This window comes from Paenibacillus sp. FSL R5-0345 (genome assembly GCF_000758585.1).
Lineage (GTDB): Bacteria > Bacillota > Bacilli > Paenibacillales > Paenibacillaceae > Paenibacillus_AQ.
Window position 1 is genome coordinate 5,531,412 of sequence record NZ_CP009281.1, and the last position, 230,686, is coordinate 5,762,097.

At 44.3% G+C, this 230,686-nt stretch carries 199 protein-coding genes, 4 pseudogenes, 3 riboswitches and 1 other annotated feature (2 of these 207 only partly in view); of the genes and pseudogenes, 61 read left to right on the plus strand and 142 right to left on the minus strand.

Features of this window, described 5'->3' with window-relative positions:
- The 10 genes and pseudogenes from R50345_RS24350 to R50345_RS24395 form a co-directional block, all read right to left on the minus strand.
- Positions 1-418 carry the start of a sensor histidine kinase gene (locus R50345_RS24350; RefSeq protein WP_042130789.1) on the minus strand. Its footprint begins 1,319 nt before the window's first position, so only the first 418 of its 1,737 coding nucleotides appear in the window; the start codon lies at positions 416-418; the stop codon falls past the left edge of the window.
- An 81-nt stretch (positions 419-499) separates the two neighbouring features.
- Positions 500-2,095, minus strand: coding sequence for an ABC transporter substrate-binding protein (locus tag R50345_RS24355; RefSeq protein ID WP_042130791.1), 1,596 nt, complete (start codon positions 2,093-2,095; stop codon positions 500-502).
- Positions 2,096-2,165: 70 nt separating this feature from the next.
- A complete protein-coding gene (locus R50345_RS24360) occupies positions 2,166-3,080 on the minus strand; it encodes a carbohydrate ABC transporter permease (protein ID WP_042130793.1) in 915 nt (304 codons plus the stop codon).
- Positions 3,081-3,094: 14 nt separating this feature from the next.
- Complete coding sequence (locus tag R50345_RS24365) at positions 3,095-4,072, minus strand: ABC transporter permease (RefSeq protein WP_231573912.1); 978 nt, start codon at positions 4,070-4,072, stop codon at positions 3,095-3,097.
- Positions 4,073-4,322: 250 nt separating this feature from the next.
- Positions 4,323-5,273 carry a hypothetical protein gene (locus R50345_RS24370; protein WP_042130795.1) on the minus strand — a complete coding sequence of 317 codons (951 nt, stop codon included), beginning with the start codon at positions 5,271-5,273 and terminating at the stop codon, positions 4,323-4,325.
- Positions 5,270-5,827, minus strand: coding sequence for an RNA polymerase sigma factor (locus R50345_RS24375; RefSeq protein WP_042130796.1), 558 nt, complete (start codon positions 5,825-5,827; stop codon positions 5,270-5,272). The genes R50345_RS24370 and R50345_RS24375 overlap by 4 nt, the downstream gene beginning before the upstream one ends.
- A 225-nt stretch (positions 5,828-6,052) precedes the next feature.
- Positions 6,053-6,901: an AraC family transcriptional regulator gene (locus tag R50345_RS24380; RefSeq protein ID WP_042130797.1), complete on the minus strand. Its 849-nt coding sequence runs from the start codon at positions 6,899-6,901 to the stop codon at positions 6,053-6,055.
- A gap of 102 nt (positions 6,902-7,003) precedes the next feature.
- Positions 7,004-7,648 (minus strand): DEAD/DEAH box helicase family protein, encoded by a 645-nt coding sequence (locus R50345_RS24385; protein ID WP_042130798.1) that lies wholly within the window; start codon positions 7,646-7,648, stop codon positions 7,004-7,006.
- A 156-nt stretch (positions 7,649-7,804) separates the two neighbouring features.
- Positions 7,805-8,803: pseudogene (locus R50345_RS24390) on the minus strand (NADP-dependent oxidoreductase).
- A gap of 66 nt (positions 8,804-8,869) precedes the next feature.
- Entirely contained in the window at positions 8,870-9,205 is a 336-nt protein-coding gene (locus tag R50345_RS24395; RefSeq protein WP_419886817.1) for an ArsR/SmtB family transcription factor, read from the minus strand.
- Between the two features lie 677 nt (positions 9,206-9,882).
- Between R50345_RS24395 and R50345_RS24400 the strand changes: the two genes are divergently transcribed.
- On the plus strand, positions 9,883-10,416 hold the full coding sequence (locus R50345_RS24400; protein ID WP_042130801.1) for an RNA polymerase sigma factor: 534 nt from the start codon (positions 9,883-9,885) through the stop codon (positions 10,414-10,416).
- Positions 10,403-11,560 carry a DUF4179 domain-containing protein gene (locus R50345_RS24405; protein WP_042130803.1) on the plus strand — a complete coding sequence of 386 codons (1,158 nt, stop codon included), beginning with the start codon at positions 10,403-10,405 and terminating at the stop codon, positions 11,558-11,560. Before R50345_RS24400 ends, R50345_RS24405 begins: the two co-directional genes overlap by 14 nt.
- A gap of 235 nt (positions 11,561-11,795) precedes the next feature.
- Here the strand turns inward: R50345_RS24405 and R50345_RS24410 are convergent, their stop codons facing one another.
- From R50345_RS24410 to R50345_RS24425, 4 genes are all read right to left on the minus strand, one after another.
- A complete protein-coding gene (locus R50345_RS24410) occupies positions 11,796-13,535 on the minus strand; it encodes an ABC transporter ATP-binding protein (protein ID WP_042130804.1) in 1,740 nt (579 codons plus the stop codon).
- Positions 13,532-15,313, minus strand: a complete 1,782-nt coding sequence (locus tag R50345_RS24415; RefSeq protein ID WP_042132441.1) for an ABC transporter ATP-binding protein — start codon at positions 15,311-15,313, stop codon at positions 13,532-13,534. The genes R50345_RS24410 and R50345_RS24415 overlap by 4 nt, the downstream gene beginning before the upstream one ends.
- A gap of 171 nt (positions 15,314-15,484) precedes the next feature.
- Positions 15,485-16,510 carry an AraC family transcriptional regulator gene (locus R50345_RS32075; protein ID WP_052414720.1) on the minus strand — a complete coding sequence of 342 codons (1,026 nt, stop codon included), beginning with the start codon at positions 16,508-16,510 and terminating at the stop codon, positions 15,485-15,487.
- Between the two features lie 228 nt (positions 16,511-16,738).
- The gene (locus R50345_RS24425) at positions 16,739-17,053 is read right to left on the minus strand and encodes a hypothetical protein (RefSeq protein ID WP_042130806.1); all 315 of its coding nucleotides are present in this window, start codon (positions 17,051-17,053) and stop codon (positions 16,739-16,741) included.
- 170 nt (positions 17,054-17,223) lie between these two features.
- Between R50345_RS24425 and R50345_RS24430 the strand changes: the two genes are divergently transcribed.
- Positions 17,224-17,544, plus strand: a complete 321-nt coding sequence (locus R50345_RS24430; RefSeq protein ID WP_042130807.1) for a hypothetical protein — start codon at positions 17,224-17,226, stop codon at positions 17,542-17,544.
- A gap of 287 nt (positions 17,545-17,831) precedes the next feature.
- Here the strand turns inward: R50345_RS24430 and R50345_RS24435 are convergent, their stop codons facing one another.
- From R50345_RS24435 to R50345_RS24470, 9 genes and pseudogenes are all read right to left on the minus strand, one after another.
- A complete protein-coding gene (locus R50345_RS24435) occupies positions 17,832-19,565 on the minus strand; it encodes a family 10 glycosylhydrolase (RefSeq protein WP_042130808.1) in 1,734 nt (577 codons plus the stop codon).
- 37 nt (positions 19,566-19,602) lie between these two features.
- On the minus strand, positions 19,603-21,249 hold the full coding sequence (locus R50345_RS24440) for an extracellular solute-binding protein (RefSeq protein WP_042130809.1): 1,647 nt from the start codon (positions 21,247-21,249) through the stop codon (positions 19,603-19,605).
- Positions 21,250-21,286: 37 nt separating this feature from the next.
- Positions 21,287-22,177 carry a carbohydrate ABC transporter permease gene (locus tag R50345_RS24445; RefSeq protein WP_042130810.1) on the minus strand — a complete coding sequence of 297 codons (891 nt, stop codon included), beginning with the start codon at positions 22,175-22,177 and terminating at the stop codon, positions 21,287-21,289.
- Positions 22,178-22,272: 95 nt separating this feature from the next.
- A complete protein-coding gene (locus tag R50345_RS24450) occupies positions 22,273-23,199 on the minus strand; it encodes an ABC transporter permease (protein WP_042130811.1) in 927 nt (308 codons plus the stop codon).
- Between the two features lie 24 nt (positions 23,200-23,223).
- Entirely contained in the window at positions 23,224-24,522 is a 1,299-nt protein-coding gene (locus R50345_RS24455) for a 6-phospho-beta-glucosidase (RefSeq protein ID WP_042130812.1), read from the minus strand.
- The gene (locus R50345_RS24460; RefSeq protein ID WP_042130813.1) at positions 24,519-25,496 is read right to left on the minus strand and encodes an N-acetylglucosamine kinase; all 978 of its coding nucleotides are present in this window, start codon (positions 25,494-25,496) and stop codon (positions 24,519-24,521) included. The genes R50345_RS24455 and R50345_RS24460 overlap by 4 nt, the downstream gene beginning before the upstream one ends.
- A gap of 21 nt (positions 25,497-25,517) precedes the next feature.
- Positions 25,518-26,507 carry a LacI family DNA-binding transcriptional regulator gene (locus R50345_RS24465; protein WP_042130814.1) on the minus strand — a complete coding sequence of 330 codons (990 nt, stop codon included), beginning with the start codon at positions 26,505-26,507 and terminating at the stop codon, positions 25,518-25,520.
- Positions 26,508-26,889: 382 nt separating this feature from the next.
- Positions 26,890-26,988: pseudogene (locus tag R50345_RS31470) on the minus strand (LuxR C-terminal-related transcriptional regulator); the annotation flags it as partial.
- 108 nt (positions 26,989-27,096) lie between these two features.
- Positions 27,097-27,633, minus strand: a complete 537-nt coding sequence (locus R50345_RS24470) for a hypothetical protein (protein WP_197069714.1) — start codon at positions 27,631-27,633, stop codon at positions 27,097-27,099.
- 271 nt (positions 27,634-27,904) lie between these two features.
- Between R50345_RS24470 and R50345_RS24475 the strand changes: the two genes are divergently transcribed.
- The gene (locus R50345_RS24475) at positions 27,905-28,318 is read left to right on the plus strand and encodes an Imm41 family immunity protein (protein ID WP_042130816.1); all 414 of its coding nucleotides are present in this window, start codon (positions 27,905-27,907) and stop codon (positions 28,316-28,318) included.
- Between the two features lie 740 nt (positions 28,319-29,058).
- Here the strand turns inward: R50345_RS24475 and R50345_RS24480 are convergent.
- The 11 genes and pseudogenes from R50345_RS24480 to R50345_RS31485 form a co-directional block, all read right to left on the minus strand.
- A complete protein-coding gene (locus R50345_RS24480) occupies positions 29,059-29,340 on the minus strand; it encodes a hypothetical protein (protein ID WP_042130817.1) in 282 nt (93 codons plus the stop codon).
- 209 nt (positions 29,341-29,549) lie between these two features.
- The gene (locus tag R50345_RS31475; protein WP_156114866.1) at positions 29,550-29,696 is read right to left on the minus strand and encodes a hypothetical protein; all 147 of its coding nucleotides are present in this window, start codon (positions 29,694-29,696) and stop codon (positions 29,550-29,552) included.
- A 353-nt stretch (positions 29,697-30,049) separates the two neighbouring features.
- Positions 30,050-30,448: a hypothetical protein gene (locus R50345_RS24485; protein ID WP_042130818.1), complete on the minus strand. Its 399-nt coding sequence runs from the start codon at positions 30,446-30,448 to the stop codon at positions 30,050-30,052.
- A gap of 93 nt (positions 30,449-30,541) precedes the next feature.
- Positions 30,542-30,703 carry a hypothetical protein gene (locus tag R50345_RS31480; protein ID WP_156114867.1) on the minus strand — a complete coding sequence of 54 codons (162 nt, stop codon included), beginning with the start codon at positions 30,701-30,703 and terminating at the stop codon, positions 30,542-30,544.
- Positions 30,704-30,751: 48 nt separating this feature from the next.
- Positions 30,752-31,558, minus strand: coding sequence for an aminoglycoside phosphotransferase family protein (locus tag R50345_RS24490; RefSeq protein ID WP_231573913.1), 807 nt, complete (start codon positions 31,556-31,558; stop codon positions 30,752-30,754).
- 215 nt (positions 31,559-31,773) lie between these two features.
- Positions 31,774-31,872 (minus strand): annotated as a pseudogene (locus tag R50345_RS32080) (helix-turn-helix domain-containing protein); the annotation flags it as partial.
- 141 nt (positions 31,873-32,013) lie between these two features.
- The gene (locus tag R50345_RS24495; protein WP_042130819.1) at positions 32,014-32,406 is read right to left on the minus strand and encodes a DUF4357 domain-containing protein; all 393 of its coding nucleotides are present in this window, start codon (positions 32,404-32,406) and stop codon (positions 32,014-32,016) included.
- Between the two features lie 263 nt (positions 32,407-32,669).
- A complete protein-coding gene (locus R50345_RS24500; RefSeq protein WP_042130820.1) occupies positions 32,670-33,608 on the minus strand; it encodes a restriction endonuclease in 939 nt (312 codons plus the stop codon).
- Between the two features lie 188 nt (positions 33,609-33,796).
- The gene (locus tag R50345_RS30480) at positions 33,797-34,999 is read right to left on the minus strand and encodes a putative phage abortive infection protein (protein ID WP_052414721.1); all 1,203 of its coding nucleotides are present in this window, start codon (positions 34,997-34,999) and stop codon (positions 33,797-33,799) included.
- A 191-nt stretch (positions 35,000-35,190) separates the two neighbouring features.
- Positions 35,191-36,768 (minus strand): recombinase family protein, encoded by a 1,578-nt coding sequence (locus R50345_RS24510; RefSeq protein WP_042130821.1) that lies wholly within the window; start codon positions 36,766-36,768, stop codon positions 35,191-35,193.
- Between the two features lie 19 nt (positions 36,769-36,787).
- Positions 36,788-36,940: a hypothetical protein gene (locus R50345_RS31485; RefSeq protein ID WP_156114868.1), complete on the minus strand. Its 153-nt coding sequence runs from the start codon at positions 36,938-36,940 to the stop codon at positions 36,788-36,790.
- Positions 36,941-37,127: 187 nt separating this feature from the next.
- Between R50345_RS31485 and R50345_RS24515 the strand changes: the two genes are divergently transcribed.
- A complete protein-coding gene (locus R50345_RS24515) occupies positions 37,128-37,886 on the plus strand; it encodes a hypothetical protein (RefSeq protein WP_042130822.1) in 759 nt (252 codons plus the stop codon).
- Between the two features lie 30 nt (positions 37,887-37,916).
- Entirely contained in the window at positions 37,917-38,258 is a 342-nt protein-coding gene (locus R50345_RS24520) for a hypothetical protein (protein ID WP_042130823.1), read from the plus strand.
- Positions 38,259-38,461: 203 nt separating this feature from the next.
- Here the strand turns inward: R50345_RS24520 and R50345_RS30485 are convergent, their stop codons facing one another.
- The 3 genes from R50345_RS30485 to R50345_RS24535 form a co-directional block, all read right to left on the minus strand.
- Entirely contained in the window at positions 38,462-44,116 is a 5,655-nt protein-coding gene (locus R50345_RS30485; protein ID WP_052414722.1) for a DUF4011 domain-containing protein, read from the minus strand.
- Positions 44,117-44,482: 366 nt separating this feature from the next.
- Entirely contained in the window at positions 44,483-46,096 is a 1,614-nt protein-coding gene (locus R50345_RS24530) for a recombinase family protein (RefSeq protein WP_081954178.1), read from the minus strand.
- Positions 46,059-47,540: a recombinase family protein gene (locus R50345_RS24535; RefSeq protein ID WP_042130824.1), complete on the minus strand. Its 1,482-nt coding sequence runs from the start codon at positions 47,538-47,540 to the stop codon at positions 46,059-46,061. The genes R50345_RS24530 and R50345_RS24535 overlap by 38 nt, the downstream gene beginning before the upstream one ends.
- Before the next feature lie 269 nt (positions 47,541-47,809).
- Here R50345_RS24535 and R50345_RS24545 point away from each other — a divergent pair, with 269 nt between their 5' ends.
- On the plus strand, positions 47,810-48,145 hold the full coding sequence (locus R50345_RS24545) for a helix-turn-helix domain-containing protein (RefSeq protein WP_042130826.1): 336 nt from the start codon (positions 47,810-47,812) through the stop codon (positions 48,143-48,145).
- Between the two features lie 120 nt (positions 48,146-48,265).
- On the opposite strand, the gene R50345_RS24550 is transcribed toward R50345_RS24545, so the two are convergent.
- From R50345_RS24550 to R50345_RS24565, 4 genes and pseudogenes are all read right to left on the minus strand, one after another.
- Entirely contained in the window at positions 48,266-49,015 is a 750-nt protein-coding gene (locus R50345_RS24550; RefSeq protein ID WP_042130827.1) for a hypothetical protein, read from the minus strand.
- Positions 49,005-49,493, minus strand: a complete 489-nt coding sequence (locus R50345_RS30490; RefSeq protein ID WP_052414724.1) for a hypothetical protein — start codon at positions 49,491-49,493, stop codon at positions 49,005-49,007. The genes R50345_RS24550 and R50345_RS30490 overlap by 11 nt, the downstream gene beginning before the upstream one ends.
- A 67-nt stretch (positions 49,494-49,560) precedes the next feature.
- On the minus strand, positions 49,561-50,106 hold the full coding sequence (locus R50345_RS24560; protein ID WP_042130828.1) for a hypothetical protein: 546 nt from the start codon (positions 50,104-50,106) through the stop codon (positions 49,561-49,563).
- A 452-nt stretch (positions 50,107-50,558) separates the two neighbouring features.
- Positions 50,559-50,711 (minus strand): annotated as a pseudogene (locus R50345_RS24565) (LuxR C-terminal-related transcriptional regulator); the annotation flags it as partial.
- A 247-nt stretch (positions 50,712-50,958) separates the two neighbouring features.
- On the opposite strand from R50345_RS24565, the gene R50345_RS31755 reads away from it, so the two are divergent.
- The 8 genes from R50345_RS31755 (at position 50,959) to nagA (ending at position 60,139) form a co-directional block, all read left to right on the plus strand.
- Positions 50,959-51,126 (plus strand): hypothetical protein, encoded by a 168-nt coding sequence (locus tag R50345_RS31755; RefSeq protein ID WP_167348515.1) that lies wholly within the window; start codon positions 50,959-50,961, stop codon positions 51,124-51,126.
- Between the two features lie 622 nt (positions 51,127-51,748).
- Positions 51,749-52,648 (plus strand): iron uptake system protein EfeO, encoded by a 900-nt coding sequence (gene efeO / locus R50345_RS24570; protein ID WP_042130829.1) that lies wholly within the window; start codon positions 51,749-51,751, stop codon positions 52,646-52,648.
- A 5-nt stretch (positions 52,649-52,653) separates the two neighbouring features.
- Complete coding sequence (gene efeB, locus R50345_RS24575) at positions 52,654-53,985, plus strand: iron uptake transporter deferrochelatase/peroxidase subunit (RefSeq protein ID WP_081954179.1); 1,332 nt, start codon at positions 52,654-52,656, stop codon at positions 53,983-53,985.
- A gap of 60 nt (positions 53,986-54,045) precedes the next feature.
- Complete coding sequence (locus R50345_RS24580) at positions 54,046-55,848, plus strand: FTR1 family iron permease (protein WP_042130830.1); 1,803 nt, start codon at positions 54,046-54,048, stop codon at positions 55,846-55,848.
- A 294-nt stretch (positions 55,849-56,142) separates the two neighbouring features.
- Positions 56,143-57,120 carry a LacI family DNA-binding transcriptional regulator gene (locus tag R50345_RS24585; RefSeq protein WP_042130831.1) on the plus strand — a complete coding sequence of 326 codons (978 nt, stop codon included), beginning with the start codon at positions 56,143-56,145 and terminating at the stop codon, positions 57,118-57,120.
- A gap of 234 nt (positions 57,121-57,354) precedes the next feature.
- Positions 57,355-58,233: a MurR/RpiR family transcriptional regulator gene (locus R50345_RS24590; RefSeq protein WP_042130832.1), complete on the plus strand. Its 879-nt coding sequence runs from the start codon at positions 57,355-57,357 to the stop codon at positions 58,231-58,233.
- Positions 58,233-58,961, plus strand: coding sequence for a glucosamine-6-phosphate deaminase (nagB, locus tag R50345_RS24595; RefSeq protein ID WP_042130833.1), 729 nt, complete (start codon positions 58,233-58,235; stop codon positions 58,959-58,961). Before R50345_RS24590 ends, nagB begins: the two co-directional genes overlap by 1 nt.
- Positions 58,949-60,139, plus strand: a complete 1,191-nt coding sequence (nagA, locus tag R50345_RS24600; RefSeq protein ID WP_042130834.1) for an N-acetylglucosamine-6-phosphate deacetylase — start codon at positions 58,949-58,951, stop codon at positions 60,137-60,139. Before nagB ends, nagA begins: the two co-directional genes overlap by 13 nt.
- Positions 60,140-60,221: 82 nt before the next feature.
- Here the strand turns inward: nagA and R50345_RS30495 are convergent, their stop codons facing one another.
- A complete protein-coding gene (locus R50345_RS30495) occupies positions 60,222-61,355 on the minus strand; it encodes a YhcN/YlaJ family sporulation lipoprotein (protein WP_052414725.1) in 1,134 nt (377 codons plus the stop codon).
- A gap of 202 nt (positions 61,356-61,557) precedes the next feature.
- Between R50345_RS30495 and R50345_RS24610 the strand changes: the two genes are divergently transcribed.
- Complete coding sequence (locus R50345_RS24610) at positions 61,558-62,628, plus strand: glycosyltransferase family 4 protein (RefSeq protein WP_042130835.1); 1,071 nt, start codon at positions 61,558-61,560, stop codon at positions 62,626-62,628.
- 73 nt (positions 62,629-62,701) lie between these two features.
- On the opposite strand, the gene R50345_RS24615 is transcribed toward R50345_RS24610, so the two are convergent.
- The 8 genes from R50345_RS24615 to wecB are packed head-to-tail and all read right to left on the minus strand — an operon-like array spanning position 62,702 to position 69,675.
- Complete coding sequence (locus R50345_RS24615) at positions 62,702-63,742, minus strand: glycosyltransferase family 4 protein (RefSeq protein ID WP_042130836.1); 1,041 nt, start codon at positions 63,740-63,742, stop codon at positions 62,702-62,704.
- On the minus strand, positions 63,739-64,461 hold the full coding sequence (locus R50345_RS24620) for a glycosyltransferase (RefSeq protein ID WP_042130837.1): 723 nt from the start codon (positions 64,459-64,461) through the stop codon (positions 63,739-63,741). The genes R50345_RS24615 and R50345_RS24620 overlap by 4 nt, the downstream gene beginning before the upstream one ends.
- 31 nt (positions 64,462-64,492) lie before the next feature.
- Positions 64,493-65,068: a class I SAM-dependent methyltransferase gene (locus R50345_RS24625; RefSeq protein ID WP_042130838.1), complete on the minus strand. Its 576-nt coding sequence runs from the start codon at positions 65,066-65,068 to the stop codon at positions 64,493-64,495.
- Between the two features lie 7 nt (positions 65,069-65,075).
- Positions 65,076-65,792, minus strand: a complete 717-nt coding sequence (locus R50345_RS24630) for a glycosyltransferase (protein ID WP_042130839.1) — start codon at positions 65,790-65,792, stop codon at positions 65,076-65,078.
- The gene (locus tag R50345_RS24635) at positions 65,789-66,772 is read right to left on the minus strand and encodes an NAD-dependent epimerase/dehydratase family protein (RefSeq protein ID WP_042130840.1); all 984 of its coding nucleotides are present in this window, start codon (positions 66,770-66,772) and stop codon (positions 65,789-65,791) included. Before R50345_RS24635 ends, R50345_RS24630 begins: the two co-directional genes overlap by 4 nt.
- Complete coding sequence (locus R50345_RS24640; RefSeq protein WP_042130841.1) at positions 66,769-67,608, minus strand: dTDP-4-dehydrorhamnose reductase family protein; 840 nt, start codon at positions 67,606-67,608, stop codon at positions 66,769-66,771. Before R50345_RS24640 ends, R50345_RS24635 begins: the two co-directional genes overlap by 4 nt.
- On the minus strand, positions 67,605-68,591 hold the full coding sequence (locus R50345_RS24645; protein ID WP_042130842.1) for a polysaccharide biosynthesis protein: 987 nt from the start codon (positions 68,589-68,591) through the stop codon (positions 67,605-67,607). Before R50345_RS24645 ends, R50345_RS24640 begins: the two co-directional genes overlap by 4 nt.
- A complete protein-coding gene (gene wecB, locus R50345_RS24650; protein WP_042130843.1) occupies positions 68,581-69,675 on the minus strand; it encodes a non-hydrolyzing UDP-N-acetylglucosamine 2-epimerase in 1,095 nt (364 codons plus the stop codon). Before wecB ends, R50345_RS24645 begins: the two co-directional genes overlap by 11 nt.
- Before the next feature lie 180 nt (positions 69,676-69,855).
- Between wecB and R50345_RS24655 the strand changes: the two genes are divergently transcribed.
- Positions 69,856-70,212, plus strand: a complete 357-nt coding sequence (locus tag R50345_RS24655; protein ID WP_042130844.1) for a hypothetical protein — start codon at positions 69,856-69,858, stop codon at positions 70,210-70,212.
- Between the two features lie 24 nt (positions 70,213-70,236).
- On the opposite strand, the gene R50345_RS24660 is transcribed toward R50345_RS24655, so the two are convergent.
- From R50345_RS24660 to R50345_RS24670, 3 genes are all read right to left on the minus strand, one after another.
- Positions 70,237-71,703: a glycosyltransferase family 4 protein gene (locus R50345_RS24660; protein ID WP_052414726.1), complete on the minus strand. Its 1,467-nt coding sequence runs from the start codon at positions 71,701-71,703 to the stop codon at positions 70,237-70,239.
- Between the two features lie 288 nt (positions 71,704-71,991).
- A complete protein-coding gene (locus tag R50345_RS24665; RefSeq protein ID WP_042132451.1) occupies positions 71,992-73,107 on the minus strand; it encodes a CgeB family protein in 1,116 nt (371 codons plus the stop codon).
- Positions 73,108-73,158: 51 nt separating this feature from the next.
- Positions 73,159-74,175, minus strand: a complete 1,017-nt coding sequence (locus R50345_RS24670) for a CgeB family protein (RefSeq protein ID WP_081954181.1) — start codon at positions 74,173-74,175, stop codon at positions 73,159-73,161.
- A gap of 516 nt (positions 74,176-74,691) precedes the next feature.
- Between R50345_RS24670 and R50345_RS24675 the strand changes: the two genes are divergently transcribed.
- Positions 74,692-75,447 carry an AAA family ATPase gene (locus R50345_RS24675; RefSeq protein ID WP_042130846.1) on the plus strand — a complete coding sequence of 252 codons (756 nt, stop codon included), beginning with the start codon at positions 74,692-74,694 and terminating at the stop codon, positions 75,445-75,447.
- A 67-nt stretch (positions 75,448-75,514) separates the two neighbouring features.
- Here R50345_RS24675 and wsfD read toward each other — a convergent pair whose 3' ends face one another.
- The 3 genes from wsfD to R50345_RS24690 all read right to left on the minus strand — a co-directional run bounded on the left by wsfD (position 75,515) and on the right by R50345_RS24690 (position 80,364).
- A complete protein-coding gene (gene wsfD / locus R50345_RS24680; RefSeq protein ID WP_042130847.1) occupies positions 75,515-76,930 on the minus strand; it encodes a glycan biosynthesis hexose transferase WsfD in 1,416 nt (471 codons plus the stop codon).
- Between the two features lie 8 nt (positions 76,931-76,938).
- Positions 76,939-78,831, minus strand: a complete 1,893-nt coding sequence (locus R50345_RS24685; RefSeq protein ID WP_042130848.1) for an LTA synthase family protein — start codon at positions 78,829-78,831, stop codon at positions 76,939-76,941.
- A gap of 195 nt (positions 78,832-79,026) precedes the next feature.
- On the minus strand, positions 79,027-80,364 hold the full coding sequence (locus tag R50345_RS24690) for a 5'-deoxyadenosine deaminase (RefSeq protein ID WP_042130849.1): 1,338 nt from the start codon (positions 80,362-80,364) through the stop codon (positions 79,027-79,029).
- A gap of 67 nt (positions 80,365-80,431) precedes the next feature.
- Positions 80,432-80,530: riboswitch (purine riboswitch) on the minus strand.
- 257 nt (positions 80,531-80,787) lie between these two features.
- Between R50345_RS24690 and R50345_RS24695 the strand changes: the two genes are divergently transcribed.
- Positions 80,788-81,267 carry a DL-endopeptidase inhibitor IseA family protein gene (locus R50345_RS24695; RefSeq protein ID WP_042130850.1) on the plus strand — a complete coding sequence of 160 codons (480 nt, stop codon included), beginning with the start codon at positions 80,788-80,790 and terminating at the stop codon, positions 81,265-81,267.
- Positions 81,268-81,419: 152 nt separating this feature from the next.
- Here R50345_RS24695 and R50345_RS24700 read toward each other — a convergent pair whose 3' ends face one another.
- The 5 genes from R50345_RS24700 to R50345_RS24720 all read right to left on the minus strand — a co-directional run bounded on the left by R50345_RS24700 (position 81,420) and on the right by R50345_RS24720 (position 83,549).
- Positions 81,420-81,962 carry a GNAT family N-acetyltransferase gene (locus R50345_RS24700; protein WP_042130851.1) on the minus strand — a complete coding sequence of 181 codons (543 nt, stop codon included), beginning with the start codon at positions 81,960-81,962 and terminating at the stop codon, positions 81,420-81,422.
- Between the two features lie 204 nt (positions 81,963-82,166).
- Complete coding sequence (locus tag R50345_RS24705; protein WP_042130852.1) at positions 82,167-82,583, minus strand: FliH/SctL family protein; 417 nt, start codon at positions 82,581-82,583, stop codon at positions 82,167-82,169.
- 4 nt (positions 82,584-82,587) lie between these two features.
- Positions 82,588-82,890, minus strand: coding sequence for a hypothetical protein (locus R50345_RS24710; RefSeq protein WP_042130853.1), 303 nt, complete (start codon positions 82,888-82,890; stop codon positions 82,588-82,590).
- Complete coding sequence (locus R50345_RS24715; protein ID WP_042130854.1) at positions 82,887-83,231, minus strand: alpha-helical endospore appendage domain-containing protein; 345 nt, start codon at positions 83,229-83,231, stop codon at positions 82,887-82,889. The genes R50345_RS24710 and R50345_RS24715 overlap by 4 nt, the downstream gene beginning before the upstream one ends.
- 24 nt (positions 83,232-83,255) lie before the next feature.
- A complete protein-coding gene (locus tag R50345_RS24720) occupies positions 83,256-83,549 on the minus strand; it encodes a nucleoside-diphosphate sugar epimerase (RefSeq protein ID WP_081389864.1) in 294 nt (97 codons plus the stop codon).
- A gap of 231 nt (positions 83,550-83,780) precedes the next feature.
- Here R50345_RS24720 and R50345_RS24725 point away from each other — a divergent pair, with 231 nt between their 5' ends.
- Positions 83,781-84,293: a GNAT family N-acetyltransferase gene (locus tag R50345_RS24725; RefSeq protein ID WP_042130856.1), complete on the plus strand. Its 513-nt coding sequence runs from the start codon at positions 83,781-83,783 to the stop codon at positions 84,291-84,293.
- A gap of 51 nt (positions 84,294-84,344) precedes the next feature.
- Here the strand turns inward: R50345_RS24725 and R50345_RS24730 are convergent, their stop codons facing one another.
- The 5 genes from R50345_RS24730 to R50345_RS24750 form a co-directional block, all read right to left on the minus strand.
- Positions 84,345-85,076 carry a sugar phosphate nucleotidyltransferase gene (locus R50345_RS24730; RefSeq protein ID WP_042130857.1) on the minus strand — a complete coding sequence of 244 codons (732 nt, stop codon included), beginning with the start codon at positions 85,074-85,076 and terminating at the stop codon, positions 84,345-84,347.
- A 47-nt stretch (positions 85,077-85,123) separates the two neighbouring features.
- On the minus strand, positions 85,124-85,861 hold the full coding sequence (locus R50345_RS24735; RefSeq protein ID WP_042130858.1) for a glycosyltransferase family 2 protein: 738 nt from the start codon (positions 85,859-85,861) through the stop codon (positions 85,124-85,126).
- Positions 85,858-86,841, minus strand: a complete 984-nt coding sequence (locus R50345_RS24740) for a glycosyltransferase family 2 protein (RefSeq protein ID WP_231573918.1) — start codon at positions 86,839-86,841, stop codon at positions 85,858-85,860. Before R50345_RS24740 ends, R50345_RS24735 begins: the two co-directional genes overlap by 4 nt.
- Positions 86,838-87,680 (minus strand): glycosyltransferase family 2 protein, encoded by an 843-nt coding sequence (locus R50345_RS24745; protein WP_331281341.1) that lies wholly within the window; start codon positions 87,678-87,680, stop codon positions 86,838-86,840. Before R50345_RS24745 ends, R50345_RS24740 begins: the two co-directional genes overlap by 4 nt.
- Positions 87,681-88,096: 416 nt before the next feature.
- Positions 88,097-93,322: a WIAG-tail domain gene (locus R50345_RS24750; RefSeq protein ID WP_042130860.1), complete on the minus strand. Its 5,226-nt coding sequence runs from the start codon at positions 93,320-93,322 to the stop codon at positions 88,097-88,099.
- A gap of 214 nt (positions 93,323-93,536) precedes the next feature.
- Between R50345_RS24750 and R50345_RS24755 the strand changes: the two genes are divergently transcribed.
- Together R50345_RS24755 and asd are read left to right on the plus strand one after the other, a co-directional pair.
- The gene (locus tag R50345_RS24755; RefSeq protein WP_231573920.1) at positions 93,537-94,658 is read left to right on the plus strand and encodes a YheC/YheD family endospore coat-associated protein; all 1,122 of its coding nucleotides are present in this window, start codon (positions 93,537-93,539) and stop codon (positions 94,656-94,658) included.
- Between the two features lie 85 nt (positions 94,659-94,743).
- A complete protein-coding gene (asd, locus tag R50345_RS24760; protein ID WP_042130862.1) occupies positions 94,744-95,532 on the plus strand; it encodes an archaetidylserine decarboxylase in 789 nt (262 codons plus the stop codon).
- A 72-nt stretch (positions 95,533-95,604) separates the two neighbouring features.
- Here asd and R50345_RS30500 read toward each other — a convergent pair whose 3' ends face one another.
- The 4 genes from R50345_RS30500 to pdxR all read right to left on the minus strand — a co-directional run bounded on the left by R50345_RS30500 (position 95,605) and on the right by pdxR (position 106,993).
- Positions 95,605-102,480, minus strand: coding sequence for a glycoside hydrolase family 3 C-terminal domain-containing protein (locus tag R50345_RS30500; protein ID WP_156114870.1), 6,876 nt, complete (start codon positions 102,478-102,480; stop codon positions 95,605-95,607).
- 576 nt (positions 102,481-103,056) lie between these two features.
- Positions 103,057-103,800, minus strand: coding sequence for a 2,3-diphosphoglycerate-dependent phosphoglycerate mutase (gene gpmA, locus R50345_RS24770; RefSeq protein WP_042130863.1), 744 nt, complete (start codon positions 103,798-103,800; stop codon positions 103,057-103,059).
- Between the two features lie 675 nt (positions 103,801-104,475).
- Positions 104,476-105,261: a helix-turn-helix domain-containing protein gene (locus R50345_RS24775; RefSeq protein ID WP_042130864.1), complete on the minus strand. Its 786-nt coding sequence runs from the start codon at positions 105,259-105,261 to the stop codon at positions 104,476-104,478.
- Between the two features lie 235 nt (positions 105,262-105,496).
- Complete coding sequence (gene pdxR, locus R50345_RS24780) at positions 105,497-106,993, minus strand: MocR-like pyridoxine biosynthesis transcription factor PdxR (RefSeq protein WP_042130865.1); 1,497 nt, start codon at positions 106,991-106,993, stop codon at positions 105,497-105,499.
- A gap of 141 nt (positions 106,994-107,134) precedes the next feature.
- Between pdxR and R50345_RS24785 the strand changes: the two genes are divergently transcribed.
- From R50345_RS24785 to R50345_RS32085, 3 genes are all read left to right on the plus strand, one after another.
- Positions 107,135-107,752, plus strand: a complete 618-nt coding sequence (locus R50345_RS24785) for a pyridoxamine 5'-phosphate oxidase family protein (protein WP_042130866.1) — start codon at positions 107,135-107,137, stop codon at positions 107,750-107,752.
- Positions 107,753-107,931: 179 nt separating this feature from the next.
- On the plus strand, positions 107,932-109,233 hold the full coding sequence (locus R50345_RS24790) for an aminotransferase class I/II-fold pyridoxal phosphate-dependent enzyme (protein ID WP_042130867.1): 1,302 nt from the start codon (positions 107,932-107,934) through the stop codon (positions 109,231-109,233).
- Positions 109,234-109,381: 148 nt separating this feature from the next.
- Positions 109,382-109,501, plus strand: a complete 120-nt coding sequence (locus R50345_RS32085; protein ID WP_212567871.1) for a YjcZ family sporulation protein — start codon at positions 109,382-109,384, stop codon at positions 109,499-109,501.
- Positions 109,502-109,725: 224 nt separating this feature from the next.
- Here the strand turns inward: R50345_RS32085 and R50345_RS24795 are convergent, their stop codons facing one another.
- From R50345_RS24795 to R50345_RS24815, 5 genes are all read right to left on the minus strand, one after another.
- Positions 109,726-110,946 (minus strand): ABC transporter permease, encoded by a 1,221-nt coding sequence (locus tag R50345_RS24795; RefSeq protein WP_042130868.1) that lies wholly within the window; start codon positions 110,944-110,946, stop codon positions 109,726-109,728.
- A 1-nt stretch (position 110,947) separates the two neighbouring features.
- Entirely contained in the window at positions 110,948-111,694 is a 747-nt protein-coding gene (locus tag R50345_RS24800) for an ABC transporter ATP-binding protein (RefSeq protein WP_042130869.1), read from the minus strand.
- Positions 111,691-113,193, minus strand: coding sequence for a DEAD/DEAH box helicase (locus R50345_RS24805; RefSeq protein WP_042130870.1), 1,503 nt, complete (start codon positions 113,191-113,193; stop codon positions 111,691-111,693). The genes R50345_RS24800 and R50345_RS24805 overlap by 4 nt, the downstream gene beginning before the upstream one ends.
- Before the next feature lie 97 nt (positions 113,194-113,290).
- On the minus strand, positions 113,291-114,067 hold the full coding sequence (locus tag R50345_RS24810) for an SDR family NAD(P)-dependent oxidoreductase (RefSeq protein ID WP_042130871.1): 777 nt from the start codon (positions 114,065-114,067) through the stop codon (positions 113,291-113,293).
- Between the two features lie 28 nt (positions 114,068-114,095).
- Positions 114,096-114,551 carry a chemotaxis protein CheX gene (locus R50345_RS24815; RefSeq protein ID WP_042130872.1) on the minus strand — a complete coding sequence of 152 codons (456 nt, stop codon included), beginning with the start codon at positions 114,549-114,551 and terminating at the stop codon, positions 114,096-114,098.
- Positions 114,552-114,804: 253 nt separating this feature from the next.
- Between R50345_RS24815 and R50345_RS24820 the strand changes: the two genes are divergently transcribed.
- Both R50345_RS24820 and R50345_RS24825 read left to right on the plus strand, forming a co-directional pair.
- A complete protein-coding gene (locus tag R50345_RS24820; protein ID WP_042130873.1) occupies positions 114,805-115,707 on the plus strand; it encodes a LysR family transcriptional regulator in 903 nt (300 codons plus the stop codon).
- 70 nt (positions 115,708-115,777) lie between these two features.
- Positions 115,778-116,587: a histidinol-phosphatase gene (locus R50345_RS24825; protein ID WP_042130874.1), complete on the plus strand. Its 810-nt coding sequence runs from the start codon at positions 115,778-115,780 to the stop codon at positions 116,585-116,587.
- A gap of 98 nt (positions 116,588-116,685) precedes the next feature.
- Here the strand turns inward: R50345_RS24825 and R50345_RS24830 are convergent, their stop codons facing one another.
- The 7 genes from R50345_RS24830 to R50345_RS24860 form a co-directional block, all read right to left on the minus strand.
- A complete protein-coding gene (locus tag R50345_RS24830) occupies positions 116,686-117,426 on the minus strand; it encodes an NADPH-dependent oxidoreductase (protein WP_042130875.1) in 741 nt (246 codons plus the stop codon).
- 175 nt (positions 117,427-117,601) lie between these two features.
- Positions 117,602-118,144, minus strand: a complete 543-nt coding sequence (locus R50345_RS30505) for a GNAT family N-acetyltransferase (protein WP_052414729.1) — start codon at positions 118,142-118,144, stop codon at positions 117,602-117,604.
- 35 nt (positions 118,145-118,179) lie between these two features.
- Positions 118,180-119,124 carry a metallophosphoesterase gene (locus R50345_RS24840; protein ID WP_052414730.1) on the minus strand — a complete coding sequence of 315 codons (945 nt, stop codon included), beginning with the start codon at positions 119,122-119,124 and terminating at the stop codon, positions 118,180-118,182.
- 19 nt (positions 119,125-119,143) lie between these two features.
- The gene (locus R50345_RS24845; protein WP_042130876.1) at positions 119,144-119,935 is read right to left on the minus strand and encodes a DUF3891 family protein; all 792 of its coding nucleotides are present in this window, start codon (positions 119,933-119,935) and stop codon (positions 119,144-119,146) included.
- A gap of 187 nt (positions 119,936-120,122) precedes the next feature.
- The gene (sdhB, locus tag R50345_RS24850) at positions 120,123-120,887 is read right to left on the minus strand and encodes a succinate dehydrogenase iron-sulfur subunit (protein WP_042130877.1); all 765 of its coding nucleotides are present in this window, start codon (positions 120,885-120,887) and stop codon (positions 120,123-120,125) included.
- 74 nt (positions 120,888-120,961) lie between these two features.
- Positions 120,962-122,704 (minus strand): succinate dehydrogenase flavoprotein subunit, encoded by a 1,743-nt coding sequence (gene sdhA / locus R50345_RS24855; RefSeq protein WP_042130878.1) that lies wholly within the window; start codon positions 122,702-122,704, stop codon positions 120,962-120,964.
- Positions 122,705-122,771: 67 nt separating this feature from the next.
- Positions 122,772-123,437 carry a succinate dehydrogenase cytochrome b558 subunit gene (locus R50345_RS24860; protein ID WP_042130879.1) on the minus strand — a complete coding sequence of 222 codons (666 nt, stop codon included), beginning with the start codon at positions 123,435-123,437 and terminating at the stop codon, positions 122,772-122,774.
- A 402-nt stretch (positions 123,438-123,839) separates the two neighbouring features.
- Here R50345_RS24860 and R50345_RS24865 point away from each other — a divergent pair, with 402 nt between their 5' ends.
- Complete coding sequence (locus R50345_RS24865; RefSeq protein ID WP_042130880.1) at positions 123,840-124,742, plus strand: LysR family transcriptional regulator; 903 nt, start codon at positions 123,840-123,842, stop codon at positions 124,740-124,742.
- Between the two features lie 70 nt (positions 124,743-124,812).
- On the opposite strand, the gene R50345_RS24870 is transcribed toward R50345_RS24865, so the two are convergent.
- Together R50345_RS24870 and R50345_RS24875 are read right to left on the minus strand one after the other, a co-directional pair.
- Positions 124,813-125,481 (minus strand): potassium channel family protein, encoded by a 669-nt coding sequence (locus tag R50345_RS24870; protein ID WP_042130881.1) that lies wholly within the window; start codon positions 125,479-125,481, stop codon positions 124,813-124,815.
- 13 nt (positions 125,482-125,494) lie between these two features.
- Positions 125,495-126,790, minus strand: a complete 1,296-nt coding sequence (locus tag R50345_RS24875; RefSeq protein WP_042132457.1) for a TrkH family potassium uptake protein — start codon at positions 126,788-126,790, stop codon at positions 125,495-125,497.
- 134 nt (positions 126,791-126,924) lie between these two features.
- A riboswitch (cyclic di-AMP (ydaO/yuaA leader) is annotated at positions 126,925-127,106 on the minus strand.
- Between the two features lie 314 nt (positions 127,107-127,420).
- Between R50345_RS24875 and R50345_RS24880 the strand changes: the two genes are divergently transcribed.
- A complete protein-coding gene (locus tag R50345_RS24880) occupies positions 127,421-129,106 on the plus strand; it encodes a CPBP family intramembrane glutamic endopeptidase (RefSeq protein WP_042130882.1) in 1,686 nt (561 codons plus the stop codon).
- 89 nt (positions 129,107-129,195) lie between these two features.
- Here R50345_RS24880 and uvrC read toward each other — a convergent pair whose 3' ends face one another.
- Positions 129,196-131,154 carry an excinuclease ABC subunit UvrC gene (gene uvrC, locus R50345_RS24885; protein ID WP_375105298.1) on the minus strand — a complete coding sequence of 653 codons (1,959 nt, stop codon included), beginning with the start codon at positions 131,152-131,154 and terminating at the stop codon, positions 129,196-129,198.
- A gap of 212 nt (positions 131,155-131,366) precedes the next feature.
- Positions 131,367-131,684 carry a thioredoxin gene (gene trxA, locus R50345_RS24890; RefSeq protein WP_042130884.1) on the minus strand — a complete coding sequence of 106 codons (318 nt, stop codon included), beginning with the start codon at positions 131,682-131,684 and terminating at the stop codon, positions 131,367-131,369.
- A 358-nt stretch (positions 131,685-132,042) separates the two neighbouring features.
- Between trxA and R50345_RS31490 the strand changes: the two genes are divergently transcribed.
- A complete protein-coding gene (locus R50345_RS31490; RefSeq protein ID WP_094871648.1) occupies positions 132,043-132,198 on the plus strand; it encodes a YqzM family protein in 156 nt (51 codons plus the stop codon).
- Positions 132,199-132,367: 169 nt separating this feature from the next.
- Here the strand turns inward: R50345_RS31490 and dnaI are convergent, their stop codons facing one another.
- The 3 genes from dnaI to R50345_RS24905 form a co-directional block, all read right to left on the minus strand.
- Positions 132,368-133,324, minus strand: coding sequence for a primosomal protein DnaI (gene dnaI / locus R50345_RS24895; protein WP_042130885.1), 957 nt, complete (start codon positions 133,322-133,324; stop codon positions 132,368-132,370).
- A gap of 18 nt (positions 133,325-133,342) precedes the next feature.
- Complete coding sequence (locus R50345_RS24900) at positions 133,343-134,881, minus strand: replication initiation and membrane attachment family protein (RefSeq protein ID WP_042130886.1); 1,539 nt, start codon at positions 134,879-134,881, stop codon at positions 133,343-133,345.
- 288 nt (positions 134,882-135,169) lie between these two features.
- Positions 135,170-135,466 carry a YuiB family protein gene (locus R50345_RS24905; RefSeq protein WP_042130887.1) on the minus strand — a complete coding sequence of 99 codons (297 nt, stop codon included), beginning with the start codon at positions 135,464-135,466 and terminating at the stop codon, positions 135,170-135,172.
- A 410-nt stretch (positions 135,467-135,876) separates the two neighbouring features.
- Between R50345_RS24905 and hemQ the strand changes: the two genes are divergently transcribed.
- The gene (gene hemQ, locus R50345_RS24910) at positions 135,877-136,629 is read left to right on the plus strand and encodes a hydrogen peroxide-dependent heme synthase (RefSeq protein ID WP_042130888.1); all 753 of its coding nucleotides are present in this window, start codon (positions 135,877-135,879) and stop codon (positions 136,627-136,629) included.
- Between the two features lie 151 nt (positions 136,630-136,780).
- On the opposite strand, the gene R50345_RS24915 is transcribed toward hemQ, so the two are convergent.
- Both R50345_RS24915 and R50345_RS24920 read right to left on the minus strand, forming a co-directional pair.
- On the minus strand, positions 136,781-137,059 hold the full coding sequence (locus tag R50345_RS24915) for a hypothetical protein (protein ID WP_042130889.1): 279 nt from the start codon (positions 137,057-137,059) through the stop codon (positions 136,781-136,783).
- Position 137,060: 1 nt separating this feature from the next.
- Complete coding sequence (locus tag R50345_RS24920; RefSeq protein ID WP_042130890.1) at positions 137,061-138,254, minus strand: NAD(P)/FAD-dependent oxidoreductase; 1,194 nt, start codon at positions 138,252-138,254, stop codon at positions 137,061-137,063.
- Positions 138,255-138,585: 331 nt separating this feature from the next.
- On the opposite strand from R50345_RS24920, the gene R50345_RS24925 reads away from it, so the two are divergent.
- The gene (locus R50345_RS24925; RefSeq protein WP_094877850.1) at positions 138,586-139,560 is read left to right on the plus strand and encodes an NAD(P)/FAD-dependent oxidoreductase; all 975 of its coding nucleotides are present in this window, start codon (positions 138,586-138,588) and stop codon (positions 139,558-139,560) included.
- A gap of 131 nt (positions 139,561-139,691) precedes the next feature.
- On the opposite strand, the gene R50345_RS30965 is transcribed toward R50345_RS24925, so the two are convergent.
- Both R50345_RS30965 and R50345_RS24930 read right to left on the minus strand, forming a co-directional pair.
- Complete coding sequence (locus R50345_RS30965; protein ID WP_036685584.1) at positions 139,692-139,835, minus strand: sporulation histidine kinase inhibitor Sda; 144 nt, start codon at positions 139,833-139,835, stop codon at positions 139,692-139,694.
- A gap of 314 nt (positions 139,836-140,149) precedes the next feature.
- Positions 140,150-140,812 (minus strand): YheC/YheD family protein, encoded by a 663-nt coding sequence (locus tag R50345_RS24930; protein ID WP_042130892.1) that lies wholly within the window; start codon positions 140,810-140,812, stop codon positions 140,150-140,152.
- 332 nt (positions 140,813-141,144) lie between these two features.
- On the opposite strand from R50345_RS24930, the gene R50345_RS24935 reads away from it, so the two are divergent.
- The gene (locus R50345_RS24935; RefSeq protein ID WP_042130893.1) at positions 141,145-141,354 is read left to right on the plus strand and encodes a hypothetical protein; all 210 of its coding nucleotides are present in this window, start codon (positions 141,145-141,147) and stop codon (positions 141,352-141,354) included.
- A 67-nt stretch (positions 141,355-141,421) separates the two neighbouring features.
- On the opposite strand, the gene R50345_RS24940 is transcribed toward R50345_RS24935, so the two are convergent.
- Together R50345_RS24940 and R50345_RS24945 are read right to left on the minus strand one after the other, a co-directional pair.
- The gene (locus tag R50345_RS24940; protein WP_042130894.1) at positions 141,422-141,874 is read right to left on the minus strand and encodes a GNAT family N-acetyltransferase; all 453 of its coding nucleotides are present in this window, start codon (positions 141,872-141,874) and stop codon (positions 141,422-141,424) included.
- Positions 141,875-141,978: 104 nt separating this feature from the next.
- Positions 141,979-142,338 (minus strand): HesB/IscA family protein, encoded by a 360-nt coding sequence (locus R50345_RS24945; protein ID WP_042130895.1) that lies wholly within the window; start codon positions 142,336-142,338, stop codon positions 141,979-141,981.
- A 372-nt stretch (positions 142,339-142,710) separates the two neighbouring features.
- On the opposite strand from R50345_RS24945, the gene mqnE reads away from it, so the two are divergent.
- Both mqnE and R50345_RS24955 read left to right on the plus strand, forming a co-directional pair.
- Positions 142,711-143,817, plus strand: coding sequence for an aminofutalosine synthase MqnE (gene mqnE / locus R50345_RS24950; RefSeq protein ID WP_042130896.1), 1,107 nt, complete (start codon positions 142,711-142,713; stop codon positions 143,815-143,817).
- A gap of 49 nt (positions 143,818-143,866) precedes the next feature.
- Positions 143,867-144,928: an NAD(P)/FAD-dependent oxidoreductase gene (locus R50345_RS24955; protein ID WP_042130897.1), complete on the plus strand. Its 1,062-nt coding sequence runs from the start codon at positions 143,867-143,869 to the stop codon at positions 144,926-144,928.
- An 84-nt stretch (positions 144,929-145,012) separates the two neighbouring features.
- Here R50345_RS24955 and R50345_RS24960 read toward each other — a convergent pair whose 3' ends face one another.
- Positions 145,013-145,267 carry a YuzB family protein gene (locus R50345_RS24960; protein ID WP_042130898.1) on the minus strand — a complete coding sequence of 85 codons (255 nt, stop codon included), beginning with the start codon at positions 145,265-145,267 and terminating at the stop codon, positions 145,013-145,015.
- 81 nt (positions 145,268-145,348) lie between these two features.
- On the opposite strand from R50345_RS24960, the gene R50345_RS24965 reads away from it, so the two are divergent.
- A complete protein-coding gene (locus R50345_RS24965; protein ID WP_042130899.1) occupies positions 145,349-145,597 on the plus strand; it encodes a NifU family protein in 249 nt (82 codons plus the stop codon).
- A 156-nt stretch (positions 145,598-145,753) separates the two neighbouring features.
- On the opposite strand, the gene R50345_RS24970 is transcribed toward R50345_RS24965, so the two are convergent.
- The 13 genes from R50345_RS24970 to R50345_RS25030 form a co-directional block, all read right to left on the minus strand.
- Positions 145,754-146,611: a MetQ/NlpA family ABC transporter substrate-binding protein gene (locus tag R50345_RS24970; RefSeq protein WP_042130900.1), complete on the minus strand. Its 858-nt coding sequence runs from the start codon at positions 146,609-146,611 to the stop codon at positions 145,754-145,756.
- Between the two features lie 58 nt (positions 146,612-146,669).
- Complete coding sequence (locus R50345_RS24975; protein WP_042130901.1) at positions 146,670-147,329, minus strand: methionine ABC transporter permease; 660 nt, start codon at positions 147,327-147,329, stop codon at positions 146,670-146,672.
- The gene (locus tag R50345_RS24980) at positions 147,329-148,345 is read right to left on the minus strand and encodes a methionine ABC transporter ATP-binding protein (protein ID WP_042130902.1); all 1,017 of its coding nucleotides are present in this window, start codon (positions 148,343-148,345) and stop codon (positions 147,329-147,331) included. Before R50345_RS24980 ends, R50345_RS24975 begins: the two co-directional genes overlap by 1 nt.
- A 101-nt stretch (positions 148,346-148,446) precedes the next feature.
- Positions 148,447-148,586: riboswitch (SAM riboswitch) on the minus strand.
- Positions 148,587-148,685: 99 nt separating this feature from the next.
- Positions 148,686-149,420 (minus strand): Cthe_2314 family HEPN domain-containing protein, encoded by a 735-nt coding sequence (locus R50345_RS24985; RefSeq protein WP_042130903.1) that lies wholly within the window; start codon positions 149,418-149,420, stop codon positions 148,686-148,688.
- A gap of 107 nt (positions 149,421-149,527) precedes the next feature.
- Complete coding sequence (locus tag R50345_RS24990; protein WP_081954182.1) at positions 149,528-150,511, minus strand: COX15/CtaA family protein; 984 nt, start codon at positions 150,509-150,511, stop codon at positions 149,528-149,530.
- Positions 150,512-150,602: 91 nt separating this feature from the next.
- The gene (locus tag R50345_RS24995) at positions 150,603-150,947 is read right to left on the minus strand and encodes a thioredoxin family protein (protein ID WP_042130904.1); all 345 of its coding nucleotides are present in this window, start codon (positions 150,945-150,947) and stop codon (positions 150,603-150,605) included.
- A gap of 78 nt (positions 150,948-151,025) precedes the next feature.
- Positions 151,026-152,654, minus strand: a complete 1,629-nt coding sequence (locus R50345_RS25000) for a putative polysaccharide biosynthesis protein (protein ID WP_042130905.1) — start codon at positions 152,652-152,654, stop codon at positions 151,026-151,028.
- Positions 152,655-152,681: 27 nt separating this feature from the next.
- Positions 152,682-153,167, minus strand: coding sequence for a DUF456 domain-containing protein (locus tag R50345_RS25005; protein WP_042130906.1), 486 nt, complete (start codon positions 153,165-153,167; stop codon positions 152,682-152,684).
- A 61-nt stretch (positions 153,168-153,228) separates the two neighbouring features.
- Positions 153,229-153,996: a Cof-type HAD-IIB family hydrolase gene (locus R50345_RS25010; protein ID WP_042130907.1), complete on the minus strand. Its 768-nt coding sequence runs from the start codon at positions 153,994-153,996 to the stop codon at positions 153,229-153,231.
- A gap of 77 nt (positions 153,997-154,073) precedes the next feature.
- Positions 154,074-156,179, minus strand: a complete 2,106-nt coding sequence (locus tag R50345_RS25015) for a peptidoglycan D,D-transpeptidase FtsI family protein (RefSeq protein WP_052414731.1) — start codon at positions 156,177-156,179, stop codon at positions 154,074-154,076.
- 134 nt (positions 156,180-156,313) lie between these two features.
- Complete coding sequence (locus R50345_RS25020; RefSeq protein ID WP_052414732.1) at positions 156,314-158,389, minus strand: peptidoglycan D,D-transpeptidase FtsI family protein; 2,076 nt, start codon at positions 158,387-158,389, stop codon at positions 156,314-156,316.
- Positions 158,390-158,655: 266 nt separating this feature from the next.
- A complete protein-coding gene (locus R50345_RS25025; protein WP_042130908.1) occupies positions 158,656-159,801 on the minus strand; it encodes a transglutaminase domain-containing protein in 1,146 nt (381 codons plus the stop codon).
- Between the two features lie 62 nt (positions 159,802-159,863).
- Positions 159,864-160,301 carry a hypothetical protein gene (locus R50345_RS25030; RefSeq protein WP_042130909.1) on the minus strand — a complete coding sequence of 146 codons (438 nt, stop codon included), beginning with the start codon at positions 160,299-160,301 and terminating at the stop codon, positions 159,864-159,866.
- A gap of 270 nt (positions 160,302-160,571) precedes the next feature.
- On the opposite strand from R50345_RS25030, the gene R50345_RS25035 reads away from it, so the two are divergent.
- On the plus strand, positions 160,572-161,756 hold the full coding sequence (locus R50345_RS25035) for an MFS transporter (RefSeq protein WP_042130910.1): 1,185 nt from the start codon (positions 160,572-160,574) through the stop codon (positions 161,754-161,756).
- Between the two features lie 132 nt (positions 161,757-161,888).
- Positions 161,889-162,236: a DNA primase gene (locus tag R50345_RS25040; protein WP_042130911.1), complete on the plus strand. Its 348-nt coding sequence runs from the start codon at positions 161,889-161,891 to the stop codon at positions 162,234-162,236.
- A 183-nt stretch (positions 162,237-162,419) separates the two neighbouring features.
- Here R50345_RS25040 and R50345_RS25045 read toward each other — a convergent pair whose 3' ends face one another.
- The gene (locus R50345_RS25045) at positions 162,420-163,043 is read right to left on the minus strand and encodes an SCO family protein (protein ID WP_231573923.1); all 624 of its coding nucleotides are present in this window, start codon (positions 163,041-163,043) and stop codon (positions 162,420-162,422) included.
- Positions 163,044-163,060: 17 nt separating this feature from the next.
- The gene (cyoE, locus tag R50345_RS25050; protein WP_042130912.1) at positions 163,061-163,993 is read right to left on the minus strand and encodes a heme o synthase; all 933 of its coding nucleotides are present in this window, start codon (positions 163,991-163,993) and stop codon (positions 163,061-163,063) included.
- 241 nt (positions 163,994-164,234) lie between these two features.
- Here cyoE and R50345_RS25055 point away from each other — a divergent pair, with 241 nt between their 5' ends.
- On the plus strand, positions 164,235-165,236 hold the full coding sequence (locus R50345_RS25055) for a metal-dependent hydrolase (protein ID WP_042130913.1): 1,002 nt from the start codon (positions 164,235-164,237) through the stop codon (positions 165,234-165,236).
- Between the two features lie 108 nt (positions 165,237-165,344).
- Positions 165,345-165,533: a hypothetical protein gene (locus R50345_RS25060; RefSeq protein ID WP_042130914.1), complete on the plus strand. Its 189-nt coding sequence runs from the start codon at positions 165,345-165,347 to the stop codon at positions 165,531-165,533.
- 1 nt (position 165,534) lies between these two features.
- Here R50345_RS25060 and trpS read toward each other — a convergent pair whose 3' ends face one another.
- Positions 165,535-166,521 (minus strand): tryptophan--tRNA ligase, encoded by a 987-nt coding sequence (gene trpS, locus R50345_RS25065; protein ID WP_042130915.1) that lies wholly within the window; start codon positions 166,519-166,521, stop codon positions 165,535-165,537.
- A gap of 61 nt (positions 166,522-166,582) precedes the next feature.
- Positions 166,583-166,822, minus strand: a binding site (T-box leader).
- Positions 166,823-166,956: 134 nt separating this feature from the next.
- Here trpS and R50345_RS25070 point away from each other — a divergent pair.
- Positions 166,957-167,931, plus strand: a complete 975-nt coding sequence (locus R50345_RS25070) for an aldose 1-epimerase (RefSeq protein ID WP_042130916.1) — start codon at positions 166,957-166,959, stop codon at positions 167,929-167,931.
- Between the two features lie 207 nt (positions 167,932-168,138).
- Positions 168,139-168,369 (plus strand): alpha/beta-type small acid-soluble spore protein, encoded by a 231-nt coding sequence (locus R50345_RS25075; RefSeq protein WP_042130917.1) that lies wholly within the window; start codon positions 168,139-168,141, stop codon positions 168,367-168,369.
- 247 nt (positions 168,370-168,616) lie between these two features.
- Here R50345_RS25075 and R50345_RS25080 read toward each other — a convergent pair whose 3' ends face one another.
- Both R50345_RS25080 and R50345_RS25085 read right to left on the minus strand, forming a co-directional pair.
- A complete protein-coding gene (locus R50345_RS25080; protein ID WP_042130918.1) occupies positions 168,617-169,027 on the minus strand; it encodes a hypothetical protein in 411 nt (136 codons plus the stop codon).
- Between the two features lie 364 nt (positions 169,028-169,391).
- Positions 169,392-171,191, minus strand: a complete 1,800-nt coding sequence (locus R50345_RS25085) for a M3 family oligoendopeptidase (protein WP_042130919.1) — start codon at positions 171,189-171,191, stop codon at positions 169,392-169,394.
- A gap of 118 nt (positions 171,192-171,309) precedes the next feature.
- On the opposite strand from R50345_RS25085, the gene R50345_RS25090 reads away from it, so the two are divergent.
- Together R50345_RS25090 and R50345_RS25095 are read left to right on the plus strand one after the other, a co-directional pair.
- Positions 171,310-171,501 (plus strand): YycC family protein, encoded by a 192-nt coding sequence (locus tag R50345_RS25090; RefSeq protein WP_042130920.1) that lies wholly within the window; start codon positions 171,310-171,312, stop codon positions 171,499-171,501.
- A complete protein-coding gene (locus tag R50345_RS25095) occupies positions 171,498-171,728 on the plus strand; it encodes a hypothetical protein (protein ID WP_042130921.1) in 231 nt (76 codons plus the stop codon). The genes R50345_RS25090 and R50345_RS25095 overlap by 4 nt, the downstream gene beginning before the upstream one ends.
- Positions 171,729-171,819: 91 nt before the next feature.
- Here R50345_RS25095 and R50345_RS25100 read toward each other — a convergent pair whose 3' ends face one another.
- Together R50345_RS25100 and R50345_RS25105 are read right to left on the minus strand one after the other, a co-directional pair.
- The gene (locus R50345_RS25100) at positions 171,820-172,530 is read right to left on the minus strand and encodes a DUF2225 domain-containing protein (RefSeq protein WP_042130922.1); all 711 of its coding nucleotides are present in this window, start codon (positions 172,528-172,530) and stop codon (positions 171,820-171,822) included.
- Between the two features lie 36 nt (positions 172,531-172,566).
- Entirely contained in the window at positions 172,567-172,950 is a 384-nt protein-coding gene (locus R50345_RS25105) for a globin domain-containing protein (RefSeq protein WP_042130923.1), read from the minus strand.
- A 412-nt stretch (positions 172,951-173,362) separates the two neighbouring features.
- Here R50345_RS25105 and ylbJ point away from each other — a divergent pair, with 412 nt between their 5' ends.
- From ylbJ to R50345_RS32250, 5 genes are all read left to right on the plus strand, one after another.
- Positions 173,363-174,625 carry a sporulation integral membrane protein YlbJ gene (gene ylbJ / locus R50345_RS25110; protein WP_042130924.1) on the plus strand — a complete coding sequence of 421 codons (1,263 nt, stop codon included), beginning with the start codon at positions 173,363-173,365 and terminating at the stop codon, positions 174,623-174,625.
- Between the two features lie 76 nt (positions 174,626-174,701).
- Positions 174,702-175,505 carry an NAD kinase gene (locus tag R50345_RS25115; RefSeq protein WP_042130925.1) on the plus strand — a complete coding sequence of 268 codons (804 nt, stop codon included), beginning with the start codon at positions 174,702-174,704 and terminating at the stop codon, positions 175,503-175,505.
- Between the two features lie 147 nt (positions 175,506-175,652).
- Positions 175,653-176,837 (plus strand): copper amine oxidase N-terminal domain-containing protein, encoded by a 1,185-nt coding sequence (locus R50345_RS25120; protein ID WP_042130926.1) that lies wholly within the window; start codon positions 175,653-175,655, stop codon positions 176,835-176,837.
- 20 nt (positions 176,838-176,857) lie between these two features.
- Positions 176,858-178,297 carry a S41 family peptidase gene (locus R50345_RS25125; protein WP_052414733.1) on the plus strand — a complete coding sequence of 480 codons (1,440 nt, stop codon included), beginning with the start codon at positions 176,858-176,860 and terminating at the stop codon, positions 178,295-178,297.
- Positions 178,298-178,308: 11 nt separating this feature from the next.
- Entirely contained in the window at positions 178,309-178,434 is a 126-nt protein-coding gene (locus tag R50345_RS32250) for a hypothetical protein (RefSeq protein WP_269321973.1), read from the plus strand.
- Positions 178,435-178,531: 97 nt separating this feature from the next.
- Here the strand turns inward: R50345_RS32250 and R50345_RS30970 are convergent, their stop codons facing one another.
- The gene (locus tag R50345_RS30970) at positions 178,532-179,182 is read right to left on the minus strand and encodes a YutD family protein (protein ID WP_081954184.1); all 651 of its coding nucleotides are present in this window, start codon (positions 179,180-179,182) and stop codon (positions 178,532-178,534) included.
- 341 nt (positions 179,183-179,523) lie between these two features.
- Complete coding sequence (gene lipA / locus R50345_RS25135; RefSeq protein ID WP_042130927.1) at positions 179,524-180,429, minus strand: lipoyl synthase; 906 nt, start codon at positions 180,427-180,429, stop codon at positions 179,524-179,526.
- 294 nt (positions 180,430-180,723) lie between these two features.
- On the opposite strand from lipA, the gene R50345_RS25140 reads away from it, so the two are divergent.
- Positions 180,724-181,788: a M23 family metallopeptidase gene (locus tag R50345_RS25140; RefSeq protein ID WP_042132464.1), complete on the plus strand. Its 1,065-nt coding sequence runs from the start codon at positions 180,724-180,726 to the stop codon at positions 181,786-181,788.
- Between the two features lie 179 nt (positions 181,789-181,967).
- Here R50345_RS25140 and R50345_RS25145 read toward each other — a convergent pair whose 3' ends face one another.
- Positions 181,968-183,668 (minus strand): alpha-glycosidase, encoded by a 1,701-nt coding sequence (locus R50345_RS25145; protein ID WP_042130928.1) that lies wholly within the window; start codon positions 183,666-183,668, stop codon positions 181,968-181,970.
- A gap of 121 nt (positions 183,669-183,789) precedes the next feature.
- Between R50345_RS25145 and R50345_RS25150 the strand changes: the two genes are divergently transcribed.
- The gene (locus tag R50345_RS25150; RefSeq protein ID WP_042130929.1) at positions 183,790-184,821 is read left to right on the plus strand and encodes a LacI family DNA-binding transcriptional regulator; all 1,032 of its coding nucleotides are present in this window, start codon (positions 183,790-183,792) and stop codon (positions 184,819-184,821) included.
- Between the two features lie 377 nt (positions 184,822-185,198).
- On the opposite strand, the gene R50345_RS25155 is transcribed toward R50345_RS25150, so the two are convergent.
- The 4 genes from R50345_RS25155 to R50345_RS25170 all read right to left on the minus strand — a co-directional run bounded on the left by R50345_RS25155 (position 185,199) and on the right by R50345_RS25170 (position 190,474).
- A complete protein-coding gene (locus R50345_RS25155; RefSeq protein WP_042130930.1) occupies positions 185,199-188,258 on the minus strand; it encodes an alpha-amylase family glycosyl hydrolase in 3,060 nt (1,019 codons plus the stop codon).
- A gap of 263 nt (positions 188,259-188,521) precedes the next feature.
- Positions 188,522-189,187 (minus strand): alpha/beta hydrolase, encoded by a 666-nt coding sequence (locus R50345_RS25160; RefSeq protein ID WP_042130931.1) that lies wholly within the window; start codon positions 189,185-189,187, stop codon positions 188,522-188,524.
- A 150-nt stretch (positions 189,188-189,337) separates the two neighbouring features.
- Positions 189,338-189,919: a hypothetical protein gene (locus R50345_RS25165; protein ID WP_042130932.1), complete on the minus strand. Its 582-nt coding sequence runs from the start codon at positions 189,917-189,919 to the stop codon at positions 189,338-189,340.
- An 18-nt stretch (positions 189,920-189,937) separates the two neighbouring features.
- Positions 189,938-190,474, minus strand: a complete 537-nt coding sequence (locus R50345_RS25170; protein WP_042130933.1) for a hypothetical protein — start codon at positions 190,472-190,474, stop codon at positions 189,938-189,940.
- Between the two features lie 289 nt (positions 190,475-190,763).
- Between R50345_RS25170 and R50345_RS25175 the strand changes: the two genes are divergently transcribed.
- From R50345_RS25175 to R50345_RS30515, 5 genes are all read left to right on the plus strand, one after another.
- Positions 190,764-190,949: a DUF6385 domain-containing protein gene (locus tag R50345_RS25175; RefSeq protein WP_042130934.1), complete on the plus strand. Its 186-nt coding sequence runs from the start codon at positions 190,764-190,766 to the stop codon at positions 190,947-190,949.
- A gap of 127 nt (positions 190,950-191,076) precedes the next feature.
- Positions 191,077-192,816 carry a DUF6385 domain-containing protein gene (locus tag R50345_RS32090; protein ID WP_231573926.1) on the plus strand — a complete coding sequence of 580 codons (1,740 nt, stop codon included), beginning with the start codon at positions 191,077-191,079 and terminating at the stop codon, positions 192,814-192,816.
- A 150-nt stretch (positions 192,817-192,966) separates the two neighbouring features.
- Positions 192,967-195,009 carry a glycosyltransferase family 2 protein gene (locus R50345_RS25190; protein WP_042130935.1) on the plus strand — a complete coding sequence of 681 codons (2,043 nt, stop codon included), beginning with the start codon at positions 192,967-192,969 and terminating at the stop codon, positions 195,007-195,009.
- Positions 195,006-196,427: a tetratricopeptide repeat-containing glycosyltransferase family 2 protein gene (locus tag R50345_RS25195; protein WP_042130936.1), complete on the plus strand. Its 1,422-nt coding sequence runs from the start codon at positions 195,006-195,008 to the stop codon at positions 196,425-196,427. The genes R50345_RS25190 and R50345_RS25195 overlap by 4 nt, the downstream gene beginning before the upstream one ends.
- A gap of 41 nt (positions 196,428-196,468) precedes the next feature.
- Positions 196,469-198,391: a glycosyltransferase gene (locus R50345_RS30515; RefSeq protein ID WP_231573928.1), complete on the plus strand. Its 1,923-nt coding sequence runs from the start codon at positions 196,469-196,471 to the stop codon at positions 198,389-198,391.
- 20 nt (positions 198,392-198,411) lie between these two features.
- On the opposite strand, the gene R50345_RS25205 is transcribed toward R50345_RS30515, so the two are convergent.
- The 8 genes from R50345_RS25205 to R50345_RS25240 all read right to left on the minus strand — a co-directional run bounded on the left by R50345_RS25205 (position 198,412) and on the right by R50345_RS25240 (position 206,883).
- Entirely contained in the window at positions 198,412-199,146 is a 735-nt protein-coding gene (locus R50345_RS25205; RefSeq protein ID WP_042130937.1) for a glycosyltransferase, read from the minus strand.
- Positions 199,143-200,345: a hypothetical protein gene (locus tag R50345_RS25210; RefSeq protein WP_042130938.1), complete on the minus strand. Its 1,203-nt coding sequence runs from the start codon at positions 200,343-200,345 to the stop codon at positions 199,143-199,145. Before R50345_RS25210 ends, R50345_RS25205 begins: the two co-directional genes overlap by 4 nt.
- The gene (locus R50345_RS25215; protein ID WP_042130939.1) at positions 200,342-201,796 is read right to left on the minus strand and encodes a glycosyltransferase family 2 protein; all 1,455 of its coding nucleotides are present in this window, start codon (positions 201,794-201,796) and stop codon (positions 200,342-200,344) included. Before R50345_RS25215 ends, R50345_RS25210 begins: the two co-directional genes overlap by 4 nt.
- A gap of 69 nt (positions 201,797-201,865) precedes the next feature.
- Positions 201,866-202,726: a sporulation protein YunB gene (gene yunB, locus R50345_RS25220; protein WP_042130940.1), complete on the minus strand. Its 861-nt coding sequence runs from the start codon at positions 202,724-202,726 to the stop codon at positions 201,866-201,868.
- Positions 202,727-203,101: 375 nt separating this feature from the next.
- On the minus strand, positions 203,102-203,713 hold the full coding sequence (locus R50345_RS25225) for a TVP38/TMEM64 family protein (protein WP_042130941.1): 612 nt from the start codon (positions 203,711-203,713) through the stop codon (positions 203,102-203,104).
- A 255-nt stretch (positions 203,714-203,968) separates the two neighbouring features.
- Positions 203,969-204,838: a glycine betaine ABC transporter substrate-binding protein gene (locus tag R50345_RS25230; protein WP_042130942.1), complete on the minus strand. Its 870-nt coding sequence runs from the start codon at positions 204,836-204,838 to the stop codon at positions 203,969-203,971.
- A 15-nt stretch (positions 204,839-204,853) separates the two neighbouring features.
- Positions 204,854-205,687 carry an ABC transporter permease gene (locus tag R50345_RS25235; protein WP_042130943.1) on the minus strand — a complete coding sequence of 278 codons (834 nt, stop codon included), beginning with the start codon at positions 205,685-205,687 and terminating at the stop codon, positions 204,854-204,856.
- Entirely contained in the window at positions 205,687-206,883 is a 1,197-nt protein-coding gene (locus R50345_RS25240; RefSeq protein ID WP_042130944.1) for a quaternary amine ABC transporter ATP-binding protein, read from the minus strand. Before R50345_RS25240 ends, R50345_RS25235 begins: the two co-directional genes overlap by 1 nt.
- A 259-nt stretch (positions 206,884-207,142) precedes the next feature.
- Here R50345_RS25240 and R50345_RS25245 point away from each other — a divergent pair, with 259 nt between their 5' ends.
- Positions 207,143-207,703, plus strand: a complete 561-nt coding sequence (locus R50345_RS25245; protein ID WP_042130945.1) for a GbsR/MarR family transcriptional regulator — start codon at positions 207,143-207,145, stop codon at positions 207,701-207,703.
- A 60-nt stretch (positions 207,704-207,763) separates the two neighbouring features.
- On the opposite strand, the gene R50345_RS30520 is transcribed toward R50345_RS25245, so the two are convergent.
- Complete coding sequence (locus R50345_RS30520) at positions 207,764-212,653, minus strand: carbohydrate binding domain-containing protein (RefSeq protein WP_052414735.1); 4,890 nt, start codon at positions 212,651-212,653, stop codon at positions 207,764-207,766.
- A gap of 305 nt (positions 212,654-212,958) precedes the next feature.
- On the opposite strand from R50345_RS30520, the gene R50345_RS25255 reads away from it, so the two are divergent.
- Positions 212,959-213,975, plus strand: coding sequence for a LacI family DNA-binding transcriptional regulator (locus R50345_RS25255; protein WP_042130946.1), 1,017 nt, complete (start codon positions 212,959-212,961; stop codon positions 213,973-213,975).
- A 114-nt stretch (positions 213,976-214,089) separates the two neighbouring features.
- On the opposite strand, the gene R50345_RS25260 is transcribed toward R50345_RS25255, so the two are convergent.
- From R50345_RS25260 to R50345_RS25275, 4 genes are all read right to left on the minus strand, one after another.
- Positions 214,090-214,704: an S-layer homology domain-containing protein gene (locus R50345_RS25260; RefSeq protein ID WP_042130947.1), complete on the minus strand. Its 615-nt coding sequence runs from the start codon at positions 214,702-214,704 to the stop codon at positions 214,090-214,092.
- Positions 214,705-214,885: 181 nt separating this feature from the next.
- On the minus strand, positions 214,886-215,896 hold the full coding sequence (locus R50345_RS25265) for a ketoacyl-ACP synthase III (RefSeq protein WP_042130948.1): 1,011 nt from the start codon (positions 215,894-215,896) through the stop codon (positions 214,886-214,888).
- A 132-nt stretch (positions 215,897-216,028) separates the two neighbouring features.
- Positions 216,029-216,697 carry a hypothetical protein gene (locus tag R50345_RS25270; RefSeq protein WP_231573929.1) on the minus strand — a complete coding sequence of 223 codons (669 nt, stop codon included), beginning with the start codon at positions 216,695-216,697 and terminating at the stop codon, positions 216,029-216,031.
- A 259-nt stretch (positions 216,698-216,956) separates the two neighbouring features.
- A complete protein-coding gene (locus tag R50345_RS25275; protein WP_042130950.1) occupies positions 216,957-218,354 on the minus strand; it encodes an MATE family efflux transporter in 1,398 nt (465 codons plus the stop codon).
- A 160-nt stretch (positions 218,355-218,514) separates the two neighbouring features.
- Between R50345_RS25275 and R50345_RS25280 the strand changes: the two genes are divergently transcribed.
- The gene (locus tag R50345_RS25280; protein ID WP_042130951.1) at positions 218,515-219,396 is read left to right on the plus strand and encodes a helix-turn-helix transcriptional regulator; all 882 of its coding nucleotides are present in this window, start codon (positions 218,515-218,517) and stop codon (positions 219,394-219,396) included.
- Positions 219,397-219,468: 72 nt separating this feature from the next.
- Here R50345_RS25280 and R50345_RS25285 read toward each other — a convergent pair whose 3' ends face one another.
- The 3 genes from R50345_RS25285 to R50345_RS25295 form a co-directional block, all read right to left on the minus strand.
- The gene (locus R50345_RS25285) at positions 219,469-221,076 is read right to left on the minus strand and encodes an extracellular solute-binding protein (protein WP_442950212.1); all 1,608 of its coding nucleotides are present in this window, start codon (positions 221,074-221,076) and stop codon (positions 219,469-219,471) included.
- A 69-nt stretch (positions 221,077-221,145) separates the two neighbouring features.
- A complete protein-coding gene (locus R50345_RS25290) occupies positions 221,146-222,039 on the minus strand; it encodes a carbohydrate ABC transporter permease (RefSeq protein WP_042130953.1) in 894 nt (297 codons plus the stop codon).
- Positions 222,040-222,050: 11 nt separating this feature from the next.
- Entirely contained in the window at positions 222,051-222,926 is an 876-nt protein-coding gene (locus tag R50345_RS25295; RefSeq protein WP_139328631.1) for an ABC transporter permease, read from the minus strand.
- Positions 222,927-223,430: 504 nt separating this feature from the next.
- Between R50345_RS25295 and R50345_RS25300 the strand changes: the two genes are divergently transcribed.
- Together R50345_RS25300 and R50345_RS32255 are read left to right on the plus strand one after the other, a co-directional pair.
- Complete coding sequence (locus R50345_RS25300; RefSeq protein WP_042130954.1) at positions 223,431-225,665, plus strand: AraC family transcriptional regulator; 2,235 nt, start codon at positions 223,431-223,433, stop codon at positions 225,663-225,665.
- A gap of 217 nt (positions 225,666-225,882) precedes the next feature.
- Positions 225,883-227,946 carry an exosporium glycoprotein BclB-related protein gene (locus R50345_RS32255; RefSeq protein ID WP_052414736.1) on the plus strand — a complete coding sequence of 688 codons (2,064 nt, stop codon included), beginning with the start codon at positions 225,883-225,885 and terminating at the stop codon, positions 227,944-227,946.
- 239 nt (positions 227,947-228,185) lie between these two features.
- Here R50345_RS32255 and R50345_RS25310 read toward each other — a convergent pair whose 3' ends face one another.
- The 3 genes in view from R50345_RS25310 to selD are tightly spaced (at most 56 nt apart) and all read right to left on the minus strand, a layout consistent with a single transcriptional unit that may run on beyond the window.
- Positions 228,186-229,298, minus strand: coding sequence for a cysteine desulfurase family protein (locus tag R50345_RS25310; RefSeq protein WP_042130955.1), 1,113 nt, complete (start codon positions 229,296-229,298; stop codon positions 228,186-228,188).
- A gap of 50 nt (positions 229,299-229,348) precedes the next feature.
- Positions 229,349-230,386 (minus strand): tRNA 2-selenouridine(34) synthase MnmH, encoded by a 1,038-nt coding sequence (mnmH, locus tag R50345_RS25315; protein WP_042130956.1) that lies wholly within the window; start codon positions 230,384-230,386, stop codon positions 229,349-229,351.
- Between the two features lie 56 nt (positions 230,387-230,442).
- Positions 230,443-230,686 carry the end of a selenide, water dikinase SelD gene (gene selD / locus R50345_RS25320; protein WP_442950197.1) on the minus strand. It continues 818 nt past the right edge of the window, so the window shows 244 of its 1,062 coding nt (coding positions 819-1,062); its start codon lies off the right edge, out of view; it ends in the stop codon at positions 230,443-230,445.

The following is a 230,686-nucleotide window of genomic DNA, read 5'->3' on the forward strand; positions in this document are numbered from 1 at the left end:
CGGTAGAAATCATCTCTTTCTCCTGATAATATTCTTTCTGGCTACTGAGGAATAACTCATCCCGGTCCTGATGGTATACGAACACGCTACGGATAATCGTGTAATAGCTGACATCGCTGTACCACTGGTCCATTAGCTTACGGATGGACAGATAGTAATTGACACTATCCGGACCGCTGTCCGAATAGAGCTCCAGTAGCATGTTCTCATTAGCGGTACGCAGTAGATAATGGCTGGTCTGCTCCAGCAACTCGTCGAGCGTACCTAAGTGAAGGGTCAGTGTATCGGAAGCAGATTTTGCGACTTTCTCCCGAACGATGTTGGTCGCATAGATGTTGGTGTAATAGAGAAAGAAAAACAGCGGAGTGACCAGCAGCAAGACCAGGGCACTCACTTTGAATCGCAAGGATAATTTCACATTCCCACCCCTTAGGTACATTTGCGCCTCGGCTGCAGGAAAGGGAAGGACGGTAGCCGTCCTTCCCCTCAGCCTGTTTATTTAGGATTGTTTTGCCTTCCAGGCATCGTATTGCTTCTGAACCTCGGCGCGGATGTCCTCGATTCCGTTGGCTTTCAACTTTTTATTGTATTCTGTCAGTACTTTGTCTACACTCAGGCTGCCCGTTTCAAGCAGCGGACGGAATTCCTTGATGATGTTGCTGACGACAGATACCTGCGTTTTGACAGGGTCCGTATTGAAGTTGAAGCCGAAAGACTTCACCTTATGGGCCTTATCGTTGTAAGCCTTGAACTTCTCCCACTTGTCAGCGCTTTCGCCTTCCCAAAGGTAAGTTAAGGTCTGGTTGCCGAACATCCATTCAATCCCCGGCGCCCAGCCGGTATCGGCCCGGGTCGCCACGCCGTCGGGAAGCTTGATGAAGTTCTCCTTGCCGTCCACCTTGACGTATTGCCGGTCTTCCACACCGAAATCAATCAGATTGACCAGATGCGGGTCTGTATGCAGCAGGTTCAGCAGCATCATCGTCCGCTCCGGATCAACGGAGGTGCGTCCAATGGCCATCATGGAGTTGCTGACGCTGGCTGTGCTGATCTCGGGATCATTGCCCTTCAGCTTCACCAGCTCAATTCCGGTGGCGATGGAATCTTCCTTGTCGGAGTCCGGTTTATCCGAGCCGAATTTCATCCAGGTCTTGCCCGCTTTGAAAGCATCTTCAGTACTGGTCTTGGTCGTTGCGGCATCCTTATTGATAAAGCCTTTGCTGAACCAATCGCTGTAGAGCTTCATCCGGTAGATCGCAGTGTCGGATTCCATTGAGCTGATAATCATCTTATCGGTCTTGGTATCCAGGACGATGCCGGCGGGAGCGCCTGCAACCAGCTCGTAACGGAAGTTTTCTTTGATGCTCTCCCTGGTTTTGTCGAAGTAGCCAAGTGTGTCTGAACCGCTGCCGGAGAGCCAGATCGGCGCAATAGCGGGCTCCTTCTCCTTGATCGTCTGAAGCCATGGCTCCAGATCCTCCAGAGTCTGAATTGAGTCTACATCGAATCCGTATTTGTCCACAAGGTCTTTGCGGAACATAATGGTGTGGCTCTCGCCGATTTCCTTATTGGTTGGAATGGCATAGATTTTGCCGTCCACCGTTCCGCCGTCAAGAAAACGGGGATCCAACGTCTCCTTGATCCCTTGTCCATATTTGTCCAACAAATCGTCAAGAGGTAGGAACGCACCCTTGGCAACGTTGTTGGCGAAATCGGCCCAGTTGGGGGCAAACGTTAAATCGACCTGTTCCCCGGATTGATACGCCAGAGCCATCTTTTCGGCCCAAGAGGACCAAGGAAGCCCCTGGAAGTCAACTTCGGCGTTGATCTTTTGCTTAAGATATTTATTGATCTCCTCCACAACCGCCTTGGTATCATTCTGCGGGAAATTTCCGACCGTGTAAACGGTTAGCTTCCGGTAAGTTGAAATATCGAGATTGCCGCTCTCCGTGCCCCCGGTAGCTGTAGCTGCGGCACTGGACTCTGCCTCGGACGGATCGGAAGTGTTAGAATTTCCTCCGCTACACCCGGTAATGCCCAGTATAACGGCGGTTAGAGCAGCAAGCACCGCGCCTGAGCCTCTTTTTGTTCTCATTTGTTTAAACCTCCTCAATGATAATTCGGATCATATATTCTAACCGGCATTTTAGCCAGAGTTAGACAGCTTAACCTTTGATAGCTCCTATTGTAAGGCCTTTGGTGAAGTACTTCTGGAAAAACGGATAGATGAACAGAATGGGACCTATCGATACAACGACCATGGCCATCCGCAGGCTTTCGGTCGGAACCGACTCGTGTACAAGCAGGGCCACACCGCTTCCCGCCAACTGGTTCTTGAAGAACTCCGCCTGACGGATCATTTGAATCATGACGTACTGCAGAGAGTACTTGTCAGTGTCATTAATAAAGAGCATCGAATTGAACCAGTCATTCCAATACATCAGCGTGGTGAACAAACCGATGGTAGCGAGCACGGGCAGCGAGATCGGAAGCACAAGCTGGAAGAAAATCCGCCATTCTGATGCCCCATCCAATTTACCAGATTCTATCATCTCTTCCGGCACCGTTTGTTGGAAGAAGGTTCGCGTAATAAAAATATAGAATGCGTTAGACAGTCCGGGAAGAATGAGCGCGATCAGCGAGTCCTTCAGATTCAGATAGTTAACGTATAGCAGGTAGAACGGAACAAGCCCTCCCGAGAACAGCATCGTAATTAGAAGATAGAAGTTAAACACCTTTTTAAAGGGAAAGTCCTTCCGGTAAAGGGGGTATGCATATAGTGCAATCAGCAGTACGGCCAGAAGGGTTCCGATCAGCGTAACGGTCAGACTGATTCCATAAGCTTTGATCAGGGTCTCCGAATGGTTGAACAAATACTGGTAAGCGGATAAATCGACCTTGTCGGGAAAGAATTTATACCCCTCTAGAGTTAACGTTTTCTCATTGGTTAAGGAAATGGCCACAATCAGCACAATGGGCAGGATGCAGGCCATGCTGAAAGCAATGAAGAACAGGTGAAGAATAATCTGGGCGGTCTTTGGCCCCTTGGAGTAAGAACTGATATGGGATGCAGTATTCATTATGATCCTCCGTTCTAGAAAAGTGCCGTATCGCGGTTCAGCTTACGGGCCAGACTGTTCGCTCCAATGACAAGAAAGAAGCCGATGACAGATTGATAGAAGTTCGCCGCCGAGGACATGCCTAGGTCATTGAGCTGGATCAAGCCCCGGTACACATAGGTGTCGATGACATCCGTTGTCGAACGCAGCGCACCGGAGTCGAGTGTAACGTGGTAGAACAGCCCGAAGTCCGAGCGAAAAATGCCGCCCAGGTTGAGAATAGTAAGAATGACCATGATCGGCGTGAGCAACGGCAGGGTAATCCGGGTGATCTGTTGCCACTTGCTGGCGCCGTCCATGACGGCGGCCTCGTACAGTTCCTCGCTGATACCCGTGATGGCGGCGAGATAGATGACGCTCCCTATACCGATGGAATGCCACATCTTGGTAGCCCATAGAATGTAGGGCCATGCATTAGGATGCATGTAAGCATTGACTGAGGAATAGCCGAACATCGGCAGAATATGCTTGACCAGGAAGCCATACTCCGGGTGCAGGAAGGCATAGACGATGAAGCTGACGACCACCATGGACAAGAAATTCGGCATAATCATAACGGTCTGGAAGAAACGGGAGGAAAGCTTGCTGCGGACCTCATTGATCGCAATCGCCAGGGAGACGGAGAGAATGAGGCCTGAGATAATAAAGACCACGTTGTAGGCAACGGTGTTGATGGTCACCCGCAGGGCATCGGAGGTAGCGAACAGGAAACGGAAGTTGTCTAGCCCCGCCCATGGACTGCCCATAATACCATCCACGTAGTTGATGTTCTTGAACGCAATGAATAATCCGAACATTGGGATGTAGCAATTGATGAAGAAGATAATGGAGGTGGGCAGCAGCATAAGCAGCAGCACCCGGTACTTCACGATATTGCGCAGCAGCCGGTCAATGCGGCCCATTGACTGCGTATAGGACGGCTTGGTTACAGCTTTCGTTGCAGGGTTTGTCATAGGTTCGAACCTCACTCTACTTAATCTGGATGGATTCATTATAGTAGAAGAACAGAAACGAATTCTCTCTTGCAAATGACCTTGTTTATTCAAAAGTGACTTCATGCTCCATATGGATATTTGGAGTTCTTTTCATAATTAATCACTCTTATTTCAAGAAATTCCAGCGCAAAAATACCCCTCCTTATGATACAGTAAACCGTATCACAAGGGGGGCGAAAACTATAACAGGAGCCGCCGGAACATACTCTCATCTAGAATTAAGCTCTTTTACTTCTATGATCTTTTTACTAAACTGATACTTTACAGTAACATTCTCAATAATCTCAGTATTCTGGTAGGCAAGAGACCCCTCAAATGCTAAAGTATCATTGTCTTTCCACACTATCTTATCTGCATAGCTATAATTTTCATGATCTGTGCGAATCCATGTATCTAATTTTTTTTGCACACCATATTTAACTCTTGCAGATTCTATTAATTCTGGACTTACCCTTCCCTCTTCAATATTATTAATTTGGACGAAATTACTTTTATTAGAGCATGTTAGTATTGCAACTAACTTATGATTTGGTGAAGGAATAATTTTTTTAACATACATTGATGGTGTTGAAAAACTTAGATACTCTTCAAGCACATTGTCTTTTATTCTCCAAATGACATTTTGACTTCCATAATCCGAATAATTATTAAACAACGTAAATATCATACTTCCGTCTGCTAATTTAACAATATAAGGGCTCTTATAACTTTTTGACAAAATATCGACGGCAAAAGCAGCCGCATCGGCGATTTTTTGATTCTCATTTTTTAAAAATGGTTGAAGTTCTTTTAATGCTTTTACTCTCAACTTTTGATCATTAAAGCTTTCTACCAGCCTATTAATAGCAATATATACATATTCATTATTATCACTTTTCAAAGCATGTAGAAATTTTTCTGCATCATATTTAGTAGCAGGCTCTAACTCCATATCTTCAGCTTTTAGGTAACGTATGTAAGGCTCAGAATTTTGATTTTTATAATATTCTGTTGCTAATAAAGCTGAAGCAGTTGAACTATACAGGATAAGACAGGCGACCAAAACAACCCACTTTTTAGAGATACCTTTTCTTCTTTTCTCTATTCCATTGTGCTTAGCCGCTTCAATTAAGTTCTCATCAATGAATCCGATCTCCTTAAATAAATCTTCTTTTTTCATAGGTTAACCCCCTCTTTATTTAGGTGAATTCTAAGTTTTTTTCTTGTCCTAAATAATATTGATTTCACTTTGCTACTACTCATATTAAATCTCATGGAAAGCTCCTCTATCGAATACGAATACCAATACCTTCCAATAAATATGTTTCTGGCTTGCTCATCTATGCTATATAAAAATTGATTTATTAAGCTCGCTATCTCACCTTCTTCATACTCTGTTTCTACCGTATCAGGGGAAGCTAAACATTCTTCTAGTTCAGTTAGAATGACTTCAAACTCACGATTACGCTTTTGCGCTGTATTATAACCATATTTATCAAGCGCAATATTACGGGTGATCCTCCCCAGAAATACCGGAAAATTTCTAGGCAGATTAGGCGGTATTGCATTCCATGCTGCTAAATATGCATCGTTCTCACACTCTTCAACATCAGACAAATTTGAAATAATGTTTCTTGCAATCACTCTGCAGTAAGCCCCATATTTTTTCTTAGTCTCTAAAATAGCTTGCTGTGAACGCTGTAGATATAAGTGAACTATTCCTTGGTCTTCCATCCGCTGTTCTCCTTTTCAACACTCTTATCTATATAGTAGAAAGTTCGTAGAAATGGTTGCACTTATACTAAAATTTTTTTCCAGCTCATAAACTGCAGGTAGTTTTATAATACAAAATATATAAGACAAAACCACTCCCGACAAAGGAGTGGTTTCTTTAAATAGATTTACTTTGTTCAGCTATCATCTTCGCTTACGCATCCCTGCATTTCACTTGAGTAAATGTTATTTTTTCTTTACGGGTATCCATATTTCCCCTGTAACATTCACTGCCATACCATAATACATTTCGAAACTAGGACCATCAACCTGTTCGTATTCAGAGGTCGGAAACCATTCGGAGTATATTCGTTCCCACAGTTTTTGCAAATCACATTGCGGCTCCGGGAAAATAGCCCATGTTAATGCCTGGACAGAGAGCTTTGTAAATCTCTCTGGAATTTCAAGCCCCTTTGGTAAATTGTAACAAATCATATACTTGAAAGATTCTCCCGTGTGATCATATAAGGCAGCGTGCAATACGGTATCACCAAAACGTCCCAGTAATTCATTCATAAGATCAACACTACCATCATCATCACATTTTACACGGAATTGAGGAACTTCAGAGAACGCTGTTTTCATGTCCAAATTTATTAGACCATATACTCCGAACATCTCAAAAGGCCCTCTTTGTTCAATTCGATAATTCATCTCGACATCTCCTTTTATAGAAATATGAAAGGACATCCGAGGATAGGCTTTTAGAGAAACGCCTTTATCGCGTGCAGATATCGGTATTATCCCATGAAGAATCTTAAACGCTCGCGCAAACGCTTCCGGCGAATCATACCCATATTTCATAGCTATATCAATAACCTTTTCATTTGTTGTCTGCAGCTCAAAAGCCGCCAATGTCAACCGTCGACGTCGAATGTACTCAGATAACGTTATTCCAGTAATAAACGGAAACATTCGTTGAAAATGATAAGTAGAACAACAGGCGATCTGCGCTATGTCATCATATGAGATTTTATCCGTTAAATTTGTTTCTATATATTCCATCGCGCTGTTCATCCTCTGCAACCAATCCATCGTATTCCCTCCCTTCGAGATAAATTTTAGTGTAGTTAACAAATGAAAGCCGTGCATTTACTGCACGAAAAAGTCAGTACAAAACTTACCTTTAGGTCATCTCTACAATCCAAAATGTTCTTTAACTAACCTAAATTGTTCCTCCACGCTCATACTTGGTATTCTTTCAACGGTTTTAATCCCTATAGCAGTACAGGCGTGCTTAATCTCATTAGAAAACTTAACCATAGATTTGTTCCCGTGCTTAATCGTTTCCTCTGGGTTTATCGTATAGGCGTTTATACAGTCCAAAATCATCTTATGATCTTCTCTAAAGTAATATAATCGCTCTATCTCTTCGTCAGACGTATACAAACAAATCATTCTCTCTTCTGCTATAAAAGGTAATATACGTTCAGGCATTATGCCTAAATCAATAATTATTGGTTTGTCATTAGGCATTGTTAACAAGTCAATGATAAAGAAGTCCATCATCTCTTCGACGATTTGAAATAGCCATTGGCAGTGCTCATCTACGGTTTTATTGAACCACTTATTCCAATCCAAATCAGGATTAGGAAATTGAAGAGCAGGGTAATCAACAGGACTAGTGAATGGTCTATATTTTAAGACATCATCACCTAATGTTTGAAAGCCTAGTTCCTCTACGAATTTTTTGGTCATAGTAGTCTTTCCAGCACAAGGTCCACCATTAAGCCAATAAACATGTTTTAATTGTTCCTTCAAATAATTATCATTTATCTTCATCCGATACACCCCATATGATTTGTGTAGTATCTTACTTTAACACGTTTGTTTCGGAGAGGTGGCGGATTCTTATCTTCCTATAACAGTGAAAACACATAGAAATGCTCCTTTCTTGGCACAAGTAGTTATATTCTATGAGTTGGGTTAAATTCCCTATCACTTTATCTTTAATATGATTTTTCCTTTTGCTCTTCCCGATTCGGAATACTCCATTGCCTTTTGAGCTTCTTCAAAAGAAAATATTTGATCAATTACAGGCTTTATTTTCCCTGCCTCTATAAACTCTGAAATGATCTCTAATTATCTCCCGCTTGGTTTCATGAACAGGAAGTTGTATTTAACATGGTATTGCTTCTCTAATTTTGTGAGCTTACGGGTAACCAATCGAAAAAGACTCGTTTTTATAAAGCCAGACCCATATTCTTCTCCGAAGCGCGCATTGGGCAGCCCAGAAACCGATACAATTTGTCCACCTGGTTTGACTATTTTAAAAGCCTTTTCTAATGTTTCTCCGCCAATCGTATCGAATACTCCATCATAATTTTGTAAAACCTCATCAAATTGTTCTGTTTTATAATTAATTATTTGATCGGCTCCAAGAGATTTGACCAGTTTAGCTCCGGCATCACTAGTAGTTGTAGCCACATAAAGCCCCATTGCTTTGGCAAGCTGGATAGCAAAGGTTCCAACGCCGCCCGAGCCAGCTTGAATCAATACTTTTTGCCCTGCCGACAGCTGTAATATATCATGTAATGTTTGATAGGATGTAAGTCCGACTAGTGGGATTGACGCCGCTTCCTCAAAGGAAAGGTTGTGAGGCTTTAAGGCTATATCGTCCTCATGTACGGATATATATTCAGCGAAGGTTCCAATTCTATTCTTTCTTGGCCGTCCGTATATTGCATCACCTATTTTGAATTTTGTTACTTTGTTTCCTACTTTGGTGACTATACCTGAAAAATCATTTCCTAAAACAAGCGGCATATCGTATTTCAACAGCATACGAGTTTTGCCATCCCGCACCTTGAAATCGATAGGATTAATACTCGCCGCATGGATTTCCGCCAATACATCATAATCACCCACTGAAGGCATTGGAATGTCTGCCAATAGAAGAGGACTTTTTCCGTATTTTTCAATGATCATTGCTTTCACAAGAATCCTCCTTTTCATTATCGAGATGCGAAGCATGTAATTGTTAGTCTACTTCGTCTGTATTTTCTAGTAATATTGTTCCATGAATTCATCTAGATGGTTTATAAGATTTTTTAACACTCCTAATTTTGTTCTAACATCCATAAAATAATAATTTTTAGCGCCTTCTTCCCGCACCATAATGATTCCAGCTTCTCTTAAGATCCTCAGATGATGTGAAACAGCAGGTCGTGAGAGATGAGTTTGTTCAGTAATCTCACCTAGGCGTAGTCCGTTCGTACAAGTAGTCTCCATAAGTACAGTAATAATAGATTGCCGTGTCTCATTACCAATGGCCAAAAAGACCTTCTGGCATAATTTGAAATCTTCTTTGATGACTTCAACTTGTTGCTGTTTATTTATGATTCTCACCGCTTTCATCTCGTTCAATCGTTTAACTTAGCGAACCATTTGCTGACGAGTATGTCATAACAAGATATCCTCTGCAACCTTGGGAAAGAAAATCGAGATTACAAGGGAATTTTTTACATAATTCTCATCTTCCAATGGGTTTAGACTACTTGGAGGTTGTCCAAATGGGAAAACACGACAGTAAAAGCAATCATAATGTTTTGCGGGATGCGGAGAATGGAATCATTTTTGATTGAAACTTTTCAAATCACCATAAACTCATTGAGTAGTATAAGAATTTCGTACCGAATCACTAGAAAAGGACTGGAAAGTCACAGAGGGTAAGACCGTTGATTTTTATAAGAGAGAAATAGAAAATTTAAAGATAATGTTGAATAAATAAACCTAACATTATTAAAATACCAAATAGCAAGTTCGACTGGCCCTTTCCGCCAAAACGGCGGAAGGGCTTTTGCTTTCAGTAAACAAAACTGCCCCACCAGATACTACATTATTTTGTGAACAAGAATGCTTACAGAAACCCGTGTGTGCTGATTTTACCCAAGCGGTGCAGTCTCCGGATATCTTAGGTTTACTTTCGTTGTAACCTTCTAGCTACCTACCCGATCTAATATTTAAGTAACGTTACGAACATCCTAAGACTTTTAGTCAAGAAAGCAGGTAAATCTTTGCATATTAATCCTATTGTCGTCAAAGCCAAAGCTGGGGACTCTGAAGCATTCGTGCAGTTGATGCAAGAGATAGAGTTACCTCTGTATAGAACTGCAAGGTCCATCGTCAACAAAGAAGAAGATTGTGCAGATGCCCTGCAAGAGACGATGCTTAAAGCCTTTAGGTCCATCCATACACTCAGAGAGCCCGCTTTTTTCAAAACGTGGATCTTCCGGATTCTGATTAATGAATGCAACAAAATGATCAAAAACAACTCAAGAGCTCTCCCTTATGGAGAGCTTCCCGAAGTCCCTTCCATTTCCAAGGATTATGAGAAAATCGAAATATGGGATGCCGTTCAACATCTTGAGGAGAATCTACGGATTGTCATTCACCTTCATTACCTACAGGACATGCCGATCAGTCAAATTTCCGACATTCTCGAAATTTCTACGGTAGCCGTGAAGACCCGGCTGCATCGCGCCCGCAAAAAGCTAAAGCATTCATCTCAATTCAATCAAGAAATGGAGTTGCGACATGGTAAACACTAAGTTAGAAGAACAATTAAAAAACTGCCAAAGCCTACTTCCCGATCAGTTATCGGATATTGCCCGCTCCAAGCTGAATGAGACTTACCAAATCATCAGGCAAACCGATAATTCCATTCCCCCCGTTCAGAGAAAGATAGATGTATCAAGAACTTTTAATAAATGGTTGATCTCCACTGCAGCCGCTGCAATTCTTGGAGTTACAGTCCTTGCTTCCGGCTTTGTATCGCCCGCGATGGCTGATGCACTCAAGCAAATTCCGGTTCTGGGACAAATCTATTCATTATGGGGCGAAAACAACGGAGATCCCGGTGTTCAACAAGCCGAGGATTTCATCACAAACGTAAACCAAAGCGTGACCCATGGCGATGTGACCATGAATATCCCAACGTTGTTATTTGACGGAACCCGAATTCTTATGAACATAACCACTCCTGGAAACCGTCTGGCTTCGGAGCCCAATTCGCCGCCTTCTGATGCCAATAAAGGGGCGGTGGATACGTTAGAGGTTCTCTATAAAGGCCAATCTCTGAACGCAGGTTACGAATTCATGGACGGTGAGACTGCTTCCAGCCTAATGGTTGACGTTACCGGCACTACCAGCATAGACCAGACTGTCCAGTTCCCTGATCAGTTTGACTTGACTGTAAATGTAACGTTAAAGGGTTACGATGTCCCGTTCGAATTCGTTCTGCCTGTTACAAAATCAACGCCCGTTACCGCACTAACTTCAGAGGAGACCAAGCATCACGATAACATTAACTTGCAGATCAGTAAGGTAGAAATCACCCCAATTACAACACAGATATCCGTTGAGTACAAAACTAAACCAGGCCAGAGCATAGAAGAAATGCTCGCTTCTATCCCTTCGAAATACAAGGGTGTTAACGGAGGCATCATCGCTCTTCAGTTTGACATTGTGGATGAACATGGCGTTCAACTGAAGCCCATCGGTGCTCACCCCTTAAGCGAATCTTATAATGTTCGTTTTGAACCCTTCAAGACTATACCGAGTACCGTAACCATCAAACCGTACTTAGTCGTTTCCGAAGGTCAAGCCCCAGCTGGGACTAAAGGACGGTGGGAGGACAACAATATGGTCAAGGAATATATCCCTGAGCTGGAGACTGTAATTTCGGTGCAATAGTTCATTTGTAAAAAGGACATTATTCTCTAGGATGAAAAGGGTATGCAAACCTACAAAAGACGAAGCCAAATCTGGCTTCGTCTTTTGTAGGTTATTTAGCTGAAGCCAGCTTCGATATTTTCTCCGCACAGCTCATTTCCTTATCACTCTCAGACTTAGGCTTATAATCGGCCAGTTAGATTCATCCTTTGTGATAGTCATACGTTTGCCCACCTAAAAATGTGAATGACGTTCCCTATGATGTGATACGGAATCCGACGGATTGCTGCTGCAGCTTCCAGAGACGGCCGTACAATCCGCCTCGTAGTAGTAAAGCTTCATGCCGTCCCTGCTCCACCAGTCGGCCATCTTCCAGCACGATAATGTTGTCTGCACCACGTATGGTCTTCAGGCGATGGGCGATAACAATAACGGTTCTTCCCGTAATCAGTGCATCAATTCCCTTCTGGATTTCGGCTTCATTTTGCGGGTCAAGCGATGCAGTAGCTTCATCCAGCAATACGATTGGAGCGTTCTTGAGAATTGCGCGTGCAATGGAAATCCGCTGCTTTTCCCCTCCGGAAAGCGTACTGCCACCCTCTCCTACTGGCGTGTCATAACCAAGCGGCAATTTCATAATGAAATCATGGCAACGGGCCATTTCTGCTGCTTGTTGAATATCCTGCTGTGACGCGCCCGGCCGTCCAAAGGCAATGTTGTTTCCGATGGTATCTTGGAACAGGTACACATCCTGAAACACAACCGACACAGACCCTAGCAAATGTTCTGGATCAATCTCTTTAATATTGCGTCCGCCTAGCAGAACACTTCCTTCGTCAGGATCATAGAAACGTGAGATCAAACGCAGCACTGTACTCTTTCCGCTGCCGGAGGGACCCACGATTGCAGTTAATGAGCCTTGCGGCATTTCTATGCTTAATTGTTTGAGAACTGGGTCACCTCCATAACTGAAGGTAACATTGTCAAAGCGGATGGTACTGCACTCGGGAAGCGAGGCTGTAGTACCCGTCATTACCGGCTGGCGAAGCAGGTCTACGATGCGTTCACCCGCTTGTTCGTTGTACCGGAATTCAGCATAGTTGGCGAGCGCCGTCGTCAGTGGATCATAGATGCGTGTGCCGACAATAAGGAATACCGTCAGCTGCAAAACACCGAGCTCCCCGCCTAACAATAGATGCACACCTACGTATACCATTAAGGTCAGACCCGCACGAAGAAGAGCCATAGCCGTTAGAATGACCGGTCCGAATATCCCTTCAAGCTTCACACTTTCCTTCATCAAAGTTCTAAAAGAGTTATCCAGACGAACAAATCGCTCTCCCGTCAGATTGTAGGCTTTCATCACCCGTATACCGTTTAAATATTCCTGCAGCCGGTTCGCAGCGTTCAATTTAGCCTTCATATGATCTGCTCCGAGTCTTCGCCGCAGTCTGCCCGATAAATACATGATCAAGAGGGCAATCGGCAGCGCTACGAACATGGAGATTGCCATCTGCCAGTCTAGGAACAGCAACCCCGCAAGTGCGAATATCGGCAGCACAAAAGCCCCTGCAAGCTGTGGCAGCAGATGAGAAATCCCTGTCTCCACCAATGTGAAATCGCCCATCATCATATTGGCCAGATCACCAGGGTCCCGGCGAGTCAGGTAACCTAGCGGAAGCTTTCGCAGATGCTCTGCTAATTCCGCCCGTCCCTGCGCCGCAACATTGTAAGCCCCGCGGTATGCCGAGCGGTATGCCGGAATTTCGCTCAGGAACATCAGTATCATGACAGCAGCTAGTCCCGCACAAATCCACCAAAGCCGTTCTATCTGAAGCTCTGCACCCACCATAATATAAGGAGCAAAAATCAACCGCACAGCCTCAATCACAAGCGCAAACGGAAGCACACTGACTATGTTAGCCAGTAAGGAAAAAAGTACAGGCTTCAGCAGCTGCTGCGGTTTGCCAGCAGTAAGATTGCGCAACAACTTCATAGCTGTTCCCCTCCTTTTTCCAAATGCCAATCTCCAGCGTCACTGTAGGCATGCCACATTTGAGTGTAAAGTCCATCGAGATCAATCAAACGATCGTGATCTCCGCGCTCCACGATTTCCCCGTCTCTCAGTACCAAAATTTGTGCAGCTTCACGAATAGAAGACAGGCGGTGGGCAATGACAATAACCGTCTTCCCGCGCATAAGCTCCGTTAGTGCCAGCTGCATGTGATGCTCATTCTCCGGGTCGGCAAAAGCAGTCGCTTCATCGAGCACAAGTACCGGCGCATTTTTGAGGATGGCCCGGGCTACCGCAATACGCTGCTCTTCACCGCCGGAGAGATAGACACCACCTTCACCGATTAACGTTTCGTACCCCTGCGGAAGCCGAGAGATGAACTCGTCGCATTGCGCAGCTCTGGCTGCAGCCTGGACTTCATCCAGCGTCGCTCCCGGTTTGCCGACGGCAATATTCTCATACAAAGTGTCATAGAACAGGAAGGTCTCCTGAAATACAAAGGCAACTGTATTCATCAGTTCATGAATCGCCATATGGCGAATATCCACGCCACCGATACGGATCGCACCCTCTTGCGGGTCCCAGAACCGCGGCACCAGGCTGGCCACCGTCGATTTCCCTGAACCTGACGGTCCAACCAACGCTGTAACCTTCCCTTGTTCTGCCCGGAAGGATACCTTACTGAGCGCAGCCGCAGCCCCCTCTTCTTCACTGTAGGAAAAAGTTACGTCCGTGAATTCAACGTCGAAAGCATACGGTGACAGCGGCATTGTTATCTCTGGTACAGGCTGCTGTGCCAAAAGACGATCCATCCGCTCTACACCTTCTCCGATATCCCGTGTGCTTGAAGCCAGCATAAGCAGCTTATAGAGCGGAGAGGATACGCCAGGTGCCATAATTAGAAAAAACAGCAGCACAAGCGCAAAAGACATGGAGTCCGGCTGGCCGCTTAGCATAAAGACACCCACCGGTAAAATAAAGGTAAACGAGGAAGCCAGCAATGTTTTGAACAGGATATACCCTGATTGATAACGGTCCGTAAACTCTAGACAATAATCACGGTATCTGGTCATATCACTGTAGAACTTACGGAAGGAATGCACCGTCTGCCCGAACACCTTCACCGCCGGCATCCCCCGTACATACTGCACCGCCGAAGCATTAATCTGCTCCAAAGAATCATGATACTGCTTCACACTGGTTTTTCCCTTGCCGCTCATCATAAGTGCCGACTGTACAACCATTCCTATGAGGATCGGTAGAAGACAGGCAACAGCTAACGGCGGACTCAGCCAGAACATCGCCACAATCATCAGCACCGTAGACGCCAGCGCACTGACCAGATCAGGGAGCTGATGCGCTACGAAATTTTCCACCTTGTCGACATTCTGTTCCAGCGTCTTCTTCACTGCGCCGGTCGAAGTTCCGTTCAGGAAACCAAGCGGCAGTCTGCCCAAATGTTCGGTCATTCGCACACGCAGATTATACTGAATACGAAAAGCCGCAATATGCGAGCACATAATACCGCAATACGAGGTCACCAGACCTCCAATCAATCCGCCGAGTGCAATCCATCCCCAGCGAATCATGGCATCACCATCGACCTGTCCAGGAGACGCGGCATGCCGCAGTAGCTCAGCCAATATGAAATAAACAGATAAAAACGGTACCAGCATTAGCACGGCGCTGACAGATGACAATACGCCAGACAGGATCAGCAGGCCCCGCTTCTCTCCGGCAATCTCTAGCAGTCTCGACATGCCAGTTTTGGTTTTACTCACAGCTGTTCCCCCACTCTTGATAATTACGCACAAAAAAAGTGCACTGAGAATGATTCTCTGTGCACTAGTGTATAAGAATGCTGTTCACGGTTGCTACCGCTTCCCGGATTATAACTAATCAAATCAGGAGCATCTCTATTCGATACGCGCTTACATCCAAGTTCCTACAGAACGCTGTCTGCTGCTGATCAAATATTCTCCGGGACGCACACCGAACTTTTTGCGAAAGGCTGCTGAGAAATGGCTGACATTCCCGTATCCAACCCTGGAAGCTGCTTCACTTACAGTCATATTTCCTTGTTCCAGCAGCTGCTGCGCCCTTTGCATACGTTGTTCGATAACATAGGCATGGACGGTATAACCGAACATTTCCTTAAAACCCTTTTTCAATTTGAACTCATTGAGGCAAATGATGCGAGAGAGGCCAGCCAGTGTCGGTGGGTGTAAATAATCACGCTGCAGAATTTCTTTGGCTAGTCGCAGGCTCTCCATATCATCTTTAGACAGCTTAACCGAACCTGGAATCCGCTCCGCTTCATATAAAGATTCATTGAGATAGACCGCCATCAGCTCCAGCATTTTTCCCTCCAGATAGAGTTCCCGCATACCCTGACCATAGGAACAATCCGCAATTTGCGACAGAATGAGCCGGATAGATGGCGTGATACCACTTTTACCAAATAACAAACCCGTTCCTCCTCCGGCTCGGAGCCGTGTATCCTCAGTCAATCCACTGGTCATCCGCTCAAATTGTGCCGGACTCATATCTATGCTTAGGAATCGGTAGCCTGCTCCGCTAAGGTACGTGCAATTCTCACTTCTTACTCCACCGTGAAGCAGCGCACTTTCTCCTGTATCTATGGCAAAATAGTCCTGCTTCAGCGAGGTACCCCATTCAATTCCATGGCCCATGCAGAATACAAGCTCCGTACGCGGTGTTCTAAACTCGCCCTTCGCTTCAATATCCCGGTTAAATCGGAGATCAAAATCCGTCATCTGAAGATACCCATGCGTAAGCAGGCTCCGGCAGCTGCCTCCCCCTAGTTCGACCGGTGGTTTTATCTCAAAGTGACTCCCATCCAGCTGGTAAGTAAAATTAAACCCCTCGCATATAAGCGTCTTATGGGCATCAATTGTTTCTGCTGCACTCAGACCATCGCTACGCTCCATGCTCATCCCTGCTTCCCCGTACTTTGGATTCATTATATATGTATTGAGAATGATTATCAATTGAATGTTATTTTAGCAAATACGCATACACAACAAAAAAACTTCCCCCTAAAGGTGAAGAAGTCTTAAACGCATCACTTCTGAAGACATGGCCAGCTATAGTTTCAGCTCCCCAAGCTTGATTAGCTCGACAATCGCTTGTGAACGGTCTTTAACGTTTTATTGTTCACCAATTTAATTTGCTAATTCCTTCAATCGTTCAATTAGCATTGGAATCGCTACTTCAACCCAAAACTCCAGAGAAACATAACCACTGGACATACCACCATGACTGTATTTCTCACAATAGATTTGTTTGTCTAAATCATCTAAGTTACCTCCTGTTAATTCCTCAAACGCGTATTTGAATCTCTGTGCAAACGCCTCACCTGTACATGGATAAGTCACTTCTTGAAAGTAATTCTCTAGCTCATCCCAAAGATATGGATCCCCTCTTAATCCCCAACTTTTTGGCCGCTCATTAAAAATAACTGATACTGTCTTTAGCATTACCAGCACCCGCTTTCGAAGTGGTCAACTATAACTGAACTACTGTATCATTTTTAACCGCCAATTGTTCCAAAACTAATTATAATATCCCTGACTACAATTAGGTGATTTCACAGCTGGCCAAGACTTAAACTGTTTAAAAATTCAATGAATATAGGGAGAAGATATATATGATTATTTTTTCGGAAAATTCAAAAATACCAGATAAATATGCAGACTTCTTAAAAAAGATTGCAACTTTCTATGGGGAAGAAGAAAATTTCAAGGATATTGTAAACGACACTATGGAAATCTTAAGACTATCGTTTAAAGATGATATTTCCGATTCAGAATTGTTAAAGCGCGCAAGCCTTAACGGTATCATTAATGATCTGGATGTTTTTATGGAAATGGTAAGTGACAATCCTGATAAAACTAAAATAAAAACAGTTTATATGGAAGAACTTAATGCTTTGTATTACACGATAAATGACATTTTCAGAACACTATGAGGAAATTACACCTCTAATTCAATTCAATACAATACAGGAGTTTCCGCGCCCAGCCGGAGAATAACCAGTTAATCCCTTTTCATGTTGACTGGCCGAGCTTTCCTTGACGTGACAGAAGACCGCAGAACAGCTTAAAACCATGCAAGAAAGGGATTTGGCAAAGTCCGTAAATACACATCATCAACAAAAAGCCTTCCCTCACCCCTAGAGGTGGAGAAGGCTTAAACGCGTCACTTCCGAATACATCGCCAGCTATATTTTCAGCTCCCCAAGCTATTGTATTAGACTTAATCCGTAATCTTCACATTTCCAAACACGGCCTTATTCCTCGAATCATCCCCCGGATTGCTAAGCGCTATGCCAATATACACCTTGCGATTCATCGGGATCTGAACAGTTCCGACCGTTTGCCAGTTATTCCCATTCGCCGAAATAGCCCCTTTGAAGGTATTTCCGCTTCTGGTCAGCTTTAGCCATCTTGGAGCCGAGGCAGCCGCAGTATGGTCAACCATATTGCCCGCTGTCTCTGCACGATACTGGAAGGTTGCCCCATTCTCAGGGGTAAGCATCATATCTGCGTGCTTCGAATTATGCCCCAGCGACTCCCGAATCATAATACCGGCCTTAGCCCAGCCGTCCAATCGGCTAGTGGACTGTACTTTTACAATAATCTCCGCATTGCCACTCACGGATTTGTATATATAATTCAGTTGATCTCCATTTCCCCAAATATCCGTAGAGGTGCTGCTGAGTGTAAATTGCTTATTGGATGAATTGTAGGTAACGTTCCCCGGCATGGAACCGATATTCCGAGCCTTCCATCCTACTGGTAATTGAGCCGGATAGTCTTGTTCTACCGGAGGCGTCCAGCCCGGCGTCGGCCAGGTTTCACGTTCCTTAATATTGGCCAATTCATCTTCTGGCCAGACCCCGTAGGCAAAGAACGACAGGCGCTTCACATCCGGATAATTCTCGCGGATTCCCTTGTAAATCTCCTGATATTGATCATCAGTCCAGTCATTATCCAGTGTGGCTACAATCTCCACGTCGCTGCCACTGATCCGGTCGTTCGTATCCTTCAGAATGCCGTAAGAAGTGCTGTATACCCAATCACTATTGAACTCCCAGTCATCAAAGTACGCCATCGGTGCGACAAAGTCGATATCATCCTTGAATTTGGCTACATTCTGTCCAACCTCTGTAAATTCCGGCGGCAAGATATACACACCGAGCTGCACATCCGGATTTGAGGATGCGGAAATATCCTCACGGATATCGCCTACATACTGTCCAATTTGTTCAGTTCTCCATTCATTCCACTGCTCACGCTGAGGGGAATCCGTATTGAAGTTAATGCTGAGCGGGGAATAGCCGAACTGCGCCTGATACTTCGCAACCGTGTAATCGCTGACGTCCATGTTGTAATTGTCGAAACGAATCCAGTCTAGCACAACACCGTCAACAGCATAATTCTCGATCACTTCCTGAATGATGGAACGCTCATACTGCTGCACTTCGTGGTGAATCGGATTGACGAAGTATTCATTGCCGTTAGAACCTGTGAAAGGAGTCTGAACCCCGTCAACCAGTGCTTGCATCTGCCATTCATCGTGAGCAAGGAAGGCTTGCTGATCATGGAACTGAGGAATCCAGGCATGAACCTTGATTCCTGCAGCATGGGCTGCTGTAATGACAGCCTGCAGGGCATCGAAATTCTCGTAGCCTTGCGCGATCGGAGCGATATCGCTCTGATAAAATACACTTCCAGACGGAACCTCATCATCTTCATCCTGCTTCACGTTCATGCTGATGACATCGACACCGTAGCTTGTGGACAGCTGGATGAAATTATGGACATCCGCCGTATTCTTAAACTGGTTTACTGTCCGTACAATCACTTCCGTTTCAAAAGGGGGATTACTCTCCACATCGGCCTTAGCCGGCACGGAACCACCTGCTATCGAAGAAACTAATACGAAGCTTAACATTGCTATGAATTTCGACCTCAGCGCAAATGCCATAATATCGCCTCCACAAGTATAAGATTTAATAAAAGTCTTATTTCGTCGCGTTGATTTTTTTGACATTCTCCTGCCATTTTTCGGTTCTGAACTCAAGCAGCTTATCCAGGCCCGCTTTTTGGGTGTTCTTTTTGGCTGTCTCCAGTGCCGACAATACCTCTTCATCCGACTTCGCCTGAACCATTTGTGCGTAAGCAAGGGTATAAATATCCCCTACATTCTGTGCGATGATACCGATCTCCGTATCTGGAAGCGGATCGGTATTCACAAATTCCGTAATGTCCAGCGCGGTTTTCCAGGTGACCGTGGACTGCGCCACCGTCTCCCATGATTTCTGATTCGCAGAAAGCAGCGCCTCGAGGCTCATTTTTGCCGTATCAATAAAGGTCGTATTTCCTGCCCAGTTAAAGTCCTCGAATTTTCTCATCGTTTCCGTACGCTCGTTAGCAGGAGTCGTCTTGTATTTCTCGTTCGGAATTGGTGCTCCGTCTGCGTCCTCCTCATCCCAGTACAAGCCTTTAGGACCGAAGAAAAGCACCTTCTGTCCCTCTGGACCCGTAATCCAGTCAAAGTAAGCGAAGATGGCCTCCGGATCCTTGGCCTTTTTCGTAATGACATTGACGTTCCAACCCAGTGTCTCGAAACCGCTTACAAACACTTGTGTTTTGTCTATTCCGGCTTTATGAATCGGCCATATAATTTCATAACCGCTGTCCGGATTGTTCGCAGTCAGTGCACGGTGTCCCTCGGCTCCATACGTAGTGATATTGGATTCGACCATGACCGCTACCCGGCTGGTATTGACCTTTTCTTTGACCGCATCCTGGGTTTGTTGCAGTGCATCCTGCGTAATCAGCCGTTCACGATACAGCTTATTGATATACAGCACCATCTCCTCGTAGGCAGGATCGTCCAAGATAGATGACAGCTTGTCGCCTTCCGGATATCCCATGAGTGAAATGAACTTACTGGTGGAGTTCTCCTTAAAACCGCCATACATAATTTCCAGACCTGCCCCCTTTTCGCCAACCTCCAGGGGTACAACATCCGGATACTTCTCTTGCACCAAGCGTAAATATTGATACAAATCATCAAAGGTCTCCAGCGCCGGTCTGCCGAGCTCATTATAAATATCTTTATTTACCATCCATCCGCCGTTGCCGAATTGCCCGGATGTATACCAGTTGGGGATTTGATAGATTTTTCCGTCATCTGAACGGAGCAAATTCAGGGTGGATTCCTTCACATATTTCTTGAAGTTCGGATACTTGTCATAGTAATCATCCAGCGCAACAAGTTGCCCTGCCTGCACCAGCCGTTCCACTGAGGATCCCCGGTCAGTAAAAATGACATCCGGTAAATCACCACCGACGATCATCGTGTTGAGTTTTTCTCCGGCCGCACCTCCCGATTGAATCGGTTCAACAGTAACCTTACGGTTCTCCTGAATCCATTTTGTCGCCTCATTATCCCCCCAGGGTGATGTCGTAAGCCAGTCGTAATTTCCATAGAAGCTGAAGGTGACGGGCTTAATCCCGCTGCCGTCATCAGTGGCGACCTCGGTATTCAGATTTTTCTCGCTTGTGTTTGGTGAAGTGTTAGAATTCCCCCCTCCGCTACAGGCAGCGAGAAGAAGCACCAGCGAAGTCAGCAGAAGCGATACCCATTTCATACGATTGCCCATTCTTTTCCCTTCTTTCTACATAATATGGAGACTGCTGCTATTCTTTCAATGAACCGATCATTACGCCCTTAACAAAGTACTTTTGGAGAAAAGGGTACGTCAGGATAATCGGAATAGTAGCGATCATCATCGTAGCCATGGTCAGTGACTTCGTAGTAATCGTCCGATTTCGGTTCATATGATCCAGCGCGATGGCATTCGATGAACCAATTTGGGTCATAATGTTGGAGTTCATAACCTGCCGCAGCAGAGTCTGTATGGGAAGCAGTTCGTCCTTCGTAATATAGATCGCTCCCGTAAACCAGTCGTTCCAGTAACCAACCGCAGTAAATAAAGCAATCGTGGCCAGCACCGGGCCGGAGACGGGAATAACGATTCGGAAGAAAATGCCGTAGTTACTGCAACCGTCGATTTTGGCCGATTCCTCAAGCCCCTCAGGCAAAGCGTTGAAGAAGGTGCGGATGACAATCATGTTCCAGACGCTGATGATGCCGGGGATAATCAGAACCCAAAAGGTGTCCAGCATACCCAAAGAGCGAACTAGTAAATAACTAGGGATGAGCCCTCCACTGAAGAACATCGTAATCATGAAGAACACCATATATTGTTTTCGAAAAAGCAATGTTTTCTTGGACATTCCATAAGCTAACAGGGCCGTGAAAAAGACGGACAACGCCGTACCGCTCAATGTTCTAAGAATGGTGATCAGAAAAGAATTCAGCAGGCGATGATCCTGAAACACAATATAATAATTTTCCAGAGTAAATGCTCTCGGTAACAAGGTTACGCCGCCGAGCGCCGTATCGCTCCCTAGATTAAAGGAAATGACGAGTGCGTTCCAAAACGGGTACAGCATGAGTAACGCCAGCAGCGTCAAAAGGATATAAATAGTCCGCTGCATGATTTTGTCGCCTAGGCTTAGTCTCATTGTTCACCTCTCCTAAAAGGTTTATGGAGCATTACTTACAGCCGATACATCGCAATAAAACTTGCATCGGAAGCATTCGCTATGAACAGTAGTACCTACCAGAGACTAACATCTGCCCGGCGGGCAATTTTGTTGGCCACCACTAGCAGAATGACACTGATGACTGCTTTAAATAGTCCTACCGCTGTCGCATATGAGAATCTAGCATTCAAAATCCCAACACGGTACACATAGGTGTCGATAACATCGGAGTAGGGTCGAAGAATTGGATTGGTTGCCAGCAGCAAAATATCCTCGAAGCCCGCACTGAGCAGACTGCCGATGGCAAGAATCATAAAGATGATGATAATGGGGGTAATGCTGGGGAGTGTAATTAAGTGAATTTGCTTAAAACGGCTTGCTCCGTCTATAGAAGCGGCCTCATATAGGGTCGGATCAATGCCTGCAATTGCAGCCAGATAAACAATGCTCCCAAATCCGACCTCCTTCCATACATTTACACTTACTAGAATGGACCAGAAGTATTTGGGTAACGCCAGGAAGTTAACCGGCTCCCCGACTAGATTGAATCGCTCCAGCACATAGTTCACCGTTCCGTTGTCAACGGATAACAGCGAAAATACAAAACCAGATACAATAACCCAGGACAAAAAATAAGGTAAATAGCTGACGGTCTGGATAACGCGTTTAAAGCCCATATTCCCGATCTCATTCAGCATCAGTGCAAGAAGAATCGGGGCAGGAAAAGAGATAATCAATTTAAGCAAGCTGATCACAATGGTATTTCGCATCACATTCCAGAACTCCGGTGCCTCGAAGAACATTCTGAAATGCATAAATCCAACCCAGGGACTCTTCATAATGCCGCCAAAAATATCGTATTGCTGGAACGCCATAACCACACCATACATCGGAATGTAGCTAAAAATGAATACAAAGATAATTCCCGGCCAAACCATGGACTGCAAATCCAATTGACTGGTGAATTTCTTCCATCTACTTGGTTTCTCGGCCGTGTTCATCCGTTTTTCCTCCTCTGGACGATTCTAGTGAAACAACGGCAAAAACGCTTTGTTCTTCTCTAGCATTTCATCCAGCAGTTGTTCTGCTACGGTGACCGAGGGCACGAGCGGATGATGTACCATAGCCTGCAGGGCCATATCCCGGTCTCCGTGCACAGCCGCCTCGATGGTGAGGCTCTCGTATTGCTTGACCGCGGCTAGCAGGCCTTTGATGGACTGAGGAATTTTGCGCATCGGAATCGGCAGCGGACCTTGTCTAGTTACCAAACAGTTCACCTCAATGGAGGCATCGTCCGGCAAGAAGTCAATCATTCCGTTATTCCTTACATTCAACGTCTGGATATCGCGGAAATCATTATAAATGGAGCGCATTAGCAGCACTGCTGCTTCCGAGTAATAGGCTCCGCCGCGCTGCTCCAGCTGCTTTGGCTTCTCCTTCAGCTCTACGTTCCGGTACAGCTCAAACAGCTCCTCCTCCACCTTCTTCACTACCTCAGCGCGCGACCCGGTCGTTACTGCTGCTTCCTTCTGTTCCGCAAGCATCGTGTCTGTCAGATAGTAATAGCTCAGGTAATAAGAGGGGATGGCTTTCAAAGCATTCAGAAACCGGTGGTTCCAGGAATCAAACGGCACATTGCTCGCCTTGTAGCTCTGAGGGTAATCAATGAGCTCCTGCAGCTTGCTCTCACCGTCAATCACGACATCGGATACCCAATGCAGATGGTTGATGCCGACAAACTCCGCGTAGATCTTCTCCATAGGAAGTCCGAAGAACTCGGAGAGCCACTTTTGAAAACCGATAGGCGAGTTGCAGAGGCCTACGCTTTTTACGGATGAATATTTGTGAACAGCTTCAGTCACCATACCGGCCGGATTCGTAAAATTCAGCAACCAGGCATCCGGAGCCAGCTCCTCAATGTCCTTGCAAATATCCAGAATGACCGGAATAGTCCGTAGTCCTTTCATCATCCCTCCGGGACCCGTCGTCTCCTGACCGATGACATTGTATTGAAGCGGAATTAATTCGTCCCATTTTCGCGCTTCAAGCATGCCCACCCGGATTTGGGTGCAGATAAAGTCTGCTCCGGCGATGGCCTCCCTGCGCTCAAGCGTCTGGGCCACGGTAATCGGCAATCCGGACTCAGCAATCATGCGCTTGCTCAGTTCCGCAATCGTATGTAGCTTCTCCCTTCCCGCCTCAATATCCACCAGCCATATTTCGCGGACCGGAAGCTCTTTGTAATGCAAGATGATGCCTTCAATAAGCTCAGGCGTATATGATGAACCCGCTCCGATAACAACGAGCTTCAAAGTATCCTTCATAATAATAGCCCCTCCTTACCCAGTGATAGACGACCAAGAACCTCCTGATATACACGCATACCGCAGCTTTCCATCGCCAGAACGACCGAGCCTACAACCGGCTCCCGGGTTAGAATCCTTAGAGTGCCATTTGGAGCCGAATGCTTCACTCTCTGTTCAATGGCCCGCCGGATGATGCCTGAGCGATCTCCCTTGGTTAATAGGCTGCCTGCAAGTACGATGTCAAAGGAATCCTCCTCCATATCCAAATGGCGGATTGTCGATGCCGCTGCCAAACCCAGCTCATCCCCTTGCTTGGTCAGCAGTTCGATGGCAACCTGGTCTCCTTCATCTGCCGCTTGAAACAGCAGCTCAGCAATATGGGGAGGCAAGTCTCTGGAATGATCCAGGTGATCCTCTCTTAGCTCCGAAACACTGGAATAGCCCAACAAATGAATTAAACGTTCGCTTAAGACAGTCTCTTTCTCTCTTCCTTCATCCGCCCGAAGAACGCTACGGAATACCTCAATACTTAGATCATAGCCTCCGCCGTAATCACCGAACCGGTAACCAAATCCACCACATTGGTACGTAACGCCTCGCGGATTTTTACCGGTGCAGTTCACTCCCGAGCCGCAGATCAGCACGATCCCATAATTACTCTCTGTACCTGATCGCAAGGCAATCCAGGTATCGCAGGAAATCTCAGTTCGGGGAAGGCCAAGTCTGCTGATGATTGGTCGTAAAATTCGAAAATCGGATTCTCTGTCCGCTCCAGCCAGACCGAACCAGGAATACTCTATCTGGTCCTTTGTCAGCCCCGACGCTATAATCGCTCCCGATACAGCCTGATGCAAACTGTTCTCCGCTTGCTCACGATTATTTTGATGATTCCCGTTCCCTCCCTTGCCTACACCAATGACCTTTCCCTGTTCATTTGCAATCATTGCATAAGTTTTGCTGCCCCCTGCATCGACTCCCAAAAAGTACTTCACAATTCGTTTCACTCCTAATATTTAGGTTAACCTTACAGATGCGGTGGATTCACGCACGAGAAGCTGAGGAGCGAGCTTCGTTACAACAGCTGGCATCACCTCCCCATTAATTAATTTCATCAGCAAATCAACACCAATGCTGCCCATTTGCGCCTCAGGCTGTCTGACTGTCGTCAATCGGGGATAAAATTCACCTACGAACTGCTGATCATCAAAACCAACCACTGAGATATCCTGAGGTACCAGAATTCCCTCCTCACGCAGGGCTTGAACAACACCTAGAGCAATAAAATCGTCTCCAGAAAAAATGGCTGTGGGCAGCTTATCTTCACGAATCCATCTCTTAGCTACCTCATAACCGCTACTTACCGTAAATCCGCAATATTCCGTACCAAAAGGCGTTAGCCCCGCTTCACCCAGCGCCTGTACATAACCCCGCTTACGCTCCGCTACACTCAGGAACACCGAAGGGCCACCGATGTAGGCGATCTGGGTGTGTCCAAGACCAATCAAGTGTTTGGTTGCTTCATACCCCCCTTGATAGTTATCGACGACAACACTGGGAACATCCTCATGCTGGAGCTGGTTATCCAGCAAGACAAACGGAATGTTTTTTCTTTTCAGCTCATCCACATATTCTTTTTCCTCAATCGGAGACAACAGGATAATCCCGTCAACGCGGTCCTTCTGAAACAGGAAGTTAACACCTTCATCCTCATTCTCGGCTATGGACAGGGCCAAGAAGTAACCCTGTTCTGCCAGCTTCCGGTTCACCACGCGAATCACGCGGTCATAGAAAGAATCGTTAAAGTTGGTAATCGACATACCAATGACTCCCGTTTTGCCCCTCACAAGACTTCGCGCTGCTGAATTAGGCTGATAATTCAATTCCTCCATTGCTTCGAGCACTTTCTGTCTATTAGCTTCACGTACAGATGGTAAATTGTTAAGCACCCTGGATACGGTCACTACAGAAAGTCCCGACTTTTTGGCTACATCATGTATATTCATCTAAGCTTCTATGCCTCCAAGTTCAATAGTTTAAACGTTATAACTTTTAGGGGAAATAAAAAGATTAACTCAACTCGTCACAACTACGTCCTGACTGAGAATCGAACATTGAATGTCAGTTCCCCCTTTATAGAAAGTATTAGAACTTTTTCAAAAGTATAAAGGTTTTAACTTTAACATGATTTTACAACCATTCCCAATATCCGTCAATCCATAAACTGCAGCCAAAATTAATATTTCGGAATTTAAATCGTCGGGAATAGCAGTGTCTTTCCGCAGGATATAATCGCTTATTATTAATTCAAAAACCACAACAAAAAACCTCCCCACACCCCTAAAGGTGGAGAAGGCTTAAACGCGTCACTTCCGAAGACATGGCCAGCTATATTTTCAGCTCCCCAAGCTTAATCAGCTCGACAACCGCTTGTGAACGGCCTTTAACGTTTAGTTTTTGCATTACATTCGTGGTGTGGTTTGAAATACACAAATAATAAAGGCATATGTAAACTTGATTGTTGATCTTAAGAAAACCACCTAATGAAAAGTCGGTTAATTTAAACTATCGTGTTCCGTTAGCTTAATCCTTTTTTTATCGGTTTCGTTTTAAAATAATGATTAACGAAACAATTACAAGTAAAGAAATCATGGCGATAATTAAATAAACAAAAACTTTATTCGATGTTTTCAATTCATCAATTTGCAGAAGGTCATTTTTTGCAACCGACAGTTCTTTTGTACCGCCGCAAACTGTGTCTATCGCTAATTCCCCTTCCTCAAACTTATATAAATAATTGTCCTTTGTTGTTTTGTAAGCATACACAAGATACTCTTTACCTTCAGGAAACTCTCCACCAACGGCAGTAACAACAGTGACAATATCGTATGAATTCCCTTTAAGTGTTGATGTGACTTCAAACGTAACTCTACTTTTGGGGTTTAAATGACCTACATTTTCAAACGATGTCTTTATTGCTTTACCAATAAAAACTGAATCGTGTCTTTTAAACAATTCTTTCGGTTCTGAACTATTTGCACACGACCATGCATAGCTTTTATTCGGTGAAATTATAAGCAATGTGAAAAATATCAACATAACAAAAATACCAAAAATCTTAATTAGCATCACCTACTTTACATTATTCAACTCAAGTTTATTACCATTATACTACCAGTTTGAACTTTAACTAAACTGCCCGTTAGTTGAATAATCACGCTTTCTTTTATTACACAATATCTTCGTACTGCGCATTATCTATTGGAAAGTATTAGACTTTTGATGTCCCTTAAGCTACTGGGCAGGATAGTTTAAATATTTATTAGAATACTATAACAGTGATGAAAACGAAAAAGATGCTTTCGAAAATTTCGTAGAGTAAAGGAATTGGGAGGGTAAGAAAATGACAAAGACTTATCAAATTATTGATGACAATTATAATAATATCGAAGGTTCTTTTTTATATTCACTTGTTGAAGAATCAAGATTTAACGAGAAACTATTTTGGGAGTATTATAATGATGCAATTGAGATAGTGAAAGATACTCTAAATCAAGATTTAGACAAAATGCTTACTAAAAAGATGTTTGAAATTTATAAGAGAGTTATGGAATGTTTCTTGTATCACCACGATGATAACGATTTATATAAAATCTCAGATTACCCATCAATTGATAAGGCTCTATACTATAATGAAAGATTATCATTTATGATTGATGGATACTTTAGTGACTTTGTAATAAGTGAAAAGCAATTTGGAAATGAAATTAAAAACCCGAAATATCCAGAATTATACAAGAAAGAGGATAGTAACTAAAGGTCTGTTATTCAAAAAAGAATAGAATTCCGATAAATACTTAATCACACATCAGAACCTTCAGCAAGATTCGTCAAGCTAACGGGTAACGTTAGTTAAATGAACCAACAGTAGTCTAAGACTTTATTTATAAGTTTAAGACTGCTGTTGCTTTTAAATTGGAACCTTCAAAACGAGCTCCTATGGAATTTACTAGTGAGTAGTATGCGTCAAATACGACATAAAACCTCCACTTATCTTGTTCAACTAAACTCCCCTTTAGCTTAATAAATACAACTGATCAATTTGACCAGCTGCCTTCTTTGCATATTCAACTCTCGTTTCCCACTAGTCATGCATGCAGCGCAAGCGACGCACCACAGATGATGAAAATGGGATGGCTGGGAGAAGAAGGTCGATCAACTATGGTGCCTTAGAGCCCATCCGTTAGTCTGACTCCAACGACTGCGGTGCATCACAGATTGTCGCTCCCTTTTGGGAAGCACTCATGGAAGATTAATCCTACTCTGGTTGCTGCACCAGCCTCATTTTTTTTCAGCTTTGAAAGGTCTTTGGTACTTTAATTTCATAACTCTTCTCAGGCTCAGCCTTTTTAAAAATCATTCGGCTAGGTCTAATTTATTATTGTCTTTTTGAGGTTTTTCGCGGATTTAATTTTCATGGGAGTTGAACAAAGGCAGCAGATCAACTTGACTGACCGACTGCCTTATCATGTTTATTTAAGTATCGTTTCCCGTTGTTTAAAGTTCAGGCAATGAATCAATATGTGATTCGACTTCAAAAATAAAATCTTCGAGGTTATCGGAGTCAAACCAACCACTTTTTTTATTGATTCTATAAAGTTCTTGGAAACCATGATAGTCAATCAATACTTTCCAACCATCTCTTGAAATCATCGCCTCTAATATCTGACAATAATCAAATAAAAATTCAACTTCAGCTTTGTCTATTAAATTGGAATGCTGATATTCGGTCCCAGATGGTTCTGGATAATTTCGATATGCCAGCCATTTCTTATCCACCTTTTCAGCCACCACCTTAGCTCGACATATAAATTACAACTATCCTGCCTGTTAGTTGTCGCTCCCTTTTGGGAAGCACTCATGGGAGATTAATCCTACTCTAGTTGCTGCACCAGCCTCATTTTTTATTTTCAGCTTATTGTCTTTTTGGTTTTTCGCGGATTTAATTTTCATGGGAGTTGAAGAAGATAATATTGGCTTTTATTGTTTCATTCTGTCTCGTATAAATAATCTATGAACTTATCATGTAACTGTATTCCATCACGTAAAGATTGCTTGGTCTCTTGGTCAATCAAATCCACTTCAAAGTTCAACCCACCATAACCATCAATCATTTCCAGAATGCGATAAATCACTTGCTCGGCGAGTTCATTTTAAATTACAGCAAGTGCTTTTAGATCTTCTTCCGAGTTCAATTTATTTCGTAGAAATTTGAATGCTTAATCGGAATCAGCCCATCGAATGTTTGATTGAGGGTGGAAACTTCCAACTGATAAATCAACATTAGTGTCTTTTATTACTTTTAATTTTTCGAAAAGTAATCTCTGCCTTTCAGTCAGCATATCATATCCCCCAATACTGTCTTATATTTGTTCTATTATATAAACGTACACCCTTCAATTAACCTGCCCGTTAATTCAACAAAAACAACAAGCCAAGGTCAACTCAACTGCTGTAGTATGATGTTAAACTATAGTTCTCCGATAGTTCAATAAAACATTTCGGTCGTCTCTCTTAGTACGAAGCCTTCTGGTACTTTTTGATCTGAATGAAAAGTAAAAAATACTTCTTTGGCATCTGCTACTGATATGACTTCATTACTCCTGACTTGTATCTTTCCACCACTATAAGGCAACTCAATCTTAGTCTTAATAAGGCTTTTATAACCGAGAACAAAGTGACGAAATCCATTATCTGTTTGTTTTCTAAACTCGATAGTCATGCCATTTTTAGAGCCAGCGCATTGTACATAATGAATGTCATTTAATTCATATGTGCAATAAGATGCTGTTTTACCATCCATTTCACCTAAATAACTCTTTACATTCTCGAATTGAGGATTTTTGATTTCAATCTGATTATTGTCTTCTTCAAAATAGAACTGCATCGAATAACCTCATTTTTTAACAGCCTTATTTACTCGAATTATTCAGCGAAGTAGCTAAGGTTTACACACAACTCAATGCGTATTTCCTCTGTTCTATTTGTTGAATTTCTCGACCAATTCCCTAAGTATTTTGTTACGCTCTTTCATACCTTTTACATAAGAAAAGGCAAACCAGATGATTAGAATTGGACCACCAATAGCTAATAAAAAATAATATATTATACCTAACCATGAAACGGCTGCGAATGCATCCATTGTGCCCCTCCCCCTTTATGTTAAAAAGTTTATAAAAGTACTAACACTTCAATTCCTTATCCAATCTTCAAAATTATCCGATACAAACTCAATCTCACGTTGATAGTGCATCAGGTGTCCTTCTTCAACCATTGTTAGATAGGCAGGATTTCCATCGGCCGCACCATTTCGTAGTGTATCGCAAAGTGTAGTCAATCGCTGAATAATCCACTGTTGCAATTCTTTGGGGATGGGAGCTCCATATGATTCAAAAAACAAATGAATTCGCCGACTTCGCTCTACTGCGTGTAAATCGGACCGATATAACGTTGTTTTTCCTGAAGAATAGTCAGGTGCAAAGCTAGCAAGCGGAACCGAAGTGTACAGGGTATACGCAATGTCCCATATACGAGGACCTGGACCTGCCATATCAAAATCAATCAATGCCACAGGCAATCCTTGTTGAAATACCACATTATACAATGCTGCGTCATTATGACAGATCACTTCGTGTTGGCCTTCGTCAGAATAGCTAAGTTGCCATTTATTTTCCGATTTGAGATTAAATCCAGCAGTCGCATCATGATAATTACGCAAAATTTGTGCTAAGCTCACAAGTGTTTCGTCAGACCACATGTATGGTTCAAGCTCTGGGTACTTATTACCCGAAACATCACCTAGAATAAATGTTAATATTTCGTATTCTAAATCGTCGGTTCCAAGAAACTTGGGTGCACCCTCAAAGTTCTGTTCCTCCAGATGCTGAAGTAGTTCATGAACACACGGACTCCAACTACCCGTAGGGCGGAGAACAGTATTCTCTCTGCGAACTATACGATTCATATTACCACCTTCTAAAACTTCTTCATGAGTCAATAGGATTCCCCCTTGTAATGTATGAGCTACCGAAGTTGAATTTATTTCCAATTTTTCATACCTAAAAGTATTCGATTTTTAATTAAACTATCCTGCCCGTTAACTAATATCAAGATCAGCAGTGGGATTTTAGCGTTCCACAACAACAAAAAACCTCCCCTCACCCCTAAAGGTGGAGAAGGCTTAAACGCGTCACTTCCGAAGACATTGGCCAGCTATATTTTCAGCTCCCCAAGCTTAATCAGCTCGACAACCGCTTGTGAACGGCCTTTAACGTTTAGTTTTTGCATTACATTCATGGTAGGGTTTGAAACACACTAATAATACAGGCTATGGTAATCATGATTGTTATTCTTAATAAATTCACCTTATGAAAATGTAATTGAACTAACATTTCTCCTTAACACAAGAACAAGTCATTGCTACACATCATCAAAAAAACTGATCCTTTACTTTTAAACTCCACCTTTTTTATCTGGTCGTTCTCCTGCCTCATCGATGTTTTTTCCGTTGGCAAATCTCCAAACCTTATAGCCATTTGGTGCTGAAGGCCCATCTTTACCTTGTGAAAAAGCCGCAGTGCCGCTAGGAGTACCGCAAATAGGTCTTAGAACCTCGTAGACATTTGCCTTTTCTTCAATAAACCCCTCACGAATTAAATATGAAATGTTTTCAGGAACCCATCCGATATTAAAAATATGTTTAGATAAATACGAACCTGGTAGTAATGTAATCATTTCAGCTTTCCTAGCTGTGCGATCATAGTAGCCTTTAGCTTTTCCTAAAAAAACATTTGGTTCAACCTCTCCGATATGTGCAGGTAAAATAGTATATTGGGTTGTAGTCATTGTTCTAACTCCCTTTCAATATGGAATATATAATCTTTTAGCTAAGTATAGATCGAGAATAAAAACGCTCAGATCTTTTTACTCTGAGCATTTTTTCGTAATACGAGATTTCATTACATCACCCCGTTCACCATCCATAAAGCTTAATATCAACGATTTCGAATCTAATAAATAATATTTTGGAAAAAGAATGCATATGTCAGTTACTTCAAAAAGAAAACAAGAACCAAAAGCTAAAAGTTCCTCCGCTATCGCTTCCCGTGTTAGCTTAATTGTTCATCTTCGCTATTTTTGAAGGTCACTTCCCCATCGTCATCAAAAGTAAATTTATCCAGATCTTGGTCATAAATAACTTTGTCCAATTCATCATCAAGTACTTTGAATACTAACAAAGCAACTTTTCCTCCTTGGTCAACGACGGTTTCTATCACACTTTGGCTACTTGAAAATTCGTAATAAAATCCTTTTATTGCAACTAGAACACCCATCAGATTGACATATTTAATTTCTCCAAATTCATGAAATCCCGTAGTTAGAACATCTGGATTCCTAGGAAGGCTGTTGAGTATTGGCTTTAAGACAGATTGCAAATTTTCTATCGGATTACCATTTTGATCACAAAAGTAATTACTTCTTGCATCTAAAACTTGAGTTGTATTGATGTGTTTTGGATCAGCATTGGAATTAAACTTTTCCACTTCCTGCTCACTAGCTGGTACCCAAGTTAATTTGGGTTGGTTCATAGATATGAGTGTACCCTGGATATGTATAGCTTTTATTCGTCCCTCCCAGTCCTCTTCTTTAAATCCTCTGAGTATTGCTAATTTTATTCCCTCATCCTCCGCGAAAGATCTAGCTCCCTTTGTATACCCTTTGGTGGTAACAACGAAGGCTTCATCAGGTTTTATTTGTGAAACCGCTCCAAAAAAATCCCTTATTATACCTATACCAACTTTCGAGTCATAATCTTTGCATTCAATTAGTATCCTTTTTAAGATGGTTGAATTTGGGCTTTGAACTGTTACGTCTATTTGATGTCCTGTTTTTTTTCCATCCCCTCGCAAAGTTAAATCATGAATAACAACATCGTTTTGATTTAATACTTTGAATACCACTGCTGCAAGTTTTTCGTATTTTGTACCCTGCTTTAATTTTTCCTCTGCAATATGTTCATCGTAAATAGTGTCCATTTCTAAACTCATGATAAATCCCCCTGAGTATTTATTTAACGAATAAAATGATATACATAACTAGTATAGAAATAAACATTCCCAACTTTTTGATAGTTTTTTGTGCTATACTGCCCTCTAGTTCAGAAAAGGCTACCCTAAGGTAGCCTAAATATGATAGTTCCGTAATTCGTTAACACAATATGTATTTCATTACTTGTTCATCGAGAAGCCATCTGTTCCAATTCAAAATTATCATTAGCCCATATAAAGTCTTTACTACTCAAATGATCATCAAAGAAATTTGTATTCGTCAATAATTCTTTAAAACCTTTACCTTTCGAAGAATAAACCAAATTATAAAATAGAACTAAAAGTTCATATGAAGAGAGCTGAGCTCGCAGTATGCCCCTATACTTTCGCTTCTCTTTGTTATTCTCCAACTCATTTTCATGGAACTTTTCATCTTGAATCAGTTTTACAATACGATATAAATTCCTAAAGTAATGGCCAATCTGACTTTCATATTCGTTATAAATCATTTCAAAAGCTGCAACCTTCAGTTCATTCAACGGTTCATCGATAAACTCCTGCTTAAACTTGTCCGTGTATGCGCTAGAATAAGATTTAGCACCATTAAAACTAAGATTGTTTAACCAGGTTAGGTAACTATCATCATTATTGTAGACTTCTTTTTCATAATTTTCATTTAATTGGACTTTTAGATCATTCCATTTCTTATTTGTTCCTTTTTTCAGAGTTTCATGAAAATTATCGTATCCGCTGGTATCTATATCATTTTCTCTGAATCCAAATTGTACCTCTGGTTCATTCTTACCTATAAAATCATTGAAATAAAAATCAAAAAACTCATTCCTAACGAGATCATCTAGTAATTCTTTATTCCCTTCTATTGCTTGCTGTTTCAGCCTAGCTGTGTATGGTTTATATACATTATTATTGTAAGCATATCTCAGCTTCTCAAGGATTTTTTCCATTACTGCTCTACCTTTAGTGTCTTCAATCACAATATCTTTTGTGATATCATGGTGTAGATTGATCATATTAAAAAATGTGCTATCGAACTGTTGCTTTTTCATCGTGGCATTTGTAATTTCATATTCTTCCCTCGTCTTTTGCACTTCATTACGCTGTAACTCTAGTTCTTCCTTTTGCATAATGATTGCTGCTGTAACAAAAATAATGCTGGCTAGCGACAGGAGTCCGACAGTCGTACCACCGAAAAAATCACCAACAACACCCAATTCATTAAAATTAATCAAAACGAATTTTTTTTGAAATAATCTCATTAATACGAAAGGGATGCCTATAGCACCAACGGCTATAATGAATCCTACTGTAATCCACCAGTTCTCCTTTTTTTGAGACCATTTTTTCTTATTTTCTTGCTTACCTTTCCCCATTTCCTTGCTCCTTTTTTATTTTATTGACATAAAGAAGAATATCCCACATAATTTCAGCTGAAAAACTCATATTTAAGCGGGATCCCATTCATAACCAACATTATACTATATTTCCATTTGGTTCGACATTAAAATACAATACTGGGACTTAACAGAGTCATAATAAAAGGGATTAGGATATTGTGCTACACTTACGATTCTAACTGCCCCAAAGGCGTATAAATCTCCACCTCGCCATCTACACTCACAACCAACTTTTCAATCAATTTAGACAAGACAAGTCTCAATTCATCCAAACGATCAAAATCAAGATCAACAAGGCTCTCCAATGCTGCTCTGATCTCATCGTATACTTTATCCATATTGATTTGATCTTCCTTGTTCTCTGTAGCTTTAGCTAATTCGGTTTGAAGTGAAGTAATTTCCTGTTCGTACTGTTGTTTTTCAAAAAGATATTGTTCTTCATCAATCTCCCCAAGCATATTCTGTTTTCTTAATTCGAATAACAACTTACGATTCCCCTGAATTGCCTTCTCCAACTTTTTAAGATCCTTGTCCATTTCATTAGACGACTTTCTTTTTAGAATTCTATCTTTACTTTCACTCGTTGTAGATTCAACATTAATAACTTGCTTTAACTTCTTGCTCACTTCATTGATGACGGTATCTCTAAAATTGTTATACGGTATCCACGCATTGTTAACACACCCCATCTCACCTTGCCGTCTCCTAGTTGAGCAAATCAAATATCGATATACAGGGCCGTCCTTGCTTGACTTTCCCTTACAACTCACCAGCGACGCTCCACAATGTTTACAAAAGATCATGCCAGCAAATACATTCACTCGATTTCTAACCCCTCCGCGCCTTCCTCCACCACGTTTCAAACGAATCTCTTGGGCAAGTCCGAATGTTTCTTTATCAATGATTGCTTCGTGAGTTTGTTCGGTAGATCTCTCCCACTTAGTCTTATCGCGCTGCACTTGTTTTCTACTTCGATCAGACATATTGTTAATGTCGTTGTAAACCTTTTTCACTTCGTATTTGCCAAACACATTCTGTCCTGTATATACCTCATTAGTTAGAATCCTCTGAATAGTGGTAACTCCCCAGACTCCTCCTTTTGGAGAGGGGATTTCCATCTCTTCATTAAGATATTTTACAATTGTTTTTTCGCCCATCTTACGGGATAAATATAAGTGGTAGATGAGTTCGACGATATACCTATCATTTTCGTCAGGTACAAGTGTCTTTTTATCACCATTCACTATTTTTCTATATCCAAACGGAGCAACACTTCCTGTGAAATTCCCTTTAAGAGCAGACTGTCTAATCCCGCGTTTGGATGAAAGACTAATCTGTTCGCTAAGCTTCTGGTTTACAGCAGAAATAATCTGAAACTTAAGTTCATCGTTATCCTTCAGCGAATCAAAGCCCTCTTCAATAGAAATCAGTCGAATGCCCAACGCATCGACTAAGATCCGCTTTAAGTTAAGTGAATCAAGCGTATCCCGTGAAAACCGCGATAATGACGCGAATATTATCGTCCTAAAATAATTAGCTTTAGCATCTTGTATCAATTTTTGGATTTCTTCCCGTGCGACAATGGATGTTCCTGTATCACGGTCTTCGTATGAATACTGTACATCTAAATCAAGAATTCTAGCTTTCTCTTCACAAAGCCCTCTTTGATGCTCAGGGCTATCTTTTTGCGATTCCTTTGTGGTTGATACACGAACATATATAGCCGTTACATTAGGATTTATCATATTAATATCACCTGATTCATCATGGTAGTCTGTCCTTCGATGTCTCCCTGTTATAACTTATGCCTGGATGATTGATGAGCACCTTCCGAATGGTATCATCAATCAATTCTTCAATGATTTTCTCAAGTGACTTTTCCGATTCACTGGACTTAAACACGATCTTGAGCTGCACAGACATCACCTCTTGGTAATGCCTATTACTCAATAAGATTGTCCTATTCCATATAGAATTTATTCCTTCAATCTACTAGGTGATATTGCCGTCCTCTGCTCCATATAATCTGATAACGGATAAATTCCAGTTATCGTCGATGTTAATCAGGTTAACCTGGTTAATGCTCAAGGAGAGAGGGCTAAATATGGCGTTAGAAACATTTGGAGTTAAAGTGAACCCAGAAATCAAAGAAAAAGTTAACTCAATGATCTCCGCATCAGGATTAAACCACAAAGAATGGTTTGAAAGTGTCGTCGCTTTATACGAGCTTCAAATGTACAAGCATCATGATAATGCAAAAAAGTACTTAAGCGACTTAGAAGCACTTCAAGAACATACTTCGCGGATCAACGAAATTTTCACCTCACTTATAAAAAAAATTATCGATGATAACAGCCACAATACTACATTAATCGAGAAAATCACTTTGGAAAAACAAGTTCTTATAGAGGACTTAGAACAACAAGTACAAACCCAAAACAGAGAATTAGTAGAGGTCACACGTGATTTATCGGAGATTCGAAAATCGTGGAAGCAGTTAGAAGAATTAAATTATGCTCATAAAGAAACTATATTCCACTTACAGTCTGAACTTGAACGTCAAAATATTCTTATTTCCGAGTTCAACCAAGGGGAATTCGTAGAGTTATCTAATGAGCTTAGAGGAGTTAAACAAACGCTCGAACTTACAACATTACGACATGAAAAAGAAGTTCAAGAGTTAATTGCTCAACATAGACAAGAAATCATCGAAAAATATATGAGCAAGTCAAAAATAACTGGTGAAAAGAAAAAGGGGCGCCCCCCGAAAAAGGATACCCCAGAACAAAATTCACCTATTGATGTGTCGTCGAGTCAGAATAGCTCAAATAATATCGATCTCACCAAAGAACAAGAAGAATGAATCCCCATTGTAATTTAAAGGAGGTGCATTATGAATTATTATCAGCCGTCACAAGAAAATATCGATAAGGTACTTAATTATTTTGTAACTAAAGTTAAGGCAATTGGTTCAAGACGATTTAGTGAGAAGATATCAAATGTTGCTAAGAATGCAGATGTAGCCTTAGCTACAGCTCATCGAGTAATTACGCAGCTTGAGAGTGAAAAAATGATAACGGTTATTCGTCAAAAAACAAGACGTATTCCTACTGAATACATTTATAATGGCGATATTAACGGATATCTTATCGGAAAAGACAAAGATGAACAGATCACCTATCTTCAAAATCTGGTTCAACAATTAAAAAAAGAAAATGAAAGTTTGCGAAAATAAATCAAAAAAACAACATAGAAATCTGGAAAGAAAAATAGCGTGCGAATTTATTATAAATTCGCACGCTATTTTTCTAATATCTAAACTAAGTATCTTATTGTTTCTATATAATTCTCAAGCCGATTAACTTCAAATCTCCGCTTTTTAAACCACTCTTGTGACCAAATTCGATAAATTTTCCAACCTAACCCCTCTAAAACTTGTTAACGCAACCGATCTCTATCCCGCGCGACTTTTGAACTATGATAAGCCTTTCCATCGCATTCAATACCCAACAAAAACTTATTTTCATTCAGTGGATCAACAATAGCTAAATCAATACGATAGCCTGAGCAACCAACTTGAGTTTTAACTTTGTATCCCATGTCCGTAAGAACTTTGAATACATCCTCTTCAAAAGGTGAGTCAAACTCCATCTCTTTATGCGCTGTCATGCTAATCGGCAACTTGCCATCCATAGTGGTTTGCATATAGTCCTTTAGTAAGCGTAAACCACTATTCCCGCTTACTTTTGCGTCGGATAAATCAGATGGCTTTAGGGAGCTAATTAGTTTCATATGATATTTGGCTCTGGTAACAGCTACATTTAACCGTCTTTCTCCACGAGCTTTGCTTAATGGTCCAAAATTGTAATGCAACGTTTGATCAGCTGCCTTGGCATAGCCCACGCTTAAGAAAATGACGTCTCGTTCATCACCTTGAACATTCTCCAGACTTTTGATGAAAAACTCTTCATGAGCCCCTTCTTGGAAGAAACGTTCAAATAACGGATTTGCATTTCTTAATATGGTCAGTTCATTCTCTATAGCAGAAGCTTGAGCCTCACTGAATGCAATTACTCCTAGAGATTGATTAGGGTGTTCTTTAAAATGCTCAAAGACTAAATTTGCAATCTGTTCTGCTTCTTTTTTATTCGTTTTATTTCCGCCTCGATCATATACGCCATCATTAACATAAACAAATTCTGTTCCCAAATATGGACCGTTATCCGAACTTGGGAAAGTGATCAAATTATTGTGATAAAAAGCTTCATTCGAAAAAGTGATTAATGACTCATGTTTACTACGATAATGCCATCGCAAATTAATTGGAGGAAGAACATGAGCGCACTCATCCAGTATACTTTCATATGAAACTTCTTGATCCTCTTCTTGTTCATCATCGAAATCTTCTTCAATCGTACTGCTTTGGAAAAAATTCGTTGGAGGCAATTGTTTTGTATCACCTACCACAATCAACTGTTTTCCACGCACAATAGCTCCGATCGCGTCTTCAGAGAATATTTGTGATGCTTCATCAAAAATCACCAAATCAAACTGAATTACAGAAGCATCCAAAAATTGACTTACAGACAACGGACTCATAAGTAAACATGGTTTTATTTCCATGAATAAAGGCGCTGTCAGATTTAATAATTTTCTTATTGGGTAGTGTCTTTTCTTCTTTCCTATTTCCGCTTGTATAATTTGTAGTTCTCGACGAAATGCAAGTGAATTAACCGCATGGGTTCGGTTGGTTTCTAATCTCTCTTTTATACGATGGACATTCAACTGATTGCTCTTTACATCTAGCTTTCTAAAAGTAGTTACATCAGTATTCATTTCCTCTGCGTCAAAATCAAATAAAAGAGGTTCGTTTTTATAAATTTGATCCAGCCAAAGAGTGAAAAATCTTTTTTGGAATAGATCCTTAAAGGTAAAATCGTCAATACTCTCACTTTTTATGGCGAGCATAAATTTACCGAGACCTAGCTTGGACGCAAGATTTTCAAGACGTCGATATCTGATCCAGTCTTCCAAAAGATCAATTGAATCAATACGAACTTCTGAAAAATGAATAAGCTCCACCAGTTTGAGCTCAGAGAAATCTAATTCCTTGAAAATAACTGATACAGTGAAATACAAATGCAGATCTTTTTGGAGGTCCATGTATTTTTCTAATTCTTTTTCTGCCTGCTCTAGCCACTCCATGATGTCGCTTTTGTTTCCATTTCCTTCCGAAGTAACATAATCCAGCAACTTAGTCGGCATTTCTATATTATTAAACAAATCATGCCATTCATCCGCCCAAGCTAGTGCATCAAAGATTTGTTCCCAATTTGTGTTGTAGCCAGTAAATCGATCACCGAATACAACTTTAAGATTCTCCAACTCGTTATCGATAAGCTGCTTATATATTTTCACGCGGACTGCCATCTCTAAAGTATTTCTAATTTCATCAAATGATAAGTCATTGTTCATAAAATATGAGCTGATTTTAGAGAATCCATACTGCCATTCTTCAACTAGCCGTTTTATTGACGTAAGTGTATTTCCAAATTCATTATATGGCCAATACAATTCTGGGCCTTCGTAACCCGAGAAGAATTTTGGTAGTGTCTCCCGATACTTTGGAATTTCTTTTTCAATGCTACTTAAACATTGTACAAGAGGTGCAATATCAACATTAAATTCCTCTCCACTGAGCATTGCTGTTTTAAACTCTTGAGTAATCTGAATATTACTTTTAAATAACAAATTAAACTCTCTGATAAACTTAATGAGCATATCCCATTCCGTATCATTACCTTTAAAAGAACTCCCCAGAATATCAATGTTACTTTCATAACTTTCGTCTAGCTCTGTAGATTTCTGCTTAAGGATAATAATCTTTTTCAAATCTTGTTTTAAGGAGCTCACGTTCAAACTCATTGGATTCAGAAGATGCTTACTAAATTCATCTACAAAATTAAAATACGAATCCACATTCTCCGATTCAATCTGAAGCTTAGAAAATAATTGTTCTAAATTGACCTTGGAAGCATCTGTACCAGATAAATTCATTAAATTCGAATACTCATTTTGAATCAGATTGATATTTTTTTTCAAATCGTTATTTAATTGCTTCATCTGGGCAAATGAAGTCTTTAATTCCTCAATTTTACCCGCAGGTCTAAGTAAAAGTTCTCTTAATGATACAGTCATGCTTCGTCCTTGATGCCATTCTACGATCTCTCTCGTAGTCGATAGTGCTTGTTCGATGGTAAACCAATTTGTATCAGATGCCTGGTAATGCCAGCCCAGTGATGACTGTAACTCAGATTCCATTTTATTAATGGACTTTTTGTAATCCATCACTCGTTTAATATTTCGAACATGTTTCTGAAACGTATCAAAGTCTAATTTTTCATTTGATTTTAGATTAGACTTTAGCCATTTCAAATCCTTTTTATAGGAACCATTAAAAACCCTCAAAAATGACTGGTACTGACCTTCACACCGTTCGAAAATATCGTAAATACGCTCGTCATATGCTTCTTCTTCAAATACCTTAGTAAATTTATCGAACTCTATTTGATATTTGCTAAATAACTCTTTTCCCTCTCGAATAATCGTTTGTATATCACGGTAATTATTTAAGTCAAACCAACTTTCCAGTGGCTTAGGAGTTCTCGCGATAAATCTAATCACAATTTCTAGATTATCAATCAAGGAAAGGTTTGTTAATTCTACTCCGAATAATGACTCGAACTCCATTTTATATGTGTTTAATGATTTTATTTTACTGAAAAAATCGCCGAGTAAATTTTTCACCTTTGATTTTTGATCATATAAAATAACATCCTCTGTTACTGATCTTTTAGAATTTCTAAATGATTCAACAAGAGACTCATTAACATCAAAATCAATCAAAGCTTTTTCAGCATTAATTTCTAAAAAGGATGGATTATATTTAGATAATAAGTCACCTCGTAATGATGTATTCTCTAGGTACTTTTCCTTTGTATTCATGGCTTGATTCAAGAGATTTGCAAATCTCTTCTCATCAAACCAGTCCTCTGTTGGAGTTACACTTTGGTTTAGCAAAGTAAGATATCTTAACAACTGGCTTAGTTCTTTAGCATTTTCCAGCTGCTGTATTCCAAGACGAGAAGCTATTTCGGCATAATTAGAGGCATTAGAGAACAAATGTAAGATATCATCGATCCCATTTATTAATGCACTTTTAGTTAACAAAAGTTCGTTCAGTTTTGTTTCAGGAATCATCGAAATAAACTGTTCATTTTCAATATATAGCTCGTTATAAAGATCTTGAAGACGATTTTCCTCTAATATATTTTCATTGACCTTTGTAGTTAGCTTCTTTTTGTCATCAAGAAATGTTGAAAATCTCTCTTGATAATTTTTTGCATCACTAATGATTTGGGAGATATTCCTCTTATCAAACCACCCCATTGGAGGTAAAGGAGAATGCTTAGCCATATCCAATATGTTAGTTGCCTTCTTTAATTCATCAAGAGTAGCGATCTTCAGTCCCGTAGAAAATTCGATATCTGATGCAACTTTTGTCGTATCTTCTACTTGATCTCTCATCTTCTCAAGAAATTTTTTCACTTTTGATTTTATTTCCAGTGAGAAGCTCTCATCGTTATAGCCTTCCCATGGATGAAAGTCAGATTTATAAACGGAGGCCCGATAACGTTCTAGATCAGATAATAATCTGTAAATTGATTCGAGCTCAGTTGTTGGACTAATGCTAAAATCCACTGCGAATTCTGGGACATTTTGCAGCCTAGAGAGTATCCCGTGTACTTCGTATACTGACTTATCATACGGTTCTCTGGCTAAATGAACCTTTTCTGAGTATGTATTTAATTTCTCCCTTATGACATTTATTTGGCTGTATACTTCCTTGGATATTTTCTTATTTGATTCTTGTATATTTAATACATGATTTATTTCATCTAGAACCTGTCTCTTATTGGCTTTTTGACTATGCATTTCAATACAAAAATCTCCTAACCCTTCACTCTCTAGGCGACTTTTCACCACATTTAGTGCCGCCATTTTTTCACTTACAAATAGAACCTTTTTATTGTTTGCCAAGTTCTCTGCAATAATATTGGAGATGGTTTGGCTCTTCCCTGTGCCTGGTGGGCCCTGAAGAACAAAACTCATCTCGTTTTTAGCAGCCAATATTGCCTGTTGCTGACTTGAATCCGCATCGAGTATATTGAATATTTCATGGGAAGGAACTTCCCGATCCATACTACTTTCATCAGGAACTCGTGTATGATCAAATGTTTGTTTTCTACTCTCCTCGTTTGAAACACCCGCAATCTCTCTGATTAGTGGATGACTTTCAATTATATCTTTATAAGTTTCCATGTCCTTATACATAACCAGCTTATTAAAGGAGAATAAAGATAAATAAACGTCTTCTTCGACGCTCCATCCCTCAAGATTAATAACTAATTCTCTTATTTCTGCCCATAATTCATTAACGTTAATGCTTGCTGGATCTTCAGGGAGCTCAGGCAAAGTAATACCATGCTGCTCCTGCAACATATGTGCTAAAAATGGATTAATCACAATTTCATCTTCAAACTGATTCAAAGTAAATGGGGCATTCGCACTAGTTCTTTTTAAGGTAGCAGGAACTAAAAGTAACGGAGCAAGGAAATCTGATGAGGTCGAAAGTTGTGTTTCTTTCCATTTCAAAACTCCAAATGATAAATAAGAAATATTTATTCCTTGTTCATTCATACGTGTCTTCGCTGCAGTTCTAAGCTTATTTAAGATCTTAGTATAATTTTGAGTTTCTTCTGCAATCCGCTTTTTCTTTTCCAACTCTTCAATAGTCAATAAATTAATCTTTTCAATTTGTTGAGAAAATTGAGTAGACAATTTATCACATTCTAATTGTTTTTCTTCTCCCACCAACGATTCGTATAAATCTGAAGGGACATCTAAAAAATTCACGCTATTTGTCTTCTTTGGTTTGAAATTGAGTAGTGTGTTCCTCTTGCTCATATCGATGAGGTTCTTTTTCCAATTCGCTATTCTATTCGATAACTGCTGTTCGATTTGTTTATCCATTTTATCCACCTATTCGGTATTTGATATCTAACCGTTACTAATAATTTCATAAACATACGAAATAACTAGGTAAATTGTACCATGCAACTGATAGTAATAGTATACAGAATACTAGGAACGTCTATTTCATCATGACCTAATAACCGAGCTACTTATTTGAACAGTCATCCCTTAATAACTGTAGAAACTAAGAAGCCTTATATACCGCAAGGTTTAAGGAGGGTACAAGCCTATTAAAACTCGGTTTTATACAAGCCTCGGGATCGAGTGTCTAAGAAAGAACCGAGTTCTGATCTTTCCTATTATTCTAGTTATTGACCTAATAACCGAGATATAAAAAAAGACTTGCTTCATTGCTGAAACAAGTCACTTCACTTCAGTATATAGCAAGTCATGTCGAGCGTTAATTCTAACATTCCCTACACGATCTATGCTGATCTCTTGTACAAACTCGAATAATAAACCACGAAGTAATCTCGAATCGTACTCATCTTTTTTATCTTTTGTATTTTGTTGCCGCTTTAAATGTTCCAATTTAATTTTCTTCAACTTGCTTTCAAGACCTTCTTGATTAAGCTGTAATTTTTGAATTTGCTTAATTTGATTTTGACGCTGTATCAATTGTTTATCTACTATACTAATCTTTTGTTCGTAGCTTTGTTTAGACAGTGTTAATATCCGAATAAGTATCTTTACATTGTCCCTGATTTCTTCTACTTCTTCTACATCCATACCATGGAGAATATTAAATTGCTGATCGATTTCAGAATTAACTTTATTAAGTTGCTCCTTAAAATTAAATATTGTTTTGTTGAGCATATCACATTCGTTGTTCAAGTTCAGAATGTCATCGTTGATACTCGTTAATACTTTCTCAATAACAACATTTTTATGCTGAGATCGCAAACTCGCCAATAAAAAATCAATTATTTCATGAGCCTTGCTTAATTCTACCCTATAATCACAAGAGGAACACCAGTAGAACATTATCCCGTATTTCCGTCCTGATTTGCCCTTGGTTCTTTTATCTTTACCCACCAAATAACTTCCACACATTTCACATTTCAGAAGATCCTTTAGTAAAAAGCTCGTTTTAAAACGCCGTGGAGGAACCTTACCATTAACCCTCTGTTCATATAGCTCCCAGCATCTTTCCCACTTATCTAATGTGACAGCTGCTGGAATTCTATCGCTCTGTAGCATCTCCCATTTTGATCGATCATTAAATGAATTGTTTGCTCGCTCTTTCTTTCTTCCCCGTACCAAATATCCCGCATAAAAAGGATTCGTTATCACGGCTCGAACAGCCTGGTCAGTCCAATCAGTACCCTCATAAGAGGAGTGCGGTAATTTCTGAGCAATCTTATCGAACCCTAAATACCCTAAATACATGTCGAAAATAGCTTTTTCTAACAAGTGCTCGTGTTCAATCGCTTCGAAGAGTTTTGTTTGTGAATCATAACGATATCCAAAAGGAGGCTTACCGCCACGCCATTTCCCTTGTCTAAAAAAAGTATACATTGTATCCCTAGTCCGAACGCGGGTGTTATCTACTTCGAATTTTGAGTTGCCATCCTTGATTAGATCAACTAAAAGATCCCCTGAATCATAAAGGCTTTCTGTACTCGCAATGATAACGGGAATTTTATATTTTTTTAAAGTTGTGCGTATCTCTTGATGTTCGCTTGGTTTTCTTGCTAGTCGGTCATGCTGTGAAATAACTACAAAGTCATATTTATTTAAATGAGCGTCGGCGAGTAAAATTGATATACCATTGCGACCCTTCAGATCTATTTTTCTTGCTGAGACTGCTGTATCTAAGTACTCACCCACAAATTCACATTCATACTTCCGAATAACCTCTAAAGCCATACTTCTCTGAGCATCCATCGTTTGCTTGTCTGTTGAATGTCTACCGTAAAATACTCCCCTCATTCCAGGACTAATCAACGCTGTTAAATGCAATTGTAATTTCACCATCCTTAGAGTTTATTAATTCAAAAAACGGATGTTTCAATTCAATTCGGGGAAAGAAATCAGGAGGACCAATTTCAATTTTTTGCACAATATCATGTAACACTTCAGCTATCTCCACACTATTCATCTTAGCGAGCTTATCTTGAACATTTAACTGTGCCCATATAGCTTGAATTCTTGCTGGATACATCGTTATAAAATTCTGAGTTCTCAAGAGTAGCTTTCTTTGGTTCTCGAATTGAACTAATTTTGAATAAACGGTTACCATTCTTTCCTGGGTATTTGGATCTTTATTGAGAACCCACTGTTCCGTTAATCCAATTATCTTATCGTTTAATATTCTCATTTTCTGTTCTACCTCTATAAGATTAGCTGAACTTTCTGCATCCACTTGATTAATTACATCCATCAGCATAACGCTGTTTTCAGATTCGGCTATATTTTGAACCCACTTGGTTGCTTCTTCTAAAACGTAATTCTCTAATACTTGTTGAGGAAACTTGTTTCGATAATGGGCGCTACAATAATACATAACGAATTCTTTTCCAGCCATTGAAATTAACTTTCTTTTTGCTGGTTTATTACATGTCGTACAGAATACAAGTTCATCAAGCATTGCTATTTCCGATTTTTGCTTACCTCTAGTTTGTATTAATGTTTTAAGTATCAATTGGGCTTGATTCCATTTATCTTCGTTAATAATTCTCAAACGTTTTTGTTCAATTTCGACAATATCCTCATTAAACTTCGCTCTACGAAAACCCATATATTCAGGCGTGGTTATATACTTTTTAATTTTGTTATAATTGTTTTTACTCTTTTCAATAATCCCCTTAGACTCTACATGCCTAACAAAATCACTGAATGTACGACATTCAGTGATTAATAGTTCATTGAAAATACTAACGATCGTTTCGACTTTCATTGGATCGGGTTGTATATCCTTTTCTGCATCAAGGTAGTAGCCAAAAGGCAATTTTCCTCCATGATTTTTCCCATCGGAAAATAGAGCAAGTTTAGTATCTCTGATCCGAAGTGCGATTTGATTTACCTCTCTCTCGTTAAATCCAGCAATGACCAATTCAAAAAACTCCCCTGCTGGTGAATACTGCAGGGGGAGTTCATTACTAGCCGAAAAAATAACCTGAACGTTATATTTCTTTAATAGCTCGTAAATTTCTAAATGCTGTCCAACATTACGTGCTAAGCGGTCGCGTTTGTAGGCGATCAAAGTTTTTACATTCCCTCTTTTAATGTCAGAAAGTAATCGGGCAAGATTGGGTCTATCACTAATCTCATTTATACGTGCCGAGACCGCTGTATCAATGTATTCTTCATCAATTAACAATGAGCGCTGAGCAGCAACAGCTTCCGAAATAGTTCTCTGCATGGAAATCGAATTTTCTTGTGAGTTAATTGATGAGCGGCAGTACAAGACAGTTCTCATAACTCCTCCACCTCCCTCTCTAAAAGGGTATGCTCATCCTCGCTCAAATTTGCTAATTCTGAATTCAAAGCTTCTTTAAACAAATCCACATACAAGGCCAACCATTTTTGCATAGCTTCTGGATCATGGACATACGTAATATTTGTTATCTTTATTTTGGTTACATCAGATGGTCTGATACAAATCCTCCTTTTGCTCATTAATAATCGTTATTTACATCTTTCAAAATCCAAATTTTGTGGCGTATAATCAATATTAGGGGGTGTTCCATGAAAACATTGGGGCAACAAGTCAGAAATATGAGGCTTCAGAGAAACATTGGATTAAGCGACTACGCTCAATCGCTAGGAGTATCTACGGGCTATCTTAGTAATTTTGAGACTGGTAAAACTGAAACAATACAATTAACAATCCTTGAAAAAATACTAAATGACTTGGGACATTCCAGTTCAGACGTAGAAGTAGATTCAGCAACTGAGCAGCAATTAAATCGAATTAACTCCTTGCTCATAAAATTACATAATGAATCACCAGAAGCATTTCAGTATTTCACTAACAATTTAGAACAAGGTATAGAGCTGTTTTCAAAGCTTGATAATAAGTAGTATGGGTAAAAAAAGAGATGCTATCCGTTATAATGAAAAACAAATTCATAATAATGAAAAAAAGAGCTCTGATTCGATTTCAACTCCGAATCAAGCTCTTTTTTTTATAAATTTTCTTTCTCAAGAAGCAGGTCTTGTTTCTGCATCTTCCAATTGAAATAACTCATCACTACCAATGATAACAAATTCTGAATCATTCCACTTATCTATAGACTCTAATTTTTTTCGAGTTAAATTTTTATCTCCTAGAGAAATCAAATACACAGTATGCAATAATTCTGCATCATCCAATTTTTCTTTTAATAGTCGAAGATAATTAATATCTTTGCTATGGAAAGCTCCAGGATTAAACTTCACCTCAATAAATTCTCCTCGATTACCATCCCATACGCCAGCATCTACACTCTGTCGATTCTCATCACTATCTTCTTCTTCTTTATAAGCAGCAAGGCATATATATTTTATTTTTTTTCTATCAATTTCAACACCTTTTCCAAAACCCATCTTACAGGTTTTACCTTTATACCTATTATTGAGTACTTTCTCAACTAATTTTTCTGGAATAAGACCCCTAATTTTTTTAATTTCCTCATCTGTTTTGCACACATTAAAAAAATTCTCCGCAGAAGTGATTAACATTTCAATATCAGTTGCAGCTACTCTTTTCCGACCTCTTTTTCTTGATGCCCAGCTTAGTAATTTGTTTTGGTAATCATTTTTTCGCCACGATGAACTTATTCTCATAAATTCAACAAAATTTGGAAGTTGTCCTTGATATCGATATAGAAAATCAGCAATCTGTCCTGCTACAGGTTCCAATGTTGGATAAGGACGATCCGAATAAAAGAAATTAATCCTGTTAATCGACATTAATATCATCCTCAAGACTTTGATTGATTTCCGTATTCAATTTTACTGATTCCAAAACATCCATTGTAGGAATTACTATTGGATCAAAGCCCATTTGAACAGATACATTTGAAACAGTCATACGAATGTAGGACAATAACAAAGGTACAACTTGCATATCAACCCATTGTTCTAGATTTGTAATTGAAGATTCAGGATTTCTAACAAATCTACCGCGATAAACAACAACAATTTCTAAATCATTGGAGTCATTTTCTTCTTGTTGAAGATTAACAACTATGCGTAAATAGCCATCGACAGTCTCTTCATCAATAACGGTAGTCTTTGTGCCAAATTCTAATTTAACAACATAATTAGCATCGACTTCATCGCAATTTTTTTTTGTAGTTATTTCTTCTAGAATGACCTTTTCTAATTGAACTCCAATTCTAGCAAAATTATAAGCTTTTAAATAAAATTCAGAATCATGAGTAACCAAATAATATCTCTCCTCATAACAAATATGTACATATAAATTAATATAACATACAAGAGGTTACAAATTGTTACAATTGAAACAATAAAAAACTCTGTTGCTCGATAGCAACAGAGTTTTGAAAGTTAAAATTTTTATAGGGTTCTGATTTTCGTACCTGTTCAACAATTTCTGTATAAATTGATTTATAATAATCCCCTTTAGAGGTAGCCAATTCCTCATAAGTACTAATTAAATTTTCAATTGCTGTAAATGTACTAGCAATTGACTCAAACACACTTGAAATTAACCCGTTATCAATATCTGACTCGATAATAAACAATCGATCCTCAAGACAATCTAAAGTATCATCCGAATTAATAAACTGCGTTGAAGATATTTTATGTAGTGCCAACTGGCCATAATCCTTAAACCATTTCCAAAAGTAGGTATATTGATTATCTTTATAAATACCGTCTTTAATCATTTCGTCTAAATCGCGATAATTTTGATATGGCATATTAAGAAAATTTTCCAATGCACCAAACATTTTAAAGATAATAATATCCAGAATTTGATTGGCCTCACCACTAGAAGATCTTGAGACTCCAATAAAATCCCATAAATCTTTACTCATAGCAGGTCCTCCTTAATTTTTATTGACAATAGTAAATATACCAAAGAAATATTATAGGTACAACTATAATTATCTTACCCATATTTATCCATACCTAATCTTCTCGTTTATCTCGCTTTATATAACTGGTACTCGTTACTTATTATCGAAATAATCAGCATCCCTTTGAACCTTATAAAAAAATTCGCCTACACTCAATTTCCTTCTCTTCTATTACTTAGCAATGATATTCGCTTATTATAGTTTTTAGAATTAGTGCTATAACAAATTCGCTCCATTTTTATTGTGCACTTAAGTTTTAAACATGACCTATACTTTTTTTCCACAAGAGGAGTTTGGTTTATGTTTGTAAAGAAATTATTAAGAATATTGAAGAATAAAGAAGTACATAAAATCTTAATCATAAATAGTCTCCCTACACTCATGCTATTCATGGTACGTATTTCAAACCACATCTCCTTGGAGATGTGGTTCCGAACTGTTTTTTCGCTGATAAATAATAAACCAGCGATATCACGAGTCGTTTTGTCCTGCACGAGAAGCTCGAAAACTTCGCGCTCACGATGAGTCAACAGAAATTTGCTGTGGTGTTCGTTCCCCTTCAATGGTGTCACCCCTCCTTGCCCTGGGTTTGTTTGGTATAACAAGGTAAAGGGATACAGTCAAAACATATTATGTATTGATGAAGTTAATGGTGCTGTCATAACTACAAAATGGGCTTAACCATCCGGGGCTAATTACATGGCTTTAGTGAGGGCTTACACCTGCAAAACGTTGAAATTTTCTTGGATAAAATCATCTCCTTACAGGGCAAACTACAACTTGTTGTTTCTTATTAAAGGAGGTGTAAATATGAGTAACTCGAAAAATAATCAACCTACTAAAGCAGAGGTACAAACTACGAAATTAAACAAATTGCCACTAGTGGGAAAATTTGAACCGGAATTCTCTGCTGAGGAAGCCGCAGAAGTATTCAAAAATCACCCCTCTGCGGAACATGAATCCCATAATGAACAATAAATTAAAGACGACACAGAATGGGGCTGTCGATAAGTAGCTTTTTTCTATAAGTGAGACGGTCCAGTTAATTATAAAAATCGTAAAGAACACAGAGCAGCGATTCAGCCATTATTGGAAGAATCGCTGTTTTGTGTTGTTGGTCGTTAACTGCCCGCTTCAACAGTCTATTCATCTTCTCCTTCTGAGGGTTACAGAAAGGACCCCGATGACGTTATTAGTAAATTCATTGCCTTTTTAGCAGAGTTTCGGACCCCAGTGCAGCTATTCCTACTAAGGAAGCGGTCAATGTTGGGTGACTTTTAAGCCAATGGCGAGTATGAGGTCCGTTAGCGATCCAAACTCAAAATATGCTGCATTTAAGAGCAGATGTGTCCAATAGCAGTTGCTTACGCGCAAATAAATGATCAAATCAAAGGAAGTGTTAACTTGCTAATACCCGGATGTAATTAGATATTTTTCTACAAACTCAACTCCCAGTCCCGGGAGTTTTTTTGTCTTGCAAAATATAACTATGAAATACATCACAATTTTATATTGACAGTAAATGTATACGGACTTATGATAAATCCAGCATAAATGATAACGATTATCATTCACATATAAAAAAGGGGTGCTTCATTCAATGAAATTCACATATGCCGTGCCTGCAGGTCTACTTGCAGCCTCCATACTATTTACCGGGTGTACCAGCAACAACGATAACATTAATAGCAACACAAGCAACAATAACTCTACAAATGCCGCTGCAAAAAGCACCGCAACAACGAATACATCTGATACTTCTGCAGCAACCACTGCCGACTTTACATCAGCGGTTGAGCAATATCGTACATATGTCATCGAGCAATGTGATGAATTTGTAAAGCAAACAGAAAATTTCACAAACGCAGTTAAAGAAGCAAAGATTGAGGATGCGAAGGCACTTTATGCGCCGGCCCGCATGTATTACGAGCGAATTGAGCCGATTGCAGAAGCACTTGGTGATTTGGATCCGAATATTGATGCCCGCGAGAATGACGTAGATGCTGCTGAATGGCGCGGCTTCCACAAGCTTGAGAAAGCGCTCTGGCAGGACAATACAACTAAAGATATGACCGAGGTTGCTGACCAATTATTGAAAGATGCCCAGCTTCTGCGTGCAAAAGTAGAGACCGTAGAGATCGATGCTAATCTGCTCGTTACTGGTGCTGTAGAACTGCTTAATGAGGTTTCTTCTTCCAAAGTAACAGGTGAGGAAGAACGTTACTCCCACACAGATCTTTATGATTTCGTAGCTAATGTTGAAGGCGCCCAAAAGATATACGAGCTGTTAAAGCCAGAACTGGCGAAAAAAGACGCTGAGCTGGAAAAAACGATTGGTGAACGGTTTGCAGCTTTGCAAGCTGAGCTTGCTCCTTTCAAATCTGGAGATGGATATGTTTCCTATGAAGAGCTGAAAGAAGAAGATGTGCGTAAATTGAGTCAAAATTTGGATGCCTTGGCTGAGCCATTGTCCAACATGGGAACTATTCTAGGAGTGTGACCATCATGAATAAGCAAAACAGATTTACCGATTTACCAGCTAGTGCAGAGGGTGCCCCTCTCAATGAAGAATCCAAGAGCAATCCTATATTAGATAAAAAACTAAGCCGCCGCGATATGCTGCGGCTTACTGGCGCCACTAGTCTCGGTCTACTATTAGGTGGTGGAGGTGTTGGCGGAATTATGGCTGCGCGCAATGCCGTAGCTGAGCCAACAGTTGCCTCTGATGGTGATTCCATTCCTTTTTACGGGAGTCATCAGGCCGGCATTCTAACCCCTTCACAGAACTTTATTTATTTCGCAGCCTTTGATCTCACCACAACAAAGCTATCCGATGTTAAAAAGCTAATGCAGGCATGGACAACTGCCGCAGCTTCTCTTACTACCGGCAGCCTCATAGGCGATGTCAATGATAATCCTAATCTCCCACCCTCCGATACAGGTGAAGTAGATGGTTTAAACCCTTCACGCTGTACGCTTACCTTTGGTGTCGGACCTTCTTTTTTTGACAGCAGATTCGGCTTATCTTCCAAGCGTCCAACCCTATTAGCCGATCTTCCGGCATTTACGGGAGACAACCTGGATCCAAAGTGGTGTGGTGGAGATATTTGTGTCCAAGCATGCGCTGATGATCTGCAGGTGGCTTTCCATGCCATCCGAAATCTGGCACGTATCGCTCGCGGCACAGCTGTACTCCGCTGGACTCAGGAAGGCTTCCAGCGCACAGGCACAGCCGACCCTAAAGGAACGACGCCGCGTAATCTTCTGGGTTTCAAAGACGGTACGGGAAATCCAGACACTAAGAATGAAGCAGAAATGAACGAAGTGGTCTGGAACAGCAGCAGTGACGGTCCTTCATGGATGAGCGGCGGCACTTATATGGCAGTTCGCCGTGTACGTTTCCGAATTGAGGTCTGGGATCGTTCTTCTTTAAGCGATCAAGAAGCCACCTTCGGCCGTTATCGTCATAACGGAGCACCTATCGGTGCAAAGGATGAATTCGATGATTTGAATCTTAAAGCGGCTGATGCATCCGGGAAACCTGTCATCCCGCCGGATTCACATTCTGCTTTAGCGCATGGTGACGGCACAGTCAAGATGCTGCGCCGCTCCTACTCCATTTCTAGCGGATTAGATGCCGCAACAGGTCAGCTCGATGCAGGATTATTATTCATTAGTTTTCAACGGGATTTAATGAAGCAATTTGTTGCGATCCAGCAGCGTCTCTCCAAGAGTGATCGGCTAAATGAATATATGACGCACACCGGCAGCGCGGTGTTTGCCTGCTTCCCAGGTATCCGCAAAGGCGGCTACATCGGGGAAGCGCTTTTAGGCTAAGCTTGCCCCTAAGTTTCTCAATCGAATGTTCCTGTCCATTATTGAAAGGGGATTATCCCGATGTACTCTCTTAATAAACGGCTGCTATCGAAGGCAGCCGTACTGATTCTGTTTAGCATCGTATGTATACTGATGCTATCTAACCCGGCGGCGGGGGCGGAGGTCGATGGCTCGGTCGACGAGCTGCTGCCGCCAGTCGGCAGCGCACTCGTCGAAGCCGGCCAGAGCCGCTGGGACGCGGCCGCCGCCGATGTAGAAGCGTTCGCTGCGCTGTGGCGCACCACGAACGCGAACACGCCGGACCCGGCACTCGCCGGTCCGGCTGCCGCCGTTGACGCCGCGCTTGCAGACGCGGCGGCGGCCCTTGCGGCGGGCGATGGTGCGCCCGCCAAAACCGCACTGTCCACGCTTGCAAGAAGCGTGGACGCGTATGTCACCGCCGCCTCCGGCACGGACGGCGGTGACACTGGAGCCGCCGGTCGGGAGACGGCGGCGAAGCTGTTGCCCGCGGCAGAGCGCACGCGGGATGCGGTGCGCAGCGCCGACTGGAGCGCGGCAGCGGCAGCGTACCGCGACATCGTCAGCGGATGGAAGCCGGCAGAGCGCAACATCCGGGCCGACAATTCCGCCGTCTACAGCTTGCTGGAGACGAAGATAAGCCTGCTGCGCATCGCGCTGCAGGCAGAGCCGCTCCGCGAGGAGTCGGCGAAATCAGAAGCCGAGGCCTTGTATCAGCTGCTTGCCGATTACAGTGAAGGCAAAGCAATAGATGCTGGAGATACTTCCAGTAAACCAGCATCTATTGAAGGACTGATCAGCCACCTCAATAAAGCTTCTTCCACCGCAAAAGCAGGCAATAGCGCAGAAGCGGCTAATATCATGGAGCAATTCATCGTAGATTGGCCCTCTGCTGAAGGACAAGTGCAGATCGCTTCTCCAGCGGTCTATACCAATATCGAGAACGAAAGCGCAGCGGTCACCGGCTATCTGCTTTCTAATCCGCCTAAACTAGATCAGGCTTTGAAGATCATGGATAATATGGTCTCTGAGTTGACTCCCTTGGCAGGTGAAACAACCTATAATGCTTGGGATGCTGCACTTATTCTTCTTCGTGAAGGACTAGAGGCAATCCTCGTATTATCTGCCCTTCTTGCTTACCTGAAGCGCGATGGAAATGCCAAAGCACAAAAATGGATTTGGTCTGGCGCAGCTGTAGGACTTGTAGCGAGTATCGGATTAGCGGTTCTACTCACCTATACCATTTCCCGCGCTGCATCCGGTGGAGCACGTGAGATGATTGAGGGCATCACGGGTCTTGTTGCCGTCATTATGATGCTTACCATTGGACGCTGGTTGCATAGTAAATCAAATACTGCGAATTGGAACAACTATGTTGGTCGACAGGTGGATGGAGCGTTAGCCAAGGGTAATCTATGGTCATTGTCCTCCGTAGCAGCGCTCGCGATTTTACGTGAAGGTGCAGAAACCACTATTTTTTATGTAGGGATGGCGCCTTCCATTAAACTGTCTCAGTTGCTGCTAGGAATCGGAAGTGCTCTAGTGATTCTAGGGATTGTAGGATACGCGATTATTGCCTTAAGTGCAAAATTGCCAATTGCCGCCTTCTTCCGTACAGCTACACTTCTTATTTACTATTTAGTGTTCCGCTTTCTTGGAGAAAGCATTCACTCCCTTCAAGTCGCTGGGAAACTTCCCGCACATGTACAGGATGGGTTGCCTTCTATAAGCTGGCTCGGGATGTATCCGACTTGGGAAACTTTAGTGCCTCAACTGCTTGTCCTTGCGTTTATTGTGTGGGATATGTTGCGCAATAGAGCACCAAGAACTTCACGAACGGCATAGCATAGCCATAAGAAAAACGGTTGTCATCCTTTAACGATGACAACCGTTTTTCTTAGCATTTAAAAGAAGCTGATCCGATGGCCATTACATTTAGAAATGAGGCTAGATTTACCGGTCCGTCACGCCCGTTAGGTTACGCCGGTTTAGTCCGGTAATCCCTTGCAAATACAGTCTAATTTATGAAATGGATTCCATAGCAAGCTTTTTTATTTGGGAGGTAATTTACGGACGATATGATAGAATAAAAAGACTATACACTATACACAAGCACCAAAAGGAGGCTGTTGTTCTCGAATGGCTAATATTAAAGAAATCGCCCGTATGGCTGGTGTTTCCGTGACAACGGTCTCGCGAGTACTTAATAATCATCCTTATGTAAGTGAAGCCAAAAGAACCGCAGTCCTAAATACGATTGAAAAGTTAAATTACTCACGTAATATGAACGCCGTTCATCTGATTACCGGTCGTACGCAAGCCATTGCAGTTATTATTCCTTACATAAACTTATTTTATTTCTCTGTGATCATCGAAGGACTAGCCCAAGAGGCACTTTTAGCACAATACCGACTAATTTTATGCCAGACCGATTACCAACCTGATGAAGAAATAAAAGTACTGGAGATGCTACGCAATAAAGAAATTGACGGCGTGGTTATTGTCTCTACAAGCATGAGCTCAGAAGTTATTGAAGAATATACAGCATATGGTCCCATCGTGGTCTGCCAAGATAGAGGGAATTGCCAGTTCTCTTCCGTTTATATTGAGCACTATTCCGCTTTTCGAAGCGGTCTTCAATACTTGAATGATAAAGGATACCGCAGGATCGGTTACTGTGAAGGCAGACAACATGGCAGCAGCAGCTCTATCCGGCAAATCGCCTTCCGGGACTTTCTAGACACAACTGGTCAGCCTTATCCTGAAGAGTGGATGATATACGACTGTGTAACGGAAGAGGATGGGGTTCGTGTGCTTCACCATCTGCTCCAAATGAAGGAACGGCCTGACGCGCTAATTATATCTGGCGATCATGTTGCGGCTGGTCTAATCATCGAAGCCTGGAAGAATGGTATTCGAATTCCTGAGGATTTGGCCGTCATTGGATTTGACAACCAGCCTATCGGCCGAACGCTGGGTCTGACCACCATAGATAACCAATTGTCCGAAATGGGTACGACAGCTTTTCGGATCATTTATGATCAGATTCAGAATAATGATAGGCTTCCGGTCCACTATAAGCTTGAATATCGCATTATTGAACGTTCAACGGTATAGCTCAATTCAGGCGCTGTTCAAAAACGGTCCACTTCGCAGTCATCTGCAAGTGGGCCGTTTTGATTTAAATCTATGAGTTTATGCGTGATTGCATAATATCCTTTTTGTATTCATTTTTACCCCTTGCATCCGGATAGATTTTGTTTTATTCTGAATATGAAAATAATTTTCTTATTTTTATAAATAATCTTAAAAATAATTTCAATGGGCTACATTAGAAGTCGAGGTGAATGGATGTCCCCAATTTTATATGCACTTGAGCATGAAAAGTCCAAGCTCTCTCAAATGGAGCGGAAGCTGGCGGAACGGATCCTGTCATCACCAGGTGAAATTGTTCATATGGGCATCACAGAACTCGCAGAACAATGCGGTATTAGTCCTGCTACGATTACACGTTTTTGTAAGGTTCTGCATTTCAAGGGTTTTCCAGATTTCAAAGTAAAGCTGGCTGCTGAGATTGCTCATAGCGATGCAGCTCCTCAGGATGGCGGTTCTTCTTATCAAGATATTGTTGCAGGTAATCCACTCTCCGTTATTGTGGAAGCAATGCAAATGAACCATCTGACATCCATTCGAGATACAACTTCACTTCTGGATCTGGAACGACTACAGGAAGCCGTTAATTTATTATGCCAAGCACGGCGAGTGGATCTATATGGAATGGCTACCTCCTCCATTGTCGCTCAGGATTTCTATCAAAAGTTGATCCGTATTGGCGTGAATTGTACTGCTTTCGCCGATTCCCATATGCAGATCACCTCTGCCTCATCGCTATCTGAAGGTGATGTCGTGTTCGCAGTATCGTATTCCGGAGAAACCCCAGAGACCATTGATGCTTTAACATGTGCCAAAGCCAGTGGAGCAAGCACTATTGCTCTAACCTCTTACGGCAGCAGTACCTTGGCCACTCTAGCTGATATCCCACTGTTCTCCTCCTCCTTGGAAAAAGGAATGCGACGAGGCGATATGGCTTCACGTATTGCCCAGTTACACATCATTGATATTTTGTTTACTGGAATGGTCAGCACCCGTTTTGGGGATTTTATTCCTAGACTGGAGCAATCTTATTTGAATGTCCAACATTACCGAAACAAACGAGGAGGTCAATCTTAATGAATATTCTTAAGTTCAATAGTGATGAGGATTTCGTACAAACTGGTGCGAATCTTATCGCCAGTCTGCTTCAAAGCAATCCTAAAGCGGTGCTCGGTCTTGCGACTGGAAGTTCCCCAGTGGGTGTTTATGCTAAATTGGTTGAAATGAACCAAAAAGGGCTTGTAAGCTTCTCGAAAGCCACTTCTTTCAATCTTGATGAGTATATCGGATTGCCTGTCGATCACCCGCAGAGCTATCGCAGCTTCATGAATGAGCAATTATTCAATCATATTGATATTGATCCCGCACAGACACATATCCCTAACGGCAACGCAGCAGATATGGAAGCGGAATGCCTCGCTTACGACAAAATGCTGGAAGAATACGGACCGGTTGACTTGCAGATTCTCGGGATTGGAAGCAACGGCCATATCGGATTCAATGAACCAGATGCTAATCTGAGCAGCAAAACCCATGTCGTTGATTTGCTTGAAGACACACGGGAAGCTAATGCTAGATTCTTCGACTCTTTGGACGATGTACCACGGCAAGCGATAACTATGGGCATCGGCGGCATTCTGAAAGCACGCCAAATTCTTCTGTTAGTACGCGGTGCTGGCAAAGCTGAAGCTATCCGTAATGCCGTTGAAGGTCCGATTACTACCCAATGCCCTGCATCTCTACTGCAGAGCCATCCGAATGTTATCGTCCTTGTAGATGAAGGAGCAGGAAAATGGCTGAAATAAATAAAGAACAAGGTAAATTACTGTTTGGTAAGGTGCTGACTCCCCAAGGATTAATTGAGCGTGGCGTAATTGCCGTATCGAGTGAGCAAATTCATTACGCTGGTGAGGCAACATGGCTTCCAGAAGTTTACGCGCACTGGCCAGCTGATGGTCAAACATCAGAAGACCTGCTCATCCCTGGATTCGTAGATGTTCATGTACATGGTGGGGCTGGCCACGACTTTATGTATAGTGATGCTGAATCTTTAAATGCCATCACTAAATTTCACAGCTCCCAAGGAACTACTACCATGCTGGCTACGACTATGACGGCTTCCAGGCCAGCTATTGACCAAGTATTTACTGAAATAAATGCATATCGCGCCACTGAGATGCCATACACACAAATCGCGGGCATGCATTTGGAAGGGCCGTTCATCAGCCCGAAATGGTCCGGTGCTCAGAATCCTGAGCATATTGTTCTGGCTAATATCGAGTGGCTGGAACAATGGGAGAACGACTATCCGGGCATGATCCGGCAAGTCACATTGGCTCCGGAACGCGAAGGTGCATTAGAGGCTATCCTATGGCTGCGTAAGCAAGGGATTACCGCCGCGCTCGGTCATACGGATGCATCCTTTGAAGAGGTTATTGCTGCGGCAGATGCCGGATTAAATCAAGCCGTGCATATGTTTAATGCGATGACACCGCTACATCACCGCAAGCCTGGTGCTGCTGGTGCTGTAATGTTCGATAAACGCATACGTGCAGAGATCATCGCCGATGGCATACATGTTCATCCTGCAGCCATTTCTCTAGTGGCTAATCTAAAAAAAGATAACAACCTGTTATTAATTACAGATGCCATGTCTGCTACTGGACTTAGCGATGGTGAATATACGATCGGTGATTTACCTGTACTGGTTCAAGATGGCATTGCCACACTTAAAGATAACCCTGCCGCTTTAGCGGGTAGTACACTTACCATGATCCGCGGCTTCCGTTATCTCATACAAGAAGTAGGACTCAGCCTAGAAGAAGCCTCCCGTGCTGCAAGCCTTACTCCGGCAATATCCATTGGAATGGAACGCTCCATCGGTACCTTTGAAGCCGGAAAACGTGGTGATATCCTGCGACTTGATGCTGAATTGAATCTGCAAAGTGTATGGATTGGCGGGCGCCAAATTAACGTCAAATAAGAATGATGTATAATAAAAAAGCAACAATTCTCGCCATAAAGGTGAGGACTGTTGCTTTTTTATTTAAAAATCAAACTATTTATTAATAATTACGAGTCGGGAAAATTCGCTCAACCATCGTTCTGAATTCATCCACAAAACCTTTGATCGGATGACCCGCACGAGCCTCTTCTGCGTAGACATTGACACGATCTACAAAGTCTGGATTTGCTGATACGTATACATCCTTAATGGTTGCATCATGTTTTTTAATTTCAGCAGCGATTTTCGCTTTAATTTCTTTTGTAACTGTATCTGCTGCTTTTGTATGAATAGTGTTATTTGTGTTGTTCATGTGAGTCGAATGAGTACTGTTCATGTGGGTAGAATTACTTCTGTAATTCGTACCATGGGTACTATTGGTGTAGTTTGGAGTGGTGCTGCGAATGCCCATTCCAGTTCCTAAGCCATCCGTCATCCCAGTGCCGTTTCTAGTTCCCATACCCATTCCGTTACCAATGCCCATCCCCATATTGACATCATGTTTCGAACCGTTGCTGTTCAGCAGAGGTCCATTATTATAAGTATGGGTTCTAGTTCCGGTCGTCCCTGTTCCTGTCCCCAAACTTCCCATTCCGGTTGTTCCATTTCTGTGAGTGCCCACACCTGTCGTCCCCGTACCCAGAGTCCCCATGCCAAGTGTTCCGTTTCTGGTTGCAGGTCCAGTACTTGTTGTACCAGGAACTGTATTCACAGTACCTCTTAGGGTTCCGTTCGTCCCATTCGTTACCGCCCCTGTATCATTCATACCATCGCGTCCTATTTTCACTCTTCCAGTACCCGACATGACCCCTGTCGGTCCATAATTGTGAGGTACTGTAGATGATTTTGCTCGATAGGATGTAGTACCTTTAGCCCGCAGACCAGTAGTTGTATCATGTAACGTTACGGCGACATACGCATTCTTACCTGCAAGCATCACGTTCGCTGTGCGAACTTCAGGCATAGCAGCAATACGATCAGCGAGCTCCTGACTGACCTCCATTTTAGTAATATTATGCGTACCCATCGTTCCTCCGCGAACGGAGTTTACACCGATACGTCCGTCATTTACCCCCCGGACACTATTAGTTTGCACATTAGTCTTCTCTGCCGTATTTGTCCCACACCCTGTAATACTCACCAAGCCTAGAAGTAATGCGGCTGAGACTGACATGCTGATCTTGGATCGCATCATGAATTCATCCTCCATCTCTATTGTTGTATGTGTGCAGCATAACAGTCGTTAGGATGACCTTCCGGCGAACAAGCTATCCTGAAAGGATTTGGAACTGTGCCCGTTTGACCGTCACCTGCCAATGCATATCGGCGTATCTTATAAACAGTAAGCCGTATTTCAACGAGTCGGTAGTGCTCCGCAAAAGTTAGGAGGCGCGTGCATGAAAGTTTTATTCACGTTTTATGTACCGAGTGGCGGGGTGGAGACTTTAAATAAGCTGCGGTGTGAAAGTCTCCAGCGTGATGGGATCGAATGTCATGTTTTATATCTAATGCCTGGTTCAGGAAGCCAGAATAAGGCTAACTTTCCGGTGTTTATTTCCTCTATAGATGAGGAGATTAAAGAAGTACTTGAGACCCATAACTATGATGCCATTATTGTTACATCGGATTATTTATTGCTGAAGCGTCTGCGTGAGCTTGGTTACAGCGGTATTTTGATATACGAATCCCAAGGACTTGGAAAACGTAGTCATGCAAAAGAACTAATCAAAGACGCTGTCCCATATTTCCGCTCCTATTGTAATGCTGTCCTAATTCCACCAACGGATCATTTACTGGAGCTGTTTATTGAAATCTGTCCATGGCTACATCGATATGTCATTCCCAATATTGTTGATGTCCAGTCCTTTCAGCACATCCCTGCCGAGCCTCCGGCTGATCCGGTCATCGCTTGGGTCGGGCGTCTGGAAAGCAATAAAAATTGGCGCGAATATTTGAGAATTGCCCATCAACTTCGCCTTCACAAACCAAACCTTCATTTATGGATGTTTCATGACCCTGAATTAGCCACAGAGGATCAAAAGCAGCCCTTCCAAGAAGAATTGCAAAACTTAGGTCTGAACGATCGTCTAAGTACCTTCACCAATATTCCTAACCATGTAATGCCGATTTATTATTCCTCCATAGCTAATTCTGGAGGGTTTCTGTTATCCACTTCTATTACAGAGGGTTTTGGATATGCTGTTGCAGAAGCCATTTGCTGCACTTGTCCTGTACTTAGTACGGATTCTGACGGTGTTAGATCTTTTATTGTGCATAATATCTCAGGCAAATTTTATCCTCTTGGCAACATCGAAACGGCCGTCAATGAAGGGTTAGAGCTAATGAACAATCTGCCACTGCGAAATGCACTCCGCCAGCAAGGAAGGAATTATATGGTTACACGTTACGGTACGGAAAAATATGCGCAGTCATTTCGTGAAATGATGAACTCCTTTGCCATCTTCTAACTTCTAACTGCAAAAGAACCTTCAAACCACTTTATTTGTGGATTTGAAGGTTCTTTTATAATTGTGGGACATACTAAGATGGATTTCTTGATACAATCTCAAACAACGCATTTTGAAATATTTGTGTGCTTTTTTCCCAAGTGAAATTCTGTGAAACCTGTTCACCCTTACGAGCTAATCGTTGGCGTAAAGCCGGATCTCTGATTAAGGTTATAATATCATCTGCGAGCCGATTCTGAAATCGGTAGGACATTAAGCAGTTATGGCCATGCGTGCAATATTCCATATTCCCACCTGAGTAAACCGTAACGACCGCTGCACCACAACGCATAGCCTCAATCCCTGGCAACGAACCTGTATCATACGTACTCGAACTCACAAAAATGTCGCTCTCACTATAATGGAAACAGAGTTCTGTATCATCCGCTGGAGTCCTTATTTGGTAACGTTCATCGTTCACCAGGGTTTGCAGCGTTGCAGATTCCGCTTGTTCTCCGGGAGGAGAAATCAAATACAGTTCAACCTCCGGGTGGTAGGCTTTAACCTTGTTTAATTGCTGAAGTAAATAATCCTGCTCACGGTGAGCTGAGAATCCACCCTCTGGCTTGCGCATAATCGCAGAAACTACCAGCCTTTTTTTAGGATCACGGACTTGCATATTTTTAAAGACGGGACCTACCCCGATCGGTACAATTCTCCCTTTAATGCCATGATTCATTTGGACAATTCCTTGTTGCCAGCGTGATAGAACGAGTAGGTTTGTCGCAATATTATATGATGAAAAAGAACGGCTATTGTCAGGTAAAAAGGCCGGCTCATAACAAAGCGCCAATCGAACATGAACACCTTTACCCTCTTCACTTGCCCGCTGCGATACTTCAACTGTGGTATAGAAGTTGGAAATAATCACATCTCCTACTGGAAAATCGCTTGCTGCCAGTTCACCTTCTTTTGCATAGAGCAGCTCACATTCCATCTCGTATTCTACAACACCATCGCTGGGTAAAAGAATCGTTACTTCATGACCAATCTCTGTCAAACGATTAGCCAATTCCGCTAGCATACGCTGGGCCCCGCCTCTGGTAAGAGTTAGAACAGGAAATATGAACTTCATCTCCCTCTCTCCTTTTGCAACAACCGCGATAAAACCCTGTGATGTTTTGCTTGTACTTGTTCAATCTCCTTTTTCTGCTCCTCTTTGTGAATGACTGAGCCCATCTCATTATGAACTCGGTAATCAAGCAGCGGTTCCTCTATATAAGACCATGTATAATACGGTAAAATACGCAGCCAAAGATCATAATCTTGTGTATATAATAATCTCTCATTAAATTTCCCAACTGCGCGGAAGATACCCATATGAAGAAGGACCGTACTTCCATTCACCGGGCAGCCTAACATCATGGTCTCAATAAACTTTGCCCTGCTGTCAAAAATCATACTTATCGTCTCGGAAATCCGCTCACCCTGCTCGTTTATATAATAATAGGCTGTATAATTAAACGAAGTACCTGTCCTCTTGAGCATTTGCATCTGGTGTTTGATTTTATTCGGATGAAATAAATCATCAGCGCTTAGCCAGGCAAAATAAGTTCCGGTAGCCGCATCTATTCCTTTATTTAACGCGGAGGCGGTTCCTCCATTGTTTTTTCGTATATAAACAATCTTATCCCTGAAAGGTTCAAGCTTCTCCATCCAAAGCGTAGACCCATCATCAATTACAATGGTCTCTATGTTCGAATAGCTTTGTTCCAAAACGCTTTGGATGGCGAGATCCACATATGGACAGTTATAAAAAGGAATGACCACCGACACTTTAGGTTCTTCACTCATGCGCTCACCTCCTTCACCTGAAGCTCGGCCTTTATACTGTTTTGCAAGCCAATAAGGCATCTACCGGAGCATGACCTTCACCAAACGCCTCACGAAACGATGGGTTTTGAGCATGATGAAAACCTTTAAGTACTGTTACAGCATACCCCAGCTCTATAAAGTCCTCTGGTTCCCATCCGCTCCGGTGCTTTTGATAATGTTCTCCTTGCAAGTGATAATGATCCATTCCCTCCTGCGGAAAAAAACCCCGAGGTGTAAATACGACTACACGATTATAGGCGATTCTCTCTGCCATCCCGAGTAATCTTTGTCCTTCCTTCCTTTCAAAGTGTTCAATTGAATCGATAAAAGTGACCGCTGAGAACGTCTTTGGAAGGAATAATTTATCCATATGACAAGCATCCCCGTGCACAGGAATAATATGAGGTGCTTTATATTCACGATGCAGCAGGTAAGGTCTGTGAATTTCTAGTCCAAGGACTACTGCGGCTTCATACCGTTCAAGCAGGGTACCGGTGCCACTGCCGATATCCAGTATACTTTCACAGAATTTTAACTGCTCCAATAAGATTGGTAGAAAGTCATTCACTTCAATTTCCCGGTACATAACTTTCTTACCCCCCCATAGAAGAGATCAAGTGCTGGAGCGGAGCCTTGTAGCGAGCGTTAGTTGCAGCAGCCTCTGCCATAATGACATCGTAATATTTAAGCGTCCCCATCCCTTCATGATTACGGTAAGCAGTGAGTGACTGATTCAGCATCGCGGGTGCATAACCGTTCAGAATCGCACGGTACCATAAATCATAGTCATGTGTATAGGGAAGTGATTCATTAAAAAGTCCAATCGCTCCAAACACCTCTCTTTTGAACATCACCGTACAGCCATTAATAGGGTTACCGTGCAGAAAGCAACGTAAATACTCCAACTGATTCGGAAACAGAAGTGCGGCGTTCATCTGAAGTAACTGAGATTGACCGTTAATATAATTGAAGTTGGTATAAGAGATGAACAGGTGGTTCTGCTCCATGAACAGCACCTGATTATTGATTTTGTCACGGTAGAATAAGTCATCTGAGCTGAGCCATGCCACATAATCTCCAGTTGCATGCAAGATGCCGTGATTCAGTGCGGAGGCGGTTCCTCCGTTGCTTTTTCCCAAATAATGAATTCGCGGAAAATACGGTCTTATCAGTTCTGAATGAACGGTCGAGCCGTCATCAACGACAATGATCTCGTAAGGCTCCCAAGACTGTGATAGCACACTTTGTAAAGCATGCTCTATATAAGGGCAGTTATAAAAAGGAATCACTACCGATACTTTCGGTCTCATAACATCCGTCCTTCCCAGTTCGCACGGCAATAGTCCAAAATATCTGTTAAGGACTGACTAAACTCAATTTCTGGCTTCCAGCCCAGGGAAGATACATCTTCCTCCGGTGTTGCCGAAGCATCTGAAGGGATTAGTCTATCCCCCGCCACTCCGTTTTCTAGAATAGAGGGTGCAGCTAGTTCTGGTCCCCAGTCCATTGGAACCGAAGTTGTGGAAAGGCTTATCAGTTGCTCCGAGATATCTCCAAGTGGCCGCTGTATTCCTGAATCAATTCGATAGATGGTTCCATTGGTACCTTCGCGCAATATAAGGTCATAAGCTCTTACAGCATCGCGTACATCCAAAAAATCACGTAAGGCATAGCGAGAGGAAAGTTTAAAGGGAGGGATTTCTTCGCCTGCATACACTTCACTACGAACAATATGCTGTGCCAATAATGAGCAGAAGCCGGTAGAAGGACCGGGACCGATCAGGTTGCAGGGCTCAGCCAGTAGAACGGGCTGTTTAAACAAGGTGCCCCAAGCTAGGGACACCAGCTCTTCTATTGTTTTGCTAAGGCTATATGGATGTGGTGGTCCTGCCACCACACCCGGTTTGAATTTAAGCCGTGAGCCTGCTACAAGAATCCGACTGGCAGGTAAACTTCGCATCGCCTCTAGCAAATATAACGTAGCCATCACATTCGTCTCCATAAAGAGCAAAGGGTTGCGCCAAGACTCGGGCACCGAATTGTTTCCTGCCAAATGAAGGACAGCCTCCGGTGAAGTTTCCTTGATCATCTCAGCTACGGCCTTCCGATTGCTTAAATCACAGTGATAAACCTTTACTCCTTCTGGAAACACAGCGGAAGCCAGGACACCCGCTGTTGATGACGGACGTACCACAGCGGTAACCTCAGCGCCTCCTGCCGAGAACAAATGAACAGCATGTCGACCGGTGAATCCGGCCGCCCCGGTGATTAGTAGTTTTTGCCCTTTCATGGGGACATCTCTGACTGTTTCATCCAGTCAGCCAGTTCTTGCAGCATCAGGGGGTACGAAGGCAACGGAAAGTTAACATCCGTTCTTGTATTCACTAATGTACGATCTTGGACATGTTCATCCTCAGGAATGATTTCCACATCCTCTTTATGAAAAGCAGCCTGAATATACTGAAGCAGCTCATACTTGCTCACCGGCTTCGGATGCGCTAAATGGATCAGCCCCGATACCGTGGAATCCAGCAGTGTATCTACTGCTTTGGCTAATTGGAGTGTAGTGACCCCATTCCACATCACCCGGCGGTATCCTGACACTTGACCACTCTGTGACAGGAACCAATCCATCAGACCAATACCGCCTGAACGGATTTCCGGACCAATAATCGAAGTGCGGATTGTAAGATGTCCAGGTTGCCGCACCTCGCCAAGACTTTTTGAAATCGCATAAGATGACGTGCCATCAGGTACATCCTCTTCTGTGTACCCCCCGCGTGTTCCTTCAAACACGCAGTCGGTACTGATATGAATAAGTCTTGCGTGAACAGCTTCCGCCATTCGCCACAAGTGGTGAGGAAGAAATCCATTCACGTGGTAAGCTCCAATTCTGTCACGTTCTGCGAATTGATTGAGTACCCCCATCGCATTAATGATGCAATGAGGGGAGACGATATCGACCAGCTTCTCTACTCCGGCTATATCGTTCGCATCTACATACAGCCCGCCAAGATCGCTCTTATCCCGGGTTGTATGGAAGACGTGATGCTTGCCCTGGCGGCGAAAATAATCCGCCAGCATATGCCCCGCCATACCGTTTCCACCAAGGATAAGCAGCTTCATTGCAGAAACCCTCCCCGAATCAGGATGCTTTTGATCTCTTCCTGATCCATTAGATTTGTCTCTGAACTGAAGCTATTAAAGGAGACATGAGGATAAGCGCTATAATGTGCCTTTAATTCCGGCATGTTCAGCGTAGGGAGAATTACTAGATACTGTTCATCGTAGACGACAGTGGTTAAGCTTTCGAAATCACTCATTAGAATCTCGTGTATTTTCTCCCCAGGACGAATTCCGGTCTCAACAATACTTACATTGGACTCTCCAGAGGCTTCGATTAACACCTCTGCCAAATCGATAATCCGGCAGGTCGGCATCGTCATGACAAAGATTTCTCCACCTAAGCTAACCTCAGAGGCTTTAAATAACAAGGTTATCGCATCGCGTAATGTGAAAAAGAAGCGGGTCATTTTCATATCAGTAATGCGTACCTGTCCCTTGTCCTTGATCTGCTTCATGAACAAGTGCACTACGCTGCCGTTCGTTCCGAGCACATTACCTCCACGCACGGTTACAAAACGGGTGTTTGAGCCAATTAGGTTGGCGTAGACGAACAATTTTTCCCCAATCGCTTTGGTCATCCCATAGAAGTTCGACGGGTTCGCTGCCTTATCAGTAGAGATGTAAATGGCTTTCTCAACACCATTCACAATGGCAGCTTCAATCACATTCTGGGTACCGACTACATTGGTTTTAAGTGCTTCATAGGGCTGATCTTCACAGACCGGAACATGCTTAAGTGCCGCCAAATGGAAGATGTAATCCACGCCGCGGCAGGCGGCGATCAGCGCATCCTTGTCACGGATATCGCCAATGATAAAACTGAGACGGTGATCCTCGAACTCCCGGCTCATTGCCACTTGTGCAGATTCGCTGCGGGAGAATACGATGATTTCCTTAGGATTTTGAGGCAGAAGTTGCCTAATCAGTTCATGCCCCCAGGAACCGGTGCCGCCTGTGACCACAATCCGTTTATTATTGAACATGCAGGTTCCCTCCAAGCAAAAATTTAACTACCTTTACCGAAACATCCGGAGTCAAGTAACCTTCCGGAGCCACCCAATCCCGGCGAAGCGCCGTCATCAGCTTGACGCTGCGCAGAATATTGTTCTGATCTACACCTGACACCACATTACTTCCGCAATCCACCGTTTCTGGACGCTCCGTTGTTCTGCGAATCGTCACGGTTGGCACTTTCATCAAGCAGCATTCCTCCTGTACGGTCCCGCTGTCGGTGATGGCACACAAGGCATGCTGTTCCAAATAAACAAAATCAAAAAATCCGAAGGGCTCATGAAATTCAACGAGAGGGTTCATTGGAAGAGAGAATTGCTCGGTTAGTTTGGAGCGAGTGCGAGGATGAATGCTGCATATTAAACGAATTCCAAAATGCTCAGCCACAGCGTTAAGACCTGACATAATTTGTACAAGGGACTCTGGATCATCTACATTCTCTGCACGGTGTGCTGTTACAAGGAAATACTGCCCTGAGGTAAGCTTCAGCTGCTCCAGAATGCTGCTAGACTGGATCCTTGCTTCAAAATGAGTCATGACCTCATGAATCGGATTTCCAGTTAACACAATACGTCTGCTAGGGAAGCCTTCGCTAATTAGATGTCTTTTACTCTGCTGTGTATATGGCATATTAATGGTTGAAACGGCATCTATGACACGGCGGTTTTTCTCTTCGGGCACTTTTAGGTCATAGCAGCGGTTCCCCGCTTCCATATGCACCACCGGAATACCCATTCGTTCCGCCAAAATCGCGCATAGCGCGCTATTCGTATCCCCCAGAAGCAAGACACGGTCTGGCTGTTCTTTCTGTAAAATGCTTTCTAGCCCTCCGAACATAGCGGCAAGCTGGCCGCCGAGTCCTGCTTGCTTATCCTGCAGCACATAATCCGGCGCTCGCAGTCCCAGCTCCGCAAAGAAAATGCCACTGAGACTGGCGGTGAAGTTCTGACCGGTATGCACCAGAATGTGCCGCTCAGCATGTTCGTCGAGAAGCGGAATGATAACACTGAGGCGGATGATTTCAGGCCTCGTGCCCAAAATCGTCATGATCTTCATGAGTTCACTCCCCTGCCTGTTTGATGATGGTCTGTCTTGGCTCAGTCGGGTGGACTGAGTGTGAAAAGAATAGGGCTCTTATCTGGACTCGGATAATCTACGAGAGTTATACTGTTTATTGCGCGTTTCCGGCCGGATTCGCGGGCAATCTGGGGGGTTTTTACCCTTCTTTCCGCCCATTTGACTGGATTCGCGGCAATCTGGGGGATTTATACACCTCTTTTTGCTCATTTGGCCGGATTCGCGGCAATCTGGGGGATTTTTACCCCTCTTTTCGCTCATTTGGCCGGATTCGCGGCAACCTGGGGGATTTTTACCCCTCTTTTCGCTCATTTGGCCGGATTCGCGGCAATCTGGGGGATTTTTACCCCTCTGTTTGCTCATTCGGCCGAATTCGTAGCAATCTGGGGGATTTATACACCTCTTTTCGCTCATTCGGCCGGATTCGTAGCAATCTGGGGGATTTATACACCTCTTTTTGCTCATTTGGCCGGATTCGCGGCAATCTGGGGGATTTTTCCCCTCTTGCTCCGCTAGCCACCTTCGCGGCAAGCGGAGCATTTACGCCGTGCGCCGCCGCCCACTCCGGCGGGCCCGGCGGCGCTTGCCCCCGGCGGTGCTCCGCCGCCGGGCAGAACCCTTACGCCGCTTGCGAGCAGCGCGGCGCAAAACCAACGGGCGACCGCTTCGCCGGCGCGCCCGGACTTTGCCGCGCCGCTTGCGGGCGACGCGGCTCGGCAGGCCCTTGCTTCGCGGCGGCAAAGCCGGCGATGCTGCGGGCAGTTCAGGCAGGACAGCGGGTGATTCCACCACGCTGTCTGCCTCGCGCACCGGCGGTGCGCTGCAATAGCGGAGGCTCCACATCTCCGCAAGACCCTGCAGGCGGCTCCGATAAGCCGCTGGGCCATAAACGGCGTCGACGCGCTCCCGCGCTTGGGCGCCTATGGTTATCGCCAGTCCCGGCTGCGCCAGCATGACGTTGACTCTTTCGGCCAGCGCGGAAATGTCCGACGCTGGGACGAGATTTTCGCTGCAGCCTGCTGCGTGCAGAATCTCCCGCAAGCCCCCGGAGTCGTAAGCGACTACGGGCTTTCCAAAAGCCATTCCTTCCAAAGCGGTCATTCCAAAGCCTTCACGGATCAGACTGGGAACAACCAGTACATCCATCGCGCAATAAGCAGATGGAAGACATTCAGCATAACCAACAAATTTAAAGCGGGTATACAGTCCCTCAAGCTTTACCTTGCGGACACAGCGATCATAGTAGCTTTTGTCACCGGCTGAGCCTATGACAACAAATTTCGTATTGGGATGGACTGCGTACACAAGCACAGCCATTTTCACAAAATGTTCCAATCCTTTTTCCTTATTAATAAAGGAAGAAATATAACCGACCAGCTGCTCCTGCGGTTTAATCCTTAGCTCTCGCCGGTGTTCGCCCCGAAGCTTGCTCCAAGCCTCAATCATCATCTCTTTGTCATTCCAAGAAGGGGGTAGCTGGATTACTTTCTCCGCTCTCACTTCCTCTGGAAAGCAAGCTGCTGCCGTCTGTGAAATAGACAGAATCTCATCACTATTCCGATGAATCAGCCCTACACTAATGGGTGTATATTCATTGTCAGTTATCGTCTCTGATATTTTCCATACCACCGGAATGCCCAGTGACTTGGCAGCCATTGCCGGCAAAGCATGCACACAGGTACTTGTAATTATAAACGACGGGCGCAGAGAGGCTAGCCAGTCTGTTAATTCGTGATACTCCCTGCCTTCCTGAAATTTACGAGCATCTGCCTCGAGCCCTGCATAAGGAGTGTACATTCCGTATAAAAGAGGAATCGAGAGCAACTGTACACTTATTCCGCAGCTTCGAGCCTGAGCAGTCAGCTTGCCGTCCTGAGGTGCAACGAGAATACAATTAAAGTACGGAGAAAGCTCCTGAGCGAAAAACAACAACAGCTTCTCCGCTCCGGTAATACTGCGTGTATTGGATACATGTGAAAAGAGGACGATTGTAGCTTTATCAGCCATGGCGTTTCGGCGCTCCCTAACGAGGGCCTGGAGCAGCCATTCACCTCCCTAAAAGTTTTACGAAGCGTTGCTCAATCTCTTACTTCGCAGTAAAACTCGCCTCGAAAGCATCCGCTTTTCCCGAGCCCCCGCCACTCAGCTATTCAATCCGCTCCAGCTGAAATTTCTTTTCATAGGTTACAGGCATACGCTGAGGCCGGTTCTACAGTATATCGAGGAAAAACAGATGCCGGCACGACACCTGTCCCCTGCTAAACGCACATTTCCATATCCAGTTCAGAAACAAGCCTAGCCGTAAATTACCGCTAACATCTGGTAAATACGTTTTGCGTAGGTGTGATCCTTAAGCGTCCGTTCAAAAGCGCGCAGTGCGATCGCCCGGCGTTCCTCCTCATGGGTTAGGTAATAACGGATTTTATCCATCATTTCCTGAGGGCTTGCAAAGGTCTCAATTTCTTCACCCGGTTTGTAGAAAGATCCCATATCATCTCTGGCATCCACTAATTGCAATGTGCCTGTTGCTGCAATTTCAAAGGTACGCGGATTAGGAGAAACAGCTGGAATCGAGAGCGTATTGTTGTTAACTACTTCATCAATGTGCGAGCGGTGGAGGTTAATGACGATTTTAGAGCCACTGTAAGCTACCGCTGTTTCTTGTGGCGACATCCACTTACCAATTTCAATACGGTCACCGTACAGCGGGGCCTCAGGCAGACGATCCCACCAGATTCCGTTAATCACCGTGTTATAGTTCATCAGGTCAGGAAGAATCTCACGGAAGAAGTTGACCCGGTTCCAATAGGCGGAGCCAATAAAGCTAACTTCCCGATTCAATGACGAACGTGTTGTAGTAGGACGGTAATGCTCTAGATGAGCAGCAAAGGGGAGATAATGGACCTCAGGGCAACCGAGTCCCCGGTAGAAATCAATACAATTACGTTCAAGTGTGAATACAAAATCGTAGTGTGCTACAATCTTGATCGTAAAGTCAGTGTAATAAGGATCATCTGTAAGCCAAATCGCTGTCCGGACGCCACTAGTGCGAATCGCATCGATCTGCTCAAGCGGTAAATCCATACCGTCCAATACCAGTACAAGATCCGGTCTTTGCGCTGCAGCCAACTCTACTAGATTTTGACGCACGTCCGTTATCGTAACTTGAGCTGTTAATTTTTGCAGAGCGCAAAGAACCGCATCATCTAAAGGGGAGTAAGGGTATCCTTTGCCAGAAGCGACATACATGACATGAATATTCCGTACAGGAAATACTTCTTCAGGACGACCATTCAGAATTGCAAGACGCCCCCGTAAATAGCCCTCATCATAACCGCCTTTGAAACCACTCAGGCGACCACGCAGCTTTTCTTCCTCTGGAGGTGTCAGAGGTAATGGTGGTGTAGGCATAATAAATTCATTATTATTCATAATCCTCGCTCCTTTATCCCGTTATTGATTTCATACACGTGAAGCAATCACATTCAACAGATGAGGCAAACGCGCAGTGAATGTATGGTTGCGCATTGTAGTCCGTAATCCCCGTAAGGCGTAGATTCGACGCTCTTTTTCATGCTTCAGATAGTACTCAATCTTCTGCTGCAATTCCTTAGCGGAGCCAAAAGTATCCAGATCATAACCAGGCCGATAATAATTGCCCAGGTCCTCACGAACATCCGTAAGCTGCATAGTACCGCAGGCGCTGATCTCATAGGTCCGCGGATTGATGGAACGTGAAGGAAGGCGGTAGCTATTCCGGTTATCCTGTCCTACTTCCCACGGGCGGTGAATATTAATGACTATTTTCGCACCACTGTAGTAGTTCGCTGTTTCCTCAGGCGGAATAAAGCCGTTGCTAATAAAAGGTGTAAGCTGATCATAGGTGGCGAGGCGTTCCCAAAATCCCCCGGCGATAAGCACCTTCTTCCCCTTTAGATAAGGTGCCAGTTCATCGAACAGCTCTGTCCGGTTACGAAATGCATTACCAATAAATACAATGTCATACTGATATTGCGGGCCGGTACGGCGTGGGTAGAACATCTTTGGATTGACACATAGTGGCAAATAATGAACCGATGACACTCCAAGGGATTGATAGAACTCCACACAACCCAGCTCATGTGTAAATACGTGATCATAGTGCCTACAAATGACTGAAGTGTCCTCTGTAAAATAAGGATCATCCACAAACCAGATGGCGGTGGGGATGCCTAGCTTTCTTATCTCTGAAATCTGCTCTAAATGATTTTCCGGGAATACGTGAAGTCCATTCATTACTAATACTGCTCCAGGCATTTCCCGTGCCGCGGTTTCCAGCATCGTTTCAGGAGTGCTTATTACAAGCTCACTTACAAGCTGCTGCAGTGCCTCCGTTACGCCAGTGTCGATCGCCTGAAATCCTTGAGGAACATACATTAACTTAAATGGTCGGCAGGCTTCGACCCCTGGAGTATTCAGACGCTGCACAGCCTCACACATGCCAAGACGATATCCTTCGTGATAACCGTCGCGATATTCTCGCGGACGCTTGTGTTTTTTTCTCTTTCTCGCTTTCACGGCCTTCACCCTGCCCCGTCGTATTCTCAAGACAGTATAACTATATGCGGAGTCAGCACTCGCCTCATGGACATCTGTCTTTACTAGAACTAAATTGGCAGATGTCCCCTGTCTTTTGCCCCGCTTGCCCGAACCTTAGAAGATTTCATCCACTCACAGGATGCTGGTATACTATAAGAGGTAGTTCAAAAAGTCCGCTTTTGATCACGAAGTACCCCAAGAAGATTACTCGACATCGAATATTGAATTCAGGCGAAACTTCCGGTGCTCACGTAGCTTCCACTACGCCTCCGCTCCTCAGTTTCTACCTTCTTTCAAGCTTCTCGGTGCTGAAAACCGTACTTTTTGAACACGCGCTATAAAGGTCTAGCTCGAAGCTCTAATCTCGTCATATCTGTCCGGAATAGATTATTTTCTGGCATTCACAGGGGGGGCACTATGAATAACACCACGCTTTACTTGCGTCATGCAGAACTGCTTCGTGATCAGGTTCCATCATTCCAAACCTATCCATTTCATCTGCCAGCCGTAAGAACACTGGATCGGCTTATTTTTCAAAAGCCAGTAACCTTTCTTGTCGGGGAGAATGGCACAGGGAAATCTACCTTGTTAGAGGGAATTGCTGCTGCGTGGGGCTTTAACCCTGAAGGTGGAACACTTAACTTCTCTTTTAACACTCGTTCCTCACATTCGAGTCTCTATGAGTATTTTAGAATTGCTAGAGGGGTTAGACGTCCGAAGGACGGCTTTTTTCTACGCGCGGAGAGCTATTATAATGTGGCTTCCTACATTGATGAATTAGATGAACAGCCTAGTTTTGGTCCACCAATCAAGAACTCCTATGGAGGCAAGTCTCTGCACGAGCAGTCTCACGGAGAGTCTTTTTTCGCAGCGTTCGTTCATCGTTTCGGAGGCCGCGGACTTTATATCCTTGATGAACCTGAAGCAGCTCTATCTCCGCTGCGGCAAATGTCTCTGCTGGTGCGTATGCATGAGCTAGTGCAACAGGATTCACAGTTTATTATCGCAACCCATTCACCTATTCTGATGTCCTATCCGGAAGCCGAAATTTTTCTTCTAGAGGGTGAGGGCATCCGTTCTGTCGCCTTGGAGGAGACGGAGCACTATACCGTGACCAAAGCATTTATGAATGACCGTCAGGGCATGCTGCGTGAGCTTTTAGAGGATGAATGAATAGATAAACCAATAAAAACAGCAAGTCTCCATAATCGGAAACTTGCTGTTTGATTTGTTCCATAACTTAACGTCTTACAATCCCTACGAGCTTGTGCACAATCCATCCGAACATGACTACAACCATCATATCGAAGCACACATTAAACAAGAATAAATGCTTACCGATATCAGCCCTTCCGTCCCCAAGAATCGGAACCAAGAAGGAGAAAATCCCTATCAGTCCCAATAACATCAGCAGTTCACCAGCAACTCTTCCCCGAACATCCCTACTGCGGAAGTATTGGAACAATGCCCCGGCAAAATACAGCAGATAAAATAGGGAGAGGAATCCAAGCGTATGCGGAATATACTTGTTCTTGAATTCGCTCCATCCACTATAAGTATACGATAATGCGCCTGCTGGCTTATTTTCACTCTTCTCATAGTTCCCTAGATAATAAGGGCGAATCGCCATACTGTTACTCGCAGCATATTCCATATTATCTATTAACCGTCCTGGATGTTTTAAGTAGAAGAACAATACATCCTTATGGGATACCCGGTCGTAGAAATCTGGTACCAGCGATGGATCATCCTGTTTAATGACTGTATCTGTCTGAAAATAATTCGTGCCTGCAAGTACCTCCAACCGCTCCGGCAATCCGAGATCCTGCAAATCTCCCTTCACATCCGGTGATTCATTTAATATCCCAAAAAACACAGTCTGATACAGGTTAATATGCTTTAGCTCTTTTGGCGCCGTCACGTACATAACGATGGATACCAGAAATATCGCAATCGAAAAGCGTAAGGCCAGCTTTCTCCATTTTCGTTCACCATCAAGCGTCATAAACCGCAGGAAGATCAATGCAAAGGCAATCCCAACCGGCGCATTCTGAATTTTGGAGGTGACCAGAAACAGAATCGCGATAAAGAACAAGGTTAACCCTTTAGTCGTAGGCTTTTCTTGGCTAGTAAGTCTTAATCCCAGCGCAAAGGTTAGCAGCATGAATACCATCGATACCGGCTCTCCAAACAAGGAGTTAAAGTATGCCAAATACCCAATATCGTAAAATACAAACAAAATAGCTGCACCTAGCAGCAGCCCCGTAACATAAGAGCCGCGAGCATTGTACTTCACCAGCAGCCAGGTCGCCACCAGTAAAAGAAGACCGTAAACTGCACCGAGCAATCTAACATCAAAAAAGCTGCCATGGATGAGACCGCCGATCAACCTCGGTACAAGCACAACCAAAATCTGTGAAGAAGGATAGAAGCCCCTAAACAAATTCTCATACGCAAAACGAGAATGGCTAAAATTAAAAAACTGGTCGGTATACGATGCTGCAGTATCATAGTAGTTCAGACCGATGGTATTCATCATACGCAGGAAATCTCCATTATCAGCAACCCCAATAAAAGGTCCTACGAATAGCAGATAAATAATGAGACCGCAGCCGGCAAGGCTTACGAGATACTCCGGTTTCCAGAACTTTTTCATGATTCCCCCTATCTCTGTGGTAACAGCTTCACATATTCGTCGGACAAATTCATTAGCTTCAATACATACTCATAATCGCTCTGATATTTCGAGAAATCCGTTACCGGCTTGAGCGTATCCAGCGACACAGCTTCACCATCTGCAAATCCTTTTCCAGGGACATAGAGAATGTCATCATTAAAGAAGGAGCCGGAAGGCAAATAATACCTCATGCCTAACACATTACGATCAATGTTGAGCAGGTCATGACCAAATGCTGTAAATCCTTCTTGTTGTAGTGAAACGCCCATTAAATTAGCTATCGTAGGAAGGATATCTAGTTGTCCTCCCGTACGCTCTACTACCTTCCCTTGCTCCATTCCCGGCACACGCACAATGAGTGGAATATTAAAGCGGCTGATCCGGGAATCATATGGAACACCAAGTGCGCTTTCCACTTGCTCCGGCGGAACATCCTGAGGCTGAAGGCCAAAGTGATCACCATACATAACCAGAACAGTGTTATCCCACAATCCATTTTCTTTCAAACCTTCTATTAAAGTACCTATGGCATAATCAGTATAGTTTATAGCAGTCAAATAATCACCAAGCATCGTATCCTTCAAATTATCAGGCACAGTGATTTTCTTAAAGGAATCCGGGATTTTGAAAGGATGATGACTCGATGCTGTCACCATCTGCGCGTAAAAAGGAGTACCTTTCTTCTTTAGCTCTGCCAATTTCTCGACACCCGTAATATACAGCTGTTCATCGGAAGCACCGAACGCATTAAAATGATCATTCGTAAAATAATCTTTATCATAATAGCCGTTAAAACCAAGCGCCGGGTAAAGCTCATTCCGATTCCAAAAGCCTACTTTATTCACATGAAAGGTGTACGCCTCATATCCTTTATCCCTTAGCAGACGTGGTAAGCTTGGCAATTCTCTGTCCCCGAATCCGGTAGACATGGCCAACGTACCAATCGGATAAATTGACGTATTGCTCATGAATTCCGCATCAGATGTATTCCCTGGACCAATCTGCTGATAGACATGAGGGAAATAAAAGCCCTCATCTGCTAACTTATTCATGACTGGCGTCAATTCTTGCCCATCCAGGGATTGATGCAATGGGAAATTTTGAAAAGCTTCTAATTGTAGCACAATTACATTTTTACCCTTTTGTGAGCCAAAATAATCAGGAGTCGTACCCGCTGGCTTGTCACTATATGGATAGGAAGATTGCAGCGCATCAACCTTCGCGATCGTATCCTTAATATCTCCCGTTCCAATAAGATTGTTATCTTCTTTAATCTTAATCGCTGCAACGACCTCATAATTTATAAATCCGGCAGTTTCTGCCTGTACAAGCTCATTCGTAATCCCCCGAGCAGAGTGAACAGAATATGCCGATAAAGAAAAACCTCCAATAATGGATACCAGAATCACCAGCACCTGTACTAATCCTGTCTTCCGGTAACTATAGCGTTCATGCGGGTAGGCTTTTCCTTGTCTCCATCTGCGAATCAAGCCGTAGATGGCGAAGATAACAAAATCCGCGAAGAATAAGTAATCAATACTCTTTATAGTAGATTCTACGCTTGCCTTCACTTGAAATACCTGATTAATTTCGGATAAGGCTAGATAGGTTGGAACAGAACCAAAGTGATTAAAATACACACTAGCTGCGAACAGCAACAGCGATAAAAAACCATTAAATATCCAATAGACGGTTGTTCTCACCCTAGATGGCGTAATCACTGTTAAAATCCCCATGATAAATAGGACTGGCGCTACATCCGCTGCAATCCATTCCCAAGCAATTCTATCAAAGAACAACACTCTCAAAAACAACAGCTTTAACCATAACAATATAACAACGATAAAGAAATGGGCACGATCCTGCCCTTGCTTTTTCACGAATAATCCCCTCTTACATGTTCATTTGTTCGAAATATTAAATCTATTCTATTATTTTGTAAAATATCAGGCTGTTCTAGTATAACAATACTTACTTTTTTTATCAAAATGGTAGAATTATTTACCACTAAAAAAGAGATGCCCCACCGCCCTTCGGCTTTGGAACATCCCTGTTAACTCTGAGTTGATCAATCTTTAGACGATCGAAGTATGCTTAAGCAATCTTTTAATAGAACGGTTAGCTTCATTCAGAACAATTTCTTTATCTACAGTCTTCAACAGACCTCTTTCCATCACGATCTCCCCATCGATAATCGTAGTTTCCACATCCGCCCGGGTAGCGGAATATACAATTCTAGAGATAGGATCAACGTCGTAGGAGGGGAAGGTGTGGAAATTGAAGAGATTCAGAAGCACTAGGTCTGCCTTTTTACCTACCTCAATACTGCCGATCTTCTCTTCCATTCCTACCGCCTTTGCCCCGCCTATAGTTGCCATACGAAATACACTTCTCGCATCCATCGTCGTAGGTCCATGTTGAGGCTTCTGAATAATTGCCGCAAGGCGCATTTCATTAAACATATCTAGATTATTATTGCACGGTGCACCGTCAGCACCTAGACTTAGTGACACATGATCATGGAGCATCCCCGGTGTATCTGCAATTCCAGAGGCTAGTTTCAGATTTGAACCGGGGCAATGACTTACATGGACTCCGCGATCTCGCAATATGCGCCGCTCCTCAGCATCCAGCCAAACACAGTGCGCCAGTATTAAGCGCTCATTAGCTAATCCTAGATGGTCCAGGTAGACGATGTTACGCATTCCGGTCATCGCCTGCACAATCTCAATTTCCCCTAAGTTCTCAGAAGCATGGGTATGGACCTTCACATCATACCTTGCGGAGAGAACTCGTACCTCGGTTAATAAGGGCTCGGTGCAGGATATTACAAAACGCGGAGAGAACGCATATTGAATTCGGCCATTGCCATAGCCATTCCATTTTTCAAGCAAATCCACACTTTCCTGCAAAGAAGAAGCAGTGTCTTCTTGCAGTGCTTCAGGCACATCTCCTCCTTTTTGATCCATCATCACCTTGCCGGACAATGCCCGAATTCCACTTTTAGCAATAGCCTGAAAAGCATAGTCCGTATGATGGACAGTCTCCATATCAACAATCGTAGTGGTTCCGCTGGAGATCAGTTCCCCAATACCAAGCATCGCCGAATAATAAAGGGATTCTTCATCATGCGCAGCTTCTAACGGCCAAATCCGTTTACGCAGCCAATCCATAAGCTCCAGATCATCTCCCTTCCCACGGAATAACGTCTGGCATAAATGAATATGTGTCTGAACAAAACCGGGGATTAAGGTCCGGTTTGTGGCATTGATTACCTTTTCGTCTCCCTTCGGGATCAGGTCAGTGCCGATCTCTACGATGATATCGTCCTTAATTCGAACATCCCCGACAAGCATATCCTCCTGCTTATTCATGGTAATGATTTCAGCATTTTTAATTAGGATGTTCCCCATTGTGCTTCTCCCCCTCATTATTCATTCGTTTGCCGCTCCACGATGTAACAGAAAAAGGCCACAAAAATATGCCTTAGCATATTTTCGTAGCCAGAAATTTACGGTTCCCGGTAGAGACCCTTAAACCAATTATTAAGGATATACGAAAAGAAACTATTCTATTCCAAATTTGAATAAAGTAATCATAAAACAAAGACAGGTTTAGTGTCAACACAAGTTATTTAAAATAACACAAAACTTAAATTTAGATGTTTTTACGTAAATATAAATAATCCATCCCTTATTTATGTTATAAAATCTAACTCCAACTTTGGTTTTCCGCACTATTATTCTAATAACTCATTAATTCCGCTTTTTATACTCGTCCTATTACCCGAACCGATAGCCGCGCTTTTAATAAAGTAATAGCGAGGAGGAGATCAAATGCCAACAATTTCTCAAACCCCAAGTGAGTTGCAAGCATTCATTGCCGCTGCTGAAAAAGCATGGTTCGAGGTCTACGATTCTGCCGATTCCCGTAGAGTGATCCGCGTTGACGGTGCTGATTATTATCGTCTGCCGGTTAGATTCAGCACCAGAGCGAAGGTCATTTCATATTTTAGAAAATACTGGGGTATTACAATGAGCAACACCATGTTCTGTAATTTACAAACCGTTTCTAGAAACAACAGACTCTACGTAATATCGGGAGATACAGGAACCATTGCTTTTATCCCAAGAAGACTCACCGTTACGGGTCGCACATCAACAAGAATACGCCTTACAGCAGTTCTGTCGATAGATGATATGAGCGATGAAGATATCGTTAACGTTCGTTATCTAATCGGCGTATCAGGAAATAGACTGCTCATCCTTAACCGAGATCAAAAAAATACTGACCCACGATACCAGACCTGCCGTTAATGAAAATCTCCATAATCTTATAAACACAAAAACGCTCCTATGTAGAAATGGAGGGATCACCCAACCATCTCCATAGGAGCATTTTCTTTGTGCATCTATTTACCGCCAGCTATCCTAGACGCAGTCATCGTTCTAGTACACAACCAGCTTGTTTATGTTGAAGAATCCGGACGCTGTTCCGGTTTCAACACCTTCTCGAATACTGGAAAGTTCGCCGTGCGGTTTGGAAAATCCACTTCACCTCTATGGTCATAACCAAGGCGAGGATAAATTTCAAGTGCTCTAGTATTCTTGGCATAAGTATCTAACCGAATACTTGTGTAACCATTACGTGCTGCGTAATCCTCTGCAAAAGCAATTAACCTAGTCGCAATCCCTTTACCCTGAATCTGTGGATGGACTGCTAACCGATGCATAATCAGATGTGGCCCTTGATTTTGCTTCCACTCGATCTTCTTATATTCCTCAGAAGCATTCTCATCCAATACAAGAATACCTGCGATAGCCTGATCCTCTTCACATACATATAAGGTACCCTGCGCGATATCCAGTTCGATAATCTCTCTATTCGGATAGCGCTCATCCCACTGGTCGCTTCCAGCGGCCTGCATAACTTGTACACATTTTGAGATCAATTCCATAATCTCTTCTATCTCTTCCTGTCTAGCTTTTCTGATCCCATTTCCTACTTGCATCCTGCTATCCCCTCTTTCTTATCGACATCTGAAAACCGTTTAAATAGATTCTCGTTTTAGAAGTCTATCATATTCGGAGACAAATTCCGATAGTAGGATGATTCCAGAGAGGAAGCAGTCCCTCTAAGTTGAGGGACACGAAAGATCAGTATAACGCGTCATAGATTAGATCTCCGGGTCCCTTCCTCTTAATTCACCTGCTGCTTAATTAAACTCCAGTTTATGCCCATCCTCGAAGCCCTTGGCGAAACCGGCGTCGAACCCCACGTTGTATGCTTCGGTGTAGCCCTGCTGATAGGCGTCTGCCGGTGGCGTTTCCGGCGAAACGCCCAGGTCCGGGGGGAGCGGAATAACCTGTGGAGCAGGTGGAGCCTCGACAGCCGGCACTACATGTACCGGTGTGTGAATAACTCTTACCTTTCGAACAAGCTTTCGGCGGAGCCTTCTTTTCTTACGTACCAAAAGGCCTTTCTTCGTCTTACCGTAACGAACGATTTTCCGAGCATGCCCTCTGCGAGGTTTGCGGGCTAGACCTCTACGAACTTTCGTTTTACGCGAGAGCAGCAATGTACGTCTGCGGGTTCTGCCCGAACGTAATGTTCTAAGGCTTTTTTTCTTCATGCTTCTATTCCTCCTGTGCTCCATGATCTCTGGAGGTTCCTACGGCGTATGCCTTGCTCAGCCAGGGCGCAGCAGGAATTCCCCGTTTCGGTTGATGCAGTGAAATCCCGGACATCATCCGGCACATCGCGCTCTGATACCCACTTAGGATTCTAATATTGTCGCTCAATTTTCGGGCCGTCAGCTCAGATTGCCCCGTCAATTCGGCGATGCTCTCCAAGATGGCCGCCAATGCAGCCTGACTGCGCGAAATGGAGCGGATCATCTCCAGCTTGACGGCATGTTCAGAGAGACGGTCCCCGCTCATTTGCTGTCTTCCCCAAAACTAAACCCATCACCTGACATGTCACCAAAACCTTCTCCGCCGCCATCATCTTCACCACTGCCCAACACTGCTTTTAAATTGCTGTAGAGTCCATTCTCCAGTTTGGTCAGCCCTTCAACCATCTCCACGATGACTTCGTGAATAGAGAGGGATTCCTTTAGCTGCTCACCGTGGGATTCGAAAGCTCTAGCGTGGATATGATGCTGTGCCCACTGCTTTACCTTTTCAGCTTCAACCGCCTTAGCTTCCAGAATCATTGCAATGTTCCACTGGATAGTGGCGGTCGACTCCAGCATTTGCAGATATGCTTGTTCTCTGCTCATCATCCGCCTCCTGCTCCTATAGCGTTACTCTTCGTCTTGACCGTTCAGTTCCTTAATTACTCTGCCTACCCCTTCAGCCATCGCTTCTTCCAGATCTGCAAGTGCGTTCAAGTAAGCAATAATATTCTTGTTTACCTGAGTTGAGCTTTCGATCATCCCGCTGATACCGTCAAAATCGGGATCTGCATCTGGCAGATCGTGGACAATTTGCGACATACGGACAGCCACGTGGCGCTCTGCGTCTAGAATCCGCGCCATCTGTTCGTGCGTATGGGCCATGTGCTGCAGGACTTTAGTTATTTTATTCTGCACCTTCATGTCTCCTTTGCTCAAACGCCCTGCTACAGCATATGCGGCAGAAGCCGGGACGGTGCCGGGGATATAAGAGGCCGCCAAGCATTTCAGCGGGAAATATAAGGCATAAAGTATGGTGTGAAACTTAAACTTTCTTATATTTGAATAGAAAATGTTAATAATTGCTGCCTGCCTATAAATGGATTAAAATGTGAAATGCGCATTCTATCATTCACAAAGATTGGAGGGGGAACTATGAAGCTTGGAAGCCAACGGATCGATTTGGCGCCTTTAAATGCTGCAGAGCTTTCACTAGCCACAGAAAACTACGCCGAACTTCAGCAACATTTGGGTTTAAACGCCATTAGTGCCGAGCTTGACGATGACATGCAATATGCGATGAAGGTACGGCTCAAAAAAGTGCGGCAGGAACCAGAGCATTACCTATGGTTGACCAATTGGGCAATCATTCATCAGAAAGATCAATGCATTATCGGGTTCATTATTCTTAAAGGGTATCCGAATGAAAAAGGCGAGGTTACTATAGGTTACGTGATTGATGAGAAATATAGAAGAAAAGGATACGCTACTGAGGCATTGCGGACGATCAATACGTGGATTCTCAGCCATCCCCAAGCCATCTATGTAATCGCTGATACTGAAAAAGATAATATTGCCTCTCATAAAGTATTGGAGCGCTTAGGTTCAGAAAGGTACCTAGAGACTGAGGATTTGATCTGGTGGAGAATCGCAAAAGAACTTTCATGAGCTCCCGACTCCCTTCCTACTTTCCAATATTACAAAAAAAAGCACTGCCACTTATGGCAGTGCATCCTTTAGCTTCTCTCCCGCCTCCCGCAGAGACTGGAACGTGCCCGCATCACTCCACCACTCCTTGAGGACATCATAGCTAAGCCTGCGGTTGGCAGCATATATATTATTTACATCGGTAATCTCCAGTTCCCCTCTCTTGGAAGGGGATACTTGGCGAATGATATCAAACACAGCTTCATCGTACATATAAATACCTGTTACACAAAATTTAGTCTTTGGATGCTCCGGCTTCTCTTCGATATATGCAATCCAAGCAGAATCTTGACTGTCGAATACGGGAACACCGTATCTACGAGCGTCATCCACCGGCTTCAACAATACCTTCGCTGTTCCTTCAGGCTGTCGAAGATAGCTCTCCACATAAGGCGTCAGATCATCCATAAATAGATTATCCCCAAGCAATACGACAAACCGTTCTCCAGGGAAAATGAATCCTTCTGCTAAATCAAGAGCCTCTGCAATGCCTCCAGCAGCCTCCTGAATTTTGTAGGTCAGAGATACACCAAAGGCTGCACCGCTGCCTAAAAAATCCGTATACAGACCAGCAGACTGCTTGCTGATGACCAGAAGAATGTCGGTAATTCCTCCTCGGCGAAGCCGATCTATGCCGTAACACACCATAGGATATTTGCCGACCGGAAGCAAATGTTTGTTCATAAGCCGGGTCAGCGGTTGAAGTCTGGATCCTGTTCCGCCCGCCAGTATGACTCCTTTCACTTACTTTCCTCCTCTTTATCTAAGTCCTTTGCCTTCGGATCTGCACTTTATATGAAAAGTATTGGATCCACATTCCATTTGTTCATAAAAAGCTTACGATTTCGTTCCACCAGCTCCTGCAGCCCGGTGTGGTATACCTGCTTAAAGCTCGCACTTCCTTCATGGTGTATAAGGCAATCCCCTGCGATGAGCAATCGGTATCCCTTTAGCCTGGCGCGATAGCAATAGTCATCGTCCTCGTAATGTCCAGGTGAGTATCTCTCATCCAGCAGACCTACGGAAGTAAGTAACTCTCTTTTGAATAAAAAACATAATCCTACCAACCGTTTAGTCTCCAGCCATTTTTGAGGATTGGAACGGTTAGTTCTCTCTGCAGCCTTATGAAAATCCAACAGACTGTCATAATCAGTCTTCACCTGTTGACGTCCACTCGCATAGTTAGTCACAGGTCCAACAATACCTACTTCAGGAGCACTATATAATGATCTCTTCAGATTGGTTAACCATCCGTGGGAAACCACCACATCATTGTTCAGCAGCAGTAATTCATCACCCGATGCTAACAATAAGCCCATATTGCATGCGGATGGAAAACCTCGATTCTCAGGCAAAGAAATAAACGTTATACGATTCGCGCGGCAATAGGCATCCGTTCCATCCGTTGAAGCATTGTCTACAACGATGATCTCGTAAGGCAGCGGAGTATAGGCACGAATCGATTCCACACAGGACCGCAGCAGAGGCAATGCGTTGTAGGTCGGAATAATAATACTGGTCATCGTCATATCCGGTTCCTCCAAGCGGCTACTTGTCTGCGGTATTCGCGCTGCGTTTCATTATTTCGTAGGCCCCCATCATCACGACGGGAAAGCACCTCAAGGAGAGCCTCTGCGTGATCCCCTATGATCAGTTTCTCCACTGCATTTCCAGCGCCTATGTTCGCCTGACGCAGCCGATTATGCTTAATCACATTTACTGTTCCCACTTTCTCCACCCTTAGCTTTTTCAATACAGAAAGAGCTTGGGCTTTAGGAGGAACTATTAATTCACGGTAGCCTATGGTCTCAAGCGCTCGCCGAGAAAGCGCGTGCGGGACAGCCGTCATAGAGCTAACTCCGAGATCGTACCGTCCTAGAGCATAATTCAGAAACAGCTTGCTGCGAGTGACATCGTCGCATAATCCAAAAGAAGGCATCAGTGGATCCAAATCATTAAGAGCCACATCAATTCCTCCATCTACCGCAGCTGTGAATAATTCGAGCTGAGATGCAGGAATGACCATGTCTCCGTCCAGAAAGAGCAGAATATCTCCTCGACTCAGCTTCGCGCCAATAGCCCGCCCTACGTCATGTCCGACAGACTCCGGACAATGTACAATTACAGCTTGACGATGTTGTCTGGAAATGGGAAAGCTGCTATCGCTGCAACCGTTCAGCACGACGATTATTTCAGCAGGCTCCAACCGGGATGCCTGTTGTAGCAGACGTCCCAGGGTCTGCTCCTCGTTACGCGCGGAGATAATAACCGACAAGGTCCCACGTAAGCTCGGTAGTTTCATTGCCTCACGACCTACCTTTGATTGCCGAGACAAAATAGGCGATCGAACGGCAGCGGCTTCTCTTTTTACAGAACGATTCGCTGCCCTTTGACGGGGTGCCCGTGTCGTTTTGGACGGACGAGCTGCTGAACGTTTCTTTACCGTACGAGTTGCTGTTCCTCGTCGAACGGTGGAGCTGCCAGATACTTGTAACAGAGCAACCATCATCTCACCATCTCTCTGCGCCGGGTTCCGTCGCTAAACCCTGCCCTGTTTCCCCGGTGTTCAAGCAAGAGGGATACAGCCTCCATATGATCTGTTGTAATCAACTGCTGCAAAGGATCTGTGCCATCTTCCTTACGTCTGACTGCATTCAGTTTCCCTACATGTACTTTGTGAGCAGCCACCACACGTAAACCACTCAGAACTGCCTGAGCATGTGCCAAAGGGGGACGAGATAATGATTCACTCCCTAAGATTTCAAGCGCTCTCCGGCTGATTGCGTGCGGAACTGCCGTCATCGAACATCCTTTTAGATCCGGACGGCCAAGCAAAATATTGAGTGCATGTTTGGACAGTACTACCGGATGTGGTGAAAGTTTTCGTACCGGTCCGGAATAATCATTAAGCGCTATGTCTGCCCCACCGCTAATAGCGGTGACGAAAGGACGTAGCCCCGTAGCAGGAATCACTAAATCTCCATCTGTAAACAAGAGAACCTCTCCCTTGGCTGCCTCTGCTCCCACACTGCGACCAGCGTCATGACCAAGCGGCAACTCATAGGAAATAACATGTGCACCAAGCGAAAGAGCAATTTCTGCCGTTTGATCGGCTGATCCGTTGACGACTACAATAACCTCGCAGCGCGGATGGACCCCTCTAGCTCCGGATATCACTCCCGCAATGGTTTTAGCTTCGTTCATAGCCGGAATAATTACGGAAACATAGGGATTTGGATGGTTAACGATAGGGACTGCAGCGACTTGCCGCACTGGGCGTGAAGTCCGCCGCTTGATCCGAGAGACCCGCCGTCCTGTGCGGCGGGCAGAAGTACGTTTGGGCTTCATGCTCATCCACCTTCCTTACAGAGCCTATTCGTCAGGCTGAGGGTTACATCACAGTTTATGTACTGCGCCGAACAGGGTAACGGCCTTTGTCTCCTGTCGAGTGGAAAACAGGACAAATGTACTCACCGCCAAACTTTGGCTGAGACATTTGCTTGTACCTAGTATGCTATGGGACACCGCTAACCCTAAACGCTGCATTATCCCTTATTTGAATTGCTAATGGACTCCATAGACGCTATTGTCCGGAAAAACACCAAAGAATGCCCTATTCCTAAATTACGTTATTTGGATCCGGAAGCCGTAGCGGGTGACTAGGACTCGGCGGTACATGTAGCTAACGACCCAAAAAACAACAGAGCAGCGATCTCCATAAGAAGAATCGCTGCTCTGTTATTTTAAGAGAGACGATTTGAAATTTAATCAAACACTCGATCATCCACTGCCGGTTTGGCTAAAGGAGCGCCGATAGCAATCCAAGAGATGACCCCGTAGAAATGAGGAGTTTCGCGCAAGCGCACCACTTGTATCACTGCATCTCCATTAGCTCTGCTCTTTAAGGAAGCATAGAAGTAAGGTTGATTCGTCATGGCGACGAGCACATAACCCGTATGACCGAAGTTCTCATCGAATGATACGGTCACCTCCACACTCTCAGCATCTCCATTGAACATAAATGCTGTCATACCGAACTGCTGGAGCGCCTCTCGCTTTCCTGCAGTCTGAATCGGACTGAAGGATAGATGTTCAGCATTGACAGAATTCACTGCCAAATGGGCTCCGTTTACTGCACCGGGCGCAATATGATAATCCTGAACGCTTTCTTCCTCCAGATGACGGGCTTGAATGGCAAATGAAGAGATTTTGGAAGCTACAACCGCTTCATCCTGAAGCTCCGTCGTCCCTACTGCACCATCGGCCAGATGAGTGGACTCGATGCTGCCTGCCTTAAGCTTCAATCCGTCGATGCTAGCATCCTGAAGCAGCGCTGCGCTACGTGTTTCATCCGCAAGATGCTCCAATTTGATGATACCGGGCTGCAAATGTCGATCTGCCACGATCTGGTCAGCAAGATGCTCTCCATACACACTCCATGGCTGCAAATGTAAAGAATTCACTGAACCTTCGGCCAGCTTTTCTTCGGTGATACTTCCTTCCGGCAACAGATCGGCGCTACGCACCTCTTCTGACAGATGCCCTAAGGTGATGCTGTCAGATCGAATGTGACGACTATCCACCGCATCCGCTGCCAAATGACCACCATAGACGCTACCAGGAGCCAGATGGAAAGAATGGATGGATCCACCCTCCAATTTTTCTCCTGTGATACTGCCATCCGGCAACAAATCGGCGCTAAATACTTCTTCTGCTAAATGATTCAGAGCGATGCTTCCAGACCGGAGATGACGGCTATCTATCGTATCACTCGCTAAATGTCCCCCATACACGCTGCCCGGAGACAAATGGAAGGCATTAATAGATCCACCCTCCAATTTCTTTCCGGTAATACTGCCGTCTGGCAGCAGATCAGAGCTACGAACCTCTTCTGACAGATGAGCCAGACTAATCTCTCCGTGTCGGATATGACGGCCTTTTATTGTACTTGGACTCAGATGACTTCCATTTACACTTTCAGGCGCTAGATGAATAGAATCTACGGATGCTTCCGCCAGCTTCTCACCAGTAAGGCTACCATCTGGCAGCAGGTCAGCACTACGAGCCTCTTCTGACAGATGAGCTAAAGTGATCTCACCATGCAGGATGTGACGCCCTTCTACTGTCCCCGAACTCAGATGACTACCATCCACACTTCCAGGCACCAGGTGAATAGAATCTACGGATTGATTTGCCAGCTTCTCACCAGTAAGGCTACCGTCTGGCAGCAGATCAGCACTACAAGCTTCTTCCGACAGATGAGCCAGCGTGATTTCACCGTACCCAATATGTCGGCCTTCTACTGCACCCGGACTCAGATGACTGCTCCCTACACTTCCAAGTGCAAGATGGATAGAACTTACCGATTCTTCTGCCAACTTCTCGCCAGTAATACTGCCATCCAGTAACAAGTCCGCACTACGCGTTTCTGCTGCTAGATGAGCCAGCGTGATTTCACCGTACCCAATATGTCGGCCTTCTACTGCACCCGGACTCAGATGACTGCTCCCTACACTTCCAAGTGCAAGATGGATAGAACTTACCGATTCTTCTGCCAACTTCTCGCCAGTAATACTGCCATCCAGTAACAAGTCCGCACTACGCGTTTCTGCTGCTAGATGAGCCAGTGTGATTTCGCTGTTTCCGATATGGCGACCTTCTACTGCACCCGAACTCAGATGACTACTCCCTACACTTTCAGGTGCAAGATGAGTAGAATCTACGGATTCTTTTGCCAGCTTATCCCCGGTAATACAGCCTTCCGGTAACAACTCCGAACTACGTACTTCTTTAGCTAGATGTGATAGGGTAATCTCACCGTACCCGATATGCCGGCCCTCTATTGTATCCGGACCCAGATGATCGCCATTTATACTTCCAGGTATTAGATGACTTGAATTCACAGATTCTTCTGCCAGTTTTTCTCTGGTAATACTGCCGTCTGGAAGCAAGTCTGAGCTACGTGCATCGTTAGCTAGATGAGCCAGTGTGATCTCACCGTACCCAATATGACGTCCTTCTATTGTATCTGGGCTCAGATGACTGCCATTTACGCTTCCAGGTATTAAATGAATTGAATTCACAGATTCTTCTGCTAGCTTTTCTCTGGTAATACTGCCGTCTGGAAGCAAGTCTGCACTACGTGCGTCGTTAGCCAGATGGGCCAATGTGATCTCACCGTACCCGATATGACGTCCTTCTATTGTATCTGGGCTCAGATGACTGGCATTTACGCTTCCAGGTATTAAATGAATTGAATTCACAGATTCTTCTGCTAGCTTTTCTCTGGTAATACTGCCGTCTGGAAGCAAGTCTGCACTACGTGCATCGTTAGCTAGATGAGCCAGTGTGATCTCACCGTACCCGATATGACGTCCTTCTATTGTATCTGGGCTCAGATGACTGCCATTTACACTTCCATCCACTAAATGAACAGAACCTACAGATCCCTTTGCGAGCTTCTCGCCGGTAATACTACCGTTAGGCAGCAGCTCAGAACTAAAAGTCTCTTCTGCCAAATGAGCGAGTGTGATCTCTCCATGCCGGATGTGACGGCCTTCTACTGCACCAAGACTCAGATGATTTCCGTTCACACTTTCAGGTACAAGATGAATAGAATCAACGGATTCTTCTGCTAGCTTCTCCCCAGTAATACTACCCTCTGGCAGCAAGTCGGAGCTGCGTGCATCTTCTGCTAGATGAGCCAGCTTGATCTCACCATATCCGATATGCCGTCCTTCAATCGTATCCGCACATAGATGGCTGCCGTCTACACTGCTCGGTGAAAGATGCTGGGAATCCACAGCCTCTTTGGCCAGCTTAGAGCCGCTTATACTGCCCTCTTGTATTTGAACCGTAGAGATGGAATTAGGAATAATATGGCCATTTCCAATGGACAACGGCCGGATATGCGCTCCGCCGATGCTTCCCGGATTCAAATGTCTGCTCTGAACCGCACTGTCACTAATGGATTTTGATTGAACTACATTCACAGATAAATGCTCTGCCTGAACTGCCGACGCTGCTAATTTACTAGAATCTACACTTCCGTCGGCAAGCTTAGCCGAAGTGACCGATAAATCACTAATCTTATCTGTCGATACACTTTCCGGGGACAGCTTTAACGACGTCACTACATGATCTGCCAGATGATGCGGCTGCACTGCTCCAGCAGCCAAATGAATCTCCCTCACCGCAGCAGAAGCCAGCTTATCGCCTGAAACCGAACCGGACTGAATCGCAGCTGCAGTCACACTATTTTCTCCGAGATGTCTCCGTTCCACAGCTCCAGTGGCAAGATGATCTTTATCTACCACAGCATCCTGCAACGCACGGCCGCTCACGCTGGCATCGGCTAGATGTTTCTCCTCCACTGCACAAAAAGCAATATGCTCCCCACTCACCACTTCACGGGCAATCGTGCTTCCAATGACCGATCCTGCTGCTAGTTTCGCCGAGCTCACCACTCCGTCGGCTAACTTGGCGGAAGTTACGCTCTGTGGACGAAGTTGCTCCGCACCTACAGACTCTGAGGCCAGCTTTTCTCCAGTGACAGCGCCAGAGGACAGATGATGAGTATAAATAGCTTCATCCATAAGCTGCTCCGAGCCTACCGACTCCGGAGCTAAATGAGAGTGGTTCACAGCCTCACGTTCCAGATGATTGGAGGAAACAGCCTGCATAGCGATTTGCGGTCCGCGTATGGCGGATTTAGCAATATGTCTTGTGGTTACAGCTTCATCTGCTAGCTTATGTGCGAGTATGCTTTGATCAGCGATTTTCGATGAGGTGACCGCTTGCTCAACCAGCTGTGCAGTGCCTACCGCACCTTCCGTTAGCTTTAAAAAGGAGATACTTCGGTCAGCCAGATGTCGACTCGTTATTTCCCCGTCGCTGATATGGGAACCGTGCACGCTTTCTGCACTTAAGTGGATACTTCTCACCACTTCTGCACCTAGCTGCTTGGAACCGATAGCGCCATCAGCTACATGTGCGCCTTCGATTACACCCGACTGAAGCTGCTCCTTGCCGATCAGCTTGCTGGCAAGCTGCCCTGGGCCGATCGCTCCCGGAGCCAGATGTCTGGCGGTTATCAAAGCATCGCTTAGATGGCGACCTTCAATCACAGCATCAGCCAGCTTGGAGCCGCTGATTTCACCATCGGCTATTTTATCGCCTGATACCGCTGCATCAGCTAGCTTGGAACGGTCAACACTCCCATTTGCGATGTGGCGGCCCGAGATGCTGCTGCTTCCTATTTTGTCACCAGTTACCGCCCCATCCTCCAGTAGCTCTGCCGTAATAATCAGATCACTCAAATGACGGCTCTCAATGGATTTATCTGCAATTTGACCGCCGCCAATAATCCGATCCGCCAGCTTCTCCGGACTAATACTGCCGTTCTTCAGCTTCTCTCCACTGATGGAATGATCCAGCAGTTTACCGCCACTTACGCTTCCTTCGGCTAAATGCTCACCTACAATGGATTCAGGCGCAATTTTCGAAGAAGTAACTGCCTTGTCCGCGATATTGATACTCTGTACAGCGTAATCTTGCAGCCAAGGTGTACCAATAATGCCGAACTTCAGCTTTGAGCCGTCAATGGTGCGTGGAGCGATTTTAGCCCCGGTCACTGCTGCATCCGATAGATCATCTGTATAAACAGGCTGGAACCGCTCTTTTTCAGGAGCGAACCATATCGTCTCAGGAAGATTATCCGCCTGTTTCTGAAGCTGTGTTTCCACTATAGGCTCTGGCTCTGGTTGCAGAACGGGTACGAAAATCGCTTCCTCTTGAACGACTTCAGCTATTGCTCCTCCACTTACCTGAACATCCGCGAGCTCTGCTTTACTGACTCCGTCACTGCCGCTCCCCGAATCCTTTGAACTGCTTTTGCTTTCCAGCATAGTCAGTTCCTTTATATTGGGATTATCTACATAGTAGAGTCGTTTTTGTGGACTGCGCGGCTGCTTTTTTTTGGAACCCCTCACAAGCAGTCTCCTCCTTCCATCTAATGTTTCTCCTAGGCATCATATGCAGCGGTATGGGCTGATGACACCCTTTTGCAATAAGCCCTTTATTAGATTCTGATGAAATTTATACTTTCTTATATTTATAAAAAAAGGCTTCTGCCGCCGCGCATTCGTCCACCCTGACACGCGGGTACAAACATACAATGACAAGAGTAGTAAAGGCGGGAATCACGTGACCGAAGAAACAGGAGGTACAGACATGGGGCATAAGCTCGTTGGAATACTACTAAATGCCGATATGCACCGAGGCGTTCCCCGGCTAAAAACAGGACAGGAGTCTCTATCCAACTATGAAGAGGCGGCCGCTGCATACGGCTTAGTCCCTTGCTTCCTGAAGCTCGCGGACATCGATACAGACTCAGGCTTCAGTGCCGCCTATATAAAAGGTTCTCTTGGATATAAAAGCGTTGTAGTACCTACGCCCACTGTCATCCATAACCGGGCGATATACAGCCAAAATAGTCCAGGGATGCAACGTCTGCTGCGGCACCATCCTTTGGTGTACAATACATGCAATCGATACGGCAAAGATGAGATCCATGAACTGCTTGAGCAGCATGAAGAGCTTCGTGAGGTATTGCCTGCAACAACAGGAGTATCTGGACTCAAACAAATGATGAATCATTACCCAGATCTTATTCTTAAACCATGCCGTGGAAGCATTGGGCATGGTGTCATGCGGCTGGTTCGCAAAGGAACACAGCGCTGGAGCCTAAATTATCTCTCTCCCTCAATGCGGCGCTGGATAAGCACTCCCGTCTATCAGGGGGCACTGCCAAAAGCGCTCCGAACACGTCTTGCCTCCGTCCCTTACCTCGTGCAGGAGCGTATTCCCCTTGCGGAGATTGGAGGACGTCCATTTGATCTGCGGGTCACTGTTCAACGCGGCTGGGGAGGAGATTGGCAAGTCACGGGGCTCTTTGCCAAACTGGCACCCCCTGGGGGTTTTGTCTCCAATATAGCCCGTGGAGGCGAAGCGTTAAGCTCTTCCTTTGCACTTGAAAAAGCTTTCACTAGATCAACAGCAGCCCATATCCGTATGTCTGTCGAAGCACTTAGTCTTGTGATCGCACGTTGTCTCGAACAAGACCTTCCAGGTCTGGCTGATATCGGACTGGATATTGGCATTACTAAGGAAGGCCAACTCTTCTTCATAGAATGCAATGGCCGCGACCAACGCTATGGATTTCACAAAGCCGGCCTAACAGAGATTTGGAAGGAGAGTTACCGAAGACCTATGGGATACGCACGTTTTTTACTAGAAAAGAACAGTCTCATATATAACGGTTATTGATTTGTCTCCTATTCTATGTCAATATAATGCAGAGCAGAGACGGCCGCATACAGCCGTACTGCTGTATTATGGAAGGGAGATGGGCATGGTAAAACAATTGCTGCGGCTGATGACCGAGCTATCCTCGCACCGATGGATTTCACGGATAATGGGGTCTTTTTCTCATAGTAGACTCAGCCGTTTTCTAATCCCGGTATTTATTAAGACTTATCAAATCCCCTCCGCGCAGGCGGAGAAGAATCCTGGAGAATATCTCACTCTTAATGAGTTTTTCAGCCGCCGGCTGAAGCCTGGCATGCGGCCTATTGCAACCGATGCTGACGCTTTAGTTAGTCCCGTAGATGCAATGATTACTGCTATGGGCGATATTAATTCTGGTACGATTATGAATGTAAAAGGGCAGGATTATAAGATCGAGGATCTACTAAATCATTCTCCACATCTGGAGCTGTACAAAAAGGGCTTTTTCTTCGTCCTTTATCTGAGTCCTACAGATTATCACCGGATTCACTCTCCCCTTACTGGACATAAGGTGGAGAGCGATTATATTCGTGGACGAGCCTACCCTGTCAATGATTTCGGTATGCGACATATGAAGGGTGTATTGAATCGTAACGAACGTCTCATTACGTATATCGCTGGAAGCTATGGTGAAACCGCAGTAGTGAAGGTAGGCGCGATGAACGTCAGCAGCATCCGGTATACGGATGCTAATGCTACCGAGTGGCAAATCGGCGATGATCTAGCCTATTTCGAGTTCGGCTCCACTGTAGTGCTGCTTATGGAAAGCGGTACTTTTACCCCAAGACCTAACCTTGAGGTCAACTCGAAGGTAAAAATGGGGGAGTTGCTGGGGACGCTGCATCAGCCTTAGTAAAGTTACGATATAACAAAATAAGGGTATCCCTGACCGATTAAAATCGGCGCCGGGATACCCTTATTTTGTTTATTTCACTTTAGAGCTTGTTACACTAGCATAGTAATCGAGCACATTTTTGATGATCACAGCTGCTTCAGCTCTTGTGGCCGAAGCTGTCGGATGCATTTCTCCACCACTGCCTCCATTAACAATACCAAGATCTTTGAAGGCATAGACCGCTTCTTTAGCATAACCTGCGATAGAAGCATCATCTGGGAAGTCATGGTTCATCGCTTGCGGTAATTCAACATTCAGTTTCTTCAATGCATTGAATAGAATTACACACAAGTCCTGACGGCTAATGCTGCTATTTGGAGCAAACATTCCGTTACCGATACCGTTGATCAGCTGATTAGAAGTGCCAATCTCAACATAGTTTTTATACCAAGCATCTTTCAGAACGTCAGTAAACTGCTTTTGATTCTCACCCATGCTGAAGTTGAAACTTTTTACTACCATGGCAACAAACTCGGCACGGTTTACCTTCCCGCTTGGATCAAAGCTTCCGTCTGTGCGTCCGCCGATAATATTTCTCTCCATCAGCGCTGCAATTGCGGATTCTGCCCAAGTAGGAATTAGAGCAGCATCTTTGAATTTATTCTTGAGCTCTTGTCTGATTAGTTCCGGTGTCTTAGTTTTTTCATCTGTTTTTGGAGTCTGAGGCTGCTGTTCTCCAGGTTTTATGACTTCTCCAGGAATCGACGGTACTGTAGGTACCGCTGGGGTAGTCGGTGTTGGTGTGTTTGGTTGACCGCTATCTCCACCTGATCCGCCGCTGTAAGGTTTAACGATCACAGAAATCTGCACCTTCAGGCCAAGCGGATTACCTACACCCTCCGGCAAGATCAGATCCCCCTTGATAGTGTACGTTCCTTCCGCATTACCGTTATAGCCTTCCTTGTTCCACTGAACAGAAATGACCCTATTCACCTCAGTATTTAGAGTTACAGATACTGATGCTGGCAGCTCCAGCGCGTCAAATCCGGTACCGTAAGCAACGCTCTTACTTACTAGTGCTTGCACTGCCGTAATCTCCGGAATCGTAACGATCTCTGGCAGTACATCAATCTTAATGGTTGCCTTAAGGTTCTTTGGATTGCTGATCCCTTCCACAGGTACTAGCGCACCATTCAGGATATAAGTCCCCTGTTTATCGCCATTGTAACCTTCATCGTTCCATTCAATGGATATCTCCTTGGTCTCCCCGTTATTCAATGTAGCTTTAATTGAAGATGGCAGCTTCAATCCATAAAATGGAGTCCCGAATGGAACACTCTTACTTTCCAAATCCTGCACGGCGGTAATCTCAGCAATACGAATCACCTCCGGCATTACCTGAATGGTGATGGAAGCTTTCAGATCATTCGGATTAATCATTCCTTCTTCCAGAACCATAGTACCGTTCAGTACGTATGATCCTTCTGCATTACCGTTATAACCAGTAGGGCTCCATTGAACAACAAGTTCCTTCATCTCATACGTATCCAGTGTTACTGTAACTGAAGATGGCAATTCCAGCTTATCAAAGGCGGTGCCAAACTCAACATTTTTACCCTCCAGCTTCTCAACTTTAGTAATCTGGATAGGTTTAATGCCTTCTGGCAGTACAACCACTGTTATAGAAACAGTTTGATGGGTACTGTTCAACACACCCTCTGGTAGCTCAAAGCTGCCTGCAAGCGTATAACTCCCTGCTTTGCCGCCGTTATAATCTTTACTGTCCCATTGTACAGGCAAGTGAATTACCTTTTTGTTGCCCAATGTTGCTTCCACTGTAGCAGGTAGAATTAATTCTCCTGCAGCAGTCCCGAACGGTACACTCAGCAGTTGCGGCTGAACAATCGATACAATGTCTCTAGCATGGGTATCCTCTGTCCATTTGGCATAATACACCGTGCTTCTGTTCAATACTGTCTCTGCGGCTAATGCATCACCGGTCCCTTCTTTATTATCAAACCAGCCATCAAAAATGTAACCTTCACGTTCCGGTGCCATAGGTAAGCTACTTAATGCTTCACCTTTAAGTGCGGTTACCTTAGTAGGCGATGGTGCATCCAGATAATTCTGATCGAAGTTTACTTCAATCGGCTCAGCATAAATGAGTTCAACATATTGCAAATTAGCATTTAATCCGTTAAAAATCATATACACATTTTGTTTTCCAGTCACTTTGCTTCTGTCTAGGAAGGTTTCCGCTGTCAAATAATGATCAATATAAGAATTTCCGGGCGTTTGCTTGGTGCTTGCCATGCCATAATTTCCCCAAGCAGCGCCTGCTTTCTGAGCAAAACTAATGCTTGCAAATTCATTACCAAGTTCAAAAGAACCTCCGCCGCTGTAAGCATCAGCGTATGCTCTTCCTGTTGTGGTAGCTCGTTTAACTGGTTTACCCGTATTGTCCGCCTCTGTATAGAACTTAAAGGATGGAGAGGTTCCGCCTTCACGGGCATACTGCACTCTGACTTCCACAAGATTGGTCAAGTCAACCTGACCGAAATAAACAAGGTCATTAGAATTGACATAGCTCATGGCCTCCGTGCCACTTTCAAATCTGAACTGGGTATTGGTTGCATAAATCCATGGTGCATTATAAGGATAAATTCTAATACCGTTCTCTACCTTCAACGTTTCTCTCGGAGCAATATTGATCGGCATGGACGATAGGCTCAAATCTGTTATAGCCGTTTTCAAAGAAGCTATGGCCTCTGCAACAACCTCATCGTTGATCGGCTCGGCAAGAACAGCCTTGACCTCTTCCAGCACAGCGTTGAATTTGAGCTTTTTGTAAGCTGTGTATGCACTCATATCGATGTTTTGAGCAGCCTTGATATCCGCATCTAACGCAGATGTGTCTACATTGTCCTGCTTTAACTGGAAGGTTAGCCAGTTCAAGTCAATGCCAGCACTCTCAAATACAATTCTAAGGGTATGCTCGCCCTCCGACAGATGAATATCAGGGATTCTGAAGGTTTTCCATACCCCTTTAGTCGTGGTAAGGTCAAAGGTTCCCAGTAGCTTATCGCCATCATAGACGCCAAAGGACATTTGGGCGACATCCGATTGACTGGAACGAATTCGTGATGTGACTTTGTACATGCCTTCTTTCTCCACATTTACCTTATAGGAAATGGCTTCACCTTTGCTGGTGTTGGTGTAGCATAATCCGCCGTCTACATCATTGCTGCTTACCGGCGTGATTATTGGAGTAATGGAGGCAAATTCCGTTTCAGCTACCTTCAATTTAGTATTTTTCCCTATCTTCTTTACTGCCAAAGCTACATCACTATTGATTCTGACATAATCAAAATCAACAATAAATGGATCTGTAAGAGTCTGACTTCCGTTGGATGCAAGTAACCCAAACTTCGGATTGGCATAATTCGCAGTTGTACTGCCTAGTGAAATATATTCCTTGCCGTCAGCGCTGACATAACCCGAGTAGCTGTTACCTATTTTTTTCAGCCGTAAATATAGCTCTTTCTTTTCTCCGAAAATACTAGTGAGCTGACTGGCAGACAGTTGTCCGATGGTAACAGGCTCCGTGCCTCCGGTTTCTTTGGTCATGCCAATGATCTTGCCGCTACTGTATTCATACTTCACCCAGATATAGTTATTGTTATCCTGTGAAGCCGTGATGCCGACGCCGTTATAATTTTGATTTGGCGCTTTGCTCATATTAATTTTTACGGTTGCTTCCCAGTTGCCGAAGGCTTCCTGCTGGAAATAGTTCTTCAAATCTGCATGATCACTCCAGAAGTCCCCTCTTTCAGCGATGATTCTTAAATTGCCGGGAGCAGTGCTCAAAGACCAATTTTTGCTGTTTTCTGCATTGGTAGCAGTCTCTTTATTAATCGTCCAGAAGTTGCTTAAACTCGTAGTGTCGAACTCATCGCTCTGTGGTGTCGTACCAAACTGTATCACATAAGAATTCGCCTGATCGGAGCTGATACATTTGATCGTCACTCTTTTATTGATGAGATCTACGTTGGCTGTCGCTTTTACACCATCATTGGATTCAAACGTAACTTTAGGTAAAGCAGCCCCGTTACTGAGACCTACATCATAACTGAACCTGGTCTGCGCAAAACCCTCAAGCGGCTTACCATCAATCGAGATGTTCTTTAAATAAGCATAGGTCGGATTCTCAAAAATCGGTTCCAAGCCTTCCTCCGAAGTGAAGATAACCTTATAGATCCGTTTCTCTCCTCCGGCCGAAGCAGTAATTACAGCAGCCGGTCTATCTTTATCGGCTTGTCGTACACTTACGTCTACACCGGCTGTCGCCGTAGCTTTGACTTCAGGGTAGCTGCTTATTTCAGTCGTTTCACCAAAGGCCTTATAGTCGAGTTTCAATGGATTAAATATCTTGATCTTTTTGCCGCCTGCCGTAATCTCGGAGAGCTGCGGATCACCCGATTTGTCCGTATTCACCCGGAACCAATCTTTTCCCGGCGTGTAATTGACCACGTAGTCAATCTTTGCCGTTCTTGCAAAGGCTGGAGATTGCATCAAGAAGCTCGTGATATTTTTAGCAGAACGCTGCAATTCTCCTAAGGTCAGACTGCCGTTAGCAAGCGATGTCATCGTATTAAAGGTACTGTTATTCCGATTCTTATGCGTTTCTGCATAATCGTTCGGAATTACCATGTAAAGATCGTTTTGGGCACGAACCATAGCTTTGCCATTGGTTTCATCATAACGATTGGTAGTGGCATAGAAGCCCTGGTCCTCACTCATCTTCGCCCACCAGTCTGTCATGACAATCCCGTCAAAGCCCCATTCTCCGCGAAGGATGGTGGTATTCAGATCATAGTTACTGGAAGCCCAAGTACCGTTTACCGGACCATAGGACGTCATCACTGAACGCGCCTTTCCACTCTTCACAGCCATTTCATAACCTTTCAAATAAATCTCGCGCAGCGCTCTTTCAGAGACAAGTGCATTCACAAGATGTCTATCCGTTTCCTGATTGTTTGCAGCGAAATGCTTAATCGTTGGTGCCGTACCGTTCTTCTGAAGACCCCTTGTCTGTGCAGCAGCCATGATGCCTGTCAGTAACGGATCCTCCGAAAAATACTCGAAGTTTCTCCCGTTCAGGGGACTTCTGTGGATATTGATTCCCGGTCCTAGCAGCGTATCAATATTGTTAATCAACATTTCTTTGCCGAGAAGATCGAATAATCTTTCATTGAGCTCCGTGTTCCACGTACAAGCAAGCATCGTCCCGTTCGGGATACTGGTTGCCTTCTCTGCATTGGTCTCCATCCGGATGCCTGAAGGGCCGTCCGCCGCACTGTCGATAGGGAGTCCGAATTTCAGCAGATTTTTAGTGACACCACCAAAGGCGGCAGCGGTACCAGCAGTAACTTTAGGGCTGGACATCCCTTCCCCTAAAATAATGGCCCCTAGATCGTTGTTAGACAATTGTGCGATGAACTGGTCCATAGTCACTTTTTGATTGTATACATCCAATAGGGTATAACCCTTGTCCCCAGTTTGTGGAATGGACGCAGGGAGATTCTGTTTGATTCTCTCATCCAAGTTGGTAGTTCTTATCGGTACCTTTTCAGTAACAGTGGTAAAAGTACCATTTCCATTCGGCTGACCTGGTTTGATGCGATCAAATTCCTTAGTAGGCGCGAGCGCTTCCTGCAAGGTTTCTACAACCTTCAAAGTATTTAGACTGTATACTCCTTGCTTTACGCTGTCACTTACACTGTTGCCTACATAAATATTATAGTCACCAGCTTCTAGGACATAAGATGAATCATGACCTGTAATCCCGCTGTCATCATATGAAGCCATATCTTTGGTGTCATATGTGATGGTGATTGACTGTGCTTCCCCAGGCTGTAGCAGCCGGGTCTTAGCAAAAGCAGCAAGCTCCTTGGCCGGTTTACCAAGTTTACCTTGTGGTGCACCGTAATAAATCTGTACAACTTCTTTGCCTTCCACCTTACCTGTATTCTGAACAGTTACAGTCACCGCAACCTCATTCTCACCAGCAGTGACATTGTCAGTAGTGATCTTGAAATTGGTATAGGACAACCCGTAACCAAATGGATAGAGCACCTTATCTGGAGCAAAGGTCTCAAAATACCGATAACCTACATAAATATCCTCACTATAAGAATTCTCAGTTTTGCTGCCAAAATGTGCAGTAGAAGGATAGTCAGCAAGTGTAGCTGCAATCGTATCGCTCAATTTACCGCTTGGCGTAACATCTCCGGTCAGCACATCGGCTACTGCACTTCCCCCTTCCATCCCCCCTTGCCATGTATACAAAATAGCAGCTTTGGGATAGTTTTTAGCCCATGACATATCGATAACGTTGGCTACGTTCAATACGATGGCCACTCGGTCGAATTTGGCATAGACCCGGTTAAGCATATCAACTTCAAGGTCTGTCAGCTTATAGGCACCCTTGACGTCCGTATTATCTTTATCTTCACCGGCTGTTCTGCCGATGATGACCACAGCAGCATCCGTTTTTGCTTTTGCTGCATCCACAATTTCATCGGTTAAAGGCATTTCCGCCTGGGACCATGGCTCTGCTGCCCAGCCACCACCGCCGTTGTTGAAAGGATTCTTTTTGATCCAGTCGGCGTAGACCTTCGCCAGCTCTTCATTTAACTTGAGACTGGGATTGTTCCGAAGCCCCTCCAGAATCCCGTTCACATAATCTACCCTTACAGCACCCCCAGATCCTGTGCCTGACTTGTAATAATGCGCTTGTATGCGGCCAAATACAGATACATTTTCACTCTTCTTGATAGGGAGCACTTGTTCATTCTCATTTACTTCTGACCCTGCTAGTTTATACTCCGGATTTTGCAGCAGCACGATACCTTCAGCGGCCACTTCCCGGGATACATCCGCTAAACCCGGGAGAACCTTGGCCATAACGGTAGAACTGGTACCAGGCGTTATGATTGAGGTTATCAGAATGCAGCAGAATAATATTTTAAGTAAGCGATTACAATTATTCCTCATACTTATCACCATTCCTTTCGATTAAGGTACAGCTTAGGATAATGGGTCATCGTAAAATATTCACTTCATAAATCAATAGGATGAATTTTCTTTCAGGAAGGAGTTATTCTCTAAAAATAATTTGCGCCAGCCGCTGTGGAGTAAGGCTTATTCAAAGATCAAGTAAGTTACAGAACAGAACAAATCAGAATAAATCTAAACCGGTTTAGATTTTGTGCATAATTCCCCTCTATTTCCCTGTTTTTTTGAGGAAGAACAGTACCAACTAACCCATCTTACAAATTAAAACGTGCGAAAATGTTCATTGATTCCCCCTTTACTTTTGAACTCACATTGAATACTATCATCAGAATTATCATCCTAACATAGAAAATCCTCATAGATTTATTGAATATACTCATATATCACAAAGACAACAAGATCCAAGCAAACCGTCGCAAAAGGAAAAACAAAAGGACAGCCCCGCGGCTGTCCCTTAATCCCTATTTACACATGTCCCTGCTTAGCAACATCCCGTGCCTTGGCTGCCACCTGTTCCGGATCACCTAAATAAAAGCGGCTGATTGGATTAATGTCCTCATCCAGTTTGTACACGAGGGGCACACCGGTAGGAATATTGAGCTCCAGCAGTGCTGCCTCATCAATATCCTCCATAAATTTGATCAACGCTCGCAGCGTATTTCCGTGAGCTGAAATAAGCACTCTTTCCTTTTTACGCACAAGGGGGACAATGCGGTTTCTCCAGAAATCGCCCACACGATGAACAGTATCCTCCAGACTCTCGCCACGCGGGATATCTTCCGGGCGAGCACTGCTGTAGCGAATATCGTTTCTGGCATACCGGGGATCATCCAGCTCCAGCAGAGGGGGCCGAACCGATAAACTGCGTCTCCAGAGATGCAATTGTTCTTCACCGTATTTTATCGCCGTTTCACTTTTACTGAGTCCCTGAAGTGCGCCGTAATGCCGTTCGTTTAGCTTCCAGGACTTTTGCACAGGAATCCACAGCAAATCCATTTCATCAAGAACATAGTTAAGTGTTTTGATCGATCGTTTGAGTACCGAGGCAAAAGCAAGATCAAACGTATACCCTTCATCCTTCAATAGCTTGCCAGCAGCCTTGGCCTCTTGAATACCCTTCTCGGTTAAATCGGGGTCACTCCAGCCCGTAAACAAATTCTGCACATTGTACTGGCTTTCACCATGACGTATAAGCACGATTTCGTACATTTTCTCTCTCCTCCCACCTATAGCTCTAGAACTCTGTCACGTGTGATTTTTACGATGCATTACAAGAATAATACTCTCCTTAGTAATAACCCATTCACTCAAATAAATATCGACTACTAGCCAACATTGGACTTTTGAAACATCATCTGATGCGAGGTGTTGATTTAATTGCAGAATGCGCAACAGATCATCCTTATTTTAACTCGTAAAAAGATTTCGTTGTACTTCGTGCAATAGATCACCGTGATAATCTTTAGAATCGGTGTTTCCCCTGCATTTGATTGTAAGATGTGCAACAGAATGCAAAATTACCCTCAAAGGAGTTCATTCTATTGTATAAAATACAACGTTAAGGATGATTAACCCTTCAGTTTGCCAAAAAAACCGGCAGCCTGTTGGCCCCGGTTATTTAAAGTCTTTGGTCATATCCAGCGTTGATATACCTGCTTGCTTAGTTTAGAACCAGCTATCTATGGCAAAAGCACTCGACTGTTTTAATCGTTTTAAACGGTTTCTAAAAATCCTTGCGCCTCCACTTTTACAATCAGTGTTGCAGATTCGGCGTCTGATCACCATCCTATGTGTCTCCCCTTCCAAGATGTTATGTAAATTCTCTGTAAACTAAACTGCAAAGTATTTACCCTTGGATGACATATCTGAAACAAAGAATGGAAATCAGCGGATCTCGGATGGACTTTTTCCGGTGTATTGCTTGAACTGGCGGCTAAAAAAGAAAATATCACGATATCCAAGAGCATCCGCTACCTCAGTCACATTCATTCCTGCGTAAAGCAGCAAATGCTGAGCACGCTCAATCCGGGCACGGATGACATAAGATTGAACGGATGAGCCGGTAAGCTCCTTGAACTTAATTGAAAAATACCGCGGTGACAGCCCTGCACGTGCAGCAAGATCCTCTACGCGATGCGGAATTCCGGGATGCTGGCTCACATAGTTCGCTATTTCGTGAATAATCTCTGTTAAATGGTTGCTAGCATAACGTTCTACAGGCTTCACTCGGTCCTCCCTAAGCAGATGAATCATTAGTTGTTTTAGAACAAGCTGCCCTTCTTCCTCAGCCGCGTACGTATCCACTAAGAATAGTCGAACGTAACGAGCAAGCAGATGCTCAAATTCAACCGTTTCTGCAAGTACGCGATAGGGCAGCGGAATCTCCGTCACCTCTCCCGTGACATCAAAATGAATATATGTAAGGACAAGCGGTCGTTGCGGATTATGAGTAGCGCTTGTATGGTCACCCGGACGGAACAAGAAACAGCTACCCTTGCCCACTTGGAAGGGTTCCCCGTTACGTATAACCGTCCCTTCCCCGCTCCATACATAGAATAAATCATAATTTTGTAGCGACTTCTCTCTTTTTTGCCATTTCCAGCTTGGTTCGCACACAATCTTCGCCAAGGCAGGTAATATAACAAAAGAGGACGGCGATGCGTGCAGCATAACGTTCCCTCCCAAAAGTTTTGTTAGCATAATCTACTTTGAGTTACTTCGCAAAACTTGCTTCGTAAGCGTTCACTTCGTTTTGTTAGCATAATCTACTTTGAGTTACTCCGCAAAACTTGCTTCGTAAGCGTTCACTTCGTTTTGTTAGCATAATCTACTTTGAGTTCCTTCGCAAAACTTGCTTCGTAAGCATTCACTTCGTTTTGCTTCCCATCCCCACCATCATACCTTGTCATGTTGCACTTTGTACATCTTCCCATGCCAAAAGCAGGCGCTTTACTCCTTCTTCCAGCTCCACTGCACTAAGATGGGCAAAAGCAAAACATGCGGCTGGTTCCCCCAGCGAAACTTGATATAACGCCGCATCTCTGAAATCTGTACCGCGCCTGCGCGCCGCCAAACGGAATGCTACGAATTCTTCGCGACTGCGTAGCCACCGTGCATATACTTGCAGCCCCGCATCACCGGGTAGCAGCTCAAACAGCTCTTTAAGCTTTTCTGTCAGCAGAGCTCTAAGAATACGGCCGCGCTCGCCGTAAATACGGGTCTTCCGACGTAGATGACGACCATAACCGCCAGTATTCATAAACCGCGCTAATGCACGCTGTTCCAGGAGTCCTACTGGTGAGGGCTCATACAGCCCCTTTGCGGCGATCGTCGGTTTCACCAGAGAGGGAGGAAGCACGGCAAAGCCAAGCCGAAGGCCAGAGAACATCGTGTTCGAGAAGGAGCCAATATACACCACTCGTTCTCCGCGATCTAGCGCTTTTAAAGGCTCAATTGGACGTCCTGACCACCGAAACTCACTATCATAATCATCTTCAATAATAAGCGCATCATGCTGCTGAGCCCATTCCAATAAGGTCCGCCGTCTTTCCAAGGGTAGCACGACGCCTGTAGGAAATTGACGACTCGGTGTAACAAACAACAAGCGTGCATCCCAATCCTCCGGGATAAGCCCGCTTCCATCCAGCTTGCCACTCAGCAATTGACCTCCAGTGATCTCTACCGCTCGGCGAATCCCATGAAAACCCGGGTCCTCTACGACAGCCGAACCTCCCGCATCCAGCAGCAGCTGGGTCAATATAACGATGCCTTGCATCGAACCGCTAAACAATACGATATGCTCAGCATCCGCACGAATTCCGCGGGTAATCCGCAGATGCGCAGCAATAGCTTTCCGAAGTCCTGCATCACCTTGAGGCGGACAAGTGCTCTGCAACAATCCGCCTTCTTTGCCTCCGGCATAAGACAACGCACTGCGCCATTCGGAATACGGAAAATGCTCCATCCGCATACCACTGCTCAGGAAGCTCACAACATGCTTGCTACTTTGCTCATATAAGGGTGTCGGACGCGCGAGCAGTCTCCTGCCCCATGCTGATAGGGGGATTGTTGTCTCAGTTAATCCGCTTACTCCAGCCGCTGATTCCGAAGCCTTATTTTCACCCTTATTATTACCAGAAGCTGAAGAGAAGCTATCCTCCGATACGAATGTCCCCCGCCCAGTCACCGTCCTTACATAACCATCAGCGAGCAACATGTCATACACCTGCGAGACCGACCCGCGCGACATGTCATAGTGCATTGCCAGACTTCGTGTAGACGGAAGCTGAGTGCTGCCTGGGAGAGTTCCCTCCAATATTGCAGCGCGGAGCGCGTGATATAGCGCTAGATATTTGTAACGGTATATCGCTAGATATTGATCGTATGCCAGCGTGATATTCATTGTTCCCTCCTTGGCCCGCAAGTGGCCCATTAAAAACAATCTTAATTGGTACTTTTTAATTGTCAACCACTCTACTATTCTTGAAAGAACATCTACATCGGAGCAAACGCTCTACACTATTAAGAAAAGGACGTGATCCCTATGCGCAGAAAAGAATTTCAAGTAGATCAGGAGGAAGAATTGGTCTCTTTTCTAAACGGAATGAGCTTCGGTTTTCTCGGGACAAGCGATGAACAGGGGCTGCCGAGGGTGACTCCGCTGAATTTTGTATATACAGGTGGGTGTTTCTATTTTCACGGCAGTCATGCTGGTGGCAAAATGAAGGCGATCCGCAATCAACAGAAGGTCTGCTTTACTGTAGCGGATGAGTATGCACTGATTCCGTCTTATTTTAGCGATCCAGAGATGGCCTGCCCAGCAACCGCGTATTTTAAAAGTGTTACAGCCTACGGCACAGCCGAGCCTGTCGAAGACATTAGCGAAAAAGCCACCGTGCTCTCCTTATTTATGAATAAGCTTCAGCCCGAGGGTGGTTATGATCCCATTGATGCGGAAGACCCTAGGTACCGTTCCCGTCTAAAGGGAGTTGCCGTTGTACGTATTACCCCCGATGAGATCACTGCGAAGTTTAAGTTTGGGCAAAATTTAAAAGAAGAAGGACGTTCTGGAGTCATCTCCGGTCTGTCTGAAAGAAATCATCCACGGGATGCAGAAACCATTGAAATGATGAAAAAATACTGCCCCTACCACTCCGAATAATATATAAGATAGACCTGATTCTCATACAAAAATGGGCATTATGTATAGTGTAAAACTTATACTTCTTTAAATTTTAAAAAAACGTATCTTTCCAAGTGACGGTTGCAAGCCGCGGTGATATAATGTTAGGCAATGTTAACAGTATGTTATCCCCAAAGAACCCTGGAAGGATGAAACTGATGAATCCACTAGCTGGACAATTGAACGAAAGCATCAAAGCAGGAAATGAACATGTGTATGATATGCTCTCTACGCTTGGCAAAGAAATTTACTTCCCTAAGGAGGGCATTCTGAGCCAATCCGCTGAAGCAGGTGCTCACGCCAAGAAATACAATGCAACCATCGGGATTGCCACCGAAGGCGGCGTGCCTATGCACCTCGGCATCATTCAGGATAAGCTCTCTGCTTACAATCCTAAGGATCTGTATAGCTATGCTCCACCGGCAGGTAAACCTGAGCTACGTACTGTATGGCGTGAAAAAATGCAACGTGAAAACCCATCACTTGAAGGAAAATCCTTCAGTAATCCTGTTGTGACCAATGCCCTGACTCATGGGCTTAGCATTGTGGCTGACCTCTTCGCAGAGCCAGGCGACGCAATTATCTATCCAGATAAGAACTGGGAAAACTATGAACTGACCTTCGGAATCCGCCGTCATGGGGAGACTGTTAACTATCCACTTTTCACAGAAGAAATGACCTTTAACAGTGCGGGTCTTGAAGAAGCGCTGCTGGCTCAAAAAGAACGCGGAAAAGCGATCGTTCTGTTGAACTTCCCTAACAATCCTACTGGATATACTCCAGGGATGAAGGAAGGCGATGAAATCGTCGCTGCTATCCTTCGTGCGGCTGAAGAAGGTATTAACGTGGTTGTCGTAAGCGATGACGCCTACTTCGGACTGTTCTTTGAAGATTCACTAAAGGAATCATTGTTCGGTAAATTAGCTAATATTCACCCACGTGTGCTTCCAATTAAGATTGACGGAGCGACTAAAGAGGAGTACGTATGGGGCTTCCGTGTTGGCTTCATCACTTATGCCTCGGAAGATAAGGATCTGCTGGTTGCCTTGGAGCAAAAAACATTAGGCATCATTCGCGCCACCATTTCCAGCGGTGCACATCCTTCGCAGACCTTTGTACTGGATGCACTGAAATCACCGCAATTCGAAGAACAGAAGGATGGAAAGTTCCAAATCATGAAAGGCCGTGCGAATAAAGTAAAGGCGCTGCTAGATAGCGGCAAATACGGCGATGATGTATGGACATATTATCCTTTTAACTCCGGATACTTTATGTGTCTGAAGCTTCATACCGTTTCGGCTGAAGCCCTTCGGCTTCACCTAATTCATAATTACGGACTGGGCACTATCGCTCTCGGAGAAACTGATCTGCGTATTGCCTTCTCTTGTATCGAAGAAGATCAGCTCGAAGATCTATTCGATCTTGTATACGCAGGCGTGCGTGATCTGGAAAAAGCTTAACCCATCTTTCATATTCCCTACAATCAGCTCCGCTTTTGCGGGGCTGATTTTTTTCTGGACTCCTCCGGCATTGGCCTATACATGCTTCTCTCTCCGCACATACAATACGATGTACACAAGTACAACACACACCGAAAGGGGAATGAACATGAGCGAAGAAGTAAGAGGCGGATTTAACGGTTGTTGTGGCGGTGGATTCACAAGCACTGGCGCCATTCTGGTTCTCTTTATCCTGCTGGTAATCATCAGCCGTTCACTCTTTGTCTAACTAGAGATGACATTTTGGGGAGAGAGCCTCGAGCTCTTTCCCATTTCCCGTAGTACGTCTCATTCCCCATCAATTATATCCCCACTAAGTTGGGCTTTGCTTCGATGCGTACTCAGGTACTATGCGGGAGCCCCAATATATACTTTCTGATACGTAAAAAAAAGGCTCTCTCATCCGTAGAATGCTCTACTTTTGAGAAAGCCTTTTTATTTTGAAAGAATTCCTTACAAATCTTCGTCAGCTATCCGTGCCGCTTTGCGGGACAAGTATGCCTTAAACAAAAAGGATACCAGAATACCTGCTGCGAATGTACCGATCACTGGCAGTAGTCGGTCACCAATAGAAGCTAAGAAAGGCAATCCAAGAATCAGTGCCACTACCAAGTGCGCGCGGAATACGAATTGTGTTGTGTTATCCGCCTTACTGCCTTCAGGAAAGGGATACACTGTCAGCCAAAAAGATTCACTATGCAATTTGCGAAGTGCCGACAACTGCACCCCAATAATGAACAGGAAGAACAAATAGATCGCGGTGCCAAAATAACTGTCACGGTTCAACCAATTCAGCAGCAAGGCCAGCACCGAAATCCGCATAATGATTCCGAAGATATCTCCCCGGGCGAAGCTTTTGGTCAGCAAATAGCGGTAAGCCGTATCCTTGCGCCAAGGCAGCCGAGCCCCCCATTTGGAAAGATATCGTCGAGGATACACCCGCTGCTCACGGCCTGGTACATCCACGAACCACCCCAGAACCATCAGCGCGCGTCCACCTTGATTCTTTTCCATGGTGATTAGTCTTTCCCAAGGCACGGCGTGACGTGCAGGCACAGACAATGCAACCAGATAGGCTGCTGCTAAGAGTGCCATAAATATCAGGCTTCTACCAGCAGGCTGCCACAACCAAGCAGCTATAATTAATCCTCCTACTGCCCAGCGTAAGAACGTGAATATGCCAGCCATCGGACGCGACAGCATAGCTATCTCTTTCCATAAGCCGTAACTCGCGATTATCTTCACAGCGATCAGAATCAATATTGTAAATAACAGCCGCTTAGGAGAGTCATCTGTACGTATGTACAACGGCCAAAGCGTAATGAGTACAAATAACAATCGAATAATCTTCCATACGTTTCCACTCACCCACGAAGGTGCGAAATATTCCTTCATTCGGTGTCCTTGAGGCAATAGAAAGATTGTATCCGGGGTCTGCAAATAGGTTCGGAAGCTGCTATGTACTGCCGCAGGCAGTAGTATTGCAAGCATAATCCAACGGATGGGAATACCTTCTGGTACATTCTGTAACAACGATGTATACCAAGCTGAGAAGACAATCAACACAAAGAGGAAGACCATCGCTACGCCGCTTTGAATGATATATCCCACATAAGGAAGCATACTTCCCATGAATCGACCTCGCCGCGTGCGCCGCAGCTCTTTCAAATCCATATTATTTCCCTCCTTGAACCAGCTCGTAGAACAGCTGCTCCAAAGTCAGCCCCTGTAGTCCAGTGGTTGCCGCTATTTCTGCCAGCGTTCCCTGAGCAATCACCTTACCTTTATGCAGCACTATAAAGCGGTCGCAATAATTCTCAATGGTAGAAAGAATATGAGAGCTTAGCAGAATAGAGGAGCCTGATTTTTTCAGATCCATCATGAAATCAAGCAGAGAGCGTATCCCAAGCGGGTCCAGCCCTAAAAAAGGCTCGTCGATCACATATAACGCAGGACGTGCCACGAAAGCACACATGATCATGACCTTCTGCTTCATCCCTTTAGATAGATGAGTCGACAACGTGTCCATCTTATCTTCCATATGGAACAGCTTGGCTAAATGTAAGGTGCGGGTTTCGTAATCACTTTGTTCTACCCCATACGCTCTTGCTGTAAATTCAACATGCTCGCGTACCGTCATTTCATCATATAGAAGAGGCGATTCAGGTACAAAAGTTAACGCATTGTGATATCCGATTGGATCTTCAGCACGGGTCTTACCCTTTACTGTAATATCGCCCTTATGGGGCGACATCAATCCTAAAATATGCTTCATGGTCGTACTTTTCCCTGCTCCATTTAAACCAATCAAGCCAACCATTTCGCCAGGCTGCACCTGAAGAGCAATATCATGCAGCACCGGCTTATTCAGGCTGTATCCACCACTGAGGCCCGTAATTTGCAATACGGGAGAATTATTCATTGACCGTCACCTCTCGGAGTTTTGTCTTTCAACCACTTTGGCGCTCCCTTATTCTTACGGTTCTTCTCACGTTCCGCATTGCTGCTGCGTTTACTCCGGGCAGGAGTTGCACCTCCACGCGCACCTGCGGAAGGATTCACACTACGCTGAGAATCGCGCTGAGGTTCTCCGCTTGCCTCGTTTGTATGAATCGTAGCCAGTCTTTTGGCAGCTTGCTGGCTTGTTCCGGCTGCTGGCGACTGCACGACTGCATTCCCAGATGTTCGTGCCTGTGGTCTGCTGCTCTGCGGAGAAGCTCCATCGCGGCGTTGTCCACTGTTCTCATTGCGTCCCCGCCCACTACTCAAAGCGTTGCGCGCTTCATCTGCTGCTAGCACCTTGCCACCGACCATTTCCCGCTCTTCAAGGGCAATATCCAGCTCACGGGCAAATTTACGCATGATAAAGGTCTGCTGCTCTGTCACAATCGTTACGGATAGTCCGCGTTTTCCCATCCGACCCGTACGACCCGCACGGTGTACATAATGCTCGGAATCAAACGCAGGATCGAAACTGACTACCAGTGACAAATTCTCAATATCCAGTCCTCTGGCTGCTACATCACTGGCAACAAGTACACGGAATTTCCCCTCGCGGAAACGTGACAATACATTACTACGTGTTACCTTATCAGCATCACCGTAAAGGGCCGCTGCGGTTAGTCCAAGATGGTTCAGCTTAGCCTCAACCTCTGCAATATCATCTGTAGCATTCACGAACACAATCGCTTTATCCGGATTGTAATGACGGATGACTCGACGCAGCATGTCTATTTTGTTACGTTCTTCAGCGACAACATAATGATGCTCCAAGCTCTCAGCCGTCATTACACCAGGAGCGATGCCAACTTCTGCCGGGTTCTTCATTTCACGATTAGCCAAGGCCTTCGTCTCCGGTCCAATCGTTGCTGACAGCATCACGAGCTGGCGTGAACGCAGCGCACTGCTAACAATTTTCGTTACCTCACCGGCCCCGCTTAACTGGAACATTTGATCCGCTTCATCAAGAACAATCGTGCTGACTTCATGCATCTTCAGCTTGCGAAGTCCGATCAGCTCCCGGATCCGGCCGGGCGTTCCCACAACAAGCTGTGGATGCTCACGCAGTTTGTCGATCTGGCGTTTGATAGCTGCTCCGCCAATGAGACCCATCACCCGAATCCCGCGGTGTTCACCATAACGTTCTGCCTCGCGTAAGATTTGCATCGCCAGTTCCTGTGTAGGGGCAAGCACCAGCTTTTGGACCACCTTCTGCTCCGGGTTAATCGTTTGAAGCAGGGGCAACAGATAGGCCAAGGTCTTACCCGTTCCAGTCTGGGAAGCAGCAATAACATCTCTTCCCTCCAGCAGAAGTGGAATTGTCTGCTCTTGTACCGGGGATGGGGCGTTAATGCCGAATTCCGACAATCGGGTAACTAGGTCTTCTTGAATGCCGATAGCCGCAAAAGAAGCTTTATTCATAAGTGTAATTCATCCTTTTCGCTTGAGATAATATCTTCATTATATGCCAAAAAGGCCTCTCCACCAAATGGAAGGCCAATAATGCTGACAATAGGCTCTATTTTCTGTTCATCGCGTTATAAGTAAGCTTGTCCGCCAGACGAGGAAACAGTCCATAAAGCCGAATACCAAACCCCGCTAGACCCGGAAGATCAATCTCTTCTTTGCCGGTTTCCATGACCTTTACGATCTTGGAAGAGACATGTTCTGGTGTCATCATCATCCGAGCTACGCTCTTTTGATAATTGCCGGATGGGTCAGCTATTTTGAAAAAATCAGTCGCAATGGGGCCAGGGTTCACAGCCGAAACGATAATTCCGCTCTTCCGCAGCTCCTGACGGAGTGCATTCGTGAATCCGAGAACAGCATGTTTGGTAGCTGTGTAGGCCACAGATTTGGCTGTGCCGATCTTTCCTGCCATAGAAGCCACATTTACGATTTGGCCGCTTCCCCGCTCTAGCATATGTGGAACAACAGCCTTCGTACAGCGAACAATCCCCATGTAGTTAACATCCATCATCTCATCAAACTCATGAGGCTCCATCTCTGTAAAAGAGGCGAATTTACCGTACCCAGCATTATTTAGCAGAATATCAATTCTGCCGTAAGTCGCCAAAATTTGAGCAAAGGTCTCTTGTACAGCCTCGGCATCTGTTACATCGCAAGTATACAGTCCAAAAACGCCCGGAATTCCGGCCGCCGTTTCTTTTAGCTTCGCTTCGGAACGTGCCACTAGGATCGGAATTGCCCCCCGCTTACTAAGCATTTGTGCTGTTAATGCACCAATACCGCTTGACGCTCCAGTAATCACAACAACCTTATCTTTGAGTACCATAAAATGTATTTCAGCTCCTAACTCTTGCCTAAGAGATCATCACCTGAATATCCATCTCTCCAACCCCATCCATCAACAATGGAATACTAAGTGCTCTGCGAGGCAAAAAAGACATGCTCTCAAGCTTCATAATTTGAGGCGGGCTTATATCCACTGACACTCCCTGATTATAAAGAATCGTACTAGCATTCCCACTGATCATATTGCCAAGCTCTGAAATTGCACTCTGACCCATCTCATCCATCTCCGTAATCACATAGCCACCCATCATAATCGATACCATTCGCAAGGCTACCTGCTCCGCGATACCAAATATAATATTTCCGCTCAGCTGGCCAGTCATTCCCACTTGAATCCATATATGATTATCGATCAGTTCAATTTCTTTAATGCCTAAATTCCCAGTGGAAGGCGAGACCTGAATCACTTGTTCTATAACAGTCCGTGCAGATTCTAAAAACGGATTAATTACTTCTGCTTTCATTAAAGTCCAGTCTCCCCCTATATCGTGCTTTAGTCATATACCAAAAGTCCCAAGTAATATGGATTTATTATACTTTATATATCGGCACAATTCAGCAAAAATTAATGTATATGTCGAATTCCAACCCAAGTTTGTTTATGCAGTAACATTGCTCTGTCGGGTATTATCTCCTATAATTTAAATCAAATGCCAACATGGAACGTAAAATATCACCCCATCACTTTCATATTCGCTTGTCCAAAGGAGGTATTCCATGAACATCAGCCAGCTGGAGACACTAATAACGATCTCCAAAACGATGAGCTTTCGCAAGGCCGGAGAACTGCTTAACTTGACCCAACCAGCGGTTTCAGCACAAATCAAGAGCCTTGAAGAAGAGTTCAAAACACAGCTGGTTGACCGGAACCAGCCTGTTACACTAACCGATCGAGGGACTGTATTTCTGGAGCATGCGGAACAAATTGTGACGATTGTCGAGGAGCTTAAACAAAGACTTGCGGACCTTGAAGATAATCCCCAAGGACATATTATTCTCGGCACGACTACCTCAATCGCCATTCAAATTTTACCGCGTATTTTATCCTATTTTAAAGACCAGTTCCCTCATATCAAAACATCCATTTCCTCTATGTCCTCGTCTCAAATTTATCAGCATGTCGAGAGTGGCATTGTCGATGTCGGCATCGGCTATTTGATCGGACGTAGTCCGAGCATGACTACTTCCATTCTTTATTATGATACGTTCGAGTTGGTGGTCTCACCGAGACACCCCCTGGCTCAAGTTAAGACCGCAGGTATAGAAGCCCTAAACAAAATCCCGCTAATTCTGCTCTCTCCAGATACAGTGGGCCGTAAATTTGCCGATGAGGTATTCGCCAAGCATGGCATAGAGCCACAGGTAATTATGGAACTGACCAGCAGTGAGGAAGTGAAACGGATGGTCGAGCTCGATTTAGGTGCAGCCATTATTTCCAAGCAGTCAGTAACCGCTGAGGTTCGAGCCGGTTCCCTCAAAATTGTGCCTATTATTGAATTGGAAGTCACACATCCTGTAGGTGTCATAACGAAGTCTGGGAAATACGTGAACTCTGCCATGAGACAGTTTCTTAGTGATCTCAAAGGTATGCCGGAGACACAATTTATTGGCTCTGAGTAACACACACCCAGAAAGTGGAATCGATACTTCTGAGCGTATTGCATAACCTTGTTTAAAGGAGTTGATCTTGATGAAATTTGACCTGCATACACATCATTTTCGCTGTGGTCATGCCGATGGAACGATTAGAGACTATATCGAAGCTGGAATTTCAGCGGGTCTAGGGGTAATAGGCATTTCTGACCATACCCCCTATTTCGGAAGTCCTTCCGAACAGGCTTTTCCTCAAATTGCTATGGGTAAGTCTGAATTCTCAAATTATGTTGAGGAAGTCCTCTCCCTCAAAAAAGAATACGAAGGTGTAATCGACGTTCTGCTAGGCATCGAATCAGACTATTTCCCTGAGCATGCCGAGCTTTACCGCAAAACATTATCTGCCTACCCTTTTGATTATGTGATTGGATCGGTACATAGTGTTGGCGGCGTTAGTATCTTTAACAAAGGTCGCTGGAAAGGGCTTAGTAAGAATGAACAGATTCGTGTGAAGTCTGATTATTACCGATTGATTGCTGATTCAGCCCGCAGTGGCATGTTCCAAATTCTTGGACACATTGATGCGATGAAAGGGAACTACCCAGCCTTCTCCGATATTCCTGCACCCAAGCCCATTGATGATTGTCTGAAGGTGATTAGTGAATGTGGCGTGGCGATCGAAATTAATACCTCAGGCGGAACCAAGCTGGTTGGCGGCTGGTATCCATCAGAAGAGATACTGGAGCGCGTGCACCATTTTGGCGTAGAGGTTACTTTTGGTTCGGATGCGCATAAGCCATCCCGAGTCGCTGAAGACTTAGATGCGGTAGCCACACAGCTTAAAGCGATAGGCTTTACACATTGGGTTTACTACAAACAACGCGAGAAAATCAAAGTTTCTCTGTAATACTTTCTTATATTTAAATAAATGCACCAAGTGTTATTGGTTTAGTGGTGGGGTTACCCTCCGTTAAACCAATCTCCGCTTGGTGCATTGTCGTTTATTTATAGGTTATCGCAGGTAAACCCTTGCTGCTTCAAGGTGCGCTTCGCATCTCCGTATTCCGGATTAATATCATAAAAATGAGCAATTGTGCTCGTCCAATCCCTCTCCGTTAATCCCTGCTGCTGCATATATTCACGGTGGGTTTGATTATACGCCTCCAGGAGACCTTCCACATCCGGATTGTATTGCTCCTCATGAAACACTCCTTCCATCGGCAGCCGCGGCTTCTGTGCAATCTCTTCCGCTGGATATCCGACACAGAGGCCGACGATAGGGAATACGTACTCCGGCAGCTTCAACAGATCAATAACACCTGCTGTATTGCGGCGAACACCCCCAATAGGAATAATCCCGAGTCCCATGGATTCTGCCGCTGCAATCGCGTTAGCCAATGAGATACCGACATCTGTAGCGCCAACGAGCAGAGCATCTACATCTTTTACCGCTTCAAAAGACTTACCTTCCAGCTCACTTGCTAATTTTGCCCTATAGAAGTCCATACAGAACACCAGAAAGACGGGTGCTGCTGCTACATGCTTCTGATTGCCGCACAAGACCGAAAGCTGCTCCTTACGCGCAGGATCTTTAATAGCTATAATTGAGACCTGCTGTCCATTTACCCATGAGGGCGCTGCTTGGGCGGATTCGATCATTATCTTTAACTTCTCTGGCTCCACTTGTAGATCAGAATACTGCCGGAAAGAACGGTGATTCATTAACGTCTGGATTACATCATTCAAAATGTTACGCCTCCTTCTCAATTCATTCGACTGTTTATTAATCATAAACGATCAGATAAGGTCCTGACAAAAAAAATGGACCCGAATCATCGGGTCCCAAAGCATTTATATTTTTAAAAGGGGGTCATGTACTTAGTTTAACCGGACACTGTTAGAGTTTCATAACGGCATTATTTCATTTGTGTAACAATGTGAATACTTTCATTACATCGTCCAAGGACCCTACTCTGGGCAACACTCGCTCCAGCATCATACCGTTCTTAAGCATCACACGTTCGGATCTAATATTATCTCCTCGGCAGCGTCCTTCAATCCGTGTTATCCCAAGCGTATGAACACTGTAATTCAAGAATAAGCCAACCGCCTCTGTCGCCAGTCCGCCTCCCCAGTACGCCGGGTCTAGCATGTATCCTAAAGTGGCCTTTCCCTCACGACGGTTCCAATGCTGTAAAGCAACTATACCAATCAACTTCTGCTGCTCTTTCAAATAGATACCCGCATGTAGTGCACAAGGATCAAATGCAAATAACATCCGGTTCACCAGCTTCTCCACCTGAGCAGGATCTGATCCAGCGCCATTACGTATTTGAATATGTGCCTGCACTTCTGGATGGGAGAGCAGCTGCTGTAAAGCAAAAGCATCCTCAGGCAGAATCAGCCTCAGGTCGACCGCCATACCTAGTTGCGTCTGGAACGATACTGCCTCATAGGTGCTCATACTCTCTCCCCCCTCCATACAGTTAAAAGTCCAGCCTATTCATCCGATGAATGATGCAGCGTTAGCACCGTTAATTCAGGTCGACATAAAAAACGAAAAGGCATGACTGTTTCGCCAAAGCCTCTATTCACATACACTGGCATGCGCTTGGCATCTGTATAATACAATCCATTTATGTATTTTTGGGATCCGTAAGGGGTGAATGGCGCACCTACAAACGGCAGGCGAATTTGTCCCCCATGACTGTGTCCGGATAGCTGCAGGTGAAAAGAATGAGTCTCTGCTGTATCAGCATAGTCCGGTTCATGCATCATCAGAAGGGCAAAGGTTCCTGTTGGCACACCACTGAGTGCCTTCACAGGATCAGGCTCGCCATGCAGCAGATCATCCAGTCCCGTCACAGCCATAACGGATCCGCCTCTTTTTAGAAGATAGGATTCATTCCTTAACACCCGAAAGCCTGCCGACGTAAGCAGATCGATAATCCGCTTCGTATTTTTGTAATCATGATTGCCTAAAACCGCATATTTCCCTAGCGGAGCACTCAGCGATGCCAATACAGGTATGGCGTCTACAAGATCCTCAGGATTGCTGTCTACGATGTCACCGGTAAAGCATATAAGATCTGGTTCTGCCTTAGCTATACGTTCTGCAAGCCGTTCCAAATCACGGGCATCTTTATTAAACCCAAGATGAGTATCACTAAAATGGACAACCTTCATCCCTGAAAAAGCAGAAGGAAGATCTTTGAAAGACAGCTTCAGTTTAGTAACCTCAATCCAGTTTGGCTCCCCTTGCCAAGCGTAACCGCTTGTAAGCAAACCAGCGCCGATTACAGTAGCCGCACTTCGAGCCAGGAATTGCCGGCGGGTCATTGTTGTCTTGCCCTTAGATCGCCGTCCAGAGGCGCTAGAATGGGTGTCTTTACCCGAATTAGTATGTTCCTTATTGGGAGAAGCCCCAGACGATTGTATCTTCATACGGAGTTTCTCCTTCCGTTCAGCTTTCGTTTCGAGCCGTCAGTACAATTCTACATTCTTCTTCCGGTGTATCACTATATGCGGGTGCAATGCCTCTCTTAGCAATTTCTGTTTTTGGGACTCGTTTCATCGTAAATGCTACTTCTACCGTCTTCTTAAATGGAAAAGGATCCAGCACTAACGTTGACTTATCTTTCCACTCCACGGTTATCGTACGACCTGATGTAAAACTGAAATCTTCACTTCCGGAGAACCCTTCACGCCACCATGGATGCTCCTCTGATTTCGGGCTCCCCGGCTCATTTAAGGCCAAATATAGGGATAAATCATCACAGAACTCTAAAAGACGGGCATCATAATAGAGTTCATCTTCACCAATTGGCTTGGATACTTCTAGCTCTCGGTGAATACGGGATCTACGTTCTTCCTCATGCTCTTGATATAAAGTCAGTTCTGGATAATCCAATCCTGAAATCTTAATGAGTCGTTCAAAATGCAAGCTGCACAAAAGCGCTCCATACGGTGTTCGCGCCTCAATCTCGTCAAGTCCTCGCTTATAAAAGGTTAGCTTCGGCACTACAGGAAAATCAATAAAGCTGTAAGGCGCATGCTCCGCATCGTTCCAGAAGGGTGTCTCATCCAAGTCAATCCAGCCCCGGTCATGTTCGGCTACCGCCCAGAGCACCTCATCTCTGCGCCCTTCTTCCGGCACATGCTCTTCCTTGAACCAAATGGCAAGCTCTCCAGCTAACTTCCCGTGATCATGCTGTTTAACCATTACAATTGCTCCATCATGCTCCCGACAAATCACGATTATTCCTCCCTGTTGTTCCACACTAACGTACGTTAACAATGGACATTATAGCATATACTATTCCTTATTCTGAGAAATACCAATTTCCTATTCCCTACCAATTATAAACAAAAAAGCTATCCCCAGCGAATTAAAATCCACCTTTGAGGATAGCTCAATATTAAAGATCTGGCGGTACTACTTATTACACACCTAACCAGCGTTTGAACATATGTTTTGTCGTCTGCTTGTTAATTTCTGCAATGGAGGTAGTAAGAGGGATACCCTTCGGACAAGCGCGTACACAGTTCTGTGAGTTACCACAACCATCAATACCGCCATCTTCCATCAGAGCGTCCAATCTTTCATCAGCATTCATTTCACCCGTAGGATGAGCATTGAATAGGCGTACTTGTGAGATGGCTGCGGGTCCGATAAAATCCGTCTTCTCGTTGACATTCGGACAAGCTTCCAAGCATACGCCGCAAGTCATACACTTAGATAATTCATAAGCCCACTGCCGTTTCTTCTCCGGCATACGTGGTCCCGGCCCAAGGTCATACGTACCATCGATTGGAATCCAGGCCTTTACTCGTTTAAGTGCGTTGAACATCCGAGTACGGTCAATCACTAAGTCACGCACCACCGGAAATGTCTTCATTGGCTCAATGCGTACAGGTTGTTCCAGATTGTCTATAAGCGCTGCGCAGGCTTGGCGAGGTTTGCCGTTGATCACCATCGAGCAAGCTCCGCATACTTCTTCTAGACAGTTGGAATCCCAGCATACCGGAACGGTGCTGTCACCTTTGGCATTCACAGGGTTACGCTGAATTTCCATCAAAGCACTGATTACATTCATACCCGGACGATAAGGGAGCTCAAATTCCTCAACATAAGATGAGCTTTGTGGATCGTCCTGGCGGGTGATGATAAACTTTACGTTTTTGGGAGCTGTAGCAGTTTCCGCCATAATGGTTCCCTCCTCAAATTGCCTAATTTTATTTCATTAAGCTTGCCTCGCAAGCTGTTTCGCTGCTTAAAAAATTAATCCTTCGAGTAATCACGTACCCGTGGAGGGATCAGTGAGACATCGACTTCATCGTAGGAGATTTGTGGACCGTCTGCAGTCCAGGTTGCTTTCGTGGTCTTCAAGAACTCCTCATCATTACGATCCGGGAATTCCGGCTTGTAATGAGCACCGCGGCTTTCATTGCGCATTAGCGCGCCCAATGTCATCGCTTCGGAGAGCTCCAGCATGTTCCACAGCTGGCGGGTGAATGCCACACCTTGGTTATTCCAGCGTGACGTATCATTCATATTGATATTGCCGTAGCGCTCTTTAAGCTCTTTAATTTTGCCAATGGTCGCTTCCAGCTTCGGATTGTGCCGCACAACCGTCATATTGGCGGTCATCCATTCGCCCAGCTCCTTGTGAATCACATAAGCATTCTCTGTACCTGACATCCCTAGCAGAGACTCATATTTGTCTGTCTGCTTTTTGTGGAAGTTATCGTATACCGTTGAAGAGATATCCTGTGATGATTTCTTCAGACCTTTAATGTATTCAACAGCCTTTGGTCCTGCGACCATACCACCGTAAATGGCAGATACCAGAGAGTTAGCGCCTAGACGATTCGCTCCATGATATTGATATTCACATTCGCCTGCAGCAAACAGACCAGGAATATTCGTCATTTGGTTGTAATCAACCCACATACCGCCCATAGAATAATGCACAGCCGGGAAGATTTTCATCGGTATTTTACGAGGGTCATCCCCCATGAATTTTTCATAAATTTCTATAATCCCGCCAAGCTTCACATCCAGCTCTTTTGGGTCCTTGTGAGAGAGGTCCAAATACACCATGTTCTCACCGTTAATGCCCAGCCCTTGATCCACACACACATTAAAAATCTCACGTGTAGCAATATCACGCGGCACCAGGTTACCGTAGGACGGATATTTTTCTTCGAGGAAATACCACGGTTTTCCGTCTTTATAAGTCCAGATACGACCACCCTCGCCACGTGCCGATTCCGACATTAGGCGGAGCTTGTCATCTCCTGGAATAGCTGTTGGGTGAATCTGTATAAATTCTCCGTTGGCATAGTGTACGCCCTGTTGATATACCGCACTTGCAGCTGTCCCCGTATTAATTACGGAGTTTGTCGTTTTACCAAAAATAATACCAGGCCCGCCGCTAGCCAAAATAACAGCATCCGCAGGAAAAGTCTCAATCTCCATCGTCTTTAGATTCTGAGCACTGATGCCGCGGCATACGCCTTCGTCGTCGATGATAGCTGAAAGGAACTCCCAGTTCTCCCGTTTGGTTACGAGACCTTCAGATTCCCAGCGACGCACCTGCTCATCCAGCGCGTACAGCAGCTGTTGGCCTGTCGTTGCGCCAGCAAATGCAGTGCGGTGACGCTTCGTTCCTCCGAAACGACGGAAGTCGAGTAGTCCCTCAGGTGTACGGTTGAACATTACGCCCATCCGGTCCATGAGGTGGATGATACCTGGTGCCGCTTCACACATCGCCTTGACCGGTGGCTGATTCGCCAGGAAGTCACCGCCATAAACGGTATCATCGAAATGCTCCCAAGGAGAGTCGCCCTCTCCTTTCGTATTTACAGCGCCGTTGATGCCGCCCTGTGCACAAACGGAGTGTGATCTTTTTACAGGCACTAATGAGAATAATTGAACATGCGCACCGGACTCCGCTGCCTTGATGGTAGCCATCAGGCCGGCCAGACCGCCGCCCACGATAATGATATTTGCTGTTGCCATGATAGTTCACTCCCTTTATCGAAAATATCAGAAAGGATTCTGGAATCTAGTCCTGAGAGGTAATTACTTAGATGAAAGTCTTTATGGACTGAGCTATGGAAGCTGCGGTTTGAAATTCGGCATCACGGAAAGTGACTAACGAAATGAGGAACATGAACGTTACAAGAACAAAAATACCCAGACAAAGGTAAGAGGATACCCGCTGTGAACGAGGTCCTACCGTGATTCCCCAGCTGATCAGGAAAGACCATAGGCCGTTCGAGAAGTGAAAGCATGCTGCAACGATACCGATAATATACAGTGTCAACATCAGTGGTTGAGTCACGATATCATGCATCAGACCGCCCAATTCTTCGTGCTCAACACTACCTACTGCCACCTGAACCCGAGTTTGGAACAAATGCCAGACTATGAAGATAAAGGTGATAATTCCTGTAATACGTTGCAGCGTATAACGCCAGTTTCTTTCAATGTTGAAACGGTTTAAGTTCGGCTTGGATTGATAGGCAATATACAGTCCATATACGCCATGGTATAGCAGAGGAAGCCATATACCGAACAATTCCAGGAAGAAGACAAGCGGCAGGCTGTTCAGCCAGATCACACTGTCAGTGAAACCGGAAGCGCCACCCTCTACAGCCGCAAAATTCGTCATCATGTGCTCAATGAAGAAGGCTCCAAGCGGGATAACGCCTAGCAAGGAATGAATCTTTCTGGAATAAAATCCTTTCATACAAAGTAACCCCTTTCCGATTAAAACAGCGTTTTCATTAATGTGTATTCACCGCCGGAACTACATTTGACACAGGATAACGTAGACTATGTAATGACAAAATGCCTATATTTACCGCTATCCCCTAGTTTCCCGGACTTTGTTTTCTTTTTCACAAAATGTGAATATCTTGTGTCACTTTTCATGTTACTCCTTTTTCCCTTATAAGGGAATTGCAATCTAATTATTAATCGTTATACAATAAACGCATAAGAATAGATTTTATATGATAATAATTCTCATTTAGAGAAGCAACATTTTCCGACAAATCTTTTATTTCCTTATGGAGCAAGAAGTATTGTCTTCAAGGCTATGAATTTCGTCACTACTGTTTATAGATTGCACTACGAGAGGAACATAAATATGTTTGACGATTTAGATGTTTTTGCAGCGGTTGTGGAGCATTCTAGCTTGAATCGCGCCTCGCGCCAGCTCAATCTGTCCCAACCTGCCCTATCTCGTAAAATCTCCAAGCTGGAAGAACGTCTAGGTGTCGCGCTGTTTAATCGTTATGGCAAACGGCTGGAGTTAACCGAGGTTGGGCGTCTCACTTATTCCTACGCACTTGAACAGCGTCAGCAGCGTTCTAAATTTCTGGAGGCTTTGTCTAAATACAAAGAAGGCGAGCCAAAGCTGGTCACCTTAGGGGCATCTCTCACTTCACTGCAGACCACTCTGCCTCCACTGGTTAACGCATATATGGAAAAGTACCCGACAGCGGAGCTAAAGCTAATCACAGGCCGAACGCATGAGATTGTCTCCTCTGTCAGTGAAGGGAAATCAGATATAGGTCTGATTGCTTCCTCTATTCAAGAGCCTGGACTGCGCTGTATTTCTCTGTTTGAGGATCAGCTTAGGCTGGTTGTTTCTGAGCATCATCCTCTGAATCAGTCTTCCAAGCTGACCATGGATGATCTGTCCCGACTGCCAATGATCCTTTTCTCCAAAGGCACCTGGTATCGCCGTCTAACGGACGATCTCTTCCAGCGCTGCGGGATTGATCCCGACGTACGTATGGAAATTGACTCCTTCGAAGCCATCGTGCGGCTGCTGCCGACGGTCAATGTAGCCGCATTACTGCCTAAGTCTTATCTGCGTCCGCAGCTGTTAAACGGTGGTGGACTGGTCTCTCTGCATATTAAAGAGCTAGAGCAGACCCAGCGAACTACCTGTCTGATCTACCGTGACGATGGAACCCTGAGCACAGCGGCCCGCAGCCTGGTGCAGGTTACAGAAGAAATGTTTCTGACAGAACGAGAGAAGTAATCCCTGCCTCTCTCGTGCAACTTAAATTTAAAAAGCCCTCCGTCCAATGAAAGGACGAAGGGCTAACTATTTAATCTTGGTTTACAACCTCATTCTCAAATCGATCAATACTTTCATTAGAACCAATGAGTACCATTACATCGCCTTCGCTCAAATGATCATGAGCCGTTGGAGCAACGATAATTCCACTTTCCCTGTTCAGGGCAACAATACTGCAGCCATATTTTGCTCTTGTATTTAAATCGGACAAGCTTTTCCCGTTCATGCAGGACGGTACGGTTAGCTCCACGATTTTATAATCTTTTGACAGTTCAATATAATCAAGCAAATTGGGTGTCACAAGCTGATGTGCTACACGAATGCCCATATCCCGCTCCGGAAAAATAACCCGGTCCACGCCCAGCCTGGACAACGCACGACCATGAAGAATCGAGATCGCCTTGGCTACAACTTGCTTCACTCCAATCTCTTTTAACAAAATTGCCGCCAGAATACTTCGCTCCATATTGTCGCCAATCGCTACAATCCCGCAGTCAAAGTTCCGTACACCTAGTGAGCGCATAATCCCCTCATCTGTAGCATCTGCCACTACGGCATGTGTCAAGTGATCGCTCATTTCCTCTACGCGTTCTTCATGGTGATCAATCCCGAGCACCTCGTAGCCCATTTCCATCAGCTCAAGCGCGAGACTTGACCCAAAGCGCCCTAAGCCGATTACTACAAATTGCTGTGCTTTCATTTCTGATTAGCTCCTATCCAATAATTATTTTACCTTCTGGATGCTTATACAATGGTTTACCCTGTTTAGGACCAAGCGCATACACTAAAGTTAATGGACCTAGTCGACCTGCGAACATAGTCAGACAGATCAGAATCTTACCGATGATAGATAGTTCAGGTGTCAGCCCCATCGTTAGCCCTACCGTGGCAAAGGCCGAGGTTGTCTCAAATAAGATCGCTAAGAAATTACTATCCTCTGTTGTGGAAAGTACCATCGACACAGAGAGGATCAATAGTAAAGCTAGTAATGTTAACGTCAACGCTTTATAGATACGCTCCTGCGCCAATCGATAACGGAACAGTACAACATCTTCACGCCCGCGCAGCATCGCGATTACCGCACCTATCATAATGGTAAAGGTAGTAGTCTTAATCCCGCCACCCGTTGAACCCGGTGATGCACCAATAAACATAAGAATAACCATAAAGAACTGAGAGGCTTGCCGGAGTCCGGCAATATCCACCGTATTGGCACCAGCGGTTCGGGGCGATACAGACTGGAAGAATGCCGATAATATTTTGCCGCCGAAATTAAGATTACCCAGTGTGCGCTGATTCGTAAATTCAAATATAAAAATAACCAAAGCACCAATAACAATAAGCCCAGCCGTGGTAGAGAGTACAACTTTGCTATGCAAAGACAATTTACGTTTTACACGAAACTCCACCAGATCAGACATGACAATAAAACCAATACCGCCGGAGACAATCAGAAACATCACCACGATATTCACTAGCGGGTCATATACATAGTCGGTTAAACTCCGAAAATCCCCAAAAATATCAAATCCAGCATTATTAAACATCGACACTGCATGAAATATCCCAAAATAAATGGCCTTTCCCAGCGGCATATCAAACGCCCAACGTATGGACAGCAGCACCGCTGCACAGCCCTCAATGACTAATGAATAAATAAGTACTCTCCGGATCAGCCGAACAATCCCCTCCATAGAACCTTGGTTCATGGCTTCCTGTAGGATTAACCTGTCCCGCAAAGAGATTTTGCGTTTCATCATCATGGCAAATAAGGTGGCCATTGTCATAAAACCTAAGCCGCCAACCTGGATAAGCAACATAATCACGGTTTTTCCAAAAAAGGTGAATGTCGTCCCGGTGTCCAGCACCACAAGTCCAGTCACACAGGTTGCCGATGTCGAAGTAAACAATGCATCAATAAAACTCACAGCATTCCCGCTCGTACTCGAAATGGGAAGCATAAGCAGCAAAGCTCCTATCAGAATAATCGATGCAAAACCGAGCACCATAATCTGAGGCGGAGAGAGCTTCAGAAACTTTGATTCAGAAACTCTGCGAAACTGTGAAGCCACTATGCTCACCCTCTTATCTTAATTTAAAGAATTCCAACAAAAAAAGCACTGGAAAACCAATGCTACCCTTGGTTCCTGCAGTAAATTAGCCTACGAGGTTAGCTGACGGATTCGGACTGTGCAGGCTGCCCTATTCGTTCCTAGAACGAAATTCACCCCTGATGAATAAAGTCACCTTTTACGGCGTATACTCATCTTTTCATTACTTCTTATGGTTCCCCCGTTTTCACCTGAAATTCGGCTATATACAATTGCATACAAATTATATCTGTTATTTCGATAAATCACAAAGACACAATTAATGGTGATTCATATGAAAAATGCGGTTTGGAGAGGATGTACCAGAAGGAGTGCCTTTTCTCATCACTTTTCCGTGTTTTCCCTGCAATTGCATCGTTTTTCATGAAAAATGAAGAAATGATCACTTTAAATTCATGGTATATATTCAGTTTCCTATTCTATAATATCTCTATTACCCATAAAAAAAATATACGATGATTTTTGTAACTATCATGGCACTAATACTATAATGGAACATAACATTGTCAGTTTACAAGGAGGCGTTACATGAATCCCGTTGGCCAGCCCTTACAGCAACGTGCCCTCTCCAAGTGGCTCATCATCTCGGGCATTATCGGTCTTATTCTATTTATTATGTTTCAGATTGCCCCCTCGGTGCTAAATAGCCCTGCCGGGGAAGATACTACCGTCATCAGTAAGGCGGAAGCCCGCGACAAAGCGATATCATTTGCGGAACAAAAGTTAAACTATACCAAAGCACCAAACGATCAGTGGAATGTACTTTATGAAACGGATTCTTCCTTTTATGGTTATATGTCCCGCGAGAAGCTTTTGGAGGACTATACAAAAAAGAAATTGGATCAACGATATCCTTTTGACATCTTTCGTGTAACACTTAGTCCTTCAGCGGAACAAGAGCCACTGATCTCCGTTGACCTCAATATGTATACTGGCGCAGTTGTCGCCTTCACACAAGGAGCAGAAGGATCATCTGCAGAATCGGCAAGCAATGTAACCACTGGTGCAAAAGAAGAGGACAAGGGTGCTGACTTGTCTTTGGCACAAAAAGAAAATCTTGCCCGCCCCTGGCTTCAGGAATGGGATGTAAATCCCGCCAAGCTGCAAATTGAATCGAATGCAGGATACTATGGGCTCGTGTATACTGACCGTTCCGTTCAGATCGGCGAATCCTTGCTTCACTATTATTTCGATTTCGCTGACGAACAGGTATCCAGCTTTAAAGCCGGATTTACTGCTCCTGCCTGGCATACCTCCTACGTGAAGGACCAGACCTCTCTCGCGGAAAAGCTTACTCTATTCGGTTACGGTCTGCCTACCTTAGCTTTAGGAATTTTGGCACTCATCTACAGCATACTTAGAAGAGAACATACCTCCTTTAAGCGCGGAATTTTCCTAAGCTCGGCTTATTTTGTAATCATGATGATCAGCACCTATAATATGCTTCCTGAATCTTCGGGCGAAGGACTCGAGGTTCAGATCACTTCCGTCATTATGTTCATCATTTATGCCTTATATAGCCTGCTAATGTCCTCCCTGCTCTATTTCTCTTTAGTTGGAGGGGACGGCCTTTGGAAAAAAGAAGAGGGGATGAACCCATGGCCTCGTGCTAAAGAGCCTGGCTATGGTAAATACGTGCTGGATAGTATTCGGGCTGGATACATCTGGGCATTCGTGCTGCTAGGGGTACAGACCCTTATGTTCATCGTATTATCATTGACTTTGCAGAACTGGTCCACTACTGACGCTACTCAATCTCCTTACAACATGAGATATGCTTGGCTGCTGCCTATCGTTGCATGGCTCGCCGGGTTATCCGAGGAAGCTATTTATCGTTTTTTCGGAATCCCTATATTGAAAAAGGTGTTCCGGAGCACGTTCATCGCTTGCCTGATCACTACGCTGGTATGGGCGTTTGGTCATACACTTTATCCGATCTACCCTATCAGCTCCCGTCCTATTGAGCTTACCGTGATCGGGCTGCTCTTCAGCTATATTTTCCTTCGTTACGGCTTTATTGCTGTCATGTTCAGTCATGTCGTGTTTGACAGCATTCTGATGGGCGCTACGCTGATCTTTATGAAGGAAAGCGTGAATGTCGGAGCAGGTATCTTCGCGATTATCATGCCGTTCATAGTCGCCTACATTGTCTACCGGTTTAATCCACCACAAAAACCTGATCCGAAGCCGGTTGAACCGACATCTATCATTTAAAGAAGTAACGGGTGGATAACCGATAATAAAAAAAGGTGTCACAGCAGAAACCTGCTATGACACCTTTTTTATATTTACGCAATCAGGCCCTATGTCGCCGGCTCTTCATCCTTGAGCGCCTCAAGAATTTGACTAGCCAGCTTTTCGCCAATAGAAAGTGATTTAAAATCCTCTATGGAGGCTTCTTTAATTTTCTTTAGCGATCCGAAATGCTTAAGCAGCGCCTTGCGCCGCTTCTCGCCTATACCTGGTATGGAGTCCAGCTTAGAGGTAACCATGGACTTCCCGCGCTGCTCACGGTGGAAGGTGATAGCGAATCTATGCACCTCATCCTGAATCCGTTGTAGCAGGTAAAATTCCTGACTATCCCGAGCTAAAGAGACGGGTTCTGGCGGATCTCCAACCAGAAGCTGAGCCGTCTTATGCTTGTCATCCTTAACGAGACCGCAGACCGGAATGAATAACCCCAGCTCGTTCTCCAGAATATCAATAGCGGAAGAAATCTGCCCTTTACCACCATCGACTACGATAAGATCTGGCATCGGAAGGTTCTCTTTCAACACCCGTTCATACCGCCGCCGGATGACCTCGCGCATCGTTCCATAATCATCCGCACCCACTACTGTACGAACTTTATATTTACGATACTCTTTTCGCGCGGGCTTGCCATCAATGAAGACAACCATCGCAGAGACCGGATTGGTCCCCTGAATATTCGAGTTATCGAACGCCTCGATCCGGCTTAAGCGTTCGAGCCCCAAGCTCTCGCCTAAGCTCATTGCGGCACCAGAGGTACGTACTTCATCTCGTTCAATAAGCCGGAACTTCTCGTCGATTGCGACTGTAGCATTTTGGCAGGCCATACCGACCATCTGCTTCTTGAGTCCACGTTGTGGCACCAGTACTTTGATACCGAGCCACTCCTGTAGAATAGAGGCGCCACCTGCGGCATCAACAACACCTGCTGCTGATGCTTCCGCAGCGGCGATTTCACGTGCCTCAGCTTCTTCAGGCGACTCGGGAGTATCTTCCCCCTTTTGTAGCTCTTCCTCGGCTGGAGCAGCAATGACAATCGCCGGTTTAGCTTCTTTATCAACCACGGCTTCCTCGTCAAGCACATCCGGTAGAAGAATCTCCTGCGGCAGGGCAGGATTATCACTGTAATACTGCGTCACATAAGACATAAAGTCACTGTAGGCTTCCCCATAGAACGGAAAGACGGAGGAATGACGCTGGATCATCTTCCCTTGCCTCATGTACAGAATTTGTACACACATCCATCCCTTATCTACGGCATACCCAAAAACATCGCGATCCTTAGTATCCGTAGTGTTGATCTTCTGTTTCTCCATTAATGCATCAATATGGATAATTTGATCCCGCAGTTCCTTCGCCCGCTCAAAATATAATTCCTCAGCAGCTTCCTGCATTTTCTGCTGTAAATCCTTCTTAACCGCATCATGCCCTCCGCTTAGAAAAGCAGCGATATCTTGCGTAATCTGCTCATACTCAGATTTCTGCACTTCCTTCTCACAAGGCGCCAAGCATTGGCCCATGTGGTAGTAGAGACAGACCTCCTTCGGCATTACGCCGCATTTACGGAGCGGATACATACGGTCGAGAAGCTTTTTCGTTTGCTGTGCTGCATAACCATTAGGATAAGGACCAAAATATTTTGCTTTATCTTTAATCACCCGGCGTGTAACTTCAAGCCGAGGGTGAGCTTCATTCGTTATTTTGATATAAGGAAATGTCTTATCGTCCTTCAGAAGAACGTTATAACGTGGCATATGCTTCTTAATCAGATTGCACTCGAGAATGAGCGCTTCCATGTTGCTGGACGTAACAATATATTCGAAGTCAGCAATATTAGCGACAAGTCGCTGAGTCTTACCATTATGACTGCCTGTAAAATAAGAGCGAACCCGATTCTTTAGAACCTTCGCCTTGCCCACATAAATAATGGTGCCTTCTTCATTCTTCATCAGATAGCACCCGGGCAGATCGGGTAATAGAGCCAGTTTGTTGCGGATATTGTCCAAATTGATCCCCTCCAGCTAAATTGGACCAAGCTAAAACGCCTTCGGCGTCCTTTTAAGGACGGCAAGTGTTTATGCGAGAATTATAAGGATAAAGTATAGAGAGAAACTTATACTCTTATAATTCCATGATTAGTTGGCTTTTAGCGCACAAAACGCCTCCGGAATGAACCGAAGGCGCTGAGCGGCAGGGCCGAGGCCCGAACAGTAGCATTTAACAATTATTGATGTTTAGCTACGATATTTTTCAGGGATTCTTTGGAGTTCAATCCCACAACTTTATCTACCGGTTGACCGTCTTTGAAGAAGATCAGGGTTGGGATACTCATAACGCCAAAACGGGAAGCCGTTTCCGGATTCTCATCCACATTCAATTTTGCAATCTTCACGCTGTCTCCCAGTTCTGCGGACAATTCGTCCAAGATTGGAGCAATCATCTTACAAGGACCACACCAAGGAGCCCAGAAGTCTACTACTACAGTACCTTGACCTTCCACTTCGTTACTGAAGGTTTGGTCAGACACGTTCACGATAGCCATGATATTGTTCCTCCTCTAAAGTTTTACGAAACATTAATCCATTCTAAAGCAAAGCTTAGTTTATGGAAGCTGCTCCGAAAATATAAGTTAATAAATTGTTTCATGTAATATGATAACCAAATTACCACTTACCGACACAATTCCAGTATAACATATCTTTAAGGGATATGTTATATATCACATACAATTATATTGCCCTCAAACTAATTTTATTTACGTTACTCTTTTCTTTACAATCTCCCCAGCCTTTCGGTATACTCTAAGAAAGCGCATTAAATGTCAATGACTTATTTCATAATGATCAACTTAATTTGCATCTTAACAATACAGGCATTGTCCCTGTAAGGAGGCAGAAGCTATGGATGTCAACGCGCAAGTACGGGACCCACGAGAACACATCAACGAAGAACCCCGCAATGATCTAGGCGATTTAATGAATGGATTTTTCGGAATGACTGCATTTATGACCGTTGTCTTTTTCGGCATGGTCATCATTAAGTTCATTTCGGAGTAAGGGAATCATCGTAATATAAAAAGAGGCTGTCTCAAAAATAGCGAATGCTACTTGGGGCGGCTTCTTTTTTTTAAAAAGTAATTTAGAGAAAGAAAACAGAGAACAGCGACCCTCCAATAAACGGAGAATCGCTGCTCTCTCTGAATTTTAAGGTTTTGAATACTCCGGCTTATCTAATTGTCCCCCGTTGATTCTCCCCGTGTAGTGGAATAACATCCACAAAAGGAGCAATACGATCCATCAAACGTTGGCCTTTATAGATCTCCTCGCCATCCTTGCTTGTAAAGCTAAGATGTTTCTCCAAACCATCGAGCGGATAATTCGAGGTATAGAAGGTTGGTTTACGGTTCATCCGATAATTTAGAATCGCGCCAAGCACGTGATCACGTGCCCATGGATTTAAGTTCTCTGCACCAATGTCATCAAAGATAAGCAAATCGCAGTTTTTCATCGTATCCACGGTTTCCTTTAACTTCTGGCCGTCCATCATAATCGATTTTAAATCCTCGATAAAATCTGGCATATATACGATAACTCCAGTATAGCCGGCAACAGCAAGCTCATGAAGCAAGTAACACATCAGAAATGTTTTACCTGTTCCAAAGGTTCCGTGTAAATAAATCCCGCGTGAGGTCAGACCTTCATCTTTAACGCTTGTAATATAATCAAATATTTTATTAACCGCCGAGACCCGGCGTGGATCCTTGCCCATAATATCTATTTCATCATAACCGCCATTAAGCACACGCTCGTCCACATAAAAGCTGCGAATACGTTTGCGGATACTATCCTGACTATCCTGTGCCACTTTAAGACGGCAAGGCGTTTTGCGTTCATATAAATCCGTTGAACCATTCACAGTCTCTACCGTAAGTTTACTATAATGCCCCGGAAAATCATTTGGACATTTCTCAAGTCCCGGACAGTTCGCGCAGTTGCGACTTTCCTCAACATATTGATACAGACGGCTCATATGAAGCCGCAGTCGCGATTCATCCAGCTCAGGATGTTCGGACTGCAATGCCTTCACAAGTGGATGATTGAATAACCCCTGTTCAAGATCGCGTTGACGCTGCCGTAGAGTTGGATTGTTGATCGAACGAAGTACATCGCCCATAGACTCCATAGTTCCACCTCTCTTTCATTACGGCGCTTGGGAAACGCCTTTTTTCTTGCTGGCTTTAATTTCTGCCGCTTTCTTCATCATCGCCGCGAATTCCTCTTCCGATACCGTTCCGGCACTTCCATCGTCCAGCCCAATCGGTATTTCCGGCTTGGCCGATCTGCCTGCATTTTTAGCATATGAACGTGATCGTGGTCCTGCTGCCGTGTTAGTTGTGGCACCCTTGCCCTTCACTTTGGACTGATCCCTGATATATTTTACAGCCTTCTCGTAGGTGTTCACTTGTTTAACCAGCATATTGGAAGCAATAGCCTCCACAAAATTGCGGTTCATTCGTTGTTCTCCACCAGAGGCTACCATAGTCATTAAATAATGAATAAGTACGTTGATTACTTCACCGCTTAGCTTATAGTTCAAATCTATTTTCTCGAACATATCCATCAAATGACTGGGTACTGCACCTGGAAAAAAGGTTTGAAGCAGCCGCGTATAAGGTTCGTTCCGCAGCATCATATTATATTGGTGAATGTCGCATTTGGACAAAAATTGTGGTGGTACTTCTACATAATACTCCATCTCTACAGATTGCTCCGGTGGCGCAATAGAATCATCATTCTCTTCGGAGGCACTGGCTCGGATGGAAACAACCTTAGCAGCTGCAATTTCACGCTTTTCCTGCCGTTTCATATCTTGCCTGAAATGCTGGCTGGCTTTATATTGCAGTGCATCCAGTATTACCTCGCCTTCCGGCGAGAACACGCCATCTTCATCCAGCAGACGACATAAATCCTGTGGACTGAGTTCATACTTATGAGCTACATAGTTAATAACACCCATTTGAGTATGGTCAAAGCGAAGTTTTTCTACATGAGCCCGGTTCACAGACTCCCGTGGAAAACGCAAAATAATATCGCTATATCCAATCGCCTGTTCTCCCGATTCACGCATGCCGGGCTGACGCACAGAGGCCACTTCTGCAAGTGCCTGTTCCAGTTCATAATCAATGACATGTGTATTTAGTTGAAAAATATCATAAAAAGGCACGGAGATATTCTCTTTGCCTATGGATCTGCGACTCCACTCTTCTGGCTCTCGGTTCCAGAATTGTTCCCGTAAGGACAGCACAGCAAACTTGCCGATCTTATCGCGTAATAGCAACGTCAAATGCTGAGTAGCAAAAAAGTCAGCTGGCGATAGCGGCGGCATAAGCTCATATTCATATAAGTAATCATCGGTTTCCGGCACATAGATTCGACAGGTCTGCAACAGACCTACCGCTTCTAACCGGGAAGCCTGATCTATTAAATATTTGCGGCCTTTCTCATTCGGTTCAACGCCTAGCGTCATAAATAATCTGCGCTGTTGCTCCACTCCAGAATAGCCAATGCTATCTGCTGGCACATGTTCAACCAGCAAGCGATAGAAACTGATTGCAAAAGCTCCTACCATAGGTTGATACACAGAGCTAAGCATACGTCCATCTATAACACTAAGACCAAATTCGCGGGAAACGCAGTACCGATGATGTTCGGTGAAATGATGTAAGTTACTCATGCGCATCTACGGATACCCCCTTGTTTTCACGAATTCATACAGGATTCTATTCTATCATAAAAAACGTCGCCGGAAATGTAAATAAACTACCAATTCCGACTCTTTTCGCTATATAATCAGCTTTTTCTTACGATTATCTGCCTCTATTAAACAAGAAGAAACGGCTTCGCTGTCCTCTGAAAGAGGAAGGTTCCGTTTCTCGCTGAATTTCAAAATTGATTCTTAGCACCTAAAAGCTTATATGTTCAAAAAAACGACTCTCACATCAGAGCCGCAGGTCTTCCAATTAAATCTTTAAAACATCTTGTAACCACCAAAGCGCAGTTTTTGAATGGTCCATCCACTCAATATAGCACCTGCAAGACCAGCAACACCCGTTAAGTAATCAACAAAGTGGAAACTGGAGAGATGCTCCCAAAGCGACATCGCGCTTCTATCCCAAATGGAATAGACTACGACGGGTAGAATAATAAGAACGAATAGATAAGCGGGAAACCAGGTTGTCTTCATTAACATGTTAAGAATAAATCCAATACCAAACATCATCACAAAGAATAAAACGGTTAGGATAAACACTGGAATAAACCCCATGTTACCGCCACTACCCCTTTCTATAAAGAAGCGCACATCTTATACGAGCTAGTAGTAAGTTTACTAGAAAAAATGTCACGAAGCAATGAACTTTATTCAAATTTAGGCCTAATTCACTTACAACAGATTGTCATCATTTGCTCTAAGCAACTCGATTGCGATACAATGCATATAGATTAATGAATCGTACATAGTCTATGATGCAGGAGCTTCGTAGCAAGTTTTACACGATGTTATTCAGCGAAGCTTAGGCTTCGTAAAACTAAGTGTATGCTCTCGATGCAAGTTTTACACGATGTTATTCAGCGAAGCTTAGGCTTCGTAAAACTAAGTGTATGCTTTCGATGCAAGTTTTACGCGAAGTTATTCAGCGAAGCTTAAGCTTCGTAAAACTTTTAAGGAGTGAGATCATGAACGAAGCCGCTATGACACTGGAAGGCTGGTATGCATTGCATGACTTCCGCTCACTGAACTGGACCGCATGGACGGCAGCAGATGATGAAGAACGTGCCGTTGCTATGGAAGAATTACATGCTTTTATGCAGGAGTGGAGCACTGTCGAAGAAGCGAAGGAAGGCAGCTCTGCAGTATATTCCATCGTTGGCCAGAAGGCCGATTTCGTAATGATGTTCTTGCGTGAAAGTTTGGAAGCTCTGAACCAGCTTGAGACAGCCTTTAACAAAATAGCTTTTGCTCAATATACAACTAAAGCCTATTCCTACGTAAGTATTGTTGAATTAAGCAACTACCTTGCGGGGGGCAGCGATGGTAGCGACCCTATGCAGAATCCACATGTCATCGCACGTCTAAAGCCTGTTTTGCCGCAAGCGAAGCATATTTGCTTCTATCCAATGAACAAGAAACGCGAGCTTGCCGATAACTGGTATATGCTTGATATGGATAAACGCCGCGAGCTGATGGCTTCTCACGGATTAATCGGACGAGGTTATGCTGGTAAGGTGAAACAGATTATCACCGGTTCCGTAGGTTTTGATGATTGGGAATGGGGTGTAACCCTGTTCGCTGAAGATCCTCTGCAATTCAAAAAGCTGGTCTACGAAATGCGCTTTGACGAAGTCAGTGCTCGCTACGGTGAATTCGGACCTTTCTATGTCGGCAACCTGCTGACTGAGGATTCTTTTGAGGAAATGCTTAAATTGTAACAAGCAAAAACGCCTGCAGCGTCCCAAAAGGACGGTAAGCGTTTATGCGAGAAATATAAGAATAATGTATAACGTGAAACTTATACTTTCTTATATTTTAACAAAAAGGGTGAGTTTCCAGATCGTTATGGAGACTCACCCTTTTTGAATGCTATAACGAGGTTCCTGCTTCCTCATCCTCTTCGCTGTCATCTTCATCATCACGCAGACTTTCCAAAAATTCAGCCGTAGCCCGGTCACGCGCTCGCCCTTTTTCCTTTAAGCGTTCAATGCCAGGGAGAATGAGCAGATCAATTTCCTTTTGGACAACATAAGCTAGATCGTACTGATTCTGATCCTCCAGATAAGATCCAACCTCAATCAGTCCGTTGTATCGGTCCAATTCTTCTCTTGTCAGCAATCCACGCACCTGCACGCTGCAGTGACGCATCTTATAAGAATCTTCCTTTTTTCAGAACCAGCGGAATTCCACCGATAATGAACAAATAGCGCATATCCACAACTTTTTTCAATTGAGCTGCAGTCCAGCCCTTGTAAGTTTTGCTGCCAACTACAGCAATCCCTTGTCCTTTACCTAGAGAAGCTACTGTTCCTTTATTGCTGAATGCGAATTTCTTTGGTTGTTGATTACGGATCGCAGCCACCAAATTATGTGCACAGCATTCTCCCTGTTGCATAGCAATTTGTGCTGTTGGCGGGTAAGGACGTCCTTCTGGGTTAATCATCAAGGAGCCGTCTCCAATAATGAAGATATTGTCTTGGCCTGGTGCACGTAAATATTCATCTACTTTCACACGACCACGCATAGCTTCAAATCCTGCAGCTTCAATCAGACGATTTCCGCGAATTCCGCCTGTCCAGACAATTGTAGAAGCTTTAATCTCTTCACCTGATGCCAGAATTACACCGTTTGGTAGACATTCCTTGATCGCAACGCCCATCTTGAATGTAACACCCTTCTTAGTGAGCAGGTTCATTGCATACTCAACAAGTTCTGGTGCAAATCCAGGCAGAGCTGTTGGAGCAGCTTCTATGTTATATATATTTACCATGCTTGGATCAACGTCAAATTCTTTACACAACCCAGGGATGCGGTCCGCTAATTCGGCCACAAATTCAATTCCGCTAAAGCCGGCACCACCGACTACGAAATTGATATGCTCCTGAGCGTTGTTCTCGTTCTTGTATTTGGCAAATTGATACTCAATATGTTCACGAATCAAACGGACGGAGTTGATGCTCCGGATCGTCAGTGCGTATTTATCAAGTCCTGGGATACCGAAGGTTTCAGGCTCTCCGCCCAAAGCAATGACGAGATAGTCATACGAAAGAGTACCATCCTCCAAAATAATCTTTTTCTGCTGGGTACGAATTTCCTGAACAGATGACTTAACGAGATCGATCTTGAATTCATCGATTAGTTTAGAAATAGACACCCGAGTGTGTTCAATACTATCTGTACCCGCAGCAGGCATATGTAGATGGGTAGTAAAATAGTGGTACTCGTGACGGTTTACGAGCGTGACATCCGCTTCATTATAGTTCAAAGCCTTCTGTAAGCGCTGTGCGGTCAAAATACCCCCATAGCCCGCGCCTAAGATTACGATTTTGGGAATACTACTCATGTTCCGGCTCCTTCCAAGAGGTAAATCTGTCTTTGTATTTTTTATTGAAACAATGTACGGTCCTTTTTGTGAATTTATACACTTATATTTAGAAGAAATTCCAATCAAACTTAAAGGATTTCTAAATTGACCATATCCATTGTAAACCTTAGTGTAGTATTAATCAAACATTAAAATACTAAAAAACGTCACATTCTTATTGTGTTCTAAAGTCTTTCTTTGCAGGTATGTGTCACAATGTTTATAATAAGAAAGAATACAAGTATGGCAAAATGAATATATCAACTCGGAGGTGTAATATCCCGTGACACAAGAGCAATCCGGCGTTCCTATGAGCGACCTTTTAATCATAGGTGGCGGTCCAGCTGGCATGTTTGCCGCATTTTACGGTGGGATGCGTCAGGCATCAGTAACACTTATTGAAAGTATGCCCCAATTGGGAGGACAACTTGCTGCACTTTATCCTGAAAAATACATTTATGATGTAGCAGGTTTCCCAAAAGTAACTGCACAAGAATTGGTTGACAACCTGACACGGCAAATGGATATGTTCCAATCGAATATCCGGCTGGAGGAGAAAGTAATTTCTGTTCAGAAACGGGACGAACGCCATTTTGTAGTTACAACTGATGTAGCAGAATACCACAGTAAGGCTATTATCATCACAGCTGGTGTAGGCGCTTTTGAACCTCGCCGTTTAGAACTGCCAGACGCAGGACGGTTTGAAAAAGCCAACCTCCATTATTTTGTAAATGATTTAAATGCCTTTAAAGATAAAAAAGTTCTGATTAGCGGTGGCGGAGATTCCGCAGTAGACTGGGCGCTAATGCTGGAGCCGATCGCGGAGCAGGTAACCCTGATTCACCGCCGGGATAAATTCCGTGCGCATGAACACAGCGTAGAGAATCTGATGGCTTCCAAAGTTAACGTAATTACACCTACTGAAATTACAGAACTGCATGGTGACGAGTTCATAACTAAGGTTACCTTATCCCATATCAAAACCAAGGAAACACAAGAGATCGAAGTCGACAGTGTAATCGTCAATTTCGGATTTGTTTCCTCGCTAGGACCTATTGCAGAATGGGGTATCGATATTGAAGGAAACTCCATTGTCGTTGACTCACGTATGGAAACAAGTATTCCAGGTATCTTTGCGGCCGGTGATATCACCACATATCCGGGTAAGCTAAAGCTAATTGCTGTAGGATTCGGTGAAGCTCCAACGGCTGTGAATAACGCAAAAGTCTATATCGATCCGGAAGCTAAGCTTTCACCAGGTCACAGCAGTAATATGAAACTCTAATTCTATCTACTACAATAAAAAAGGGTATTCTGATAGGCCTATCAATAGCAGCCTATCAGGATACCCTTTTATGTTTGTGACTCGCGGTTTATTTATATGTAGCCAGCTACAAAGGTATACTTTGCGCTCTTTTAATGAAGAACCGCATGAACTGGAGAGTGTAAGTTTCGTTTGCGAATCTCAACGAGTAGAAGAGCGATGAAATCATGCTCTAGTTGCAATTCTATCGCTCTATGGTAAGAGTCTAGAAGCATCTCATCGGACAATTCAACCATAACGTTCATCTACCTTTCCTGTATTTGGATCTGAATCTATCATATCAAACTATCATTTTTCGAACAAGCGTTCGTGTTATCCACAAGTACATGTGGAAATCCTGTGTATAATATGTGCGTAAGCGTTACAAAGGTGATAACTGCACAGTGGAATATGGGGATAATAGTTATACACAGGATTGAACCACTTGTATACAGCTAAAAATATATTTTTATTGTAAATAAATTACAATATAATTTACCCCAAAAGAACGCAACTAAACGCAATTTTATCTCACTACTCTATTATCGTCAATTTAAAAATATTTGTTAATTTACTGAGGTCTTGTATTAACCTCCAAAATCCATATTTTACCTGAATAATCCACAGCATAATCAAAGCCCAGTTCACCTATTCCCGGGAAGTGCCGCTCCATTAGTTCAATACATACAAGTGTTAGTCTACGCATCTCCGCTTTCTTCGCCGATGCTTTCATCCGGGGCAACGATCTGCGAAGTCCTTCACGACAAGAAAGCATCGTACCACCTTTACATAAATTGGTTACGAACAGGCCCGGTCGAGCTAATCTTCCTACCATGGAGCGAAACTCCCATACAGCACCATTTTTCACTACCTTTACCCGATAATCAATAGGACGCCCGCCAATCCTGGCGAGAGAAATCCCCTGTTGAATCAAATATCTGCGTCTGACCTTGACGAAATGGAGCGCCCGTCTCATGGATCTGAAATCCTTGTAAATTCGAGTTCTGTCCATATAAGTAAATCCATAACCTCGGCTATCCCGAAATACTTTGATTACACCGTAACCTCCGCCACCAACTATAGGTTTAATAACAACATTTCCATATTTCCGGAGCATGGCTAACAGTGAGTCAGCCGAATACACCCTCGTCATTGGTATATAATGAGAAACCCTCGCGTCACTGAGCAATGCTTCTGTCTTTAACCATTTGCTAGCCAACTGTCTTCCCGACATTGTCCTTTCCCTCCTTTCACATTCCAGCCTACCCTATACATTACTCAGAAGAGGTCCCGCCCTCTTGTATGATTGTCCGTGTAGGAAGAGGCTATTAGCAAAAAGGGCTTAGAGCTTGTATCGACAACAATCTCAATCATGCATAGTTAGATTGCAGATTTTGAAGAATCTTATCTCTGAACATTCGACATTTTAATCGTAATGGATGAGTTCACTATAACTAGAATAATCTTCAAAATCGTTGTATTATTAATAGCGGTTACATTTTCAATTCTAACTATATAATTATGTCTCAGAGGTTCTTAAAAAAAACAGCGCGGGGAGGGCTCGGAATGGCTCAGTTTTTCGAGGTATTATATTGGGTGGCCATGCTTGGGATGTCCATCGTATTGGCTGGAACGACTATACTGATCTGCGCTATTGGCTTTAAATTCATTAAAGACAGACGCAGAGCATTGGGTGCTGGCTGTATTGCCTTTTCCCTTGGAGCCGCAGCGCTCATCGTGTTTATGATTAATTACAAGTTCATTATTCCAGCCTAAGTGTACCCTGAAACAAACAGAAGCCCTCTCACGGAATTCCGTCGGAGGGCTTTTGTTTGTATTGTACTCATATATCTAATGAAAGACGGATCATATCTACTACTTTAATCCCATTCTCAACAATCTCTTCACTATAATGTCTGATAAAAAAGTCTTTATCGATTCCGGTAATTCTAAATCCACATTTCTGATAGAGAGCCAGCTGCCCTACACTTGAATTCCCGGTACCCACTTCAATCGTCTTCGCACCAAGTAATCTCGCATTCTCAATCGCATGATAGACCAACCGTTTTCCTATTCCTTTACTTTGCTGCTTCTCATCAACGGCTATATTCACTAGTTCTACTGTCTCAGGCCTCGTTTGTAGCAAAACATAGACACCAATAATGCAATTTTCTATTTCAGCTACAAAACATTGACCTCTTTCTAAATACGCTTCAACAAGACTTTGTGAAGGATCGGCTAATAACAACAGATGCAAAGGGGGTTGTTCTTCTGCGTTTAATTTCCTTATCAGCATGCTTAGAGCTCCTTGTGATGACTTTTGTCATTGAGAATATAAAAAAAGCCTCCAAGCCCGATGTTCTAGAACTCAACATAGGACCTGGAGGCGTGTCGTTGCAATTAGCAAGGCTCTTCGTTCGGTTTCCCTGCATCCGTAGCTGTCCGGAAGCTTGAGCCGCAGCCGCAGGTTGCAGTAGCGTTCGGGTTATTGATGGTGAAGCCACCCGTCATGCCGGATTCTTCAAAGTCGATTTCGAGACCATCAAGGTAACGAAGATTCTCTTTCTCCACGACAACCTTCATTTCTTGGATGTCCATATATACGTCCTGCTCGGTTTCATTATCATCAAAGCCCATAGCGTATGAGAATCCACTGCAACCGCCGGGCGTTACTCCAATACGGAGGAACATGTTCGGCACTTCTTGTTCAGCAAGCATCGCCTTCAGTTGTTCTGCTGCCTTTTCGCTAATATTAATCATGATCATATCCTCCTATAAATTAGATTCACTTCATAAGAAAAACTTATGTTTAAGAGACCTTCCGGTCAAAAGTTGCTTTCTTAAAAATATATACTTAATAAACTCAGTATAACCCACTATTCCATTACCCTCAAGTCACAACTGCCTTATGCTTGACCTATCACCCCAAAATAAACCATCCATATCCAGCTGTTGATCCCCTTATAAGAGAGGTTTATAATAAGGAAGGCAAACATAAGTAAAAATTCGGAAATTTGTCACGGAGGCTAACCCTCCGCTTTATTTTCATGAATGAACAGCTACCGTCTGGGTAAGTCTGGGAATTATCTGCGGGCAATGGACCCCGTAAAACTTTCAGGAGGAATTCATAACATGTCTACTCTTTTCACCCCCCAAACAGACGCCCGAATGATGAACATTATTGAAAAAGTTCGCGGCGGCGAAAGATTGAATTTAGAAGATGGCGTTTATTTATATCAAAGTAACGACCTACTTACCATTGGTCAATTAGCAAATGAAGTTAATCTTGCAAAAAACAACAACAGGGTATATTTTATCGAAAATATGAGTCTATATTTCACCAATGTTTGCGAATCACATTGTGCATTCTGCAATTTCCGCAAAGATGATGGAGAAGAGGGTGCTTATACCCTATCCGGTCAGGAAATGGTGCAATATGTCGAACAGCATATTCATCCAGGTGTACGCGAATTCCATATCGTGGGTGGGCATAATGACAAGGTTCCTTTCCAGTATTATGTGGATTCTTTAAAAGCCTTGAATGAACGTTTCCCTGAGGTAACCTTAAAAGCATACACAGCAGCTGAGATCGATTTTTTCACCCGAATTAGCGGATTGAGTATTCGTGAGGTTCTGGAACAACTGCGTGCGGCAGGTCTTAAAACACTTACCGGTGGTGGCGCAGAAATATTATCCGATCAATACCGTAAAAAAATGCGCGTTGATAAAGCTAATGTGGAAGAGTATCTGGAAGTTCACCGTACAGCACATCAGCTTGGCATGAAGACCCATACAACGATGCTCTACGGCTCCATTGAGTCTCATGAAGACCGTATTCGGCACATGATGCAGATCCGCGATCTGCAGGACGAAACCAATGGTTTTATGGTATTCATTCCATTATCTATGCAGCCTAAGAATAAGAATGCAGGGATTATGCGCCGCAACTCCGCTTATGAGGATCTGAAGACGATTGCGATCAGCAGATTGATGCTCGATAATTTCGATCACATCAAAGCATACTTCATTAATATCGGCCCTCAGCTAACTCAGGTTGCGCTGAACTTCGGTGCTTCTGACGTACATGGCACCATTCTTAAAGAACGTATTAGCCATGCGGCTGGCGCCTTAACACCTGAAGGCCTCACACGCGATGAATTGATTTGGTTAGTAAAAGGGGCTGGACGAATTCCAGTAGAACGCGATACGTTCTACAATCCGATAAAGGTATACGAATAAAAGACTACCTTAGATCCGTTATCCTATATTGAAAGGAAGTTCGGTCAGCATGAGAACACTACTCGTTCTGGGCGGCGGCTATGGCGGCTTGGCCCTCATTCAAGAATTGCTCAATAATCATCTTCCTCAGGATATTGAAATTATCTTAATTGACCGAATGCCTTATCAAGGAATCAAAACGGAATATTATGCACTTGCCGCAGGTACAGTAACGGACTATCACTTGCGGATTCAATTTCCGGTTCATCCCCGTCTTACCATCCGTTACGGGGAGGTGAGTTCCATTGATTTGGATAGCAAAATCGTTACAATGGAGCCTGACGAAACGGTGTCTTATGACATTCTAGCCATTGCGCTAGGCTGTACTGACAATTACCATAACATCCCTGGGGCTGATCAATACACTTGCAGTATCCAGACCTTTGCAGGGACTCGGGAGACTTATCAACGCTTAAACGATGTGAAGCCTTATGGAACGATAAACATTGTTGGCGGTGGACTAAGTGGAGTGGAATTGGCGGCAGAGCTTCGGGAGAGCCGACCAGATCTTAATATTGCTATTCTGGATCGCGGTGAACGTGTCTTGTCTGCTTTTCCGGCAAAGCTGTCACAGTACGTGGAAGAATGGTTTCATCACCATCAAGTACAGACGCTGGGACGTGTCTCTGTATCCCACGTTGAGAAAGATGCGCTTTTTAACGGTACAGAAGAAATTCTTTCAGATGTTACGGTATGGACAGCAGGGATTCAACCCGTGAAGGTTGTTCAGGAATTAACAGTACCGAAGGATCGTGGAGGACGGATCATTCTGGACGAGTATTATCGTATACCTGATTATCCGGAAGTGTATGTGATTGGCGACTGTGCCAGCCTGCCATTCGCTCCAAGCGCACAAGCTGCAGGAGCGCAGGGTGAGCAGGTTGCTCAGGTAATTCAAGCCTTATGGCGCGGCGAGACCCCTAAGCTTCATGCTATTCGTCTGAAGGGTACCTTAGGCTCACTAGGCAAGAAAGCTGGATTTGGTCTGATGGGCCAACGCTCCGTTAAAGGACGGGTTCCACGTATTCTCAAGAGCGGTGTGCTCTGGATGTCGAAACGCACTTTAGGATAAACCTAAGGGCTGCTCTATTCCGTATTTATAACGGAAAAGAGCAGCCCTTTATTTTTAAAAATAAATTATATGTTGCGCGACTACTTAGTCAAGGTCTATATTGAACCAAGCCTCTAGCTCTTTGATTTTGGCAGAAATCTTTTCTTCTAGCTCGTCAACAGTATCTGCTGCAACGATGTCTCCTTCGACCATGGCGAAAGGTGTTAAATAACATTCCCCACAATTGTTCAGGCATCCGTATTCGATTACATCGTAATCGGGATTTTCTTCCAGCTTATGCATTAGTTTGTCTGTTCCGTGACCCATGTTACTGGCACAAAATTCAATAATTGGTCTCATGATGATCTCCCTGTTCCGCCTAACCATTTTATTTTTTAACTTTTTGTACTATAATGAACTTACGAAAGGAGTGATTGAGAAATGAGTGAGAATGCACAAAGCACCGAAATGTATGATGAAGTATTGGAAGTGCTGGATAAGCTTCGTCCGTTCCTACAACGCGATGGCGGCGACGTTGAACTAGTTGATGTAGAAGACGGCATCGTTAAGTTGAAACTTATGGGTGCCTGCGGCAGCTGCCCAAGCTCCACGATCACCTTGAAAGCCGGGATTGAACGCGCTCTTCTTGAAGAAGTAGAAGGCGTACAAGAAGTTATGCAAGTATTCTAATCCCATTCAATATCATTCCCGATCTTCCTCTTCAGGAGATCGGGATTTTCTTATTATAGTGGATTTACCCTTCTCCTACAACATACAGCATAAAACCCGCATGCCATTAGGCAGCGGGTTTTATGCTGTAATTAGAGAGTAAGCTAGCTCTCTGTCTTAAAATGCTGGAATGATCGAGCCTTTGTACTGCTCTTCAATGAACGCTTTCGCTTCTGGAGAATTCAGTGCAGCGGCAAGCTTTTTGATTGCATCGGAATCTTTATTATCAGGACGAGCTACGAGGATGTTAGCATAAGGGGAATCCGTACCCTCGATGAACAAAGCATCTTTAGTAGGAACCAGATCAGCTTCCAAAGCATAGTTAGTGTTAATCAATGCAAGATCCACTTCATCTAATTGACGACCTAACATTGCAGCATCTAGCTCGATGATTTTAAGGTTTTTCTTATTTTCAGTGATATCTGCTTGGGTAGATGTGATGTTGGTATCATCTTTCAAAGAAATCAGTCCATTTTTGGCAAGCAGGATTAGTGCACGACCACCGTTTGTAGCATCATTCGGGATGGCAACTTTCGCACCATCAGCCAATTCGTCGATGGATTTGATTTTTTTGGAATAAGCACCAAAAGGTTCAACATGAACAGCTGTTACGGATACTAGATCCGAACCGTTCTTTTGATTCTGGTCATCTAGGTAAGGCTGATGTTGGAAGAAGTTAGCATCCAGGTTCTTCTCTGAAAGCTGAACGTTTGGTTGAACATAGTCAGTAAATTCTTTGATTTCCAAAGTAATTCCTTGAGCTTCAAGCAATGGAGCAATAGCTTTTAGAATCTCTGCGTGTGGAACAGGTGAAGCACCGACCACCAATTTCACTGGTTCTGTAGTTGATCCATTTGCAGCACCGTTGTCTGGCGCACTAGTGGCAGCCGAGTTAGAAGCATTATTGTTATTGCCGCAAGCAGCCAGCACCACAACCAGTGTCAGACTAAAAAAAGTAAGTAGTAATTTTTTCATTTTAAATCCCCCTCTTATCCTTGGTATTTGTATGAATAAGGCTATATATGGACGTACCTTATTTCCGTGTGAAATGTCGTACTAGCCGATCACCGGCCATTTGTAGCAATTGCACCAGTATGACCATCAAGACTACTGAGATAATCATAACTTCCTTCTCATAACGGTAATATCCGTAACGGATTGCTAGATCCCCTAGACCACCGCCGCCTACCATCCCAGACATTGCCGTATAGGAAACCAGTGTGACCAGTGTGATCGTAACTCCAGCGAGCAGACCTGGACGAGCCTCTGGCAAAAGAACGCGCAAAACGATCTGATTCGTAGATGCTCCCATCCCTTGCGCCGCTTCGATTACTCCGCGATCTACTTCTCTTAACGCCGTTTCCACCAAGCGAGCAAAGAATGGAGCTGCACCAATTACCAGCGGTGGGATCGTACCGAGTACTCCGATAGAAGTTCCAACAACGGCTTTGCTAAATGGAATTAATGCTACCATCAAAATGATAAACGGTACGGATCGTAAGATGTTTACAACGAATGATAAGACCGAGTAAATTACTCTGATTACTATACTATTCGATCTTCCCCATAAATACAATAGAATTCCGAGTGGTAAACCAAGAATAATTGTGAACATTCCGGAAAATATTAACATTTGCAAGGTAGCAACCGTAGCATCCATCATTTCTTGCCAGTTTAAGTCTGCGAAATTCATTACGAAATCACCTCCACTTCAAGACCTTGAGCGGTTAGTTCGGCTATTGTCACAGCAATCGCTTCAGCTGGACCCTCGAACCTTACAATCATTTGTCCATAAGGTACGTCTTTAATCGTTGAAATGGTGCCGTGCAAAATGGCAAAGCTAACACCTGTTTCTCGTACTACATTGGAAAGTGCGGAGCCGTAGGTCTTTTCTCCGAAAAAAGTAATTTTGACGGCCTGAGAGTTGTCCCCAGCAGCAGCGTCAAGCGCCGTACGAAGGGGTCCCTCATTCTGTGACTCACTACGGATGAAATCGCGAGTAACTTCATGCTGCGGCTTTAAGAATACCTCCGTAACTTTACCTTGCTCAACGATACCACCACCATGAATAACCGCAACACGATCGCAGATACTCTGAATCACGTGCATTTCGTGAGTGATCAGCACAATAGTCAGATGGAACCGTTTATTAATATCGAGCAATAGCTTAAGGATAGAGTCTGTCGTTTGTGGATCAAGCGCAGAGGTTGCCTCGTCACATAGCAGCACATCAGGATCGCTGGCAAGTGCCCGTGCGATGCCGACCCGTTGCTTTTGCCCTCCTGATAACTGAGATGGATATTTATCCCGGTGTTCTTCAAGCCCTACTAGGGCAAGCAAGTCTTTTACTTTTGTATCAATAGCTGCTCTCGAAGTGCCTGTGAGTCGCAGAGGAAAAGCAATATTATCGTACACTGTCGCAGATGATAGCAGATTGAAATGTTGAAAAATCATCCCAATTTTGCGCCGCTGTTCCTGCAGCTGACCTTGGGTAAGCTTAGTTAGTTCAATACCATCGACCCAAACTTCCCCTTCTGTCGGGCGCTCCAACAAATTAATGCAACGGATCAATGTGCTTTTTCCCGCCCCTGAATGCCCAATGACTCCGAATATTTCACCTTTCTCGATAGACAGATTCAATCCGGAAAGTGCTGTGGCCGCATGGCTGCCTTTTCCATATACCTTTGTTATTCCTTTTAGATTAATCAACGATCATCGCCCCCTTTATATTTCACTTATTCCATACAAAAAAAACCTCCGACGATCGATGCAGATCGCAAGAGGCTCTGTGTGTTTATTTAGACAATGCCTTCTCATCTGCCAACGACCACAAGCCTTGCGTCATTGTAGGAATTAGCACCATGACATTTGTACATAACGCTTATCGCGCTGTATACAAATCGGTTGCCGGGCTTCATCGGGCCTATCCCTCCGCCACTCTCGATAAGATATAGAGTATGAAATTTATGTTTGAATTTGTATAGACTTTAATGCAAGCATAAGTATAGTAAGTTTCTTGTTTTTTGTCAAAAGGAAATATATTGAACGCTTATGATTTTACCCGATTTGGCTTGCTTATTTCCTTACGCAACTGCTCATTGCTGTAGCTATATGCTGCGATTAACGTCTTACAGTTCATTTCGAGGGATTGCTTTAAATCCTCTAGATGGCTATCTAAATCCTCAAGCTGAATTTTGTCATGCAAGCCTTGATGTCGCTGCCATAAATCATCCTGCATTTCAGAATTCATATAATGAATTTCAGCATTTCTGCGCTTGCGTAGATTCTCCAGTGGATCACGATAAGAGTTCTTGATCTGTTCCAATTGATCCGCTAATGCTGGATGCACATTCAATAGTTGAAGTTGACGCAGCACTGTAAAATAAGAAAAGTGCGTTTTTAATTTGGAAGTTTTGAGGTCATAGAAATGATTCAGCACCGTTCCAAGCTTGTCCAGAAGAGAGAACACACGAATAAATCCATCTTTATAAAAATAAACATACCGCGCATAATCGCCTTGTTCCACTGGTGACATATCATCCATATAACCGGCGATTACCGATTTTCGGTAAAAAGCTGCAGCGAACCAGCTTTGCTCCAATTCATCCAATGAGGAGATCAACCCACGTGTCCAAATCTCCAGCTTGCGGTATTCGTGGTCATTATCCTCATGGGCGTTCATTTCCTTGCGCAGTAAAGCTGCAAAAGTGGCCATATTCTCCATCGCATCAGCCAATACACCGCTGTTCTTTCGAGGCGGCTCTCCAAGTATAACCCGCAGCATATCCAGTCCTCCTAAAGTTTTGTCCAGCACCACGATATACCGATTTCCACTTTATTATTCCGCAGGTAAAGCGACTCTATCCGCGAAGGGAACTTTCTACCAAGGGGTTACAACGGTGTCATTGGGTTCGTTGGATTTTTTTCAACAACGACATTTCTCGCGCTACTCAGCTGCCAGACTCTTACGCTCATATAACATAAAACACCAAACAAACAAGCAATCAACAAAATATGAGCCAAAGCGGCAAATATGTACAATCTTTCATTATCTAATGTGTAAACAACTGCAGCTCCACTAAATACCTGCATCAAGCACAGCAGAACAGCCGCTACGCCAAGAGCTCTTAGCTCGGGGTAATCCTTATGTTTCCAAAAAGCTAAATGTCCAAGCACCGCGGTAAGAATAAATAAGATCAAAGCCGCAATCCGGTGTGTAAAAACAATACCGACTCCCCCGGAAAGCTCAGGCACCCATTCACCGTTGCAGAGCGGCCAGCCAGAACATCCACCGCGTGAATCTGTATGACTAACAAAGGCTCCAATATAAACGACAACATAGGAATATAAGGCCGTAAAACAGGTTAAATTGCGGAAAGCTTTGCTAACAGGCTTCTTCTGAATCTCCATCTTTTGATCGTAATCATAATCGCCTGCTTCATGCCGTCTTTTTGTTCCAAGTGCAAGCATCAGAGAACTAGAAAAAGCGATCAAGGAAAAACCCATATGCAGTGCCATCACAGCAGCAGATTGGGATTTAATTACTGCAAGCGCTCCCATACCACCTTGTACAATTACAAACAACAAAGTCATAAATGCATAGACCAACAAGTCCCGGCGATTTCGCGCATAACGCCAAAAAGCAAACATCGAAGCAAGTGACAATAAACCAGCCAATCCGCTAAACAAACGATGAGTGTATTCAATCATCGAACCTACAGTATAAGCAGGAATTAATTTGCCATGACAGAGCGGCCATTCATTTCCGCATTCCAATCCCGATCCAGTCTTCGTTACTACTGCTCCCCCTAGTACGGCTAGGAACATGATAAGGCAAGTAAGATAACTAAGCCATTTCAACTGATTTGTCGTCAAAAAATATCACCCGCAGTTTTTAGTAATGAAGAAGCATTTTAAAAAAACCACCGCTTTTGCTCAAACAGGCGAAAGCGGTGGTTTTCCGGAATTACTGTTGAAGACTTTGATGCACTTGAACCGCTTTATCCAGGAAATTCTCAATTTCCTCGCGGGATTTACGTAATTTATTAACGAATCTAACCAATTCACGTCCATCGGAATACGCGACGAAGCTTGGAATCCCCATAATATTTTGTTCCTGACTAACATCACCTACAGCATCAACGTCAACCTCAACCAGCGTTAAACGATCTGCATAGGCTTGCTCTACCTCAGGGATAAAAGGATCGATAAACTTACAATCCGAGCACCAGTCCGCCTTGAAGATGGCTACTGTTAAGCGTGGAGATTGAATGGCTACCTGAAATTCACCAGGAGAACTTATTTTGTCCATAGTTTGTTCCGTCCTTTCTTCCATATCTGTCAAATTTCTATTCTTTAAGTGAAGCAAAATGTCATGCAGAAGTCAAACCTATTCTCTCATACGAACACGCGCAGGCTGTAATTTCATCAGCGGATTCAACAATTTTTGCAGTGCACGCGGATAACTGGAGATTTCCTGTTTAGTAAGCACGCCCAGTACAATTAGCAATACCAGGTAAATAACAACAACTGCAGCCCCTACAACAAGACAAGTGATCAGAAACGCCAGACGTGCAGGCATTAGATCCGTTAACAGAATTCCAGCTTGGTTCAAACCAAAACCAATACCTCCGGACACAAGAACCGCAATTCCAAAGCCGCCCCACCGTTTACCCATAATTTCGAAAGGTACAATGGATTTTAGCATTCGTAAATTAAGAATAGTAATGACTACGAAACAAAGTGCTGTTGCGCCGATAATCCCGTATATCCCAAATACCTTACTTAGTAAGAAGCTTGCTACTAATTTAACAATAATACCCACTAGCACATAATACATTGAAATGCGTGATTTGCCCATACCGAGCAAGATGGAGTTCGTTGTCATCATGGTGATCTGAAAGATCGTTCCAATCGTAAGCATCGCCACAATTCCGCTTCCGTCCAAGCTGCTGAACAATAACCCGTTTACAGAATAGGCTGCTGCCACAAGTGCCAACACAATTGGCATCCCTGTCAGAATAGAAATCCGCAAAGCAAGTGTAATTTGCTTCTTCAAGTGTCCCTCATCACGACGGGCATAAGCAGCTGAAATGATCGGAATCAGCGAGGTACCTAGCGCAATGGCTAGAACCGGTGGAATTCCGGCCACACTTTGAGCACGTGTGGTTAGTATACCCAAAGCTGCTGTTGCACTCTCTCTACCCATCTGATCAATAAGCAGCGGTACAGCCAAAGAAGTATCAATTACATTCACTACTGGAATCGTAAGTGAGGAGAGCACGATCGGAATCGATAGTGTGAAAATATCTTTGTAAATTCCCCAAATCGGCAATTTTTGAGTGGTATTGTAATTTAATCCTTGCTGTTTATCCTCTCGGCGCAGCTTGATTGCAAAATAAATCATGACACCAAATGCTGCAATACTACCAATTACGCTACCGAAGGATGCTCCCGCAGCTATAGTTGTATTGTTATATCCCTGCTGTAATAGAATATAAGCTAGTAAAATAGCGACTAGTACGCGAGCGAACTGCTCTACAATCTGTGAAATACCACCAGCCATCATATTGTTACGCCCTTGAAAATATCCACGCATCATGGCAATTGCCGGAAAAAGTAAAAGCGCAGGTGCAATAGCCCTAACTGCCATCGCTGATTCAGGTACATCAGCAATATGTGTCGCATAGAACGGAGCGCCTATGTACAGCAAGGCAGTCATGATTACCCCTGCTGCTACTGAAAACAGCAATGCTGCATGATACACTTGTCTCGCCTCTTCAGGACGATTCAGAGCGTACCGCTCGGAGACCATTTTACTGAGCGTACTTGGAATACCTGCTGTAGCCACGGTGAGCAGCATTAAATAGATATTGTTCGATACCCCAAATGATGCTCTCCCCACATCATCAAAAATATGATCCAGCGGCACCCGCTGAACAAGCCCGAGTACCCTTGCCACCAAAGCTGCTGCAGCAAGGATAAGCGTGCCTTTTACGAAAGACTCTTTCTTGGACAAACCATTTCCCCTTCTTCACTGTTAAAATTAAAACCGGACGACCCAAATAAAAAAGAGGACGACCATAATAATTTGTAGCACAATTTTGACAACAGTACTACTAAACAACCCAAGTATTGATCCTACACTTACTTTGGCAGCTTTAGCTGGTGAAGAACCCACGATCAATTCTCCTATAAAGGCACCCAAAAACGGACCAATAATAAGTCCAAAGGCTGGAATTACAAATGGACCAAGGATTAGCCCAATCGTACTTCCGATAATGGATGAACGTGAGCCGCCAAATTTCTTAACGCCCCACGCCCCTACAACATAATCAGCAATAAATAGTACTACAACGATCAGCGTTTGAATGATCCAGAACCAAACACCAAAAGGCTCGAAAGAGAAGAACCAGCCATATACGAAAAAGCCAAGATAAATCGCTAGTGCACCTGGCAATATCGGATACACAGCCCCGGCCAGTCCTACGGCGAATAAAGCAATAATAAGAATCCAACCCAGGATCGTCAATACTTAACCCCCTAATAGCAAATATGCTCTATGGATTCACTTCGAATATAGCAATTCTTTATTATTGGCTGCCTAAAGAGGTTACCACTTCATTAAAAATATACTTTTGGACAACTTCAGCGATACCATCATTATTATTAGAAGCCACCACAGCGTCAGCCTCTTCTTTAACCGTCTCCTGAGCGTTGCCCATAGCGACCCCAAGCCCTGCCTGCTGAATCGCCGCAAGGTCGTTGAGGCTATCGCCAACTGCTATAACTTGGGACATTTCTAGCCCGAGCAGCTTACAGACTTCCTTGATTCCGGTCGCCTTATTCACACCTAGAGGATTAATCTCTAGATTATGCGGGGAGGAGTTCGTAATCTCCAGTCCACCCATATCTTGAAGGCGAAGCAGCAGCTTATGACGAAGCTCATCATCTTCGGTGTGATAACCGAATTTAAGCCATTCTCTGCCCGTTACATCCCCATCCCAGTTATCCTGTTTATGAACCTTTTCCGTAGAATAGGCCCAGAACCAAATGTCATCTTCCTTCGCAAGTTCATACATCTGTTTTACTAGCATAGGGTCCATCAGCGACCGGCGATAAATTTCGTGCGGCGCTCGCCACACCTCACTGCCATTCACAGTAATCATTGGTGTTCCTAGTCCAAGCTGCTCTGCATATGGAAATGCACTTGTAAAAGCCCGGCCTGTCGACAGACAGACATGAACGCCTGCGTCGACCGCCTTTTGAAGCCATTCCACCGTTGTAGGTGTAATAATTTGTTCATCATTCAGTAAGGTTCCATCCATATCCAAAGCAAGCAGGCGGTATTTGGCAGTCATTGCCACCCCTCCATTCTTGTATGCTCTCTAAAGAGCAGCTGTTTATTTTTTATTCCATATTCACCTTAGGGTCAGAGTTATTCGGTACCTGTAGCCGTTCCCTCCTTCGCAGGGTCATTGACATTATTACCTGACTGAAGGCTCTTCTTCGGAACACCATCAAGCCCGTATTCCCAATCATAAGCATCGAAAATTTTGCGTGCTACAGGCGCAGCACTTTGGGAACCAAAGCCACCCTCAGGAATGACTACGGCCACTGCCAGCTTAGGGTTATTACGTGGAGCATAAGCAATAAATACACCATTATCGCGAATTTGACCCTTAGCCACTTGCTGTGATGTTCCTGTCTTACGAGCAAAATCATAAGGGAAATCAGAAAAAGCACTAACTTCGCTTCGCATACCCTGTTGTATTTCTTTCCAATAGGATTTATCGAAGGCTGTTACTTCATCCAGTACCTCACGACCGAACTCCTTGACTACTTTTCCATCAGCATCTGTAATCTTGCTAACGAGTTGAGGTTTGATCCGCTGTCCTTCGTTAGCAAGTGTAGCTACGTATTGCGCAAGCTGCAACACTGTATAACTACCTTGTTGACCGAAAGAAGCATATACAAGTGCCGCTTGTGCACTACCCGCAGCCTCTATATTGGTATAGTTAATCTGTCCTAAGAATTCATTTGGCAGACCACTTCCCGTGGATACACCAAGACCAAACTCTTTCATATACTTATCCCAGACATCTATCCCCTTACTCTTATACTTCTCATATAATCTTTTACCGACCATATCAACCATGAACGCATTCGAGGACTTCTCAATCGCTCTTGCAGGGTCCATAGAACCGTAGACATGTCCTCCAGAGTTTCTTACCTTGGTTTCATGACCTGTTTTACCAAAAGTCGCAAAGCCTTTATCTGAGTAGTAGGTTGAAGGTGTAAATAGACCTTCATTCAGACCCACGAGTACACTTAACGGTTTAATAGTTGAACCTAGAAGCAGCACTGATCTTAGTCCATTCCCTGAAGTTCCTGAAGAAATCGGGTTAATGGTACCGTTCTGGTAGTTGTCCATAATACTGTTCCAGACATCTGTAGATAAGGAGCCTGATGTCCAAATATTCGTATCGTAGTCCGGCATACTCGCCATACTGACGATATTTCCCGTATCGACTTCCATCGCCACAGCGTAACCCGTTAATGCATTAGGATGCGTTTTACCCTGTACAGGATTGGAATGCAGCCACTTAATCTGATCCATAATGGCCTGCTCTGTCTTCATCTGGATATTCTTATTAATCGTTGTCCAAACGTCGTTACCTTTCACAGGAGGGACAACTCGTTCGACTTTCTCAGCCATATTCTGTGGATTTACAGAAATTTCTTGATACCCATTTTGTCCCCGAAGCTCTCTCTGATACTGTAGCTCCAGACCGTCAAATCCGACAAATTCATCATCTTTGTACGTTAGTCCTGGCTCTGGATTGTTCTTCATAGCATTTAAGATATTCTTATAAATATTAAGGCTGTTTGCTGATTTAAAAGGCTTGATATACCCTATCGTCTGTACGGCAACCGTATCTTTATCGTAATGACGAATGCTTTCCTCGACAATTTCAAGACCCGGATATTCACCCTTATGTTCCATGAAATAGGCTACTTCCTGAGTAGTCAGATCAGCCTTAATCCGCCGTGCCATAAAGCCGAGTGATTTGCGGAAATATAAATCCAGCGCTTCAATAACATCTTCTTCTGTCATCTTTTCAGCATTTGGATCGCCATATTTATTGAAATCAGCTACCAGCTTCGCCGCCAATGCATCTGACTTGGCTTTAGCTTCCGGGGTCAACGTAGTTTTACCGGTAATTTTATCTGTTTGTTTCGCGGTATACTCCTTATTGAGTGTAATATACAGCGATTGTACCGGCGTAGAGTACGCTAACTTCTCACCTTCAGCAGCATAAATTACACCTCTCATGGATGCAAGAGGTACATTTTTGGTATCTCTGCTTGTCTCCACTTCGGTTAAAGTCGGGCCTTCCACGAACTGCAACACAGCCAGGCGTATAATAATTACGCAAAATATAACGAACGTGCTAAAGAAAAACACGTTGAGTCGCAGGCCTATGGAACTTTTACTGCTGGTCTCATCTGGAGGTGAGGCCTGCTTACGGAAAAAACTCACAGTATATTTCTCTCCTTTTTCTCTAAAATATAAGAAACTATAAGTTTCACGTTATACATTATCCTTATATTTTTCGCATAAACGCTTACCGTCCTTTAGGGACGCCGAAGGCGTTTTTATTTGAAATAAGCCTGTTATTCTTGAATGGGTTCTGTCACAGGAGTTACATTCTTTTTTGGCACACCATCGAGCCCGTACTCCCAATCGTAGGCGTCAAAAATCTTTCGAGCCACCGGAGCAGCGCTGTTGGAGCCAAAGCCGCCTTCAGGTATAACAACCGCTACGGCCAGCTTCGGATTTTCTCGCGGGGCAAAGGCAATAAACACCCCATTATCGCGGTTTATATTTTTTCTGTCTGTTTTTTCAGAGGTACCTGTCTTACGTGCAAAATCATAAGGAAAATCATCAAAGGCACTAACTTTACTACTCATCCCCTGTTTGATCTCTTTCCAGTAGGATTTGTTAAACGTTACCTTATTAAGCACTTCTCTTTGAAATTCCTTAACCACCTTACCTTGCGCATCCGTAATCTTACTAACGAGCTGAGGCTTAATACGCACCCCTTCATTAGCAAGGGTAGCTGCATACTGGGCAAGCTGTAGTGTAGTATAGCTGCCTTGTTGGCCAAAAGAAGCATAGATCAGAGCAGCCTGCGAACTGCCTGCGGCCTTAAGATCAGTGTAGTTAATCTGGCCCGGTGATTCACCTGGGAGTCCACTTTTCGTAGATACACCCAATCCGAACTCTTTCATATATTCGTCCCAAACCTCAATGCCTTTATCCCCCGGATATTTCTTGTAAAGCTGTTTGCCCACCATATCGACCATAAATACGTTAGAGGAATCTGTAATCGCCTTTGCTGGACGTAGTGAACCATATACGTGACCCGATGAATTTCTTACGGAAGATTTATTATCCTTACCGAAATAGGTAATGCCCACATCTGTGTAAGTTGTTGATGTATTAAAAAAACCTTCGTTCAAACCAATTAACACACTTAATGGCTTAATCGTAGATCCCATAAACACAAGTGAACTAAAATCATGACCTGATCTACCAGACGAATTTGAAGTAATTGTACCGTTTAGATGGTTATTCATGATTTTATTCCAAACAGTAGTTGGTAAGGAATCTTTGGTCCACACATTCGAATCGTAATCCGGCATGCTTGCCATAGCGACGATATTTCCAGTCTCCACTTCCATTGCTACGGCGTATCCTGTTAAAGCATCCGGATGTGTCTCACCTTGAACAGCATTGGCATGTAGCCATTTGATCTGATCCAATATAGCTTGTTCTGTCTTCATCTGGATCTTCTTATTAATGGTCATCCAAATATTATTACCTTTTACAGGAGCAACGTTCTGTTCAACCTTCTCAGCCATATTCTGAGGGGTTATCGAAATGACCTGATAACCATTTTCTCCTCGCAGCTCTCGTTGATACTGCATTTCCAGACCGTCAAATCCCACGTATTCTTCTGCTTTATACATAAGGCCAGGCGAAGCATCTTTTTTCATAGCACTACGAATATTCTTGTATAGCGCTATATCTTCAGTCGATTTGAAAGGCTTCCCAAAGCCGACCGTTTGAACCGCCACCGTGTCTTTATCGTAATGACGAAGACTTTCCTCCACGATGCTAAGTCCCGGATAATCGTCCTTATGCTCCATGAAATAGGCTATTTCTTTTGGAACTAATCCAGTCTTAATTCGCCGCGGTACATACCCTAAATATTTCTTGAAATCTAAATCTAATAAATCCAAGATATCTTTCTGAGTAAGCTTAGGTGCATTGGGATCTCCATATTTAGCAAAATCAGCCGCAAGTCTTGCCGCAAGCGCATTAGACTTGTTCTTCGCCTTCTCCGTAAATGAGGATTCCCCTGTTACTTTATCTGTTGTTCTAGCTGTGTAATCCTTAGTTAATGTAAGGTAAAGTGATTCCGTAGGTGTTGAAAAGGCAATCTGCTCTCCTTCGGCAGCAAAAATAATCCCACGCAACGCTGCGAGCGGAACAATTTTCGTTTCCCGATTCGTTTCTTCTTCAGACAACAGTGCTCCCTCAGTAAATTGCAAACCTGCAAGACGAACAATAATAATGCAAAAAACAAAAAAAGTGCCAAAGAAAAAAATATTCAGTCTCAGACCTACAGAATTTCTTGAAGATATCCCGTCCTTAGGCGGGGGCAGCTTACCAAACAAGCTCACCAGCTTTCTCCCCTTCTACAAGCATAAACGCCTTCTTCATCTTTATAAGGATGGTAAGTGTTTAAGCGAGAAATATAAGACATAAAGTATAGCGTAAACCTTATACTTTCTTATATTTAATGTCTGACACACCGTTACCTGCGACATTGCTCTCATGATGAAGGTGATTTCTAAGCTGCTTATTGTAAGCATAACACTCGCATTTAAGGTAGAGCTGTTGTAACTTGAGTTTATTGTACCACACCCAAGGAGTTCAGCGCCCTCACTCAGAGGGCGTTCTCCCTTATATGAGTTTCATCAAAGTCCTTCGGATTGAACCAATCTCCACTGCTCGCCCAAGTCGGATCCAATGGGATCCACGCTTGCCGATCACTTATATATACTTCATTCCAAGCATGTGCACCATAACCGCCACGTCCGTCATACCCTTGGCCTGTTACAACCCGTACTTGTAAGCCCTGTGAACGGGCCATCACTGCGTACAATCGGGCATAGTCTATACACACCCCTTGCCGAGTGTCGAATGTATCCTGTGGTGTCTGTTCATGCCAGACCTTGTTTTGCAAATAATTATCAGCTTTGGCATAATCGTAAGTTACACGCGAACCTACCCAATCATAGAGAAGTCTGGCTTTTTTTTCTTCGCCCTGCGCTTGTCCAGCAATGTCTTCTGCTGCTCCTATAATATCCTGAGGAATTTCGTGATCAATAACCTCATATTTTCTGCGAAGAATATCATTCATCTCAGCTGCAACGGTCTTCGTCAGGATAGGGAGCTTCTTCTGCACGGTCTCCCCAACAATAGGTTCAAATACAGCGGCAGCACTTTGACTATAGATTGGAGATGACTCCACATAATGACTAAACCCACTCTCTGGATTTAATCCGACACAGATAAAAAGAGCAAGAACAATTACCAGACTACGAGTTAAGCCGATAATTAATCCAACAATTGCTCCTCCCATTCGGCTTACTTGCGTAATCTTTCTATCTTTAAATTTCTTAGTACGCCGTAATTGCGGAAAAGGAAGCAACATGGATAACAATCCCAGGAGCATACGAATCAACATATAAGAAATCAGGAGTAACAGCAGAAACCGAACTAGCGGGGATTCCGATAGCACAGACACCGCCGTATAATAAATTTGCTGCAACTGGGTAAGCTTCGTATCAGGCAAACTAATCCCCGACGCCCAATTCTCTACATAAGGATTCAGGTAAGCCGCAGCTGGGATAGCTAGTACCAAAGATACTATAGTAAATAATCCTGTTCCCAGCAGTCCAAATAATCTTCCGGTGGCACTTGAGAAGCCTCTGCTCCAGCCTTGCAATAGTGAGAAGACTACAACCAGCAGGAGGGCGATGGAGATGATATTAGCATCACTCACACTAGCCATCCATCCGTTTATCATATCCGCTCACTCCTTTCAGTCGCCTGCTTGCTCGGCTGTTATATTTTTTGAGTTCAAGCCTATCACTTATGTTTTTGGGCTTCCTCGATAAATGTTTTTGTCGTATCTGTAACACTCCACTTCCCAAGACTAACGCCACGGAAAGTAACCTCTACTTTATCTTCACCCGCTGCGCCCTTCACTTCAATATTTGGGGTTGTGATCGTAAATGTCCCATCTCCATTTGAAGTATACTTCGCATCCTGCGCTTCTTTAAGCATAACCTCTTGCGCTTCCTTCTTTAGCGTACTTACTGTTCCATCCGCCACCTTATTCACAGCGTTACCAATTTGGTCCATTGTAACACCACTATAGATGAATAAACCTACAACGATAACAATGACAATCGCCCATTTCAGAACGGTTTTGACCAAATTAACAACCGCAAACAGCAGGACAAGCGCAATAACAATAACTAGCCAATTTTCCCTTATAAACTGTGACCATACCTCTGGATCCATCAACCTCACAACACCCCTATCACCTAATTTCGTCCTAAGGATTCTCACTTCCCATAGACATAACGCCAATATTAATTATTATACATGAATGCCCATCATAATTCATGGTTCCACCCTCCGCGAAAGGTATACCCTACTAAACGATTTAAAAAAGCGGTATAAGCCCTCTCTGTCCCACGTAAAGTACAAGTAGTGCTTTAATTTTGTTCTTCATTATTAAGCCGTCCTGCGTTAACTTGTGCTGTAGGTGGCTCTTGGAGGTGTTTCCCTGTGAAAACTGCGCTGTGGCTATACTTATTTCTCTTTCTGGCTTTCTTCGATTTACATGCTCAGTATCCTGTCCTTACACCCTTTGCCATCTCTCTTGGTGCGGGACCCACCTTTATTGGCTGGATGATGGGCATGTACTCATTGACCCACCTTCCCGGCAATCTACTTGCAGGCGTACTCGTCGATCGCAACGGTTCCCGCCGCTACATCGTCTTCAGCCTTGTCGCTGCGGGAGCTATTTTACTGCTGCAGGCTCATGTGCAGCTTCCATGGCATCTGCTAATGCTAAGAGCAGCGAGTGGATTCGTCCTCGCCTTCCTCTCTCCAGCATGTATGACACTGCTGGCTTCATTGTCATCGGATGCCACAGAGCAAGGTAAATATATGTCCGGACATGGTATCGTTCATACTTTAGCTTCAGTTGTATCCCCTGCAGCGGGAGCTTTTATTGTAGCAAAAGCCGGCTACTCTGGCACCTTCACCACACTTGGATGGCTGCTTATCGCAACAGGAGTCATGGCTTTTTTCAGTGTACCTGCGCCTTCAAGACGTACATTAAGCCCGCTAAGCACAGCGCAGTCACCAAAAATCCCTGCTAAACCTTCTATTCCGGCGAAAGATGATGATCTCGTATCCAAACGTTATTACCTGTTACCTTTTTTCGTTTCCTGTTCACAAGGCGTGCTCTTTTTCGAGCTCCCACTGTCTCAAACAGGCAGTAACAGCATTCTTTCCACAGGCATCCTACTGTCACTCCTTAGTTTAGGTGCTTTGGTAACGCTCAGCATGCTCTTCCTGAACCGTCTTTCTCCGGGAGGAAGAATTGCAGCGGCATTATTGGGAATGGCCATCTGCTTCTTTGCACTCGCTTCATTCCACACCATTCCGACTGCCGCTATTCTCTTTATGCTTGGTGCGGCTAAAGGAGTGTTGTTCCCTGCAATGGCATCACTTTTTATTAGTCTAGGCGGCCCTGGTCGAATGGGTCGGACCTTCTCCTTGCAGTCGATTGCCATGTCACTTGGTGCATTCGCTGGACCCGTAGCCGCCGGACAGCTAAGGGGATTCGTTTCACCTTACTTCATAGCCTTTCTACTGCTCATGGTCGCGTTGCTTCTGCTTCCGCCTAACAATACAGGGAAACTATCTGACCTCACTTCCAAATGGAACGGGCGAGCCGCATGATTCTTTGTTTTTACGACATTTCCCGGGGAATGAAGACTTTCCTGCAGAAACGGTTGTTAAAAATGACGATCCTTCGGTAAACTATAATGAGTCTGAAGCTTGGGGCCCATTTCCGGAGGTGATTTTCAGTTAATGTCCATTACGATTATTGTCGAAGGCAAAAACGATCGTAGCAGATTACGGCGTGTGCTGGTACCGGAAGTAGAAATCCTATGTACCTTTGGCACATTAAATACACTTAAATTAGAGTCCCTTCGGCAACAAGTAGGGGATGGAGAAGTGTACCTTTATCTGGATAACGACTCTTCTGGCAAAAAAATACGCAGTGTTCTCCGTGATGCTTTCCCCGATGCCGGTCACATCTATACTCGTCGCGGATATGCTGGGGTGGAGGGTACGCCCGATGAATACAATATCACTCAGCTTGAGAAAGCTGGATTGGAAGATTTCATCATCTATCCTGAACCCCTTCCTTTTTAAGCTGAAACAAGCATAAACGCTTATCGTCCTTATAAGGACGATAAGCGTTTATACGAGAAATATTAAGGATTCTATATAGCGTGAAACTTATATTTTCTTATATTTCATTAAAAAAACGCCTTCTTCGTTATCCCTTCCAAAAAGGGGGATTCGAAAAAGGCGTCTTTGGTGTATCGGTATGTTCTATTCCCGAGCCAATTCCTTCAGCTGAGCCGCAAGAAATTCAGGAGTTACGGTCTCCGTATCACCTGCGTCATACAATGCACGAAGACGATTGTCTCGGTCAACTAACGCTATACGGTTGGCATGTACGAAATTTTCTTTGGAATTCCCCGCGATTAGTACTTTAAAAGAATCAGTCGCCAGCTTACGAACTTCTTCCTGATCTCCCCGCAAGAAATACCATCCATCATAATTCGCCTGAAAACGGTCCGCAAACGTCTTAATAGCTTCCCGAGTATCATTCTTCGGATCAAAAGAGATAGAGACAAACTCCGTATCTTTACCAAAGCTGCCATCCTCAACCAAAATCTTCTGTGTCTGAGATAACAAAAACGTAGTTATAGGACATACATCCGGACACTGAGTAAAAAAGAAGTATACCAACCGTGCTTTACCTTGTGTATCAGCCAGAGTAATCTGGTCTCCATTCACATTTTCAAGAGAAAAGTCCTGTACTTCTCCGATTACTGGCAGTTTTTCTTTTCCTAAATTCAAAGAGTTAACTGCCAGATAACCAGCCATAATCAAAGCAAGTAATAGCAGAAGCCAAGTCCATTTATAACGCTTAAAGGTCTGCACGGACACGTATACCCTCCCTCTTCTTAACCGTGAATCGTATTTAATACAAGTACGATCAAACTAACTGTCAGGTAGTTAATGGAGAAGAGGAAGTTCTTCTTCGCCCAGACTTCATCATCTTTAGCCTTAAAGCCCATCAAGGTCAATACTAACCAAGCCAAGGACAACGCTGTTGAAATGATTAGATAAAATATGCCTGCGTAATCGTAGGCGTACATTAACACTGGAATAGGCAGCAAAAGGGCTACATAAGGAATCATCTGAAATTTCGTACGCCGCGTTCCTTTAACTACAGGTAGCAATGGAAATCCTGCCGCTCTATATTCTTCTTTACGTCTTATACCCAAAGCCCAGAAGTGAGGAGGCTGCCATAAAAACAACATGGCAAAAATCAGCCAAGCACCTAGATCAACGCTTCCTGAAACCGCGACATAACCAATTACCGGAGGCATCGCTCCAGAAATTGCACCTACTGAGGTGCTCCATGTTGATGTCCGCTTCAACCAAAGCGTGTATACTACAACGTAAACGAACATGCCAACAATTCCAAACAGACCGGCAAGCATACCCGAAAAAGCAAACAGTACGATCAAACCTGCAATACCAAGCCCAATGGCGTATAATAATACAATGTTTGGTTTCAGTCGTCCTGTAGGAAGCCCCCTTTCACGGGTTCTTTCCATCTTCATGTCCAGGTCACGGTCGAAATAGTTATTAAAAACACAGGCCGAAGCCATAACCAGCATTGTTCCTAGCAGAGTTAGAACTAACCTGCCGTAATTAACATCCCAACCTGAGGCAAGCCAATATCCCGCAAAGGCCGCAATGAGGTTAGATCGGATAATACCGGGTTTTGTTACGGTAATGAAATCACGCCAGCCAGCACCTTCCGGTGGAGATTTTGCAGACATAGCTGCTGAGTCGGAAGAAGCTTGAAATGTTATATGATTGTCCACACCTAATGATCCTCCTTCTAAACGAACATCTAACGTTCTAGCCGAAGCATTTAAAACTTCGCTGTTAACTTTATCATAACAAACCCGTGAAGACTTTGACAGTCATGGGGCAGTAAGTTCATGAATTCGACAATTACGTGACAATAATTATTTTATATTTATTGCAATCCCCTTAATAACCTGAGCTGTATTTGGGTAATTATTAATAGAGAACTTCCGAACAACAAAGGAGAACTGACCAATGGATACTGCTACACATTTAGTTATGGGCCTAGGCTTAGCTGGGCTTTCCTTCGTTGATCCCATCGTTGCTTCTGATCCGAAACTGGCCGGAGCTGTTATGCTGGCAACGGTTCTCGCCTCTCAGGCTCCTGATGCTGATACTGCGCTGCGACTGAAGGACAATGCATTGTATATTCGTAACCACCGAGGAATCACACATTCCCTACCCTTTCTAATTCTATGGCCCGCCCTGATTTCCTTCGTGTTAGGGCCCTTATTCGGCTTTACTGATTTACAAGCCCTAAGCCATATTGCGCTATGGAGCTTCATTGGTGTAGGTGTTCACGTATTTTCTGATCTATTTAATACCTATGGAACTCAGGCTGCTCGTCCATTCACGGAGAAATGGATTGCCTGGAACATCATCCATATTTTTGATCCGTTTATATTTGGTAGCCATATCGCTGCCATCCTTCTCTGGATCACCGGTATCGTTCCACCGCAACCTTTATTTATTACGCTTTATGCCTGTACTATTCTTTATTATATTTGGAGAACCGTCGTTCACGCTCGCCTTACGCGTAATATCAAGCTTAAGGATTTACATCATAATGTCGGCGAACGTTATATTGTAATCCCTACAATTTCACTAAAGCGCTGGAACGTAGTAAAAGTAAAACAAGATGGCAGCTATAATGTTGGGCAGTTAGTGAATAACCGTCTGGAATGGTTCAAACATGCTGTTTGCTCGAATCATCCCGCTGTAGAGATATCCAAGTCGCACCCTGATATTCAGTCTTTTCTATACTTCACCTCTTATGCAGTAGCCGAAGTGGAGGAACTTCCTTCAGGATATATGGTGCGCTGGGGGGACGTGCGTTATTTACACCGCAAACAATACCCATTTGTGGCTGTATTAGTGATGGACAATCAATATCGACCTTTAAATACGTATGTAGGTTGGCTTAGCAGCGAGAAGCTCGACAAACGATTTTCCATTGATCCCGGTTCTTTACGATGAAACTGTAGACTTACGCAGAGATCTATTCTATAATCACAAAAAATCCCGGAGTATGGTTATCATACTCCGGGATTCATTTTAGTAGACATAGAAAGGAAGGCTCTCCTAATGGGTAAAGGACTTTCACTTTGGTTCGCTTGTTCTTCTATTCTTATTCTTACAGCCGCTTCAATCGCGATCAGTTATAGCTTTTGGTTGGCACTTCTGCTCGGGTTTCTCTGTGTTATGAATATTGGCTGGGGATTTATCCTCAAAGCCAAGATCAGACGCAAACAGGAAAGCCTAAGCGCTGATTAGATTAACGAGCTGGCAGAAATCCCATCCGCTCTTTAACTCCATTCAGCGTCTCTGTTGCAACAATACGTGCGCGACCAGCTCCTTCAGCAAGAATATCTGTGATCGCACCCGAGCTACGAATTTCATTATATCTTTGTTGTAAAGGCTCAAGCGTGGATACAACCACTTCAGCAAGATCCTTCTTAAAGCCGCCATACATTTGTCCTTCATAACGATCGGCAATTTGCTGAAGTGTCATTCCAGAACACTCAGAATAAATACTCATCAAATTACTGATTTCTGGCTTATTAGCCGGATCAAAGATCACTTCACGTCCAGAATCAGTCGTTGCACGGCTGATTTTTTTACGAATTACGTCCGCTGAATCTAACAGAGCAATATAGCTTCCAGCGTTTGGATTGCTCTTGCTCATTTTTTTGGTGCCATCATCTAGAGACATAATACGTGCGCCAACCTCTGGGATGTATGGCTCAGGAATGGTAAAGAATTCGCCAAAACGATTATTGAAGCGCCCAGCTAAATCACGAGTCAACTCCAAATGCTGCTTCTGATCTTCTCCTACCGGCACAAGATCCGCATTATAAACTAGAATATCTGCTGCCATCAGGGAAGGATAGACGAAAAGACCAGCGCCGACAGAATCCTTACCTGATGATTTATCTTTAAACTGGGTCATACGCTCCAGCTCGCCCATCGCTGTAAGTGTCGTCATAATCCAGCCTAGTTCAGCGTGCTGCGGCACATGCGACTGCATATAAACATTAGAACGTGCAGGATCAATTCCTGCTGCAATAAATAGAGCCGCTACAGACTCTGATTGCTCACGTAGCGCCGCTGGATCTTGAGCTACAGTGATCGCATGCATATCGACAACCATAAAGAAACATTGATGATCATCTTGCAGCTTCACAAAATTTTTCAGTGCTCCTATATAGTTCCCCAGTGTAAGTGAACCGCTCGGCTGAATGCCTGACATTACTTTTTTCATAATAGAGACCTCCGTTTGATGTAATTTCTAAGTTTCCGAGAACGCAAAAAAAGCCTCATCCGCAAGGGACGTGAGACCGTGGTGCCACCCTTATTCGCTGCTTAATCTTGTTAGGACAAGAAGAAAACAGCCTTCGTCTTCCGTTAACGGAGAAGATCCGGCCGGTCTACTAGGGCATCTAGCTCCCGTTCAAGCTCGGCGCTCAGGGGTCCATTCATCAGGAGTGTCCTACCGGTTCGCATCAACCACCGGCTTTCTGAAGGTACAATACCTGCCTACTTATCCCCGTCATCACATTATCATCATGAATTAATGCCTTCATCATAGAACCATAAAGAGAAGTTGTCAAATCACTTAACCACTACGGTATAAATCTGTTATGATAAGGTTATCCATGTTCTATTCGATTACAGTTACGATAAAGGAGCATATCTCATGAAACAGGTGACCAAAGGGCAGTGGGGCGGTTATGATACTTATATTTTGCACAGCCGTGAACTGGAAGTCACGCTTTTGCCGCGACTAGGAAATAACGTGATTTCATTGTTTGATGTAAAGAATCAACGGGAAATTCTACGGCGGCCTGATGAAAGCGATCAAGCTTTCTTTATGCAAAAACCTTACCATTTTGGCATGCCGCTATTAATTCCACCCGGAAGAATTCGTAAGGGCCAATTTCAGTTCGACGGTACAAGTTATCAATTTGACCAGAATACCGCTAATGACAATCATATTCATGGTCTACACCGAACTCAGGCCTGGTGTGTCAGCGATATTGAAGAAGATGAGGATGGTTGCGCGGTCACTACTGAATTCCGAACGGAAGATGATCCACATTGGATGGAACAATTCCCTATCCCACTTAAATTCGAAATGACATTTAGGCTTCAGGAAGCCCGATTTACCCAAACTTTAAAGGTTACAAATCTCGGAGATCATCGAATTCCTTTTGGGATCGGTTATCACACCTGGTTTATGATTGATGGAGAACCTGAGCGCTGGAATCTTAAACTCCCAGTAAATAGTATTTATGAACTGAACGATGAATTGCTCCCTAGCGGCAATCTAATTCCACTTGGTGATCTGGAAGCCTTGAACACCGGAATGAACATGCAGGGAACTAATTTTGATACTGCTCTTCGCATTGGAGAAAAACAGCCTGTAGAAGCCCTATTATTACGCGATGATGGTTATGGCCTCCGTTATACCGCTGACGAGAATCTATTCCGTCACTGGGTGCTATATACCAAAGGACCAGCAGATCAATTTCTGTGCATTGAACCCTATACATGGCTCGCAAATGCACCGAATGTATCCGATGACGCTTCCTTCACAGGCCTCTTAACGATAGAACCCGGACAGAGTCAGAATCTGACCACCTTGCTGGAAATGATTTATCCTGAGATTTAAAGCAGATATACATTATATCGGTCTTGCCTTGCGATTACGTAAGGAAAGACCGATTTTTTTGTATGATACCTAGCAACAAAGAATTTCTATCCTATCCTCACTTTTATTTCACTAATAATTACCAGCCTTAAAACCTTTCGAAGGGATGCATGAATTAACCTCTTAGCGCTCATACTATCTTCACAACGGGCGAAGGAGGTGACACACATGGGTCAAGCAGGTCAAGGTCGTAGCAGCCGTTCCAATAACCTGGTCGTTCCTCAAGCAACTGCGGCATTGCAACAGTTGAAATATGAAGCAGCACAGGAGCTTGGAGTAACGATCCCAGCTGACGGTTATTACGGGAACTACACTTCTCGCGAAACTGGTTCTCTGGGCGGTTACATCACTAAACGTCTAGTACAACTGGCAGAACAACAACTGTCCGGTCGTCAGTAACAACGTTATCTTAAGTGTTTTATCCGGCTAGGGCATATTAAAAAAGCCTAAAACCGAGTAGCTTTTGAGCCCTCTCACACTTCTTTCTGAAGCTGTGGGAGGGTTTTTGATTTTCACAAGAAAAAACGGTCTTACCGTCCTTTTAGTGTCGGTTTCCATTTTTTGCGAGAAGGAGAAGGATAATTTATTACGCAAGCATATAAATTCTTATTTTTAATATGAACTATAAAGTTTATGTAAATAACGCTTAACCAAAAAATTGTTCGGAACTTTCAGCGTAGGCATTACGAGGAGAACGAATCATCAAGTTGGCCATATTGTAATTGGACTCCAGCGTAGCATCTACAATCACCATACCCTGTCTAATGGCAAATTCATAAGAAATCTCACCATGTGTCCAACGACGCTTGTACTTCAGGCTTTCCAGCGCCATTAGTCGAAAAGAAGATTGCTGTCCATCTGTCATCCCTTCTTTCACATCAGTGAACCCCCCACTCCGCCCAGAAAGAGGATTATGCCGTATACCGAATTTGCCAATCATGTTATTTCGTATTTGCACAAATACCGTACCAGAAGTTAATCCTGATAATTCTTCCTGAAGCTCCTTAAATACCATGTCCATCTGTCTTGCTAATGATAGCTGTTCTGTCTTAAGCATACTTTTCCTCCTAAAAGTTTTGTGAGACTTTGTTTCATCCGAATTCACTTCGTATAAAACTGTTTTTGTAAGCGTTTACTCTGTTTTGTGAGCTAGCTGAGTGATTTTTCTAGTTTCGCCTTATATAAGGCTTAAGACTCATTATAGGTTACTAATAAAAGGTAAACAACATTATTCGGCAAAATTGGGTTATTATCCCTATAGATGCGCGAAATCCATAGAATTATTGTATATTAGTTTTTATAAACCGTGTTTTTTCGACATTTTGCCCTTAAAAAAAGCCCCTGCATCAGGGGCTTTTGCGTATTCATACTGAAATTCTGTTGTTTTTTCTACCGTAAAATATGTCTTAGTTTAGACTTTTTCAAACTAAGTGCTCCGTCATTTCCAAGAACTCATTAATGTCAGCTACAATCAGATCTGTAGCACCTTGCCAGAAGTCCGGCTTCGTCAGATCCACACCCAGATGCTTAAGTACCAGATTCTCTAAAGTCATCACACCAGTATCTTGCAGCAAGCTATCGTATTTATCCGCAAAGGAAGCTCCTTCTTGCAGGGCCAGTCGATACAAGCCTGTGCTGAACATGTAACCTACGGTGTAAGGGAAGTTGTAGAATGGCACATCCGTGATATAAAAATGCAGTTTAGAAGCCCAGAAATGAGGATGGTATTCTGAAAGCACCCCACAGAAAGCTTCCTTCTGTGCTTCCACCATCAATTCAGACAGCTCTTCAGCATTTACAAGGCCTTCCTTACGTTTCTCATAAAAACGAGTCTCGAACAAGAACCGAGCGTGAATGTTCATAAAGAAAGCAACGCTGTTCTGAATCTTCGTTTCAAGCAGCGCCAGCTTCTCTTCAGCATTGCTAGCGGCTTTAACCTGAGCGTCAGACACAATGACCTCTGCGAAGGTTGAAGCAGTCTCTGCAACGTTCATAGCGTAGTTCTGATTAAATACAGGTTGATCATCCAGCAAATAAGAATGATAAGCATGCCCCAGCTCATGCGCCAAGGTTGAAACATTGGAGGTTGTGCCGCTATAGGTCATGAATATCCGTGATTTCTTGCTCTCAGGGAAGGATGTACAGAATCCTCCAGGACGTTTCCCCGGACGATCCTCAACCTCGATCCAGTTATTATCAAAAGCACGCTCTGCAAACTCGGCCATCTTCGGACTAAATTTGCGGAACTGGGTAACGATATCTTTAGCAGCCTGATCATATGGGATTTTACCTGAAGATTTGCCCACAGGTGCTTCGACATCTACCCACGAGAGAGCATCCAGCCCAAGCAGCTTTGCTTTACGCTGAAGATAGCCCACGAGTGCAGGCTTGCTATTCGTAATCACGTCCCACATCGCATTCAAAGTATCTTGTGACATACGATTGATGCTCAGCGGATCTTTCAGAATATCTTCCCAACCTCTTCCTTTATAAAGCTTCAGACGGAAGCCTGCTAAGTGATTCAAGGTATCCGCACAGTTATCTGCTGCTTCGGTCCATGCTTCTTCCCATTTGCGGAACATGGATTGACGTACTTTCGGATCAGGATCATCTAGCTTGTTAAAAGCTTGACCTGCGGAGAGTAGCTTGGTTCCTTCTTCATCCTCAAACGGGATTTTAATCGAGCTTACAATCGTATCATAGTGCCCGCTCCATCCATGATATCCGTCAACAGCTAGTTCCAGCGCTAAGCTTTCCAGCTCTGGGCTCATCTTTTCACGGGCCAAATCACGGCTCTCGCTCAGCACGAACGTTAAAGGAGCAATCTCCGGACGAGCCATCCATTCTGCCCATACCTTGTCCGTAGTCTGACGAAGCACATTACTGAATTGTGAACTGATGCCTTCGAATCCAGCACGCATGCTTGTCACTCGGGCCGCCAGTCTTACTGCACCCTTGTCCAGTTGATTCTGAGCGCCCAGACAGTCTGCGAAGGAAGATACCTCCACTAGTCTTCCTGAACAGCTCTGTAGCAGTTCTATAACCTCGTCCAGCGCCTTGGTAGACTCAACATCCGTTGGAGCTACAGCATTCTTCACCAGACCCTGTAAAGCTGCAATATCTTGCTCAAGATTCTTTAAAAAGCTTTCTAACTCAGAAGACGACGATCCTCCAGGAAATATGGAATCAAGTTCCCAAGTCAGTGATAATGGTTGTTTCATCTGTACTCACCATTCCTTTGCTCTCATTTGGTTTTCTTTGTAATTGACTTAACACCATGGTAAAGTGAATAACGATACCGGAACATTCATAGCCGATAAACTTTAGGAGGGCATCCATATGAAGCCACTACAAATTTCACCGGAAACAGCCATTACGTTATCCAAGCAACTAGGCGTTCCACTGGAACACTTGATGCATATGCCCCAACATATTTTGCTACAAAAAATAGCTGAGCTATCCAAAAAGCAGAATTCACCGCAAGCTGAGGATGGAAATGAAGAGTCTCCTTCCGGGAAGGATTCACAATGATTCCCTTTAGTCATACCTGGCCTTATGACATTATTTTAGGCGATATGTATGTGCAGTACTGCCCTTTTTGCAACTCGGAGAATGTCCTTCTTCCTATGAAGCCAAAAGAATTGCAAATCGTTCGTGACGGCAAGAAAAAACTGCTTGTCTTCCCATGTTGCAGCGCCAGCCCCACAGTTGTAGATAACGACGGAGATTACCTCCTATTCGATCGGGCAGTTCGATAAATAAAAGGTCATCTGAATCCCAATATTAACATTTTTATAAAGCGCAGACGAGAGCATTACTCTCTTCTGCGCTTTTTGTTGTTCGTAAACTTTAAGAACCTGAAGGCAATCCATCGGCATCAACATCTACGGCTTCACCGCGCATTTGTTCTCTTAGCACAACCCACTGCTCTCTGGCAGCCCGAATCATCGCAGCATCCATAATCTTCTGATCATTAATCAGACGGGAGAACCACATTACAGCCACAGAGAACTCTCCGATGCGCCGATTAAGCTCACCAATCAGATACATGAGCCGGGCATCATTACCGCCTATTCCATCTTTTTCGTACACCTTCACATATTCATCTAATGAATAACGCAAAAAGCGTTGTTCTTGCTCTGTATTCCCTTGATATCGATACAACCAAGCAATGTGATGCAGTAGACTTGCAATAATCCGATCCTTATCGTTAACGCTTTGAGCGCATAGAAGTGCAAGTTTATAGGTCTCAAGTGCAGCTTCCCAGCTTCGTTTATCCCCAAAGTCACGGCTCTTCCAGCGTTTTCCTACCTGTTCATTAAATGCCTTTCGCTGCAACTCCGTCAGCTTGTCCGCTGAATTTTCTGTAGAGGCAAACCCGCAACTCGGGCAGACGCGTACAACATAATAATCCGGATTCTCGTTTTTGTAATAGGCACAAAAATCAGCATCGCGGCGAATAGCCTTTTTCAGACTAGGGCGTACGCGAGAGGTTGAGAATTCATGTTCACAATTGCAACATTTGACCTTAATAGAATATAGGGGTATTAAGTCTGGCAAGTACTCTCATTCCTTTCAGGATCAACCTGTCCCTTATTATTCCTGGGGCATGTTAACAAAATGATGTGCGGGACCCGCAAGGCGACTAAGCACGAAGGAACGCAGCGGCTCTTCTACACCAGTCTCCACAAGCGCCTCTTTCATGCACTGCAGCCATTCTTCAGCACGTTCTGGAGTAATGGGAATATGCATATGCCTTGCTCTCATCATGGGATGTCCATGTAATTCTGAATACAGTGGGCCACCGCCAAAAAACTGTGTTAGGAATTGATACTGCTTCTCCAGAACAGGAGAAATGTCTTCGGGAAATAACGGACCCAGCTGCGGATGAAGCTGTACTTTGGCGTAGAACACTTCCACCAAACGATGTAATGCCTCAGCTCCCCCTAAGTTCTCATATATACTCTCATTTGGATTCATCGAGGTTACCAGCTTTCTTCCATATTAATGAAACGTTTCTTAATTTATTATACCAAAAAAAAGCACTGCCCGGATATCCGTCGAAAGTGCCCCTAAACAGCAGAAAAAAGACGCTAAACTTTAGTTTAGCGTCTGGAGATTATTGTCAGTAGGTCCGAAATTCCTCATCACCTGCAGGGACGAGAGAGACCCGGATCACATATACAAAAGCACAAACGAGAACTCCGGCTACAACGCTCATCGCCATCACTCCATCCCATTTATTCTTGTAACAGAGGGTGCATTCCTTATTTACATAATATCATAACTCAAGCGAAAAAGCACAGATTTATGTAACCGCTTCCTTTATTTTTTTTGTGCTGTTTGTCCTTCTTTTCGCATACATCTAACCATAGATCAGGAGGCGTTAATTATGACTTTAAAAAAGATTGGCGGCCCACTGCTGGGATTAACATTGGCGGGCTGTATGCTGCTAATGCTGTTTCATCCGGAGGCGTCCCTTGGCGCAGCCTTACGTGGCTTGGCCATTTGGTGGGATGTGTTATTCCCCTCCCTATTTCCATTCTTCGTCATTTCCGAAATCATGCTGGGCTTAGGGATTGTTCATCTCTTTGGCGCTTTGCTTGATCCGTTGATGCGTCCTCTTTTTGGTATACCAGGTAGCGGTGGGTTTGTCGCTGCAATGGGATATGTATCAGGATATCCTGTTGGCGCTAAATTAACCGCTAAGCTGCGGGAACAGAATCTGATTAGCAGAGTTGAAGGGGAAAGATTAGTCGCTTTCACAACCTCATCCGATCCAATCTTTCTGTTGGGTGCAGTGTCCGTCGGATTTTTTCGAGATGCATCATTGGGGCTCATCCTAGCTCTCGCCCACTACGGGAGCGGTTTGATTGTTGGCTTGCTAATGTCGTTCCATGGACGCAAAGAACAGAGATCCCCATCTCAAGACCCATCCACAACTAGTTCTGCCGCCCCCTCTGCTCCATCCAAAAAAGGTTTTGGAAGAATCCATGCAGCACTACTTGCCATGGAGGAAGCTCGGCGCAAAGATGGGCGAAGCTTCGGGGAGCTATTAAGAGGTGCCATCCAGTCCTCACTAAAGCTTATTATTGTCGTAGGTGGTTTGGTTGTATTCTTCAATGTACTAATGGAACTGCTTGCCCGCGCAGGAATTCTATCCTCACTCTTTAGCTTGACCGGACATCTTATTTCCCTTGTGGGTGGTCCCCCCGAACTGGCCCAGGCTCTGATCAGCGGATTCTTCGAAGTTACTATCGGTGCCCGTTCTGCGGGTGAAGCTGCTTCTTCCATCCCGCTTCAGTTCAAGGTTGCCGCAGCTGCTTTCATCCTCTCTTGGGGCGGTTTATCTGTACATGCCCAGGTAGCCAGTATCCTGAATGGCACCGGAATTCGGTATCTGCCATTTATGACTGCACGTCTAATTCACGCCTTCCTCGCATCAGGACTCGTATTGCTGCTCTGGAACCCTGTGATGGACACAGGGCTGTCTACTGCATGGGTATCATTGCCTGCCTCTATTGCCTTTACACCTTCTGCCACGGGGATCACTGCAAGCCTCGCTCTGCTGAGCCTTTTATTAAGTGCTGCGATTTTAGTCTCCCTGCTTCTCCCAGCTTTCACTGCAATGATTCGTTGGATACGGCGAAGTTGATTAACATATTGTGTTCCGGGTCAAGATTGATTATGATCGGTGTATGACTGAAATATACAAAAGGAGCCTGTACATCTTGAGATATTATGTTCTGGACCGCGGTGATGAACTATCAATCAAACTTGCCGAGCAGTTTCACAAGCTGGCGGCGGAGCGGGACCTGCAACTGGATGCCGAGTCTCCCGAAATCGTCATCTCTATTGGCGGAGACGGCACAATGCTGCACGCTTTTCATACTTTTATCGATCAAGTTCCCAATTTAGCCTTCGTAGGTGTCCACACAGGGCACTTAGGCTTCTATGCGGACTGGCAAGCGGAAGAGCTGCCCACCTTAATCGACTATATGTGCGGAACCGAGGATTCTGAGCCACAGAAACCCCGAATCGTAAAATATCCGTTACTTGAGCTGGAAATTCACAAGAAATCCGGTTCTTCGTCCCACATAGCCCTAAATGAATTTACCCTTAAAGGGGTGGATGGAACTATAATGATTCAAGTTGACATCAATGATGTCACCTTCGAAATGTTCCGAGGTGATGGACTATGTATTTCAACTCCCTCTGGTAGCACGGCCTATAACAAAAGCCTTGGGGGAGCCATGGTTCACCCATCTATAGAGGCGCTGCAGATTGCCGAAATCGCCTCCATTAACAACCGTGTATTCCGAACAATGGGATCGCCATTGCTTCTGCCGAAGCATCATCATTGCGATATTCTTTCATGTAAAGATCAGCGTTTACTACTGACGATAGATCATAACAATATCCCGGTAGACGACCTGATTTCAGTACGCTGCCAAGTATCGGACAAGAAAGTCAGTTTCGCCAGGTACCGTCCTTTCCCATTCTGGAACCGTGTCCGTGAAGCCTTTTTGGTTTAAGAATTTAACATTTTTTTGTGGCTGGAGATATCCGTATCTCCGGCTCTTTTGTGTGACAAAACTAACACCATTTGATAGACAGAGAGAGAAGTCAAATGGTATAATGAGGCTATTTTACAAAGAGTTACATAAAAGGAGAGAGTACTGTTGAAAAGATTATTATCCCTCTTTAGCATAAGTCTACTGGCCCTTATACTAGCGGTCCCGGCTTTTGCAGCTTCAAAACCGATTGACGTGTATATTAACGGGAGTAAGGTTTCCTTCACCGCTGGATCTCCATACTTAGCGAACAATTCTGTACTCGTACCTTTCCGGGTCGTCTTTGAGAAGCTTGGACTTCAAGTTCTCTGGGATGCCAAGACTGGAACCGTAACAGGTAAAAGTTCAAATCTTGCAATTACCCTCAAGATTGGCAGCAACCGCGCAACTGTTAACGGAACCGTTAAAAAATTAACGACCGCACCAGTCTCATCAGCTGGCACTACATACATCCCTTTGCGTTTTATCGCTGAGGCAACAGGAGGCACAGCCGTCTGGAATTCCACCAGTAGAAGTGTACAGATTACTACTCCTGTCTCCAAAGATAAGGACGAAGCAGCCATTACAGCATTAATCCGTTTATCTAATCAGTATTTCAATGAAGAAAAAGCGACTAGCTACTACTCCCTTATTGATTCGGATTCCTCTTACCCGGAATCAGTGGCAGAGCTCAATGAATCTTTTAAAGCTTTTGACATAAAGAATACTATTGATAGTTTGGAAATCCTCGACCTTAAAGCTGACGAAGCCACTGTGTATACGCTTGAAAGTTCTCGCAGAACAGGTGGGGCTTATACTCCAGATACAGAGGATGAATACGTATATACCCTGGTCCGCAAGAATGGAAGCTGGAAGATATCATCCGTGGAATCCCAAAGCTCGACCATTCTCCTTACTCGTGAACAAGCCCTAAAAACAGCAGCCAACATCCCTCAAAATGATGCCGATGCTATTAAAGGAACTATTACCAAGTATTATCAAGCAATGAACGAAGAGAATCTTACAGCAGTTCTTTCCACGATGACTTCATATGGTGAAGAATATGATTCTTCTCTCAAGGCAGATTTGGATGATTTCTTCACTTCGTACGATATTACCTATACTCCAGGCATTTCAAATGTCTATTTTTACAGTGCCAAAGAAGCAGCGATATATGTAGAAAGCAAAGACAAGGAAGCTAGTGAAGAGGAGACTTATGAGCAGGGCCTTATCTACATTCTATCCAAGTCGGATACCGGTGTATGGACAATCGATAACACATATAACGTCTACAATAAACTTGTGAAATCCTAATAAAAAGGGTGTTTGATTCCATGAAATCGAAAAAAGTAATAAGCGCACTGTTAACCAGCTGTCTGGCTTTATCTATTACATTTGCTCCTGTAGCCTCTGCTGCAGATGCCGTTCAAGCTTCTACAGACAACAGTGATCTTATTAATGAAGTAATGAAGCTATTAGAGAACTATAACCTTTCAGATGTAGATAAGAATACTTTGATTCGCGGAGCCATTGACGGCATGGTGAACACACTGGACGATCCATACAGCCAATACTTCAATTCCGAGGAAGCGGCGCAATTTGAACATGCGGTTGATCTCGAATACGTTGGCATCGGTGTTAAATTACAATATACGCCGACAGAGCTCTACATTGAAGAAATTTCTCCAGGTTCTCCTGCAGAAAAGGCAGGCTTGAAACGCGGAGATACGATTCTCAAAATTAACGGAATCCCCGTTGACGAAACGGATGATACCGAACTCAGTGGAGCCGCAGGCACCAAGGTCACCTTATTGATTCTCAGAAATGGCGTCTCTAAAAATTATGTTGTCACCCGAAATGAATTAAATTCGACTTCCGTTTTTGGAACCCTCATTGGACCGAAGATTGCTTATATTTCGCTCAGTGGTTTCACCCAGAATTCTGATGAAGAATTCGCTGCTATGCTGAAGAAGATGCGTGCAGCAGGAATGAAATCCATGGTGTTAGATTTACGTGATAACTTGGGTGGTTATATGGATTCGGCATACAACATTGCCACTAACTTTATGGATAAAGGCATTATGATGTATACCTCTGACCAAAGTGGCGCATTAACTCCTGTAACGATTACTAGTGGCAGCAAAATCGGTGTACCCGTCGTAATTCTAACCAACGAATATACTGCAAGTGCATCTGAAGCTCTTACTGGTGCCCTGCGTGACAACAAGCTGGCAACTGTCGTAGGCACTCGTTCTTACGGCAAAGCGCGTATTCAAAGCCTAATTAAGGTGTCTAATGGCGACATGCTGAAATTGACCACGCAGAAATATCTGACTCCTAAGAAAGAAGACTTTAATCATATCGGTCTTACACCGGATATTGAGGTTAAAGGCAAAACCGCACAGCTGATTACCGCCCTGCAGATTGCTGGAATGAAGACTTTAGAAGTCACCGGAGATCATCACATCTTAAATATCAATGGCGTTCCTTTTGCTGGTAATGTCGGTCTTGTGAAGCAGGGCGATAAAACTTATGCTTCTTCGCTTGTGCTGGCTGCACTTACCGAGGGTGAGGTCACATGGGATGCCAAGAATAAAAAGGTCATCGTAAAGAGCGGAGCAGGCAATTCCACTGGCTTTACGATTTCCTCCAAAGAGGCGCTATCCCAGAATGGTGAGACCTACATTGAATTAAATGCCTTTAAGAAGAAGTTCCCCGCACTTGTATGGAGTTACAATGCTACACTGAAGCAATTGAAATTATCTGTAAAATAATCCATAACGATATGAAAAGGCAGCAATTCTCCAGAGATGGAGGGATGCTGCCTTTATTGTTGTACAATATCCATTTCAAAAAAGCAAAAAACGCCTTTGGCGTCCCAATGGACGGTAGTCGTTTATGCGATAAATAAAAGGATAATGTATAGTGGAAACTTATACATTATCCCTATATTTAGAAAAAAGCTGTCTCACTCGTAGAAGTTCTCTACTTATGGTCAGCTTTCATCTTTAAGATTCTGAATTCTCTACGTTTTGTGCATTTTGGTTATTTTGAGGCTTCTGTGTGTTTTGTGTGTTTTGGGGCTTTTGAGATTGACCTTGTGGTGGTCTGCTTTGAAATTCCTTTTTGGACTTCTTCCCCTGCGAATCTTTACCCCGGTGATTTCGGCTTTGATGTTCTCTTAAAGGTCTTTCCTTAGCAGAAGTCATCTCTTTAAATGCAGCAGATGAATTCGAACCTGGCTTAGATGACGTTTCTTTAGAGGAGAACTCTTTATCTATAGCCGCTCCATCATGATCCTCAGCTTCTAGCTCCGAATCTTCTTCCTCACTCGGTTCTGGTATTTCTTTGATTAGAATATCTTTGAACATGCCTTCTTGTGGTATCTCTTTTAATTTATGCAACACAAAATATGCGCAGCCAAAATTGCAATATTCATTAATATAATCGACCATGCCAGAAATCGCTGTATCCCGATTCACCTTAGGGTGGTTATCTCGGTAAAAGCCTTTCAAGCGCAGCTGACTGTAACCCCAGTCACCGATAATATAGTCGTATCTTTCCAGCACTTCGCTATATCTTCCGCGAAACGCCTCCGGATTCCAACCATCCTTATGATCTAACATAAGTTCGTAGCCTTTTCCGCCTATAACGATCAAACCTTTTGCCGCCTGCCTTTCAAAGGAAAGTATTTTCGTTGATTATGCCGTCATTTCCGAGAAATATTGGGCTTTCGGTCGCTGTTGTTGATTAATTTCTTTTATTTGAACCGCATCAGCGGTTGAAATTAATCAACAGTGTATGCTTACGATGCTAGCTTTCCTTCGGAAAGCTTTCAGGCAAACGCTAACGCTCCTGCAGCTCCAACATTTCTCTCCAATGACTCAAATCAACGTTTTTTTATGTGTAACCTATGGGCTGAGTGTTTCAGAACGCTATCGCTCCTTCAACCCTCTTCTTAATAAAACCTTTTTGTGACTTTGTCACTATTTCAAAAAAATTAACGAGAAGAAACTGCGCGTTCCTCACGAGCTTGAGCTGCAGATTTTACCTGCTCATGCGCACGATAAGAGCTGCGAACAAGCGGGGCTGATTCCACATGGCTGAAGCCACGCTTTAGCCCCTCTTCCTTGAGCAGTGCGAATTCCTCCGGTGGATAATATTTCTCCACATTTAAATGCTTTGGAGAAGGCTGTAAGTATTGTCCTAAAGTCAATATATCACAATTTACGGCTCGTAAATCATCCATTGCTTGTAAAATTTCATCCCACTCTTCACCGACTCCAAGCATAATGCTTGATTTGGTAGGAATGTCCGGCTTCATCTCCTTGGCTCTACGTAGTAGCTCCAACGAACGGCGATACTTCGCTTTAGCCCGCACACGGTCTGACATCCGTTCCACCGTCTCAATATTATGGTTAAGAATGTCTGGATTACTGTTCATGACAATCTCTAGACTATTTCGTTCTCCCAGGAAATCTGGAATTAATACTTCAACACTACATAACGGAAGGCGTTTACGAATTGCCGCTACCGTTTCAGCAAAAATCTGGGCGCCACCATCCGCAAGATCATCACGGGCTACACTGGTCACCACGCAATGGCGAAGGTTCATTCCCTCTGCAGCTTCTGCTACACGTTCAGGCTCCTGAAGGTCCAGCTCTGTCGGCAGCCCTGTATTCACAGCGCAGAAACGGCATGCGCGAGTACATATATCACCAAGAATCATAAAGGTAGCCGTTCGATTGGCCCAGCATTCATAAATGTTCGGACATCTAGCTTCTTCACATACGGTATGTAAAGTTTTAGAACGCATCATGCTCTTGATTTCCTGATAGTTATCACCGGTAGTTAGCTTGATTCTAATCCAATCCGGCTTAGGCTGCTTTGCTGTTTTGTTCGTCAAAATAATAAACCCCGCTTCCTCCTGAATGTGATGCTGCAGATGAAAGATGCTGCCTCATATTATACCATGTGCGCTTTACAATTGCCTGTTTTTGTGAAATATGCAGGGCATATCAACTTCGATTCCGGCAGAGTATTTACTGGTACCTTTAGACAAGAACGGATAAAAAGTAGCTTTTTGCTTCAATCTATAATAAAAGCTTTATCCGAAGTGCCTACATTCAATTCTACGCCCGGACAAAAGGAGGCTGTTATCTTGCTGGCCCTATTTAAGAATACTAATAACCGGAGAACGATGTTGTGTCTGTCCGCGGCCGCTATCCTTTGGGGTGGTTTAGGCCTTCCCGTTCCGGCAGCTGCAGTACAGGCTACAGTCCAACCGGTGGAAAGCAGCGGCGATCCCGTTAATGCTAGCAAGGAATCCATCTGGACTGCACGTAGAGGGATTTATGATCAAATGAGTGCAGCCACTGGAATTCCTTGGTTTAGATTCGCCGCCATTGATCAATATGAACGCACCATCGCCAAAAAAGGGTCCTCGGACAAGCCCGTCACTAACCGTCTTACAGGAATCATGATTCCAGCACCCGTATGGTCCGGCCCACTCAACCCGGATCAAGAGGATACTTCCCCGGAATCCATTACCTTCTTTAACGGCTTTGGACGTGATGGCTCAGGAGACGGAATCGCTGATCCAAAGAATGATGCTGATGTTCTTTATAGTATGGCTAAACACTTACAGAAATATGGTGATTCAGCTAGTGATTTCAGTATCGGTATTTGGGAGTATTATCACAATGGCCGTGCCTCTCAGCGCATAGCTCAGTTCGCCAAGCTCTATGAGCATTTTGGGCGGCTTGACCTGTCAGGTAATGCTTTTCCGCTTCCCTTAAGTAATTCCTATTCTTACCGTAGCACTTGGGGAACTGGCAGAAGCTGGGGGGGAGCACGTATCCACGAGGGGACTGACCTCTTTGCACCACAAGGCATGCCGGTACGCAGCACCTGCTTTGGCTTAGTGGAAACTAAAGGCTGGAACCGCTATGGTGGCTGGCGAATTGGAATTCGCGATATCGAAAATCGTTACCATTATTACGCTCACTTATCCGGATACAACAAATCCATTTCACGTGGAGATATTGTCTCACCGGGGGAAATCATTGGCTGGGTAGGCAGCTCAGGCTACGGTAATCCAGGAACACAAGGGAAATTCCCGCCACATCTACATTTTGGTATCTACCGTGACCGTGGGATTACTGAATGGGCTTTTGACCCTTTTCCGTTGTTAAAACAATGGGAAAATCAGGAGTATAGAGACCTAAAGAACAAAAATAAAAAAAGTGCCACACACAAGGAATAACGCCTTCAGCGTCCCTAAAGGACGGTAGGCGTTATTCGAGAAATATAAGGATAATGTATAGCGTGAAGCTTATACTTTCTTATATTTTTATATAGAAACGGCTTCGACATCCTTTTGAGGTGACATCCGTTTCTTAATGAACAATAAGGCCCCTTCTTTGGAAGAGGCCTTATACTATTTTAATACAACATTAAACAGCCAAACGGTTCAATGCTCACTGTAAGCTTGTTAGTATTTTTAAAAGTAGCTCCTGACAATAGATCAGTTAACACATTTTTATCCGAACGATATGCACTAAGCTCAAGCTCAAACGCATTCGGAGAATTATTGATAATTAACCCTATTTTTTCTTGACCCACACCCCGGATATAACCGAGGACATTACGAACTTCATCTGTGAACCAAGGACGGAACGTGCCTCTTCTTAGAATATCACAGCTTTTTCTTAAAAAAATCAGTTCTTGATACCATTTCAAAAGCGCTGTATCCTGAGTTTGCTCTTGCCATACCATAGCTTTTCTACAGTGAGGGTCCGTAGCTCCTTCCATTCCAACCTCATCCCCATAATAGATCATCGGAATACCGATATAGGTCATCTGAAAAAAAACTGCCAACCTCATTCGTTGAATTGCGGTACCCACCCGATCCCAGCCACGTCCCCCTTCCTTACATGCTGTAAGAAAGCGAAGTGTATCATGACTGCCAAGCAACTGAAACATAGCTGAATTCGCCTGGTCATTATACAACGCCTCCTGATGGAGTAATTGCTCCATAAAGCGATCTGCCCCCGTTGTCTGCTCTGCAAAAAATTCCAGCACGGCATCCCGAAGAACATAATTCATGCCACCATCAAATTGATCTCCTCTAAGCCAAGGCCCAGAAGCATGCATGATCTCTCCGATGAGTAGGATCTCAGGATATTCAGACTTAAGCTCTTGCCGGAAGCGAGACCAAAAAGCCGGGTTGACCTCGTTCGCTACATCTAAACGCCAGCCGTCGATCTCTGTTTCACGAATCCAATACTTAGCAACATTAATCATATAATCAGCCGTCTCGGGATGATCCATATTCAGCTTTGGCATATGCGCTTCAGCTTTGGCGAATGTCTCATAATTCGGTGCGGGCGTCTGTACAACTGGATAGGAACGAATAAAGAACCAGTCTTTATACAGGGACTGCTCGCCTTTTTCCATTACATCCTTAAAAGCAAAAAATTGATCTCCCGAGTGATTAAACACAGCATCCAGAATGACCTTAATTCCATGACGATGCGCCTCACTGACCAGCGCCTTTAATCCGTCTGTATCCCCAAATGCAGGGTCGATTTTATAGTAGTCAGAGGTGTTATATTTATGCTCTGAAGGAGACTCAAATACAGGCGTCATGTAAATAGTATTTACACCAAGTTGCTGCAGATAGGGTATTTTGTCCGAAATGCCCTTTAGAGTTCCACCATTATAGCTATTAGGATAAATTTGATAGGTCACCGCATCCTTACTCCATGAAGGTAACTTCAAAGCCTCAGAACGGTGAAGGTATGCATATTGAAAAGAGCCTGCACGCTCCCGATTCTCCGACGCCCCCCTCTCTCCATACCAAACATACTGCCCTGCTGCATTCGCTAAATGAAATAGATATCTGCATCTTCTAGTGCTAGTGTGAATTATTGCTTCATGAATATCATAAATACCAGCCGACCCAATCCGCTCCATCTGCAAAGGAACTTCTTGTCCCGGAGAATCATAACGATCCGAGTGGATTACGGTACAGGATAATTGCTGTCCAGCTTGCGTAAATAGTCTGAGCTTAAGGGTCCCTGTACCTACAGGGTAGGCAAATGGATCTTCACTTGTATGATATATAAACCATGATTGAGGCATAACTTATAAACTCCTTCTATACTTTTATCGTTCTATCTATCGGTTCATTCATCATTAGAGAGACTGCTAAATTTGTGTTATTATGGTTACAAATACCGTTTTCAAGTTATGAGGGACGACGATGAAAGTAACAATCTCTGATATTGCCAAAGCAGCCAATGTGGCCAAATCGACTGTATCTAAAGTACTAAATGATTCCCCGAAAATATCACAGGAAACGAAACACAAGGTACGAGAGATTATGAAGCAAATGAACTACACACCTAGCAGTATCGCTACTGGATTAGCCAGACAAAGCAGCTACAATATTGGCCTACTGGTCGATATGTCTAAAGAAAGTGAGTTTCTAAACCAATTTTTTTACAACATTATTGGTGGAATCGAGAGCGTAATTGCACCTTTAAAATACGAGCTGACCATTTCCAACGTGCAACATAGCAGTCCAGAAGGCCATTTTCTAAATAGGCTTGTGTTTAGTAAACGTGTCGACGGAATTATTGCCAACAATTCTGTACTGACAGAAGCACTATCTGAAGAACTGAATCGACTGGAGTTTCCTTACATCTCCATTGGAGAGATTATAGCCCCCGGAAGCTGGGTTGATTTTGATAATGAAGCAGGCGGCAGCATGCTGACGGAGCATCTCGTAGAACAGGGTTATTCAAAAATAGCCTTCATAGGCGGACAGCAGCAGGAAAAAATTTATACCCATCGCCTAGGTGGATACTTAAGAGCGTTACAGCAGACAGACCTTACCGTTCACCAGAAATGGATCATCAACTGCAAGGCTGATGAACATGACAGCTATCATGCTGCGCTTGAGCTTCTGCAGCGTGAGGAACGGCCAGACTCTGTAGTGTGTATGAACAGCTATGTAGCCTTTGGGGTGCTTCAAGCCGCAAAAGCACTCGGAATTGATGTTCCATCAGAACTCGGCATCGCCGCTTTCGATGAATATCCGCTATCCCGTTATACAACACCTCCTTTAACTTCCCTTAATATTGATACGTTCAAGCTGGGTGTATCTTCAGGCCAGCTGCTGATGGAGCGCATTCGGAGCAATGATATGCCCCACAAGCATTCGCTACTAGAGCCAGAACTAATCCCTCGTGAATCAACGATGAGAATCAAATTCTCTGGAGGTACTTCGTAATTATTCTGCTTAGAGAGAATGAATAGATGGATTAAACTCGTTCGAGACCGAATCACCGGAACTTAATGCAATTCAATTGAATTTAATGGGGCTTGAATAGGGTTGATTGCATTTGATGCAATAGAATTCGTTGTAAAACGGATCAGATTCAATTCTATTGCACTATGTGCAGTCAACTCTCAGTAAATCGTCTAAAAACAGCGATCCACCTGAATTCTATTGCACATAGTACAGTAGATTCATTCTTCCAGTTCTAATAGAGAGATTCTATTGCACTATTTGCAATGAAAGAGCTTCATCTGCTTACTAAGGAGCGGCTCCCGTGAGGGGCCGCTCCTTAGCTTGTGAAAGGTATTATGATTCAGTTGACTAGCAGCTTATAGATCTTTCCAACGCTGCACGGTTAGATTCACTGTTTGTGCGCCGCCTGCAGGAGTAAGCGCTCGATTGGAAATGTCCGAGCCGTTCGAGTTTACCTCCACATTAGTCCAAGCGCCCCGCGTAAACTTATATTGCACCGCTGTTCCTGCTGGCAAGCTCAGCGTGATGGAGTATACCCCATCACTACCTTTGGTCAGTTGATAAGCTGGATCCGCCGCATTCCAGCTGTTGAAGGTACCGGTGAGGTACACAGGTCCGCTCGCCGGAGTAGACGATGGAACATTTACACGGAACGTCACACTGTCTGCTTGAGGTTCCCCTGCGCTGATACTTCCGTTCACCAGACTCCAGGTTCCAGCAGCAAAATGATAATTACTGCTGCCATTGTTATCCCATGTACCACTGCCATTATTAAAGGCTGCGGTCAGTCCCGCTGCAGTGCCTAGCTGAATTGTGATCGACTTGTATCCTGGGAAAGAAGAAGCTTGAAGCTGTTCACCAGGTGCCGTCGTCCAGACTGTCGCTCCATCTAGCTTGTAATGAATGTACGAGCTGCTATATGCCGTATTCTTATAATAGATCGTTGCGGTGTTACCAGTCGGTGTTGCCGTTGGCGTTGGAGTGACTGTCGGTGTCGGCGTTGGTGTCACTGTTGGTGTTGGTGTTACCGTTGGTGTCACTGTTGGTGTTGGTGTTACCGTTGGTGTTGGTGTCGGTGTTGGTGTTACCGTTGGTGTTGGTGTCGGTGTTGGTGTTACCGTTGGTGTTGGTGTCGGTGTTACCGTTGGTGTTGGTGTCGGTGTTACCGTTGGTGTTGGTGTTGGTGTTGGTGTTACTGGTCCACCCGACGTGATACTTCCAGTCGGCGTATAAGTCCATGTTCCTGTACCGAATAGATAGTTGCTGCCCCCGTTACTGTCCCATGTGCCACTGCCGTTGTTAAAGCATGCTTCAAGCTGGCTGGCGGAGCCGATATTAATCGTTATTTTGTTGTATCCGGCTACATCAGATACAGGTATAGCCACACCCGGAGATGTCGTCCATGTACCTCCTACTGGGCGATAATGAATATAAGGCGAGGTATAACCTTGCTTATAGTAAATCGTGACACTGTTCCCTGCCGGTGTTGTAATAGACGCAATCGCACTAAGAAGAGATAGATTGCCTGCGGCATCAAATGCTTTTACCGTGTAGTTATAGGTAGTGCTAGCGGATAAACCATTATCCGTATAGGAAGTAGTTGCCGTTGTGCCTACCTTGACACCGTTACGATAAACTTCATATCCAGTTACGCCCACATTATCGGTAGAAGCTGTCCAGCTGATCAAAGCGCTAGATGCATTCTGAACCGTTGCGGTTACGTTGGTTGGAGTAGTTGGAGGAACCGTTTCTGATGGTTGTTGTTGTTTCGCATAGATTTTGGCTGAATTGGCACCTACAGTTACAGTAATTTGCTTTCCAGTTACTCCGCCTGATTGTACAGTCACTGTATCTGCAGTATTCAATTGGTTATATAAAACTGTACCTACGGTTAATGAGCTCTCAGCGCGCAATGGAATAGTTACTGTTTGCGAACCGTTTGATTGATTACTGAATACGGAGATTGCTTCTTGGCCTTGATTCGTTCCAGTGTCGATGCGGCGTGAGAAGGCATATAAGTTCTGTGCAGCCCACATTTCACGTTGTGTACCTGTACGTAGTGCTGGATTATTTTTACGAATCTCATTAAGTTTGGCTACGTGCTTGTAGGTGCTGGCATTTTCATTAAAATAGTTCTCAATCACGTTTCCGCTTGCATCCCGTTTCACCATAGACCAGCGGTTCCAAGTATCAGCAATACCACCCGTCATAATCTGACTGTTGCCATTGCCTTTGTTCTGCTCTGTTCCTTGGAAGACAACCGGTGTTCCACGAACTGTAAAAATAAAGGTTAAAGCATTCTGCAGCTTATCAACGCTTCCACCAGCTTCCGTTAGAAAACGATTGCGGTCATGATTGTCGATAAAGGTTACCATGTGATTGGCATTCCCGTTGTAGTAGGAATCCTGTGCCAAGGTGCTTTTGATATTGGACTCAAAAGACTGTCCATAAGCAAAGCTGTTAAGCACGGAGAAGAACATTGGGAAATCGAGCATGCCCCATTCCTTGTTGTTTCCAACCCAACGTGAAACAAATTCAGCATTTCCGTCGAAATTCTCGCCAAAGGTATTAACGCCCAGATAATTTTGTAGTTCACCAATATCTGTTGGCTTCATCAGCTTGGCAGCATCCACACGCGCACCGTCAGCGCCCGTATAATCAAACCAGCCTTTGATTGAATCGAATATCGCCTGCTTAGCCGCAGGAACATCGAAATCAATGTCATCTAACCCGCCCAAATCATGATTCTCTAAGTAATCCTGTGCCCACTGATCATATCTCCCATCCGCTAGAGACCAGTTAATATCTCCATTATGGTGGTACCATGCTGGATTATTGAACGGAGCCACTGGCTGCAATGATGGGATATCATAATAGGCTTGGGTACCAAGCATATAATCGCCTACGTGGTTTGGCACAACGTCAATTACTACTTTGATGCCAAGCGCATGTGCGGAATCCACAAGCTCCTTCAGCTTCTCCTTAGTACCGAAGTACGGATTGGCAGCGTTAGGGTTCTTAACGTTGTATCCGTGATAGGCTGTATTTTTACCGGTACCGTTGTTTTCCCGATTAGTCATCTGTGGCTCAGCCACTGGGGAAATCCAAATCGCGGTATAACCCATATTTTTAATATATGATAGCTTGTCGATAATCCCCTGCCAGTCTCCGCCTTTCATATAACGGAAATCTTCCTCAGAGTTTTCTCCATAGCGAATTGCCGCACCAGTAGCATTGTTGGAAGTGTCTCCATCATTAAATCGGTCAACCATAATCTGATAAATCGTGTCATTCTCATTAATTGTGCCGATGCTGGCCGCTTCAGCCTTTTGCGGTGTTAAGACAAACAAGTTAATCACGGTAGAAAGAAGAATAGATGTAATTAGAACGGGTACATACCATAACCTACGTTTCATTGCGTGCATCTCCCTCTCTTATTAAAGCGTATTCATAACACTCTAAAACCTACAACCTTGATTAAAACCAAGCCCGCCCAGTGATGTCTCTAATGTTTTTAACGTCTTTAACACAAAAAACAAATAATTTTAGGGAAACCGGTTTCCCAACTAAAAATTACCATGATTGTGAATACGTTGTCAAGCTATAAAAATTTAAACTTCAAAAGAAAAAGAGCCTCCTTAATCGGGGCTCTTTAGGATTAATTATTCACCTTTTATGCTCAGCTTCCCACACTTTGTATAAAATGTAGTACTTCGTTCATGATCCGGTCCTTATCTTCACAATGACAAACCATATGACCACTGTTATCCACCATCAGTACCTGTTTTTGAGTGGTAGGGATTGTATGCTGCAAATAGTCTGCGCTTCTAGTCTTCACCAGATGATCTCGTTTTCCCTGCACAATTAGAGTTGGAGTCTCAATATGCGGATAGATTGAAAAACTCTCTCGGACCAGTCGTTGAAACTCTCTCGTCGCCTTTGGGGGCGTTGAAGTGAATTTATTAATATACGTTTTTAGCATGGAAAAGCTCGCAAGCGTCTTAAGGATCTCCACGGGATTGAGCGGAAATACGGGAGTGGACAATAAAGTAAGAGATTTGATCCAGGGTTTATACCGTACAGAAAGATGAGAAGCAATAAGCGCACCGGTTGAAAATCCGATCAGATGAACGCCCTCATCCGTCTTTAGCAGCTCTGTCAATTCATCTTCAGCACTCTGCTGCCAATCATGTCGATCTGAATGCAGAAGATCATTCCTGCTCCCTCCATGCCCTTTCAGGGTAAATGTTCTGGAACGGTAATTATGCTGCTCCATAAACTGGGACAAGGGAGAGATTTCATGCTCACCTCCGGTAAAGCCATGAATAAATAAACAACTTTCCATAATTGTCCCTCTTTTCACATTCCAATCTGAATTACAGTTTTATTGTATAATGCCAATCCCCTTAATTTTCTATACATTCCATATATTTATGTAAAACCTTAACCTAGTGATGTCAAGGTTCAGCTCTGTCAAAGGCTCAAAGCAAGAACTCTATTGTTCCCACCAAAGAAGACCCAGTACTGAGGTAATCGTTAAACCTACAGCGGAGCTGGATGAGGTTACGTTAGCACAAATAGCAGTCCCCGGTGGAACAATGATGCTGCCCGTAAAGTTCTGTGTAAACGCCCCCGGTGCCAATTGATAATTGAAAAGCGTCGTCCCCCCGCTAATAGCTGCCGTGGAAGACTGAACGGTCATCGCACTCGTGGCTACGCTGCCCAAATTATTATTCGTTGGCGTCAAGGTTGTAGGGGAAGTTACCGTCCCACCTTTTACAATTGTAAAGCTTCCCGACATTGCCGATAGCAGAGAAGAACCGCCGATACTGCCGCTTATACGTGAGATATAAACAGTTTTCCCACTGCCGACAGCATTACTAATCCGAATAGAGGTGATTGCAGAAATAAGACTAAGCACGACCAAGCTTGAAGCGGAGGCGTTGGTAGAATACAAGACGGCAGCCTGCGAAGCGCTTATTTCAGGCGGTGCGCTAATGTCTGGAGATTGGAAGGTATTCACCATATCCACAAAAAGAGGTTGATCGTTGTCATTAAATACAAATTGATTAGGCATAATTATCCCCTCCTGTTTCTAATATTCCCACCAGCTGATAGATGTCGTCGCTGCTGAAGACCCCGATGCAATCGTTATGGAAGTAGTGATGGAATTTCCGGGAGGAACAACAATTTGTCCTGTAAAATCAACAATGACCGGGCCGACCGCGAGCAATAGAGATACTAGCGTGGCCGGACTTCCAGTAGGCGCAGCAGCTGAGGTTCTAGCAGTCATAACACTAGTTAACGCACTGCCAAAATTATAATTAATCGGCGTGACGGTAGTTCCGGTGACCGTAGCGTTCCGAAGTAGTGATAAAGTAACAGCCGCCGTCGCTGAGCTAGCAGTAACACGTGATACATACAATGTGCGTCCGCTTCCTCCCGGATTACTAATCTGAATAACTAACGGCGCCGCCGTCGTTACTGTAGAAGTAAATGGGATTCCAAACAATAACCCCGCTTTAGCCGCTCCCCCCTCAGGAGCTGAATCTATACCAGGTGCGACATACGTGTTGACTTGTTCTGTAAAAAGCGGCTGGCTGCTCTGATTGAATACTGAGTCGTTCGGCATGAGATATCCTCCCCGTACTTAAGCTTACTCTCATTTTATGCCGCTCTCTGTAACAGGTTGTGGGAATGTGCGTTTTTTTGCTTTTCCAGCCCAATCACCCCCTATTTCCCACCATATATTAATATCACACCATTCGAATGGCTAAGGATTGTCCCTATCGGTTTGCGGCTTATTAGGCTGCGTTTTTTAGGCTCAAGGTTCAAACGACGGTTTGGGCCTTTTTATGGATAGAGTTCCAGGATACCCATTGGAGGTGAAATGAAGTCCATAACAGCCCGGAGCTTAAAAAGTGCAGCAAAATAAAATAGAAAAAGACGGAACTAAAACGATGATCTCTTATGCAGTTAAGAATCAGGGAGATCACCCTGCTAGTGTCCGTCTGAAGAACCGCCCGAATCGTTTTGATTGTTTTATAGATTTAGCAGAGACTGCGGCTTCAAAAAAAATGAGAGTGCTAGTGCTGAACCGATTCTAAAAGTAATAACTCGAATCTCCGCCTCCACGCTACATTCAAAGGGTATTGGCAAGCAATATTGTGTGTATACGTCCAAGCCCAGTCTTTAGGTATAACTTAATCATTTACAAGGAAGGGACGAGGAACTTTGCCTAACTATAGCTCTTTTCAAGCGAATCCTGATAATCTACGAACGCTTATATTCGGACGGGATGCTTCGCTGATTGATCATCCGCTCACTACAGATCCAAGCGGAAATCTAACAACGATTATCCTAGATGGTACGATTTCCAGCGTGCTTGGCGCTACGATCACCGCGGGTACTTTGTCCTCCGCAGGTACAGTTACCAACATCCTTAACGGTACCATTACTAGCGTGCTCGGAGCCACAATTACTGCGGGTACTTTGTCCTCCGCAGGTACAGTTACTAACATCCTTAACGGGACTATTACTAGCGTGCTTGGGGCTACGATCACTGCGGGTACTTTGTCCTCCGCAGGTACAATTACTAACATCCTTGAGGGCACTATTACTAACGTGCTTGGCGCTACAATCACTGCGGGTACAATCACTAGTGTGCTTGGGGCGACCATAACAGCAGGTACGTTATCATCCGCAGGTACAGTTACAAACATCTTAAACGGCACTATCACCAGCGTGCTCGGCGCTACGATTACTGCGGGTACTTTATCCTCCGCAGGTACAATTACTAACATCCTTGAGGGCACTATTACTAACGTGCTTGGGGCGACCATAACGGCAGGTACGTTATCATCCGCAGGTACAGTTACCAACATCCTTAACGGCACCATCACCAGCGTGCTCGGCGCTACAATTACTGCGGGTACTTTATCCTCCGCAGGTACAATTACTAACATTCTCGAAGGCACCATCACCAGTGTACTTGGTGCTACAATTACTGCGGGTACTTTATCCTCCGCAGGTACAATTACTAACATTCTCGAAGGCACCATCACCAGTGTACTTGGTGCTACAATTACTGCGGGTACTTTATCCTCCGCAGGTACAATTACTAACATTCTCGAAGGCACCATCACCAGCGTGCTCGGCGCTACAATTACTGCGGGTACTTTATCCTCCGCAGGTACAATTACTAACATTCTCGAAGGCACCATCACCAGTGTACTCGGCGCTACAATCACTGCGGGTACAATCACCAGTGTGCTTGGTGCTACAATCACTGCGGGTACTTTGTCCTCCGCAGGTACAGTTACCAACATCCTTAACGGGACTATTACTAGCGTGCTCGGCGCTACGATCACTGCGGGTACTTTATCCTCCGCAGGTACAGTTACCAACATCCTTAACGGTACCATCACCAGTGTGCTTGGTGCTACAATCACTGCGGGTACTTTGTCCTCCGCAGGTACAGTTACCAACATCCTTAACGGGACTATTACTAGCGTGCTCGGCGCTACGATCACTGCGGGTACTTTGTCCTCCGCAGGTACAGTTACCAACATCCTCAACGGTACCATCACCAGCGTGCTTGGCGCTACGATTACTGCCGGTACACTAAGTAGTGTCACCTCTATTTCACAACGCAGCTTTATTGAACAGTCGACTACAGGCATTACGACTGCTAATACCTATACGCCTTTGCCAGCTGTTACTACGAGTGTGCTAGGAACGTATTCCTTCTTCATCAATAATACTGGGGCAAATCCAGTCAACACACGTGTAGAAATCAGTGCGGATGGAACAAATTATTTCGTCGATACAACGGGAGATAATCCTTTAGCAGCAGGTTCTGTCGATGTCATAGTACCAGCCAGATTCCTGAAATATACCCGCCTATCCTACCAATCAGCGAATTCAGGCTCTGCATCCACGATCAATGTAAGTTTCAATGCTCAGGGCACGTAATCCAGATGACAATCATATGTTGTAACAAGAAAAAGTACATGGATATCCATGTACTTTTTCTTTGACTATAAGGACGCCGAAAATCGTTTATATTACAGCAGATCTACATATGTGCAACAAACACATAATGCCTTCCAAGGAGGAACAACCGTGAATAATATTACGCTTGGCGTCCACCTCATCGTAAAAGATGAAGCTGATCTCCTGTCCCACTGTCTCGCAAGCGTAGCTGGTGTTGACGAAATTGTGATGATCGATACGGGTTCTACCGACGAATCCATAGCTATAGCCGAAGCACACGGGGCTAGAGTCTTCCAACGCGATTGGACAGATGATTTTGCTGCAGCTCGTAATGAAGGGCTCGTTCATGCCTCAACGAATTGGATTCTAGTCCTAGATGCCGATGAGTGCCTGCGAAACCCACTTACAGAACTTCGCAGCCTCCTGCAGAACACACAAGCTCAGGCTTTTACAGTAAACATTGATAATTGGGTAGGCGTACTACCCGAAGATAAGGTAAAGCACAGTGCTGTTCGCTTATTCCGAAATGGACAGGGTTATCGTTATAGTGGAAGAATTCATGAGGGCATTGATACTTCAATCCTAAGCAAACATAACCTCTCAGCGATTGAACACAGTCAGCTTGAAATTATTCATTTTGGATATTTGCCTGAAATCATGGCACGAAAAGATAAAATCAACCGAAATAGGCACCTGCTGCAATTAGCTTTATCCGAATATCCAGCAGACCCATTCCACTCCTACAATTTGTCAGTAAACTACTGCCAGGACGGTCAACTTCAGGAAGCGGAGACCTTGCTTCGTCAAACGCTCCAGCATGTAGAACTTGAAGCCTCCTATCGACCTACGATGATTAGAGATCTCTGTAAAATTTATCATGCTCAAGGAAAAACAATTGCGATTGATCCCTTACTCATGGTGGAACTGGAGCGTTATGACGACTATCCTGATCTGCATTTTTTGTTAGGTCAATCTTTGGAGCGCCAGGGACTTTTGGAGCGTGCGCTATTAGCCTATCAACGTGCAGAGTCCATTCCTGAACATGAGGGACTTAGCGAAAAATATGTATGTGAGCAAGGAATGAGCACCTTTCGTCCGCTATACCATATGGGTTTAATTTCACAGCGGCTTGGACTTCAGGAAGATGCTGCGAGGTTTTTTCATCGTGCACTTCAACACCATGCTTTATATACGCCCGCCTTGCAGGGGATAGCTGCTGCTTTTCAACACCTAGCTGTACCCGATGAGGAAATAGCCACATTACTGATCCAACTCGTCCCGCCAACAACTCCAGCCAGTAGATCCGCGATCATCGACAGTTTATATCAGATAAATGCTTATGAGACTATTAGCACCTTATCCCGAGATGTTTTTCCATTGGAATTGGATACTGCAAAAGGGATCATCTCTTCACTCATCATCACCGGTAAACTGGAAGAAGCATGTACGGCTATAAGACAGATGATCTCACTTGCTTCCCAAGGTAACCATAGTTCAGAGTATCAAAAGCAGTGGTATACCCTTTGGGCCATTTGCCAATGGGAGCAATTTGGGGAATTCAAAAACGACCTGCTCATTCATACATCAGGTGAACTTCGTTCTGGACTGGAATACATTGCACGATGCCAACGACAACAAGAGGCATGTCCAATAGAAATAGAGGTAGATCACTTATATGCCTCACTCCTTTCAGACCTCATCGGGCAATCCGTAAAGCTGCATCAGCTCACACTTAGTCATACTTTAGTAGACCTGTTCCCTGCTTATCGATCTGAATTTGCCACAGCATTATATAAAGAAGGGAATTGGCAGGCCGCAGGAGAGGAATTTATTGTACTTGTTCGTGATAAGACCGCCGATGCAAGCGTGCTTTTTTATATTGGTGAGATGATCTTTGACAAAGGGCATTATTCCGAAGCCAGTGAATGGTTTCAGCAAGCACTGGAACAAGAGCCTGAGCATGAATCCGCAAGGATCGGCTTATCCCTCTGTTACCTTCAGCAAGCGAAGCTGAGTATGGAGGATGCTCTACAAAGCTTAAACGATCCCCCTGTTCATGGCCCGTTGCAGGAAGATATCAGAGCTATTCGTAAATCGATTTTCTTGCTGAATCGTACACCTTGGCACACAAAGTGGAGCTTCCTTCAGAGCGAAGGGAGGTCATCCCTATGAACCGTTCAAGAAAAAAGCCGTTAATTTCCTTATGTATGATCGTTAAGAACGAAGGAGACCACTTGAGTCAATGTTTAAAAAGCGTACGCGGAGTCGTTGATGAGATCATTGTAGTCGATACCGGATCCACCGACTCTACCGTTCAAATTGCTCTTAGCTTCGGTGCTAACGTCATACACCACCCTTGGAGCGGCGACTTTGCCGCTGCCCGCAACGCAGGTCTTCAGCAGGCCCATGGACAATGGATTCTCGTTCTAGACGGAGATGAGGAACTGAGTGAGGAGAGCAAAGGAGAACTGCTGCTTTGCGCTGAGCATATGGAGTACGAAGCGTTTTTTCTACGCATTCATAATCATAAAGGGCTAACCGCCGCTTCACAGACGATCACCGTCAACCCGATTATTCGGATGTTCCGTAATCGCCCTAAGTACCGTTTTAGCGGGATCATCCACGAACAGATTGCTGAGGCCATCATAACAGCTACCCCCCAGGCACCGATGCATTTGACCACCATAATCATCCATCATTATGGTTACGCAGAAGGGGTAGTGGTCAAAAAGGATAAAATCAAACGAAATGTCGAGCTGCTACAAGAACAGCTAAGGCTAAATCCTAAGGATCCTTTTCACCATTTTAATATGGCCGTGGAGTATATGCGTCTTGGAGAGTATCAACCTGCTCTAAAACATATCCAACAAGCACTAGAAGAGGCACCGCCTGATACAAGTTACATCCACCTGCTGCACAAATATGAAATTCGCTCGCTTGCAGAATTAAAAGATTACCCTGGGGCACTTGCAGCCTGTGATCGTGGAATTAACGCACATCCAGATTATCCAGACTTAGCTCATATCAAAGGGGCTCTACTCTTACAATTAGGTGCCTTTGCAGAAGCCAAAGTAGCGTTGCTACAAGCGCTGGTCATCGGAGCTGCTCCTCCCGGCTACCATACTGAGGCTGGATTCGGTTCATATTTAACCTATTATATGCTGGGTCAATTATGTGAAGAGATGGGTGATGAGACCGAAGCCATTGCTTGTTACACCAAAACCGCACAGCTTCATCCCGAACCGACTCCCGTCATTGCACGGCTGCTGAGAGCCATGAAGTGTGCAGGTCGCGACAGTGAGATCTATGGTTGGTTCCACGCTCATCTAACAGATTACACACTGACTAAGAACAGGATTCTCCTAGAATTGTTACAGAGTGAGGGATGTAACGAAGCAGCCGCACAGCTGATAAATACCATGGAGCAACCCATAGCTAAAGAAGCAGCCTTTACTCAAGCTTCTCAACAGGGACGTTCACAGATTTTGTCAGCTGATCGTCTGCTTGCTTCACTGTCCTCTTCAGCTATCTACTCTCCAGCGGTCAAAAGAGTACGCCTCGCTCTTCCGTTTCCCAAAGTTTCAGAATAGGAGGGATGTTTCCCATGACCACCCCCGATATTACACTTTGTATGATCGTTAAGAATGAGGCGAACTATCTGGAGAAATGCCTGTCCTCTGTGCAAGGGATCGTGTCCGAAATTATCATCGTGGATACCGGGTCTGAGGATAATAGCAAAGACATCGCGCTTAAGTTTGGTGCAAAGCTTATCGATATGCCTTGGGAGAATGATTTTTCGAAAGCACGAAATCTAAGTCTGAAGCATGCAACTTCCCCCTGGATTCTGGTACTTGATGCAGATGAGGCTGTAGGTCATTGGAACAAGGAGCAGCTCCAGCACCTGCTGGGCGCAGCGCATATTCACGGTTATTGGCTGCCCATTATCCACTATATCGGTGATGCCCCTGAAGCGGATTTTGTTACCGATCATGTCTGTCGCTTGTTCAGAAACGATAAAAGAATCATCTTTCGTGGAATCATTCATGAGGAAACAGCTAGCAGCATTTGGGAGCTTTCTGAGGGGGAGATAGCTTTTGCTGAATTGCATATTTATCACTATGGTTATTTAGAGGATGAATTACAGCGCAAAAAAAAATACCAGCGTAATTTAGCTCTCATCAACAGTGGTCTGCAGCTTCAACCGAACCATCTAATTCTTCGTTATGCACTAGGGGCAGAGTATTATCAACAGGAACAATATCATGCAGCGGCAGATGTACTTCTCCCATTGCTTGCTGATGTTCCGACCCAATCCGGGTATGCCTCCGATATTTATCTAAAGACTGCCTATGCGTTACAACGATGTAACAGGCAGCAGGAATCTGAAGAGATCTTTCATGCGGGGAGCTTATTGTTTCCCGACTTCACTGATTTATTAGAAGGCTATGCCGCTTTGTTACTCGAACAAAATCAGCTCGGTAAAGCTAGACACTTCCTGCAGCAAGCGCTGAAGAGCGGAGATACAGCATATCGATATCCTTCTTCTTCGGGAAGCGGAACATATCGAACAAAACTACTGGCAGGCAGAGTGTGCGAGAAGTTATTTCTATATTTAAACGCGCGGAAACACTACGAGGCCGCTATACAATTCAAACCAAATTATACGGATGCGTGGAAACAGCTTGTCCCGCTAAGTCTGCTCTCTGGAGAGCGGTTAAGTTTGATCGCATTGACCCGCTGTCATATTCATGCCCTATCACCGATTACCTTAGGTTACCTTGTGCCTGCAGCGCTCAATGCTCGTGACTTTGAATGGTTGAACACGCTCTCTATTGCTTCACAGCTGCCGCTTGCCGTTCAAACCATTGTGCAAACTTACCTTGTATGTACACAACAGCAAGACGGCTATCACACACTCGCACCGCTGGAACAGCTGCTTCACGATCCATCTGTCCTATCCGAACGTTCATCTATACTCGGTTATCTCTGGGCCTTGTCTTGCCGTGCTGGAGATACTGAATCAGCCATGCAGTGGCTTGTCTCCATATTGCCATACAGACCGGAGATGTTATCGATTCATCATATTTTAACAGGTCTTTCTGGCATTAAGCCCTCTCTTCCTGAACTGAGCTATGCTATACAATTGCTGCTTCAGGTCGGCGCTTGGGATAGTGTATTAACGCTTTATCGACAATCAGGCAGTTCTTCCTTTCAATGGTGCAAGCTGCCGCAGTCCCTATACTATGGATTGCTTGAAGCTCCTATCCCCGTAAAGAAACAGTGGTGCTGGATCTACGTTAGTCAAAACCCTCAATATAATACCTCGACGGACTGCGCCGAATGGCTATTATACATGGCAATAGCTTGCTCCTGTGGGGAAACGCCAAAGATCGCCCTATTAGATGAAATGGCTTTGCGCAAGATCGGGGGAACTACCGCTGCAGTGGGTCTCTCCTACTACAAGCTCATACTCGCGGCAAAAGCTTATCCCCATGGAATAACTACAGGTCAAATCCCATGGGGGCTCCTTGTCAGATCTGCCAGTCAGATTTAATCAACTGGCAGATTCGGATTTCAGAGCTCTTCCTTCCATTCAACCAAATGGGGCTGCTCATCTAGAATGGACTGGTATTGCTCCAGACTCCCCCAACGCCCTTCTGGATCAAGCTCCAGATAACGCGAATATTTACGATGAAGCTCTTCCGGCGAAACAGCCCACCCATAATGCTTCACACGTAATTCGGCAAGAAAGCCCGGCAATACAGAGTAGGAAAGCGGGAGCCTAGGCACATGATGATCCATTTTAGGGAAAAAGTAATGAAAATTCGGCAAATATCGGACAAGTGTACGAGTATGCTTCGTATGGATATTCCAATGTTCATCTTCACGATAATGGGTGGTGCCCCCCCAGAAATCAAATAGCCGGAAAGATACCCAGTCATACACATCCTGATCAATCAGCCGTCTCATCTCCCGTTTGGCTGCCTCTTCATAGAATTCATCAGCGTCCACAGACAGGAGCCAATCCGGATTCGTAGATACTGCCAAATTCCATAACGTCTGCCTTAACTGCCACTCACGATTAAATAAGGAGGTTTCCAGTGTCACAAGCTTCGTAACCTTGGCAAAAGAACGACAAAGCTGTGCTGTATTATCTGTACTTCCATCATCTACAATCACAATATCATCCACGAACTCGCTTAGTTCTTCAAGCACCTGCTCCAGATATCTGCCTGCTTCATTTCGAACCTGCATCATAGCCGTCAAGCGGTTACCTGCTGTTTTGCGGAGAGGCCATCTATGACTCATCCCTCCACTCTCCTTTTCAATCGTCTTATAGCCTCTTCTAGATCCGCCATCTCTGATAACAGCGGCCATGCCTGATTGTCTTGCCCTGCCGCATTCAAGAAGCTGCGTATAGCCTCATGTCTTCTGCCATGTAGCAAGTGTATTGTGCCATCTATAACCCCATCAACACTTCCCTCTAATTCTTGCTGAAGCTCTAGTGCTTTTTCCCATTGGAAGGTCCGAATATAATTTCGAATCAATAACAGCTTTGCCTCTGAGGTAGGAAGCGAGCTTAAAATCCGTATTGCCGCAGCCTCATCCTCATTCAAGCGGAACAGCTCTGCTCGAACAAGTTCGTACTGCCCAGAGTGAAGCCAGCCCAGCAGCCTTTCCGCCTCCAGCTTCTCCTCAGCAGTAAACGCAGTAATCGTGTACTGTTGAACGGCTGTTTCCAAATCCCCCGTCTTACCCTCTATAGCCGAAAAAAAACGGAAATGCGAATGAAGACAATCTAAATATTCATATAACACCATGAGCTCAAAGGACTGCGCCAGATAACGGTTAGCTGCGGCATCCCCCAACAAGTAGAGATAGGAAGCTGCCAAGTAATGTACAACAGGTTGACTGGGTAACTTAGCACACATGGAAATGTAATAGTCCGCCCGCAACTCAAGCTGCATAGTAATCCAATCAGCAGATGACATAGATGAATCCTGCCACAAGTTCACTATGGCCTTCCTCCACAGCACCTCATAATCCGTGAGAAAATACAGCCGATCTCCCTGAAAGGTAACTCCGTAGGATTCCTGTTGATCCCCGCCGAGATAGATTACACCTTCCCTGCGTAGGCTCTGCTCTAGATATATTCGCTCGGATCGGGTGGCTGCAAGGTCGGCCTTTGCGCCTAGCAAACCGCTGTATTTTTCCCATAACCACTTATTTTCTTCTTCCGGACAACGTTCTAGCAGGGCCACTACATAGGCTGCCTGCAAGGAGAGAACCTCTGAAAGCCAATAAGGAGAAGAGACAAGAATCGTGTAATGCTTCATGTTCAGAGAATAAATATTTACAGCTGCAACTGCCTGGATCTGGCTATTAGTCTGCTGCTCAAGAGTCATCCGTCCAACAAAGCAGACCTCTTCCCGGTCGGGAAGAAGCTCTAGCAATCTTTTATATTCGTAATCCTCCCAAGAACCTCCGCTTAGAATTAGATATTTCATGGGTGTGCCTCCTTGGAATCGGACAAATCCCCAATATAGCCTGTTACCAGAGAGGCATTAGGGTGAAGCAGCAATTGACGGGAAGTAAACTTCCTATTGCTAATCATCCCTGGCACAATCCCTCCTTTGTAAGCAACACGTTCAAGTGGTAGAGTGAGCGCCGAATCTCCCCCTGCAAGCAAATGAACCCCAGCTTCCTCCATTTCAGTCGATAAACTTACGATCAGATCAGCGGAGCCTTGGGTTATGGCCTTCACCACCCGCTCAATATAACGTTTCTCATAATGGATAGAAGTGGACAAATACAGAATGATCTCACTCTCATATAATGCAGCTGCGTTCTTTAATGCCCGTAGCCATGCGTCCTCACCGCGAACTGTAATCACTACATCATGTTCACTAGCCGGAAACTCAGGAGCAGCGTCCACCAAAGTGTCTCTGATCCAAATCCAGCGAATATGCTTGTAGCTCTGCTGCTCCCGTGCAGCTATCCATTGCTCCTTCAGCTCATCAAAATCCCAAGCTTCATCACCATACACTATGGCCGTTACCAAAGGAGAAGCTAAGGGTAGCCTGCCCAATGGTATAACCGGCTGAGGAATTTTTAAGGATTCAGCAGGCGGTACTAAATGTCCTTCGTTCTCTCCCCCGCTTTCAAGTGCCCATTTCTTGTAGTATGTCTGCCAGCCATCCGTCTGTTTAGATTCGTCCTTATTTCTCAGGTATCTATCCAGTGACTGAATAGCATGAACATACACAGCTTCACTCAGAGCCAGTTTCGCTCCAATCTGCCGCGCTCTAAGACACCAGTCAGCTATCATGAGATGCCGCGCTTGAAGCGAAGTGTCAAAGCCGCCAATTCGCTGAATCAATTCCTTAGTGAATAGAAGACAAGATCCGGTTAGCACTTCCATCTCGCGCCATTCTCCTTGATACCGCCCAAGACTGTAGCTTACATGCTCGGCAAATTCATGATGAGTACCAAAGTGAAGCCGTTTCTTCCCTTCCCCCCTCTCGGTAGAAGAACGCGGGGCAATGACTCTAACAGAAGCATCATCAAAGTGAGTCCACAGTAACTCACTTAACCAGCCCGGAGATACCATTATCGAATCTTCAACCAGAACAGCAAAATCGGTCTCGATATGGGCCAGAGCTAGGTTAGGCATATACTCCTCCTTCTCATAGGGTAGGAAGATCACTGGCTCCTCCGGTGAGAACTGTCCTGCTAATACCTCCATGGGGAAATCGGGGGTCATTGAAACAGCAATAATACGCACATCGGCTCCTGAATGAAGCAGCAGCAAGGGCAAACAGACCGTGGCACATTCCATACGGCTAAGCTCAACTACAATAGAAATCCCGTCATGACTAGGCAAGGGGAGAAGTCCGGCACGTTCTAGGAAACCATATCTCCCCGCCAAGCGTTCCACATTCAGCGATTCATGTGACATCAGGACTCACACTCCATTTTTTTAAAGCTGCTCTACCTATAGTCTATGAGCCGTGAAGTATGATATCCCTTAATTCCCTGCATTTACACCTTTGTCGCCTTCTTCTGTATGAGTTGCACCCGTATTCGAGGAATTGGATGAAGCTGGCGATGGATTGCTATTCTCTTTACTATTCCCAGTGGCATCCTTGCTCTGATCTGATACTCCATTTTTATCTCCGCTTACAGAAGGTGCGGGAATAGCAATTCCCGGGGCACTGCTGCCATTAGCTCCGACTGGCTGACCCTGATTATCGTAGTAATACATTGGCACGTCTCCGACGACCATCAGATAAGACACAGGAATTTCCGTATCCACCACTTGGGGTTCCATATCAAAAGGAATAACCACCGCGACCTCCGTAACAATATGGATATAGACCTCGACTAAAATCATATTGATTCCGGCATTTTGCTGGCGAGTGCTGAGTTCAACCTTCACAGCACCTTGCGGTTCAATCTTGATCGGGATATCAGGTCCATAAGAGGCGATGAGAGGACTACCTAGTGCCTGACCGAGCGGAATATATTCTGTCTGATTATGCAAATCCTGCAACGTGGTCTGGATTACCTCTGCCGCTTGCGAAGTAATACGCATATGCTCCGCATAGTTCAGCATAAAGCCTGATATTTTCCCGTTCTTATCGGTCTTCCAATCAATCAGTTCCTCCGCATTTCCTCCATTCGCTACTTGTGAAGTAATCGCCTTATTTATCGACTCTGTTGCGATTTGCTTCACACGAATTTGCGCTAAATGCAAGATAGGTGGCTTCATGTGCAGTTCCACGTATCGCAGTGCTTGTAGCACAAGCACAATCAATACCAAGGATGCAATCAACCAAAATTTGCGCCGGCTTCTTGGCTTACGCGTGTTTCCACCAGAAACGGTCATCTTTCTCTCTGACCTACTGGACGATCTCATATGACTTCTACTTCGTTTAGCTTCAAAGCGTGAACTCTGTGGTCTTGCCGCTGCCCTACTAGGTTTTGACTTGAACGCGGAGCTTCTTCCAGAGAACCTCGGCGCCCCGCCCCCATTTATTTTTGGCAGCCGAAGCTGACCTAGATCAGGTAATCTTAGCCCTCGGTTCCCCCATTTTCTTAATCTCCCCATTGCGATAGTCCCTCCCACCTTACGTAGAGGTCAAGCCACCTCCACTTAGTTTAAGGTATTCGGAAAGAAGACAAAAAAGAAGAACGTTCCCTCCGGCGGACAATGCCAAAGAAACGTTCTTCGTTCATTTGAAGATAAATTGAACATATAAAATTAGTGCATTCTACTCCGCTTATCTTCCTGCAGATGATCCCAGTGCCGCCGTACAAAGATACCGATTAGAACAGCGATAAACACGGCATACCAAGTAAGATAACCGTTCCATTCTTCCCTAGGGACAATTAAGCTTGATCCAATCGTACCGAATAGCCAAATGTAAGACAGATTTCCAAGCACTGTTCCCCAAATAAAAGATGATGCTTTAATCGGTGAAACAGCCGACATAAAATTGATCACATTGTTCGGAATAATGGGAATCGTACGTAGAAGCACCAAAGTCCAGATTCCATAACGATCCAAGTACCGTTGCCATTTGTCATAACGTTTCAGCTTAGATCTCCATTTTCGATCAAACCAATTGTACAGGTAACGCCGAATAAGGAAGTACATCAGTATACCACCTAAGTTACAAGCCAGCCAACTGATTAACATGCCTCCAACAACGTTAAAGACAGACACATGGAGGACAATCAAAATTACGAATGGAAAGAATCCTAATATACTCTGCAAAAGCGCCAACGGAACCGTCACAAATAAAATAGAGGGTCCACTAAGGCCAAGTGTTTGCAACAGCCAATCTATCCAGGTATTTATGGTCTCTGTCATGAAGCAGTCTCCTCTCTTGACTCCTTGCAGCAGCTGCCTCCTGATTTACTTCGCTAAAGCATAAGTGTAAGCATTAAAATATAAGAAAAATATATATATTACTTTCCTTATATTCTCAAGAAAAACACCCCTTCCGGGGTGTTTTATTGAATGAGTTTGCTTATGAAGTGCATTTGTAAAGAACAGTGGTTAGCGTACAAGTTACACTTTTGTAATCCATTGATTCTTCACATCATACCACAGAATTCTATCTACTTACAATTCCACACCTTGAATCCATGCATTCACTTTATCTGGGTTGTTCTCCACCCAAGTCTTAGCAGCTTCCTCTGGTGACTTTCCGCCTTGTACCTCAACCATTACTTTTGCCATATCTTCAGCAGTCCACTCGAATTGATCCAAGAACTTATAGACATTCGGCATGTCATCTTTCAGACCTTGGCGAACCATCGTATGAATTTGCTCATCCGCACCATATACGCCTTTTGGATCTTCCAGATATTTCAGATCCATATTGGCGAACATCCAGTGTGGGGTCCAACCCGTTACAACAATAGGCTCGTTATTGTCATAGGCTTTTTGTAGCTCCTGAGCCATCGCTGCAGATGAACTTTCTAGGAGCGTGTAATCACTAAGACCATATTCCGCTATGGCCTTTTCAGTTGTCGTCATAATACCCGCACCCGGCTCAATCCCAATAATTCGATTGTTCAGTTTACCTGCCAGCTCACTGTTCTTCAAGTCTTCAATAGAATTGATATCCATGTACGCCGGAACAGCCAAACCCACTTTAGTGCCGTTCAAATTAGCACCTAAATCTTCGATTTTCGAACCATACTTCTCTAAATATGCTGCATGTGTGCTTGGTAGCCAAGCAGCAACCATCGCATCCGCACTACCGTCAGCAACCCCTGCCCACATTGGGCCAGCATCCACCTGCAGCATTTCAACAGTAGCTCCAAGCTTAGTTTCAAGTACTTCTTTCACTACATAAGTACTTGCGATTTCTGAATCCCATGCCACATAAGCCAGTTTTACCTTCTCTTTACTAGTGGATGAACATCCAGCAATAACAGTGATCATCATGACCACTAACAGGAATATACCTATATTTTTTTTCTTCATATTTATTCAAAACCCCTATCTCTGTTTTGGTTTTAGTGCGTTTTGCGTTAAGCGGTCGAGTAGAATAGCTATAATAACGATAGCAATCCCCGCCTCGAACCCATCTCCTGTCTTAGCCTGCGATACCGCACGGTATACATAAGCACCTACACCTTGCGCACCAATCATAGATGAGATGACAACCATCGAGAGTGACAACATAATCGTCTGATTGACACCTGCCATAATCGTTGGCAGCGCGATCGGCAGCTGCAATTTAACCAGTTTCTGAGTAGGTGTTGAACCGAAAGCATCCGCTGCTTCTACTAGCTCCTCTGAAACCTGACGAATACCGAGATTGGTTAAACGAATTGTCGGTGGGATCGCAAAGATGATCGATGCAATTACACCTGGAACTACGCCAAGCGAGAAAAACGATACCGCTGGTAATAAATACACAAACGCCGGCATCGTCTGCATAAAGTCCAAAATTGGCGTAACTGTGTTTCTAACTGCATTCCGCTGCGCACATAAAATACCAATCGGTACGCCAATCAACACAGCCAATATCGAGGCGGTTAGAACAAGGGCTAAAGACTGCATCGATGGTCCCCATAATCCGAGATTATCGATTAAGAGCAGTCCAATTACCGCAAATAAAGCCATGCGCCATTTCCCAATCCAATAAGACAACGCTGCAATAAGTACGATAAGCACTAATGCAGGCAGGAACGTGAGCGCACCTTCAATCGCAGAAACCATCCCGCCAATAATCGTAGCGATAAAATCGAACAAGGGACCGCAATACGTCGTTAGCCAGTTTTCCAACCACTCGAGTGCCTTTCCTAAAGGCAGTTTTGGAATGTCCATTATGATCCTTCTCCTTCCGGTACCGCGTTACCCGCGAGTGCGGAAAGAACGGCTCCCTTAATCACAATGCCTTTTAATCTATCCGCTTCATCTACGACGGCTACAGGTAAATGTGTTTCAGATATTAGCTCAAAGAAATCATTAAGCAGCGTTTCTGGATGTACACGAGGAATCTCCCGCCGCGTAACCTCTAAGATGGACTTATTATCTTTTAGTGCCTGTGCCGCATCCTCAGCTGTAATAACTCCCAGGAGCTTATTTTCTTTGTCTACCACATACAGGCTGAATATGCCGCTGTCTCGCATCAATTGAAGTGCTACACGAGGTCCGCGCTCAGGTCTAACCGTTTCCGGTTGCCGCATCACATGCGCTGCAGTCAACACCTTGGACAAGTCCACATCCTCCACGAAACGCTCTACATATTTATTGGCAGGTTGGATGAGAATCTCTTCCGGTGTACCAATCTGAACGATAACTCCGTCCTTCATCAGTGCAATCCGATCACCAATCCGCAAAGCTTCGTCTAGATCATGAGTGATGAACACAATCGTCTTCTTCACTCTGGACTGCAATTCCAACAGCTCCTGCTGCATGTCTTTTCGAATAAGCGGATCCAGTGCACTAAATGCTTCATCCATGAGCAGGATATCAGGGTCATTAGCCAGTCCTCTAGCTAGTCCCACACGTTGCTGCATTCCTCCGCTAAGTTGATCCGGGCGATGATTCTCCCAGCCCTTCAGACCAACTAAATGCAATGCCTCCATGGCCCGTTCAGTTCTCTTCTTTTTATCTACGCCCTGAACCTCAAGTCCGTATTCCGCATTCTCCAGTACCGTCCGATGTGGAAACAATGCGAACTTCTGAAACACCATGCCGATGTTCTTGCGCCGAAATTGACGCAGCTCCTCCGGGTTCATTTTAACGACGTCTTTTCCTTTAAAAAGAACTTGTCCCCCTGTAGGCTCAATCAAACGGTTCAACAAACGAACCAACGTTGACTTACCGCTGCCGGACAACCCCATAATTACGAATATTTCTCCTTCTTCAATGCTGAATTCGGCTTTGTTGACTCCGACCGTCAACTTCAATTCCTGAGCGATCTTTTCCTTCGACCACCCTTGCTCTAATAATGGAATCGCCCGTCCCGCATCATGACCGAATACTTTGGTTAGCTTTTTCACCTCTATAATAGCCATGCTGTCCTCCTTCTCCCGAAGATATATCCGGGTTTAGTTCACTTATAGTAGTGTACCGGACTATTGAAAATTCATGCAAACACCATATTCGGATAAAATTTAGTGTACAGTTTTAACTTTACGTACTTTACGTATAGCATACTCTGTTTTACACCAAATTCCTTTCTTCATGATTTCTTTACTTATGGAGGGGGATTTGATTACAATACATTGTATAAGGTTGCAGCAGTCTATCGACCTATTCCTCAGGAGGGACATCATGAACGATTTAGAAGGGTTAACACCCGAACAAATAGAGAAGATTAGTAAGACACGTGAACGTGTGATAGACTCTATCGGTAAAAATATGGACCTATACGGCATAACTTTATCTATTGGGCATTTATACGGTTATATGTATTTTAATCAAGGTCCAGTGACACTAGATGAACTAAGCAAAACAATGGGAATGAGTAAGACGTCCATGAGTACGGGAGTCCGTACCCTCCTAGATCTGAAAATGATCGACAAAGTTTGGGGGAGAGGGACTCGCAAAGACCTGTTTACCACTGTGCCTGACTGGCATCAGAACTTCAGTGATTACTTCTCTATTAAATGGAGAAAAGCCGTTGAAGGAAATATGATCTCACTAGCGAAATCACTTGCAGAAATTAGCGATATGAAAAAAGAATATAGTGACGATAGTAAACTTATGCAGCTCTTAAATACAGATGAAGAGAAGATTACCGAATCCATTAATTACTACCGCTGGTTGCTAAAATTAATTGAATCCTTTGAGAATGGTAAGATCTTCGAATTTATCCCTAAAGAAGAATCTTAATTCCATGCAAAAAAACGACAGTGCTCCTGTAAAAAGGAAAACACTGCCGTTTTTTTTCGTTTAACCTTCGATTAAGCTTACATCATCCAAATAAATCGTGCTGCCCGCACTAATTTCACTATTCGTCTCCGAACTGTTCCCGTCAATAAGCCCAAGTAAAAATACCAGATGAGCCCCTGCGTCTGTCGAACCGTTCATGGTAAATGTATAGCTGAATTCTTTCATGTTCTGAGTCAGAGCTATAAGCTCCGCTTCCATATATTTAGTGTAGTCCCCGCCTTTATGCTCCACAGCTACCTGAATATTGCGGTTTACACTAGAACGGGCCTTAAACTTCAAGGTGTACGTCTTTCCCTGAACAAGCTTCAGATTTTCGTAATCCACTTGTGCGCTATAGGCAGCTTGCCCTGTGCCTGTCAGGTCTATTGCAAATTCCCCTTCTTTTACAGTAGCAGATCCAGTTCCATCAAAATACTGGCTCCACCCTTTGGAATCCACACCAAAGTTTCCATTGTCCAGCTTGCCGCTTGGCGGCGTCACCGGCGGACCACCTTGTACCTCCCGTACCACTATATCGTCAAAAGAAATCGTGTGGGGCGTAGTGTTAGCCGCAGGATCAGCGCCCAGCGTTTTGCCGATCAGATAATTCAGCTGCAACGGATTGCTGTTCGATACCGTGAATTGTGCTGTATAAGTGGCCCAATCGGCAGTAATATCAAACTTAGCCTGAACGGAAGCTGCAGAAGTTTTGGAGTATTCTAGGATGATCTGCCGCGGAACCGTTGATTTCGCCTTAAAGCTCACCTCATACGTTTTTCCTCCTTCCAGTGGGATAGCCTCTTGGTAAAATTGTGTATGCCACGCCTCCCATCCTGCCGACGTAATCAAGATTTCTGCCACGCCATCCTTCACATCAAACGCAGAAACACCGCCTTCTCCAGACCATGTAGACCAACCCGTCTTCCCACTGCCGAACGAGCCATTTATGACTAGATTGTTATCGTTAGCAAGTATTGTCTGAAGCACATATCCATTTGCGTAATGGTCAGCTTCTACTGTGATTGCATAGCTGCCCTCGTCTGGAAATACTGCTGCATCGATGGTGATTTTCCCAGGCTCAATGGTGTATTGTTCAGATTCAAGAGTTACAGCATTAACCTTCACTGCAACAATTTTCTTTCTCCAATCCTCATGGTCTATGAAGGTTAGCTCAATCGGCTGCGACACTCTATTATTCGTACTGTCGCTACTTAATTCCTGAGGTTTGGCAGGTGCATTTTTAATTTCAAATTTCACATTATCGATGATAATATCATGGCTTTGGGCAATACTAACACCCTCCACTTTACCAAGCAGAAATTTTAGAGACAGGGTGTCCTTGCTGCCTTGACGGAATTCGAATTTGTAATGATTCGTTGCTGGTGTAAGATCTACAATTTTTGAAAACGAAGCCTGATAAGACGCATTCTCAACATTCACTTGGATTTTCCGGGCTACAGTTGAGCTGGCGTCAAACTCTAGCACATAATCTATTCCACTGGCAGCTTTCAAATTATTTTGAAATAACATCACGGAGTATGGCTGACTACCTGTGTTCGTAATGTTAAATTTCGCTGTACCCTCTGCCGCGGTAGCATTGCTCTGTCCACCCTGTTCTGTCAATAGGCGGTCCCAGGCATTAAATCCGGCGTTGAATTCCCCATTCACCAGCGGGTAGTAGACAAGCGATGGATCATAATAAAAGCTCGTGCGCAGCAATTCGAAGTTATCCAAGATGACTGTATCCGCAGCACCATTCAGAAGTAATACGAATTGTCCCTCATGGTCTGTTGTACCTGCAAGATTAGTGAAGACAGCTTTAATTTCTTGTTCACCTTGATCTAAGCTAACCGATTGCTGCGCATGTACGCTGCCGTCTTTTCCAAGTAGCTGAACTGTGGCTGTACGAGCGGAGGATACACCAGCATTAAAAGTAAGTTCATAATCTTGACCTTGTATGAGCTGGATTCCCTTCTGAAGCAATCGAACTTCACCACTTTCACTACCGCCAATCTGTAGTTTCAGCTTGCCTTTGTCATTTACATTAGCATTAGCCGTTGCACCATTGACTGTTTCTACGTGCCAATAGCTCATCCGATTTACCTCTCCAAGATCAAAAGTACCATTGTACAGATGATTACCGCTACCGAGCGGTGTCTTCACACCATCATGATCAAAAGGAATACTATCTACTTCTTCCAGACGAACATTCCCTAACCAAACGGGTGAAGCGTTAGTACCCATGTTGAACTCTATTCGTGCTGCAATATCAGAGTTTTCCTTCATCTGAAACATTGTTTCGTAATGAGTCATTTCAGAAGTCAGCTCTGCCTTAAGCGCTGGAGAATAAGCGGCAAAGCCACGTGATTCTCCCCCCGTTAATTTAACGCTAATATTACGTGATACGTCAGTTTTCGCATCAAAGCTGAGCTTATAGAATCTGCCTTTAGCAACGGATACGATTGCTTGAGGTTGTACGGAGTAGGCATTTCCTCCAGCATTATTGATATTTACCTTTACGAAGTTTTGTCCCCCTATCGGTACCGTGGAGACTGTAGCATCAGCACCAGGTTCTTTAAACAAAACCCAGTGTGAAGTATTCGGTATGCCCATCCCATCATCTCCTGGAACCTGCTCCGTGAAGTTTTTGTTATAGACAAGGTTGCCGTCAGGAAGTGCTAGCTTTGAGCCTTCCAAGTAAGGTTCCTTGTCCAGTGTTATTGGCATCGGCTCACGATACTCACGGCCTGTCAGTTCATAGACTCTGACATAATCAACCTGCATTGATTTTGGAAACACGGTTTCTGGTGTTGGATCACCATCAAAGTTGCCGCCAACAGCCAGATTTAACAGCAGGTGGAACTCCTGATTGAACGGTGCTGGATAAGCATTATTCGCAGGCTGGCCATTGCTGATGCTGTACCAGTCATTTTTGGTTAAGAACAGTTCACCATCTACATACCAGCGAATTTCTCCCGGTTCCCACTCAATGGAGTACGTATGGAATTGTTCTATCGTGGAGCCTTCCGGGAACACATACTCTTTACCAGAGTACACATTGTTAGGCCATTCGCCGCCGTAATGAATAGTGCCTGCTACCGTATTAGGACGGCTGCCCCAACCCTCCATAATATCAAGCTCTCCAGAGGAAGCCCAAGTCCCGTATTCGTAGTTCTCCGGCAGCATCCAAATCGCCGGCCAGTATCCTTTTCCGGTAGGTGCTTTTGCCCGAATCTCAAATTTACCATATTTCTTGCTGAACAAGCCTTTCGTTTTAAGTCGCGAAGAAGTGTACTCCTTGCCACTTACTGCTTCTTTACGTGCGGTAATCACTAGATTACCATCCTGTACCTTTGCGTTCTTCTCATCACTTGTATACCATTGCTTCTCGTTGTTGCCCCAACCTGGATTGTTAAATTGTGAGCCGTCTCCAAGGTCATAGGTCCATTTCGTAGGATCAATGGTCCCTTCATTGAATTCATCTCCCCAAACCAGCGTCCATGGATCGTTATTTGGTGCTGGACCTCCATTACCAGAACTGCTTGAAGTTGCTACTGGCAGCGTCGTTTTACCAGTGTTTCCTTTTTTCACTGGCGAACCGCCAATCGTTACTCCATCGGCCTTGTTATCTATTGAGGTTACGCTTCCGCTGCCTTGAATCGCAGTGCCTCCAGCACTCGCAGTCAGGATTAAAGCGGCCACCTGTGCATTGTTCTCCAGAGTCAATTGCGTTGAACTGCCCACCGTAAGACTGGCAACAGTTCCTGAGATTCTTAGCAAAGAACCGCTGACTGCTGAGTCTCCCGAGCGAACCGTGGCAAATCCCCCGCGAAGTACGATATTGTGAGGGACAGCGTTTATTACAAGATCTCCAAAGCCTGCCCCCGTAAGATCGCTGCTCTCTTCCAAGATAGCTCCGGATTGCAGCTGCACAGTACCCACAGTTGTTGACCCGCTGGCATAAATTCGCACCTTGTCATTAGGCTTGGCTACTTGGAGCGGTCCAAGAGAAGTATTGTGTAAACCAATACTCTGCTCGCCGCCACCTCGTACAAACGTAGCTCCTGTTACCTTTACACCTTCAAGCTTCGCATTCCCTTCGGCAATCCCCTCCGTTAAATAAAGATTGCCTTGGATGACAGTATCTTTAAGAACCACATCGGCATGATTAATGATTACATTGCCCTTTACTGTTCCAAGCGAAGTCTCTCCAGATTTTAAGATGAGTCCCGAAACCATTCGATCAGCAAGCTGAGCAAGCTCTGCACGTGTAATTCCGCCCTCAGGCTTAAACAAACCTCCAGGATAACCTTTAATAAAGCCAGCACTAGATAGCGCTGCTATCGCTTTCGCAGTTTCATCACTGACTCCGTTCAAATCAGTGAATGCTGCTGTGCTACTTTTGTCCGTATTGAAACGAAACACTTTCTCCAAGGATAGTGCCGCCTCAGCACGCGAAAGCGCATGTGAAGGATAAATATTGTTATTCTTATCACTGCTTAAATATCCAGCTGTAATCCCTTTGGCAATATCACTCTTATACCAGTCTGTAGCCAGCACATCCGCTGGAAGCTTATCCGATTGCTCCTGATAATTAAATATACGATTCATAATAGCCGCGAACTCTGCCTTTGTGACTTCCTTACCCGGTCGAAACGACCCATCGTCATATCCACTTATAATCCCATTTGCGCTCCAACGCTGTAATGGACCTGCAGCCCAATGGCTTGGAGATACATCCGTAAACGCTTTCAACACATCGATTGCTGTACTTCCCACTTTCGTTGCCGCTGAATCAGGTGAGTTTGCCCTTAATGCCTCTGCCGCTGAAGCAGTCATGCTCCCAACCGGTGATAGCAGCCCGGTGACAAGGAGCATAGCAGCTAATGCTGCCGTGAAATTCCTCTTCATCCTAAACATCACTCCTCGAATTTCGTAATATTCGTAATTCAAGCGAAGAATCGAAATCGGTTTCGACAATGTTATTGTTGCTTAGATTTCCATATTTGTAAAGATATAATTTGAATTTTTTTACATTATTTTTTCGGAATATATCTCAGTATTAAAATATCCGTTTGACTTGTTTCGGCAATAAGAATAGACTTAAAATAACTGTTTTACTCTTCATTCCATTCAAAAAAACTCATAAATAACCGCTCTACTACAGTCTTTCCCCCATATTCCAACTATTAAGCGGAGGGTGGCTTATACTACATATGAATATCAAAATGATTGCCGAAATGGCAGGCGTTTCTGTCTCGACTGTTTCGAAAATTATGAATAATTACAGCGATGTTTCGGAAAAGACCAAACAACGAGTCCTGGAGATCATCGAGCAAACAGGATATTCACCATCCAACTCCGCCAAAACACTTGCAACCAAGAAATCGAATCTGATCGGTGTGATTTTCGCTGGTGAGCTTAATGTAGAATTTACGCATCCTTTTTTCGTTGAGGTATTAAATTCCTTCAAGAAACAAATGGGTGTACTAGGATACGATCTCATATTCTTTTCCAACGAAAAATTTATTAGCAGCGGAGATTACTTCGCGCGTGCTGTTCATTTTAATGTAGATGGCTGTGTCATTATATCCGGACAGAAGATGGAGCCGACGATCCACGATCTGGATATGAGCAGTATTCCTTGTATCGGGGTAGATCTCGAACTAAAAGGGAAGAAATCAGGCTTTGTTATGTCAGATAACTTCCAAATATCCTCTAAGGTCGTGGAGCATTTTTACCTTCTGGGTTATAGGGAGCTTGGTTTTATAGGAAGTGCCGCGGATTCAGAAATTTCTAATCTACGAGAAGCAGGATATACCAAAGCTATCGAAAGTTTCGGTCTCCCCTTGAACCGGCGTTGGTTTGTACATGGCGACGATTTCTTTGAGCCCAGCGGTTATGATGCTATGCAACAATTAATACAAAGTGGCAGTTTACCAAAGGCCATTTTTGCTGCCTCTGATTTGCTGGCTTTAGGAGCCATCCGTGCATTAAAAGAACATGACCTCCGTGTCCCTGAGGACATCGCCATCATCGGCTGTGATGACATCGAAGCCTGCAAATATACTACACCAAGACTGTCTACCATCCGTCAGAACAAACAACGACTTGGTATCCTCGCTGCCCATATGCTCTATGACTTGATTAACAATCAGTCAGGTGGCGGTTCATTTGTTGTGGAGCCAGTACTTGTTGTGCGCGAGTCCTGCGGAAGCCAAATGAAATCTTAACATATAACACGAATAAATCCCCTCAAAGTTTACAGTACCTTTGACCTCGATAAGAAGTCTAAGGCATTGTCTAACTTGAGGGGATTTTTCATGCGGAAAGCTTTAAATCCTGTTCTAGAATTTTGCTAGTAGATTTGAAATACTCTGAGCTGCCTCGGCACGGGTTGTCATCGCCTGTGGAAGGAAGTTACTATCCTGATGACCCGACAGAAGCTTAGCTTCTAGCGCACCTTGTACATAGGTTACTGCCCAAGAACTAACTTTAGAGCTGTCATTAGTCACATGGAATGTGCTTGCTTCCGGCTTAACGCCCGTACGATATGCATAAGCTCTTACCAGCATAGTCGCCATTTCCTCGCGGGTAATCTGTTGATTCGGGTCAAAACGATCCTCGGATACGCCTTGAATAATGCCTGCTTCAAAGGTTGCATTGACCGCCTCTTCATACCACGATCCAGTGACTACATCTTTGAATGAAGTCGGACGACTCGCAGTTAAGAAAAGCGCTCTGCTGAGGAGAGCTGCATATTCTGCTCTTGTGATGGAACCCGATGGGTTAAACATAGCTTCAGATTGTCCCTTCACGATTTGTTTAGCAGATAATTCTTGAATAGTCTTGTATGCCCAGTGACTCTCAGGTACATCACGATAGCTGCTTTGGAACGAAAGAACAACGTATTGGCTAAAATGGTTCAAATCTATGGTAAGACTGGTTTTGGACGGATTCATCGTCCCCCTAGATAAGTAAAGCTACCATTTTCCTCAATACGATAAATACTGGCTAACGCTGGATTGGTTCCATTCAGAATCGGTAATGTTATCTTCACGGGTACAGTTTACTCCCGGAAAAGCACCGGGAAACGGTCGCAGCGTTAACAAATCTCTTCTTATTTATATTTACTTAAACAACTTACAATAAAGTCGGCTCCCCTACCCGTTCATCCAGGTTTAGTTCTACCAGTTGGCCGGCCTGTGTCAGCCCCGCACCAAAGCCATACATCAAAATCTTTTGCCCGTTCTTTACTTTACCTTCACGTATACCCAAATCAAGAGCTAAGGGAATCGTTGCGGCAGAAGTATTGCCAAAATTCACAAGACTGTGCAGCACCTGCTCCATCGGATAGTTCAATCGTTCGCAAATCGGCTCAATCATTCGCATATTGGCGCTGTGCGGAATAAACCAATCAACTTGCTCCAGAGCCACTTCTGCTTTTTCAAGCAACTGCTGTACACCGAGAGGAACGGTTCTGACCGCCCAGCGAAATACCTCGCGCCCGTTCTGTACCAGCATCTGTGTATCTACTAGTTCAATATGGTTCACCGTATGGGCTAGACCCGTGCGATATACATGATGCGCACCACCGCCATCACTGGCTAGCTGAAAGCCCAAAAAGCCCGTTGATTGCTTATCACTCTCCACAAGTACTGCACCAGCCCCATCACCAAAAAGGATACATGTACTGCGATCAGTATAATCTGTAATCTTGGAGATTGTATCCGCACCAATCACTAGAACCTTACGGTGCATCCCTGAAGCAACATAGCTATGAGCCGTATGAAGTGCATATACAAAACCCGCACACGCTGCGCTCAAATCCATTGCTCCAGCAGTCTGCGGAATATTTAAGCGGTCTTGAATCAAAGAAGCTACTGAGGGAAAGGAAAAATCAGGTGTACTAGTAGCTACAAGGACCATATCCACATTCTCAACGTTTTTTCCATAACGTTTCATTAAATCCTGTACTGCAGCTACACATAAATCGCTTGTGTATTCATCCTGCCGACTAATTCTGCGTTCACGGATTCCAGTCCGTCCCACAATCCACTCATTATTAGTATCCACCATCTGCTCAAGATCAGCATTCGTCAGTCTTTTTGCCGGGACATAAGTTCCGATAGCTGTAATTTTTGCACCTGTCATTCCAATCACCTCTTCATTTAGTATCTGATATTAGTACTTGGTACTAATTATAACTCTACACCTGCTCTAAAGTAAAGAAAGCCGGTAAAGCAGCATGGCTTCCCGGCACTTTCTATACATATCTCGAACCACTTAAGCACGATTTACTTTACGGTGTTTTCTTTTTCTGACGAAAAATAGAATTGCAGCAATGATCACCACCACTAGGATGATTAACATGATCACTATATTCCATACATTCGGCACATAAAGCTGCATTTTGATCGGCTCCGTATCCCCCAGCGTAACATTCCAGGTAAGTGTTCTGCCTTCATCAACAGTTGCATTATTATCACCAACTAGATCTATTGGCAACGTTAATTTAAAATCAAATGCCAAGTTCTTCAGCACCGCCCGAATAATCGGCTTCGATAAACTCAATGTCCCCATATTATCCATGATGGTATCCATATAGCTATTAAATTGAGGCTGTGCCTCAACATCATACGTGGTATATAACAAATTCTTTTTAGTAACGAGCTGTAGATCCACAATATCCAGCCCCATAGAGGTTGAACCTATATCCTCAAATGAAGGGTAATTTTTCTGAATTTCATAGACTGTAGACTTACCTTCTTGTCGTTTTTCTAACTGAATCCCTTCCTCCTTCAATTTATCTGTCAGACTCTTCTCCATTTTATCGCTGATCAACGCTTCTGTACGGGAATCCAATTTCACGTTCATTGCTAAATCTACGCTTTGATTCTTATTCACCGTAACGTGAACGGTACCATTAGAGCATCCCGATATTAGTATCATCATTAAGAGCAGTGCTAGGATCGTCAAGCCTCTCCATTTTAACGGCATTTTCCTCAAACCCTTCAGTAGTATGTATTTATAAAACAGCTACCCATGCTCTAAAGGCTAACTCATTTATCCGTTCGAATCAAACTTAATATGAATGAACATCTATTTATTCGCGAAAAAAAGAGGTGATCTCAAAGTAATAAGCTCTACTCATGGAATCACCTCTTTCTCCAAAAAAGCACGGACAAATCGCTGCCTGTATTCTATTTACTCCTTAAATGCTAAGAAAGGCTCTTCTTTTACTTCCGCTGTGAATAGAGGCATTCTCTTCGCTTTTTAAAATATCCGCCTGACGAAGAACTTTTCTCCCTTTCCAGCGCATAAGAACAAGCATCCCCCGCACAAATTCATCAGCAATCATACAGCAGTAGATCCCCGTGAGCCCCCAGCCTAAGCTAATGCCAAACCAGTAGGAACAACCCACTCCAATAATGGACATAGAAACGATAGAAGTATACATCGTATATCGGGTATCACCGATGGCGTTCAATGCATTACCCATGGCCATATTCAACATTTTGCAAGGCTGCAGTAAGAGATTTAGAGCCAGCAGGGAAATCCCAATAGCAATAATCCGCGGGTCGGAAGTGAAATAACCTAGCAGATTCCTTCCGAAAAGAAATAGCAATAACATGTTGGCTGTTACAATGGCTAACCCGATATACAGTGTGCGATACGCACTACGGTAAGCCTCTTTCAATTTGCCTGCCCCGAACAAATGCGCGATCTGTATCTGTCCGGCTAGAGCGATTGCATATCCTAACGTGAAGCAAAAGGACTCTAAGGTGTTAAGATAAGTCCGTGCTGCTAACGCTTCAGCTCCAAGTGCGGCTAGAAAGGAATATACAATTAGCTGAGAGAACACCCAGCAGGAAGAATTAATTCCAAGTGGCCAAGCAATCTTTATAATTTCCTTGAATAGCTTGCCGTTGAATATTCGGAAATCTCTAAGTCTTATCTTAATCTCGAAGGAACCTCTAAACATGGTATACAGCATGATCACTCCGACCAGTCTACTGATAATACTTGAGATCGCAATTCCCGCAAGCCCTAGCTGTGGCAGACCGAACATCCCGAATATAAAGATATAGTTCAGAATAATATGGATGACATTTATGATGATCCCTGTGTACATTGGCCCTCTGGTATTTCCTGTATTTCGAATCGCTGTACCAAGGGATGCAATCATCCCCACCAAAAATAGTCCGCCGCCGACATACGCGATATAGACATTAGACAGTGATATTAGCTCAGGCGATATATTTAGAATCCCTGCTATTGGACCCGCATAGAAGAACAAGATGATGCTCACGACAATACCAAGGATGAGACTAACCGATACGCCCATAATTGCGATCGTACGCGCTTCGCTGAAACGTTTTGAACCCATTCTTTGCGCGATCAGGATACCCGCCCCGCCCGCAAAGGTGGTAAAAAGTGTGGTCAACGCACCGAACAATTGATTGGAAATGCCGACTACGGCGACTGCATCATCAGAAATACGGCTGACCATTAGCGTATCCACCGTACCTAGCAGGGTCTGAAGAAACACCTCTATAAATATAGGCCAAGCCAATACCCATAGTCCAAAGCCCTGTCTTTCTTTTTTCACTAAACAAACCTCCCCTTAAACCAAACATGCATACTGGACCTGAGAAACAGCATATTTTTTCTTTAGGTCAGACTAAATTATAGATGATATACTTTTGGTGATGGTACAGATTTCAAACCAATAATTACATTATTCCAACCTCATAAAAGGAGATCTCTCCATGAACATTTTTAACTTTACCGTCCCGCCAATGCTCTACTATATCGTAAGTGGATTGCACACCTTCTCACCAGGGCATTACCACATGAGCCGCCACAATATCAATGTATTTGACTTGCTTGTAGTTAAACAGGGCTGCCTATATATGAATGAAGGAGGCCTCACCTTTCAGGTACGCGCAGGTCAGGCACTGCTTCTTCGTCCAGATAGCCATCATTTCAGTACGGACAGCTGTAAGGAGTACACCTCTTATTATTGGCTTCATTTTCAGACCGTCGGCGATTGGAATATTTCCGAGGCTACAGCTGCAACTCCAGACACAGAACACACCAGAGTGGAGCATTCTCTTCATTCTGACGAATTTAATATACGCACTTTCACCTTACAGCTGCCTCAATATACCACGCTGCTGCAACCATCCAAGATGGAAGAACTGCTCTCGCAGCTGAATCAATTAGCGCCTAATTCCCATTTGAGCGATACTCCATTTCAGCAGCAGTTGCTCTTCCAAGAGGTTCTCCAGCAATTATCCGCCTCTCTGAGCCATGAGCGCCCCTCTCCCTCCAAACTGTGTGCAGAGCAAGCTGCCTCCTATCTGCGAAGTCATTTCCGTGAACACATCACTGCACAGCAGTTAGGAGAAAGCTTAAACTTTCATCCGGTATATATCGCTCGCTGCATGAAAAAGGAGTATGGCTGTGCACCGATGGATTATCTGCTGCACTACCGGATTCAGCAGAGTAAGCTACTGCTGATGCAGACCAGTTATACGATTGCCCGGATCGCTGAGGAAGTCGGCTTCAATCAAGCCCCTTACTTCAGCTCCAGCTTCGTCCGCATTGAGGGAACCACTCCGCGGGAGTTCCGCCAGCGCTTCTCGTAGTCTCCTAGAACACAAAAAAAAGGATGTTCCCCCCGCCTCCATGGCTTAAGGAACATCCTTTACTCTTCTGTTTTACAAACCCTTCTCCTGTGCGTAAGCATCCCATTGCTTGATATATTCCGCCTGGATCTTCTCAAGACCAGCCTGCTTAGCCTTCTCCATGAAGGTAACTAGACCCGCATCAACATCCTCTACCAATCCGGCTTGCAGCGGATACAGGTATTGCTTCTCTACCTGCTCCAATGCCGCTTTTTCAGCCTGATAAGAGGTGTAATCTTCTGCAAAGCCTGTGAAGATATCCGGTTTCTGAATCTTGTCGAGATCAGCAAAGATTTCCTTCACACCATCATAGGATTTGTCGAATATCATAAATTCCGGGTTCCGCCATGCCCAGCCATTCATCCCTTCACGAGTGAAACCGTTCGTAGAAGCGTCTCCAATAAGCTCATAATAACCGTTTGCATCAATCTTATAGTTTTTCCCCTCAACACCGTATTGTGTCAGCTGATTGTAACGTTTATCCAAAACCATCTTCTCATAGAAGGCTAGTGCGCGTTCCGGGTTCTTGCTGCCCTTCGGGATCGCGAACCCATTATGAATAGGATGCACTGGTGTTGCGTAACCAATAGTTTTACCATAAGGGTAGTAACCCAGCTCCCAATCTGGATGGGCCGCTTTAACTTTCATCAGCGTATCGTTGAAGCGGGTCGGGTTATCTCCGAAAATACTTGCTGCTTTTCCAGCAATAATCGGAGCCTGAATAGTATCCTTCACGTTCAATACATTTTTGGAGATTAAGCCTTTTTCCTGCCAGCGTCTCATGGTCAGCAGTTCTTCTTTATGTTCCTCCGAGCCCCAGTAAAGATAAGCCTTCGCAGGATCGCTGTACTTAATTCCAATACCGTAAGGCAGCGGGCTTCCAACCATCGCGTTAAGTGTGGTGTAGACATCATGCAGATTCCCCCTCACATCACTGTTAAAGGATGCTGGCGACATCTTCGGTTCATTCTTCTTAATACCTTCCATATATGCTTCGTAACTGGCCAAGTCTGTCGGCTGAGGCAGGTTGTATTTCTTGCGCAAATCCTCACGCCATACGAAACCATTCGTTACATACTCCTTATAAGTCGCAGGTACAGTGTAGATCTTCCCATCAATCTTAACGGCTTCCCACATGTCTTGCGGTACAAATTGCTGGAGGGCTGGAGCAGCCTTCGGCAGCAGATCATCTATAGCCAAAAAGGCCCCTTTTTTAGCGTAAGCTTGATACTGTGTCCAGTCTGCAGTGAATATCAAATCAATCGATTGACCAGAAGATAGCAGCAATTTGTACTTCTGATCCCAGTCTGTCCAAGTTGTATAGTTGAATTTAACGGTCGCATTCAAATCTTCTTCAGCCATCTTGTTAATTTGCGACTCAATACTTGAAAGATCCTTCGGAGCATCACCCAGCATATAAAATTGCAGTTCAACCTTCTTAGATGTATCCAGCCCCGTCTTCTCCTCTGTTCCGGTGTTGTTACTCTGAGCTGTATCCCCCCCGTTGTTGCTCTCTTTTACTGCTGCATTTTCCTTGTTCGCGGAATTGGAGTTCCCCCCACAGCCTGCCAGTAGAGCCAAGCTGAGTACTGACATTAGCAGAATAGAGCTGCTTTTGCCCCGTAGTTTGTTCATCTGAATCCTCCCTTTTCACTATGATTCTATGTTAGCCGACTATCCCCTAATCCTCATAGGGACCAAGTTGCGGTTCTAACCTTTTACAGCTCCGATGGTCAACCCCTTGACGAAGTAACGCTGAACGAATGGATACAGAAATAGAATCGGCCCATTCACAACAATCGCCATGGCCATTTTGGTAGATTCCGCAGGGACTTCCGTAGCCAATGACACCCCGGTTCCAGCACCCATCTGCGCAATAAACTGTGCCGAATTGATAACATTGTACAGATAGAACTGCAGCTGATATTTATGGGTATCGTTGATAAACAGGGAAGAGGTGAACCAGTCATTCCAATAATACAAAGCAAGGAACAAGCCGACAGTAGCAATCCCCGGCATGGATAGCTTCAGCACGATCTGCCAGTAAATCCGGAAATCACCGGCCCCGTCCATTTTCCCGGAATCAAACAACTCCTCGGGGACTGCTGATTTCACGAAGTTTTTCATTAAAATAATTAAGAACGGTGTCATCAGGCCTGGTAGCACCAATACAGCATAGGAATCCAACAGACCGAGGTATTTAGTAATCATGATGTACCACGGAACAAGTCCTCCACCAAACAAGGTTGTAAAATAAATATAAAAGGAGAATGTATTACGGTATTTAAAATCCTTGCGAGCCAGCACGTAACCCGACATCGTCATGAAGAAGAGTCCTAATGCCGTTCCCACTACAGTGGTAACAATGGTGACCGTGTAAGCACGCAGCACTTCATCCGGGAATATGAAGACCGTCTTGTAGCCTTCAAGAGAGAATTGCCCCGGAATCAGATGATAGCCGTCCCGGATAATGGATTCATTGCTGGTTAATGATGCAGATATAATTAGCAGAAAAGGCAGCAGGCACGCAACCGACAGCCCAAGGATGACCACATAGGCGATGGCATGAAGCATCCGAGTATATTTGTCCTTTTGAATTTGCATTTCTTGTCCTCCTAGAACAGGGCGTAGTCGTCGTTTATTTTGCGGATAATATAGTTAACCGTCATGATGAGGACAAAGCCGAACAAGGATTGATAGACTCCAGCTGCTGTCGCCATACCCACATCGAAGGTTACTTTAAGCGAACGGTATACGTAAGTATCAAGAATATCTGTCGTATTGTAGAGCAGCCCGTTATTACCTATTAATTGATAGAACAGATCAAACTGCCCCTTCATGATACTTCCGAGCGCAAAGAGCAGCAGCACCACAAAGGTTGATTTCAGCATCGGCACTGTAATATACCAAATCCGCTGAAAAATATTAGCGCCATCAATCTTAGCCGCTTCATAATATTCATCACTGATGCCCGTAATCGCTGCTAGATAGATGACCATGCTATAGCCGAGATTCTTCCATAGATAGAAGATAATAATTAGAAAGATCCAAGCCCAGGGTTTACTGTAGACATCCACCGGATCGAGTCCGAACTGCGTAAGCATTGTATTCAAGAAACCGCTGTCATAATTGAACAGGTTGTAGACAATAACACTTAGAATGACGAAGGATACAAAGTATGGCAGAAACATTATCGATTGACTAATCTTTTTAAACCATTTCCCATTCAGTTCACTTAAGAGGATCGCACAAGCAATCGCCAACACATTACCAAGTACAATAAAAGCAATGTTATAACCTATCGTGTTCATTGTCAGCTTCACCAGCGTACCGGATCTCCAGAGAAACTCGAAATTCTGCAACCCGACAAACTTGGAATTGAACATACTGCTGTTGAAGTCAAATTGAGTGAACGCATAATAAATACCTACCATTGGAAAATAGGAGTTCACCAAGAAAAAGATCAAGGTGGGCAGCAGCATCAGAAACATTACCCTATTGTGCAGCAGTTCATAAATAAATCCCTTCTTCTTCCTTGTCGTCCGTAAGCGTGCTCTTCCATCGGCCTGGATGCCAAGTTCGACGGTTGAGATTCCTTTGGATGAGGTTTGACTCAAGGTCTCTCACTCCCTTTAATGTAGAAGCTTCATAATTCCACTATAGGGCGATTCTTGTGAACACAGAAGTGAAGCTTCATAGCTTTCCTTCACAAACTGGAGAATCTGCAATTGAACAATTGAAATGTTTATGGAGAAGCGATGAATCGAGGGATTACCAGTGTACATAGGGGGACGCAGCAGAATATCCCGAAAAAAATGATGATATGTGCACAAATACTTATTTTATTCATAGCGGTAATAGTGGTAATTTACAGGATTTTAAGGTTACTCCACTGTTCTGTTCACTCTAGGGGAATTATAATAAGAGGACTTCCTATCTAAAGTTCATCCAGAGCCTTGTCTAATAAACCGCAGCAATTTCAGGGGAGGGCGACTATGAAGAATAATGATATACGGAGAAAAAGACTGCTGTATGGCAAGCTGCTAACAACGATAACACTGTGTATTTCGTTAACGCTTCTGGTCTCTACATTTGTATACTATACATACTACATCGGGGTCGAGAAAACACAGACCTTCCGCTCGGATCTAAGAGATCTAACTCAGACCGGCAAGAAGGTAGTCAACATGGCTGAAGTGGCGCAAACGCTTTCATTTCAGCTATATCGAACTAGCACGATATCCCACCTGTTGTTCTATAACAAACCCTCCATTTATGAGGTTACGGCTGCGATGTCAGATCTCGGTAACTATCTGAATTCTATGCCGTACATTGAATCCATCTATGTATATAATCCGAATAACGACACGGTATATATCTCCGCTGCGCAAGGGCAGAACGGTGTGTACACCACACGAGAATTAGAGGACACTGAAATCATACAGATGTTAAATCATTATCAGGATTACAAAACATTCACTCCCATCCCGCGTACCTACTCCATCGGTGAACCCAAATCAGAAGCTATCTCCGTCTATACTTATCTCTGCTATGATGCAATCAATTGGGACCGCACCATCAACTCTGCTGTTATTGTTAATATATCAGCAGCTTGGATAAATAAGGAGCTAGCTAACAGTAATACAACCGGTAGTGGCAATACCTACCTCCTAGATGACCAAGATCGTTTTCTTTCGGGGAACAAGCTAACATTGGAAAAACTCTCGGCAGATGAGCGCATCTGGATAGAGCATCAAGTGAAAGACCGCTCTGCAGGCTATTTCACCGCTCCATATAAAAATCAGAAATCACTAGTATCCTATACTTCACCTGATTCCCTTGGCTGGCAGTATGTTCGCATTACTCCTTATGATGTAATCACAGAACAAACCAACCAAATCCGTAATACAACATTATTAATTTCTTTGATTATTCTAATATTCGGACTTATCATCTCTAGAATACTTTCCAAACGCCTCTACCTTCCTATTGATTCCATCGTAAGCCGAATGAATAGTCTGGAAGCTGACAAGCGCAACAGCATGTTTACGATTAGACAGAATTCTTTACGTAATCTTGTTCTCGGTATTAGATCCCCTCATAACAGCCGACCAAGTGATATGGAGCAGTTAAGTATTGCTTTCAGCTTAAACGGGAGTTACCGGCTGGTACTACTCCGTATTGACGAATATACCACCTTGCGACAAGAGAGAGGTTCTTATCTACTTCCGTACAAATTCGCCATCATGAATATTGCCTCGGAAATATGCGGTCAAACTTACCAAGTAGAGAGCGTCGATATGAACGACGATAGTGTAGTTATGCTACTAAGCAGTATGACGTCCGCTGAACCTCTGGATACAGAGTTGATCGAAGTACTGCTGCGACAAATCCGTGTGGCTTGCTGCGATTATCTGAGAATCGGACTGTCGCTCGTGTACAGTCCCGTTAGTGATAATCCGGAGCTACTAAACCGAATCTACAGTCAGGCTAAAGAAGCTTCCAAACATAGACTGTTTTATGGGCATGGATGCCTGATCAACGCCGAGAAGATCAACGAATTGCAGTATAACCTATACTCTTATCCGGCAGATAGCGAGAAGAAGCTGGTCGATGCGCTTACCAGTGGTAGGACGGATGAGGCACGCAGCCATTTCTCCGGCATCTTGCGCGAAATGGAGCAATATCCCTATCATGTCCTAGAACTGACACTCTCTAGGGTGACTCTAACCATTAAGAGAATCTTTGATAATATCAAAAAGCTCAGCGCTACTACAATGGATGACATGCTCAAGATGCCTTCACTTGAAAATTACGAAACGATGGAGGAGCTTGAAGAAGCTTTTTATAACCTCTTCGATAATATTCAGGAATTACAAGCCGATAAGCGTAGCTCTAAGCAAAGTGATCTGATCCGGCAGATTAATCAAAAAATTAATCAATCTTACATGGATCCCGGCCTGAGCTTGAACCAGATTGCTGATGAGCTTAACCTGTCACCTATATATGTCAGCCGCCTTTATAAGCAACAAACAATGACAGCCATTGTGGATGTCATCATGGATGTACGGATGCAGGAAGTCTGCCGCCTTCTGACAGACAGCGATCTATCCGTTTCAGATATTGCTGAAATGACTGGCTTCACCAGCAGTTCTTATCTTCATCGAATGTTCAAGCGCAATTTCAGCATCACGCCAATAGAATACCGTCGCTCTAATACCCGTTTATAGAACTAAATGCTGATTTACAACACTACTTTAGATATAACTCTTATGAAGGGTGATACTACTTCTACTTAACTACTCTATCAATAAGGCAGGCCACCGGTAATACTGACTTTCAACGCGACGATTGTAACAACTTCCGCTTCTCAGAATATGCTGATTGGGCAGGTTCCCAATTTTTAAAGGAATGAAGAGGAGAAGCTCAAGGAGGAGATACAGAAATATGTCGGATCATAGTCATAGACCATTCAAAGGTGACGCTATCCTTAACAAGCAAGGAAGAATAAGCAGTCCTGTGAGAAAAAGGGAGTGTACTGCTCTATTAAAAATAGTCACTGAGCTCGCTACAGTGGTACCGCCCGCACTTACGAATCCCACAATACTTCATATTACTAATCTTCAAAGAGTGTTAAGAGAACTCATGGAATTCTTGCATGAAGCTAAGATATGCAGCCCTTCTAGAACGGAGCTTCTTTCTGTAGTAGAAATAACCATTGTATCTACAGAGGTCAGTCCCTTCTCCGTCGTAAGCGTGGGTACCAATCTTCAACAACTATTAGCTGAGTTATTGTCTTTTGTTCTTGCCACAAAGATTGACCCTCATTGCAAAGATCAGTTGGTTATTCAAATCAGGCATATTCAGGCTTCTATTTCACAAGCACTTGGCCTCCCCGTTAAAGGTGCCACTGGGCCGCAGGGGCCTCAAGGACCTCAGGGACCTCAAGGACCTCAAGGACCTAAGGGATCCACTGGTGCAGGGCTGCAAGGTATTGTAGTCTTTAATCCCGCGCAAAGCCCGTTATATCCAGCGGGTCAAGTTGTAACCTTTAATGGCAGCACCTATATAGCTACTGTTGCTGGACCCAAAGGAATCCCCGGTACTTCATCAGATTATTTACTGATTGCTGGTGGAGCGACAGGCGCGACTGGAGCGCAAGGACCTCAAGGACCTCAAGGAGCGCAAGGGCCTCAAGGGCCTCAAGGGGAATATGGTGTTGGTGGGACAGGCGCGACTGGTGCGACTGGTGCGCAAGGTATACAGGGACCGCCAGGTCCTGGAGCAGGGGCAACGGGGCCGACAGGTGCTACGGGTGCTGCCGGGCTTGCTGGACCAACAGGCGCTACGGGTGCTGCCGGGCTTGCTGGGCCGACAGGCGCTACGGGTACTGCCGGGCTTGCTGGGCCGACAGGCGCTACGGGTACAGCCGGACTTGCTGGACCGACAGGTGCTACAGGTACCGCCGGGCTTGCTGGGCCGACAGGCGCTACGGGTACTGCCGGGCTTGCTGGGCCGACAGGCGCTACGGGTACTGCCGGGCTTGCTGGGCCGACAGGCGCTACGGGTACTGCCGGGCTTGCTGGGCCGACAGGCGCTACGGGTACCGCCGGGCTTGCTGGGCCGACAGGTGCTACAGGTACCGCCGGGCTTGCTGGGCCGACAGGCGCTACAGGTACCGCCGGGCTTGCTGGGCCGACAGGCGCTACGGGTACCGCCGGGCTTGCTGGGCCGACAGGTGCTACAGGTACCGCCGGGCTTGCTGGGCCGACAGGCGCTACAGGTACCGCCGGGCTTGCTGGGCCGACAGGCGCTACGGGTACCGCCGGGCTTGCTGGAGCTACGGGTGTTACAGGTACCGCCGGGCTTGCTGGGCCGACAGGCGCTACGGGTACTGCCGGGCTTGCTGGGCCGACAGGCGCTACAGGTACCGCCGGGCTTGCTGGAGCTACGGGTGTTACCGGAGTTACAGGCGTTACTGGTGCAACCGGTGGGGGTGCAATCATTCCGCTGGCATCCGGTGGGCCTATTATTATGACCACGATTTTAGGCGGTTTAGTTGGAACAACAAGCCTTATAGGCTTCGGGAGTTCAGCCACAGGTATTTCTCTTGTTGGTGGAAATATTGATCTGACAGGTACAGTTCTTGGACCTCTTATCAACTTTGCAATGTCAGTTCCTCGTTCGGGAGTCATAACATCTGTTGCCGCTTACTTTAGTAATACCGTAGCTTTATCACTTATTGGTAGTACGGTAACTGTGACAGCACAATTATTCCAGTCTACCTTACCAAATAACACATTTACTCCTATTCCAGGGGCTATAGTACCACTGCCATCTATCACAGGCACAGTTAATCTAGGAACTTTTGTCAGTGGAGCAACATTCGGTGTTGATTTCCCTGTAACAGCGCAAACTCGCCTTCTTATGGTCTTTTCAGCCACCGCTTCAGGACTCAGCCTTGTAAATACAGTCACTGGTTATGCAAGTGCAGGCTTCACTATTGTATAATCACTAATACTAATACAAACAAAAGCATCTGCCCTCCCTGCTAAAGGAGTGACAGATGCTTTTGTTGTAATATGCGATTGCAATTTCTTAATCTTTCGGACCGAAGAGACGCTATTGAGCAAAACAGGAGGTCAACTTCGTCTTTTTTATGCAACTAAGAGCGCCTGAGTCCTATAACAAGTCTATTCCCCGGGAATCATACTAGGCCGCCATCAGCTACTCCATCTCTGACAATCTACTCACAGCAAATACTCTTTCAACTTACCGATAACCTCATCGATCTCTGCCATAGTTGTATACCGTCCCACACTAAAACGAACTGCTCCCTGCCCGATACTTGGTGAGACATTCATTGCCTTTAGAACAGGCGAGATCAATGTTTCTCCAGAATGACAAGCTGAGCCTGTTGAGGCAGCCACATCTTCTAGCGAAGCAATCACTTCATGACCCACCGCTCCAAGAAAACTAACGTTAAGCGTGTTAGGCAATCGCTTATCCCTATGACCGTTCAGGTGAACCTTATCGCCAAAAGCCTCCTGTAATCTGTCATAGAAATAATCTGCAACTTCTTTTACACGCGCTCTGGAGGTGGAGTCTGAAGCAAGCTCACAGGCTTTCCCTAATCCAATAATATATGGTGTGTTCTCGGTACCTGCTCGTCTACCATTTTCATGCCCCGCTCCATGAATTAAAGGTTCGATGTGAATGCCCTCTCGGATGTACAATGCTCCAATCCCTTTTGGCGCATACAATTTATGACCTGCCAGCGTTAGAAAATCCACCCCTAGCTCAGCCACATCGAGCACTACTTTTCCAGCCGACTGCGAAGCATCGGTATGTACAAGAACACCCCGTTCGTGGCAGGCCTCAGCTATTTCTTTGATCGGCTGGATCGTTCCCGTTTCGTTGTTAGAGTGCATAATGGAGACTAGTATGGTTTGGTCGGTAAGTTGCTTTTTCACATCGTCTACTTGTACCAAACCATACGAGTCAACAGGTACATAAGTAATCGTATAGCCCAACTGCTCCAGATACTGACACGGTTTAATAACAGCAGGATGCTCCACAGCAGACACAATCATATGATTGCCTTTATGTCGATACGTTTGAGCGACGCCCTTGATGACGGTATTATTCGATTCGCTGCCCCCGCTTGTAAAAAGCACCTCACCCGGCGCGCAATTCAGGAAATTAGCCACCTGCGTTCTTGCTTGCTCGATTCCGAGTTTAGCTTCTTGCCCCAAAGAATGACTGCTTGAAGGATTGCCAAAATGACCATAAAGATACGGAATCATAGCCTCTGCGACTTCCTTATCTACAGGTGTTGTAGCATTATAGTCTAAATAGATCATTTATTACGTTGTGCCTCCTCTAGCCCCTCATACCTTACGATTACTAAATTTTATACTTCCTGATTTTTTAAAAAAGAGCGCACCGCTGTCTCAGCTTCATCCAAATTATTCACCTTAAACGTAACTCTCTCAACGCCTTCATACTGAGTGGACGTATAATCGTATCTAGGATCATAATAGTATTCTAGCAAAAGCGCGACAGCCTCTCCGAACAAATCAGCTTGTAAGCATCGCTCGATTTCTGCCGCAACGGGAATATGAATTCGGGATTTAATACTCCGAAAAGCTGAAATACACTGCTCCTTGTATGCTTCTGGTCGGTAGTCCTCAAGGATTTGCTGCACCCTAGCTTGCAATGGCATCTCAATCCAAATCTGATCTCCGATCTCTTTCTGCTCCGCCATAAATGGGGGCATGACGATTTTCCCGATTTTTTTACTCTCCGCTTCAAACAGTACATAAGAAGAATCCCCAAGCTTAATTAATTCCTCCAAAAGAAGACTATCGAACGTTTTCTGATTATTTGCACGAAGTCCGATCTCTCCAAAGATAGAACCCCGGTGACCCGCCATCCCTTCCAAATCCAGAACAGGATAACCTTGTGCTTTCAGGCGGTGCAGTAGGTTTGTTTTGCCTGTACCCGTATTTCCGTGAATTACATAAGGCTTTGCCTTGAATTCATAAGTCTCCAGTTCGTCGAGTACCCATTTACGGTAAGCTTTATAGCCGCCAATCAGCCGGTAAGCATGAATATCCATTAAAGAAAGTACGGTGGCCGTAGTACGGCTGCGCATACCTCCTCTCCAGCAGAATACAGCTTTGTCCCCTTGAATCGCAGCGAATTCTTTGACAAAGGCAGGCAGCTTCGCCGCAGCAATCTCCAAACCGCGTTCTTTCGCCGCCTGCACACTAGTCTGTTTATACAAAGTGCCTACTTCAGCCCGTTCCTCATCATCAAAAAAAGGAATGTTCAGACTATCCGGTAATGTCGAATCTTTATATTCAGAAGGAGATCGAACGTCGATCACAGTGATCTGCTTCTTATTTTTTAGCATTCTTAGTTCTTCCAGTGTAATATCCTGAAACAATGCACTCTCTCCTCTGGTGGCTAACTTCTTAGGTTGCCTCTAAGCTGACCCTGTCATTATTGCGCAGCTATTACCGTAATTTGACCCGGATGTTCTTCTGTTACTTCTCCGATCAATGCCGCTTCTACACCTGCAGCTACCAGCTCTTGTAGCAAGGCTTCACTTTGTTCAGGAGCAACAGAAATCAACAGTCCGCCAGAAGTCACAGCATCACACAGAATATAACGGCTTAATTGGTCCATCTCTTCCGGATAAAGAATGCTGCCCTCCAAATGGGCAAAGTTATTCTTAGTTCCGCCT

Bases quoted from the DNA above. Each gene is read 5' to 3' on its own strand.
- R50345_RS24860 (WP_042130879.1), bottom strand. From the start codon at position 123,437: ATGAAAGGATTTTATTCCAGAAAGATTCATTCCTTGCTAGGCGTTATC.
- trpS (WP_042130915.1), bottom strand. From the start codon at position 166,521: ATGAAAAAAGTAATGTCAGGCATTCAGCCGAGCGGTTCACTTACACTG.
- R50345_RS24465 (WP_042130814.1), bottom strand. From the start codon at position 26,507: ATGAATATACATGATGTAGCCAAAAAGTCGGGACTTTCTGTAGTGACC.
- R50345_RS25125 (WP_052414733.1), top strand. From the start codon at position 176,858: ATGAAATCGAAAAAAGTAATAAGCGCACTGTTAACCAGCTGTCTGGCT.
- R50345_RS24985 (WP_042130903.1), bottom strand. From the start codon at position 149,420: ATGCTGCGGGTTATACTTGGAGAGCCGCCTCGAAAGAACAGCGGTGTA.
- R50345_RS30500 (WP_156114870.1), bottom strand. From the start codon at position 102,480: ATGGCCAAGGTTCTCCCGGGTTTAGCGGATGTATCCCGGGAAGTGGCC.
- R50345_RS25155 (WP_042130930.1), bottom strand. From the start codon at position 188,258: ATGAAACGTAGGTTATGGTATGTACCCGTTCTAATTACATCTATTCTT.
- R50345_RS24455 (WP_042130812.1), bottom strand. From the start codon at position 24,522: ATGAAGGATACTTTGAAGCTCGTTGTTATCGGAGCGGGTTCATCATAT.
- sdhB (WP_042130877.1), bottom strand. From the start codon at position 120,887: ATGGCGGAAACTGCTACAGCTCCCAAAAACGTAAAGTTTATCATCACC.
- R50345_RS25165 (WP_042130932.1), bottom strand. From the start codon at position 189,919: ATGCCTAATCAATTTGTATTTAATGACAACGATCAACCTCTTTTTGTG.
- R50345_RS24645 (WP_042130842.1), bottom strand. From the start codon at position 68,591: ATGTTCAATAATAAACGGATTGTGGTCACAGGCGGCACCGGTTCCTGG.
- R50345_RS24880 (WP_042130882.1), top strand. From the start codon at position 127,421: ATGAATCCCGTTGGCCAGCCCTTACAGCAACGTGCCCTCTCCAAGTGG.
- R50345_RS25055 (WP_042130913.1), top strand. From the start codon at position 164,235: ATGGATACTGCTACACATTTAGTTATGGGCCTAGGCTTAGCTGGGCTT.
- R50345_RS25205 (WP_042130937.1), bottom strand. From the start codon at position 199,146: ATGAGTCATAGATGGCCTCTCCGCAAAACAGCAGGTAACCGCTTGACG.
- wsfD (WP_042130847.1), bottom strand. From the start codon at position 76,930: ATGAAAAAGTTCTGGAAACCGGAGTATCTCGTAAGCCTTGCCGGCTGC.
- R50345_RS24995 (WP_042130904.1), bottom strand. From the start codon at position 150,947: ATGGACAAAATAAGTTCTCCTGGTGAATTTCAGGTAGCCATTCAATCT.
- R50345_RS24935 (WP_042130893.1), top strand. From the start codon at position 141,145: ATGGCTCAGTTTTTCGAGGTATTATATTGGGTGGCCATGCTTGGGATG.
- trxA (WP_042130884.1), bottom strand. From the start codon at position 131,684: ATGGCTATCGTGAACGTGTCTGACCAAACCTTCAGTAACGAAGTGGAA.
- R50345_RS30520 (WP_052414735.1), bottom strand. From the start codon at position 212,653: ATGAAGAGGAATTTCACGGCAGCATTAGCTGCTATGCTCCTTGTCACC.
- R50345_RS24665 (WP_042132451.1), bottom strand. From the start codon at position 73,107: ATGCCTACACCACCATTACCTCTGACACCTCCAGAGGAAGAAAAGCTG.
- R50345_RS24930 (WP_042130892.1), bottom strand. From the start codon at position 140,812: ATGTCGGGAAGACAGTTGGCTAGCAAATGGTTAAAGACAGAAGCATTG.
- R50345_RS24870 (WP_042130881.1), bottom strand. From the start codon at position 125,481: ATGAAAGCACAGCAATTTGTAGTAATCGGCTTAGGGCGCTTTGGGTCA.
- R50345_RS25025 (WP_042130908.1), bottom strand. From the start codon at position 159,801: ATGATAAACGGATGGATGGCTAGTGTGAGTGATGCTAATATCATCTCC.
- R50345_RS25230 (WP_042130942.1), bottom strand. From the start codon at position 204,838: ATGAAGAAAAAAAATATAGGTATATTCCTGTTAGTGGTCATGATGATC.
- R50345_RS24475 (WP_042130816.1), top strand. From the start codon at position 27,905: ATGACAAAGACTTATCAAATTATTGATGACAATTATAATAATATCGAA.
- R50345_RS30495 (WP_052414725.1), bottom strand. From the start codon at position 61,355: ATGATGCGATCCAAGATCAGCATGTCAGTCTCAGCCGCATTACTTCTA.
- R50345_RS24615 (WP_042130836.1), bottom strand. From the start codon at position 63,742: ATGAAGTTCATATTTCCTGTTCTAACTCTTACCAGAGGCGGGGCCCAG.
- R50345_RS24745 (WP_331281341.1), bottom strand. From the start codon at position 87,680: ATGAAGCCCAAACGTACTTCTGCCCGCCGCACAGGACGGCGGGTCTCT.
- R50345_RS24635 (WP_042130840.1), bottom strand. From the start codon at position 66,772: ATGAAAGGGCAAAAACTACTAATCACCGGGGCGGCCGGATTCACCGGT.
- R50345_RS24640 (WP_042130841.1), bottom strand. From the start codon at position 67,608: ATGAAGCTGCTTATCCTTGGTGGAAACGGTATGGCGGGGCATATGCTG.
- R50345_RS24520 (WP_042130823.1), top strand. From the start codon at position 37,917: ATGAATTATTATCAGCCGTCACAAGAAAATATCGATAAGGTACTTAAT.
- R50345_RS24970 (WP_042130900.1), bottom strand. From the start codon at position 146,611: ATGAAAAAATTACTACTTACTTTTTTTAGTCTGACACTGGTTGTGGTG.
- R50345_RS32075 (WP_052414720.1), bottom strand. From the start codon at position 16,510: ATGAGCATGGAGCGTAGCGATGGTCTGAGTGCAGCAGAAACAATTGAT.
- R50345_RS25080 (WP_042130918.1), bottom strand. From the start codon at position 169,027: ATGCTTAAGACAGAACAGCTATCATTAGCAAGACAGATGGACATGGTA.
- R50345_RS24715 (WP_042130854.1), bottom strand. From the start codon at position 83,231: ATGAGCAGAGAACAAGCATATCTGCAAATGCTGGAGTCGACCGCCACT.
- R50345_RS24430 (WP_042130807.1), top strand. From the start codon at position 17,224: ATGATTATTTTTTCGGAAAATTCAAAAATACCAGATAAATATGCAGAC.
- R50345_RS24405 (WP_042130803.1), top strand. From the start codon at position 10,403: ATGGTAAACACTAAGTTAGAAGAACAATTAAAAAACTGCCAAAGCCTA.
- R50345_RS24550 (WP_042130827.1), bottom strand. From the start codon at position 49,015: ATGTCGATTAACAGGATTAATTTCTTTTATTCGGATCGTCCTTATCCA.
- R50345_RS24410 (WP_042130804.1), bottom strand. From the start codon at position 13,535: ATGAAGTTGTTGCGCAATCTTACTGCTGGCAAACCGCAGCAGCTGCTG.
- R50345_RS25290 (WP_042130953.1), bottom strand. From the start codon at position 222,039: ATGCAAATTCAAAAGGACAAATATACTCGGATGCTTCATGCCATCGCC.
- R50345_RS24450 (WP_042130811.1), bottom strand. From the start codon at position 23,199: ATGAACACGGCCGAGAAACCAAGTAGATGGAAGAAATTCACCAGTCAA.
- R50345_RS24610 (WP_042130835.1), top strand. From the start codon at position 61,558: ATGAAAGTTTTATTCACGTTTTATGTACCGAGTGGCGGGGTGGAGACT.
- R50345_RS24875 (WP_042132457.1), bottom strand. From the start codon at position 126,790: ATGGTGCTCGGTTTTGCATCGATTATTCTGATAGGAGCTTTGCTGCTT.
- R50345_RS25030 (WP_042130909.1), bottom strand. From the start codon at position 160,301: ATGGATCCAGAGGTATGGTCACAGTTTATAAGGGAAAATTGGCTAGTT.
- R50345_RS24825 (WP_042130874.1), top strand. From the start codon at position 115,778: ATGAAATTTGACCTGCATACACATCATTTTCGCTGTGGTCATGCCGAT.
- nagB (WP_042130833.1), top strand. From the start codon at position 58,233: ATGAATATTCTTAAGTTCAATAGTGATGAGGATTTCGTACAAACTGGT.
- R50345_RS32250 (WP_269321973.1), top strand. From the start codon at position 178,309: ATGAAAAGGCAGCAATTCTCCAGAGATGGAGGGATGCTGCCTTTATTG.
- R50345_RS24940 (WP_042130894.1), bottom strand. From the start codon at position 141,874: ATGCTGATAAGGAAATTAAACGCAGAAGAACAACCCCCTTTGCATCTG.
- R50345_RS24670 (WP_081954181.1), bottom strand. From the start codon at position 74,175: ATGTGTGAGGCTGTGCAGCGTCTGAATACTCCAGGGGTCGAAGCCTGC.
- R50345_RS24965 (WP_042130899.1), top strand. From the start codon at position 145,349: ATGAGTGAGAATGCACAAAGCACCGAAATGTATGATGAAGTATTGGAA.
- R50345_RS24535 (WP_042130824.1), bottom strand. From the start codon at position 47,540: ATGAGAACTGTCTTGTACTGCCGCTCATCAATTAACTCACAAGAAAAT.
- R50345_RS30515 (WP_231573928.1), top strand. From the start codon at position 196,469: ATGATCGTTAAGAATGAGGCGAACTATCTGGAGAAATGCCTGTCCTCT.
- R50345_RS25265 (WP_042130948.1), bottom strand. From the start codon at position 215,896: ATGACAGGTGCAAAAATTACAGCTATCGGAACTTATGTCCCGGCAAAA.
- R50345_RS25210 (WP_042130938.1), bottom strand. From the start codon at position 200,345: ATGAAATATCTAATTCTAAGCGGAGGTTCTTGGGAGGATTACGAATAT.
- R50345_RS31490 (WP_094871648.1), top strand. From the start codon at position 132,043: ATGGATGTCAACGCGCAAGTACGGGACCCACGAGAACACATCAACGAA.
- R50345_RS25150 (WP_042130929.1), top strand. From the start codon at position 183,790: ATGAAAGTAACAATCTCTGATATTGCCAAAGCAGCCAATGTGGCCAAA.
- R50345_RS25095 (WP_042130921.1), top strand. From the start codon at position 171,498: ATGATTCCCTTTAGTCATACCTGGCCTTATGACATTATTTTAGGCGAT.
- R50345_RS24810 (WP_042130871.1), bottom strand. From the start codon at position 114,067: ATGGTACTCAAAGATAAGGTTGTTGTGATTACTGGAGCGTCAAGCGGT.
- R50345_RS24620 (WP_042130837.1), bottom strand. From the start codon at position 64,461: ATGAGTGAAGAACCTAAAGTGTCGGTGGTCATTCCTTTTTATAACTGT.
- R50345_RS25145 (WP_042130928.1), bottom strand. From the start codon at position 183,668: ATGCCTCAATCATGGTTTATATATCATACAAGTGAAGATCCATTTGCC.
- R50345_RS24945 (WP_042130895.1), bottom strand. From the start codon at position 142,338: ATGATTAATATTAGCGAAAAGGCAGCAGAACAACTGAAGGCGATGCTT.
- R50345_RS24695 (WP_042130850.1), top strand. From the start codon at position 80,788: ATGCCAACAATTTCTCAAACCCCAAGTGAGTTGCAAGCATTCATTGCC.
- R50345_RS31755 (WP_167348515.1), top strand. From the start codon at position 50,959: ATGAGTAACTCGAAAAATAATCAACCTACTAAAGCAGAGGTACAAACT.
- R50345_RS24580 (WP_042130830.1), top strand. From the start codon at position 54,046: ATGTACTCTCTTAATAAACGGCTGCTATCGAAGGCAGCCGTACTGATT.
- R50345_RS25085 (WP_042130919.1), bottom strand. From the start codon at position 171,191: ATGAAACAACCATTATCACTGACTTGGGAACTTGATTCCATATTTCCT.
- ylbJ (WP_042130924.1), top strand. From the start codon at position 173,363: ATGACTTTAAAAAAGATTGGCGGCCCACTGCTGGGATTAACATTGGCG.
- R50345_RS24365 (WP_231573912.1), bottom strand. From the start codon at position 4,072: ATGACAAACCCTGCAACGAAAGCTGTAACCAAGCCGTCCTATACGCAG.
- R50345_RS24440 (WP_042130809.1), bottom strand. From the start codon at position 21,249: ATGGGCAATCGTATGAAATGGGTATCGCTTCTGCTGACTTCGCTGGTG.
- R50345_RS25140 (WP_042132464.1), top strand. From the start codon at position 180,724: ATGTTGTGTCTGTCCGCGGCCGCTATCCTTTGGGGTGGTTTAGGCCTT.
- R50345_RS24900 (WP_042130886.1), bottom strand. From the start codon at position 134,881: ATGCGCATGAGTAACTTACATCATTTCACCGAACATCATCGGTACTGC.
- R50345_RS24515 (WP_042130822.1), top strand. From the start codon at position 37,128: ATGGCGTTAGAAACATTTGGAGTTAAAGTGAACCCAGAAATCAAAGAA.
- R50345_RS24385 (WP_042130798.1), bottom strand. From the start codon at position 7,648: ATGAAGATAAATGATAATTATTTGAAGGAACAATTAAAACATGTTTAT.
- R50345_RS31480 (WP_156114867.1), bottom strand. From the start codon at position 30,703: ATGGATGCATTCGCAGCCGTTTCATGGTTAGGTATAATATATTATTTT.
- R50345_RS25170 (WP_042130933.1), bottom strand. From the start codon at position 190,474: ATGCCGAACGACTCAGTATTCAATCAGAGCAGCCAGCCGCTTTTTACA.
- gpmA (WP_042130863.1), bottom strand. From the start codon at position 103,800: ATGTACGAAATCGTGCTTATACGTCATGGTGAAAGCCAGTACAATGTG.
- R50345_RS32085 (WP_212567871.1), top strand. From the start codon at position 109,382: ATGAGCGAAGAAGTAAGAGGCGGATTTAACGGTTGTTGTGGCGGTGGA.
- R50345_RS24660 (WP_052414726.1), bottom strand. From the start codon at position 71,703: ATGGCTGATAAAGCTACAATCGTCCTCTTTTCACATGTATCCAATACA.
- R50345_RS24415 (WP_042132441.1), bottom strand. From the start codon at position 15,313: ATGTCGAGACTGCTAGAGATTGCCGGAGAGAAGCGGGGCCTGCTGATC.
- R50345_RS24820 (WP_042130873.1), top strand. From the start codon at position 114,805: ATGAACATCAGCCAGCTGGAGACACTAATAACGATCTCCAAAACGATG.
- R50345_RS24560 (WP_042130828.1), bottom strand. From the start codon at position 50,106: ATGAGTAAAGATTTATGGGATTTTATTGGAGTCTCAAGATCTTCTAGT.
- R50345_RS24700 (WP_042130851.1), bottom strand. From the start codon at position 81,962: ATGCAAGTAGGAAATGGGATCAGAAAAGCTAGACAGGAAGAGATAGAA.
- R50345_RS25040 (WP_042130911.1), top strand. From the start codon at position 161,889: ATGTCCATTACGATTATTGTCGAAGGCAAAAACGATCGTAGCAGATTA.
- R50345_RS24960 (WP_042130898.1), bottom strand. From the start codon at position 145,267: ATGAGACCAATTATTGAATTTTGTGCCAGTAACATGGGTCACGGAACA.
- R50345_RS24865 (WP_042130880.1), top strand. From the start codon at position 123,840: ATGTTTGACGATTTAGATGTTTTTGCAGCGGTTGTGGAGCATTCTAGC.
- R50345_RS24705 (WP_042130852.1), bottom strand. From the start codon at position 82,583: ATGAAGAAAAAAAGCCTTAGAACATTACGTTCGGGCAGAACCCGCAGA.
- R50345_RS24590 (WP_042130832.1), top strand. From the start codon at position 57,355: ATGTCCCCAATTTTATATGCACTTGAGCATGAAAAGTCCAAGCTCTCT.
- R50345_RS24435 (WP_042130808.1), bottom strand. From the start codon at position 19,565: ATGGCATTTGCGCTGAGGTCGAAATTCATAGCAATGTTAAGCTTCGTA.
- R50345_RS25215 (WP_042130939.1), bottom strand. From the start codon at position 201,796: ATGTCACATGAATCGCTGAATGTGGAACGCTTGGCGGGGAGATATGGT.
- R50345_RS25240 (WP_042130944.1), bottom strand. From the start codon at position 206,883: ATGGCTATTATAGAGGTGAAAAAGCTAACCAAAGTATTCGGTCATGAT.
- R50345_RS30965 (WP_036685584.1), bottom strand. From the start codon at position 139,835: ATGGTTGAATTGTCCGATGAGATGCTTCTAGACTCTTACCATAGAGCG.
- efeO (WP_042130829.1), top strand. From the start codon at position 51,749: ATGAAATTCACATATGCCGTGCCTGCAGGTCTACTTGCAGCCTCCATA.
- asd (WP_042130862.1), top strand. From the start codon at position 94,744: ATGGTAAAACAATTGCTGCGGCTGATGACCGAGCTATCCTCGCACCGA.
- R50345_RS24545 (WP_042130826.1), top strand. From the start codon at position 47,810: ATGAAAACATTGGGGCAACAAGTCAGAAATATGAGGCTTCAGAGAAAC.
- R50345_RS24725 (WP_042130856.1), top strand. From the start codon at position 83,781: ATGAAGCTTGGAAGCCAACGGATCGATTTGGCGCCTTTAAATGCTGCA.
- R50345_RS24530 (WP_081954178.1), bottom strand. From the start codon at position 46,096: ATGGTGAAATTACAATTGCATTTAACAGCGTTGATTAGTCCTGGAATG.
- R50345_RS25235 (WP_042130943.1), bottom strand. From the start codon at position 205,687: ATGGACATTCCAAAACTGCCTTTAGGAAAGGCACTCGAGTGGTTGGAA.
- R50345_RS24790 (WP_042130867.1), top strand. From the start codon at position 107,932: ATGAATCCACTAGCTGGACAATTGAACGAAAGCATCAAAGCAGGAAAT.
- R50345_RS24975 (WP_042130901.1), bottom strand. From the start codon at position 147,329: ATGAATTTCGCAGACTTAAACTGGCAAGAAATGATGGATGCTACGGTT.
- R50345_RS25310 (WP_042130955.1), bottom strand. From the start codon at position 229,298: ATGATCTATTTAGACTATAATGCTACAACACCTGTAGATAAGGAAGTC.
- R50345_RS24815 (WP_042130872.1), bottom strand. From the start codon at position 114,551: ATGAAAGCAGAAGTAATTAATCCGTTTTTAGAATCTGCACGGACTGTT.
- sdhA (WP_042130878.1), bottom strand. From the start codon at position 122,704: ATGGCAACAGCAAATATCATTATCGTGGGCGGCGGTCTGGCCGGCCTG.
- R50345_RS24840 (WP_052414730.1), bottom strand. From the start codon at position 119,124: ATGAAGATACAATCGTCTGGGGCTTCTCCCAATAAGGAACATACTAAT.
- R50345_RS24775 (WP_042130864.1), bottom strand. From the start codon at position 105,261: ATGCTGCACGCATCGCCGTCCTCTTTTGTTATATTACCTGCCTTGGCG.
- R50345_RS24800 (WP_042130869.1), bottom strand. From the start codon at position 111,694: ATGAATAATTCTCCCGTATTGCAAATTACGGGCCTCAGTGGTGGATAC.
- R50345_RS25295 (WP_139328631.1), bottom strand. From the start codon at position 222,926: ATGTTTCTGATGCTGCTGCCCACCTTGATCTTTTTCTTGGTGAACTCC.
- yunB (WP_042130940.1), bottom strand. From the start codon at position 202,726: ATGACCGTTTCTGGTGGAAACACGCGTAAGCCAAGAAGCCGGCGCAAA.
- R50345_RS24905 (WP_042130887.1), bottom strand. From the start codon at position 135,466: ATGGGGTTTATTCCAGTGTTTATCCTAACCGTTTTATTCTTTGTGATG.
- R50345_RS30485 (WP_052414722.1), bottom strand. From the start codon at position 44,116: ATGGATAAACAAATCGAACAGCAGTTATCGAATAGAATAGCGAATTGG.
- dnaI (WP_042130885.1), bottom strand. From the start codon at position 133,324: ATGGAGTCTATGGGCGATGTACTTCGTTCGATCAACAATCCAACTCTA.
- R50345_RS25300 (WP_042130954.1), top strand. From the start codon at position 223,431: ATGAAGAATAATGATATACGGAGAAAAAGACTGCTGTATGGCAAGCTG.
- R50345_RS25075 (WP_042130917.1), top strand. From the start codon at position 168,139: ATGGGTCAAGCAGGTCAAGGTCGTAGCAGCCGTTCCAATAACCTGGTC.
- R50345_RS24585 (WP_042130831.1), top strand. From the start codon at position 56,143: ATGGCTAATATTAAAGAAATCGCCCGTATGGCTGGTGTTTCCGTGACA.
- R50345_RS24795 (WP_042130868.1), bottom strand. From the start codon at position 110,946: ATGGATTTGAAAGAGCTGCGGCGCACGCGGCGAGGTCGATTCATGGGA.
- R50345_RS24805 (WP_042130870.1), bottom strand. From the start codon at position 113,193: ATGAATAAAGCTTCTTTTGCGGCTATCGGCATTCAAGAAGACCTAGTT.
- R50345_RS25090 (WP_042130920.1), top strand. From the start codon at position 171,310: ATGAAGCCACTACAAATTTCACCGGAAACAGCCATTACGTTATCCAAG.
- R50345_RS24920 (WP_042130890.1), bottom strand. From the start codon at position 138,254: ATGAGTAGTATTCCCAAAATCGTAATCTTAGGCGCGGGCTATGGGGGT.
- R50345_RS24690 (WP_042130849.1), bottom strand. From the start codon at position 80,364: ATGGGGAACATCCTAATTAAAAATGCTGAAATCATTACCATGAATAAG.
- R50345_RS24915 (WP_042130889.1), bottom strand. From the start codon at position 137,059: ATGCGTCACTGCAGCGTGCAGGTGCGTGGATTGCTGACAAGAGAAGAA.
- R50345_RS24500 (WP_042130820.1), bottom strand. From the start codon at position 33,608: ATGAGTTTAGAAATGGACACTATTTACGATGAACATATTGCAGAGGAA.
- R50345_RS24360 (WP_042130793.1), bottom strand. From the start codon at position 3,080: ATGAATACTGCATCCCATATCAGTTCTTACTCCAAGGGGCCAAAGACC.
- hemQ (WP_042130888.1), top strand. From the start codon at position 135,877: ATGAACGAAGCCGCTATGACACTGGAAGGCTGGTATGCATTGCATGAC.
- R50345_RS24955 (WP_042130897.1), top strand. From the start codon at position 143,867: ATGAGAACACTACTCGTTCTGGGCGGCGGCTATGGCGGCTTGGCCCTC.
- nagA (WP_042130834.1), top strand. From the start codon at position 58,949: ATGGCTGAAATAAATAAAGAACAAGGTAAATTACTGTTTGGTAAGGTG.
- R50345_RS30505 (WP_052414729.1), bottom strand. From the start codon at position 118,144: ATGAGCACCTATGAGGCAGTATCGTTCCAGACGCAACTAGGTATGGCG.
- R50345_RS25105 (WP_042130923.1), bottom strand. From the start codon at position 172,950: ATGAATCCAAATGAGAGTATATATGAGAACTTAGGGGGAGCTGAGGCA.
- R50345_RS25010 (WP_042130907.1), bottom strand. From the start codon at position 153,996: ATGACTGCCAAATACCGCCTGCTTGCTTTGGATATGGATGGAACCTTA.
- R50345_RS25270 (WP_231573929.1), bottom strand. From the start codon at position 216,697: ATGATGATACTAATATCGGGATGCTCTAATGGTACCGTTCACGTTACG.
- R50345_RS24625 (WP_042130838.1), bottom strand. From the start codon at position 65,068: ATGTACCGGGAAATTGAAGTGAATGACTTTCTACCAATCTTATTGGAG.
- R50345_RS24510 (WP_042130821.1), bottom strand. From the start codon at position 36,768: ATGATAAATCCTAATGTAACGGCTATATATGTTCGTGTATCAACCACA.
- R50345_RS24370 (WP_042130795.1), bottom strand. From the start codon at position 5,273: ATGAAAAAAGAAGATTTATTTAAGGAGATCGGATTCATTGATGAGAAC.
- R50345_RS25070 (WP_042130916.1), top strand. From the start codon at position 166,957: ATGAAACAGGTGACCAAAGGGCAGTGGGGCGGTTATGATACTTATATT.
- R50345_RS24425 (WP_042130806.1), bottom strand. From the start codon at position 17,053: ATGCTAAAGACAGTATCAGTTATTTTTAATGAGCGGCCAAAAAGTTGG.
- R50345_RS24735 (WP_042130858.1), bottom strand. From the start codon at position 85,861: ATGACGATGACCAGTATTATTATTCCGACCTACAACGCATTGCCTCTG.
- R50345_RS24785 (WP_042130866.1), top strand. From the start codon at position 107,135: ATGCGCAGAAAAGAATTTCAAGTAGATCAGGAGGAAGAATTGGTCTCT.
- R50345_RS24675 (WP_042130846.1), top strand. From the start codon at position 74,692: ATGAATAACACCACGCTTTACTTGCGTCATGCAGAACTGCTTCGTGAT.
- R50345_RS25280 (WP_042130951.1), top strand. From the start codon at position 218,515: ATGAACATTTTTAACTTTACCGTCCCGCCAATGCTCTACTATATCGTA.
- R50345_RS25225 (WP_042130941.1), bottom strand. From the start codon at position 203,713: ATGACAGAGACCATAAATACCTGGATAGATTGGCTGTTGCAAACACTT.
- mqnE (WP_042130896.1), top strand. From the start codon at position 142,711: ATGTCTACTCTTTTCACCCCCCAAACAGACGCCCGAATGATGAACATT.
- R50345_RS25245 (WP_042130945.1), top strand. From the start codon at position 207,143: ATGAACGATTTAGAAGGGTTAACACCCGAACAAATAGAGAAGATTAGT.
- R50345_RS24355 (WP_042130791.1), bottom strand. From the start codon at position 2,095: ATGAGAACAAAAAGAGGCTCAGGCGCGGTGCTTGCTGCTCTAACCGCC.
- R50345_RS25160 (WP_042130931.1), bottom strand. From the start codon at position 189,187: ATGGAAAGTTGTTTATTTATTCATGGCTTTACCGGAGGTGAGCATGAA.
- R50345_RS25260 (WP_042130947.1), bottom strand. From the start codon at position 214,704: ATGAATCCGTCCAAAACCAGTCTTACCATAGATTTGAACCATTTTAGC.
- R50345_RS24495 (WP_042130819.1), bottom strand. From the start codon at position 32,406: ATGACTACAACCCAATATACTATTTTACCTGCACATATCGGAGAGGTT.
- R50345_RS30480 (WP_052414721.1), bottom strand. From the start codon at position 34,999: ATGGGGAAAGGTAAGCAAGAAAATAAGAAAAAATGGTCTCAAAAAAAG.
- R50345_RS24445 (WP_042130810.1), bottom strand. From the start codon at position 22,177: ATGAGACTAAGCCTAGGCGACAAAATCATGCAGCGGACTATTTATATC.
- R50345_RS24710 (WP_042130853.1), bottom strand. From the start codon at position 82,890: ATGAGCGGGGACCGTCTCTCTGAACATGCCGTCAAGCTGGAGATGATC.
- pdxR (WP_042130865.1), bottom strand. From the start codon at position 106,993: ATGAATATCACGCTGGCATACGATCAATATCTAGCGATATACCGTTAC.
- R50345_RS24925 (WP_094877850.1), top strand. From the start codon at position 138,586: ATGAGCGACCTTTTAATCATAGGTGGCGGTCCAGCTGGCATGTTTGCC.
- R50345_RS25255 (WP_042130946.1), top strand. From the start codon at position 212,959: ATGAATATCAAAATGATTGCCGAAATGGCAGGCGTTTCTGTCTCGACT.
- R50345_RS24740 (WP_231573918.1), bottom strand. From the start codon at position 86,841: ATGATGGTTGCTCTGTTACAAGTATCTGGCAGCTCCACCGTTCGACGA.
- wecB (WP_042130843.1), bottom strand. From the start codon at position 69,675: ATGAAGATCATGACGATTTTGGGCACGAGGCCTGAAATCATCCGCCTC.
- R50345_RS25060 (WP_042130914.1), top strand. From the start codon at position 165,345: ATGGGTAAAGGACTTTCACTTTGGTTCGCTTGTTCTTCTATTCTTATT.
- R50345_RS32255 (WP_052414736.1), top strand. From the start codon at position 225,883: ATGTCGGATCATAGTCATAGACCATTCAAAGGTGACGCTATCCTTAAC.
- R50345_RS24630 (WP_042130839.1), bottom strand. From the start codon at position 65,792: ATGAGACCGAAAGTATCGGTAGTGATTCCTTTTTATAACTGCCCTTAT.
- R50345_RS24380 (WP_042130797.1), bottom strand. From the start codon at position 6,901: ATGGATTGGTTGCAGAGGATGAACAGCGCGATGGAATATATAGAAACA.
- R50345_RS24485 (WP_042130818.1), bottom strand. From the start codon at position 30,448: ATGCAGTTCTATTTTGAAGAAGACAATAATCAGATTGAAATCAAAAAT.
- efeB (WP_081954179.1), top strand. From the start codon at position 52,654: ATGAATAAGCAAAACAGATTTACCGATTTACCAGCTAGTGCAGAGGGT.
- R50345_RS24720 (WP_081389864.1), bottom strand. From the start codon at position 83,549: ATGAAGGTGCAGAATAAAATAACTAAAGTCCTGCAGCACATGGCCCAT.
- R50345_RS24375 (WP_042130796.1), bottom strand. From the start codon at position 5,827: ATGGAAGACCAAGGAATAGTTCACTTATATCTACAGCGTTCACAGCAA.
- R50345_RS25195 (WP_042130936.1), top strand. From the start codon at position 195,006: ATGAACCGTTCAAGAAAAAAGCCGTTAATTTCCTTATGTATGATCGTT.